Here is a 225,932-nt window from a genome sequence, read left to right as displayed (position 1 = left end):
ATGGAGCCTTCCAGCGCATAATGGCGACGTCCGCCAATCTGGCAGAGAACCGTGCCGAGCAGGCGATTCGTGGAGGCTGGCAGTCTTTCGCCCAGTGACGCCAGCACGAAAGCGCCCGTGCCGAGTGTCGCCTTGACCGCGCCGGGCGTCAGGCATCCTTGCCCGATGGTCGCAGCCTGCTGGTCGCCCGCAAGGCCGCAAATGCGGATCGGCCCACCCAACAGGTGGGGAGGGGTTTGGCCGAAATCACCGGCATTATCGACGATGACTGGCAGAGCATTTTCCGGCACGCCGAACATGTCGCATAGCGCACCGTCCCATCCCGTCGCCCCGTCGAGCGCCATCAACTGGGTCCGGCTGGCATTGCTGGCGTCGCTGATATGCAGGCCGCCGGTCAGTTTCCAGACCAGCCAGCTTTCGACCGTCCCGAACGCAAGCCGGTCGCCGGCCGCCGCCACCTCCGGTCGATGGTCGATCATCCAGCGCATCTTGGTCGCGGAGAAATAGGGATCGAGGATCAGGCCAGTGCGCCGCTGGACCAGCGCCTCATGGCCGGCTTCGCGCAATGCTGTGCATTGGTCGGCGGTGCGCCGGTCCTGCCAGACGATTGCCCGGCCCAGCGGAGCACCACTCTGCCGGTCCCAAGCCACGACCGTTTCCCGCTGGTTGGTGATGCCGATGGCGGCGATCCGGTCCGCGCCACCCGCCCGCGTCACCATCTGGCGGGCGCAACCCAGCGTGTGCGTCCAGATTTCCGTCGCATCATGTTCGACCCAGCCGGGCTGTGGATAATATTGGGTCAGGTCCGCCTGCGCGGTCGCGACGCGCATGCCGTCGGGAGCAAAGAGCATCGCCCTGGTCGACGTCGTCCCTGCATCCAGCACCAGCAGGTAACGCTCGCTCATGCCCTGTCCTCCAACCATTGCTCCAGCCGCTCAACCTGTACCCGATCCAGCCGCAGGCCGAGCTTGCTCCGTCGCCAGAGGATATCTTCACTGGTTTGGGCACATTCGCGGGTGATCATGTAGCGGACCTCCGCCTCGCTCAGCCCATGGCCGAAATCCAGTCCCAACCCGCCTGAATCGATGGCGTCCCCCAGCCAGACCCGCGCTTGCGTGCCGTAAGCCCGCGCTATCCGGTCGAGCGTGGCGGATGCCAGAAACGGATAGTCGCGGGCCAGATCGGCGATCAACGCCGTCAGGCCATCCATAGGGAAATTGCCGCCCGGCAGAGGCGCACCGGCCGTCCAATCGTCCCCCTGCAAGGCGGGCAGATGGGGCTTGAGCCGTTCCACCGCCTCTGCCGCCAGATGGCGATAGGTCGTGATCTTCCCGCCGAATATGCTGAGCAGCGGCGCTTCCCCCGGCGCACCATCGATGTCCAGCCGATAGCCTCGCGTCGCTGCCTCCGGCCGGCCTGACCCATCATCCACCAGCGGACGCACCCCGGCATAGGACCATAGGACATCCGCCGGCGCGATCGGCTGTGCGAAGTAGCGATTGGCCGCCTCGCACAGATAGGCGATTTCCTCTTCGCTCGCGACGACATTGGTCAGCCCAGCGTGATGATCCCGGTCGGTCGTGCCGATGAGGGTGAAGTCGCGCTCATAGGGGATGGCGAAGAATATCCGGCCGTCGGGCAGTTGGAAAAAATAGGCATGATCGTGATCGAACAGGCGCGGCACGACGATATGCGAGCCGCGTACCAGACGCATTTTGCGATCGGTCAGCCGATGCGCACGATCCAGCAGGTCGAGCACGGCAGGGCCCGCAGCGTTGACGACCGCCCGGGCACGGAACGCCCGCCCCTCCCCTTGCGCATTTTGAGTGTGGATATGCCACAATCCCTCGGCCCGCTCCAGTTGGACGACTGCGGTGCGGGTACGCACATCTGCGCCACGGTCGGCGGCGTCGCGCGCGTTCAAGATGACCAGCCGGGCGTCATCGACCCAGCCATCCGAATAGCAATAGGCCCGGCCGAAGCCCGGCTTCAATGCCTTTCCTGCGACATGGCGGCGCAGGTCGATCGCCTCGGTCGCCGGCAAGGCCCGGCGGCCACCGATATGATCGTAGATAAAGAGGCCCAGTCGCAACATCCAGCGCGGACGCAGACCTTTCGTCCATGGCAGAATGAAGCGCATCGGATGGACGATGTGCGGAGCGATGGCCCAAAGTCGCTCCCGCTCGATCAGCGATTCGCGGACCAGCGCGAAGGCATGATGCTCCAGATAGCGTAGCCCACCATGAATCAGCTTCGTCGAGGCGGAAGATGTGCCGCTGGCAAGGTCGCCCTGTTCCAGCAAGAGCACGCGCGCACCGCGCCCGGCGGCATCGCGCGCAATGCCGCAGCCATTGATGCCGCCGCCGACGACGGCCAGATCGTAAATATCCGCTGCTTGCGTCTCGCTCACGCCCCATGATGTAGGCGGCGCCGGCGGATGAGGGAACCGGCAAATATAAACCCGGCGGCGACGCGCCATAGCATGCCGCCGCCAGGGCTTCGTCAGTCCCCGGACGAAGAGGGTCAGGCCAGGCTGTCGATCACCAGGCCGCTATTGCTGCTGTCGGCGCTGGTCGCCGCGCCGCCGTACAACGACTGAGACAGGCTGCTGCGCAGATTTTCGAGGAAGGCGATGATGGAATCCAACTGATCCGTCGCACCGGTCGCGTCGGTGCTGCTGGTCGTGCTGCCATCCTCGCTATCCTCGCTCGATGCAGACGGCGGCGGGCCAGGCGGCGGACCGCGCATCGGGCCGGCGCCGCCGACGCCCTCCATGCCATCGATGCCCAATCCCTGCTCTTCACCACTGGCGTCCGCCGTGCCGGTCGATCCGCCCGGTCCTTGCGCGAAGACACTTTGCAGCGCTGCGGCCTGATCCTCGGTCAAGGTGCCGGCCGACACCTGATCGTCGATCAGCGAATCGATCCGATCCTTCATCTCGGACGGATCGAGTCGCGAACTATTTTCACTGGCAGAGGATGAGAGCGCGCTGCCGATCGAATCCAGCGCGGTTTCCAGGGCGTCGCCATCGACTTGCGACAGCGACCCCGTTTCCACAGCCGCATCGATCTTGCGATCCATCATCGCACGAGGTGACGGCGGCATGTTCATCATATAGCTATTGATACTGGTCATGATTGAAGTCCCCACTTCATTTCAGTAGGGTCATCATGCCGGCAAAGTCTGAAAAAACTTTATATTTCAATGACGTAATTTATTGAAATATAAGCGCTACACTTGCCGAGCGTGGGTTAACGCGCGTCTGAAATGCGCTGCGTTCAATCGGACGCAGGTTGCGCGCTCCTTTTTGCCTTCGCATCGCTCTTAGCGGAAAATCGGTTCCCACTTTTTCGCACGATGCGTTAGCAATCAGGCTTTTTCCAGCGTGCATTGCAGCGGGTGCTGGTTCTGCCGGGCGAAATCCATCACCTGATTGACCTTCGTTTCGGCCACTTCATAGCTGAACACGCCGCATATGCCGACGCCACGCTGATGGACGTGGAGCATCACGCGCGTCGCTTCCTCCATGTCCATGCGAAAGAAGCTTTGCAGAACATGGACGACGAATTCCATCGGCGTATAGTCGTCGTTGAGCATCAGCACCTTGTAGAGCGAAGGCTTTTTGGTGCGGGTACGGGTGCGCGTGGCGATACCGACATTGGGGCCGCCGGGGCCTTCGCCCTGATCGTCCGAATCCTGGCCGGCCATGGCGACGGGGCCTGCATGGGATGGGGTAAAGCTGTTCATGATGCCCAAGGATATGGCGATTTCCCGCTCCATGGCAAGGGGCGGGATGTTCGATCCGACGGCTGGCGGCAATAATTCAGCCTCAACGCGAAAGGGGCGCCGCCCTCCTTCCGGAAAGCGACGCCCCTTTCAGCCTATGTCTGGAAAAGCGTGGCCGATCAGGCGGCCAGCGCCTTCACCTTGTCCGTCACCAGCGTCATGCGAGCGGTCAGCGGCTGGGCGACGTCGCCCGCCAGCTTCATCATCGCTTCGCTGTTCTTGGCGGCTTCCTTGGTGAACTCGTCGAAGCTGCTCGACAAGAGTTGGCTGTGCAACTGGAAGAATTCGGTCGGCGTCTTGACGGTCGAGAAGCTCTTGAGCGTGGCGGTCGCCTTTTCGAAATTCTTCTTGCTGTAGTCGACGGCTTCCTGGCCGAGCGTTTCCATGCCCTTGGCCGCGATCTTGCCCGATTCGACCATCGCTTCGACATTGCCCTTGGCGATGTCGCTCAGCTCTTCGATCGCCTTGGTCGATTTTTCAACGCCGACCTTCGCCTTTTCGTTGAAATCGGCATAGGCCGTTTCGAACTTGGCTTTGGTGTCTTCGGCGAACTTCTTTCCGGTTTCGATGACGTCGGTCATGGTCTTGGTTCCTTCTGCGGGCGTCGGCTGGGTCGCGATGATAGGTTCGGCCTTTTCGATCAGGCTCTCTGTGGTTTCGAGTATCGACGAAGGGGTCGGCGTGGGGGCCGGCGTCGGGGTAGGCGTCGGCGCGGGAGTTGGCGTCGGCGTCGGCGTCGGCTCCTTCTGCGGATTGGTATCGATCGGCTTCACCGCCGCCGAAATCGCAGCCGGCTTCTTGGGCGCAGACTTCTTGACCGGCGCGCTGCCGATGGCCGATTCGGCCGCCTTGAGCGCCTCGGTCGCCGACAGCGTCGTCGAACCAGCCTTGCCACGCGGGCTGAGCTTCGGGGTCTTTGGTGATACAGCCATGACCATCCTCCGTTTGTTGCACTGCACAATAAACCTTTTGCACTGCATCTGCAACGTCTATTGTGCAGTGCAACAAAATTGACACTGGCGGTTCGTCCGCTTAGCCGCACGTCCCGTCGAAATGCGCAAAATAGCGCCGGTTCACCGCTCCTTTACGTAGCGGCCGGGGGCGTCCTCTATGGCTTTCAGTCGACCCTTGCCTGGCTGGCGCGCGCCCTTGGCCGGCACCTGGCGCGAATCGCGTTCCGCGATCCAGGCACGCCAGTCCGGCCACCAGCTACCCTTCGTTTCGGTCGCTGTGGTGAGGAAGTCGTCCAGCGTCGCCTGCGGCCGAGCGGAGGACCAATATTGATATTTATTCGCCGCCGGCGGATTGACCACGCCTGCGATATGGCCCGACCCTGCCAGCAGGAAGCGTATCGGCCCGGCAAGATTTTCCGTCAGCTTCCATACGCTTTCGAGCGGCGCGATATGATCCTCCCGCCCGGCTTGCACATAGGCCGGCGTCATCACCCTGGTCAGGTCGATCGGCGTGCCATCCACACTGATCGCGCCGGGCACCACCAGCAGATTATCGCGATAAAGCTGGGTCAGATAATCCCGGTGCCAGCGCGCCGGCAAGTTGGTGGTGTCGCCATTCCAGAAGAGCAGGTCGAAGGGCGGATAGTCGAGTCCAAGCAGATAATTATTGACGACATAGTTCCAGATCAGGTCACGCCCGCGCAGCAGGTTGAAGGTCGCGGCCATGTAGCGCCCGTCGAGAAAACCTTTGGACGAGAGCTGGTCCACAAGCTTCATCTGTTCGTCATCGACGAACAGGGTCAGATCGCCGGCGTGGGCGAAATCCACCTGGGCGGTGAAAAAAGTGGCGCTGGCGACCTTGTCCCCCTGCCCCCGCGCCGCCAGCAACGCCAGGGTCGCCGCCAGCGTGGTCCCCGCCACGCAATAGCCGATGGTGTGGACGCTCTCCACCTTCAGCAGATCGCGCACCGTGTCGATCGCGTCGATCTGGCCGCGCAGGATATAATCGTCCCACACCAGATCCTTCATCGACGCATCAGCCGACTTCCACGACACGAGGAAGACGCTGATCCCCTGATCCACCGCCCATTTGACGAAGCTTTTCTGCGGCGACAGGTCGAGAATGTAGAAGCGGTTGATCCAGGGCGGGAAGATGATGAGCGGCGTTTCCAGCACCGTTTCCGTCGATGGCGCATAATGGATCAGCTGATAAAGCGGGGTTTCATGGATGACCTTGCCCGGCGTCGCGGCGATATTGCGACCCAGTTCGAACTGGGTGCCGTCGGTATGGGTCAGTTGCCCCTTTTCCAGATCGGCCAGCATATGCTTGAGGCCCTTGACCAGATTTTCGCCCCCACTTTCGATCGTCTTTTGCATGACGATCGGGTTGGTCAGCGGAAAATTGGAGGGCGACAGCGCGTCGAGCATGCCCGTGGTGGCAAAGCGCAGCCTGGCCTTCGCCTTGGGATCGACGCCATCGACCGCGTCGGTCAGGCGGGTCAGATAATCCGACACGAGCAAATAGCTCTGTCGGATGAGGTCATAGAAGGGATGTTCGCTCCAGGCCGGGTCGGCAAAGCGGCGGTCGCGCGCCGCAGCCGGGCTGCCCGCCGGCGCGGGATCGGGCTGGTCGCGCAGCAGGCCGCCTGAATCGAGAAAGCGCTGCCACAGCGCCAGTCCTTCGTCGGCGAAGCTGGTCTGGATGCGCGACACGATTTCCGGGTCGAAAGGCAAGACGCGACCGGTCGCACCTGCCGCCTGTTCCAGCATCAATTGCTGGGCACGGCCGATAACCTGCGTCCATTGTTGCATCTGTTCCAGCGTAGGCAGGTGGGGTTCCATGACGTCCGTCTTATCCATGGCCACCTTGCTCCTCCTGGCATCATCGTCCTGCGCCGCTTTCACTGGCGTGTCGCAATCGAGCGAGTTATAGCCAGATTGTGACACGCCAACGGCGTGCCGCGCACTATTCCCTACAGAGAGCTTTCAGGAAAGCCCCTATAATGTCCGAAGAATTTTACCGCATGAAGCGTCTGCCGCCCTATGTCATTGCCGAAGTCAACGGCATGCGGGCCGCCGCGCGGGCCGCGGGTGAGGACATTATCGACCTGGGCATGGGCAATCCCGACCTGCCGCCGCCCGACCATGTCATCGCAAAACTGATCGAAGTGGCGCAGAAGCCGAGCGCCCATGGCTATTCGCAGTCGCGCGGCATCCCCGGTTTGCGCAAGGCGCAGGCGAACTATTATGCGCGCCGTTTCGGCGTGGAGGTCGACCCAGACAAGGAAGTGGTCGTGACCATGGGGTCGAAGGAAGGTCTCGCTTCCCTCGCCACCGCGATTACCGAGCCGGGCGATGTCGTGCTGGCCCCCAACCCCAGCTACCCGATCCACACCTTCGGCTTCATCATCGCGGGTGCGACCATCCGGTCCGTGCCGACGACGCCGGACGAAAATTATTTCCGCTCGCTCGACCGCGCGATGGCCTTCACCGTGCCGCGCCCGTCGATCCTGGTGGTCAATTATCCGTCCAACCCGACGGCCGAGACGGTCGATCTCGCTTTCTACGAACGGCTGGTCGCCTGGGCGAAGGAGAATAAGGTCTGGATCCTGTCCGACCTTGCCTATTCCGAGCTTTATTATGACGGCAATCCCACGCCCTCCATCCTTCAGGTGCCGGGCGCCAAGGATGTCGCGATCGAGTTCACCTCTCTGTCGAAGACCTACTCCATGGCCGGATGGCGCATGGGCTTTGCGGTGGGCAATCAAAAGCTGATCGCGGCGATGACGCGGGTGAAAAGCTATCTGGATTATGGCGCGTTCACGCCCATTCAGGCGGCGGCCTGCGCGGCGCTCAACGGGCCGCAGGATATCGTCGAGAAGAACCGCGAACTTTATCACAAGCGCCGCGACGTGCTGGTGGAAAGCTTCGGCCGCGCCGGCTGGGACATTCCACCCGCCCGCGCCTCCATGTTCTGCTGGGCGCCGCTGCCGCCTGCGCTCAAGGATATGGGGAGCCTTGAATTCTCCAAGCAGTTGCTGACCCATGCCAAGGTCGCGGTGGCGCCGGGCGTCGGTTATGGCGAGGACGGGGAAGGCTTCGTCCGCATCGCCATGGTCGAAAATGAACAGCGGCTGCGGCAGGCGGCCCGCAACATCAAACAATATCTAAAGTCCATGGGCGTCAACACGCCGGCCAAGGGCGCGGCCTGACGGGCACGGCGCCCCGGTCGGCACCGGGGCGCTCGACCGCCCGAAAAGTGGCGTTTTGCGACCTATTTATACAGGACGTCGCCCCTTGCCCCCTGCCCCGCGATGAAGGATAGATTCGCGGGATGATAGGTTCCTTTTGATGATCCCCCTGCCCCAGGTCAGCCAGGTCGCGCAAACCATCCAGCTGGCGCTGGCCCCGGTGTTCCTGCTGGCGGGCATCGGCGCGTTCCTGAACGTTTGCGTCAGTCGCCTGGCGCGGATCATCGACCGGGCGCGCGATGTGGAAAAGATGGTGCTGTCCACCCGCGGCAAGGAACATGACCGGATGGTCGCGGAAATACGCGTGCTGGATCGCCGCATGAGCGTGGTGAACAGCGCCATCTTCCTGTCGGTCGCCTCCGCCTGCGCGGTCTGTCTGGTCGTCATCCTGCTATTTGCCGGCAACCTGTTCAATGCCCATCTGGGTACCCCGGTCGCCATCTTGTTCAGCCTGGCCATGGTGCTTCAGGCGGCAGGTTTCGCCACTTTCATCCAGGAAATCCGGCTGGCGTCGCGGATCATCCATATCCGCAACGAGGTTCTGTTTCACAAGGCGGAAGAAGAGGACGCGGCATGACCCGCTTCACCGTCAACGACCGGCCGATCCAGTATCGCATGGACCCGCACACGCCGTTGCTGTGGGCATTGCGCGACGCATCGAACCTGACCGGGACCAAATATGGCTGTGGCACAGGGGATTGCGGCGCCTGCACCGTGGATGTCGATGGCGAGGCCGTGCGGTCCTGCCAGGTCACGATCGGCAATACCGAGGGCCGCTTCGTCACCACCATCGAGGCGCTGTCGCCCGATCGCGGCCATCCGCTGCAACAGGCCTTCGCCGCCGACAATGTGTCCCAATGCGGCTATTGCATCCCCGGTATGATCATGGCCGCGTCCGTACTGCTGCGCCGGACCAACGATCCGAGCGACGAAGAGATTGACGGCGCGATTACCAATATCTGCCGCTGCGGCATCTATCCCCGGCTGCGCGGCGCGATCAAGCGGGCCGGGCGGATCATGCGGGGCGAGGAGCAGGGTGACGGCGCGGCGCCCCCGCCGGGCATCACGCCGGAAGATGCGGCGCGCACGGTGCCGGCACTGGGGCGCCCGGCACCTCAGCCGAAGCGATAGCCCGACACCGACCAGCCCATGACGGAGCTGCGATGGGTGCAGGTTGCGCTGTCGTCGCCCCCAGCCCCCAGCGCCACCATGAGCGGCAGAAGATGTTCTTCGCGCGGATGGGCAAAGCGGGCGTGGGGCAGTTGGTTCCAGGCCGCGACACGGGTGGCGCGGGCCTGCGGATCGGGGTCGGTCACGGCGGCGGTCAGCGCCTCATCCCAGACGGTGGACGGTGCGATCGCCTGCGGCCCGCGGACGCGCAAATTGTGGAAGCTCATGCCGGAGCCGACGATCAGCACGCCTTCGTCGCGCAAGGGAGCCAGCGCCCGGCCTGCGGCGATATGGGCGGCCGGATCAAGATCATGGCGCAGCGACAATTGCGCGAGCGGAATGTCGGCATCGGGCAGCGCGACCTTCATGGGGATGAAGACGCCATGGTCCCAGCCGCGCGCCGCTTCCTCGCCCGTGGCGAAGCCGGCATCGCGCAGCAATGTGGAGGCGCTGTGGGCCAGGCCGGGCGCGCCCGGCGCATCCCAGCGCAATTGGTAGGTGTGTGGCGGGAACCCGTAATAATCGAAAAATAAGGGCGGCCGATCGCCGCTATGGACGGTGAAGGCCGCTTCCTCCCAATGGCCCGACACCAGCAATATGGCGCGGGGCCGTTCCGGCAGGCCGGCGATCAGACCCGCCAGATAATCCTGCATTGGCTGCCACATCGGGTCGCTATGCGGATGGTCGGGGTCGGACGGGTCCATGAAGAAGCAGGGGCCGCCGCCATGGGGAATGAACAGGGTAGGCTGGGTCATCATGGGGTCCGGCAATAGGATTTCGCGGGCTTAACTTCGCACATTTCCCGCATGTTTCGACATTATGTTGCGTGGTGAAGATCCTATCGGAAAGTCATCCAGCTGCCGGCCATCTTGTCGTCATCATAGCGGCACGACGGGATGTAGGACAGGATAGTCGGTATGATGGACAGATTGGCGCAGGGCGGCCGTTCCGCAATCGGAGAGGCGGAAACTGTCCGTTTCGCGGCATCGCGAATTGTGGCCCGCAGACCAGGGTCATGGCCGGCCGTTCCAGAGATAGTCGCGCTACGCAAGGCGTTGCTTACCTGCTTGTCGACTTCGCCCGAAGCGAACGGATCAGGCCGGATCGGTCTCAATCACCGGGGCAAGCGCCTGCGCCAGGGTTGCGCCGCTATAGGGCTTCTTCAGCAGCGTCGTCGCCTTGAACCGGGCGGGCAGTTCCAGCCCGTCGCCATAGCCGGTGGCGAAGATGAAGGGGATGCCGCGTTCGGCGAGCAGATCGGCGACCGGCAGGCTGGTTTCATGACCCAGATTAAAGTCCAGCACGGCAAGGTCGATCGTCTGGATCGCGATCGCCTCATGCGCGCGGCCAACGCTGGCGGCGGTGACGACGTCTGCACCCAGGTCGCGCAACGCATCCTCGCCATCCATGGCGATGATCATATTATCCTCGACCAGCAGAACGTTTCGGCCATTGAGCAAACCGGGCATGACCGGGGCCGCAGGCTTGGCGCGATCGGCGACGGTCGCGTCTGGCAGGACCGATACGACATGGATGGACGGGATGCAGAAATGCGCCTCTATCCCGGCCAGTCGAAAATTGATGTCGGCATGGCCGCCCAGATCATAGGGGATGGACCGTTCGATGACGGTGGAGCCAAAGCCGCGACGGGTCGGCGCAACCACGGGCGGGCCGCCGCTTTCGGTCCAGTCGATCAGCAGGCTGCCATCCTCATCCACGCGCCAGTCGATCGTCACCATGCCGCTATCCGACAGGGCGCCATATTTGGCGGCGTTGGTCAGCATTTCATGGATCACCAACGCCAGCACGGTGAAGCAGCCGGGCGTAAGCAGCACATTGGGACCGGACAATTGCACCCGGTCGCTGCGTTCGCCGAGATAGGCGCCCGATTCGATCTCTATCAGGTCGTAGAGGCGCGCCGGACTCCAACGGTCGGCGGTAATCTGGTCATGGGCGCGGGCCAGCGCATGGACGCGGCTTTCCAGCGTGCCGATAAATTCGTCCACCGAGCGGGCACTGTCGCGGGTCTGCGACAACAGGCCACGGATCAGCGAGAGGATGTTGCGGACGCGGTGGTTGAGCTCCGCGATCAGCAATTCCTGCTTTTCATGCGCCCGCTGCCGCTCCGCATCGGCGGAATCGGACATGCGCAATATGACTTCGAGCAGGGCGGTGCGCAGCGCTTCGGCCACCCGCAGTTCGGCGGGCAGGAAAGGCAGCGCCACGCCCTTCACCAGCTCCGACCAGGATTCGAAACTCTTGCGCGGGGTCAGGCGCGGACCGTTTGGCCCATATTCGATTTCCTTTTCCGGATTGCCCGCCCAGCGCACGGACCGCAGCTGTTCGGCGCGGAACAGCACGACATAGTCGCGCGGCCGACGCGACAGGGGGATAGCCAGCACGCCCGATACGCGATCGGCATAGGCAGCCGCTTCGGGCAGGACCGAGGAGAGACTGTCAGTCGTATAGACCTGGCCGGCCGCGACGCGGTTCAGCATCGACACGATCGCGACGAAGGCGGGCGCATCGGGGACCAGGCCGGAGAAGGTCATCTGCCCATCGATATAGACCCCCACGCCATCGGCAGGAATGGTGTCGTAAATGATGTCGCCCAGCCAGCGGGCATTGGTCAGCAGGTCATGGTCCTGCGCCACCGCCGAGAGCAGCCGGTCGGCCACCTGCCGCGCCTTGCCCTCATATTCGGCGGTCTGTGCGCGCTCGCGGCTTTCGAGCATCATCGAGAATATCTGACCGAACAGTTCGGCCGCGCTACGCTGCGCGAAGGTGGGCAGGCGCGGGGCGTAATGGTGGCAGGCGAACAGACCCCATAATTTCCCCTCCACGATGATCGAGATGGAAAGAGAGGCGCCCACGCCCATATTGCCCAGATATTCGATATGGATCGGCGACACCGCGCGAGTGAGGCAGAGCGACATGTCGAGCGCAGCCCCGGTGGGGTCCAGCGCCGGGACGACCGGTACCGGGACCGCCTTCACATCGGCGATCACGCGGAAGATGTTGCGCAGATAGAGCGCGCGGGCCTGCGCCGGAATATCGGAAGCGGGATAATGCAGGCCGAAGAAACTGTCGATGCCGGGCCTCAGCGCTTCGGCCACGACTTCGCCATCGCCGCCCTCGGCAAAGCGATAGACCATCACGCGGTCGAAACCGGTCAGCGCCCGCACCTGCCGCGCGCCATCGCGCAGGAAGGCGGTCATGCCGTCGGCCTGCGCCAGGCGCGCGACCATGGAGCGGACCGTGCTGCTTGCCTCCATTTCATCATGGCTGGCCGGTTCCGCCTCCACCACGACCAGCTGGCCCGAAAAGTGGACGGCGACGTCGAAAGGCGGGCCGCCAGCCATCAGCGGGATCGAGAACAGCCGCTCGACCGAATCGGGACCGCGCAGCAGGGTGATGCGATTGCGCAAGGCATGGATGGCTTCGCCGTCCAGCAAGGCGGCGACCGGCTTGCCCAACATATCGTCGGGCGTCAGGCCGATAAATTCCGCGCTATTGGCCGACACGCGCGACACCAGCCAGTCGGCGGTCAGCGCGATGAGGAAGCCGAAGGGCTGAACCGTGCCCAGCACATGAATGGGTTCGCGATCGCAATTGCTGAGATCGACCGAGAAATGGGGCTGGTCAGCGTCGCGATCAGCCATGGGCCGGTACTTTGCTTGCCTGCTGCCCTGCCTGCGCGAACAGGGCGAAGGCGGCTTGAGCGCCCTGCACGGCGTCATCCAGCCAGCCTTCGCCGCCTTCCGCCGCTGCGCCGTCGAGCGCGCGCTGGAAGGCTATCCATTCGCCCTTGCCATGGGCCGCCGAAAGATAGGCCTTGGGCAGGCCGGGGGCGACCTGTCGCGACAGCATAGCGCCACCCAATCGCGATCCTTCCAGCGTATAACGCAGGCCCCAATGAAAGCCGTCGGTGCCGCTGGCGTCCAGCGGCAGAGGTTCGGGCAGCGCAAGAGGGGCAGGCAGGGCCAAGTCGAGTGCGGCCAGATCCTGCGCCAGCAACGGCAAGCGCGGAGCCTGCGGTCGTGCAACGGATTCCAGCGCGCCCAGCGCACGAGCATGGGCGGTCAGGAACGCGCGATAGTCGCCCGGCGAATCAAGCGCGAAATCGGCATAAATGGCATCAACCCGACGATGACTCTCCATCGTCGCTTCCCGCAGGGCCTGGCGAACGGTTGGCGCGTCGAGGCCGGCATCGGAAGATTTCGTCACTCGTCAGTCCTATAGTCAGTTTCACGGCGACGCACTGATCTGGATCAGCTTTTCGACCGATATTGGTGGTTTGTCGCACATGCGAACCGCACTAACGGACAGTGGCGGCTTGAACGGCTTGTGTCTATCGTCTCTCGCCGATTCTTTCAAATCGCTGCATGACGAGTTCAGCATCACGACATCGGACCCATCGTAGAGAGGGATCATGAGGGGGCGTAGTGCCCCCGATCCGAAGAAAGTCACGACGATGTTGAGGAAGATGATGCTGGCGGGGTTGATGGGTGCGACGCTGCTGAGCGGTATCGCCCCGGCCCATGCGCAGAGCAACCCGGAGCAACGCGGCGGCGGGCGGGCGGAGGGCCGCCCTGCCCAGCCACGCGGGGAAGGCGGTGGTGGACGCGAAATGCGCGGCGATGCGGCAAACCAGCGCTGGCAGCAGCGGCCGCAGGCGCGACCGGACAATCAGCCGCAGCAGCGCCCCGATCAATGGCGCGGCGATCGCAACCAGCCTTCAAATCGCGGGCTGGAAAATGTGGCGCGCGATCGTCAGCAGCAGACGCAAAATTGGCGCGACCAGCAGCAGCGCCAGGACAATCGGCAGGATTGGCGCAACGCGCGTCCCGATGACCGGCGCGACGGGCGCGATGACCGACGAGACGGGCGGCAGGATTGGCGCAACGACCGGCGCGATGATCGCCCGGACTGGCGGAACGATCGCCGGGACGATCGGCAAAATCAGCGATGGAACGACAATCGCGGCTGGACCGGGAATGACCGGAACGACTGGAACAATGGCCGGCGGTTCGACGATCGCAGCCGCTGGGCGAACCAGCGCCGCTGGGACAATGGCTGGCGCCAGGACCGGCGCTATGACTGGAACAGCTATCGCAACCGCTATGGCGACCGCTATCGCATGGGCCGATACGATGCGCCGCGCGGGTGGGACTATGGCTACCGCCGCTTTTCGGTCGGGATTTTCCTGAACAGCCTGCTCTATTCGAACAGTTACTGGCTGGACGATCCCTACAGCTACCGCCTGCCGCCGGCCTACGGCTCTCTGCGCTGGGTTCGCTATTATGACGACGCGCTGCTGGTGGATATCCGCGATGGCTATGTGGTCGATGTGATCAACAATTTCTTTTGGTAACGCGCTTCCTGGACTGGCCTTCAGGAACCCCTGACCCCGGCATGGGAACATGCCGGGGTCTTTTCATGCCGGCCATCCCTGTGGCAGGAGGCGGGCATGAGCGAAGGACAAGATGATGGCGGCACGGCATCGCCGCTGCGCGCCGGGATCGGCGACGATGTGCGCAAGCGGCTGGACCGCAATCCGATGGTGCACCGGATCGAGGCACCCGATCTGGAAATCTATGGCCGCCAACATTTCCTGAGCGCGGAAGAATGTGCCGGATTGCGCGCGCTGATCGACGCCGACGCCAAGCCGTCGACGCTGTTTTCCGGCAGCGCCAATGCCGATTATCGTACCAGCCACAGTTGCAACCTCAATCCTTGGGAAGAGCTGGTCATGGCGATAAGCGACCGGATCTGCGCGATGACCGGCCTGCCCGCCCGCCATGGCGAAACGTTGCAGGGGCAGCGCTACGCGCCGGGGCAGGAATATAAGGTCCATTGCGACTATTTCCCCGTCACCGCGAGCTATTGGCCGCAGATGCGGACCAGCGGCGGGCAGCGGACCTGGACGGCGATGATCTATCTGTCGCCGGTCAAGGCCGGTGGCGAGACGCATTTCCCGCAATGCGAATTCATGGTGCCGCCGGTCGAGGGCATGATCCTGATCTGGAACAATATGGACCGCGACGGGGCGCCCAACCGCAAGAGCCTGCACGCCGCGCGGCCGGTGGAGAGCGGCACGAAATATGTCGTGACCAAATGGTTTCGCGAACGGCCGTGGGGCTGACGCGGTTACACTTTGCGACATAAATGACTGGAATCTGACTGGTTCATTCCCCGGCCGTTCAGTTGCCTGGGCCCATATCTCCCCTTGTAGGCAGCGGAACCGGAACCTTGCCAGACAGGTTCTGCCGCCACGGAATATGGGAGAAACATCATGCGTAAGTTCATCATCCTGGGCCTGCTGGCCGCTACCGTCGTCCCCAGCGTCGCATCGGCGCAATCCTATGGCGAGGCGCGTCGCAGCGAACGCAACCTGCGCGAAGAACAGCGCGACCTGCGTCAGGCGCAGCGTTATGGCGATCGTCGCGATGTCCGCGAAGCGCGACGCGACGTGCGGGATGCGCGCCAGGAAACGCGCGAAGACTGGCGCGACTATCGCCGCACCCATCGGGACGTCTATCGCGGCGGCAACTGGCGTGCGCCCTTCCGCTATAGCCAGTGGAATGCCGGCGCGCAGCTTCGTCCGGCCTATTACAACTCGCGCTATTATATCACCGATGTGAACCGTTACCGCCTGCCCCGTCCGGGCGTGAACCAGCGCTGGGTCCGGCACTATAATGACGTGCTGCTTGTCAACGTGCGCACCGGCCGGGTCATCACCGCCCACCGCGCCTTCTTCTGGTAAGCAACCCTGAAAACACAGAAACCGCCCCGATCGCAAGACCGGGGCGGTTTCCTTTACCCCCACTTGGCCGCGCCGCCCGTTTCCGGGCGCACGCGGCCGATGACGTGCGCAAGGCGCGTCACCAGTCCGAAAGGGGGGTGGACCGATGCGGCAAACGTCCGACCCGGCATTATGTTCCGGGCCGGAGGTTAATCCAGATCAGGCCGCCAGCGCCTGCGCGATCAATTTACGGCTGTTGTCCACGCCGTACAGGGCGATGAAGCTACCCATGCGCGGCCCCTGATCGGCCCCCAGCAGCGTCTGGTAGAGCGCCTTGAACCAGTCGCGCAGCTCGGCAAAGCCGAACGCCTCATCCTTGCCGATGGCATAGACGATATTCTGGATGTCCTCTGCCGTGGCTTGGGCCGGCAATGCGGCCAGTTCCTCGTCCAGCTTGCGCAGCGCGGCGGCCTCATGGGCTTCGGGCGCACGACGCTGGAGCGTGGGCGCGAAGAAATCGCGATTATAAGCGAGCGCATGACCGATCAGCGCATCCAGTTGCGGATAGGTTTCCGCGCTGGCACCCGGCACATAATTTTGGAGATAACCCCACACCTGTTCGGGACTGGCATCGCCCATCACGCCGACAAGGTTGAGCAGCAGGCCGAAAGTCACCGGCAGTTCGCCCTCAGGCAGCTTGCCATCATGGATGTGATGGACCGGATTGCCCAGCTGCTGTTCGATCGCCTGCTTGGCATAGTTGCCGCGGAACTGCCAATATTCGTCCACCGCACGCGGAATAACGCCCATGTGCAGCTGCTTGGCCTTCTTGGGTTCGCGATAGGCGTAGAAAGCGAGCGATTCCTGCGGGCCATAGGTCAGCCACTGTTCCAGGCTGAGGCCATTGCCCTTGGACTTGGAGATTTTCTCGCCCTTTTCGTCGAGGAACATCTCGTAATTGAAGCCTTCAGGCGGGCGGCCGCCGAGCGCACGGCAGATCTTCGACGATTGCGTGACCGAATCGATCAGATCCTTGCCCGCCATTTCATAGTCGACGCCCAGCGCATACCAGCGCATCGCCCAGTCGACCTTCCATTGCAGCTTGGCCGCGCCGCCCAGGATCGACTGTTCGATCGTCTCGCCTTCATCGACGAAGCGGACGATGCCGGCTTCGGCATCAACGACGTCGACCGGCACCTGCAACACGATGCCGCTCTTGGGGCTGATCGGCAGCACGGGTGAATAGGTCGCCTGCCGCTCCTTGCGCAGGGTCGGCAGCATGATGTCCATGATCGCCTGATAACGGCGCAGCACCTGGCGAAGGGCCTCGTCAAAGGCGCCGGCCTGATAGCGTTCGGTCGCGGAAACGAACTCATAGTCAAAGCCGAAGCTGTCGAGGAAGTCCCGCAGCATTGCGTTGTTATGATGCGCGAAGCTTTCGAACTTTTCGAACGGATCGGGCACCTGCGTCAGCGGCTTGCCCAGATATTCGGCCAACATCGCCTGATTGGGGACATTGTCGGGCACCTTGCGAAAACCGTCCAGATCGTCGCTGAACGCCACCAGCCGGGTCGGGATATCCGACAGCGCGTGGAAAGCGTTGCGCACCATGGTGGTGCGCAGCACTTCGTTGAACGTGCCGATATGCGGCAGGCCCGATGGGCCATAGCCGGTTTCGAACAGGATATGCCCTTTTTCCGGCGCACCATTGGCGTAACGTTTCAGAAGCTTGCGTGCTTCTTCATAGGGCCAGGCCTTGGATGCGGTCGCGGCGGTGCGCAGGATATCGGACATTGTCATGATTCACGCCCCCTAAACCCTGCTAAAGCGAAAGAAAATGCTATTCGGCCACAAAAGCACTTTGACAATCGTTCGCAGCTTCAGTTTTCATTAACCTTGCGTATCGATAATGGACCGACAGGAGGCGTCATGCAGATACAGCGCAGCCGCGAGCGTATTGCGGTGGACATTCCCATCGTCGTCACGACGGTGCTGGACAGCCTGGACGGCGTCATCGTCGATCTGAGCGAGGGCGGTGCCCAGGTTGTGGGCTGCACTTTGCCGGCCCGGTCGCAATGCCAGATCGACCTGGACGGCTTCATCGTGTTCGGCACGGTCCGCTGGTCCGAAGAGGATCGCATGGGCATTCGCTTTCCCTATGAATTGAACGAAGGCCCGCTTTTCGACAAGCTGGAGATGGCCCGCGCCGCCCGGCGCGCGCCCGTCGCTTTCCAGCCGCGCCTGCATCCAATTGGGCAGCAGAGCGGCTTCGGCAGCGCGGCCGTGGGTGGCGGCGGCTTTGGACGGCGCACTGTCTGACGCTCTTCACGGGGCGTAATCCATATTTCAGGTTTTCCTTTTGTTCCTGCTCGCCTAGACACGGGCCAGTGATCGATCCCGCCACCCTGCCCGCGCTCCACGCCAGCCATGGTGGCATCTGGCTTCGCGAAGGCGACCGCACGCAGGCATTGGCCAAGGGGCAGGCGATCGCACGCAGCGCCGAAACCCCTGTCCTGCTGCTCAACGCGCCCCTGACCGGTCAGCGCCTGGGCTATCCTGAACTTAACGGCCTCGACCTGCTCGAACTATGGGCTTTCCTGCATCCGGCCCGCTTTCTCGTGCCCACGCCCAAAGGGTTGGCGCAGGCGCTGGGCCTGCCCGCGCCGACGAGCGAGGGCGATATTCCCGCGCTACTGCAACGGGGCGCTGCGATGCTGCTTGCCCGGATGGACGCGACCGGCTGGACAGAGCGGGAGGGCGGATGGACCGCCGCGCAGGCTTTGCACCGGCTGCGCTGGCCCTGGTCGCCGCTGGTCGCGCCGCGCATCGCCCGCCCGCGTGAAGCGGAACGCTGGCTGTTCACCAAATTGCCGGAGTGGGAGGAGGTGCAGCCTCGCCCGGCCCCGCGCACGGTCAGCCTGAAGGAAGATCAGGTACTGGCCCGGCTGGACGCGCTGACCGGCACGGGCGCCGAACCGCGCCCCGGACAGCGCGCCTATGCGGCCGCCGCCAGCATGGCCTTCACGCCGCGCAAGCATCGCGACCAGCCCAATATGCTGCTGGCGGAAGCTGGCACCGGCATCGGCAAGACTTTGGGCTATCTGGCACCTGCCTCGCTCTGGGCCGGGGAAGCGCAGGGGACGGTTTGGGTTTCGACCTACACAAAGGCGCTGCAACGCCAACTCGACCGCGAATCGCTGCGCCTGTTTCCCGATGCTGCGGTGGCGGCGAAGCGGGTGGTGGTGCGCAAGGGGCGGGAAAATTATCTCTGCCTGCTCAATCTGGAAGATGCGTTGCAGGGCGGCTTTACCGGCCGCGCCGCGATATTGGCGCAACTGGTCGCGCGCTGGGCCGCGTTCAGCAAGGATGGCGACATGGTGGGCGGCGACTTGCCCGGATGGTTGCCGACCTTATTCCGCCGCAACGGCTCTACCGCGCTGACCGACCGGCGCGGCGAGTGCATCTATGCCGGCTGCCCCCATTATCGCAAATGCTTCATCGAGCGGTCGGCGCGCGCGTCGGCCGACGCGGACATCGTGATCGCCAATCATGCGCTGGTGATGATCAACGCCGCGCGCGGGCGCGAAACCGGGCAGCGACCGCAGCGGATCGTGTTCGACGAAGGCCATCATCTGTTCGATGCGGCGGATTCGACCTTCTCCGTCGCTCTGTCGGGGCAGGAGGCGATCGAACTGCGGCGCTGGATCATGGGGCCGGAGGGCGGATCGCGCGGACGCAGGCGCGGTCTTGCGGCGCGCCTGTCGGACCTTGCCAGCTATGATGAGGAAGGCGGTCAGGCGATCCGCGCCGCGATCGACGCAGCGCAGGCATTGCCGGCCGATGATTGGTTGAAACGTATCGTCGCGGGCGAGCCGTTCGGACCGCTGGAAGCGTTGCTCGCCGCGGTTCGGGGCACGGTCTATACCCGCGCGGAGGCAGCGGGTGAAGCCGATGCCGGCTATGGGCTGGAAACCGAACTGGCCGAACCCGATGGGGCACTGGTGGAAGCCGCGCAGGAAGGTTGCCAAGCGCTGGATGCGCTGATCAAGCCGCTGGTAAGGCTGGCGCGCAGGCTGGAGGCGGTGATCGAGGATGCGCCCGACTGGCTGGACGGTCCGGCGCGCGCGCGGGTCGAGGGGGCGATCGCCTCGCTTGGCTGGCGGCGCGACCTGATTGCGGCCTGGCTGGCGCTGCTGGCGCGGATCGGCGGACCGGCGGACCCGGACTATGTCGACTGGATGACGGTCGACCGGATCGAGGGGCGCGAGTTCGATATTGGCATCCACCGGCACTGGCTGGACCCGACCCGACCGCTCGCCGAAACGGTGCTGAAGCCGGCGCAGGGCGTGTTGTTGACGTCCGCGACGCTGAAAGGCGGAGGCGACTGGTCCAATGCCGAGGCGCGCAGCGGTGCGGTTCACCTGCCTCATGGCGCGGAGCGGTTCGAGGCGAGCAGTCCGTTCGATTATCCGGGGCGGGCCGAAGTGCTGATCGTCACCGACATCAAGCGGGGCGACATTGCGGCGCTGTCGGGCGCCTATGGCCGGCTGATCGAGGCGGCGGGCGGGGGCACGCTGGGGCTGTTCACCGCGATCCGTCGGCTGCGGGCGGTGCATGCGCGCATCGCCGACCGGCTGGCGCGGGCGGGACTGCCGCTTTACGCGCAGCATGTGGACCCCATGGATACGGGCACGCTGGTCGATATCTTCCGCGACGATCCGCGCGCTTCGCTGCTGGGCACCGATGCGTTGCGCGACGGCGTGGACGTGCCGGGCCATTCGCTGCGGCTGGTGGTGATGGAGGGCGTGCCATGGTCCAAGCCCACGGTGCTGCATGCCGCGCGGCGGCTGGCCGGCGGCGGCAGCGCCTATGACGACCGGCTGATCCGGGCACGGCTGGCACAGGCGTTCGGGCGCCTCATTCGCCGGGCCGAGGACAGGGGCAGTTTCGTCATCCTGTCCGCCGCCATGCCAAGCCGATTGCTGAGCGCCTTCCCGCCCGGAACGCCGATCCGCCGGCTGACGCTGGACGAAGCGATCATCGCGGTCAGCGTACAGGCCAGAGAGCAAAGCCTTGGCGAAAGCGCCCTGTTAGGGCATCAGGGGCGCGAATCCGGCCTGCCCCCTTCAGGCCCTCCCCAACAGGAGCGACAATGAAAAGGCTGACCCTGTTGCGCCACGCCAAATCGGATTGGGATGATCCGGTGGCGCGCGATTTCGACCGGCCCTTGAACCGCCGGGGCGAGAAAGCCGCGATGCTGATGGGCCAGTTTGCCGCGCAGCGCGCCATGCGCTTCGACATGCTGGTCGCTTCGCCGGCGGTGCGGGTGGTGCAGACGCTGGAAACCTTCTTTGCCGGCTATGGCGAGACGCTGGATGCGCGGTGGGACCGGCGCATCTACCTCGCTTCCGCGCCGACCTTGTTCGACGTCATCCGCGACCTGCCCGACAGTGCCGACGGCGCGCTGATGGCCGGGCATAATCCGGGGCTGGAGGAGCTGATCCTGGATCTGGTCCCCGACGACGGCGTCAATCCGCTGCGCGAGGATGTGGAGATCAAGTTCCCGACCGCCAGCATCGCGGTGCTGGACCTCCCCATCGACCGCTGGGCCGATGCACGGGAAAATATCGCGCACCTCGCGAGCTTCACCCGCCCGCGCGACCTGGACCCGGCATTGGGGCCGGGCAGCCGCTAAGCTGCAAAGCCGTCCGTCGCGTGGATCAGGGCGTCCATGATGCCCGGTTCATTATAGGCATGGCCGGCGCCCTCGATCATTTCGAAGCGCGCCTGCGGCCAGGCGCGATGCAGCGCCCAGGCGGTTTCCGCCGGGCAGGCCATGTCGTAGCGGCCCTGCACGATGACGCCGGGAATGGCCGCCAGCTTGCCCGCGTCGCGGATCAGCTGCCCGTCCTCCAGCCAGCCGCCATGCACGAAATAATGATTTTCGATCCGCGCGAAGGCCAGCGCGAAATCATCCGCGTCATGGGTCGCCGATAGCGCCGGATCGGGCAGCAGGCGGATCGTCTCCCCCTCCCACACGCTCCAGGCGCGGGCGGCGGCGATCTGCGCGGCGCGATCGTCCCCGGTCAGGCGGCGGCGATAGGCGTTGACCAGATCGCCCCGCTCGCTCTGCGGGATCGGCGCGACGAACCGCTCCCATTTGTCGGGATAGATGCGGCTGGCGCCTTCCTGATAATACCAATCGATTTCCGACTTCCGGATCGTGAAGATGCCGCGCAGCACCAGTTCCGTCACCCGATCGACATGCGCCTGCGCATAGGCGAGCGCCAGCGTCGAACCCCAGCTGCCGCCGAAGACGAGCCATTGCGCCACGCCCGTCATCACGCGCAACCGCTCGATATCGGCAACCAGATCCCAGGTCGTGTTCGCCTCCAGATGGGCGTGCGGGGTCGATCGGCCACAACCGCGCTGGTCGAACAGCAGCACGTCGTAGCGGGCGGGATCGAAGAGGCGGCGATGGTCGGGCGAAATGCCGCCGCCCGGCCCGCCATGGAGGAAGACGGCGGGCTTGGCGCCGGGCGTACCGGCACGCTCCCAATAGATATGGTGGCCGTCGCCGACATCGAGATGGCCGGAGGCATAGGGTTGGATCGGGGGATAGAGCGTGCGCATGGTGCCACTTTAGAACATGACGCGACCAGATTGAACCAGATCATGGTCCAGGGCCCTTTTGTTTCCCGCATAGTGCGACCCGTCATCTGTTCCAGATAATTTCAAAATGCCCTGGAAACCGCCGGCCGCGAAGAGAAATGTTTGAACGCAAGGCGCGGGATGCCCCGATCGGGAAGTGCTGCGATGCTGGCCCGATGGACCTGACCGATCTCGACCGCCATGGCGCCGTGCGCCTTCCCGCCTTGCTATCGCCCGACCAATGCGCCGCACTCGTCGCTTTATGGGACGAGCCTGCCGCCTTCCGCAAGGAGGTGGTGATGGCGCGGCACGGTTTTGGCAGCGGGCGCTATCGCTATTTCGCCTATCCGCTGCCCGATCCGGTGGCGATGCTGCGGGCGCGGCTCTACCCCGCGCTGGCCCGCCATGCCAATGGCTGGGCGGATAGGCTGGGCACGAGCGACATCTATCCGACGCGCCACGCCGATTATCTGGCGCGCTGCGCATTGGCGGGGCAGGACAAGGCGACGCCGCTGTTGCTCCGATACGAGGCGGGCGACTGGAATGCGCTGCATCAGGATGTCTATGGTCCGCATATCTTCCCGTTGCAGGTCGCGATCCTGCTGTCCCGGCCGGAGCAGGACTTCACCGGCGGCGCCTTCGTCCTGACCGAGCAGCGGCCGCGCATGCAATCGCGCGCCGAAATGGTGCCGTTGATGCAGGGCGATGCCGTCATCTTTCCGGTGCGCGACCGGCCGGTCATGGGCACGCGCGGCGTGTATCGCGTGCAGATGCGCCACGGCGTCAGCCGCATCCTGACGGGCCTGCGCCACACATTGGGCATCATTTTTCACGACGCGCCCTGAACCCGGCCAGCCCCCGTTCAGCCGGCACGGTTACATCTTGCGACAAATATCGCTGGTTGTTGCCAGAATTTTGCGACAAGCGCCTGCTAGTCCAGCGTTCATAGTACAGGGTTTTTTGGGGGTTTCTGTGGCGGTTTCCGTGCGTCTTTCCGCGTCCATCATCAGTGCTGCGCTCATGACCGGGGTCGCGCCCGGCGCGCTTATGGCACAGGAGGAGACGAAGGTCGCCCAGGCTGCGCAAACCGCACCGGTCGATGATGGCGAGGAGATCGTCGTCACCGGCCAGCCGCAGCGCGGGTCGGTGATGGGCAATGTGCAGCCCGAACAGCAACTGTCCGGCGCGGACGTCCGGGCGCTGGGCGTCACCTCCATTTCCGAACTCATCACCGAATTGGCGCCGCAGACCAACGGCACGCCGGTCATCCTGCTGAACGGCAAGCGCATTTCCAGCTTCTCCGAAATTCAGGATATCCCATCGGAGGCCGTGGCGCGGGTGGATATATTGCCCGAACAGGTCGCGCTATCCTATGGCTATGCGCCAACGCAAAAGGTGGTGAACATCGTCCTGCGCCAGCGTTTTCGCGCGGAGACGGCGGAAGGCCGGGTCGGCACGACGACGCAGGGCGGGCGCGAAAATGGCAAGGTGGAAGCGGGCCTGCTCCGTATTCAGGGCGACAATCGCTTCACGCTGAACCTGCAATATAGCCGTGCCGCGCAATTGCTGGAAAGCGAGCGCGGCATCACCGCCACCGCGCCGGGTCGCCCCTATGCGCTGAACGGCAATATCCTGGGCACCGGCACCAACGGCGAAATCGACCCGGCGCTGTCGGCGCTGGCCGGCCAGGCCGTCACGGTGGCGAGCGTGCCGGGGCGCGCGGCGTCGGGCGCGCCGTCGATCAGCGATTTCGTCGCGGGCGCCAATGCCGCCAGCGTGAGCGACCTGACCCGGTACCGCACGCTCAGCCCGGAAACGGAGAGCTTTTCCGCCAACGCCACCCTCGCCCGCGCGCTGGGTGGCATATCGGCGACGCTGAACGGGCGGCTGGAACTGTCGGACAATGATACGCTGCAAGGCCTGTCGTCCGCGGCCTTCGACCTGCCGGCCGGCAGCGCCTTCTCCCCCTTCGCCAATGATGTGACGCTCTATCGCTATCTGGCGCAGGGCGGCGCATTGCAGCAGCAGATCAAGGGCACGACCGGCCATATCGGCCTGACCCTGAACGGCCAGCTGGGTGGCGGCTGGCAATGGTCCTTCACCGGCAATGGCGACCTGTCGATCACGCGGACCCGCACCGATCGGGGGATATCCACCGGCGCGATCCAGGCGGCGCTGGATGCGGGCGACGCTGGCGTCAATCCCTATGGCAGCTTCGCGCCGGACCTGGTCGCAACCCGCCTGACCGACCGCGCCCGCGCCAAGAGCCAGGCGGTGCAGGGCGACCTGCTGATCAGCGGCACATTGTTCGACCTGCCGGCCGGCGGCGTGACCACGTCGATCAGCATCAGCGCGTCGGCCAATGGCTTTACCAGTCGGTCGGTTCGGTCCGGCGTGGAAAGCGGCAATGATTACAGCCGGGAAATCGGCAGTGGGCAGATCAGCCTCGACCTGCCAATCACCAGCCGGTCGCGCGGCGTGCTGGGCGCGGTGGGCGATGTCGCGGTCAACCTGAACGCCGCCGCGCAACATTATTCGGATTTCGGTACGCTTTCGACGCTGGGCTATGGCCTGCGCTGGAAGCCCGTCGATGCGGTTCAGATCCTTGCGTCCGCCAATCAGGATCGCGCCGCGCCGACCGGGGCGAACATCACCGATCCGCTGATTTCCACGCCCAACGTGTCGGTGTTCGACTATGCGACCGGGCAGACGGTGTTCGTCACCCAATTGTCGGGCGGCAATGCGGCGCTGAAGGAAAGCGTGCGCGACCAGTTTCGCCTGAGCGCGCGGATCAAGCCGTTCGAAAAGCCGAACCTCACCATGACGGCGACCTATCTCAACAGCCGCACGCGCAACCCGATCGCCGCTTTCCCGACGCCGACGCCGGCGCTGGAAGCGGCCTATCCCCAGCGCTTCCTGCGCGATGCCGACGGCAATTTGTTGCAGGTCGACGCGCGGCCGATCAATTTCTTGTCTTCGCAGAGCGAGCAGCTGCGCTGGGGCGTGGACCTGTCGGTTCCGATCAAATCGCATATACAGAAGCTGGTGGAAGCCTGGCGCGCGTCGGGTGGCAAGCCGGAGGACCGGCCGCCCGAATTGCAGGCGCTGTTCGGCAATCGCCAGCCCCGTGGCGAGGGCGGTCCGCCGCCGGGCGAAGGAGGTGGCGATCGGCCGCGCGGCGAGGGCGGCAATGGGGGGGCAGGCGCCGGGCCGGGTGGCGGCAACGGTCCGCGTGGCGGCGGCTTTGGCGGTCCCGGCGGCTTCCGTGGTCCCGGCGGCAATGGCCAGGGCGGCGGGCGGATGACGTTCAGCCTCTATCACACCTGGCATCTGACCGAGAGCATCCAGATCGCGCCGGGCGTGCCGCAGCTCAATCTGCTGGACGGCGACGCCACCGGATCGTCGGGAGGCCAGCCGCGGCATGAGATCGAGGCGCGGATCGGTTACATGAACAACGGCATCGGCGCGCGGCTGGGCATCGACTGGGAAAGCGGCACCCATGTGGACGGCGCGCTGACCGGCACGGCAGGCGGATCGTCGCGGCTGAATTTCGGGAGCCTCGCCACCGCGAACCTGCGCATCTTCGCCAATCTGGGTCAGGTGCAAGGGCTGGAACGCAAGATCCCCTTCATGCGGGGCGCGCGCATATCCTTCAACATCGACAATATCTTCAACCAGCGCCGGGACGTGACCGACGCGACCGGGGCGATCCCGCTGCGCTATCAGCCCGGCTATCTCGACCCGCTGGGCCGCACCGTGTCGATCAGTTTCCGCAAGCTGTTCTTCCCCAATTTCGCGGCCAATCGCCCCCGTAGTTAAATAGGCGTTAGGTACGGCTAAAGCCGCTCGTTCCCCGGCCGTTATGATGTCCATAATGGTTGGGGAACCCGAGATGATGAAAGCTGTCAGAATAGTGGTGGTCGATGATTCGCTGACCATCCGCGCGATGATCGAGACGTTGCTGGAACGCGACCGCCGCATCGAGGTGGTCGGCATCGCCCGCAATGGCGAGGAGGCGATCGACATGATCCGGCTGGAAAAGCCCGATGTCGTGACACTGGACATCGCCATGCCGGGCAAGGACGGCCTGGCCATACTGGACGAGATCATGGACATGGAGCCGTGTCCGGTGCTGATGCTGTCCAGCCTGATGCGCGAAGGCGCGCCGATCGTCGCCGAAGCGATGGATCGCGGTGCCGCGGCCTGTTTCAACAAGGCGATGATCGTGCGGGAAGCGACCCGCTTCATCGGCCTGATCCGTGACCTTGGCCGGGGTCTGGTCGTGGCGGAACCAGAACCGGTGGCGATCGCCGCCTGATCCGAATTTGGACGATGGCAAAAAGGGGGAAGTCGCTCATCTGCTTCTTCCCCCCTTTTTGACGTGCGTTTGCCGCGCGCTTGCCTAAGCTGGCCGCAGACCAGCCGGGCAAGAGGAGCATGCCGATGACCAGCAACGATAAGGCCAGCGACGATAACGAACGCCTGTCCGAAGACAGCAATTGGGTACGCAGCACGGGCCTGCAACGCCGCCATGTGCTGGCTGGCGGCGCTTTCGCAGCCGGCTTTGCCGCCGCTTGCCGCCCCGTCGCCAGCAGCGCCGTGCAGACGCCGAGTGACGGGCTGATGGAGGAGAGCGTCACCATCCCGGCCAATGACGGCTTTGCCCTCCCCGCCTTCGTAGCGCGGCCTGCAGGTGGGAAAGCGGCGCCGGTGATCGTCGTGGTGCATGAGATTTTCGGCGTGCATGAATGGATCCGCGACATATGCCGCCGTTTCGCCAAGGCGGGCTATTATGCCATCGCGCCGGACCTGTTCGCCCGCCATGGCGATGCGACCAAGATCGCGGACGTCAAGCAACTGGTCGGCACCATCGTGTCGAAGGCACCCGATGCCGAGGTCTTGGCCGATATCGACACCGTCTATGGATGGGCCGGCAGCCATGGCGGCAATGGCAAGAAGCGCGGCATTGCCGGCTTTTGCTGGGGTGGGCGGATCGTGTGGCTCTATGCCGCGCACAGCCCGCAACTGAATGCCGGGGTGGCCTATTATGGCCGGCTGGTGAGCGACAAGACGGCATTGCAGCCATTGAGCGCGATCGAGGAAGTGGCAAAGCTCAAGGCGCCGGTGCTGGGCCAATATGGCGAACTGGACAAGGGCATCCCGGTCAAGGATGTGGAGGCGATGCGGGCGGCACTGACCAAGGCGGGCAAGTCGCCGCCCGACGCGATCACCGTCCATGCCGGGGCGGAACATGGCTTCATGGCCGATTATCGCCCCAGCTACAACGCAGCCGCCGCCAAGGCCGCATGGGATGCAACGCTTGGCTGGTTCGGAACCTATGTGAAGCGGTAGCTTATTTCCCCTTCATCGCCTCCACGGCGGCCAGCGTGCTCTTCACATGCTGCGCATAGTTCATTTCGCTATGGACGAAGGCGATGCGGCCGGAGGGGGCGATGACATAGGAGGTGCGGTCGGTCATGCCCGGCCGCATCTTGAGCGCGACGTCATAGCCCGTCACGATCGCCGGCCCGGCCGAGGCGACGGCGAACTTGCCCGCACATTCCTTGGTCGAGAAGGCGACGAGGTCATCGACCGGGTCGGCCGACATGCCGATGACGGTGGCGCCGGCGGCCTTGAACTTGTCGATATTCTCCGCAAATTCACGCGCTTCGGCCGAGCAGCCCGGCGTGAACGCCTTGGGAAAGAAATACAGGACCACAGGGCCGCGCTTCAATTGATGCGACAGGGTCAGGGTGAAGGTCTTGCCCGCCTGCGCGCCGCGCGTGGTGAAATCGGGCGCCTTGGTGCCGATGGCGAGGGCGGCCATGGCATTGCTGGACACCAGCGTGGCGGCAGCGGCGAGGATAAGGGACAGGCGCTTCATGACGGGGTTCCTTGCGGCGGTTCGGGGCGATGGTCGGGCTGTTCCCATAATTCGATCGCATTGCCCTCCGGATCGTGGATGCGGGCAAAACGGCCAAGGGCGGGATCGTCCCATTCGGGCCTGGTGATGATCGCAACGCCCGCGCCGCGCAAGTGGGCCAGCAGCGAATCGAGATCGGACACCCGGAAATTCAGCATGAAGGCCTTGTCGGCGGCGAAATAGTCGCTGTCCGCCTTGAACGGGGCGAAGACCATCGGCCCGCCCGTCGGCTGCCATATCCATTCATTGGGCTGGTCGGCGGGATCGACCACGCAGCCGCCGCCGACGTTCAGATGCGTGCGATACCAGGCCGCCAACGCTTCGGGATCGCGCGCTCGAAAGAACAGGCCTCCCATTCCCAGCACCGGCATGGCATCGACTCCCCTCTTGCACGATACGGAGCCTAGCATGGTGGCGGCGCAAGGGAAGAGGCGGGACGCTGAAACGGGAACTGGCAGAGCGCTGGCCGGTTGGACAGGCATGCGCAATTCGACCTTCGCTCTGGCCATGCTGCCGCTGCTGCTCGTCACCGCCTGCAACCGCACGCCGGACAAGCAGAGCCACCAGCCCGGCGTCGTCACCAATATATTGGACCAAGCGCTGCCCAATGCGCAGGAGGCTCCGGCCAACGGCATCACCCCGGTCGAGGCGGCGCCGGATGTGCAGGCATCGGATGTGCAGGCGCCGCCCGCCGCTGCGCCCGACGGGTTGATCCCGGCCGCGATGCAGGGCCGCTGGGCCGGCGCCGCCGAACGCTGCGGCGACAGGGCGGCGGCGCTGGAACTGACGGTCATGCCCGACCAGCTGCTGTTCCACGAAAGCGTCGGCACGGTGACGCGCGTGACCCAGGATGCAGAGGGGCGCGCGGCCGTGGAAGCCGCCTTCACCGGCGAGGGCCAGAGCTGGACCCGCACGCTGGCGCTCAGCCTGTCGAAGGACGGCAAGGCGCTGACGGTGGTGAACGACGGGACGGCGGTGACGCGCAAACGCTGTTGAGCCGGGAGCGGTTGCGGAGTGAACGGAGGCACCGCCCGAAGTTCACAGCGTAACGGGGATTTTGCGCCGGAAGCGCTCCCGAAGCGCTCGCAAGGCTCTCGCGAAGCGTCACGAAGGCGTCCCCGAAGCGTCACGTCCTCCCCTGCCATGACGACACGGACGCACCACCCACGCGCCGCCGTCGCGCCTTGCGCGCGTCGGGCGCCGGGGCGACGGTGCGGATGGATGCGGGAGGCAGTCATCCCGCAGGATAGATCAGGGAAAATCCTATTAGGAAAGGCTTTCGAAAGAGCGAAATGACAGGATGCGGCCGGTCTGGAAGCGACCAAAGCCGGTCACCCTATGCATGCGGCGCGTTGCCTGACAGCGGACATTCTGCTGCTGTGATGAGATAGCGAGATTCAATAATTTCAGGTGGAGAATCCATTGAAATGACGAGCCAACTTGAAATTGCTCAGCCCATAACATGGCTCGGATTTGTGTTGTTTTTTATCGTTTTTCCGATGGCTGCTGGCTACCTCTATTATAGGGTCTGGACGCAAATATGCCCATGGATGTTGGCGATGACATTTGCTGTAATTTGTATGCTTGCAGGACAAGAGATTTCTGAACAGGCACCCGGATGGATAGTGAACCCCTTTCCGGTCCTTTTGCACGTTTCAGTTCGTCTCGCGCCAATTTCAATTGCTTCCTATCTTTCAGGGCTAGCCATTCGCTGGATCATCAACCGCTTGCGCAAGTCGGTCGTGCTTAACAAATAATAGCCGTCCATCCGGTTTGTGGAGGAAAAGCTGACCGAGCTGAACCGACCATTTGCAGTCGATAACCGGCTCTGGCACGGTGCTCTCATGAAGACATTCCTGCTTGCTCTAATGGCAGTAATCACCGTGCAAACAGATGCATTTGGAGCCGAACGTATGCGGTCACAAACAGCCCCGCCAGCGCAAATCGAAGAAGCGCCCAGTGCCTCGAAACTCCAACTGATCAGGCGATTTATGCGCGCCATAGGCCTTCAAGATCAACTCGACACTGGCAGTTTCCTTGAGCGTTACGCCATGCCCGGCGGCCCACTGTGGGACGCTCCTTCGGGAGAAATTCTGACTGAGAGCCTCTCCGGCGGATTTGAGGTTCGGCTCAAGGCACTTAAAGCAGCGTATGAGAAGCGACGAGTGGTCTACCAGCAAGCGTATGAAGAACATCTCAATTGGGAATTTACCGAAATCGAGTTGCAAGAGATTGTGACGTTTCTTGAAGCGCCTGTCGGCCAACATTATCTCGACGGCCGCTGGAGAATGGAAGCCTACACAAATACGAATACTGAAGACATGGAAGCGGAAATCGTGAAAGAGGCCGCTGACAATCTACCAAGATAGCGACGTCGGCTATCAGGCAATTTCGCTCCAAACCTGCCAGTCCGCTAACCACCCTTGATCGCCGATCGGCAGATCGATCCGCAATTTCATCACCCTGATACCGGCCGGTCCGGTCTTGACCTGAAAAGCGGACCGGTACGGAGCGGTCAATTTCCGTCACCCCGGACTTGATCGGGGGCCTCGCTTCCTTTGACGCTTACGGAGAATGCGGGGTACCGGGTCAAGCCTTGTCGAAAGGGCCCGGCATGACGAACGAGATGCGATTGCAAGCGAACGGCAGCTGACAATTGCAGCTTGCCCCATAGCCGGCACCCCAGCGCAGGCTGGGGTCGCAGTCGGAAGTAGAGGGAGGATGGCCTTCTGGCGTTATCCGTCCACGCAGCCTATCCATGCTTGAGATGCCAGCCTGCGCTGGCATGACGATATGTTTCAGGTGTCCGGCCTGATGGCGGCCATTCCATTTCCCACCCTATACAGCCATCACGCCAGCGCCACCGCACCAACGGCAACATTCGTCACTGTGCATCCTCCCAACCCTGCTCTTCCCTCCCCCGCCCGGCCCGGCTACAGCCGCGCGATGATCTGCCGTTTGACCTTGAGCGATTTCCGCAATCATGCGGATGCGCTGATCCTGCCCGATCATGCCTTCATCCTGCTGACCGGCGACAATGGCGCGGGCAAGACCAATATCCTGGAAGCGGTGTCGATGCTGGCGCCCGGACGTGGGCTGCGCGGTGCGCCGCTGTCGGCCATGGCGCGGCAGGACGGCGCGGGCGGTTTCGGCATCGCGGCGGAAGTCGATGGGGCGATGCTGGGCACCGGCGTGACCGCGGCCAGTCCGGATCGGCGGCAGGTGCGGATCGGCGGCGTGGCGTCGTCCGCCAATGCGCTGGCCGATCATCTGTCGATCGTGTGGCTCACGCCGGCGATGGACCGGCTGTTCCTGGACAGTCCGGGCGGGCGACGGCGGTTTCTGGACCGGTTGACGCTGGCGCTGCACCCCGGCCATGCCGCGCACAGCGCCCGCTATGACGCGGCGATGCGGGCGCGCAACCGGTTGCTGGCGGATATGCGCCGGGCCGATCCCGCCTGGCTGAGCGCATTGGAGGCGCAGATGGGCGAGCATGGCACGGCGCTGGCAGAGGCGCGGGCCGATCTGGTGGCGCGATTGAACGATGCGCTGGCCGACCAGCCCGATGAACCCTTTGCCCGGCCGATGATCGCGATAGAGGGGGAGGACGCGAGCGACGAACCGTTGGCAGGCCGCCTGGCCCGCGAAAGGCGGCGCGATGCGGCGGCCGGGCGCACGTTGAGCGGGCCGCATCGCCATGACCTGTCGGTCACCCATATTGCCAAGGGGCAGGCCGCCGCGCTCTGTTCCACCGGCGAGCAGAAGGCGTTGCTGCTGTCGATCCTGCTGGCCCATGCGGCGCTGGTCGCCGCCGACCGGGGCCAGCCGCCCGTCCTGCTGCTCGACGAAGTGGCGGCGCATCTCGACCCGCTGCGCCGCGCCGCACTGTTCCAACGATTGCAGGAAAGCGGGGGCCAGGTGTGGATGACCGGCACCGAACCCAGCCTTTTCAGCGAGTTATCCCAAGCGACCCGGCTGACTGTAACGGCCGGCCATGTTTTTCGTTCCGCAACATAACGCAACGACGAAACGACTCGTCGCCCGGCACTTGTCGGTTCGCCGGGCGTCTGGCCTAAGACCGACATCGGGGTTCAAGCCTACAAAACAAGTCGGGGTCGCAATCGCATGTTCGCTGGTTTTCGCGCGGTTTTCGCGGCATCTGTTCTTGCGCTTTCGACTCTCCTCGCTGTTCCTGCCACCGCCGGCACGTTGCAATGCGCACCCTTTGCCCGGCAGGTTTCCGGCATCGACATTCACGGCAATGCCAATACCTGGTGGGGCCAGGCCGAAGGTCGCTACGACCGTGGCCACGAACCCCGCGTCGGCGCCGTCCTGGCCTTTGCCGCCAGCCGTTCCATGCCGGTCGGCCATGTCGCCATGGTCAGCAAGGTCGTCAACGATCGCGAAGTGCTGCTGACCCACGCCAACTGGTCCTATCGCGGCGGGATCGAGCGCAATGTCCGCGCCGTCGACGTGTCGGCCAATAACGACTGGTCGGACGTGCGGGTATGGTATGGCCCGATCGGCAACCTGGGCCTGCGTTCCAACGCCGCCCGCGGCTTCATCTACGCCAGCGCGCCCAAGGGCATCGACCAGCCGGTGCAGATCGCTTCGGCCGACACGACCGGCGGCGCGGCCGTCCGCTCGGCTTTCTAACTCTCCCCTTTTATTTTACGGGTCCGGTGCGATCCGACCGCTATCCCTGATGTCGGATTAACCTTTTTCAAAGGAAGCCGGTTCTAGGGTCGATCCCGGTGGGGCGATTCTAAAGTTTCGGGATCGCATAGATGTTTCGAGCGATGCGCTGGACCGCAGCCCTGCTGCTGTCCGGACTGGCGACCGCGCCCTCATGGGGGTCTGCGGTGCTGCAATGTGTACCCTATGCCCGGATCGTGTCGGGCGTGGCGATCAGGGGCGATGCGCTGACCTGGTGGGACCAGGCGGACGGGCAATATAAGCGTGGCGACAAGCCGAAAAAGGGCGCGGTGCTGGCGTTTCGGCCCAATGGCCCGATGACGCTGGGCCATGTCGCGGTGGTGAGCAAGGTCCTGGATGATCGCCGCGTGCTGATCCGCCATGCCAACTGGTCCGTGCCCGGCGCCATCGAGGAAGATGTGCTGGCGATCGACGTGTCGGCCGACGGCGACTGGAGCCAGGTGCGCGTGTGGCACAGCCCCACGGGCCAGATGGGCGCGCGGACCAACCCGACCTATGGCTTCATCTATCCGGCCAAGGCGAAACTGCATGACTTCACCCCCGACGCCGCGTTGGGCAGCAGCGTACGCTTCGCCAGGGTCGATCCGGATATGTGGGACGAGCGGGCATTGCCAGCGCTGATGCGCCAGCCGCGCGCGGCACCGGCGGCGAGCAGAGCCGTGCTGACCAGGCCCGCGCGGATGGCGGCAGCGGCGCCCATGCCCGTCAAGGCGATCAAGCCGACAAAGGCGTCGCGTGCGCGCGCGCCGCATCTGGAGGCGGATCCATTTGTCGTGGAATATGCCGACGCCGATCCGTCGCAGCGGACGCTGAGCGCGATCATCGCCGATGTGCGGCGCGAAACGGCGATGAATTGACCCGCTTCGCCCTTGCCAGCGTAGCGAAGCGACGGCGGGCGAGCCAACGAATCGCGCAGGCAGATGAAAAAGGGCGCCGTCGCCGGCGCCCTTCATCCCGTCACTCCGCGTCGGCGGGCTTGTCTTCGCTGCCCTCGGCCGGGTTTTCGAACCAGGCTTCGACTTCGCCGGTCAGCTTGATCGTCAGCGGATTGCCATACCGGTCGCGGCTCTTGCCGGCGGCGACGCGAATCCAGCCTTCGGACATATTATATTCTTCCACATCCTTGCGCTCACGGCCCTTGAAGCGGATGCCGATGCCGCGCTGAAGCACCTCCATGTCGAAATGGGGGCTTTTGGGATTGGTGGACAGATGGTTGGGGGGCGTGTCGCTCATGGTCATATTCCCTGAAAATTTGCGCCCCGCCTAGCGGCAGGGGCCTATCGGCGTCAACCGCCGCGCCCTTCGTCCACATCGCAATAGATGCGCCGGATGACGCCTTCGTCCAGCCATGCGGCAAAGCGGCTTTCCGCGTCGGCGCTGCCGGCGAAGGGATAGGCGACCGGCCGATCGTCCACCGCGCCGCTGGCCCGCGTCAGCCGGGCGACCGCGTCGGGCGCCGTGGTCAGGATGCGGCCGCGCCGGTCGGTCGACGCGCTGTTGACGCCCACGACATGGCCATTCTCGGCAAAGACCGGGCCACCGCTGATGCCGGACAAGGTGCCGTCGCCAGCGGGGATGCGGCCACGCTCCGCCCAGGCCAGCACTGGCTGGGTCAGGTCGGTGCGGCCGCGCCGGGCGCTCGCCTCCCCGATCAGTTCGGACAGGACCAGCGTGGGTTTGCCCGCTGGGAAGCCCATATGATAGCCCGGCGTGCCCGGTTGCGGCGCGCGGGTCGATAGCGGCAGCGCGCTGCTGCTGGGCAGGCCGTCGCGCACCAGCGCCGCATCCGCCTCGTTGCTTTCCAGCACGCGCGATACCGGACGGGCGAAGCGGCCATCCTCCAGCCCGACGCGCGTGCAGTCGTGGGTGACATGCTGCGCCGTCAACCAGGCACCGTCTCGATCGACGGCAAAGGCAGTGCCCATGGAATCGGCCGGGCCGTCGGGACTGTCCTCGATCACGAATTGCTCGTCGCCCCATCCGGGCATGGGCCGACGCGGGGAGCGCGGATCATATTGCTCCACCTCCAGCGGCGGCACGCGCACATCCTGCCCGAACCAGGCGACCAGCAACAAGGCGCCCAATGCGAAGGGCAGGCAGCCACAGCCCTTGCCACCGGCCATCGGATCAGCCCGCCACCGCCGCAGCGGTAAGGCAGGCGATCGCCGCCTTCATCATGGCGAGGAAGATCGCGGCCGACCGCTCATTCGCCTCGATCCGGGCGGACAGCGTGCCGAGCAGGAAATCGACCAGGCGGAACGCGACGAGTTGCAGGACCAGGGTGACGCTGCCCCAGATCACGATATCCCAGACATTGACCGACCCGGCGAGGCAGAAGCCCAGGGGGACCGCAAGGCCGATCGCCGCGCCGCCGAGCGAGATGGCGGCGGCTTCGTTGCCGCCACGGATCAGCGCGAATTCGTCATGCGGGGTAATCCACAGATAGAGGGCGAGCGCGGCCAGCCAGACGAGCGTGGCGCTGCCCAGATGCAGCAGCAGGATGGGGAGGCCCGATAACAGGCTTTGGATAACGGGCATGGGATCGGTCATGCCGTCAGAAATGCCGCAACCCGCCCCAAGGTTCAATCGGGGCGGGCTACAGTCGAAATATAGATGTCAGCGACAGATGCGCACGCGCACCCGGCGGTCGCGATACCGGTCGTAGCGCCATTCGCTCCAGCAGCGGGTGCGGTAGCCACGATGGCCTCTCCAGTCGCCGCGATGGCCGCGCCAATGGCGGCGATCGTCCCAGCGGCGGCGGTCGCCACGATCCCAATGGCCACCGCGGTCGCCGCGCCAGCCATTCCCACCATAATATTGCGCCTGCGCCGGCACGGCGGTGGCGCCGACCCCGGCCATGGCAAGGCCCAGCACCGCCACGCCCTTCCAAAGGAATTTCATCTCTCATCTCCTCATAGTTCCCGCCCATGAGGGGGTGGGATCATGCGGAGAAGAATGGACTCGCCCGACTGAACCGTCCGGGAATGGCTCTGTCAGCGACGGTTCAGCCTGGAACGACGGAATGATATTCTGTTACGCCCAACTGTTTTCAGCGGCCGCGCAACGCGGCTTCGGCTTCCTGCATATAGTCGCGGGTGATGGGCAGCGCGCGGCGATCGCGGGCGTACTGGACCTGGAAATTGACCATGCTGCCATGTTCGAACACGGTCGCCGCGCCCGCCAGATAGAAGGTCCAGAGGCGGAAGAAGCGCTCGTCATAAAGCGCCACGATATCGGCCTTGTGCGCCATGGTGCGCTTGTACCATTCGCGGATGGTGAGGCCGTAATGGACGCGCAGCACCTCCACATCGGTGACCATCAACCGTGTGCCTTCACTGCCGGCGACCATTTCCGACAGGGCCGGGATGTAACCGCCGGGGAAGATATATTTGGTGGTGAAGGCGTCGGTCGTGCCGGGGCCGCCCATGCGCCCGATCGTGTGGACCAGCATCACGCCGTCGGGCGTCAGCAGCTGGCGGCACTTGTCGAAGAAGGTACGATAATCGGGCGTGCCGACATGTTCGAACATGCCGACCGACACGATCCGGTCGAAAGGCCCGGTCATGTCGCGATAATCGATCAGTTCGAAGCGGACATGGTCGGCGACCCCGGCGTCGATCGCGCGCTGCCGCGCGACCTTCAACTGTTCCTCCGACAAGGTGATGCCGGTCACGTCCACGCCGCAGGTGCGGTGCAGATAAAGCGCCATCCCGCCCCAGCCGCAGCCGATGTCCAGCACCTTCATGCCCGGCTTCAGGTGCAGCTTGGCGGCGATATGCGCCTTCTTGTCCTCCTGCGCCTGCTCCAGGCTGATGCCGGCCTCATTGTCCACATCGGGATAATAAGCGCAGCTATATTGGCGGTCGCGGTCGAGGAAGAGGGCGTAGAGCGCGCCGGACAGGTCGTAATGATGGGCGACATTGGCCTTCGACCGAGCGCGGTGATTGGCGCGCCACAATTTCTGGCGCACTTCGCCGATGCCGCGCTTGAGCAGGCTTTTCGATTCGATCGACTTGCCCTGTTCCCAGGGATTGTTGGCGCGAATCATGGAGATGAATTCCATGATGCCGCCGCCCTCCAGGCCGACGCGGCCGTCGATCCACGCTTCGGCCATGCCCAGACGCGGGTCCTTCACGATGTCGAACGGTACCCTGCCATCCTTGAACCGCAGGGCCATGTCGGGAAATTCGGGATCGGCCTGACCGACCGTGATCGTCTTGCCATTGGCGTAATAGACGGTCACGCGGCCGCGCGTGACGAGCCGCTTGAGGACCAGTTCAAACAGTTTCATTAAGCCACCTTGTCATGTCGTTACGCCCGCGTCAAATGCCGGCATACCAGTCGTAATCGGCATGGTCTTCCCAAAAGCCGCCCTTACCCTTGCCGATTGTCGCCAGACTGTCCACCGCCTCTATCCCCATGAGATATTTGGCTTGTTTGTAACCCAATTGTCTTTCGACGCGCAGCCGCAGCGGCGCGCCATTGGCCACCGAGAGCGGCCGGTCGTTCAGCGCAAAGGCAAGGATGGTTTGGGGATGAAAGGCGTCGGCCAGGTCGATGCTTTCATAATAGGGGCGGCCGCCGCCCATATCGTCGGCACAGCGAAAGACGATGTAGCGTGCCCGGCTTTTCAGCCCCGCGCCGTCGAGGATCGTCTTGAGCGGTACGCCGCGCCATTTGCCGATCGCGCTCCATCCTTCCACGCAATCATGGCGGGTGATCTGTTCGCGATGCGGCAGGCTGCGCAATTGGGACAGCGAGAGAGACAGGTCGCGCGCGACAAGCCCCGTAACCTGTAGCCGCCAGTCGGCAAAGCCGCCGCGCCACAGCGCCTTATAGGCGGGCGTATTGGGGTTGGCGGTGCCGTTGGCGCGAAAGATGGGCGAAATCTGATCGGGCCGGAATTCCCGCGCCAGCGCATCGGGCGCCATCAGGCCGCGCTGCGCCCATTTGTGGAAATTCTCGGCAGAAAAAAGGGCCTCGCGAAAATGTTCGTCGCGGGCCAGCCGGTCGCAGCCTGACAGCATCGCGGTCGCGCCCAGCAGCATGGTGCGGCGGGTCAGGATCATGGCCGATCCTGCGGCAGGCGAAAGCGGCCGGTGATCATCGCGCGGATCTGGTTCAGCGGGCCGCTGAGCAGCACCATGAGGATATGGACAAGGAAGAAGCCGACGAGCGCGAAGGCGGCGATGAAATGGATCGACCGGGCCGATTGCCGCCCGCCGAACAGGTCGACCAGCCAGGGCCAGGCCGCATTCATGCCGGGGGACATGGCCAGGCCGGTCAGGATGGCCAGCGGCAGCAGGCCGAAGATCACGCCGATATAGCTGGCCTTCTGCAACAGGCCGTAGCGCAGCGCCGCCGCCCCGGTCGGGAAGCGCAGCCGAACATGATCGCGAACGTCCCGCCACAGGTGGCGCGGGGCCAATTCGTCACGGCGCAAGGCCAGGTCGCGGCCGATGTGACGGTTGGCAAGGCTCCAGAGCATGTAGGCGAGCAAGGCGACGGCGAAGATCGGCGCCGCGGCAAGATGCCAGTGGCGCGACAGGGCCAGGCTATAATGACCCGGCAGGGTGATCCAGCCGGGGAAGCGGTCCAGTTCCAGCCAGGCACGATCGAAATTGGCGCCATATTGCCCCCAATAGAGACGGGGATGCGCGTTGAAGATGCCCAGACCGCTGGTGAAGAGAATGTAGAGCAGCAGCGCGTTCAACCCGTGCCACAAACGGGTGGAGAGGCGATGGCGCGGGACCATCCCGATCATGCTGTCGCCCGTGTTGCCCATGGTGGCGATCCTATCCGATTTTGCGCCGGGGTCCATCGGCCATGATGTCCATGGGGGCGCATGAGAGGCGAAAGGCTCGATGTAACAGTTTTGCAACACAAGCCTTGAAATTGATTGAAATAAAGATCCGCCCCCTTTGCAACTCAAACTTGCGATCCTAGATGGCTGCTGCGCGGTCGTGATGCAGATCGCGCTCTTGATCTCCCGATAATGGAGAGAAGAGTCGCAGGAGTTATTATGAGAATAATTTCATAATATCTTTGCATCGAACCTGAACGCCGGATGAATGTCTAAATCACGGCGACTAGATAAATATCGAGGACTTTATGAAGACTGTGATTTTCGCAGCTATTGCTGCTGCCACCGCTGTTTCGGCCCCTGCCTTCGCTCAGGACGCTGCGCCCTTCACCGGGCCGCGCGCGGGCATTACGGCGGGCTACGACAAGTTCGATGGCCGTGACGGCTTCACCTACGGCGTCACCGCCGGCTACGACGTCGCCGTGACCCCCGGCGTCACCTTCGGCCCCGAAGTGTCGTTCAGCGACACCACCACCAGCGCCGGCGCCGGTGCGGAAGTCAGCCGCGACCTGGCCGCTTCGGTGCGCCTCGGCTACACCCTGACCCCGCAGGTTCTGGCGTTCGGCAAGGTCGGCTATGCCAACACCCGCATCGACCTGGGCAATGGCGGCGCGTCGTTCGAAGGCGTGCGCTATGGCGGCGGCCTGGAATATTCGGTGACCCCGACCACCTACATCTCGGCTGAATATCAGCGCAGCGAATATGAAGCCAATATCGGCGGTCGCGACGTCGGCCTGGTTGGCGTCGGCTTCCGTTTCTGATCCCTCTCAAAACGATCAGATAGCAAGGAAGGGCGGTCCTGCGAGGGGCCGCCCTTTTCTTATGCGGGCCAAATTCAGGCAGGCAGCGACCTGAGATCGGGATCGACCCAGCCCCGCCGGGCCGGCGCGGCCATCAGCCGGTCGCGCGTCCAATAGGTGAAGGGCCAGTCCTTGTCGCCCAGGGGCGATGCCATGAGGGCGGCCAGCGCATCGGCCGGCGCGACGTCGGCGGGCAGGTGGGCAAGCAACCGGCGGGCCATATGCAGCGACGCCTGGGTGATCGTTTCATGATAGCCGCTGCTGTCGCTGTTCACGCCGCCCACGCTTTCATTATAGCGACGGATGAGGCCCGGCATGTCGCGTTCGGGCTGGATGTCCGGGCGTTTCAGGATCAGCCAGAGCGCGGTGGCGAAATGCGCCTGATGCGTCCAGTCTGCCTTGGGCAGGGTGCAGGCGCAAAAGCCGTCCGCCAGCGCCTGAATCTCGTCATCGGTCATCGGTCTTCCCCCAAAAGAAAAGCCCCGCCGTTGCGGGCGGGGCTTGTCGTGCTGCGCATGCTGGAGCATCCGATCCGATTACATCGGCCCGGATGCTCCCGATTCTTGTTACCGCGTTGTCCGAGCCAGCATATGATTCCATCTGCTTAGACAACGCTTTAATCGTCCCCGGATTATCCGAGCGCGGCTTGCTTCTCTTCGGCCAGGCGCTTCATTTCCGCCTTGCTCTTCTTTTCGCTGGCGGATTTCAGCTGACCGCAGGCGGCCATGATGTCGCGGCCGCGCGGCGTGCGCACCGGCGCGCTGATGCCGCCTTCGAACACGATGCTGCTGAACGCGCGGACGCGCTCGGGCGTCGAACATTCATAGTCGGTGCCGGGCCAGGGGTTGAACGGGATCAGGTTGACCTTTGCCGGCAGCTTGTACTTGCGGATCAGGCGGACCAGCTCGCGCGCATCCTCGTCGCTGTCATTCTTGTCGCGGATCATCACATATTCAAAGGTGATGCGGCGCGCATTGCTGGCCTTGGGATAGTCGGCGCAGGCCTGAAGCAATTCCTCGATGCCATATTTGCGGTTGAGCGGGACCAGTTCGTCGCGCACTTCCTTGGTCACGGCATGGAGCGACACGGCCAGGTTGACGCCGATTTCCTCGCTCGCGCGGGCCATCATCGGGATGACGCCGGAGGTGGAGAGGGTGATGCGGCGGCGCGAGAGGGCGAGGCCATCGCCATCCATCACGACCCTGAGCGCATCGCGCACATGTTCGAAATTATAGAGCGGCTCGCCCATGCCCATCATGACGATGTTGGTCAGCATCCGCCCGTCGGGCGAATATTGCGAGGCGTCCTCATCCTCGTCCGCGTCGTTGGCCGCACCCATATTGCCCTTGGGCCATTCGCCCAGCGCGTCGCGCGCCAGCATGACCTGCCCCACGATCTCGCCGGGCGTCAGGTTGCGCACCAGCCGCATCGTGCCGGTATGGCAGAAGCTGCAATTCAGAGTGCAGCCGACCTGGCTGGAGACGCAGAGCGTGCCGCGATCCGCATCGGGGATGAAGACCATTTCATAATCCTGGCCGTCGTCCGAGCGGAGCAGCCATTTGCGGGTGCCATCGGTCGATACCTGCGCCTCCACCACCTGCGGGCGGCCGACGACGAAGCGTTCGGCCAGCCAGCCGCGCATGGGCTTGGCAAGGTCGGTCATCGCCTCGAAATCGGTTTCGCCGCGATGATAGAGCCAGTGGAACAGCTGCTTGGAACGCAGCTTGGCAGCCTTCACGTCCAGGCCGACCTCCTCCAGCGCGCCCTTGATCTGCGGGCGCGACAGACCCATCAGGTCGATGCGTCCATCCTCCCGCGGGGTCACCGCGCGCGGCACGGGCACAGGGTCGATGGGGCCGGGAATCGGCATGAGCGGGCTGGCGGCTGATTGCATGGCCGCGCACATAGTCGATTTGCGCGGATTTTTAAAGATGCGTTGAATCAGCGCAGCTTCGCACATCCCAATGCCGCAGCATCGATCGCCGTCGCCGCGCCGCGCAGGGCGTAGCTGTCGGCAAAGCCGCGTCCGTCGGCGCCGACGGACGCCACGCTCATGCTGCTGGCGGCGCGCATGGCGGCGATGATCTGCGCGTCGCCGCGCGCATCGGCGGCCCAGGCGTCTATTTGCCCTGCGGCCAGCGTGAAGCGGCGTTCGCCCACGGTCAGGATCGCGGGTGATTTTGCGGCCAGCGGGCGGCTCAGGCGAATGTGCAGCTGTCCGCGCACCTTCTGCCGGGGCCAGTTGCCGACCGAAGCAAAGCCTTTCGAGGGCTGGCCACGGCGCGCGACCGGCTGGGCTATGGCATAGCAGCGCGGCGTCGCGGGATCGCGAAATGCGCCCCAACTTTCGAAAATGCCCAATGAATCGCGGGCCATGGCCGGCGATGCCACAAGCAGCAGGAGGGGCAAGGACGCGAGGGCGCTAGGGGTTGTGCGGCGCATGGCTTTGGCAAAGCCCAAGCCGTCCCCTTTTGCAACCCCGCCTGGGTAAAAGCGTGCATGCCACCCTTGCAGGAGGCGTTACAGCGGCTATGAAGGAGCATCCATCATTGTCGCCGGGATTCGACCGAACCCCCGGCTATTGGCTTAAAAAGAACGGACAGAACAGGGACATGAAGGCCACCATCGAACGCGCAACGCTCCTCAAGAGCCTGAGCCACGTCCAGTCGGTGGTAGAGCGCAGGAATACCATTCCCATCCTGTCCAACGTCCTGATCGAAGCGTCCGCCGATGGCGCGATCAAGCTGATGGCGACCGACCTTGACCTCCAGATCGTCGAAAGCGTTTCGGCGCAGGTGGAACAGGCCGGCGCGACCACCATTTCCGCCCACACATTGTTCGATATCGCCCGCAAGCTGCCCGAAGGCAGCCAGGTGTCGCTCCAGGCAGCCGAGGGCAAGATGCTGATCCAGGCCGGCCGTGCCCGTTTCAACCTGTCGACCCTGCCGCGCGACGATTTCCCGGTGATCGCCGAGGGCGATTTGCCCACGACGTTCGAGCTGCCGGCCGAAACATTGAAGCAGATCATCGACAAGACGCGCTTTGCCATTTCGACCGAAGAGACGCGCTATTATCTGAACGGCATCTATTTCCACGTCACCGACGACGACCAGCCGGTACTGAAGGCGGCCGCGACGGACGGCCACCGCCTGGCCCGCGTCACCGTGACCCGCCCGGACGGCGCGGAAGGCATGCCGGGCATCATCATCCCGCGCAAATGCATCGGCGAACTGCGCAAGCTGCTGGACGAAGTCGAAGGGTCGGTCGGCATCGCCTTGTCGGCCAGCAAGATCCGCTTTGGCCTTGGCAGCGCGATCCTGACCAGCAAGCTGATCGACGGCACCTTCCCCGATTATAGCCGCGTCATTCCGACCGCGAACGACAAGCTGCTCAAGATCGACCCGCGCAGCTTCGAGGACGGCGTCGATCGCGTCGCCACCATCGCCACGGAAAAGACCCGCGCCGTCAAGATGAGCTTGGACAAGGACAAGATCACCCTGTCCGTCACCAGCCCCGAAAATGGCACGGCGGCCGAGGAAGTGCCCGGCGCGTTCCAGGGCGAAGGCTTCGATATCGGCTTCAACGCGCGCTATCTGCTCGACATATTGGGCCAGATCGACAGCGACCTGGTCGAACTGCACCTGGCCGATGCGGCGGCGCCCACGCTGATCCGCGAAAATGATGACAGCCCGGCGCTCTATGTGCTGATGCCGATGCGCGTCTGACATGTCCGCCAGTGCAGCTTTCCCGCTGCACATGCCCTTTGGTGCAGGTTTGGGCCTGCACCGAAACGGGCCGGAAGTAATCCTCTGGCAAGGAGTTTGCGGTAGGGCATGAGGCATGTCCCTGCTGCGCGCATCCCTGAACGATAACCCGTCCCGTTCGATGACCCTGATGGTCGCGCTTGGCTTGTCCGAGAGCGGCACCGAGGTGTCGGCGTCGTGGATTTCGGGCAATTTTTTCCACATCGCACGGCTGTGGCCGCTGATCGTGCTGACCAAGTTCATCGTGGTCGCGTTGCTCAACCTGCCCTTCTATTCCGGCGAGCCGCTCCAGATCGCGCTGATGGTCGCCATGCTGATCATCGACGGCACGTTGATGCTGTTGCCGCGCCGCGGCTGGTTCCGTCACTGCATGCCGCATGTCCAGAACTGGATGATGCTGCCGATGGTATTCCTGTCCGGCCTGACGTTCAGCCTGTGGCTTGGCTATGAAACCAAGGCTGCGACGGACGCCCTGTTCCTGGCGGCCGTTCCCGAATTGTCGGTGGCGCTGTTGGCCGTGTGCATCTTCGGCGACCGACGCCTGCTGGGCATCAGCTATTTCCTGGGCGCCCTGCTCGTGTCGGTCGTGGAAAAGGCGGGCATGGCCCAGATCGGCCTGTTGCTCAGTTGCGTCATCGTCATGCTGGTGGCGACGCTGCGGCAGGCGACGGCCGACCGCGACCAGGCGATCGCCCGGCACCAGCAGGATCTGCGCGCCCAACGCTCCGACCGGTTGTTGCAGGAACATGAACGCACCGGTCGCGGCTGGTTCTGGGAAACCGATCGCCAGGGGTGCCTCACCTATATCAGCGACACGCTGGCCCAGTCCCTTCCGATGTCGACCGAGGCGCTGATCGGCAAGCCGATTACCGAGATCGTCCGACCCGGTGACAAGAAGCAGGGCGATGGCGAGCGGACGCTGGGCTTTCACCTGTCCGCCCGCACCGGCTTTGCCGACATTCCCGTCTGCGCCGCCATGGCCAAGGAAGAAGAGCGCTGGTGGTCGATTTCCGGCCAGCCGGTGTTCAACGAATATGGTCAGTTCCACGGCTTTCGCGGGTCGGGCACCGACCTTACGGAAACACGCCGCAACCAGGCGGAGGTGACTCGCCTGGCCCAGTTCGATTCGCTCACTGGCCTGGCCAACCGCATCCAGATGCTGCGGTCGCTGGAACAGGCCGTGGCCGACCGCCATGGCAAACCCGGCGAATGTACGCTGATGATGCTGGACCTCGACCGGTTCAAGAGCGTCAACGACACGCTGGGCCACCCCGCCGGCGACGCCCTGCTGCGGCAGGTCAGCCAGCGACTCCAGCGCGCAGTCGGCGACAAGGGGCTGGTGGGCCGCCAGGGCGGCGACGAGTTCAAGATATTGCTGCCCGGCCGCCACGACCATATGGTGCTGGCCCACCTGTCCCAGGCGATCATCAGCGCCGTGTCGCAACCCTATACGGTCGAAGGCAATGCCGTCGTGATCGGCGTGTCGATCGGCTTGTCGGTCTGCCCGCAGGACGGCGTGACCGCCGACGCGCTGATCCGCAACGCGGACCTGGCCCTTTATGCCGCCAAGGGCGACGGACGCGGCGTTCATCGCTTCTATTCGTCGGACATGCATGCCGACGCGGAAAATCGTCGACAGCTGGAAGAGGAACTGCGCCGCGCCCTCACCGACGATGGCCTGCACCTTGTTTACCAGCCGGTCGTGTCGTCCAAGACCGAGCAGATTACCGGCTATGAGGCGCTGCTGCGGTGGAACCACCCGGTACGCGGCGCGATTTCGCCGGCCTTGTTCATCCCCATTGCGGAAGATAGCGGCCTGATCGCCCAGATCGGCGAATGGGTGATGCGCACCGCCTGCCGCGATGCGGCGCAATGGCAGGACGGCATCCGCGTCGCGGTCAACGTGTCGCCGACCCAGTTTGCCAATCCCGGCTTCCCCTCCACCGTGATGAGCGCGCTCGCCGCGTCGCAGCTGGCGCCCGAACGGCTGGAGCTGGAGATCACCGAAAGCGTCTTCCTGAACGACGACGATGGCACGGACGCGATGTTCAACCGGTTGAAGGCGATCGGCGTCCGGCTGGCGCTGGACGATTTCGGCACCGGCTATTCGTCGCTGGGCTATCTGAAGAAAGCGCCGTTCGACAAGATCAAGATCGACCAGAGCTTCGTGCGCGGCGCCGCGATCAAGGGCAATCGCAACAGCGCGATCATCAAGGCCATCGTCAGCCTGGCCGAGGCGCTGGGCATGGACACCACGGCCGAAGGGGCGGAGACGCAGGATGAGCTGGCGCTGATCCGCCAGCTGGGTTGCAGCCATATCCAGGGCTATATTTACGGCCGGCCGATGCCGATGGCCGAGGTGATGGCCAGCCAGAGCCGCGCCGGTACGGCGGCCAGCGCCAACGGCTTCCAGTCCAGCCGCCCCGACCGCAAGACGATGCTGCGCACGATCGCCGTCCATCATGACGGTCATGTCTATACCGGCCGCGTCCGCAACATATCCGCCACCGGCGCGCTGATCGAAGGATTGTGGAACGTGCCGGTCGGCACATTGTTCGCGATCGAGCTGGCCGACAACCAGTTCGTCAACGCGACCAGCAAATGGTCCAAGGACGACCGCATGGGCGTGGAATTCGCCGGCGCGATCGACGTGAGCACGTTGCGCAACCCGCCTCGATCCATGGCGTCATAGAGCAGTTTCCGATCCGATTGCATCGGCCCGGCTGCTCTAAGTCTTTAGTTTGCCGCGTTTTCCGAGTCAGCAGGTGATTCCACCTGCTTGGAAAACGCTCTAGAGCAGAAGACTGGAGCGCGCGTCCTGCGTCGGACCTGACGCAGAAAGTACTCTAGACAGCGGCCAGGAAATCGCCGCCGGCAATGACCGGCAGGCCGGACGGATCGCGCGCATAGATATAGACCCATGCCGCGACCAAGCCGTCCGGCCCCTCCACCATCATCCGCGACCGGCGATATTCATGCGGCGTCGGACTGTCCGCCGCGCATTCTTCATAGGCATCGAGCCAGGCAAGCGTGGCGTCGGCGTGGGTCAACGCCATCAGGTCGCCCACTACATGCCCCCCTTCGCCCGGTACGAAGCCGGGATAGCCGGCCAGGCGGTACAGCATGCCTGCGGCCTGTGCCGGCCCCACAGGGCGCGCCTCCGCCCGCAGGCGCCGCGCCATCGGCCCGTCGAAACCGGCGCGCAGCGTGCCATAGACGAACAACAGATTATCGATCATCGCCGGCCATCACGCCATTTGCACCATGTTGCGGTGAAATTTCCCAAGAGCTGGATATTTCCCCACTGCCACCGATCCCACATCATCGAAAAACCCGCGCATTCCCGCCAAAAACGCAATTTGGCATGGCCTCTGCAATGTCCGTTGGCATCAAGGCCGATTGGTCGGCCGATACACAACAGGGAGTATCCACCATGTCCATCGCCAAGATCCAGAACGCCGCCTTCGCCCTCGCCAGCGCCTTCATCGTCGCCGGCCTGTTCGTCAGCGCCGCCGTTCCCGTCTCGCCGATCGCCTGATCGCCCCATCCATATATTATCATCGGAAAGCCAGAATCATGCACAACAGCTTCACACTCGACCGTCGCAACGGCAAGATCATGGGCGTGTGCGCCGGGATCGCCAACCGTACCGGTCTGGACGTCACCATCCTTCGCGTCGCGCTGGTGCTGCTGACGCTTTGTGCGCTGGGGCCGATCGGCGTCGTGGCCTATCTGCTCGCCGGCTGGCTGGCGGAAGGTTGATACCGGATCAGAACCGCCACAATAACCATCAAGTAAAAAGGCCGCCCTGCTTATCGCAGGAGCGGCCTTTTTGCATCCCGATCACTCAGGATAAATATCGCGATAGATACGCGATCAGGCATAAAGCACCGAATAGAAAGTCAGTATCTGCACCCCGACCGCAACGGCTAGCACAGTACCCTGAAACATCTGACGCATTTTTTGCTCCATAGTTGCAAGAATCAATCCCCGACCTTCGGGGATGCGGGCCACTACGCCCGTCATATTCTTGTAACAATCGCAAAGCGCGACATTCCGATTGCATCAAACGCAACAGAGCAACAGGGATGTTACCCCAAAGCCACGATCATCGCCTGTGCGGCGGCGGGGTTGCGTTCCTTGGCCCCGCTGATGAAGAAGGCGAACACGTCGCCCTGCGCCGCCTGCTGCTGCGCGCGATCGGCCCAGCGGGCGATGTCGGCGGGGGCGTAGCCGGTCGGCTCTATCGCCTGCGCGCGCATCAGTCGCATGTAGGAGAAACCGACATCATGGCCGGTGATGGCGGGGTAATCGTCATGATCGGCAAACACCACCGCCGCCCCGGCATCCCGCGCCATGGCGAGGAAGGCGGGGTCGTCGAAGCTTTCGTGCCGCACCTCCAGCGCGTGGCGCAGCGGCACGCCATCGACGCTGGACGGAAGCAATGCGAGGAAGGCGCCGAAATCATCCGCGTCGAATTTTTTCGTGGGCATGAACTGCCACAGGACCAGGCCAAGTCGGTCGCCCAGCTCTGCGATCCCCTGATGCGTGAATTTCGCGATCGAATCGCCGGCTTCCCCCAGGATTCTGCGATTGGTGCAATAGCGCGATGCCTTGACCGCGAACCGGAAACCGTCCGGCACCGCCCTGGCCCAACCGGCGAAGGTCGCCGGTTTCTGGCTGCTGTAATAAGTCGCGTTGATTTCCGTCGCGGTCAGATGGGTGCCGACATAGGCCAGCTCGTCCTTCTGCCGCAGCCCTTGCGGGTAGAAGCTGCCGCGCCACGGCTCATAGACCCAGCCGCCAATGCCCACCCTGATCCGTCCTGCCATGGATGCTCTCCTTATGACCTACATCCTGATCGTGCGGGCCGATCAGAGCCAGTGGAAAAAGCCGTTGGCCGTTATTGAGAACGAATCTTAATTATAGCGAGCAAGGAGACGCCGCATGTCACTCGACCTCATCAAGACTGGTACCTATCTGACCATCCACCTGACGGTAGGCTTTACCGTCGCCTATCTGATGACCGGATCGGTCGCGCTGGCCGGGGGCATCGCCCTGGTCGAGCCAGTCATTAACGCCGTCGCCTTCTTCTTCCATGAACAGGCCTGGAAAAAGATCCAGGCACGCCCGCCGCGCGAGGGCGGCCGCAAATGGGTGCGCGAGCAGGCGGCGTTCGCATAGGGCTGTCCAACGCGCTGTCGCAGCCGGCGCGCCAAGTTACCTCGCCGGCTTGCGATGAAGGCCGATCAGCCAGGGCTTGACCCCGCGCGAGGGTTTGGGCGTGCCGTCCAGCCGGCGCGCACGCACTATGGTGATGGGCTTGACGATCATCTGCCCGCGCATCGGCCCGGACCCGCAGCAGGTGGGCACGGCCAGTATCTTGCGCACGACATCCATGCCGCCCACCACATGGCCAAAGGCGGCATAGCCGATATAGGCGCCGCGCGCATCCATGTTGGGCGTGGCGCCGATGGTGATGAAGAAGTTGCCCATCGCCGAGTTGGGCCGGTTGGGCCGCGCCATGGACAGGGTGGCGTCGAGATGCAGGATGCCGGTCTGCGTGGTCGGCTCGTGCGGGATGGGCGGGAGCGAGCGGCGGGCATCAGTGTCGATGCCGCCCTGGATCAGACCATATTTCGGATCGCTCTTGCGCCGCGCCGCGCGATAAAAGGTCACGCCGTCGAAACGGCCGTCATCGACATAGGTCAGGAAATTGGCCGAGGTGCGCGGCGCCCGCTTCTGGTCCACCGCAACGATGATCGTGCCGACCGAGGTTTCGATCGCGACGCGGGTGAAGCCGGGCGTGGGCCGGTTGGCGGGAAGGGCGAACGCCATGGCAGGCGCAAGGCCGACCAGCAGGCAGAGCAGACGCAAAAGAAACGACATCGGCGCAGCCCTACAGAGCGCGCAACCGCTGCGCAACCGAGGCGCATTGCCCCATATAGGCTGAAAGGTCGGAAGCCCCTTGCCATAGCAAGGGTGGTGATCCCAACGGGATTCGAACCCGTATCGCTGCCGTGAAAGGGCAGTGTCCTAACCGTTAGACGATGGGACCTCATGCTGCGCTGAGTGGCCAGCGCTGCGAAGCGAAGGCGCAATTAGGCGGGGACGGCGAAACGGTCAACCCCCTTTGCGCAAGAAAAATGCAATCTTTTTCAATCGGCCCAGGCGGCATCCTCCAGATGCAGTTCGGCGGCCGGACGGCTGCCCCAGTCGTCGATCTTCGCCTTGCCCGCGACCCATAATTTGCGGTCATAGGGCGCAGCCAGGATCGCCTGCCCCATGTCGCTTTCCGCCTTGCGAAAGGCGATGGTCTTGATCGAGCGGCCGTCCATCCCGGCCATGACGGCCCGCAAATGGCCGTTGCCCACCACATCGGCCTTTACCACCCGCATGGGGCCGGCGGCGATCAGCGGCGCTGGCCAGCCGGCGCCATAGGGGCCGCCCTGTTCGATCGCGGCGACGAAATCCGGGTTGACGCCGGCGGGCGCCAGCACCGCGTCGATCAGCAGCGCGCGATCGTCCCGCGCCCGGCTGACGGCGGCGGACAGGCGGTCGTCCAGATAGTCGGCGAGCGCGTCGATCCGGTCGGCCATGACGGTCAGGCCCGCCGCCATGGCATGGCCGCCACCTGCGACCAGCAGGCCGCTATCCTTGGCCGCCAGCACCGCCGCGCCCAAATCCACGCCGGAAATGGATCGGCCCGATCCCTTGCCCACGCCATCGTCGTCCACGGCGATGACGATGGCGGGGCGGCCGGCCTTTTCCTTGATGCGCCCCGCCACGATGCCGATGACGCCGGGGTGCCAGCCCTGCCCCGATATGACGGCAACGGCGCGGTTGCCCTGCGCGGCGAGCAATTCCTCCGCCTGTTCCTGCACCGTCGATTCGATGGCGCGGCGTTCTTCATTATAATGATCGAGCTGGGCGGCGATGCGGGCGGCCTCGTCGGGATCTTGTGTCGTCAACAAACGGACGCCCAGATCCGCCTGTCCCACACGCCCCCCGGCATTGATGCGCGGGCCAAGTGCGAAGCCGAGGTCATGGCAGAGCGGCGCGCGGGTCAGGCGGCTGGCGTCAATCAGCGCGGCCAGGCCGACATTATGCCGCTTCGCCATGACCTTCAGCCCCTGCGCCACGAAGGCGCGGTTGAGGCCGCGCAGTTGCGCCACATCCGCCACCGTTCCCAGTGCGACGATGTCGAGCAGGTCCAATATATTGGGCTTGGCCCGGCTGGCGAACCAGCCGCGCGCGTCGAGTGCCTTCAAGAGCCGCGCGCCCAGCAGGAAGGCGACCCCGACCGCGGCCAGATGGCCGTGGACGGCGGCATCGGGATGTTCGTCCAGCCGGTTGGGGTTCACCAGCGCGAAGGCTTCGGGCAGCTGGGTCGCGCATTTGTGATGATCGACCACGACGACGTCCACGCCGGTCGCCCTGGCCATCGACAGCGCCTCGAACGCCTGTGCGCCGCAATCGACGGTGACGATCAGGGTCGCGCCCTCCCCCGCCAGCCGCACCAGCGCCTCGCCCGATGGGCCATAGCCCTCCATCAACCGGTCGGGGATATAGGGTTTGGCATGCAAGCCAAGGTCGCGCAGCAGCCGGATGAGCAGCGCCGCGCTGGTGGCGCCATCGACGTCATAGTCGCCGAAGATGCGCACATCCTCCTGGGCCTGGACAGCATCGGCGATCCGTTCTGCCGCTGCATCCATGTCCCGGAACAGGCTGGGGTCGGGCATGAAGGCCCGGATGGTGGGGTTGCGGTGCGCCTCAACCGCGTCGCGCGGGCAACCGCGCGCCAGCAGCAATTGCGTCACCAGATCGTCGGGCAGGTATGAAGGATCGCGGGCATCGGCATTGCCACCCCGCCAGCGCCAGGGCTGGCCGGACAGGGAGCGGGAAATATTGAGCGCAAATGTCATGCACCGGCTCTAGACCGCGCGATGCCATGAGGGAAGCACGGCAAATCATGTCGCGAACGGAACCGTCGCAACCCTTTGGGCGTATTGCCTCTTTGCCGGGCTTTTAGAATGCCCTGCGCGAAAGGGGCATCGCGATTTCCATGACAGGACGGCAGGCTTATCATGTCCGGCACATATTGGCCGTGGCGCTGATGACGGCGTCGCCGCTGCCGTTGATGGCGCAAAGCGCGACGCCGCCGGCGGATACCGTGCAGAACGAAGCCGAAGAGCCGATCCTGCCCGACGACCAGTTCGAGGCGCGCCTGCCAAAAGTGCCGGGCACCAGTCCAGCAGGGGGTCAGGCGACCGATCCCAACGCGCCGCTGCCCTCGATCGACAGCTGGATCGACCAGCAGATGCCACAGCCATCGACCGCCCCCACCGAGTTGCCTCCGGCAGCCGATCCGGCCGAGGAACGGGAACTGGCCCAGCCGCTGCCATCTCTGGATAGCGTGACCGTGCCGGCCAATGTCGCGGCCGATGAAGACCCCAATGCCAAGCTGCCCGACGTGCGCTATGCCACCAGCATCGAGGGGTTCGGCAAGACGGGACTGGAGGATGAGTTCCGCGGCGCATCCGCGCTGATCGATGGCAAGGGCAAGGCGGACACCGCCGCCATGGTGCAGGCCCGCGCGCAGGAGGATGAGAAGCTGGCGACGCGCCTGCTCTATTCCGAGGGCTATTATGACGCGACCGCGCTCGCCAGCCTGGATCAGGCGGGCGACGGCACGCTGAAGGCCGTCATTTCGGTGACGCCGGGCAAGCGGTACAAGATCGGCGCTATCGTCATCACCGCCGACCAGACCGTGCCGCCAGAGCTGGTGCGCGAGAGCCTGCCGTTGAAGAGCGGCGATTTCATCGTCGCGGCTCTGGTGGAAAGCGCGGAAGCCAATGTGGCGCTCAAGCTGCCCGAAAATGGCTATCCCTTCGCCAAGGTTGGCGAACGCGACATATTGCTCGATCCCGCGACGGTGACGGGCGACTATACGCTGCCCGTGGCGGTCGGCCCGCGCGGCACGTTCCGCAAGATCGTGACGTCGGGCGACAAGCAGGCCTTCGGCGCGGACCATATGGAGGTCATCAAGCGATACAAGCCGGGCCAGATCTATGACAGCCGCAAGGTCGACGACCTGCGCAAGGCATTGGTGGCGACCGCGCTTTTCTCCAGCGTGTCGGTGGAGCCGGTGCAGACCGGGGAAGCGGGACCGGACGGGACCGAATATGTCGACCTGATGGTCGAGCAGGAAGCCGGGCCGCCGCGCACGCTGGCGGGCGAAGCAGGCTATGGCACGGGGCAAGGATTCCGCGCGGAGGGGACATGGACCCACCGCAACATGTTCCGGCCCGAAGGCGCGCTGATTTTGGGCGCGATCGCGGGGACGCAGGAACAGGGGGCGTCCGCAACCTTCCGCCGGTCCAATGCCGGCAAGCGGGACAAGACGTTCCAGACCGGCATCACGCTCAATCACCAGGATTATGATGCCTATGAAGCGTTTACCGCCGGCCTGAATGTCGGCTGGTCGCGGCAATCGACGCCGATCTTCCAGAAGCGCTGGACCTACAGCTATGGCGCGGAAGTCCTGCTGACCAACGAGCAGGTCGTGACCAACCTGCTGACGGCGGACAAGACGCGGCGCACCTATTTCATCGGCGGCCTGCCGGTGCAGGTCGGCTACGACCGGTCGAACGATTTGCTGAACCCGACCAAGGGCTTCCGCGCCAATCTGCGCGCCGAACCCGAAGGGTCGCTACAGGGCAATTTCTCCCCCTATCTGCGCGCCAGTTTCGACCTGACCGGCTATTATCCGGTATCGGACAGCCTGGTCATTGCGGGCCGGGCGAAGGTCGGCACCATCAGCGGCGTCAGCCGCGCGGATGTCGCACCGTCCAGGCGCATCTATGCCGGTGGCGGCGGATCGGTCCGTGGCTTTGGTTATCAGGAACTGGGGCCGAAGGACGCGAACAACGATCCGGTCGGCGGCCGGTCCGTCAATGAATTTGCGGTCGAGGGCCGCTATCGCTTCGGCAATTATGGCGTCGTGGCCTTTGTCGATGCGGGTCAGGTCTATGAAAGCTCCATGCCCAAATTCGATGATATGCGCTATGGCGTCGGCATAGGCGGCCGTTTCTATACCAATTTCGGTCCGTTCCGCGCTGACATCGCCATGCCGATCAACCGGCAGCCCGGTGAATCCAAATTCGCCCTCTATATTGGCATTGGACAAGCCTTCTGATGGCGCAAGACGACACCCCCACCCCGGCGGCGCAAGCGACCGAAACCGTGGTCATCCGCGAAAAGCGGCCATTGTGGCAGAAGATCGCGATCGGCGCGGTCGGTCTGGTCGTGGCTCTGGTGGTTCTGGTCGCCGGCCTGCTGCTCGGCCTCAATACCCAGCCGGGCAAGAAATTCCTGATCCAGCAGATCGCCGCGCTTCAGATGGAATCCGGCATGAAGATCGAGGTCGGCCGGATCGACGGGTCGATCTATAGCGACATGACCATCCATGACCTGGTGCTGCGCGACCCCAAGGGCGTGTTCGCAGTCAGCCCCAAGGTGCATGTGATCTGGCGCCCGTTCCGCTACATCAACAACCATATTTCGGTCAGCCTGCTGGAAACGCCGCTGGTCGTTCTGGCGCGCAGCCCGCAGTTCAACGTCGTGGAGAGCGATCCCAACGCGCCGATCCTGCCGGACCTGGACATCGACGTCGATCGGATGAAGATCGGCAAGTTCGTGCTAGCCAAGCCGGTGATCGGCCAGAAGCGCGAGATTGCGATCGACGGCGTCACCCATATTTCGGACGGTCGCGCCATCCTGTCCGCCGACGCGATCGTCGATAGCGGCGACCGGTTGCAGGCGAAGCTGGACGCGGTGCCGGAGCAGAATCGCCTTTCCATGAGCGGCACGCTGACCGCGCCCAAGGGCGGCGTGATCGCCGCCATGTCCGGCCTGACCGACGGCATGACCGCGACACTGGATGGCAAGGGCACCTGGCAGGCGTGGGACGGCCGGATCGTCGCAACCTCCCCCAAGGGTGAGCTGGCGAACATCATGCTGGCGGCGCGCGACGGCAATTTCACCGCCAAGGGACCAGTACGGCCGGGCCTGGTCTTTGCCGGCACCGTGGATCGGCTGACCGCGCCGCAACTGGACGTCGACCTGTTCGCAGGGCTGAACGAGCGGCGGGTGAACATCAAGGGGACGCTGCGGTCGCCAGCGATGAGCGCCGACGCGCAGGGCCTGATCGACCTCAGCAAGAGCCAGTTCAGTGCGCTCAAGATCAACGCGGCGCTGCTGACCCCCGGCGCGATCATGGACAAGGTGAAAGGGCGCGATGTCCGCGCGTCCATCATCCTGGACGGGCCGATGGCGACGCCGTTCATCGACTATGACATTACGGCCAAGACCATCGCTTTCGACGCGACCGGCATCGAGAATCTGAAGGCCAGCGGCCGGGCGGTGATCGACGCGGATCGCATCCGCATTCCGGTCAATGCCACGGCGACCCGCGTGACGGGCCTGAACGCGGCGGCGGGCGGCTTGCTCCAGAACCTGCGCGTAAAGGGCGACTTTGCCTATGCGGCGGGCAAGCTGATCAGCGACAATCTCAAGATCGACAGCGACAAGGTGGATGCCACCGCGATCGTGCTGGCCGATCTGGACAACGCCATCTATCGCGGCGCGCTCAAGGGCCGGGTCAATGACTACAAGATCGACGGCGTCGGAATCGTCAACCTGAACACCGACGTCGAGCTGATCCCCGGACCCAAGGGCGGTTTCGGACTGGGCGGGCGGTTCGGCGTGCGGACCGCGCGCTGGGAAAATGCGTCGGTACGCGATTTCCTGGGCGGCAATGCGGTCATGTCCGGCCGGATCGGCATGACGCCGGAAGGCAAGTTCACGCTCGCGGGCCTGAAGGGCGCGGCGCCCAACTTCACCATCCATACGGGGTCCGGCAGCTATGACACGGACGGGCAGGTCGCGTTCGACGCCACGGCTTCGTCGAAACAATATGGCCCGCTGGCGCTGACGGTGCGCGGAACGATGGAGCGGCCTCAGGCGGTACTGCGCGCGGCGCGGCCCAATGTCGGCGTGCAACTGACCGATGTGGTCGCCAAGCTGAATGGCGAGGCGGCCGGTTACAGGCTCGAAGCGACCGGCGGATCGCCCTATGGCCCCTTCTTCGCCAATGTCCTCATTCGCACGGCGCAGGGGCCATTGACCATCGACGTCACCAGGGCGCGCTTTGCCGGGGTCGACATGAACGGCCGCATCCAGCAGAGCGCCGCCGGGCCTTTCACTGGGCAGCTGGCACTCAACGGCTCCGGCATCAATGGCGCGGTCAGGCTGGCGGCGGTGGGCAAGGTGCAGGGCGTGGACGTCAACGCCACCGCCAGCAACGCCAAATTGCCGGGCGAGGCCGACGTCGTGATCGGCCGGGCGATCGTGACCGCCTCCATCCTGCTGACCGACCAGCCGCAGATCAAGGCGGACGCGCAGCTGGCCAACGCCGCCTATGGCGCCTATGTCGTGCGCAAGGCGCGGGCGCGGGTCGATTATCAGGGCGGGCGTGGGCGCGCGCAGCTGGTCGCCGACGGGTCGAGCGGCGTGCCCTTCTCGCTCGCGGTCAATGCTGCGCTGCGCCCCGACCTCTATGCCGTGGTGTTGCAAGGCAAGGCGGCCAATGTCGATTTCAAGCTGGCGCAGCCGGCGATCATCCGTACAGAGCCGGGCGGCTATCGGCTGGAGCCGGTGACTTTGGTGCTGCCGCAGGGCAAGGTCGATCTGGCCGGTCGCTTCGGCGACATGACGAGCGCGCAGGCGCGGTTCAAGGATTTCGATCTCGCCATCGTCAACATGATGGCGCCGGGCATGGGCATTGGCGGCCGGATGACCGGGACGCTGGATTATGCGCAAAAGGGCAGCGCCTTCCCGACCGCGACGACGCGCCTTGCCATCAACGATTTCCGCCGGTCCAGCCTGACCGCCGTGTCCGATCCGGTGTCGATGAACATCGAGGGCAAGCTCTCATCGGCCGGCGGCGACCTGCGCGGGCTGATCCGCGAGGGCAGCAGTACGCTGGGCCGCTTTACCGCCACGCTGGCACCGCCGGGCGCGGGCGCAAGTTGGGCCGAGCAGTTGCAGAATGCACCGCTGGGCGGTGGCATCCGCTATGCCGGGCCGGCCGACGTGCTATTCTCCTTTGCGGGGCTGGCCGATCAGCAACTGACCGGGGGCCTTGCCGTCGCGGCCGATTTCAGCGGCCGGCTGGCCGACCCGCGCCTCAATGGCGTCGTGCGCGCCAATGCGCTGACCTATGAGAATGAGACGTTCGGCACGCGCGTCACCCAGATGAAGCTGGATGGCCGCTTCACCAACGATCATCTGGAGATACGCGACTTTTCCGGACGGGCCGGCGATGGCACGGTGCAGGCGTCGGGCAATGTCGGGCTGGCGGCGGACGCCGGATTCCCGATGGACATCGCAGTGAAGCTCAATCGGGCGCGGCTGGCGCGGAGCGAAGCGATCACCAGCGTGGTCAGCGGGACGCTGAACATCAGCAACAGCGCGGCCAATGGCGGATTGATCAAGGGCGACCTGAACCTGCCGGAGACGCGCTATCGCGTCGCGTGGCAGGGCGGCACCGAGATCCGACAGCTGACGGGCGTGCGACGCAAGGGCGAAGGCGGCGACGCACTCGACCAGCGACTCGCCGCGCGCAAGGCGGCGGCCAAGCCGGCCGACTGGAAGCTGGATATCCGGGTACGGGCCGACAACGAGATTTACGTGACCGGCATGGGGCTGGATAGCGAGTGGAAAACCAACATGCGGGTGACCGGCACGACCGCCAATCCGCGCGTGGTCGGCAAGATCGAATCGCTACGCGGGCGCTATAGCTTTTCGGGCCATCAGTTCGACCTAGAGCAGGGCGTCATCACCTTCAACGGGCCGATGCTGAACCCGATCCTACAAATCAAGGCGCAGACGCGGATCGATACGGTGACGGCGGGCATCCAGGTGACGGGATCAGCGCAGCAGCCCGATATCGCCTTCATCTCCACGCCGACCCTGCCCCAGGACGAGATCCTGTCGCGCATATTGTTCGGCGATAATGTCGCCAACCTGTCGCCGATGCAGGCGGTGCAGCTTGCCGCGGCGCTGAATGGCCTGCGCGGTGGGAGCGGCGGCCTCAACCCGATGGGCAAGTTGCAGGGCGCATCGGGCCTGGATCGGATCGGCATCGTGGGTGGCGACGATACGACCGGGCGCGGCACGTCGCTGGCAGTCGGGCAGCACATCTCCAACAATATCTATGTGGAGGTGATTACCGACTCGAAGGGCTTTACCGCCACCCAGCTGGAGATCGCCCTGTCCAAGACGCTCAGCCTGTTGTCGAAGACCGGCACCAATGCCGGGTCGTCGGCGAACCTGCGCTATTCGAAGGATTATTGAGGGGGAAGGGGATCAGCCCTGGGCGTCCTGCGCCTGATCCTTGTCAAGCCTTGCCGGCCCAGGCGGGGGCCAGCCCCCGTCCTCTGATCTGACCCAGCAGCCGATCAGCTATTCGGCGACCCGCGTCACGCTGATCGACTGGGCGTTCATGGTCGCGCCGCCGAAGATCGTCATGAAGGCGATGTCGGTGGCGTCGCGGCCGACCGCGATGCGGACCATGGTTTCCACAGGCGCCAGGCCGGTGGCATCGACCAGATGCCAGGCGCCGTCGAGCCAGACTTCGACGACGGCATGGAAATCCGGCGGATCGAGATCGAGCGCATAGACCGACACGAGCCGGGCAGGAATGTCGCGCGAACGGATGAGCGCGGCGGTCAGATGCGCATAGTCGCGGCAGACGCCCTGCTGCGCGACGAACGTGTCGGCGGCCGTGGTGGTGCCGTCGGAACTGCCCGGCACATAGACGAGATTGTCATGGACCCAATCGACCAGCGCCTGCACCAGCGCGCCGCCCTCCAGATCGCCGAAATGGCCGCTGACGAAGCTGCCGAAACGGTCCGCTTCGCAATAGCGGCTGGGCCAGATGAAGGGGAGGACATCCTCCGGCAAGCTGGGCAGCGGGCTTTTGGGAAGGCTGGCGATGGAGACCGGCGCGCGATCGATGTCCACCGTCGAACAGTAGGTGCTGAGCATGCGGCCGGTGCCGGTGCGGGTCCAGGTCCGACGACCGATGCCGCTGCCGCCGACCTTGTTGGTGAGCGGTCCGGCATTGTCGATGATGTGCGACTGGGTCACCACGCGCTGGTCGGGTACCGCCGCCGCTTCCACGGCCAGAAGCACGTCTGTGGGTTCGGCAAATTGATAGTCGAGTATCGCTTCGATCGCGACGCGCATGGGATGATTCCAATGTGAGAGGGGCAGGCCGAATCAGCGCGCCAAGAGCAGCATCGAGAGGCTGCAAGCGGATTGCCAGAACAGATTACACCGGAGTTGCCGATCGGTTCCGGTGACGCGGCCGGCAACAGGATATGTGCAGCTTAACTTCGCACATTTCCCGCAGATCCGGACATTTTGTTACGTCGCGCCGATCCTATCGGAAAGTCGCTTTCCCTCTTCCCGTCGATAAGCGACCCCTACGGTAAAAGGCCCGCTGCGTGGGAGACGCGGCGGGCCTTTTCAGTGCGTGATGCGCAAGGCGGGCGGTGGCCACAAGGATATCATCCGACTGATCCGGCCGGACATATCGTCAGGGCTTATTCGCCATCATCCTCCGCATCGGGTCCGGTCATCATGCCTTCGGCGACTTCCTCGGTCTTGCCGCGGATCGCCTGTTCCAGCTTGTCCGCCAGTTCGGGATGTTCCTTGAGATAGGTTTTCGCATTTTCCCGACCCTGCCCGATGCGGACCGAGTCATAGGAAAACCAGGCGCCCGACTTTTCGACGATCCCGGCCTTGACGCCCAGGTCGAGCATTTCGCCGATCTTGGAGATGCCTTCGCCATACATGATGTCGAATTCGACCTGCTTGAAGGGCGGGGCGACCTTGTTCTTCACCACCTTCACACGGGTCGCGTTACCGACGATATCGTCGCGATCCTTGATCTGGCCGGTGCGGCGGATGTCGAGGCGGACCGAGGCGTAGAATTTGAGCGCGTTGCCGCCGGTCGTGGTTTCGGGGTTACCGTACATCACGCCGATCTTCATGCGCACCTGGTTGATGAAGATCACCATGCATTTGGAGCGCGAGATCGAGCCGGTCAGCTTGCGCAGCGCCTGGCTCATCAGGCGCGCCTGAAGACCCACATGGCTGTCGCCCATTTCGCCTTCGATTTCCGCGCGCGGCACCAGCGCCGCGACCGAGTCGATCACGAGGATATCGATGGCGTTGGAGCGAACCAGCGTATCGACGATTTCCAGCGCCTGTTCGCCCGTATCCGGTTGCGACACGATCAGTTCGTCGATGTCGACGCCCAGCTTCTTGGCATAGGCCGGGTCGAGCGCATGTTCTGCGTCCACGAAGGCCGCCGTACCGCCCGCCTTTTGCGCTTCGGCGATGGCGTGCAGGGTCAACGTGGTCTTGCCCGAGCTTTCCGGACCATAGATTTCGATGATCCGCCCCTTGGGCAGGCCGCCGATGCCGAGCGCGATATCGAGGCCGATGGAGCCGGTGGAGATGGATTCAATCTCCAGCTTCTCCCGGCTGCCCAGCTTCATCGCCGAGCCCTTGCCGAAGGCGCGGTCGATCTGCGCGAGCGCCGCGTCCAATGCTTTCTGTCTGTCCATGTTTCCCGTCTTCTTGGAATCGATGAGTGAGAGCAGTGCAGTCATCGGCCAGTCCTCTGTCAAGCGGAACGCGGAAGTTCCGTGTGCCTGGACGATGATGTATCCTGTTTGTTCCACAAGAACAAGAGGGGAACGGAAATTTCCTATCCTGTTCCCGCGCCCCTGATCCTAGCCGCCCAGAACCTTGCCAAGGGCACGTTCGACGGCGCCGATGGTGAAAGGCTTGGCCAGCGTCGGCCGGTCTGCATGGGTGGCGGGCAGATCGTCCGCCATGCCGCCTGTTGCAAAGATGAAAGGGATGTTCGCTTCCGCCAGTATATCGGCCACGGGCCAGCTTTTTTCGCCCTGCAAATTACAATCCACCAGCGCCGCGTCGAAACCGCCTTCGCGCGCATGCGCGCAGGCTTCATCGACGGAGGCAGCGACCGCATGCAGGCGATAGCCCAGCGCATCGAGATAATCCTCCAGCATCATGCCGATCATCGCCTCATCTTCGACGATCAATATGCTTTTGGCGTCCGACATGCTGCTTATCCCACGTTGATGCAGCCGAATCGCTACCGCATCATGGAGGCGTTGCCCAGCATATTCACCTTGATCCAGCGCATAGCTATTCCGCCGGGCGGGTCGCCAATGCGTCGCGGGCGGCTTCGGCGAGCTGGTTGACGGAGAAGGGCTTTGGCAGGAAGGCGACATTGGCGATGTCGATCGACTTGCGCAGCTGTTCTTCGGCATAGCCGGACATGAACAGTACCGGCAGGTCGGGATAGGCGCGGCGGGCCTGGGCCACCATGGCGGGACCGTCCATATTGGGCATGACGACGTCGGAGATCAGAAGGTCGATCTTCTCCGCGCCGTTCAGCACTTCGAGCCCCTGTTCCCCGTCATTGGCGGTCAGCACCTTGTAGCCTTGGCGGCTCAGCGCCCGTTCGGCAACGGCGCGGACCATATCCTCATCCTCCACCAGCAGCACGGTGCCGGTGCCCCAGGTTTCGGCGCGCGGCACGGCCGGCTTGGGCGCGACGGCCTGTTCGAGGTCGGCGCCGCTATGGACCGGCAGATAGATGACGAAGCTGGCGCCCCGGCCCAGTTCGGATTCGGCGAAGATATAGCCGCCCGACTGTTTCACGATGCCATAGACAGTGGACAGGCCAAGGCCGGTGCCCTTGCCCAATTCCTTGGTGGTGAAGAAGGGTTCGAAGATCTTTGCCAGAATGTCCGGCGGGATGCCAAGGCCGGTGTCGGACACGCGCAGCGCGGTATAGTCGGCAGCGGGCAGGATCTGCTGGCGCATTTCCCGCACCTTGATGGCGGGGACGGCATAGGTCTGGATATTGACGGTGCCGCCTTCGGGCATGGCGTCGCGGGCGTTGACCGCCAGATTGACGACCACCTGCTCCAGCTGGCCCGGATCGGCGCGGATCGCACCCAGATTGCGGCCATGGGTGACGTCCAGCTTCACATTTTCGCCGAGCAGGCGCTTAAGCAGCGTGGAAACGTCGGCCACGATATCGGGCAGTTGCAGGATTTGCGGGCGCAACGTCTGCTGGCGCGAGAAGGCGAGCAACTGGCGGGTGAGGCCCGCGGCGCGATTGCTGTTCGATTTAATCTGCTGAATATCGTCATAATCGCTGTCGCCCGGCGTGTGGCGCATCAGCATCAGGTCGCAATGGCCGATGATCGCGGTCAGGATATTGTTGAAGTCATGCGCCACGCCGCCGGCGAGCTGGCCGATCGCCTGCATCTTGGTCGCCTGCGCCACCTGCCGCTTGAGATTGCTTTCCTCGCTATTGTCCTTGAGGCTGAGCAGGACGGCCGCTTCGCCAAGGCCGCGCACGCCCGCCAGGCTGAGCGCGATAGGATCGTCGGGGTTGCCCCGCATGCGCACGGCGATGTCGCCCGACATTTGCGGGCCGACGGCAAAGCGGCGCACCGCGTCGGCCACCGCCGCCTGATCCTCCCGCACGACAAGGTCGCCGGGATAGCTGGGCTTTTCGCCATCGCGCAGGCCGGCGACGCGGGCAAAGGCGTTGTTGAGGAAGAGGACGCGGCCGTCCCGGTCCGCCATGGCAAGGCCGAAGGGCAGCAGCGAGAGCAGGGTTTCGATATAGGAGAGCGCCGACGTGCCGCCGCCGCCCGAAGGCTCGTCGATCAGCAGGAGGAGCATCGGACCGTCCTGCATGGAAGCCTGCGCACCGTTGGGCTGGGCGGCGCGCTTCAGCGGCACCTGGAGCAGGCGCAGCGGCAGGCCGCCCTGCTCCTCCCGCGCCAGGAACAGCCGGCCCTTGTCGTCCACGCGCATATGGGCCGCGAAATCCCGGCCGCTGATATTGGCGTCGATGCGGCCCGCGGCGCGCAGCAGGAAGGCACCATTGGCGGCACGGATGCGCCCTTCCCCGCCGATCATCACCGCCATGATGCCCGCTTCGCCCAGCTGGCGTCCGGCCTCCCCCGTCAGGAAGCGGTTGACGTCGTCCAGCGCGCTGGGCTGGCGCACCGGGGTGAAGCGCCAGAGCAGATAATCCTCCGACCGGCCGGTGCGGGCAATGTCGATGTCGAGGCGCAGCGCCCCCTGCGCCATGCCCTCATGCCTGGCCTCCCCATCGCGCCAGGCGGCGCGGGCGGCTTTGGCCAGCGCGTCGGCCAGCGCTTCGTCCGTGGTGATGGCGGGCGGCGTCGGATAGCCGGGAAACCATTCGCCGAACAGGTCGCTGGCGCAGACCAGCCGGCCGGCCCGGTCGGTGACGGCGATCGCCATGCTGGACGCATCGGCAGCGGCACGCGCGACGGTCCAGTCGGGCGTGGCTTCGCGGTCGGATATCTGGGGCGGATAAAGATGCTGATACCAGGTCAGCAGCGCAGCGGCGGTCAGGATGGTCGCGCCGAAACCCGCGGCCAGCGGCCAGCTGCCCACGGCATAGAGGACAAGGGCGGCAGACGCCAAGGCCGCCAGGACCAGCAGCGGCAACGCCAGTCGCGAGCGCGGCTGGTTCAGCCAGGCCTCTTCACCTCTTTTCAAACCCAATGTCCTGCCCTGGTACCGAAATATGCAGGCGTCAGGCGCCCGTCGCCTTCTCCAATGCGCCGCTTTGATGGACCTTGCCAATCCTCAATTTGCGCGCCTGCCATTTCCGGCCCATGCGGCGACGCCAGAACCAGTCGGCGATGACATAGCCGATCGCGGCGCTGACGAGCGATATGAGGAAGAGGCCGATCAGCATGGCCGGCGCGGCTTCCGACAAGAGCCATGTGGTCCATTGGCTGACCGAGGCATGGCCGTCGACCAGCGCCATGAAGCCGGACGCATCGGCGCTGCGACCGAGCATCCAGTTGCCCAGCCACACCGACGCCATCAGGATGAGCGGGGTCGTTGCAGGATTGGAGAGGAAGGTCATGGCCGCCGCCACCGGGATATTGGCGCGGAACGGCAGCGCGAGCAGCGCGGCACCGGCGATCTGGATGCCGGGGATCAGCAGGAAGATGCCGACGAACAGGCCCAGCGCCACGCCGCGCGGCACCGAACGGCGGGTAAAGCGCCAGAGCGAGGGTTCCAGCACGCGATGGGCGACGGGGGCGAGGATACGGCTCTTTTCCAGCGATTCGCGGGTCGGGGCATTATCATGCCACCATCGGGTGAGCCGATTGTCCATGGATCAGCCCTTGTCCCGCATGATGCGCTGCTGATCCCGTTTCCAGTCGCGATCCTTGATCGTTTCGCGCTTATCGTGATTCTGCTTGCCCTTGGCCAGCGCCAGTTCGATCTTGGCCCGGCCGGTACTGTTGAAATAGATCATCAGCGGCACCAGCGTCATGCCCTTGCGAGAGACGGCGCTGTGCATCTTCTCGATCTCGCGCTCGTGCAGCAACAGCTTGCGGGGGCGCTTGGGTTCGTGATTTTCGCGGTTGCCGTGGCTATATTCGGGGATGTTGCTGTTCACCAGAAACACCTGGTTGCCCTTCACCTCGGCATAGCTTTCGGCGATATTGCCTTCACCACCGCGCAGCGCCTTCACCTCCGTGCCTTGCAGGGCGATGCCCGCTTCGAACACGTCCTCGATGAAATAATCGAAACGCGCGCGCCGGTTTTCGGCGACGATCTTCTTCTTGTCGAAGGTTGCGGGACGGGGGCGGGCCATGACTGTCTAACTACTCATTTCACTCTATGGGGCCACATATATGGGCCACCGGCCGCGACTTTACACGAGGCCGGCGATTTCCAGCGCGCGATCGACCGCCGAACGGCTTGATTCGGACGGCCAGGTGATCGGCAGGCGAACGTCGCTGGGCATGTCGGCGCGGATGCGGGTGAGCGCATATTTGACCGGGCCGGGTGACGAATCGCTGAACAGCGCATCGTGCAGCGGATAAAGACGATCCTGCAACGCCAGCGCGCCATCCCAGTCATGCGCGGCGCAGGCCGCCTGGAAATCGGCGCACAGGCGCGGCGCGACATTGGCGGTGACGCTGATGCAGCCCGTGCCGCCCATCGCGTTGAAGCCGAGTGCGGTTTCGTCATTGCCCGACAGCTGGCAGAAATCGGGACCGCAGGCCAGACGCTGGGCCGTGACGCGGCCCAGATTGCCGGTGGCGTCCTTGATCCCGACGATCGACTGATATTCCTCGGCCAGGCGATACATGACCGGCACGCCGATGTCGGTGATGGTGCGGCCGGGCACATTGTAGAGGACGATGGGCAGGTCGCAGCGTTCGGCCAGATAGGCGAAATGCTGATACACGCCATCCTGGTTGGGCTTGTTGTAATAGGGCGCGACGACCAGCGCGGCGTTCGCGCCGGCCCCCTGCGCGGCATACATATGTTCCAGCGCGATTCGCGTGTCGTTGGACCCGCAGCCGGCGATCACGGGGACGCGGCCGGCGGCCTGATCGACGCAGATGGCGATGACCCGGTTATGCTCCTCCACCGTCATGGTGGCGCTTTCGCCAGTGGTGCCGCAGGGGACGAGCGCGCTCGATCCTTCCTCTATCTGCCAGTCCACCAGCGCGCGAAAGGCAGCCTCATCCACCCGTCCGTCGCGAAACGGGGTCACCAGAGCCGGAATCGAGCCCGAAAACATGATTAAACTCCTTCAAATCTCCGGGCAGCCGGGGCATGATCCGTCAAGCCGCGCGCTATAGCGCGTCATTCAGGGCCTGATAAGGATGCAATTGCGATTATGTCCAGCATGCGCACGCCCCCGATTGTCGAAAGTTACCTGATCCGCATGCCTATTATCGCCTTATTGCTGATGACCGCCGGTGCCGGCGCGCAGACCGAAACGGTTCAGCGCATTCCGCCGGAATATCCCGCAGCCCGCGGCCCCATGGTGCAGCCCCTGCCCGGGCAGGACGCTCAGGGTTCCGGGCAACCCAGCCCCTGGCAACAGGCGCAGAGCCGAATCGGCGTGGCGCAGGACAGCAGCGTATCCGGCACGATCAACACCTGGCGCGCGCTTCAGCAGAGCGATGGTCTGGGCTTTTCCACCTATGCCAGCTTCATCGTCGCCAATCCCGGCTGGCCGGGCGAGGACCGGATGCGGCGGCTGGCGGAAACGGGCATCAATCCGGACAGTTTCGATCCCAATCAGGTGACGGGCTTCTTCGCGCGCTTCCCGGCCCGTACCGCGACCGGCCATGCCCGCAACGCGGTGGCGCTGATGCAGCTGGGGCGCATGGACGAAGCACGGGTGGCCGCGCGCAATGCCTGGATCGGCGGATCGCTGAGCGTGACGGACGAGGCACGGCTGTTGTCGCTGTTCGGGTCCAGCCTGACGCCAGCCGATCATGACCAGCGCGCCGATGCGCTGCTATGGGCGAATGACACGAACGGGGCGGCGCGGATGATCGCCTATGTCAGCCCGGCGCGCCGGGCCGCGTTCCAGGCGCGGATCGCCTTCCGCCGCCAGTCGCCCGATGCAGCGTCGCTGATGCAGGCGGCCGAGGGGATCGGCGCGAGCGACGCAGGCTATGTCGCCGACAAGGCGGCCTGGCTGCGCGATACCGGCAATTGGGTCGCGGCGCGGCAATATCTGGCGAACCGGGGCAGCGTCACCTACCGCCCGTCCAATGCCGAAAAATTCTACGAAGTGCTGCTGGGACAGGCGCGCGGTGCCGCCAATGACAGCCAGTGGAGCTTTGCCTATGGCATCGCCAGCAAGATCGACGATGCGATCCCGCCCGGCACCGATGTCAGCATCCAGCCGATCGGCGTGCGCGACGATTATACCAGCCTGGCCTGGCTGGCGGGCAGCACCGCCTTCTACAATCTGAACCGACCGACCGACGCGGTCATCATGTTCCGCCGCTATGCCGACGCGGCCAAATCGCCCCAGACCCGGTCGAAGGGCTATTATTGGGCCGGACGCGCCGCATTGCAGGCCGGCGATCAGGCCAGCGCCAACAGCTATTTCAACCAGGCGGGCGTCTATCCCGACCAGTTTTACGGCCAGTTGGCGCTGGAGCGGCTGGGCCGGCCGATCCCCGCCCCCGCCACGGTCGAGCGGCCGGTGCCGATTTCGGCGGCCGAACGCGCCGCCTTCGACAATCGTACGGTGGTGCGCGCGGTCAAGGCGCTGGGCCAGATGGGTTATTGGGAAGACCAGAGCAAATTCGCCCGCGCGATCGCCAACAATGCCGACAGCGACGTCGATCATTATCTGGCGGCCGAACTGGCGCAGAAGATCGGCCGCCCGGACATGGGCGTGATGGTGGGGCGCCGCGCCGTGTCGAGCGGCCTGACCGGCTATGGCGAGGCCGCCTTTCCGCGCGTGCCGGTGCCGTCGGAGGCGCAATATAACTGGACCATGGTCCATGCCATCGCCCGGCAGGAAAGCCAGTTCGACCGGCAGATCGTATCCCATGCCGGCGCACGCGGCCTGATGCAGCTGATGCCCGGCACCGCGCGCGAGCAGGCGGGGAAGCTCGGCATGAGCTACAATCCCGGATCGCTCAATGAACCGAGCTACAACATCATGCTGGGGTCGGGCTATTTCCAGCGAATGCTGGACTATTATGGCGGCAGCTATCCCTTGGCCGTTGCGGCCTATAATGCCGGGCCGGGCAATGTGAACAAATGGGTCCGCGCCAATGGCGACCCGCGCATGCCGGGCGCCGACATGCTGCGCTGGATCGAGCAGATCCCGATCTTCGAGACGCGCAACTATGTGCAGCGCGTGCTGGAAAATGCCGTGGTCTATGAAGCGATGAACCCGGAGCGGGCGAAGTTTCGGGGGACCAGCGCCGTGCTGAGCCGCTATCTGGGCAAGCAGACACCGGGCTGAGGGCCATTCTCCGTTCCGCCCAGATGGGCCTGCAAAGCGCGCTTTTCTGCGTTCCGGTGCTCACGTACTTGAGTACGCTGCGCTCCGTTACTCGAAAATCACACTTTTCGGCTCCACCTGAACGGAACGGGAAACGGCCCTAACTCTGGCCTTTGATGCATTTGCAAATCAGAAAAGTCGTTCACATCCCATGTCTCGACTTTGCTCAGCCCGAACAGCTAGGGAGTCCGGCCATGACAACCCCCTATCCCAATTACATCTCCCCCGAAGGTTTCGCGAAGCTGCGCGCCGAATATGACCATCTGCTGGGCGTCGAGCGGCCCGCGATCGTCGAGGTGGTAAGTTGGGCGGCGGGCAATGGCGATCGCAGCGAGAATGGCGACTATCTGTACGGCCGCAAGCGGATGCGGGAGATCGATTTTCAGTTGAAGCGCCTGTCGAAGAAGATGAAGGACGCCAAGGTCGTCGATGCGCGGCAGCAGCCCGACAAGGGCCGGGTCTATTTCGGCGCGACCGTCACCATCGCCGACGAGGATGACAATCACCGTACCGTGACGATCGTGGGCAATGACGAGACGGATGTGGATGCCGGGCGGATCGGGTGGGGATCCCCGATCGCGCGGGCGTTGCGCGGCGCGGCGGTGGGCGACCTGCGCCGGGTACGATTGCCGGCAGGTGATAAGGAATATGAGGTGATGGCGATCGCCTATCCAGGTTGACCGCACCTGTCCCCAGCATGGCAAATGGGGCAAGCGCGTCTTCCTGTCACCGCAGAAAGGCGCGCCTCTGCTATTCGTGCGGGCGTAGAGCCTGGTTGAGGCTGTCGAGCACGGCATCGATCGGTTCGGTGACGGTGACGCTGCGCCCCTCGCCAAAGCGGATGCGGGTGCCGTCGCTGACCTGGGTGACGAAGGTGACCTGCGCGGGGTTGATCGCGGTCTGGGTGCGATCGGTGCCGACGAACATCACGAGCATGGCGTCCTCTCCTTATATATGGACGGACAGCCTAACGCTTTTGTACCGGGATGCCAGCGCCATATTCAGGCCGCGCGGATTGCCGCGATAAAGCCACCGGCCCGCTGTTCCAGCCGATGCGCCTTTTCCGCCAATGTGTCGGCCACGTCGCGCATGCCCCGCGCCGCGAGCGCCGTGGCCTGCGCATTGTCGCTGATCTGGCGTGCGCCGGTGCGGATATGCGCGCTGCTATGACCAGCCTCCGCCACGCTTTGCGCCATGGTGCGGCTGAAGCTGCTCTGGCGGGCTACCGCTTCGAACACAGCTGCCGACAGCCGGTCCGCGCGCGCCATGGTGGCGTCCATATGCGCATGGCCGGCCGCCACTTCGCCAATGGTGGCGCGAATATGGTCGATGTGACCGGCGATGCCGGCAGCCGCGTCGCGGGTCTGCTGGGCGAGCGACTTCACTTCGCGCGCGACCACGGCAAAGCCCTGGCCCGCTTCCCCGGCCCGCGCCGCCTCTATTCCGGCATTGAGCGCCAGCATGGCGGTGGCCTTCGCGATACTGTCGATCAGGGCGACGACGTCCCCAATGCCGTCCGCCTCCGTCCGCAGCGCGGCGCTGCGTTCGACGCCGGAACGGCTGCGCGCGGCGGCTTCTGCAATGGCGGCGCCGGCGGCCTCCGCTTCGGCCTCCATCGCCCGGAACAATTGGCCCAGTTCGATGCCTCCGGCCGCCAGCTCGCCCAGTCGCTCTGCCGTCTGCGCCGCCGCGACCGCCATCGCCGCCGAATCCGCGCCGTCGCCGGCCGCGCGCTCTGCCGCCTCACCCGCCAGCGCCGACAGGCGTTCCGCCATGGCGGCCATGTCGGCTATCATCGTTGCGATGTCATGGCGGAAGGACGCGCTTTCCTGCGTAATCTGTTCGACTCGCACGGCGCGTTCCAGCGCTACGCGCGCGTCCCGCTCGGCCGCCAGTCGCAACAGCAGCGCGCTGCCCAGGACACCGGCATACAGGCCGCCATCCGTGACGATCAGCCCTTCGCATCCCGTCCCTTGCGCCGCGAACAGATCCACCAGCGCTTCCACGCTTTCCGCCCGGTCGACGCGGGCGCAGGGGCGGACATGATCGTCGAGGCGACCGCCGAAACTGGGATTGCGCAGCAACGCATGGCCGAAAGGATTGAAGAGAATGCGGCGCATGTCGCGCTCATAGATGGCGCCGACCGGCCGATCCTGCGCATCCAGTACCGGCAGCAGACGCAGCCCGGAATCGCGCTGGAACCAGTCCACCGCTTCGCTGAGCGGACGGCCCAGCCGGATGACGGGGCTACGCTCGGCCAAAGGCAGACCGGGGAGGGACGGGATATCGTCCAATCTTATGGGTGCGACCAACATGATGGCCCGATTAGACCGGAAATGGTAAATGCGGCGTTAGAATTTCATGACAGATTTGTTACAAACCCCTGTTTTCGCTATGTTTTTAATTTGTAGCCAAAGGCATCCCTGGCCAGCTTGACGATGGCCGGGTCGGCATCGGGGAAATCCATCGGCACAAATGCCTCCAACCGGTCGGCGATATAGGTCAGCGCCGCGATGCGCCCCGCCTTGCGATTATTATTGTCGATCGCCTGCCATGGCGCGTGCTTGGTGTCGGTTTTCTTGAACATGGCGTGCATCGCGTCGAGATAGTCCGCCCGCCTGGCGCGGTTGCGATAATCGTCGGCACCGGTCTTCCACCGCTTCCAGGGGGTGTCGAGCCGCTGGGCCAATTGCTCGTCCTGCACCTTTTGCGTGATATGGACGAACAGCTTCACGAAATGCGTGCCGGCCTGTGCCAGCTGCTTTTCGAAGGCGTTGATTTCGTCATAGCCGCGCTTCCAGTCGGCCTTGCTGCAATAGCCCTCCACCCGTTCCACCAGTACGCGGCCGTACCAGCTGCGGTCGAAGATGCCGATATTGTGGCTGGCGGGCAGGCGCGTCCAGAAACGCCAGAGGAAATGATGATCCTGTTCGATCTGGGTCGGTGCGGATATCGGATGGACCTGATAATAGCGCGGATCCCAGTCGGCGCTCATCCGCTTGATGATGCCGCCCTTGCCCGCTGCGTCCCACCCTTCCAACAGGATGACGCTGCGCTTGCCATGCAGGATGTGCGCGACCTGAATCTTCGCCAACCGCTGCTGGAGCGCCGCGAGGTCGGCTTCATAATCGCCCTTATATTTCGCGCCCTGTTCGTAATCGGCAAGGTCTATGGTCATGGGCGCGTCTCCTTTGGACCGAATGTGTTCGATCCGGCGGACGAGCGCAATCCTTACCGAGCTGAGGCGTTCCCCGGCGCAGGCCGGGGAACAGGTAAGGTCAGGCCTTCGCCTGCGGCTCCACGACGCGGACGTGCAGTTCGCGCAGCTGCTTGAATTCGGCGGCGCTGGGCGCGCCCATCAGCAGGTCTTCGGCGCGCTGGTTCATCGGGAACAGCGTGATTTCGCGCAGATTCTGCGCGCCGCACAGCAGCATCACGATGCGATCGACGCCCGCGGCCATGCCACCGTGCGGCGGCGCGCCATATTGGAAGGCGCGGTAGAGACCGCCGAAGCGCTCCTCCACATCCTGCTGGGACAGGCCGACCAGTTCGAAGGCCTTGACCATCGCTTCGGGCGACTGGTTCCGGATAGACCCCGACGCGATTTCGAAGCCGTTGCAGACCATGTCATATTGATAGGCGTTGATGGTCAGGGGATCCTGATTGTTCAGCGCGTCGAGGCCGCCCTGCGGCATGGAGAAGGGATTGTGGGCGAAGTCGATCGACTTCGTGTCCTCATCATATTCGTAGAAGGGGAAGTCCACGATCCAGCACAGGTCGAACCGGTCCTTGTCGATGAGGTCGAGCTGTTCGCCCACGCGGATGCGGGCGAGGCCGGCGAGCTTGGCGGCCTGGCTTTCCTTGCCGGCGGCGAAGAAGACGCCGTCGTTGGGGCCAAGGCCAAGCGCCGCGATCAGCTTCGCCGTCGCTTCCTCGCCATGATTCTTGGCGATGGGACCGCCCGGCACGCCATCCTTGATGTTGATATAGCCAAGGCCCGAATAGCCTTCGCCGCGCGCCCAGACGTTCATGTCGTCGAAGAATTTGCGGCTGCCAGCCCCGGCGCCGGGCGCCGGGATGGCGCGGATGCGCGCGCCGCCGTCGACCAGCGACGCGAAGATGCCGAAGCCCGAACCCACGAAATGGTCGGTCACATCCTGGATGATGATGGGGTTGCGCAGGTCGGGCTTGTCGCTGCCATATTTCAGCAGCGCTTCGGCATGCGGGATGCGCGGGAAGCTGCCTGCGGGGGTGACCGGCTTGCCGTCGGCAAATGCCTCGAACACCTGGGCGATGACCGGCTCCATCGTGTTCCAGACGTCTTCCTGCGTGACGAAGCTCATTTCCAGGTCAAGCTGGTAGAATTCGCCGGGCAGACGGTCGGCACGGGGATCTTCGTCGCGGAAGCAGGGCGCGATCTGGAAATAACGGTCGAAGCCGGCGACCATCAACAGCTGCTTATATTGCTGCGGCGCCTGCGGCAGGGCGTAGAATTTGCCGGGATGGATGCGGCTTGGCACCAGGAAGTCGCGCGCGCCTTCGGGCGAAGAGGCCGTCAGGATCGGCGTCGAATATTCGGTGAAGCCCACGCCCTCCATCCGGCGGCGCATGTCGGAAATGACCTTGGTACGCTTGACGATGTTGGCATGCAGCGTTTCGCGGCGCAGGTCGAGGAAGCGATAGCGCAGGCGGATATCTTCGGGATAATCCTGCTCACCTGCAACCGGCAGCGGCAGTTCGGCGGCGGCGGACAGGATCGTCACGACGTCGGCCACGACCTCGATCTCACCGGTCGCCATCTTGGGATTGATGGCTTCGGCGGCGCGGGCGACGACCTTGCCCTCGATCGTCACGACGGATTCGAGACGAAGCGATTCCAGCGCGCGGAGCGGATCGCTGTCGGCCTTCGCCACGATCTGGGTGATGCCATAATGGTCGCGCAAATCGACGAACAGCACGCCGCCATGGTCGCGCTTGCGATGGACCCAGCCGGACACGCGGACCGCATTGCCGACGTCCGCTGTGGTCAGGGCGCCGCAGGTATGAGTGCGATAGGCGTGCATGGCGTTTAGATCTTTCAGATTCGTTTTACGGAAATGACAAACTGTTGCAGTCCAGCTATGGCCGGCATTGTCAAACATTGACCAGCCCGCGGATGCGGGCCAGCCCATAATAAGATCGAAGACCATATGCAAATTCATCCGCTGATTACCGACAGCAAGACTCTTTCCGATTTCTGCGCCCGCATCGCAAAATCCCCGTACATCGCCGTCGATACCGAATTCATGCGGGAAAACAGCTATTGGCCCGAACTGTGCCTGGTACAGGTCGCCGACCCGAACGAGGCCGCCGCGATCGACCCCAAGGCCCCGGGGCTGGACATGACGCCGCTGCTCGACCTGATGGTGAACAATGAGGATGTGCTCAAGGTCTTCCATGCCGGCGGGCAGGATATAGAGATCGTCCACAACCTGACCGGCAAGACGCCGCACCCGATGTTCGACACGCAGATCGCGGCCATGGCGCTGGGCCTTGGCGAACAGATTGGTTACGGCAATCTGGTCGATGCGTGGATGGGCGTGGTGCTGGACAAGGGCGCGCGCTTCACCGACTGGGCGCGGCGGCCGCTGGACAAGCGCCAGATCGACTATGCGATCGGCGACGTCACCTACCTTATCCAGATTTTCCCCAAGATGCTGGAAGAGTTGCGCAAGACCGGGCGTGGCGACTGGCTGGACCAGGAAATGGAGCGGATCAGCGATCCGTCCCATTATGAAAACGACCCGCAGCAGGCCTGGCAGCGCGTGCGCATCGCCAGCAAGAAGCCCGATGTGCTGGGCCGGTTGAAGGCGCTGGCGGCATGGCGCGAGATCGAGGCGCAGGACAAGAATCTGCCGCGCGGCCGCATCGTCAAGGATGAGACGCTGGCCGACATCGCCAGCCATCCGCCGCGCAACCAGGAGGAATTGGGCAAGGTACGCGGCCTGTCCGCCACCTGGCGCACCAACGATATCGGCGCGCGGTTGATGAACGCGCTGGCCAAGCACCAGCCGCTGGGGCGCGACGAGATGCCCGATCGCGAACCGCGCCGGCCCGGCCTCGGCAAGGATGGTGCGCTAGTCGCCGACCTGCTCAAGCTGCTCCTCAAGATACGGTCGCGCGACATCAATGTCGCGGCCCGGCTGATCGCGCGGACCGACGATATCGACGCGCTGGCGGCGGGCGTGCGCGAAGGCCTCTCCATCCTGGAAGGCTGGCGTTATGAACAATTCGGCCGGGACGCGGTTGATCTGGTCGAGGGCCGCATGGCCTTTGCCGTCCGCAACGGCCGGCTGAAGATGACGCGCACGGAATAAGGGAGAGCGGCGATGCGGATGGCGATCATGGGTCTGATGATGCTGGGCTTGTCCGCATGTGCCGGCGCGGATGGAGAGGGACCAGCAACCCCGCCCGCGACCTCCGCCCAAGGGCCGTGCAGGAATGACGGGCTGGACAGCTTCACCGGGCAGAAGGCCAGCGCGGAGGTCGGCGCGGCACTGCTCAAGGCGTCGGGCGCGAAGACGCTGCGCTGGGGCGGCCCCGGCATGGCGATGACGATGGATTTCCGGCCGGACCGGCTGACCGTCAGCTATGACGAGGCGATGCTGATCACGACGGCGCGCTGTGGGTGATTTTCGACCTCCCTTCGCTTCGAGCCGGTCGAGAAGCGGATAGCGCGATTTTGCAGTTCAGCTTCACTGAACTCAGCGTTGCCTCATTTCTCGACCCTTCGACAGGCTCGGGACAGGCTTCGCTCGAAACGAAGGGGATTTTGGACGTTTCTCGCCATGACCGCCACCGCTGACCTTGCCATCCGCATGGCGCGCGCCGCGTTCAACCGGGCGCTGGCGGAGGGCGACCTGAACGCCATCGGGCCATTGCTGACGATGAACGTCGTGATGATGACTGGCACCGACAGCGCCATCATCGCCGGGCGCAAGGCGCAATTGCTGGCGTGGAAGCGCGAATTCGCTGCGAAGGCGCGGATGATCTACACCCGCACGCCCGACAGGATCGTCGCATCGTCGGTCGAACCGATCGCGATGGAGCATGGCCATTGGACCGGCATGGTCGATGGCGTGACGATCGCGTCGGGCCAATATAGCGCCAAATGGCGGAACGTCGGGGTCGACTGGCTGATCGAGGCGGAAATTTACCTGACACTGGCCTGATACCGACAAAAGGAACAGGGCCGATACCCCTGTTCCCCGGCGCATTGTTTCCCGGCGCAGCTGCTCCCCGGCGCAGGCCGGGGTGCAGATCCACGGTCCGAACCGGACCCCGGCCTGCGCCGGGGAATATTGCACGCATCGCCATTTTCGATGGCAGAGTAAAATTTCGTCAGGCGGCAGCCGGCAGATCAATGACGGTGCGATTACGGCCGTCGCGCTTTGCCCGGTAAAGGGCTGCGTCGGCCAGTTGCAGCAACGCCGCGCCGTCGCCGGCCATGCTGTCGTCCCAGGTCGCGATGCCGAAGGACATGCTGGTGGACCCCAGCGCGCGGCCGCCATGGCGCAGCACGATTTCGGTGATGCCCCTGCGCACTTCCTCCACCCGGCCGGCCAGCGCCTGCGCGGTGGTGCCCGGCGCGATGACGGCAAATTCCTCCCCGCCATAGCGGCAGACGATGTCGCCGTCGCGGAAGCGTCCGCGCATTTCATTGGCGACCGCCTGGAGCACGACGTCGCCGGCATCATGGCCGAATTCGTCGTTGAACCGCTTGAAATGATCGACGTCGCACATGACGGCGCTGAGCGGCACGCCGGAGCGGCGGGCGCGGGCGATCTCGATCGTGAGCGCTTCTTCCATATAGCGGCGGTTGAACAGGCCGGTCAGCGGATCGCGGATCGTCTGTTCGCGCAGGCCCCGCTGGAGACGATGGTTGACCAGGGCGGAGCTGATATTTTCCGCCATCACGGTCAGGCGGAAACCGCTTTCCTCGCCGATCACACCCTCCAGATACAGGGTGCCGATCACCTCGCCACCGGCCAGCAGCGGTTCGCAATGATAGATGGCGTCGGCATCGACATGCCCGCAGACGATATCGCCGCCGGGTTCCGCCACGAAATGGCTCTGCCCGCGCCGCAGCGCCCAGCACTGGTCGGGCGCGAAGCCATCGGGGCTGGGCAGGAAGCCGCCCCAGCCGGTGATGGGCACCAGCAGGTTGCGGCTGTTATTATGGGCATAAAGCGCACCGGGGATGCCCGGCAGCACGCGCGGCACGAAGACGCGGATGACCTGCGCCAGTTCCTCGTCCGTGCGGGCGGCCTGCATCCGGTGGGCCATGCCGCCCAGCAGTTCGATCACCTCGCCCCGTTCGCGCAGGATGCCGCTGTTGCGCATCAACTCGCCATGGGCGACCTTCAATTCCTGCTCGCTTCGCCCCTGATCGGCGATCGCTGCCTGCAACTGGCCGGCCATTTCATTATAGCCTGACGCCAGCTGGGCAAATTCATGCGATCCCATGGCAGCGGTGACGCGCATGGCGCGGTCGCCATCGCCGAGCGCCGTCATCGCCCGGCGGATGACGCCGGCAGGACGACGGATGCCCCAGATCAGCAGCAGCGAAACGGACAGGATGGCGAGCGCGATGATCGGGCCGCCGACCAGCGCCAGTTGCCGAACCCGCGTCAGCCGGCGATCGGCCGCGTCGATGCGGGTGAGGCGCAGCGCGCGCTCTTCGGCCAGGAAGCTGTCGACGCGCAGCGACACCATCGCCATCAGGTCACGGCCGGTCCCACTGGCGATCATGCTGCGGGCCTTGTCGAAATCGCCACTGCGCGCATCCGCCAACGTCCCGCGCAGCATGGTGATGCGCCGGTCCATCAGGCTGCGCAGTTCGCGCGCGCGCATATTCTGCATCGGATTGTCGGCGGTCAGTTCGACCAGATGCCCCATCGCCTGTCGCGAAACGGCAAGGCGCGCATCGGCCGGATCGGCAAAGCTGGCATTGCGGGTCAGGACGAAGCCGCGCTGGCCCGATTCCGCCTCCCTCAGGGCGGACAGGGCGTCGTCCATCGTCTCGATCACTTCGGCCGAATGGGTGACCCAGCGAAAGCTGTCGCGGGTCTGGATCGACGCATCGACCAGCATCCAGATGAGCGCCAGCAGGGCGACGAAGACCAGCGCACCAAAGGCGGCGATCCGGGCGGAGAGAGAATTGAACATGCGCGACCTTGTTTCGAAGGTCGCGACATTAGCAGGGAGCCGTTAACAAATTTTAACGGTCAGCGTTTCCAGCGTGCCCAGATGGCGGTCGGGAGCGCGATGCCGCGCGCTTCTTCCCTTACGGCCAGCTCGCCCGCCTCGACCGTGCCGGGGAGGTCTGCGAACGCCTGACGCAGCAATTCACCGATCGCCAGCGCCGACATGCGCACGGCATAGACGGTCAGGAACAGGAAACGGCTGTCGGCGTCGAGCAAGGCCCGGCAGTTGGCGATCAGGCCGGGAAGATCCTCCTCCAGCCGCCACACTTCGCCATCGGGACCACGGCCATATTTGGGCGGGTCGAGCAGGATGCCGTCATAGCGGCGATTGCGGCGCACTTCGCGGGCGACGAATTTGGCGGCGTCCTCCACGATCCAGCGGACGGGCCTGTCTTCCATGCCCGACAAAGCGGCGTTGGCGCGCGCCTGCGCTACCGATTTCTTCGACGCATCGACATGGACCATGCGCGCGCCGCCGGCCGACAGGGCCAGCGTACCGACGCCGGTATAGCCGAACAGGTTCATCACCTCCGCATCGGGCTTGTCGGCATAGGTCGCGCGCAGATCGTCCCAGATCGGCGCCATGTCGGGGAAGAAGCCGAGGTGGCGGAAGGGGGTGCAGCTGGACTGGAAGGTGACTTCGCGCCAGTGCAGCGGCCAGCCTTCGGCCGGGACCGGCTTTTCATAATACCAGCGGCCGCCGCCATCCTCGTCCGAACCGGGGATGAATTCGCCGTCGGCGCGCCAGTCCGTCGTCGCGGGCTTCCACATCGCCTGCGGTTCAGGGCGGATGAAGCGGAAGCGGCCGTAGCGCTCCAGCTTGCGACCATCGCCCGAATCGAGCAGGCCGTAATCCGACCAGGGTTCGCCGATGAGGGTTTTCAATTCCATAGCAATGTCCCTTTCGGTTCGAGCCTGTCGAGAACCCTGGCACATTCGGTTGTCGACAAGCGCGAACCGGATGGCGGCGGGTTAGGCCCGCGGGGTCGCGCGTTCGGCGATGTAGGCGGTGACCGCCTCGAACGTGCCGGGCAGCTTGGCATAGCTTTCCTCACGCGAGAACAGGTCGCCCACGCGCGCGGGGAGCGGCGGACGGGTGCCGGTCGCGCGTTCCACGGCATCGCGGAACTTGGCCGGATGCGCGGTCGCCAGCGTCACCACCGGGATGGCGGCGTCGATGCCGGCTTCGCGCGCCGCCGCCAGACCGATCGCGCTGTGCGGATCGACGATCTGGCCGGCGCCGTCGTAGGCCCAACGCATCGCCATGGTCATGCCATCGGCATCCACGCGCGCGGAGGAGAAGAGGTGCGCTGCGCCTTCGCGCTGGGCGTTGGTGAGGCGCATCGCCTTGCTCGCTTCGAAGCCGCGCATCTGGTCGGCGAGCGCAAGGCCGTCGCGGCCGCCCGCGTCGAACAGCAGCCGCTCGAAATTGGAGCTGACCTGAATGTCCATGCTGGGCGTGGCGGTGGCGACCACCTGACCCTGGCTATAGTCGCCTTCGGACAGGGCACGGTGCAGGATGTCGTTGACGTTGGTGGCAACGATCAGGCGGGCGACGGGCAGGCCCATCTTCGCCGCGACATAGCCGGCGAACACATCGCCAAAATTGCCGGTCGGGACGCAGAAGGCCACTTGCCGGCCCGGCGCACCCAGGCGCACGGCGGCGTAGAAATAATAGACGACCTGCGCCATCAACCGCGCCCAGTTGATGGAGTTGACGGCGGACAGGTTGAAGCGGCTCTTGAAGTCGGCGTCGTTGAACATCGCCTTCACCAGCGCCTGCGCATCGTCGAAACTGCCGTCGATCGCGATATTATAGACGTTGGGGGCCAGCACGGTGGTCATCTGGCGGCGCTGCACGTCCGATACCCGGCCTTCCGGGTGGAGCATGAAGATGTCGATCTTCTCACGCCCTGCAACCGCGTCGATCGCGGCCGAACCGGTGTCGCCCGACGTCGCGCCGACGATGGTGAGGTGATCGTCGCGGCGCGAGAGGAAGCGTTCGAACAGCTGGCCGAGCAGCTGAAGCGCGACATCCTTGAACGCGAGCGTGGGACCATGAAACAGTTCCAGCAGCCAGTGCTGGTGATCGAGCTGCACCAGCGGGGTCACGGCCTGATGGCTGAAACGGCCATAGGCGGCGGTGCAAAGCTCGCGCAGTTCGTCTTCGGTGAGCGATCCCGCGACGAAGGGCGCCATCACCCGGACGGCGGTTTCGACATAGGAGAGGCCGGCAAGGGCGCTGATCTGGTCGGCGGTAAAGGCCGGCCAGCGGGTCGGCAGATACAGGCCACCATCGGACGCCAGCCCCGCCAGCGTCACATCCTCAAAACCGAGCGCGGGCGCGCTCCCCCTGGTGCTCTGATATTGCATAATGGGAAAGCGCGGTAGCGACCCGCGCGCGCGGGAGCAAGCGATTAGGCGCTTTTGTTCCGGCGGCGCAGGGCGAGAATATAGATGACGACCGCGACGACGGCGAAGAGGAACCATTGCACCGCATAGGCGAGATGGTTGTTGGGGACATCGGCCGCGCTGGGCGGGGCGGCTGCCTTGAGGCCGGCGGGCGCTTGGCGGGCGATCAGCATCGGGCGGAGCGGCGGCGCCTTGCCGCCGATGCGTTCGACCAGGGCGCGATGATCGGGTTCCTGCGAAATCCAGCCGCTGACCTGGCCGCCCGTCCAGGCGGGCGTCTCGTCCGGCTTCTGCCCCACCCCGATCGCGACCAGCGCGCCCGGCCCTTCCGCCCCGGTCGAACATTCCGCGATGTGGCGATAGCCCGTCGATCCGTCGGCCGCGCGCCCCGCCTCCACCCGCCAGCCGACGACGCGCAGGCAATGGAGCGAAGAGGGGCGGAAAAGAATATCGGCGTCGACCGGCGGCAGCTTCGGGAAGGAGACGGCCGGCCGGCCCGGATTGGCGGCGGCCAGCACTAACGCGGCTTCCTTTTCGCCACGACGCTGGAGCTGCCAGACGCCCAGGCCGATCATCAGCAGCACCGCCAGTGCGACGAGGATGGTGGGGATCAGCGGGATGCGGGTGGGTGTGGGCTGATCGGTCATGGCCTGTCCTTGGTAAGCGATCGCAGATTTACACGATGCAATCCGTCATCATCATTTTCGCCGATCGGTACAAAAGAAAACGGCCGGAGCGGATGCCCCGGCCGCTTGATCTGACAGGCGTAGCGCGACGCCTCAGCCGCCGTGGACCGGTGCGCCCCATCCGCCCCATACATAGATGGCGACGAAGAGGAACAGCCACACCACATCGACGAAATGCCAGTACCAGGCAGCTGCTTCGAAGCCGAAATGCTGGCGCGCGGTGAAGTGGCCCTTATAGGCGCGGACCAGGTTGACGATCAGGAAGATGGTGCCGACAAGAACGTGGAAGCCGTGAAAGCCGGTCGCCATATAGAAAGCCGAGCTGTACGGGTTACCGCCGAAGTCGAACGGGGCGTGGGCATATTCATAGGCCTGGATGCTGCTGAACAGTGCGCCGAGCAGGATCGTGCACCAGAGCCCCTTAATCAGGCCGTCGCGGTCGCCATGGATCAGGCTGTGATGCGCCCAGGTGACGGTGGTGCCCGAACAGAGCAGGATCAGCGTGTTGAGCAAGGGCAGCTCGAACGCATTCATGACTTCGACGCCCTTGGACGGGAACAGACCCTCGATCGGGGCGAGCGCGCTGGGGAAGAGCGAGAAGTCGAAAAAGGCCCAGAACCAGCCGACGAAGAACATGACTTCCGATGCGATGAACAGGATCATGCCATAGCGCAGGTGCAGCTGGACCACCGGCGTATGGTCGCCGGCATGCGCTTCGGCAATGACATTGGCCCACCAGCTGTAGAAGGTGAAGAGGACGCCGCCGACGCCTAGCAGGAAGACCCAGCCACCGCCCGGTCCCATGGCATCGGGATGCAGCCACATGATCGCGCCCAGAGCCATGACCAGCGCCGACATGGAGCCGAAGAACGGCCAGATGCTGGGCGGAAGGATGTGATAATCGTGGTTCTTGGCGCCTGCCATCGTCTCTTCCCTGTTCGCTTTTCCGTTATCGTTTCCAGCTTTAGCTTGGCTTCCCATCCTGCTCAACAGGGTAGAAGGTGTAGCTCAAGGTAATTTGCTGCGTGTCCTTGTTGTCGGGATCCTGCAATATCTTCGGATCGACATAATAAAGCACCGGCATGCGGACCTCTTCACCGGGCTTCAACGTCTGCTGGGTGAAGCAGAAACATTGGATCTTGGTGAAATAGGCGCCCGCCTGAGTCGGGGTCACGTTGAAGCTGGCCGTGCCGGTCACGGGCTTGTCCGACATGTTCTTCGCTATGAAGATCGCCATGTCCTTGCGCCCGATGGTGACGGTATCCGTCCGATGCTCCGGGTAGAATTGCCACGGCATGCCGGGCTGGACATTGGAATCGAAGCGGATCGACATGGTGTGGCCGGTGGCCTGTTGCACCTGCACATTGGCGGCGGCGCGCATGGTGGTGCCGCCAAACCCGGTCTGTTCGCAAAAGATGCGATAGAGCGGGACCGACGCGAAGCCGAGACCGAGCATGGAAAGGCCCACCGCCGCCATGGCGACCAGCGTGCGCCGGTTGCGGCGATCGCGGTCGAAGGGGGAAGGCGGCAGGCTGGCCATCAATTGCCGCCCATCTTGGCGATGGTGATGCCGTAGAAGAGCAGGACGAGCGCGCCGAGCAACAGCCCCATCACCAGCGCGCGCGATTTTTGCCGGGCCCGGATGCGGTCATTTTCCTCCGGCGTCATGCGAGCAGCCAGCGGTCGACGACCACCGCCCCGAACAGCAGGAAGAGATAGAGGATCGAATATTTGAACAACCGCTTTTCCGGGGCCATGCGGGCCGGGTCGCTTTCGCGCCGGCGATAGACCTGGAAGGCGAAGATGGCGAAGAGCGCGGTGCCAAGCAGCGCGGCGGTGCCATAGACGATGCCGGTCAGGTGCAGCAGCACGGGCGCCAGCGCGGCGATCGCCATGATCGCGGTATAGCCCCATATCTGGCGACGGGTCACGACTTCGCCCGACACGACGGGCAGCATGGGGATGCCGGCGGCGGCATAATCGGTCTTCACGAACAGCGCCAGCGCCCAGAAATGGGGCGGCGTCCAGAAGAAGATCAGCATGAAGAGCGCGACCGGCAGCGCGCTGATGTCGCCCGTCACAGCCGCCCAGCCGATGACCGGCGGGAATGCCCCGGCCGCGCCGCCGATGACGATATTCTGCGCGGTGCGGGGTTTCAGCCAGATCGTATAGACCAGCACATAGAAGAGGATCGACACGGCCAGTACGGCGGCGGCGAGCCAGTTGGTCGCCAGCCCAAGCAAAACGACCGAGAAGAAGGAGAGGCCCACGCCGAAATGCAGCGCCGACTGCCGGTCCATCCGGCCGGCGGGCAGCGGACGATTGGCGGTACGCTTCATCTTCGCGTCGATATCCGCCTCATACCATTGGTTGAGCGCGGCGGCGGCGCCGGCACCGATGGCGACGCAGAGAATCGTGGTGAAAGCGAGGATGGGGTGGATATGCCCCGGCGCGGCAAGCAGTCCGCACAGGCCCGTAAACACGACCAGAGTCATGACCCTGGGCTTGGTCAGCGCGACGAAATCGCGCCAATGGGCGGGCAGCATGGGGCTGTCGGTAGGGGTTTGGGCCCCTGTGGCGAACGGCGAACTGGCCATAATCTCCTCGTGGGTTCAGTCCGGCGCCTTTACACGGCCGGACTGATCCGGGCAACGGGATCGCCTGTGGGCAGATTGTCCGCCCCGGCACCCTTGGGGCGCCCCGGCGAACCGGGACGCCCATTGGCAGCGATCAATGATGCGCCGTGTCGTCGATCACCGGCAGGGTTTCGAACTGGTGGAAGGGCGGTGGGCTGGACAGGGTCCATTCCAGCGTGGTGGCGCCTTCGCCCCAGGGATTGCCTTGCGCCTTCTTGCCGGCGGCCAGCGACCAGATCAGGTTGATGAAGAAAATGCCCATGCCGGCGGCCATGATTTCATAGCCATGGCTGGCGAGCGAGTTCCACTTTTCGAACGCGGCCGGATAATCCGGATAGCGACGCGGCATGCCCGACAGGCCCAGGAAGTGCATCGGGAAGAACAGCAGGTTCACGCCGATGAAGAACACCCAGAAGTGCAGCTGGCCCAGAAACTCGTTGTACATCTTGCCCGACATTTTCGGGAACCAGTAATAGAAGCCGGCGAACAGGCCGAACACCGCGCCAAGGCTGAGGACATAGTGGAAGTGGGCAACGACATAATAGGTGTCGTGCAGCACATCATCCACGCCGCCATTGGCCAGCACGACGCCGGTCACGCCGCCCACGGTGAAGAGGAAGATGAATCCCAGCGCCCAGACCATCGGCGTCTTGAAGCTGATCGACCCACCCCAGATGGTCGCGATCCAAGAGAAGATCTTGATGCCGGTGGGGACGGCGATGACCATCGTTGCGGCGGTGAAATACATCTTCACATTCACCGACATGCCGGTGGTGAACATATGGTGCGCCCACACGACGAAGCCGACGACGCCGATCGCGACCATGGCATAGGCCATGCCCAGATAGCCGAAGACCGGCTTGCGGCTGAAGGTCGAGATGATCTGGCTGACGATGCCGAAGCCCGGCAGGATCATGATATAGACTTCGGGATGGCCGAAGAACCAGAAGAGATGCTGGTAGAGTTCGGGATCGCCGCCACCGGCCGCGTCGTAGAAGGTCGTGCCGAAGTTACGGTCCGTCAGCAGCATGGTGATCGCGGCGGCCAGGACTGGCAGGGCCAGCAGCAGCAGGAAGGCGGTAACCAGCACCGACCAGACGAACAGCGGCATCTTGTGCAGGGTCATGCCCGGCGCGCGCATGTTGAGGATGGTGGTGATGAAGTTGATCGCGCCCAGGATCGAGCTGGCGCCCGCGATATGGAGCGAGAGGATCGCCATGTCGACGGCGGGACCGGCCGACCCGCTGGTCGAGAGCGGGGCATAGACGGTCCAGCCGGTGCCCGCGCCATTGCCTGTGCCGCCGGGCACGAAGGTGGAGCCGAGCAGAAGGGCGAAGGCGGGGATGAGCAGCCAGAAGCTGACATTGTTCATCCGCGGGAAGGCCATGTCCGGCGCGCCGATCATGATCGGCACGAACCAGTTGCCAAAGCCGCCGATCATCGCGGGCATCACCATGAAGAAGACCATGATGAGGCCATGCGCGGTGATGAGCACGTTCCAGAGGTGATAGGCCTGGTCCAGAGTCGCCTCCGGCCCGTCCATCATCATCGCCCATGTGTGCAGATACTGGATGCCCGGATGCGCCAGTTCCGCGCGCATCAGGCCCGAAATGCCACCACCGATGATGCCCGCGACGATCGCGAAGATCAGGTAGAGGGTACCGATATCCTTGTGGTTCGTGGACATGAACCAGCGCTGGAAGAAGGCTGGCCGATGGTCGTGGCTGTGGTCGGCATCGTGATGATCATGGGCATGATCGTGATGATGATCCGCGGTGATGGTGGTCATGGCGTTCCTACCCCTGATCAGATTTTCGCGTCGGCGGCGGGCGCGGCGTCCGCCGTCTTTTCCGCTGCCGCGTCAGTGCCGGCGGGTTTGCCGCCCTGCGAGAGCACCCACTGGTCGAACTGTGCCGGCGGCAGCGCCTCGATCGCGATCGGCATGAAGCCGTGGCGGGCGCCGCACAGTTCCGAACATTGTCCATAATAGACGCCCGGCTTGTCGATGGTGAAGCTCTTTTCATTCAAGCGACCGGGGACCGCATCCATCTTCACCCAGAGCGACGGCACGGCAAAGGCGTGGATCACGTCGGCGCCGGTAATGATCAGCTTGATCGGGCGACCGGCGGGCAGGACCAGGCGATTGTCGGGCGCGAGCAGATAGGGCTCGCCATTGGCCTTCGCCTTGTCTTCCGGCAGCATGTTGGAAACGAATTCGGGAATGCCGTTGTCGGGATATTCATAACCCCAATACCATTGATAGCCGGTCACCTTGACCACCACGGCATCCTTGGGCGCGGGCTTATACTGGTCGGCAAGCAGGCTGATGGAGGGCACCGCGACGACCAGCAGGATCACGACCGGTACGACGGTCCAGATCACTTCGATCAGCGTGTTGTGCGATGTTTTCGACGGGACCGGGTTGGCGCTGCGACGGAATTTCCACATCGCATAGATCATCAGGATCAGGACGAAGATCGAGATCGCGAAGATCAGCGGCAGCAGCATCACGTCATGCAGCCAGCGCGCGGTGTGGCCGGTGGAGGTGAACTGTTCCTGGAGGGTGAACTCGCCCGGCTTTGGCATCCCGATGCCTTCGGTCGGCTTCATCCGGGGCGGCGCGGCGACGGTGGGGGCTGGCGCCGCCTGTGCGGCCGGGGCGGTGGCGTTGGCAGCCGATTCGGCCGGGGCGGCGGCATTTTCAGCAGCCGGCGCGGCGATCGCCGCATTCTCCTGGGCCAGTGCCGGTCCGTTCGAAACGAGTGTGGGCGCTAAGGCCAACAACCCGGCTAGAACGAGCGATTTCACCTTCTTCATAGCGTCTTCTACCCCGTAACCCCTTGGCGCCGCTGCAACGAAGACGCGCATGTCATGCGCTATATAGTCCTCGCCCGTTTCGGTTCTGCCGCGGCTTATAGGCATGGTTTTCCCCTGCCTCAAGCATGACGGAGCAGATTTTCTTCGCTGTTGCAACGCTTCCCTTGGCCGCCTATTCGGCAAGCTCCGCGCACAGGGGCGCGATCATGGCGCGCCGGCGCGCGCGCCATGCGAATAAAAACCGACCGGACCGCTTGGCACCGGGTCGCACGACATGGATTTATGACGGCATGACAGACGAGGAAGTATTGGCGGAATTTCGGGCGGCAGGGGCGTTGCTCGAAGGACATTTCATCCTGTCGTCGGGCCGTCGCAGCGCCAATTATCTGCAATGCGCCCGCGTGCTGATGAATGCCGAACGCGCCGGAAAGCTGGCCCGCGCCACCGTGCAGCAGTTGCCGCGCGAATTGCGGCAGGAAATCGACCTGGTCGTATCGCCCGCCATGGGCGGCCTCATCATCGGCCATGAAGTCGGCCGCGCGCTGGACAAGGACGCCGTATTTCTGGAACGGCCCGAGGGCACGTTCGAACTGCGCCGCGGTTTCGCGATCACGCCGGGGCAGAAGGTGCTGATGGTCGAGGACGTGGTCACCACCGGTCTGTCGTCGCGCCAGGCGATCGAGGCCGTGGAAGCGGAAGGCGGCATCGTCGTCGCCGAAGTCGCGCTGGTCGATCGGTCTGCGGGCGAGGTCGATCTGGGCGTCCCCTTCTACCCCCTCGTCTCCATCAATTTCCCGGTCTATGAAGCCGATGCGGTACCGCCCGAACTGGCAGCGGTGCCGGCGATCAAGCCCGGCAGCCGGAAGCAGTAAGCCTTATGACCATGCCCCTGCGCCTTGGCGTCAATATCGACCATGTGGCGACCATCCGCAACGCGCGCGGGGGGGAACATCCCGATCCGGTCAAGGCCGCCTTGCTGGCGGTCAAGGCCGGGGCGGACGGCATCACGGCGCATCTGCGCGAGGATCGCCGCCATATCCGCGACGCCGACATCGCGACGCTGATGGCGGCGCTGACCGTGCCGCTCAATCTGGAGATGGCGGCGACGGACGAGATGCTGGACATCGCGCTGCGCTACAAGCCGCACGCCGCCTGCATCGTGCCGGAAAAGCGCGAGGAGCGCACGACCGAGGGCGGGCTGGACGCGGCCGGGCAGCTGGACGCGCTGACGCCCATCGTGGCGAAGCTGAACGCGGCGGGCATCCGCGTCAGCCTGTTCATCGAGGCTGACGCCGCGCAGATCGAGGCGGCGATCAAGCTGGGCGCGCCGGTGGTGGAATTTCATACCGGCGCCTATGCGCATCTGACCGGCGAAGCGCGCGCGAGCGAGCTGCGCCGGATTGCCGACGCCGCCGCGCTGGCGGCCAAGAACGGGATCGAGCCGCATGCCGGCCATGGCCTGACCTTCGACAATGTCGCGCCGATCGCCGCCATTCCGCAGATCGCCGAACTCAATATCGGCCATTTCCTGATCGGTGAGGCGATTTTCGGGGGCCTCGAATCCAGCATCCGCGAAATGCGCCGGCAGATGGACCTGGCGCGGTGAAGGCGATGCTGGCGTGATCATCGGCCTCGGCTCCGACCTCTGCAATATCGAGCGGATCCAGCATTCGCTCGATCGGTTCGGCGAGCGGTTCGTGCAGCGCGTCTTTACCGAAGTGGAACAGGCCAAGGCGCAGCGCCGCCCTTTCACCAAGGCCGGCACGCTGGCCAAGCGTTTCGCGGCCAAGGAAGCCTTTTCCAAAGCCGTCGGCACGGGCTTCAAGGCCGGGGTGTTCATGAAGGATATCGGCGTCGTCAACGCGCCGTCGGGCGCGCCGACGCTCAAGCTGACCGGCGGCGCGCTCACGCGGCTGGAATCCATGGTGCCGGCCGGGCACAGGCCGGTCATTCACCTGACGCTCACCGACGATCATCCATGGGCGCAAGCCTTCGTCATCATAGAGGCGTTGCCCCTGTGACGACGGCCAGTGACGACCCCAACGAAAGCCAGCCCGTGACGGCCATCGACCTGCCAGAAAACCAGCCCGCTCCCGACATGCCGCAGGAGGGCAAGGCCCCAGCGGTCAACTGGCTGCACGAGCTGAAAAGCATCGTCCTGCTGATCCTGGCGGTGCTGGCTTTCCACAGCTTCATCGCCAAGCCCTTCTACATCCCCAGCGAATCCATGATGCCGGTGTTGTTGACCGGCGACCGGCTGGTGGTCAGCAAATTCCCCTATGGCTGGTCCTACGTCTCGCCCAGCTTCCACCCCCTGCCCTTCCTGAAAGGGCGGGTAATGGGTCGCCTGCCCGAGCGGGGCGACATCGTCATCGTGTCTCCACAGAATCGGCGCGAGGATTATATCAAGCGGGTGATCGGCCTGCCGGGCGACATCATCGAAGTGCGCGGCGGCCAGGTGATCCTGAACGGCGTGGCGATAAAGCAGAAGATGCTGAAACCCATGCGGCTGGCCGTCGATGGCAATGCCCCCTGCCCGCCGATGCAATTTCCCGGCGCGCTGGTGACGGACAAGGACGGCAAGGCCTATTGCGAATTGCCGGTGCGGCAGGAAATCCTGCCCAATGGCAAGACCTATGTGACGATCGACATGGGGCCGAGCGCGCTCGATTGGTATGGACCGGTGCGGGTGCCGGCGGATCATGTCTTCCTGATGGGGGATAATCGCGACAACAGCGCCGACAGCCGCGCACCGCTGGAAGAAAACGGCCTGGGTGGGCCGGTGCCGTTCGAGGCGATCGGCGGCCGGGCGGAGTTCATCACGTTCAGCCTGGATGGCGACGCGACCTGGAACCCGATGACCTGGCTGCATGCTTTCCGCAGCGGCAGGGCGGGGAACAGCCTGCGACCACGAAGCGTTACAGCCCCGGAATAATCACAGCAAGGGGCACCGGGTTTTGAGCGAGACGCACGAGCATCATGTCGAACTACCCGGCCCCAGCGAAGCGCGCAGCTCTTTGGTCAGCCATGAATTGAAGCGCGCCGGCATATGGTTCGCGCTGGCCATCGCGGTGGGGCTGGTCGTGCTGCTGGCGCAACCGCTGATGCTGATCATGGGTGCGCTGGTTCTGGCGACGATGATGGACGGCGGCACGCGGCTGCTCGGCCGCATCCTGCCGATATCGCGCGGTTGGCGGCTCACGATCGTGCTGCTGGGCGCGGTCGCGTTCATGGCCTATACTTTCTACCTGACCGGATCGAGCCTGGCGGCGCAGGCGCAGGCGATGCGCACCATCGTCGAGGCGCAGGTGAACCGCATCGGCGGCTGGATGCAGCAATTGGGCATCAGCGCCACGCCGTCCGACCTGAAAGGCCTGGCCACGCAGGCGATGAGCAGCATGGGCCGGGTGACGGCGGCGGTGGGCACGGCCGTGGGCGCGATCACCAGCGGCGTCATGATGCTGGTGCTGGCCATCTTCATCGCGGTGGAACCCAAACTCTACGAGCGCGGCGTCGCCTGGATGCTGCCGATGGACAAGCGCGCCCATTTCTACGCCGTTGCGGACAAGATGGGGTGGACGCTGCGCCGGCTGATGTTCGGACGGCTGATCGGCATGACGGTGGAAGGTGTGGGCACCTGGCTGCTGTTGTGGGCCGGTGGCGTGCCGATGGCAGGGCTGCTGGGCATATTGACCGGCCTGTTCGCCTTCCTGCCCAATATCGGGTCGATCATATCCGGCGTGCTCATCATCCTGGTCGGCTTTTCCGGCGGGACGGATACGGGCCTCTATGCCTTTGGCGTCTATATGGCGGTGCAGATCGTCGACGGTTACCTGATCGTGCCGATGGTGGCGAAGCGCGCCACCGATCTGGCCCCGGCGCTGGTGCTGGGCGCGCAAATCCTGTTCGGCGCCCTGTTCGGCATCATGGGGCTGTTCCTGGCCGACCCGATCGTCGCGATGATCAAGGTCTATCTGGAGGAACGGTCCAAGGCACTTGCCGGCAAAAAGGCCCTGATCCAGACCGGCGCGACCGGGCCGGACGAGGCCTGACTTCGCCTATTTGGCGTCGGTTTCGACATGATCGTACGAAAATCGGATATTTTCTGACGCAACCGGTCCATATCGCTCCTTATGGCTATTTGTCCGCCTTTAGGACAGGATGGGAACCGGTTGCCCTGTCCGACCATTGGTTTTTCAACAGGGTCTGAAAACCGGCACTGGAGAGGATTTGATCATGGCCATAGCATTGGACAAGCAGAAGAAACTGCATTTCGACCTGACCAATGTGGGAATGCGGGCGCAAGCGACTGCCGTGGGCCTGTTGCAGCTATGCCTGGAATTGCGCAGTGCAGGCGTTCTGGATGACGGCGCGATCGAGCGCATCAAGGGCGCGATCGCCTGCGATATCGAGGTATCGGCACCCCGGTCGGTCGCCAATGCCGAATATCGGCGCGACATCAAGGCCCGGCTCGACAAGCTGTTTACCGGAGAAGAAAAAGTCGGCAGCGCCGATGCGCTGGCCTTTGGCGTCAGTCCGGTCGCCGATGATTCGGTGTGCCAAGGTCACGCCTGATTTCGGGCCGATCGAAGCATAGCAAAAAGGGGCCGCGAAACGGCCCCTCTTCATTCCGGCTTTGCGCGATTGCGGCTTAGTTGCCGACGTGCGGCCCAGCGCCCTGCGGCATCGCGCCCTGCTGCTGCTGCATCTGTTGCTGAAGCTGCATCAGTTCCGCCTTCGACTTATAGTCGTGAAGCGTGACGTCGAACACCAGCACCGAGCCGGCAGGGATCGGGCCGGCGGCCTGATCGCCATAGCCAAGCTGCGGCGGGATCCACAGGCGATACTTGCCGCCCTTCTTCATCTTCTGAAGTCCTTCGGAGAAGCCCGGCACGACGCCGTCGATCGGCATCGGCGCCTGCGGGTTCTCGTCGAACACCGTACCGTCGAGCAACGTGCCCTTATAGCCCACCAGCGCCACGTCGGCGGTGGTCGGGCTGGCACCGGTGCCTTCCGAAAGAACCTTGTACTGAAGGCCCGATTCGGTGGTCACGACGCCGTCGGCATGGCTGTTCTGCGACAGGAAGGCCGCCGGCGAAGACTCGACGCCCTGCTGGCCCGCCCAGGCGAGGCCGCCCGCGGCCAGCGCCACGACAGCGACGCCGATCCAGAGGCGCGTCAGCGACCCCTTTGCGATGGGACGAAGGGGAACGGCCGTCGTGGACATAGGCGTTAGCTCGCAATTAAGGGCAGGAAAGCAGCTTCAAGAGGCGCGAGGCAGCCAAGGTGACATGCACCGGGCCGCCCCGAACGGCGCTTACTTCGCGCCGTCGCGCTCGGCGCGCTTGCGCTCCATCTTGCGCGCACGACGGACAGCAGCCGCCTTTTCACGAGCGCGCTTTTCCGACGGCTTCTCGTAGTGGCGACGCAGCTTCATTTCGCGATACACGCCTTCACGCTGCAACTTCTTCTTGAGCGCGCGAAGAGCCTGGTCGACATTGTTGTCGCGAACGATGATCTGCATAAGTCCGTCAATCTCCAATCGAAAACGGGCGGTTCGCCGGGACTTGTCTGTCCATCCCGACGGGCCGACCGAATAGCAAAGCCAGTGAGTCGTCGCGGGTCACCCCACGCCATGTGGGCGGCGCCCTACCAGCAGGCCCATGCAAATTCAACCCCAAAGGGCCTAATCTCGACATTCCGGGCGCCCGGAGCGATAATGATGCGATAAAGATACAGGAGGATGCCCATGGCTACAGCCGCCAAACGCCCAGACATGTCCGCCGCCGAATGGGAGGCGCGACAACAGCTCGCCGCCTGCTACCGCATTTTCGACCATATGGGCTGGTCGGAACTGATCTACAACCACATCACCCTGCGCGTGCCGGGCGAAGAGGGCGCTTTTCTGATCAATCCCTTCGGCCTGGGCTATGACGAGGTGACGGCGTCGAACCTGGTGAAGATCGACATAGACGGCCATGTGCTGGACGGCAGCCCCTATCCCGTCAATCGCGCCGGCTTCACCCAGCATAGCGTGTTTCACCGGCATTTGCCCGACGCCCATTGCATCATCCATACCCATACGACGGCGGGCATGGCGGTCAGCGCCTGTGCCGAAGGGTTGCGGCCGATCAGCTTCTATGCCGCCGCCTTCATCGGGCGAATCGCCCATCATGATTTTGAAGGCGTCACGATTCGGCCGGAAGAGGGAGAGAGGCTGATCGCCAATCTGGGCGCGCGGCGGGTGATGCTGCTGCGCAATCATGGCACGCTGGTGATGGCCGGCAGCCTGCCCGAAGCCTTCCTGACCCACTGGCTGCTGCAACGCGCCTGCGAAATTCAGGTGGCGGCCGGTGCGGCGGGCACGCCGATCGACATCCCGGCCGATGTGATCGCGGTGCATCAGCGCGACCTGTCCGCCGTGCAATTGCCGGTGGGGCCGGGCGTACCCGATTTCCAGTCCATGGTGCGGCGAATCGACCGGATCGACCCTGGCTGGCGGGAATAGGCACCAAGGCCGTGCCTCATCGCCCTTCAGGCAGACGGCAACGCGACAGGGGCCTATCGGCCGCCTTTGTGCCGTTCCAGACCGGCAATTGGCGCCCGGACCTAAGCCGCGCCGAAGCCGCCGCCGCCCGGCGTTTCGATGACGAAGGCGTCGCCCGCGCGCAGTTGCGCCGTGGCGGTGGGGCCGAGCGGTTCGACGCTGCCATCGGCGCGTTCGACACTGTTGCGGCCGAGCGCGCCGGGCGATCCACCCCCCAGGCCAAAGGGCGGCACGATGCGGCGGTTGGACAGGATGCCGGCAGTCATATCCTCCAGGAAACGGATGCGGCGCAGCGCGCCGTCGCCGCCACGATGCCGCCCCTGCCCGCCCGACCCCGCCCGCATCGAAAATTCCTCCAGCAGCACGGGAAAGCGCGTTTCCAATATTTCGGGATCGGTAAGGCGGCTGTTGGTCATGTGCGTCTGGACGACGTCCGCGCCGTCAAAGTCCGGGCCGGCGCCCGCGCCGCCCGCGATCGTCTCATAATATTGGTGGCGGTCGTTGCCGAAGGTGAAATTGTTCATCGTCCCCTGCGCGCCCGCCATGACGCCCAGCGCGCCGAACAGGGCGTCGGTCACGACCTGGCTGGTTTCGACATTGCCCGCGACCACGGCGGCGGGGAAGCGGGGGTGCAGCATGGAGCCTTCGGGAATGCGAATGGTGATGGGTTTGAGGCATCCGTCGTTCATCGGCACGGCTTCGTCGATCAGGGTGCGCACGACATAGAGGACGGCGGCGCGCACGACCGATGCGGGCGCATTGAAATTATTGGGCAACTGGTCGGCCGTGCCGGCGAAATCGATGGTCGCGGCGCGGGCGGCGCGATCGACATGGACAGCGAGTTGGACAGTATCGCCGCTATCCATCGCATAGCGGAATTGCCCGTCGGACAGGCGATCGATCAGGCGGCGGACGGCGGCTTCGGCCTGATCCTGCACATGACCCATATAGGCCGATATCGTTTCGATTCCGTAATTATCGCCGATGCGGCGCAATTCGCTCGCCCCCTTGGCGCAAGCGGCGATCTGGGCGGAGAGGTCGGCGACATTCTGGTCGATGTTGCGGGCGGGCCAGCGGCCGGAACCCAGCAGGTCGCGAATGGCGGCTTCGCGGAACGCACCCTGATCGACCAGCAGCATATTGTCGAGGACGATGCCCTCTTCCTCGACGCTCGTGCTGCCGGGCGGCATGGATCCGGGGGTGATGCCACCGATATCGGCATGATGGCCACGCGCGGCGACATAGAAGCGCGGGGCGCCCGCCCCCGCGAAGACGGGCATGATGAGGGTGACGTCGGGCAGATGGGTGCCGCCATCATAGGGGGCGTTGAGCGCATAGACGTCGCCCGGCAGCATGCCGCGCCCGTCGATCGGCTGTCCGTCCGGGCCTGAGCCGCGCCGGCGCATGATGGTGCGGATGCTGTCGCCCATGCTGCCCAGATGCACCGGCATATGCGGCGCGTTGGCGACCAGATTGCCGGCCGCGTCGAACAGGGCGCAGGAAAAATCCAGCCGTTCCCGGATATTGACCGAGGAGGCGCTATGCTGGAGCGCGGCGCCCATTTCCTCCGCGATCGCCATGAACAGGCCGCCCATCACCTCCAGCCGGACCGGGTCGACAGCGGTGGCGTCGCTGCTTTGCGGTTTGGCGCGGGGGATGTGGCGGGTGAGGATGAGGTTGCCATGCCCGTCCAGCTGCGCCCGCCAGCCCGGCTCGACCGCCGTGGTGGAGACCGGGTCGATGATGAGTGCAGGGCCGTCGATCACGCTGTCCGCAGACAGACCGGCGCGATCATGGACGGGGGCGGGTTCGCCCGCATAGTCGATATGGGCCAAGGGCGGCGCGGCCTGCGCGGCGATGGCGACGATGCCGTCCATGGCTTCGCGGGTGGAGGCGATCGCTTCCACCCGCGCCATGTCGATGAGGATATGGCCCGTGCCCGCAAAGCCGAAGCGCGCCCGATGCTGGGCCAGGAAATCGGCACGCATGGTGTCGGCATCGGCCAGGGGCACGTCGAACAGGCTGTCCGTGCCGTCATAGCGCAGGCGCAGCAGGGTTTCGATCCTGTCGGCATCGGGCAGGTCGGTCCGGGCCTCTTGCGCAAGCGCGTCGAGCGCGGCGGCCAGCCCTTCGTCGCCCAACGGCAAGGCCAGCGTTCGTTCCCGCACCGCGCGGCGATCGGCCAGGCCCATGCCATAAGCCGACAGCACGCCGCCCAGAGGATGGATCATGACCCGGTCCATGCCCAGCGCGTCGGCGACCAGGCAGGCATGTTGCCCGCCCGCCCCGCCGAAACTGGCCAGCGTATAGCGCGCCACGTCATGACCGCGCGCGACGGAGATGCGCTTGATCGCGTTGGCCATGCTGGCGACGGCGACGGCGATGAAGCCCTGCGCCGCATCGCGGGGTGTCATGGTGCGGCCGGTTTCTGCCTCCACCTGCGCGCAAAGGGCGGCGAAACGCGCCTCCACCGCCTTCGCGTCGAGCGGCTGGTCGCCGTCCGCGCCGAACAGGCTGGGGAAATGGGCGGGCTGGACCTTGCCCAGCATGACGTTGCAGTCGGTGATGGTGAGCGGGCCGCCACGCCGGTAACAGGCGGGACCGGGGACCGCGCCTGCGCTTTCCGGTCCGACGCGGAAACGGCCGTCGACGAAGGAGCAGATGGAGCCGCCGCCCGCGGCGATGGTGTGGATGCGCATCATTGGCGCGCGCAGGCGGACGCCGGCGACGCGCGCTTCATTGTCGCGCTCATAGGCGCCGGCATAATGGGACACGTCGGTCGACGTGCCGCCCATGTCGAAGCCGATGACTTCGCGGAAACCGGCCTGCTCCGCCGTGCGGGCGAGGCCGACGATGCCGCCGGCGGGACCGGACAGGACGGCGTCCTTGCCCCGGAACAGCGTACCGTCGGTCAGGCCGCCGCTCGACTGCATGAACAGCATGTCGGCTTGGCTGCCCAGCGCATCGCGCAGGCCATCGACATAGGCCTTCAGCACGGGCGACAGATAGGCGTCGGCCAGCGCGGTATCGCCGCGACCGATCAGCTTGATGAGCGGGGCGACGTCGTGGCTGGCGCTGATCTGGGTAAAGCCGATGTCGGCAGCGATGCGGGCCAGCGCCTGTTCGTGGGCGGGATGGAGATAGCCGTGCATCAGCACGATCGAGACGGCGCGCAGGCCCCGGTCATAAGCGGGTTGTAACGCGGCGCGGGCGGCATCTTCATCCAGCGGCGTGCGGATGGTGCCGTCGGCCATCAACCGTTCATCCACCTCCACCACATCGGCATGGAGCGGATCGGGCAGGAGGATGCGGCGGGCGAACAGCTCCGGCCGTTCCTGCGTCCCGATGCGGAGGGCGTCGCGATAGCCGCGCGTGATCGCCAGCAGCACCGGTTCGCCCTTGCGCTCCAGCAGGGCATTGGTGGCGATGGTGGTGCCGATGCGCAGGGTGCAGGGCGGGATCGGCCCGTCACCCGCACCCGTCAGGCGGCGTACCGCTTCCACGGCCGCATCGGCATAGCGTTCCGGGTCGCTCGACAGCAATTTGGCCGTGTGCAGTCGCCCGTCGGGCGCGCGCGCCACCACATCGGTAAAGGTGCCGCCGCGGTCGATCCAGAAATGCCATGTCATGGGGCGGGTGATGGCGGGGCTGGCGCGCGATGGCAAGGGCTGCACGCGCCTGCGGCGACCCCTGTCCGTTGGTGCAGACTTGATCGAGGTTGTGGACAGGGGACCATCTCGAACATATCAGGAACGAATGGCGCAGCTCTCCACCCGGCAGAAACTCGAAATCCTGGCCGATGCCGCAAAATATGATGCCTCCTGCGCGTCGTCCGGCACGATGAAGCGGAACAGCAGCGATGGCAAGGGAATCGGATCGACCGAGGGCATGGGCATCTGCCACGCTTATGCGCCCGACGGCCGCTGCATATCGCTGCTCAAGATATTGCTGACCAACAGCTGCATTTTCGATTGCCATTATTGCATCAACCGCCGGTCGAGCGATGTGCGCCGCGCGCGCTTTACCGCGCAGGAAGTGGTGGAGCTGACGCTCAACTTCTACCGCCGCAATTATATCGAGGGGCTGTTTCTTTCCTCCGGCATCATCGCGTCGTCCGACTATACGATGGAGCAGATGGTCGAGGTCGCCCGGTCGCTGCGCGAGGACCATGATTTTCGCGGCTATATCCATTTGAAGACCATTCCCGACGCGGATCCGGCGCTGCTCAACCTGGCGGGCCTCTATGCCGACCGGCTGTCGATCAATGTCGAATTGCCGACGGACAACGGGCTGAAACGGCTGGCGCCGGAAAAGGATGGCGGGCGGATCGAAGGAGCGATGGGCCATTTGCGTGGCGAGATCGACGACAAGATCGACGCGAGGCGCAAATATAGGAGCGCCCCCCGCTTCGCCCCTGCCGGCCAGTCGACCCAGATGATCGTGGGCGCCGATGCGGCCGACGACCGGGCGATCATCGCGAAGGCCAGCAGCCTCTATGACCGACATAAGTTGCGCCGCGTCTATTACAGCGCCTTTTCGCCCATTCCTTCGCCCAGCGCCGTTCTGCCCTTGCAGCGGCCGCCGCTGATGCGCGAGCATCGCCTGTATCAATCGGACTGGATGATCCGTTTCTACGGCTATGATGCGCGGGAGATAGCCGCGGCGACCGACGCGGCGACCGGCTGCCTGCCGCTGGATATCGACCCCAAACTGGCCTGGGCGCTCAACCATCGGGCCGCCTTCCCGGTGGACGTCAACCGCGCCCCGCGTGAGGCATTGCTGCGCGTGCCGGGGCTGGGCGTGAAGGCGGTCGATCGCATCCTGATGAGCCGACGCCATCGGCGGTTGCGGCTGGCCGACGTCGCGCGGCTCACCACGTCGATCAGGAAGTTGCGCCCATTCCTGGTCGCAGCGGACTGGCGACCCGTCGGCTTGATCGACCGGGCGGACCTGCGCGCCAGTCTCGCGCCGCCTGCCAAACAGCTCGATTTGTTCGCATGACCGTGATTTTGGGTTGATTGAGCGCGCCACACATGAAATTCTGTCGCCAGGGTCAAAGAAGGAGAATGGGGTCTTGGCGACCGCAATGGGCAATCGCGCGCAGGGTAAGGGTTTCGCCAAGCGCATCAGTTCGCATCTGGCCGCCGCCCTGGTCGTCTTCTGTCTCGCGCAGATTTTCATCGTCGCCAAGATGGGCGGCTCGCTGGTCCTGCACCTGGGCATCATCGTCGCGATCGGCGGCTATGGCGTCGCCGCGCGCGGGCTGGAACGGCGCTGGCAGATGCTGGAACAGGGCGGCCTGTCGCAGGGCGGTCTGGCCGTGCGCTTCCGCCGCGATGTGGCGCAGCTTTGGAGCGCCAGCATCCTGGGCGCGCTGCTGTGGATACCCGTCGCGATCGTCTTCCGCTTCCTGTTCGGCTGATCGGTCGGAGCCAATTGCCGCGACCGTCGTTCTCCTTGCTCGCACGAGGAGGAATTTCCATGGCCGACGCCAGCATTTTCGAGTCCCTGAAACAGGATCACGACACCCATCGCCAGCTGTTCGCCAAAATGGCGGAGGCGGATCGCGAAAAGGACGAGGCACGGCTGGAAAAGCTGTTCGAGCAGTTCAAGGTCGAAGTGTCCGCCCATGCCGCGGCAGAGGAGGAGACGCTCTACGCCACCATGCTGGCACAGCCGGACCTGCGCGAGGATGCGCAGCACAGCGTTTCCGAGCACAAGGAAATCGACGATTATCTGGAAGAGCTGGACGAGCTCAAATTCAATGGCGAGGCGTGGCGGAAGAAATTCGCCGAGATGAAGAAGCGCTACCTCCATCATATCGACGAGGAAGAGGAAGAGATGTTCCCCGACGCGGCCAAGGAGTTGTCGGCGGCAGAGGAAGAGCGGCTAGGCAAGCTGTTTGCCAAGCGCAAACCCGCCGAACTGGAGCGGGCGCAGGCCGAGAATTGATCCGCCAACATCCGTTCGTTGCGAACGGGCCATGGCATAGCGGACCAGAATGTACCGCATCGCGCTGAGCGCGCCGGACGATTTCGACGGCTGGCGCGCGGCAGCGCGGCGGCTGGCCGTGGCGGGCGTCGATCCGGCGGATGTGACATGGCAGGTGGGCGAAGACAGCGCCGACCTGTTCGGCGACATGCCCCCGCCGCCGGATCAGCCCGGCGCAGGTTTTTCCGTGCCGCGCGCCTTCGTCGAACTGGCGGGAAGCGCCATCCTGCATCACGACCCTGAGCGCTTTGCCCTGCTTTATGCCCTGCTGCGCCGCCTGCGGGCGCGACCGGGGACGATGGAGGACAAGGCCGACCCGCTGTTGCGCCGGGTGGATGCGCTGGCCAAGGCGGTGCGGCGCGATATCCACAAGATGCGCGCCTTCGTGCGCTTTCGCGAAATGACCGATGCGCAGGGCGAACGCTTCGTCGCCTGGTTCGAACCGGACCATCATATCGTGCGCGCCAATGCGGGCTTCTTCATGCGCCGCTTTGCCGCGATGCGCTGGTCGATCCTGACGCCGGAGGTCAGCATCCATTGGGATGGCGAGACGCTGGCGCAAGGGCCGGGCGCGCAGAGAGGCGATGCGCCCGACGGCGATCCGGTCGAGGCGCTGTGGAAGGGCTATTATGCCGCGATCTTCAACCCGGCGCGGCTCAAGACCGGGGCGATGCTGTCAGAAATGCCGAAAAAATATTGGCGCAACCTGCCCGAAGCGGCGTTGATCCCCGACCTGATCGCCGGGGCGCAGGCGCGTGAGGCGGCGATGATCGCAACCGCGCCGCTGCCGGAAAAGCGCCCGAAAAGGCAGGGCGATGTTGCGACCGTCTGGGCGACCATTCGCAGTCAAGCGACGGGCTGCACCCGCTGCCCGCTGCACCGGGATGCGACGCAGACGGTGTTCGGGCAAGGACCTTTGGACGCGCCGCTGATGATCATCGGCGAACAGCCGGGCGATCAGGAGGATCTGGCCGGGCGTCCCTTCGTCGGGCCGGCCGGGCAGCTGCTGGACCGGGCGCTGGCGCAGGCGGGTGTGGACCGGTCCCGCGCCTATGTCACCAACGCGGTCAAGCATTTCAAATTCGAACGGCAGGGCAAGCGGCGGTTGCACCAGTCGCCCGACGCGGGTGAGATAGAGGCGTGTCGCTGGTGGCTGGGGCAGGAAATCGACCTCATCCGGCCGCGCATCATCGTCGCGCTGGGCGCCAGCGCGGCGCGGGCGATGCTGGGCAAGGCAGTGACGATCGGCCGCGCGCGCGGTGCGGCGATTGCGCTGGAGGGTGGCGCGGAAGGATGGGTGACGGTGCATCCCAGCTATTTGCTGCGCCTGCCCGATGCGGAACGGCAGGCGGCCGAACATGCGCGGTTCGTGGAGGATTTGCGGATGGTGGGGGAGCGGGTGACGGCGCTGGCGTGACGATGAGGGGCTGGGGCGGCGATGAGCGATGGCCATCGGCGGCCATGCCACCCTGCACGCAAAGCCGGGGAATGCGGAACGGTTGCAGTCCTAAAAACCGTTCCGCACCCCAAACTCCTGCCTCAAGAGGATTTCAAGCAGGAGGTTGACTGATGTGACGGAGCGGATCGGGTTGGACCCGCCCCATCTGAACTTGGTCGATCAGAACTTGGCGACGACACCCGCCATCGGGCGGATGGAGCGAAAATTGCCCATCGTGTCGGCCTGAAAGCGCAGGCGCACGTTGCTGCTCTGGGCCGATCCGCCCATGTCGGCGGGCGACAGCTCGACGCCGGCGCCATAGGTGGTGCCGTGGAAATCCGGGCTATCCGGGCCGAGCGCGTCGAAATTGACCCATTTATAGCCGACCTTGCCGAAGATCAGGCTGTCCTTGCCCGCCTTCACGCCGGCGCGGCCTGCCACGCCATATTCCCAGTCGATATCGCCCGATACGCCCTTGGACGCCGTACCCTCAACGCCGACGACCAGGGGCCCGGCGACATTATAGTTCACGCCCGCGACACCTTCGACCATGCGGCCCTTATATCCGACGGGCGGGATGCCTTCCTTGCCGGTTTCGCTGTCGAAATTATGCACGCCGCCCATGACGCCGACATAGGGCTCGATGCGGCGCGTGGACGAACCGGCATCATCGGCCGTTCCGCTCTGGGCCATGGCAGCGGCAGGCAACAGGACAGCGGCAGCGGCTGCCGAAAAAAGCAGTGTCTTCATGGGTATGACCCTTTTTCTATCATGGATTATATGCGGCGGTTTGGACCCGCCGGGTCGATGCGAGCGCTCAAAGCGGCTGCGTATCGACAGAGGGAATAATGGCCGGCCAGCGCGGAAGGTTGCCTGAACGATTTCGAAAAATGCCGCGAAAGGCGATTATGTGACGGAAAGAACACGCTTTCTGTCAGCCCGATGAACGAAACCCCTTTTTTCTGAACCTGCGATAAACGCTGGCACAGAAAGGATAATCCATTCACAACCAATTCAACCGGACTGCGTTACGCCTGATAGCAGAGTAAGATGAGGAGAAAGACGATGACGGGCATCCGACATCGGTTTCTGGCCATGATCGGGCTGGCGGGCGCGCTGGCACTGGGCGGTTGCGCCTATGACGACGGTTATGGCTATGGCGGCGTGAACGTGGGCACCGGCTATTATGGCGGCGGTGGTTATTATGGCGACGGCTATTATGGACCGTCGGGCTATTATCAGCCCGGCCTCTATAGTGGCTGGTACGACAATTATTATTATCCCGGCAGCGGCTATTATGTCTATGACCGCGGCGGCCGGCGCCAGCGCTGGAATGACGGCCAGCGCCGCTATTGGGAAGGCCGCCGGGCCGAACGCCGCGACGATCGTGGCCGCGGCAACGGCTGGCGTGGCCGGGATCGGGATGGCGACGGACGGCCGGGCAACTGGACGCGCCCGCCGCGGGGCGGTGACGCCAATAGCGGCAATCCGGACCGCGACCGCAGCCCCGGCGACTGGGCGCGCGATCGCAACTGGGGCCGGGACCGCACGCCGGGCCAGAGCGGAAACCGCTGGCGCGGCAATGACGGGGTCAGGGGTGGGGCCAGTCCCACGCCGCAACCCGGCCTGCGCCAGCCGCAGGCGCAGCAGCCCCGGCCCAGCCGTCCGCAGATGAGCCAGCCGCGCCCGCAGCGCAGCTGGGGCGGCGGCGGACGCCCGGCTGGTCGTGGCGGCGAACGGATTCGTCCCAACTGATGCGGACAGTGACGAAGACCGCCTTTCTGCTGCCCCTCCTGCTCGTCGCGGCCTGCGACGGGCGGGAGGAGAGCGCGATCGACAATCTGGCCAATGGCGCGAGCGCGGCGCAAGTCGATAATAATGTCCGGGCCGAAGCGATGGCCGTGATGGAACCGCTGAACCCGCCGGAGCCGGGCACGCCGGGCGGCCTGCCGGTCGATCCCGAACCGATCGCCGAAGGATCCATCACGCCCGACAGCGCGCAGGGCGCCGCGCAGGTGGTGCAGGGCTATTATGGCCTGCTGGAGGAAAAGCGGTTCGTCGATGCGCAGGATCTGTGGGATCAGAGCGGCCCGATCGGATCGCAGGATGACGCGCATTTCGTGGCGCGCTTCCGTGGGTTCAGCGAAATCCACGCCCATATCGGCGCGCCGTCGGAACCGACCGATGCCGAGGGCGCGATGCAGGTGACGGTGCCGGTGCAGGTCTATGGCCGCATCGCCGCCAACGGAAAGCCCTGGCATGTGCTGCGGCAGGTCGTGCTGCGCCGGATCGAGGATGCGCCGGAGGACAAGGCGGAACAGCGGCGCTGGCACATCGAAGCGATCGGCGCCTATGTCCCGCCGGCGGAGACCCAGGGCGCAGAACCGGCCCATGCCATTTCCATGACGGACGGCATGGCGAAAAAGCCGTAAGCGTCAGCCGACGAAGCTGGTCTGTCCTCCAGAAACGAAAAGGGCGCCCGGTCATGGAACCGGGCGCCCTTTTGCTATTCATGCGGACCGTGCGTTAGGCGACGGTCGCCTTGAGGATCTTGCCCGGCGTGCGCGGCGGCTCGCCCTTGGGCAGGGCGTCGACATGGTCCATGCCCGACGTCACTTCGCCCCAGACGGTATATTGGCCGTCCAGGAAGGTGGCGTCGTCGAAGCAGATGAAGAACTGGCTGTTGGCGCTGTTCGGGTTGGACGAACGAGCCATCGAGCAGACGCCACGAACGTGCGGCTGGCGGCTGAATTCGGCCTTGATGTCGGGCAGCTTCGATCCGCCCATGCCGGTGCCGGTCGGATCGCCACCCTGCGCCATGAAGCCGGGGATGACGCGATGAAAGACCACGCCGTCATAAAAGCCGTCCTTGGCCAGCGTCGTGATGCGCTCGACATGGCCGGGGGCCAGATCGGGGCGCAGCTTGATGACGACGTCGCCGCCGCTGTCGAGGGTGAATGTAAGCGTTTCGTCGGCCATGAGGCTTCCTCTCGTGGTTGAAGGAGTGATGCCCCCATATAGAGGCTTCAAAAGGGGATGGAAGTTTCTTGTGGCCAAGGCGTGCAACCGGCCAGACGCCCATTGCAATTCGCTGGTGCATAAGCGAAAGCAGCCCCATGTTACAGGAACCGGACAGTAGGGGGCGCCATGAGCGAGCGCGGCGATCCAGCCGAACCCCTGTTGCATGGGGACGAGACTGACGAAGACGTCATCCTGGAACAGGCCGAAACCGGCCTGGACGAGGATGACCGGCTGAAGCCCGAATTTCTGTCCGCCGTGCTCGACGCGGTGGAAGAGGGCGACCATGAGACGGCGCGCGACCTGGTGTCGCCGCTGCATCCCGCCGACATTGCCGACCTTCTGGAACTCACGCCATCGGAGCGGCGCGGCGATGTCGCCGCCGCGCTGGGCGATCTGGTCGGCGCGGAAGTCCTGTCCGAACTGAACGATTATGTCCGCGACGACCTGATCGGTGCCTTGGCGCCCGAACAGGTCGCCGAATTTGCCGCCGAACTCGATACCGACGACGCCGTCGCCATCATCGAGGATATGGAGGAGGCCGACCAGCAGGCCGTCCTCGACGCGATGGAGCCGGAAGATCGCGCCGCGATCGAATCCGCGCTGTCCTATCCGGAAGAATCCGCCGGCCGCCTGATGCAGCGCGATCTGGTCGCGGTGCCCGAACATATGACGGTCGGCCAGGTGATCGACTATCTGCGCGACAATGCCGACCTGACCCGCGATTTCTGGGAAATCTATGTGGTCGATGCGGCGCATCGGCCGATCGGCTATTGCCAGCTCAGCTGGATCCTTACCTGCCCGCGCGGCATATCCATGGCCGACCTGATGAAGCGCGAACAGACGCTGATCCCGGTCGACATGGATCAGGAAGAGGTCGCGCTGCGCTTCCAGAAATATGCGCTGATCTCCGCCGCCGTGGTGGACAGTGCCGGCCGGCTGGTCGGCATGATCACGGTCGATGACGTCGTCCACATCATTTCGGAAGAAGCGGGCGAAGACATATTGCGCCTGTCGGGTGCCGGCGAAGGCGACATCAACCAACCGATCCTGATGACCGTGCGCACCCGGCTGGTCTGGCTGGTCGTCAATCTGGGCACCGCCATGATCGCTGCGTCGGTCGTGGGCCTGTTCGAAAGGACGATCGAGCATCTGGCGATGCTGGCGGCGCTGATGGGCATCGTGTCGGGCATGGGCGGCAATGCCGGCACCCAGACGCTGGCGGTGATGGTGCGCGCGATCGCGACCAATCAGGTGACCAGTTCCAACACGCTGCGCATGATCGTCCGGGAATTTCGCATCGCGGCCACCAACGGGTCGGTGCTTGGCGTCCTGATCGGGATCGGCTCCTATCTGGTCTATGGCCAGCTGGGGCTGTCGCTGGTGTTCGCCGCGGCCATCCTCATCAACAATATGGTGGCGGGCCTTGCGGGCGTCCTCATCCCCGTGACGCTGGACCGCAGCAATATCGACCCGGCGGTATCGTCGGCGGTGTTCGTGACGATGATGACCGATTCCCTGGGCTTTTTCACATTTTTGGGTCTGGCCACCCTTTTCCTGACCTGATGCCGCATTGACCCGTGGGGTCGCGTCTCCCATCTGCCGATCCATGCCGTTGCACATGACCAAGATCGCCTTTGGCGCCGAAAGCCCCGCTACGCTGCGCGCCTGGCTGGAAAGCCACGACGGTGAAGCACGGACCAGCACCCGTTACCTGCCCAAGCGAGTGGAAGAGATGGCGGGCGGGTCGCTCTTCTGGATACACGGCCATATGCTGGTCGGCCGCAGCCCGATCATCGGATTCGAGGAGACGGGGCAGGGCCGTTACTGGATCAGGCTGGAGCCGAAATTGATCCCGGTGCGCGCCAAGCCCAAGCGCGCCCATCAGGGCTGGCGCTATCTGGAGGATGCCGACGCGCCGGCCGACCTGGACGGGGGCGAGGCCGACGATCTGGACGCGATGCCGCCCGCGCTGATGAGCGAATTGGCGAAACTGGGGCTGGTTTAGCGGACCAGACAGACCGTTCAGCAAATGCTGCCCGATTTCCGTTCGGGCTAGACCTGTCGAAGCCCGTCCTTCTTTCAAAAAAAGGGTATCCTTCGACACGCTCAGGGCGAACGGCGTGGGTTAACCGCTGTTGCGCAGCGCGGTCGCGATCGCGTTGATCGACAGTTCGATGCCTTCCTTGATCCGCGCATCATCCTCGCCCGCGCGATGGCGCTTGAGCAGTTCGACCTGCAACAGGTTCAATGGCTCGATATAGGGCAGGCGCAGACGGATGGATTCGTCGAGCGCCGGGTTCTTTTCCAGCAGGCGCGACTGGCCGGTGGCGGCAAGCAGGCCGTCATGCGCCTGTTGCCAGCCGCTGCGGATGCGTCCGAAAATCGCCTCGCCCGCCGCCTGATCCTCGACCAGCGGCAGATAGCGTGCGGCGATGCCCAGGTCCGACTTGGCCAGCACCATTTCCAGATTGGCGAGCGCGGATTGCAGGAAGGACCAATGCTGCCCCATGTCGGCCAGCAGCGCCTTGTCCTCGAACGCGGACAGCGCCTGCCCCACGCCATACCAGCCCGGCAGCATGACGCGCGCCTGCGCCCAGCTGAAGACCCACGGGATGGCGCGCAGATCCTCGATCGCGTTGCTCTTGGTCCGGCTGGCGGGGCGCGAACCGATCTTGAGGCCGGAAATTTCCTGGATCGGGGTCAGCTGGCGGAAGAACTCCTTGAAGCCATCCGTGCCATAGACCAGGTCGCGATAGGCGGCGAAGGCGTTTTTCGACAGCTCGTCCATCGCCGCGCTGAAGCGGGCGGCGTCGCGATCCGAAATGCCGTCCGGCTCCAGACTGGCGAGCAGCGTCGCACTGGTCATCGCTTCCAAATTGGTCATGGCGACGTCGCGCGTGCCGAATTTGGCGGCGATCACCTCGCCCTGTTCGGTGATGCGGATACGGCCCTGCACGCTGCCACGCGGCTGCGCCTGGATCGCCTTGAAGGCGGAGCCGCCCCCGCGCCCCACCGCGCCGCCGCGCCCGTGGAACAGCTGCATCGAAGCGCCCGCGTCGGAGAAGACCGGCTCCAGCGCCTGGCTGGCCTTGTACAGGCTCCAGGTGGAGGTGATGTAGCCGCCATCCTTGTTGCTGTCGCTATAGCCGATCATCACTTCCTGATGCCCGCGCGCCTTCACCACGCCGGCGATTTCGGGCAGGCCGAAATAGGCGGTCATGATGGATGGCGCGGCTTCAAGGTCGGCGATCGTCTCGAACAGGGGGATCGCCATGATCGCGGCCTGCGGCGGCGCGCCGTCCGTGCCGGCCTGCCACAACCCCGCTTCCTTGAGCAGGATGTTGACCTCCAGCAGGTCCGACACGCTTTCGGCCTTGGAAATGATATAATGGGTGATGCTCTGCGGCCCATAGGTGCGATGCGCCTGCGCCGCGGCATGGACGATCGCCAGTTCCGACGTCGTTTCGTCCGAATAAGCGGAAAAGCGTCCCCCCAGCGGCCGGTTGTTCGCCAGCTCCCGGCGCAACAGCGCGATGCGCGCATATTCGTCGAGCGCCAGATAGTCGGCCTCGACGCCCGCGACCTTGAGCAATTCGGCCACGACCCGCTCATGCACGGCGCTGTTCTGGCGCATGTCGAGCGTGGCGAGGTGGAAGCCGAACGTCTCCACCGCGCGGATCAGCCGGCCGAGCGCGCCGCCGGTCGAGAGCGCGCCGTCGCCCTCGCTCGCCAGCCCCTGCGCGACCAGCACCAGATCATGGCGCAGGTCGCCCGGCGTGGCATAGGCCTGCCCCTTCAGCGCCGAAGGGCGCGGCGGCGCCTTGCCCACCAGCGCGGCATAGGTCGCGGCGAGCCGCGCATAGATGCCCGACAGAGCGCGCCGATAGGGTTCGTCCTGCCGGCTGGGCGATGTGTCGCCGCTGGCGTCGGCCAGGTCCAGCACCGCCTGGGGCACATGGGCGAGTTCGGTCGAGAGCGACAGTTCGGCGCCCAGCCCGTGGATACCCTCCATATAGAAGGCCAGCGCCGCATCGCAGCCGCGCCCCAGCGCCGATCGCACCTGATCCGCCTGTACGAAGGGATTGCCGTCGCGGTCGCCGCCGATCCAGTTGCCCACGCGCAGGAAACTGTGCGGTCGTGCGCCCAGCACCCGTTCCCAGCGCGCATAGAGTGCGGGCAGCACCGGCAGGAAAACATCGCGGAAATAGGTCAGGACATTGTCGATCTCATCCTGCACGAACAATTTTTCGCGGCGCAGCGGGCGCGTCTGCCAGAGCAGCGCGATCTGGCGGAAAATCGCTTCGTCCAGCTGCTCGCCCTCGGCCGTTTCGGTGCGGCCGGCATCCTTGAGCTGCATCAGGTCGGCGATGCGATTCTTGTGGTCGATCATGCTCTTGCGCCGCACCTCGGTCGGGTGGGCGGTGAGCACGGGCACGATCAGGGCATGGGACAGCAGATCCAGCACCGCACTGCGATCGACGCCATGGGCGGCGAGCCGCTCGACGGCCGAGGCGACATCCGCGCCCGGCTCCGCCGCCACGCCCTGCCGGTCTTCGGCCAGATTGGCGAGCATCGAGAAGAGCATGAAACCGCGCGTGAAATTCAGCGTGTCGTCCAGGCTGAGCGCATCGAGGCCGGTGTCGGTCAGGTCCGCACCCTGAAGCCCCCGCGCCCGGTCGACCGAGGCGGAGCGGATATATTCGGTCTGCTTGTAGAGCTTGTCCCCGCCATAGGCGCGGATGACATCGCCCAGCAGCCGCCCCAGATAGCGGATATCGGGATTTTGCGTGATCGCAGGGGCTGCCTGCGCCGAGGCGGGTGCTGTTCTCTCCATAATATACCAATGCTGCACCGCAACAATCCCATGGTCAAGGCACCGCCATGGATATTTATCGGTCGGCCCGGTTCAATCCGACTGCCGTTTCAGAAAGGCGATGATGTCCGCCCGGTCGAGCGGATCGCGGATGCCGGCAAATTGCATGTTGGTTCCGGGCACCAGTGCGCGCGGATTGGCGATCCAGGCGTCGAGCGTCGGCGCATCCCACCGCCCGCCGGCCTCGACCATTGCCGCGGTATAGCCGAAACGCCCGCTATGCTGCCCCATGGGCTGGCCGAAAACCCCGTAGAGATTGGGACCGCCGAAATCGGGCGCGCCCTTGCTGGCCTTGTGACACCCGGCACAGACGCCGAACTTGCGCGCGCCCGCATCGGCATCCGCCACCTTGAGCAGCGCGTCCAGCGACGGATTGGGACCGGCGGCGCGCAGACGCTCTTCCCGCCGATCGTCGCCGCAGGCCGAAAGCAGCAGGATCGCCGCCGCCACAAAATGAAACCGCATGCGCATGGTCCGACCGCCTGTAGCGCAGCGATGGCATGGCGCATAGCGGACCGATTGTCCCGCCAGTCCATGAGCGCCCTTGCGCTCCCCGCCTCCCTTGGGCCAAAGGCGTCCTGTGACCGCCAGCATCAGCATAGGAACCGACCATCACGGCAAGGACGTGCTGGTCGATGTCGAGGAATTGCTCGCCACCCGTCTGCTCGTTCAGGGCAATTCCGGGTCGGGCAAGTCGCACCTCCTGCGCCGCCTGCTGGAGGAAAGCGCGCCGATGGTGCAGCAGGTGGTGATCGACCCCGAAGGCGACTTCGTTACGCTGGCCGATCAATATGGCCATGTGGTGATCGATGCGGGCGACTATAATGAGCGCGAGATCGTCAAGATGGCGACACGCATCCGCGAACATCGGGCTTCGGTCGTCCTCAGCCTCGAATCACTGGAGCTGGAGGCGCAGATGAAATGCGCCGCCTCCTTCCTCTCCACGCTGTTCGATGCGCCGCGCGACCATTGGTATCCCGCCCTTGTGGTGGTGGACGAAGCGCAGATGTTCGCGCCCGTCTCCGCCGGCGATGTGTCGGACGAGGCACGGCGGCTCAGTCTCGCCGCCATGACCAACCTGATGTGCCGGGGGCGCAAGCGTGGCCTCGCCGGCGTGATCGCGACGCAGCGCCTCGCCAAGCTGGCCAAGAATGTCGCGGCCGAAGCGTCCAACTTCCTGATGGGCCGCACCTTCCTGGACATCGACATGGCGCGCGCGGCCGACCTGCTGGGCATGGAGCGGCGGCAGGCGGAGCAGATTCGCGATCTGGAGCGCGGGCGCTTCCTGGGCCTTGGCCCCGCCATCGCGCGGCGGCCGGTGGCGGTGAAGATCGGCGCGGTGAAGACCGGCACGCGCGGCGGCACGCACAAGCTGATGCCGCCCCCGGTCACGACCGGCGGGGATTTTCAGGAAATGCTGTTCGCGCGCGTCGAGGAGGAGGCGCTGCCGCCGCCCCCGCCCCGGCCCGAGCCGACCGCCCGCCCGGCCGAGGAAATCATGCGCGCGCTGGCCGACACGCCCTCTGCCAAGCCCGCCGCGCCGGAACTGGATTTCGGCGAGAATGAACCGGTGGTCATCGCCGTGCTGGAGGATATCGTCGCCGATCTGGGCGATGCCGCGCCCAGCGTTGCGGCGCTCTATCAGGATTTCGGCGTACGCTGCCGGATGAAGGGCCTCAAGCGCTCCCCGCTCGACCTGCCCGCCTTCCGCAAGCGCTTTGCCATGGCGCAGGCGGGGATGGCGGACGCCGACGACCCGCGCTGGCAGGATGCGATCCGCGCGGCGGAGCCGGTGCCGGAGGATATGCTCGCCCCCTTCCTGCTGATCGCCCGCGCCGCGCTGGACGGGCAGACCTGCCCCGACGATGCGGCACTGGGCCGCGCCTATGGCACCAGTTCGCCGGGTCGGGTGCGACGGCTGATCGACTATATGGAGAAATTGGGCGTCATCGTCGCGCGCACCGATTTTTCGGGCAAGCGCTCGATCGGCGTGCCGGGCCTGGGTCTCTCGACGGCGGCGGCGGATTGATGGACGCGCCGTCGGTCCTGCCCGCCATCCTGTTCGTGTGCCTGGGCAATATCTGCCGGTCGCCGCTGGCCGAGGCGGCGCTGCGGGCGGAGGCGGATAAGGCCGGCGTCGATATCCTCGTGGATTCGGCCGGCACCGGCGACTGGCATGTCGGCAGCCCGCCCGATCCGCGCGCGCAGGCGGTGGCGCGGCGCCATGGCATCGACATCGGCACCTATGCCGGGCGGCAGGTCCGCGCCGAGGATTTCCGCCGCTTCACCCATGTCTTCGCGCTGGACGCGGAGAATCTGAAAAATCTGCGGCGCATCCGCCCGTCGGATGGAACGGCCGACCTACGCTTGCTGATGGACATGGTGCCGGGGCGCGAGGGGACGGGCGTGGTCGATCCCTATTATGGCGACGATGCCGGGTTCGACCTGACCTGGGACGACGTCACCCGCGCAGCCAGAGCGATCGTCGCCAGCCTTTAGGACGATTCCCGCACCAGCAGTTCGGGCACTATCCGGACCGATCCGGCGTCCTCTCCGTTGATCCGGCGGATCAGAAGATCGACCAGATGATGCGCACCCATCTCTATATCCTGGCGGATGGTGGTGAGCGCAGGGCGGGCGAGCCGGGCCAGCGGGATATCGTCGAAGCCGATAATCGACAGGTCGCGGGGCACATGCAGCCCCTGCTGCTCAGCGGCGGCGATCAGGCTCATCGCCACGACATCGGATGCGGCGAAAATGCCGTCGGGCCGGTTGCCCGCCGCAAACCAGTCGCGCGCGGCCTCTTCGCTCGCTTCGGGCGTCACGGGACTGCGTATCAGCGCCACATCGCTGCGCAGGTCCGACGGCAGGCCGGCGAGAAAGCCAGCATGGCGCGCGGCAAATTCAGGCACGCCCACATCGCCGAAAAAGGCGAATTTGCGCCGCCCCCGATCGACCAGATGCTGCGCCGCCAGCCGGCCACCCGCTTCATTGTCGGCGCCCACCGTGACGGGGCCATCGCCGGGCGCCTGCTCGCCCCAGACCAGCAGCGGCCGATAATGGCGGGCGGCCCGCGCCAGCACCGCGCCCTGACCCGACTGGCCGATGACGATGACGCCATCGGTGCGACCGGTGCGAATGAACGTATCGAGCCAGTCATCCCGGTCCGGCACCACGCGGGAGAGCAGCAGGTCATATCCGCGATCCGTCAGCGCATCGGCCAGATGGCCCAGCATCGTAAGGAAAAAGGGATCGGACAATGGCTGCCCGCGCGCATGGCCGAGCGGCATCAGCACGGCGACCGCACCGGTGCGGCCCAGTCGCAGATTTTGCGCCGCGACATTCATGCGGAAGCCATGATGGTCGGCCAGCGCCTGAATGCGCTCCCGCGTTCCCTTGTTCAGCGCGCCCTTGCCGGTGAGCGCGCGCGACACGGTGGACACCGACACGCCCGCCAGGCGCGCCAGATCGGCGATGCTTTTGAGTGGCCCGGAACCCTGATCGTCCATGGTCGCAGACTAAGGGAAATCCGGCGCCTTCACAATCTTTGGCCGGTCGGCCCTGACGATCAGCCATCTTGACGTAGGCTGTCGGGCCTGTAGCTTCTCGCCACCCTATTCTCAGCCGGTTGGAGCGCTTGCGATGCGCATGGTCCAGTTGCTGATTGACGCGGTGCCCGATGCCGGACCGCCCTCGTCCGGCCGCCCGCCTTCATGCCTTTCGCCTGCCCGTCATTCCCTGCGGAGCGGCGTGATGAAAGCCATAACAGGGGGAGAGGAACATCCATGCAGATTGTCTATATCGCCATAGGGTGCGGCCTGCTGGCCGTACTCTACGGGCTTTTCACCAGTCGCCAGGTCTTGAGCCAGCCACCCGGCAACGACGTCATGCAGGCGATTGCCGGCGCGATTCAGGAAGGGGCGAAGGCCTATCTGGGCCGCCAATATACCACCATCGCCATCGTCGGCGTGGTGGTCGCTGTGCTGGTCGCCCTGTTCCTGGGCGTCACATCCGCGGTCGGCTTCCTGATCGGCGCGATCCTGTCGGGGGCGGCAGGGTTCATCGGCATGAACATTTCCGTGCGCGCGAACGTCCGCACCGCCGAAGCCTGTCGCGGCACGTTGCAGAGCGGGCTGACCGTCGCCTTCCGCGCCGGGGCCATCACCGGCATGCTGGTGGCCGGCCTTGCCCTGCTCGCGATCAGCCTGTTCTTCTGGTATCTGACCGGCCCGGCCGGCCATGCGCCCGACGACCGGCTGGTGATCGACAGCCTCGTCGCGCTGGCCTTCGGCGCGTCGCTCATCTCCATCTTCGCGCGGCTGGGCGGCGGCATCTTCACCAAGGCGGCCGACGTCGGCGCGGATCTGGTGGGGAAGGTCGAGGCCGGCATCCCGGAGGATGACCCGCGCAACCCCGCCGTGATCGCGGACAATGTCGGCGACAATGTGGGCGACTGCGCGGGCATGGCGGCCGACCTGTTCGAAACCTATGTCGTCACCGTCGGCGCCACCATGGTGCTGACCGCGCTGCTGGTGACGGGCGTGGACAACGCCTTTCTGCTGAAGCTCATGGCCCTGCCGCTGATCGTGGGCGGCGTGTGCATCATTACCTCCATCATCGGCACCTATATGGTCCGTCTGGGCGCCAGCCAGTCGATCATGGGCGCCCTCTACAAGGGGTTCTGGACCACGGCGATCCTCTCCATCCCCGCCATCTATGTCGCGACCCGATATACGCTGGGCGACCTCAATGCCGTGTTCGGCGCGGATCTGGACGGGGTGGGCGGCTATACCGGCATGGCCCTCTTCTGGTCGATGCTGGTGGGCCTCGCCGTCACCGGCCTGCTGGTGGTGATCACCGAATATTATACCGGCACCGCCTATCGCCCGGTCCGGTCGATCGCCAAGGCATCGGAAACCGGCCATGGCACCAACGTCATCCAGGGGCTGGCGATCAGCCTGGAATCGACCGCGCTGCCGACTTTGGTGATCGTGGTCGGCATCATCGTCGCCTATCAGCTGGCGGGCCTGATGGGCATCGCCTTCGCCGCCACCGCGATGCTGGCGCTGGCCGGCATGGTCGTGGCGCTGGACGCCTATGGCCCGGTCACCGACAATGCCGGCGGCATCGCGGAAATGGCGCATCTGGACGATAGCGTTCGGGTGAAGACCGACGCGCTGGACGCGGTGGGCAACACGACCAAGGCCGTGACGAAGGGCTATGCCATCGGCAGCGCGGGCCTGGCCGCGCTGGTATTGTTCGGTACCTTTACCGAGGATCTGGACTATTATGGGTCCGCGCTGGGTCTGACCCAGCCGGTCGATTTCTCCTTGAAAAACCCCTATGTCATCGTCGGCCTGCTGCTGGGCGCATTGCTGCCCTATCTGTTCGGGGCGATGGGCATGACCGCCGTGGGCCGCGCGGCCGGCGACGTGGTGAAGGACGTGCGCGACCAGTTCGCCACTAACAAGGGCATCATGGAAGGGACGTCGCGCCCCAACTATGCCCGCACGGTGGACCTGGTCACCCGCGCCGCGATCAAGGAAATGATCGTGCCCAGCCTGCTCCCGGTACTGGCGCCGATCGTCGTCTATTTCGCGATCGCTGCGGTGGCCGGCAGCGACAACGGCTTTGCCGCGCTGGGCGCGCTGCTGCTGGGCGTCATCGTGTCTGGCCTGTTCGTCGCCTTGTCGATGACTTCGGGCGGCGGCGCATGGGACAATGCCAAGAAATATATCGAGGACGGCCATCATGGCGGCAAGGGCAGCGAAGCCCATAAGGCAGCCGTGACCGGCGATACGGTCGGCGATCCGTACAAGGATACCGCCGGCCCGGCGGTCAACCCGATGATAAAGATCACCAATATCGTCGCGCTGCTGCTGCTCGCCGCGCTGGCGCATGGCGGCTGATCGACCGTGAAGGGGATGGAGGTGCAGCGCCGCCTCTCCTCCCCTCATCTCTGGCCCGCCCGGTCGGGCGGGCCTTTCCCAACCCGATCATTAACCCTTTCTTCAGGGGAGGGGCGCAGTCTGCCGCCGTGGTCGGCTGGTTAGGGGGCGGGCCGCACCGCAGCTTATGTCCCGCCATGGCGATGTCGGCATGGCCCAGTTCGAGCAGCGGATGCCCTGATGATGCACGCGATTGTGAATGACGAACCCGGCCGTATCGCCGCCCTGCACCGTTACGACATCCTCGATACGCCGTCCGAAGGCGCGTTCGACAAGATCACCCATCTGGTCCGCACCCTGTTCGGTGTGCCGATTTCGGCGGTGTCCCTGATCGACAGGGACCGGCAATGGTTCAAGTCCCATCCGGGTCTGGACATATCCGAAACCCCGCGCGACCTGGCCTTTTGCGACCATGCGATCCGGCAGAACGATCCCCTGATTATCGCCGACGCGCAGCAGGATGCGCGTTTTCGCGACAATCCGCTGGTGACGGGCGATCCGGGCATCCGCAGCTATGCCGGCGTGCCGCTGCGGACCCCCGACGGCTATAATATCGGGTCGCTATGCGCCATCGACACTCGCGCCAGGGATTTCCCGCCCGAACAGATGGAAATCATGAAGGGTCTGGCGGCCATCGTCGTCGAACAGATGGAATTGCGCATGTTGGCCGAGCGCGATCATCTGAGCGGAGCCATGACCCGCCGGGCCTTCGTCGCCGAAATCGACAAGCGCATCGCGCTGTTCGTCCGCCACCATCGCCCCGCCGCGCTGGTCATCCTGGACATCGACCATTTCAAGCAGATCAACGACAGCTATGGCCATCCGGTCGGCGACCGGGTGATCGAGGCGGTGGCGCAGCGCTGCGCCGAACTCTCGCGCCCCAGCGATTCGCTCGGCCGCATCGGCGGGGAAGAATTTGCGCTGTTGCTCCCCGAAACCAGCGAGGCGGACGCACTGGCCGCCGCGCGCCGTTTCTGCACCGCGATCGCGGACATGGTCATCCCCAACGATCCGCCGCTGCGCGTCACAGCGAGTTTCGGGGTGGCCGCGATCGGCCCCGGTCGCATGACCAGCCAGGACTGGCTCTCCGCCGCCGACGCCGCGCTCTACGAAGCCAAGCGCGGTGGCCGCAACCGCGCAGTGCTGGCGCCGCTGGCCGCCGAGTGCGCCGCCTGATCAGAAGTCCCGACACATATTGACCGCCCAGCGCGATCGCGGTGCCCCAGGCCGGTATCTGGTAGCCAGACCACAGGCCCGCCTGATGGCGCGGCGCGTTGGGGAAGTGCCCGCCCACGGCATTGTCGATCGTCTCGCCCGGCGCGCCATCGGTGATGCGCGCATCATTATAGGCGTAGTTGGCAGTCAGCACCCCGTTTTTGCGAATAGATTAGCGCGCATGTCTCTGTCATTTTCGAAGGCTATGGCAGGGCAGACCGTATCCGGCCACGATGACGTGCCATGGAGAAATGATCGTCATATTTTAGAAATATAAATGACACTTATATGTCATCTGATGGTCATATTGGATGCGGCAAGCCGCCAATGGGAGGATTAACGCCGTGCGCGCCACTCGTCTTTGCCTGTCGTCCATCGCCGCCCTGCCCCTTCTATGGGCCGCCACGACGCCCGCGCAGGCCAGCGAGGATGAACAGCTGTGGACCACGGCCGGCGCCACGGTGAAGCTGGACGATCATTGGCGCCTGTCGCAGGAAATCGTCGCCCGCTTCAGCGACGATCGCCAGGGCCTGTATGAAATCGAATCCAACACGCTGATCGGCTATAAAGTGTCGAAAGCGGTGACGGTCTGGGCCGGCTACACCCATGATCCCCAATATAGCGCCGGCGATTTCACCGTGATGGAGCATCGCGGTCGCCAGCAGGTCACCTTCGACAATATCGCGAAGATCGGCCGCGTCTCCATCAGCGCCCGGATGCGGTTGGAGGAGCGCTGGCGCGACGGGGTGGACGGCACCGCCTGGCGACTGCGCCCCTATGTGAAGCTGGTCATGCCCTTCCGTGAGGGCGGGAAGACCGCGTTGCTGCTCAGCCATGAAAGCTTCATCGACCTCAACAAGACCAATTTCCAACGGGTGCAGGGCGAAGAGCGGATGCGCAACCTGATCGCCATCACCACCCCGGTCGCGAAAAATGTGAATGCGGAAATCGGCTATCTCCACCAGCATGGCTTCCGCCCCGGTGCCGACGACAGCAACGACCATGTAGCCTCCTTCTCCCTCAGCTTCAGTTTCTGACCGGCGGACGATCATCCATAACGGATTCAACTCAGCTTTGAGATAGCCCGTTGATCCGCCAGCCTTTTCCCGCTTCACCGGGGGAGGGAAAGCATGCGTCTCAGCTGGCCGGAAATTCGTGCGAACGCCGCCCATTTTTCGGAGGAATGGCGCGGTAAAGGCTATGAAAAGGGCCAGACCCACAGTTTCTACGACGAATTTTTCGCCATTTTCGGCGTTCCCCGCAAACAGGTGGCCGTTTACGAACAACGGGTGAAGGCGCTCGATACGCGCCGTACCGGCGGCTTTATCGACCTGTTCTGGCCCGGCATGCTGATCGTCGAGCAGAAGAGCATCGGCCGCAATCTCGACCGCGCCATGGCACAGGCGCTGGATTATCATGACTGGCTGCCGGAAGCCCAGCGGCCGCGCCACATGATGGTGTGCGATTTCCAGCGGTTCGAACTGCTCGACCTGGAAACGCGCCGGCACTGGCACTTCCCGCTGCCCGATCTCAAACGCCATGTCGAGGCGTTCGACTTCATCCTGGGCGCCAAGCCGCAATTGCTGCGCAACCAGTCGCCGGTCAATCGCAAGGCGACCGACCTGATGGGGCGCCTGCACAATGCGCTGGCCGCCCAGGGCTATGTCGGGCACGATCTGGAGCGGTTGCTCGTGCGCCTGCTCTTCATCCTGTTCGCCGACGACACCGGCATATTCGAGCGGCGCGAGCAATTTCTCCTCTTCCTCGAAACCCGGACCAGCGCCGATGGCCGCGACCTTGGCCGCTGGCTGATCGAATTGTTCGAGGTTCTCGACACCCCGCCCGATCGCCGGCAGCGCGGTCTGGACGCGGACCTGGCCGAATTTCCGTACATCAACGGCGCGCTCTTTTCCGGCCGCATCGCCACGCCGGTTTTCGACCGGGCCATGCGCCAGATGCTGATCGACGCCAGCATCTTCGACTGGGGGGAGGTATCGCCAGCGATTTTCGGATCACTGTTCGAAAGCGTGATCGACACGGTGACGCGCCGCAAGCAAGGCGCGCATTACACGCCCGAAGAGGCGATATTGAAGGTGATCGGCCCCCTTTTTCTGGACGATCTGCGTGCCGAGTTCGACCGCGCCTGCGCGTTGCGATCGGGCCGGGACGCCGCGCTGCGGCGCTTGCAGGAAAAGATGGCGGGCCTCAGCTTCCTCGACCCCGCCTGCGGCGCGGGCAATTTCCTGGTCGTTGCCTATCGCGAACTGCGCGAACTGGAGCGGGAGATCATCCGCGAACGGCTGATCGCGGACGGCCCGGTGCAACAGGTGCTGGACGTCGCCGACTTGACCCGGCTCAATGTCGATCGCTTCCATGGGATCGAGATCGACGAATTTCCGAGCCAGATCGCGCAGGTCGCGCTGTGGATGACCGACCATATCGCCAACACCCGGCTGGGCGAGGATTTCGGCCGCCCCTATGCCCGCATCCCGCTCGTCACCGCGCCCAATATCCGCCATGGCGACGCGCTGGAGACGGACTGGGCGGACCTGCTGCCGCCCGACCGGTGCAGCTATATTTTCGGCAATCCGCCCTTCATCGGCGCCAAATATCAGACGGACATGCAGCGCACACAGCTGCGTCGCATCGCCGGCCTGCCCGGATCTGGCGGCACGCTCGACTATGTCGCCGGATGGTTCGTGCAGGCCGCCCGCTTCGCCGCAGCCGGCGGCGGCCATATCGCCTTCGTCGCCACCAACAGCATCGTGCAGGGCGAACAGGTGGCGCAGCTCTGGCCGCTGCTCTTCCGCGAAGGGATGGAAATCGCCTTCGCCCACCGCCCCTTCGTCTGGCCTGGCCGGGCGGCGGTGCATTGCGTGATCGTCGGCCTCGCCCCGCAGGCCAGCGCGCCCAAGGAAAAGCGCCTGTTCAGCTATGCCGATGCGAAGGGCGCACCAGTGGAGACACGCCATAATGCGCTGACCGCCTATCTGTTCGACGCCGGCGCGGCCGACCGCCATCTGGTGGTGCGGGAGGAAGGGCGGCCGATCAACGGTGCGCGGCGGCTGAAGACCGGATGCCAGCCGATCGATGGCAATTTCTACAAGCTGGATGCCGCCTCATATGCCGCCTTGCTGGTGCAGGAGCCGCAGGCGCACGATATCATCAGGCCCTATGTCGGAGCGGACGAGTTCATCAACGATAGGCAACGCTGGATACTCGCGCCGGCGCTGGCATCCCCATCGCAGCTTCGCTCGATGCCCATGGTCCTTGACAGGGTGAAAGCCGTTCGGGAATGGCGCCGGAAAAGCAAGAGAGCCGCGACACGGCTGGCGGCCGATACAGCTGAACAATTCGGGATTTCCGTCATTCCGGAAACAGCATTCCTCGCCATTCCGCAAGTCTCTTCCGAACGCCGGGATTATGTGCCTATCGGATGGCTCAATCCCCCAACCATTCCGAGCGAGAAACTCCGCCTGCTGGAAAATGCCTCGCTCTGGGAGTTCGCCATCCTGACCAGCCGGATGCACATGGCCTGGATGCGGCAGATTACCGGCCGGATGAAGAGCGACTATATGTACTCCGTCGGGGTGGTCTATAACACATTCCCTTGGCCCGATGTCGAAACGCAACGCGATAAGTTGGAAATGCTCGCACAAGCCGTCCTCGACGCGCGCGCATTGCTCAAAAATGCCGGATCCACTTTGGCCGACCTCTATGATCCAGACACCATGCCGATCGAATTGCGCCGCGCGCATCGCGATCTCGATCAGGCGGTGGACCGGCTCTATCGCCGCGCGCCCTTCCTGTCCGACCGGGCGCGGGTGGAGCATCTCTTCACCCTGTATCAGCTGCTGGCCAACCGGTGATGCCGTCTGTCCTACAGGCGCGAAACATGGCACTATCTTGCATGTCCATGGCCCCATCGCACCGCGCAACCAAATATCGGAAATAGGAATTTAAATGACAAAATATGCGGGAAATGTGCGACGTTAAGGCCCCGCTTGCCGCCTGTTCCGGCCGGGCCTATAGCCCGCGCCATGACTGCCGAACCCTATGCCAAGCAGCTTGCCGCGCTGGAGTCGCGCGGGCGGTTGCGCCGTCTGATCCCGCGCGCCGGCCGGGACTTCGCTTCCAACGATTATCTGGCCCTGGCCGGCGATCCGATCATCGCCCAGGCCGTCGCCGACGCGATCGGGCGCGGCGTGCCGGTGGGGTCGGGCGGATCGCGCCTGCTGCGCGGCAATGCGCCCGAACATGAAGGGCTGGAGGCGAAGGCCGCCGACTTCTTCCGCACGCAAGGCGCGCTGTTCGTGGCCAATGGCTATGTCGGCAATCTGGCGCTGTTCTCGACCCTGCCCCAGCGTGGCGACCTGATCGTCGCGGATGAGCTGATCCACGCCAGCGCGCATGACGGCATCCGCATGAGCAAGGCGCAAGCCGTGTTCGCCCGCCATAATGAGGTGCAGAGCTTCGCCGACCTGATCGTGGCTTGGCGCAAGGAGGGCGGCACCGGTCGCATCTGGATCGCGGTCGAGACACTCTATTCGATGGATGGCGACATGGCGCCGCTGTCCGACCTCGCCAGGCTGGCCGCCACCCATGGCGGGATGCTGTTGCTGGACGAAGCGCATGGTACCGGCGTCTTCGGTCCCGGCGGCCGCGGCCTGTCGGCGGGGCTCGATGGCCTGCACAATGTCATCACGCTGCACACTTGCGGCAAGGCGATGGGGACGGAGGGCGCGCTGATCTGCGGCCCGCGCATCCATATCGACTATCTGATCAACCGCGCCCGCGCCTTCATCTTCTCGACCGCGCCCTCGCCGCTGATGGCAGTGGCGGCATCGGCTGCGCTGGACCGGATCGAACAGGCCAGCGACCTGCGCGACCGGCTGAAGACCCTGCGGCAGGATGCGGCCGAGGCGATCTGCGCGCCGCTTGGCTTGCCTGCCCCACGCAGCCAGATCGTGCCGGTGATATTGGGCGATGACGTCCGCACCATGGCGGTGGCCGCCGCCTTGCAGCAGGCCGGCTTCGACGTACGCGGCATCCGCCCGCCGACCGTCCCGTCGGGCAGCAGCCGCCTGCGCATATCGCTGACCCTCAACGTCGGGCGCAATGATGTCGCCGCGCTGGGCGAAGTGCTGCGGCAGGCGATGAAATGAGCGTTTGGATCGTCACCGGCACGGACACCGGCATCGGCAAGACCGTCTTCGCTGCGGGCCTCGCCGGCGCGCTGGGCGCACATTATTGGAAGCCGATCCAGGCCGGCGTCGATCCGGAGGGCGACAAGGAGACAGTCGCTGCCCTCTCCGGCCTGCCCCCGACACGCATCCTGCCCGAAGCCTTTCGGCTGACCACGCCCGCCTCCCCGCATCTGGCCGCACGGATCGACGGCGTCACCATCGCCCTCGACCAGCTGAACCTGCCGCAGGTGGACGGGCCGCTGGTGGTGGAGGGCGCCGGCGGCGTGCTGGTCCCCATTTCCGAAACGCTGCTGATGGCCGACCTGTTCGCCCATTGGGGCCAGCCGGTGATCCTGTGCGCGCGCGCCGGCCTTGGCACCATCAACCACAGCCTGCTCAGTATCGAAGCGCTGCGATCGCGCGGTGCGCCGCTGGCCGGCATCGCGTTCATCGGCGATCCCCATGAAGAGAATGAGCGGATCGTGCCGCAATTGGCGGGCGTTCCCTCGCTCGGCCGGCTGCCGCATCTGGACCGGCTCGATCCGGCATCGCTGGCGGCGGCCTTCGCGGCGAACATCCGCCTGCCCTGAACCAATCGGCCCAAAGCAATGGCGCCAAAATGGCCCGTTCGCTTCGAGCGTGTCGAAAAGCATCTGGCACTACGCTTGCCGTTCGACTTCGCTCGAAACGAACGGCCCTGGGCTATGCGCGCCTCCTGAAGCCTTCCCTAATATTTCAACGGTCGACAATTTTCGACCAACGACATGGACAAGCCTGTTGCACGGGCGTTCAAGTCCCGGTCACGCCGGGCCTGCTAACGCGCGCCCATCTGTCACAAGCCCATTTATCACAAGCAAGGGATGCTTTGATGAAAACCCTCCTCCTGGGTGCTGCCGCCACCGCGCTGGCGCTGGCCGCCACCATGGCGCAGGCCGATCAGCCCGCCACCCCCGCCGCCGCTTCGGCCAGCCCAGCCAAGCCGACCTATGGCAGCTATGGTTTCGACGCGACCGGCATGGACCAGTCGGTCAAGCCCGGCGACGATTTCTACGATTATGCCAACGGCACCTGGGCGAAGAACACGCCGATCCCGGCCGACAAGTCCAACTATGGCGCGTTCAACACGCTGGACGACCTGTCGCGCGAGCGGACCAAGGGCATATTGGAAGCGGCCAAGACCGACCCCAACAGCAAGATCGGCGTGGCCTATGCCAGCTATCTGGACGGCGCCACCGTCGAACAGCAGGGCCTGACCCCAATCAAGCCCTGGCTGGACGAGATCGCGGCGATCAAGGATCAGAAAGGCTATGCGCTGGTCGCGGCCAAGGCGGCGCGCGCCGGCATCAATGGGCCGTTCCGCTTCTATGTCGGGCAGGACGACAAGGATCCCGAAACCTACATCCTGTCCATGGGCCAGGGTGGTCTGGGCCTGCCCGACCGCGACTATTATCTGGATCAGGACGCCAAGATGGCGACGATCCGCACCGCCTATGTCGCGCATCTGGAACAGATGCTGACCCTGGCCGGGCAAAGCGATGCCAAGGCGCGCGCCGCCGCGCTGATGGCGTTCGAGACGGCCATCGCCAAAGTCCACTGGACGCAGGTGGACAGCCGCGATGCCGACAAGACCTATAACAAGATGACGCTGGCCGACCTGCAAAAGGCTGCGCCCGGCTTCGATTTTGCAGCCTTCTACAAGGCGAACGGCCTGACCCCCGCCACCCTGCTGGTCGCCCAGCCCAGCGCCATCACTGGCGAGGCCGCGCTGATCGCGAAGGCACCGGTGCAGGTGCTCAAGGACGGGTTGCTGCTGCGCAGCCTGCACGGCTTTGCCGACAAGCTGCCCGAAAATATCGCGAACGCCGACTTCGCCTTCTACGGCACGACCCTGTCGGGCACGCCGGAACGCGAAGCCCGCTGGAAGCGGGGTGTCGACTTCCTGAAGGAATCGCTCGGCGAAGAAGTGGGCAAGGCCTATGTCGCGCAATATTTCCCGCCCGAAACCAAGGCGGCGATGGACGTGCTCGTCAAGAATGTGCTCGCCGCCATGGGCCGTCGCATCGACGCGCTGCCGTGGATGAGCGACACGGCCAAGGCGCGCGCGCACAAGAAGCTGGCCGCCTTCACCCCCAAGATCGGCTATCCCGACAAATGGCGCGACTATAGCGGCCTGACCATCAAGGGCGGCGACCTGTTCGGCAATGCGCTGCGGTCGAACCAGTTCGAATTCGACTATAATATCGGAAAGCTGGGCAAGCCCATCTATCGCTGGGAATGGGGCATGACCCCGATGGAGATCAACGCCTATGCCAATTTCGGCATGGTGGAGATCGTCTTCCCCGCCGCCATCCTGCAACCGCCCTTCTTCGATCCCAAGGCGGACCCGGCGGTCAATTATGGCGGCATCGGCGCCGTGATCGGCCATGAACTGAGCCATCATTTCGACGATCAGGGCGCGAAATATGACGAGACGGGCAAGCTCAACCAGTGGTGGACCGATCAGGACGTCGCCAATTTCAAGGCGCTGACCGGCAAGCTGGGGGCGCAATATGACGCCTATGAACCCTTCCCTGGCGCGCATGTGAAGGGCGCCTTCACCATGGGCGAGAATATCGGCGACCTGGGCGGCCTGGCCGTGGCGCTCGACGCCTATCACGCTTCGCTCGGCGGCAAGCCCGCGCCGGTGATCGACGGCATGACCGGCGACCAGCGCTTCTTCCTGGGCTGGGCGCAGGTGTGGCGCCGCAACTATCGCGAGGCGAACCTGCGCCAGCGGCTGGTCACCGATCCGCATGCCCCGTCGCAATATCGCACCGACATCGTGCGCAATTTCGACGCCTGGTATGATGCGTTCAAGCCCGCGCCGGGCGGCAAAATCTATCTGGCGCCCAAGGATCGCGTGAAGATCTGGTGATATAAAAACAGCGGCCCGGGTTCGATGACGAATCCGGGCCGCGCTTTATTCCGCACTTGCGAAGGAGCCTGCGACGAATCGCACCCTCCTGGGGATAAGCCGTTTTGACGAGTCCTGTTATCTTTTGAATCGCACGGTTTACCGTTGCGCCCTTTCCCACCCGGAACGTTTTCAACAGCTTGGCCGTCTGTTCATCAGCATATCGGTCAAGAGGAGAAAAAAGTTGACGGGTCTGAAAACCACCGCCCTGCTGAAAACGGGCTTCGCATCGCTCGCCCTGGTTGCCGCTTATCCCGCACTTGCGCAGGATGCCGCCGCGCCCGCTACCCCGGCTGCACCGGCTACGGCTCCCGCCGCCCCGGCCGCCGGCGCCAGCAATTTCAGCGATTCCGACATCAAGGCTTTTGCCGCCGCTGCGGTCGAAGTGACCAAGATTCAGTCGGATACGTCGATCGCCGCCGCCGACAAGCAGCCCAAGATGCTGGCCGCGTTGCAGGCTTCGGGCATGCCGCCTGAAAAGTTCAACCAGATCGGTCAGGCGGCCGCCGCCGATCCGGCGCTTCAGCAGCGTATTCAGGCGGCCGCGCCGCCGGCTCCCGCCGCCCCTGCGGCACCCGCTGCCCCGGCCCAGCCGAGCCAGCCGCCGCAGTAAGGCAAGACAAGGAAGGGCCGGTGTCAAACCGGCCCTTTTTCTTTGTGGGCCCAAGCTGGGCTCACACATGATCGGCCCGATTGTTCCCGCAGCCACGAAAAATATCGGGGGTGACGCGCGCGTTTCGCGCCGTCTATCATGTTGCGATGCAGCAACAAGCTCTCTCCATCGCGTTGATCGGCATATTGGGGATCGGCGCGCAGTGGATCGCCTGGCGGACCGGCTGGCCTGCCATCGCCCTCATGCTGGCCGCCGGCGTCATCGGCGGCCCGGTTCTGGGCCTTATCCATCCCCATGCCGTCTTCGGCGACCTGCTGGAACCGATGGTGTCGGTCGCGGTCGCCCTGATCCTGTTCGAAGGCGGCCTCAGCCTCAATTTCCGCGAACTGCGAAAAACCGACGGCGCGGTCATCCGGCTGGTGCTGCTGGGATCGCCGATCGGCTGGGTGTTGGGATCGCTCGCCCTCTATTATGTGGCGGGCCTGGTCTGGCCGGTCGCCATCCTGTTCGCCGGCATATTGGTCGTGACTGGCCCGACCGTCGTGCTGCCGCTGCTGCGCCAGTCCAACGTCGCTGCCCGCCCCCGCGCCATCCTGAAATGGGAAGCGATCGTCAACGATCCGACCGGCGCGCTGCTGGGCGTCGTCACCTATGAATATCTGCGTCGTTCGGGGGAAGGCGGCACGCTGGCGTCGGTCATCCTGTCGCTGCTGGCCGCGGCGGTCATCGCCGGGCTGATCGGCTGGCTAGCCGCGCGCGCGCTTGGCTGGCTGTTCCCGCGCGGCCATGTGCCCGAATTTCTCAAGGCCCCCGTGCTGCTGGTATCGGTCATCAGCGTGTTCGTGGGATCCAACATGATCCAGCAGGAAACCGGGCTGCTGGCCGTCACCGTAATGGGCATCGCGCTGGCCAATATGCGGCTGGATTCGCTGCGCGACATTCAACCGTTCAAGGAGAATGTCACCGTCCTGCTGATTTCCGGCGTGTTCGTCATCCTGTCCGCCTCGCTCGACCTCAATGTCCTGCGCCAGTTCGAATGGCGCTTCCTGGCCTTCCTGCTGGCGCTGCTGTTCGTCGTACGCCCGGCGACCGTGCTGCTCAGCCTCGCCTTTTCCAAGGTGCCATGGAACGAGCGGCTGCTGGTCGCCTGGATCGCCCCACGCGGGATCGTGGCGGTCGCCATTTCAGGGCTGTTCGCGCTGAGGCTCGATCACCTTGGCTATAATGACGGGTCGATCCTCGTCACCCTGTCCTTCGCCGTGGTCGTGGCCACCATCGTCGCCCATGGCTTTTCGATCAAGGCGGTGGCGCGGCTGCTGAAGGTCACGGGCGCATCGGAACGCGGACTGCTGATCGTGGGCGCCACGCCGTTCAGCCTGGGCATGGCGGCGCAGCTGCGCCAGCTGGATGTGCCGGTGATGATCGCGGACAATAGTTGGCAGCGGCTGGCCCCTGCACGGCATCAGGGCATTCCCACCTATCATGGGGAAATATTGTCGGAGGCGACCGAGGAACGGCTGGACCTGACCCGGTTCCAGGTATTGGCCGCGACCACCGACAACGAAGCCTATAACACGCTGGTCTGCAACGAATTCGCGCCGGAAATCGGGCGTGACAATGTGCATCAGCTGGGCGACGCAAGTGACGATGACGATCCGCGCACCCTGCCGGAATCGCTGCGCGGCCGCGCCCTCTTCGCCTCCGGCCATGGGGTCGAGGATATCATGCAGCGTGAGGAGCAGGGCTGGGCCTTTCGCAAGACGCGGATCAGCGAGCAGTTCGACTATGATGCCGCGCGCGCTTCGCTACCCGAAGATGGCGACATGCTGTTGCTGCTGCGCAAAAACGGCGCGCTGCGTTTCTTCACCCATGCCTCGCGCCCGACGCCCCAGCCGGGTGACACGATATTGTCCTATGTGCCGCCGTCCCGTAAAAGGCCGAAAGGAGAGGAAGAATGACAAGATTTGCCCCGGCCGCGATCGTCCTGAGCGCCGCGCTCGCCGCCTGCCAGCCTCCGTCGGAGGGCAACAACGCCAGCGCGATCAACGAAGCCGGTAACGCCGCCAATGGCGTGGACGCCAATGCCGCCGGCAATGGAGGCGAACAGCCCCGCTCCATCCTGCGCCCGGACGTCGTGCCGGAATCCACCGAGCCGAAGATCGAACCGGCAGACGCGCTGATCGGTTTCGGGACATCCCCGATGGCGTTGGACGATACTGCCAAGGCCGCGCTCGATACGCTGCTCGCCACGCCGGCAATCAGGGAGGGCGGGCCGGTCACGCTGCGAGGTCACAGCGATTCGCGCGGCAATGACGGCGACAACAAGGTCGCGTCGCGGATCCGGGCGGAAAAGGTGCGCGACTATCTGGTCGCAAAGGGCGTGGACCAGGCGCGTATCAGCATCGTCGCGCTGGGCGAGGCCCGCCCTGCCGCCCCCAATGCCACCGAAGATGGCCAGGACGATCCAGAAGGTCGGGCGAAAAACCGCCGGGTGGAGGTGCATGTCGCGCTGCCCACGATCATGGTGCCACCGCCCGTCGTCGCCAACCAGGCTGATCCGGCGCAACCGCGCAGCAAGGCAAAGCCGTAGAAATTGCCGGCGCCTCGACCTAAAGCGCCTGCATGACCTCTCCTGTCTGGCACCCCTTCACCCAGCATGGCTTGAACGAGCCGATCCCCCATGTCGTGCGGGCGCAAGGCGCGCTGCTGCACCTGGCCGATGGCAGCACGCTGATCGACGCGATTTCCAGCTGGTGGGTGACGACCCATGGCCATTGCCACCCCCGCATCGCCGCCGCCATCGCCGCGCAGGCCAGCCAGCTCGACCAGTTGATCTTCGCCGCCTACACCCACGAACCGGCCGAGGCGGTCGCGCGCGGCCTGATCGCCATGGCGCCCAGGGCGGACGGCCAGCCCACACTCGCCCATGTCTTCTATTCCGACAGCGGATCGACGGCGGTCGAGGTCGCGCTGAAGATGGCACTGGGTTACTGGCACAATCTGGCGCTGGATGGGCTGGCCGACGCCCGCAGCCGCATCCTCGTGCTAGAGCATAGCTATCATGGCGACACGATCGGCGCGATGTCGATTGGGGAACGCGGCGTCTATAATGCCGCCTGGCAGCCTTTGCTGTTCGATGTCGGCACCATCCCCTTCCCGGCAACCGGCCAGGAGCAGGCCTGCCTCGCCACGCTGGAGGCCGCCTGCGCCGACAAGCCCGCCGCCTTCATCGTCGAACCGCTGCTATTGGGCGCGGGCGGCATGCTGCTCTATTCGCCGGACCTGTTGCGCGCGATGGCGGCGATCTGCCGCAAGCATGACGTGTTGTTCATCGCGGATGAGGTCATGACGGGCTGGGGCCGCACCGGTACGTTGTTCGCCTGCGAACAGGCGGGCATCGTGCCGGACATCATGGCCGTGGCGAAGGGCATCACCGGCGGCGCCATTCCTTTGGCTGCGACGCTGGCGACCGCGCCGATCTTCGACGCGCATCTGTCCACGGACCGTGCGCGGCTCTTCTACCATTCGTCGAGCTACACCGCCAACGCCATTGCCTGCGCCGCCGCCGCCGCGAATCTCGCCATCTGGCAGGAAGAGGATGTGCTGGGCCGCATCGCCACGCTGGCCGACGGCATCGCCTCGCGCCTTGGCATATTGGCGGCGCATCCGGCCTTCGCCAATCCGCGCCAGCTGGGCACGATCGCCGCAATCGACCTCAACGCCGCCGACGCGGGCTATCTGTCCGACCTTGCCCCGCGGCTGCGCGCTTTCTTCCTGGAACGCGGCCTCTTGCTAAGGCCGCTGGGCAACACCATCTATCTGATGCCACCCTATTGCCTGGACGCCGACCAGCTCGATCGGCTGTTCGCGGCGCTCGCCGAAGCGGGCGATATATTCGGCATGCAACCCTGACTTTCATTTTCCGCAATTTGGCGCTATGGCGGCGCGATTTTGCGAATTCGGGATAATATGGCTAAAGAAGAACTGCTTGAAATGCGCGGACAGGTTGTGGAGCTTCTCCCCAACGCCATGTTCCGTGTCCGGCTTGAAAATGACCACGAAATTCTCGGCCACACCGCCGGCAAGATGCGCAAGAATCGCATCCGCGTGCTGGTGGGTGACGAAGTGCTTGTCGAGCTGACCCCCTACGACCTGACCAAGGGTCGGATCACGTACCGCTTCAAATAAGCCGGCACGTGATGCGGCTTATTCTTGCTTCGGCTTCCCCCAGGCGGCGTGACCTTCTGGGCCAGATTTGCGTCGTCCCCGATGCGGTGGACCCGGCCGATATCGACGAAACGCCCCGGAAGGCAGAAATGCCGGCCGCCTATGCCGCGCGCGTGGCGGCGGAAAAGGGCATGGCGGTGGCCGCGCGCCATCCGGGTGCCCTGATCCTGTCCGGCGACACGGTGGTGGCCGTGGGCCGGCGTATCCTGCCCAAGACGGAAAGCCAGGAAGAGGCGCGCACCTGCCTGACCCTGCTGTCCGGCCGCCGGCATCAGGTGCATAGCGCCATCACGCTGATCAATGGCGAAGGTCGCGCATGGCATCGCCTGTCGTCCAACATCGTCATCTTCAAGCGGCTGGAGCCAGCGGAAATCGACGCCTATATCGCCAGCGACGAATGGCGCGGCAAGGCCGGCGGCTATGCGATCCAGGGTCGCGCCGCGGGGCTCATCCGCACGATACAGGGCAGCCATAGCGCGATCATGGGCCTGCCGCTTTACGAAACCCGCACGCTGCTGAAGGCAGCGGGCTACCCGTTGGATTAAATTATGGCCGAATGGCTTTATGAAGAAGGCATTGGCGAGGCCCGCGCCGCGCTGATCGAAAAGGGCAAGCTGGTCGAGGCGCTGATCGAGCGCGACGGCGACGCCGTTCGTCCCGGCGCCGTGGCGCAGGGCCGCCTGGTCGCCACCCTCATCCCCAAGAAGCGCGGCGTCGTGCGGCTGATTTCCGGCGAGGAAGTGCTGCTGGAGCCGATCCCGCCCCGCCTGTCCGAAGGGGCCAATGTGCTGGTGGAGATCATCCGCGAGGCGATCGCCGAGGAAGGCCGCCCCAAGCGCGCCAAGGGCCGCATGCCCCAGCCCGGATCGAAACCCCATGCCGGTCCCAGCCTGCTCCAGCGCATCCGCGCCACCGGCACGCCCGTCGTCCCCTGCCCCGCGCATGAGGAAGACCGGCTGGAAGCCCATGGCTGGAGCGAGTTGATGGACGAGGCGATCAGGGGCGAGGTCGGCGCCGAGGACGCGGCGCTGCGCCTGTTCCTGACGCCTGCCATGGTGCTGATCGACGTCGATGGATCGCTCCCCCCCGCGCAGCTTGGCCCCAAGGGTGCGAAGCTGGCGGCACAGGCGGTGCGGCGCATGGGCCTGTCCGGCTCCATCGGCGTCGACCTGCCGACGATGAACAACAAGGACGAGCGGATGGTCGCGGCCGCGCAGATCGACAAATTTCTGCCGCTCCCCTTCGAACGCACGGCGGTGAACGGCTTTGGCTTCCTCCAGATCATTCGCCGTCGCGAGCGCGCGAATCTGATGGAATTGCTGCGCGAAGATCCGGTGCTGACCGCCGCTCTGGCGCTGCTGCGCCGCGCGGAACGCCACGGCCAGGGTGGTGCGGCGACCATCACGGCTGCGCCGGCGATCATCGACCTGCTGCACAAGCGGGCCGACTGGATCGAATTGCTGGCGAAGCGTCGGGGCGGCGCAATCACGCTGAAGGCAGAGGCCGCGCTTGACCTGGCGGGCGGCCATGTCGCCTAAAAGCGCCGCCTGCCCGGTGTGCGGCCAGCCGTCGCACGCCGAAACCCGCCCCTTTTGCAGCGCCGCCTGCCGCGATCGCGACCTGCTGCAATGGCTGGGCGAAGGCTATCGCGTGCCGGGTCCGCCGGCCGATACCGACATGCAAAAAAACGGTAATTATGGGCTGGACAGCGAGCCGGATTGACGCTTATAGGCACGCCTCCATCCGGCGGACGCCTCCGCCGTTGACCCGATGCCCGGGTAGCTCAGTTGGTAGAGCATGCGATTGAAAATCGCAGTGTCGGCGGTTCGAATCCGTCCCCGGGCACCATTTCCCTTATTTTTCATGTCCATAGCCGTCCGAAATCGACGGTATATTTTGGACGGTTTGCGGTATCTCGTCCGCCGCCATCCGGGCGCGTATCTTGCCACCCGGAGGCGCCAACGGTATTTTTCTCGGCATTGAAACCGGGAAAAGATCGTGATGCTTACAGATGCCGCCATCCGTAAAGTCGGGCTCCGCGACAAGCCATTCAAGGTCAGTGACATGCACGGGCTATATCTGCTCGTGAACCCCAATGGCGCCCGCTACTGGCGCTGGAATTTTTCTCATCGCGGCAAACGACAGACGCTCTCGCTCGGCGTCTATCCCGAAGTCTCTCTCAAGGAAGCCCGGGAGAAGCGCACAGAGGCCAGCAAGCTGCTCGAGCGTGGCACGAACCCATCGACCCATAAAAAGCTCGCACGCGCCCTCGCACTGAATGGCGGAACAAGTTTTGGCGAGGTAGCGCAGGAGTGGCTTGCCAAGCTGGAAGCCGAAGGGCGTTCAAAAGCCACGATGGAAAAGATGCGCTGGCTGTTGCGCTATGCCGAGCCGATCATTGGTGAGCGGCCAATAGGCGAACTGACCGCGCCTGAAGTCCTCGCCGTCCTGCGCACGGTCGAAGTAAAGGGCCGCTACGAATCGGCAAGACGACTGCGAACGACGTGCGGCAGCATCATGCGTTACGCCATTGCCACCGGCCGCGCACAGCGCGACGTCACTGCCGATTTGCAAGGCGCGCTCATCACGCCCAAGGTCACACATCGCGCTGCCATCACTGATCCGGGAGGGGTTGGAGAGCTTCTCCGAGCGCTTTGGGGCTATGAGGGCCAGCCCGCTGTAGAGATAGCGCTCAAGATAGGCATTCACACCTTTGTCCGGCCTGGCGAGCTGCGCCACGCGGAATGGACCGAGTTTGACCCGGATCTTGCCATCTGGACGATCCCGGCGGAGAAGATGAAGATGGGGCGCGAGCATCGCGTACCACTGTCGACCCAGGTGATGGACCTGCTCGAGGCGCTCTATCCTATCAGCGAACATTCCAAATATCTGTTTCCAAGCATTCGCGATCCGAGGCGGCCGATGTCGGAGAACACCGTGAACGCCGCCCTTCGTCGACTGGGCTATGACAAGACACAGATGACCGGGCACGGCTTCCGCGCGACAGCCAGCACCCTGCTCAACGAGAGCCGCAAGTGGCATCCGGACGCGATCGAACGGCAATTAGCGCATGTCGAAAGCAACGATGTCCGACGCGCCTATCTGCGTGGAGAGCATTGGAACGAGCGGGTCAAGATGATGCAATATTGGAGCGACTATCTCGATCAGCTCCGGGCTGCCGAGAAAGTGATCAAGGCTAGGTTCGGGCGGCGGTAACGGGGATCTATCGTTGACTACGAAGTCCCGAGTTTATGTGACAAATAACATAATCACCGCTTATGTGAATTAACACATAAAATGCTTTTATGCTAAAAAAGGCATATTGTCGATTTATGCGATTTGAGACATAAGCACGGTCAAGGAGACTGACGCATGGCTCATATCGCACGATCATCCAGGCAGCTCGGCGCCATCATCCAGCGTGCGCGCAAGCAGAAGGGCATGAGCCAGACGGAACTGGCTGGCCTCGCCGGCCTGCGGCAGGAACTGGTCTCGAAAATCGAGACCGGGCAGGAAGGCACCCGATTATCCTCTATCTATACATTATTTGCCGCTCTCGATCTGGAGATGGTCGTCGATCAAAGGTCCGGCAAATCGGTGCCTGACATTGAGGATATCTTCTGATGGGCCGACGCAGAGCGCACCCGCCGCTCAACATATTCATCAACAACCGCCTGGCTGGACGTCTTCTCAAGCAATCCAGCGGCGCCATCGAATTCCGCTACGATCAAAGCTGGCTCGACTGGGAGCACGGATTTCCGATCTCCCTTTCCTTGCCCCTGCGCGAATCGCCGTACACCGGAGATTCGGTGATCGCTGTCTTCGACAATCTGCTGCCTGACAATGCGGCGGTGCGTCGCCGCGTTGCCGAACGAACCGGCGCCCAAGGCAGTGACGCCTACAGCTTGCTGGAGCGCATTGGGCGGGATTGTGTGGGTGCCATGCAATTCCTGCCGGATGATGTCGCGCTTGATGGCATCCAGCCGGTCGATGGAGAACCCATCAGCGATGCCGAGATTGAACAGATGCTCGCCAACCTGGCCCAGGCGCCACTCGGCATCGACATGGAGCATGAATTCCGAATTTCGGTTGCCGGAGCACAGGAAAAGACCGCTTTGCTTTTCCATGGGGGCGAGTGGTTGAGACCGCTTGGAACGACCCCCACGACCCACATACTGAAACCGCAGCTTGGCGAAATTCCGACACCATTCGGAATGATCGACATGGCCGACAGCGTCGAGAATGAGCATTATTGCCTCAAGCTCCTGGAAGGCTTTGGCCTGCCGGTCGCCAAAACGCAGATCGCGACATTCGGTGCGCGCAAGGTGCTGGCGGTCGAACGCTTCGATCGTCGCTGGAGAAGTCCGACAGAACTGCTTCGATTGCCCCAGGAGGACTTTTGTCAGGCCCTGGGCATCCCTTCTGCCCGGAAATATCAGAGCCATGGAGGGCCTGACGCCGTTGCAATCCTCAAATTGCTAGGCAGCAGCGACAATCCTTTGGAGGATCAGACGGCATTCCTGAAAAGCCAGATCATATTCTGGCTCATTGGCGCGACAGACGGCCACGCCAAGAATTTCAGCGTCTTTCTTCGTCCTGGTGGGCGCTTCGGGCTGACGCCATTCTATGACGTCCTCACCGCTCAACCTGCGTTCGATGCGCGGCAGATTCCGAACAACAAGTACAAGCTCGCGATGTCAGCCGGCAACAGCCGCAAATATCAAATTTTGAACCTTAACGGACGACATTTTGTAGAAACCGCCAAGGAGGCGGGGTTGGGCGCCACTCTCATAGACCGCGCGCTGCGGGACGTGATGCTCATGGCAGAAAGAGCCCCCGAGCAGGCATTGTCCATGATGCCCGACGGGCTTGCCGTCGCCACGCACACGAGCATCATGAACATCATGGGAGTCAGACTGAGGTCATTGGAGCTTGGTCTTGCAGAAATTTGAACCGCGCTCACGCGCAGCCGTTTAGCGAAGATAACCAGCCAAGCGATCAGATTGGTTTATCGGACGCTGGGGCGAAATGATCAGCAAGGCCTTGATTGACAGCAGACGGGTGAGCCCAAATTGCCATTTGGCATTTTTTCGTCTATATTATGCCATATGGCTGCTTTGCAACCCATCGAGACATCTCCGGCTCCGTTCCGGCCAGAACCTGCCACCCAGGAAGAAGGCAGGGCGATGTTCCGTGCGGCCCTCAATCTGTTCGCCAAATGGGGCGTGAGCGACGAACAGGCTGCCGTTTTGACCGATATGCCGATCCGCAGTTTCCGTCGCTGGAAGGCCGAAGGGGCGAGCCGCATTTCGCGCGATGGGCTCGCCCGGCTCTCCAACCTCATGGGTATCCATAAGGCGTTGCGTATCATCTTTCAGGAGCCGCAGCGCAGCTATGACTGGATCAAGGCGCCCAATATTGCCTTTGAGGGGGCGAGTGCCCTGGCAGTCATGCTGGGCGGCGAATTGACCGACATCATGCGGGTACGGCGCTATCTCGACGCGGAGCGCAGCGGCTGGTGACGGGAATAGCGGCGCCGCCGGTCAGCAGGGTCGAATGGAAGGGCGCGGTCAGGATCATCCGCAGCGTCTTTCCTCCCATCGATCTGTTCGAGGATATTGCAGACCCCGCGGACTGGCCCCTCCTCATCTCCGCCGAGCAGAAGACGAACCCGCGCATCATGACATCGGTCGGCAATATCGACCTCGTCCCTCCGGGGCGCCGAGTCGGTGGTGCTGGAGCCTCCTATCTCATGGGCTCGTTCACCCATGTCAGTCCCGATCGGACAAGCCGGTTCTCCGCTGGGCATTATGGCGTGCTCTATATCGCGCGCAGCTATGAGACCGCACTGTTCGAGACCATCCATCATCATGCGCGTTTCATGGCCCGTACGGCCGAGCCGGCCGGATGGACGTCGCAGTTTCGGGAGATCATTCTGAGGGTCGATGCCAATTTGCATGACCTCAGAGCGGATCCGGCCGGATTTGGTCCCTGTCTCGATCCCGATCGATATGAGGCGGCGCAACTGCTTGCCGCGACCCTGCGCGGTTCAGGCTCGGACGGCATTACCTATCCAAGCGTCCGGCAGCCCGGTGGCGAGTGCGTCGCACTTTTCTACCCGGACTGCGCCTCCAGCCCCGTTCAGGGTCGGCATCTCGACTATCACTGGGACGGCGAACGGGTCGATCTCGTTCGGGATGCTGGCAGCGGCGCTGTGTTCAGGGTGGTAGAAACATCATGACGAGAGCCATCGATAGATGAACGGATCTCCAGGCGATCGCCACGTTCAGGCTGCCCGGCTGCTGGGCACGCATCCGGATTATCGAGTGCAGCGGCGGCTTACCCCCGTCACGCACTTTCATGCAGCAAGCCCAGAGGGCTCAACGCGCATTGGCGTTGCGATCGATGTGGAGACGACCGGGCTCGACCGTGAGACGGATCGCATCATCGAGTTGGCGATCCAGCGTTTTCGCTTCGATGAGCGTGGGCGAATCATTCAGGTCGGGGTGCCGCGAGTCTGGCGCGAAGATCCGGGCATGCCGATCGATCCGAAAATCACCAACCTGACCGGTCTCACCGATGAAGACGTTGCGGGCCAGCAGATCGATGAATCGGCAGCTATCGACATTCTCTCCTCCGCTGACATTATCGTGGCGCACAACGCGGCTTTCGACAGACCGTTCGTGGATCGTCGCCTACCTGCCATCGCCGGCAAGCCATGGGCCTGCTCGATGGCAGAGTTGGATTGGTTAGAGCTTGGGTTCGAGGGGCGCGCGCTCGCTCATCTCGTTTCGCAATGCGGCTGGTTTTACGAAGGGCACAGAGCCGAAAACGACATCCTGGCTCTTTTGTATCTCCTTTCCCATGGCCTGCCGGACGGAGAGACGATCCTGGCAAAGCTGATCACCTGCTCGGAGCTGCAGACCTATCGGGTAAATGCCATCGACGCGCCTTTCGAGGCCAAGGACCGGCTGAAGTCGCGCGGATATCGTTGGGATGCCGCCATGCGTTTCTGGTGGAGAAGCATTGGTGAACAGGACCGCGACGCTGAACGGGCCTGGCTGCAGAGCGACGTCTATGGCGGGTATGGGGAACCCGCCTTCCTCCCCATCACGGCGTGTGAGCGGCATCGCTGAAGCCCCGATAGTATCTAACAACGACAAGCCGCGATCGGACCCCGATCATCCGGATCAGGCCAGCTGGACCCTGAGTTCGCCTGCTATCATGCCGCCCAGCGATCCAGTTCGGGAAAGAGAGGGACGGCAGGCGGCAGGCCAGGCTCGACGACATTTGCGTCGAACGTGCCGATAGTCAGCCATTCGACGCGCCACTCGACTCGGACGGCGTTGCCGTCGAACCGGACGATGCCGGCGCCGTCGCGCGCTACCTCCCAATGGCACCGCATGGCTTCATCATAATAGCCCATGAGCAACGTGCCATCGCTCAAACCCACCAGAAACCGCTCGTCTTCGTCATAGGGCGCTGCCAGCACGGTCTCGACATCGCCGGTGACCCGTAGGCGCACGCTATCTGGAATTGGGGTGATCGAAACGCACATCGCAAAATCCCTCTTTCCTACATGAGAACATATAGTGAACATATCGAGCAGGAAAGGAGTCGGCAATGATGATAATCGACGGATCATTTCTTCTGGGGATAGCCGCAGTGCTGACCAGCATCGCGACCTTGTGGCGCAGCTTTAAAGGTCGAAGATAATGCTTGGGGGCGGTCCGGTCGCGCTTTTCAGCAAGGCAATCGGGCTGTCCCTGATGCGAGCGGCCTCATTTGGCGCGCCTGTTGCCGAACGATGCTGGGGTCGGGGCAACCGCTTCGTCATCGACGCGTTCGACGGGTCAAAGGAGAACATATATGACGCATCGGCCTTCAGTCCCCCCGGGCAGTACCGCACCCTATCCCGCCCATCCAGCGCCGCATGCCGAGAGCATCCAGGCAGATGAACCTACAACCGATTCGGGCGAATGCGAACAGGACACCAAGCTATCTGGTTCCGCGAAAATCCTGGGCGCTGCTGTCGGGATCGGGTCAGCCGCTATCGTCGCAGCGCTTCTCTATGCACGGCAGCGGCGGGCCTGAGGGCCGCAGAGGTCGGCCTGGCTGGCGCTGCCGCGCTGGTCAGGCCGTTTGATCAGGTTTCTTATCGAGCAGCAGTCGTTCGCCCTGTTGTTGAACGATAGCTTTGATCGGTCCCGACATGAGGCTGAGCATCGCGGGCAGTTGAAGGGTGACACGCAGGCGGGCGTCTTCCGCATCGACCGTGCAGGGGACTTCGACGCCCATGGTCGCGACAGTCAGAGACAATTGATCCTGGCTAGGCCAGCTGTGGGTGACGGTGGCAGCGCCCCCCCGGAATATGGGAAGCCAGCTTGGCTATGCCTGCTGCCATGCGGCGCCTTGCTTCGTCACGGCCAAGATTGTGGGGAATGTCGATGATCGTTGGTGCTGCCATGATTGCTCGAATAGCCTCCAGCTTGATGGTTCCGTCTAATCTTACAGCTGCTGAACACCGTTGCGCGCCATATGGCTGATTTGAGAAATCGAGCGCATCGCCGGGCAGGTTGAGAATCGTCGTTCTTCCGCGCATGGATAGGTCATCGATCATGGACCCTGATCGTCACGAGGTACCGTACAAGCGCTGACGCTTTGTCTAATTCGGCCAAGACGCGGCTCACTCAATTGTGCCCGTCCCTTTTCGATTCAGCAGGTGCAATGCGATAGGGTCCAGATCTTGCAGCCATGCTGGTACCTTTCCAACTCAGGTGAATTAGTCCTTCGGTCAGCAAGGTATCGACCATGGCATGAACAAGGGGCATGGCCTCTCGCCAGTTGTGCTTACTTGCAATCGCGCGAGCGACTTCACTCGGACAAATTGTCGCTCCCGGCTTTCGTGCAACCATAAGGGTATGGAGTGCCTCACGGGCGTCTGCTGCATTCATTCGCGTTTGCGACCGCGTGCGCTTCGACCTGTCGTCATGGGGTCCGGTTTTGCTGGGGGCTGCCAGTCATGCGATGGCACCAGCCTCTGCTGGCTGGTGCCCAAACCCATGGCTCCTGGTTTGGGACGTTCCAAGCCTGAGACATCTGCCTTCAAGGCTTCTTCGACGGTCGCGCCCCCGCGGATGAGGCTTATCATGTCCCGACAGCGCCGGGCTTCTTCAAAGTCCAGGGCAGCAGCGGCTGCTTCCATTCTGTGGATAAGGCTCGTGATCGTAACCTGCATATAAGACCAACGCATATGCGTCGAATTGGAAGCAATTTGCCGACTGCGAAACATTGGTTCGTCGCGCATAAGTCGAGAAAGCAACTTTTGCTAAGGAAAGCCCTACCGGCGTCCTGTTTTCAAAGGGGAAGGTCGAGATATAATCATATCGCTCCACCCAAGCCCTCAGGCCGCCTTCCTGCGCGGCTGATCGATACGCTCTCCGCTGACCTCGTCTGTATGGACGTTGAAGCCGATCAACTGAACTGACCCAAAGGCTGTAGTCAAAGCGGTGTCTGCCGCGTCGCGGCCACATGCCATGAGAATGCGACCGATCCGGGGCACTCGATGTCGCGCGTCGAAACTGTGCCATTCACCACTCAGATACACCTCGAACCAGGCGTGAAAATCCATGGGAATGGGCACCGGCTCTATGCCGATGTCGCCTAGATAGCCGCTGCAATAGCGTGCCGGAATATTCATGCACCGGCACAATGCGACGGCCAGATGCGCGAAATCCCGGCACACGCCGACACGCTCCTGATAGGCTTCATAGGCGGTACGAGTGGATCGGGCATATTGATAACCGTAGGTAAGATGCTGGTGGACGAAATCCACGATCGCCTGCACTCTTTGCCAGCCGGCGGGGACGTGCCCGAATAGCCCCCACGCGATGTTCGAAAGATGTTCGGTATCGCAATATCGACTGCTGAATAGATACATCAGCACATCGGTAGGGAGTTCCGTTGCCTCGTGCTGGATAGCCAGAGGCGACTGACGGTCGGTAATGCCTGCATCCTCTATTACGAAATCGCAGGAAAGCGTTGTGACACCCGGCGGCATGATCATGCGCGAGCAAAAATTGCCGAATGTGTCGTGATAATGATCGATGGAGATGCCACGATCCGTAGAGATGGCCTGGCCGGTTCTTAGATCGCTGATGCGTTCGGGCCGAATATTCAGCATCGCGATCATGGGTGTGGGGGCGAAGGCCCGCAGTGTCAGGTCGTAGCCGGCTCGAATCAACATGGATAAACTCCGGGCACCAGTCCACGGACTGGCCAACGAGGGGAACGCCATGTTGGAATGCTTTGTGCAGCGGTTCGCTCCAAAGAAATCGTCCTAATCTCAATCAAGAATATGGACAGATGCCGGTCGGCACCCTGAATTTCTTTGCGCCATTGTCGCGGAAGCAGCAGAATAGATGGGGTGAAAGTCCTGATGCGCGTCGATCAGTACATCGCCAGCATCCTATTTTTCATGACCCTTGAGATGTTTAGGTCTGACTCAACCGGGGAAAATTCTAGATACAGGTCGACAGCATGAAGGCACCTTTTGGAGGCTTTGCAATTCAGTCAGTTATTCACGACCTATCGGACTGGCCAGATGGAATAGGCGGCTCCTCGGCCATAGTGTCCGTCACATCCCCTACATTGGCGGCGATTACAGCGAAGGGATCGACTGGCATGGAAAAGGCGACGCCACAGAGGCGATCATTTCTCCATCGGATCTCACCAGTCACGTCCAGGTCTTTCGCCTTGAGCGAAAGCTTGCAGCCTGGCCAAAGATCATTTTGAGCTTCAAGCATCGCTCCGCCTGCCGAGATGTCTCCAACAACGACGACCCTGCTCCCGGTGTCCAAAGTAAGCGTGGCTCTGAACGACGTGGCGAACCGCGCATCGCGCCGTCGGTCAGCTTTGCGCATTCGTTCATATAGCGATGGTAGCATGGTCTGCACTCTCGAACGGACGGGCGTCGCGACGTCATCACCTGAGTAGGAGCAATTCCTGGGTCAAGAATTGAGGCGATGGACACGCGCGCATGAGCCCGAAAGCGTTACAGCTTGAACCCTGCCGGTAACCAAATGGTTAACCCGAAACATGACGACCGTATATTGCCCGTCTAACCCATCATGGCCCTTGGCGTTGACCCGCGATTTTTGCTGCCTGACTGCCCCGGAAGCATATCAGCAGTTTGTTGATGGCGCTTTGCAAGACCGACCAGTTCAGCCGACGCGCTGTCGGTAGGCTGCCAGCTCGCTGCAGCGACTTTCGGGCGCTATCAGCCAGTAACTGGCGCGATGTTCAATCTAAGTTAAACAGGCCGTTAATCTTTTTTCCATGTTTTTTCATAAATTTGTCTCCATTACGCGGAGATTGAAATGAAACGCTTGCTCTATATCAGCACAGCTCGCTCTATTCTGGACGCATCGGAACTCGAAGAGTTGCTCTCCAAGTCGCGAGCGGCAAACGCCATGGCAGACCTTACGGGATTGCTTGTCGTGGGCGGGCGACGCTTCTTGCAAGTGCTTGAAGGCCCCGACGAGGCAGTGATCCAGACATATGAACGGATCAAGAATGATCCTCGTCATTTTGCTCTGGTCAAGCTTCACGACAAGGCGGTCGAAGCAAGGGCATTTGGTTCATGGTCCATGGGATATGAGCAAGGCGGCGAAGCCGCAGCTTCTGCTTCGCTCGCAGATCAAGTGAACGCTATGGTTGCGCCAATCGCCGACCCCACGCTGCGCGCCTATTTTACCGGCTTTGCCGAAACCCACGCCGGAACATAGCTGAAGTCTGGCGTTTCGAAATGAAAACTGCACGATGAAAGTCGGCAGGCGGTGCATCTTGGTCGCCTAGAATGATTTTCTGGATAAAAATCGGGGCTTTCGCGAAGCGCTGAATGAGCGGTCGCCAGGTGCCGATCAGGAAACGGCAACACCGGCGCTTGACCCCGGGATGATTGATGCGATCAGTAGGGTGCCAATAGACTGCTTGGCGGGCGACCTGGTGCAACGGCATCGGGTCGCCCTTATTGAAAAAAGACCCCGCCTCGGGGTCACAAGGCGGGGCAATATGCGGGGACTATATGCGTTGGGACCGCAGCCCTGGAACGATATTTTTTGGGTGATGGTTCCGACCGTGTACGGTTTAGGATCCCCACTCCGCCTCCGCATCATCTAATGCTTCGAAACTATCGCCTTCTGCGCCCGCTTCCTGAAGTTTCTTCCGAAGATCATCTGGAGCCATTGCAGCGCGAAAACGGGGGTCCGCCTTGGCCTGCTTGGCGAGTGTGCCGATCCAGTCATCGCGGCCTATTTGCTTCAGCAGCCATGCGCCAAAGGTCTCGCCCTGTTCGTTCGATTCCACTAAAATCTCCTTTTGTTGCGCTGTAGTAGCCGGGATTGTCACTTCGGCAAACTGACGCATGATTCCCTGCCACTGTGGCGAGCCTGCTCCCATGAACGCCACGCATCATCTCAGGTCGATGACCGCAATGGCAGCGCGCAGAGCGGACGCGCCGCATTAGGAGGCCAAGCATCGGGGTCGCGATCGCGTCGCTGGATAGACGCGGAATCCGTGCGGACGGAACATGCTCACCATTCACCGGTTGGCCCAGTTCATAGCTGATAGGAGAGAGCCATGATCCCCGAACAAATTCCAGGCGAGAATGACCAGGCCGACATGCAGGGTACATCGATGGACGATCTGCCCGGCACCGATGATGGTACGGACGAGGACGTTGATGTCGACGTCGATGCCGAGGAGGAAGACAAGGACGCCGATGCGCTGGAAGATGCGCAAAAGGATGCCGCAGAGCAGCGCGAACAGGAAGGCGGCTATCAATAGTCATAATATACCCCGCCAGCGATGGTCGCTGACGGGGTATGTTTTGGTCACATCACATTTTTAGAAGTGGAAGATGACACCAGCCATCGGGCGGAAGCTGTCCCAGTCATAGGTGTCGACCTGCACGCGCAGGCGCACGCCGCTGTTACCGGTGACGCCGCCAAGACCAATTTCCTTGGGTCCGACTTCAACGCCTGCTCCGTACATCCAGTCCTTGCGGTCGGGCCAGCCGCCCTTGCCGTTCACCCACTGATAGCCAGCCGACGCATAGATCAGGCCGCTTTCACCAGCGCGCGCACCGAAGCGGCCCTTGACGCCATATTCCCAGTCAATGTCGCTAAAGCCCTTGGTGGCGTTGCCTTCCACACCGACGAAGACCGGACCGAGCGGAACGTTGACGCCGGCAATACCGCTGATCAGCGCGCCATTCATGATGGTTTCACCGGGGATGGCGCCGAATTCGGAGCCACGGTCAAAGGTGTGATAGCCGCCAAGCACGCCGACATAGGGCTCGACGCCAAAAGCGTCGGTGCCATCAGGCGCGGTTTCCTGCGCAGAAGCGATGGCAGGCAAGGCAGCAAGGATGGCTGCGGCGGCGAGAAACTTCTTCATATAAACCCCTGTAGTGTCGATTAGGTCGGCGACAGAACTTGTCGCATCGCAACAAGTTTCGGAGAAATGCCAACAATCTAAAAGTGTTGCATTTACGCAACGATACTCCAGGGCGGGAACCAGGAGCGGAGAGCTTCGTAGTGTGGGAGCAAGCGGCTCCCCCTCCCTTGCAGTCTTCATCCCTGCCCGTCTCCGGCCTGCCGGGGGCGGGCTTTTTGATAAGCCTCAGGGGTCGGTAACGAAGATTTCACCTTGTCGCGGCAGTCAGGGTGCGGACGAAGCATCGTTGCGAGGGGCTGCACCCTGATGAGCTTCGTCCAACCGGCAACGCAATTGCCAACATCATCTTTTCAGACAGGAACGGTGAAGCGGCATGTCGGGCGCTTCAGCAAACGCCAATCGGTAGAAGCTGCGTGATCGTGCCCGTGGGCGGCAGGTCATGCCCCAAAGGCCGGATGGAATGCTCAAGGATAAAGGCGGCAGGATCGACATCATGTTCCAGCAGCACGCCGCACCTCGCGCCGTCGGCCCAGATTATCGACGCGCAGAGTTCGACCTGATTGACGACGATCGTTACGGGCGTTCCAGCTGGCGGAAACGCGAAGCCTTCCAGCTGCGCGCCGTAGATCGACATGTTTTTGATCGTGGCAAATTCATAGAGGCCAGACCAGTTGACCGTGCAAGGCACGTTGGCGGACTCGCGTGGGTGGTGGCGGCGCTCCGGGGTGCGGGCAAGTGCGTTCAGCATCATTGTCATCCTGTCGTCCCCACATAGAGACAAGCCAAGGCATGGATTGTTCCCCAAGCGATCCGCCTATGATGGACGATCATCGCAAGCAGCGGTGTCCCTGCCTATTTTTTGCGAGCGATGCGATAACCCGCGCGTAAGGACGGTCGAACTGCCCATAGCCCGCGCGCGCGTCAGCATCATTTCACTGAAATCCTGTCGACTGCGACGATATCATGGCCGTCCCGTACGCCCTCGATGCGCACATGGCGGCCCAGCAGATGCTCTTGCCTGCCAAGGGCAAGAAGCCGCCACTGCCCGCCATCGGCCATTTGCAGGATGAGCTGGAGGCCTTCCTGCATCAGCAAGCCTTCCAATATGACGGGGCGGTATCTGCCATGGGCTGATTGCCGAGGGTGGGTCAGCTACCTTGGCAAGGTCTGCAGTCAGAGCTTGAACACATTGTCCCGGTGCCAGGCCAGAAAATGCGGATGAGGCCGGTCTGCCATTCGAATCGGGAGATTGGCACGGCGGCTCTGGTTGATAAGGCCCGTGATGCTGTCGCTATCATTGGCCTGACGGGAGATCATGATGTCGAGATCGTCCGAGAGGCTGATAAGCCCCCGGTCGAACATCCAGTGGACGGTGCCGGACAGGGCGATCCCGTTCTGGACGCTATCAGGGCCATTGGCTTCGACCGGCCGGATATGTGCGGCCTCCGCTTCTGCCCTGCCGCCGCCGTTGATAAGCTTGAGGCCCGTGATGGCGCAGCGCTCGTCATAGGCGCGCAGCACGACACGGCGGAAAACGCGGTCGCGCTCGATCCTGGAAACGAGCATAGTCGTGCGGCGGCGTTCCTGTTCGGCAAGGAAGGGCATGACCTCCTCCTGGAAGACGGGGGGCGTCAGGTCATCGACGCGCGGCAAAAGCGGGGCGCGCTCGTCCAGGCCGAGATCGAGGATATGGTTGAAGTCGGACGTCGAGATGGGGCGCACCGCCGCTTGGGCACGACCAGAAATCTTGCCAGCGTCGTTCAAGAGACCGCGTTCTGCGAGGCCGTCGGGACCGTTGAAGGGCACGGCGTTCGCAAATTCGAGATAGCTGCCCGGTTCGATCATGGCGATATACATGCCGGCCGCCTGAGGATCGGGAATGACCTGGCTGACCTTGGCAACAGCAAAATAGCCGCGGGTGCCGCTGACCTTCACTGGCTCATAATAGACGATCCAGTCATCGATGCAGGCAGAGACCCGGCCGAGATATGGGGATGGGAACTGATAGCGCTCGGCTGGGCTGTCGTCGTAGATCGAATCTGAACGATGAATGAAAACGCCAAAGGCCATGGCCGTGTGATCCTCCAGATGCCGTATCGACCATGGCCTGTCTTCTGGGAGTTCGGCAAGACTTAGCTGTTTTTCTTGGGGTATTTCATGACGTTCCCTTCGGGCCGCGCTCTATTTCGCTTGCGCTTCACCGAGCCTGCTTCGCCCGTCTCGGCCCTGCAGGGTGCCGATCGCTAACGCACGATCCTGACGGATCACCAGCGGACATCGCTGGACGCGATGGCGTGGTCCGGTCCCGGCCAAGCGGTGTGGGCGTCGCTTCCCTCTAGGCCCGTCGCGGCGGGCGGCAAGCCGGCCTGCGGCGCGGCTCCTCCACTGTCGTTGCGGTCCTGCGGATGCAGCCTGCCGCTTTTCCGGGCCTGCCGGTGCGCTCTTGCCGCCCACTCCGCTTTCCCGGGGTCCGGTGTGTGCAAGAGGAGTAAGGAAGATGGAACTCAAGCATATCGACATTGCCTGCCTCTCGATCTCGCCTGCCAACATGCGGGGCGTGAAGAAAGCGCCGGACCTCACCAATATCCTGCCCTCTATTCGGGCGCGGGGGGTCTTGGTGCCGTTGATCGTGCGGCAGAATGGATCGCCCACCACCTATGAGATTGTCGCGGGCAAGCGCCGCTATCATGCCGCCATGATCGTGGCGCAGGAGGAAGGGAGCGTTGAACCGCTGCCTTGCGCGATCATGGAGGCGGGCGACGACGCTGCGGCCCTGGAAGCCTCGCTCATCGAGAATATCGCCCGGCTCGATCCTGACGAGGTGACACGGTGGGAGACGTTCACCCGGCTGGTCAAGGAAGGCCGGTCGCCCGAGGATATCTCGCTGACCTTCGGCCTCACTGCCTTGCAGGTGAAGCGGACGCTGGCCTTGGGAAATCTCCTGCCCCGTATCCGCAATCTCTATCGCAGCGACAGCATCGATGCCGTGACCGTGCGGCATCTGACCTTGGCTTCCAGGGCACGGCAGCGGGAATGGCTGGCGCTGCTGGACGACGAGGATGCGCGCCCGCCGATGGGGCATCATGTGAAGGCGTGGCTGCTGGGTGGCTGCGCCATTGCCACCGACAAGGCGTTGTTCGACCCGGCCGATTACAAGGGCGGGATCGTGGCCGACCTTTTTGGCGATCACAGCTATTTCGCCGATGCCGACCTGTTCTGGCAGATGCAGGAGGCGGCTATTGCCGAGCGCATCGAGGGTTTTCGTGACGCCGGGTGGCAGGACATTGCCGTCATGGCGCGGGGTGAGGCCTTTCATAGTTGGGAGCATGAGCGTTGCCCCAAGGCCAAGGGTGGGCGCGTCTATGTGACCATGGGCCATGGCGGCGACGTCAGTTTTCATGAGGGCTATGTGACCCTCAAGGAAGCGCGCAGGCTGGAACAGGGCGGCAGCGTCGAGAAGGCGGTTCGGCCCGAACTGTCTGCGCCGCTGGCGAACTATGTCGATCTGCATCGCCATGCCGCCGTCCGGGCGAAGGTCGGGACTGCGCCCTCTATCGCCCTGCGGCTGATGGTCGCCCATGCCATTGCCGGTTCATCGCTGTGGCGGGTGGACATTGCCTCGCAGCGCGGCGCGACTGACGCGATCAGCGAGAGCGTCGAGAATTGCGGATCGGAAGCCGACTTCGACAGAGAGCGGCGGATCGCGCTCGACCTGCTTGGTCTTGATCCCGACATGCCCACTGTCACCGGCCATGGCTATGATCGAGAGCTGATCCCGCTCTATCTGCGACTGCTCGATCTTGATGACGCCATGGTGCTGGGCATCCTCGCCATCGTCATGGGTGAGACGCTGGAAGCGGGGTCGGCTCTGATCGAACTGCTGGGCGTCCAGCTGGATATCGACATGGCGTCATGCTTGCAGGCAGACGATGCGCTGCTCGACCTGATCCGTGACCGCGAGGTGATGGGCCATGTCCTCGCCGATGTGGCGGGGGAGGAAGCGGCATCCGGCAATGCCGGGGCGACCGCGAAGGTGCAGCGCCAGATCGTGCGGGACTGCCTTGCCGGGACCAACGGTCGGGAGAAGCGGGATAGCTGGGTGCCGCGCTGGATGACCTTTCCGCCATCATCCTACACCGAACGGGGCGGGGTCGGCAGCGTCGAGCGGTGGAAGGTGGTGGCTCCACTGCTTGAACTGCTGGATGGAGCGGAGTCGGAACCGGAAGCAGCAGACGCGCACGAGGAGGGCCTGATCGTCAGTGAGGAGGAACGGGTTCAGCAGGCAGCCTGATCCCAAATCTTGCAGGCGACGGTAATCTGTCGCCTGCCTTTCCTCTCTTGGAGACAGACGCAGCGGTCGTATTTTCGCGCCGGTCGGCTTCGCCGCCCGGCGTGGGTGCTTGCGAGAAGGTTTGGGGAATGCGGTGCGCTGCGAAAGGCAGCGCGAAGGGTCTGGCTTCGGACACCACGCAATGGGCGCGGTGACGTCTGGTCTTGGTCTGATCGGCCTGTCGGCGCGGCGGGGGTGGGCGTCGCTACCCTTTAGTCCCACCGCGGCGAGCCGCAAGTCGGGGCCATGCCCCACTCCTCCACTATCGTTACTGCCCTTCGGGTGCTGCCCGCCTCGGTCGGTGGGCCTGCCGGTTCGCTCCTGCCGCCCACCCCCGCCACTCCGGCGGCCGGTGCGATGCGGGAAGGAGAAAGGACATGGGATATCAGGACAAGGCCGCGCGCTTGGGAGGAAGCCTGTACAGCGAGGTGACCGACCGGATCGTTGCGCAGATCGAGGAAGGCACCCTCCCATGGGTGCGGCCATGGGATGATGGCAAGGCGGCCCTGGGGCTGCCACGCAATGCGGGGACCGGCAGGCGCTATTCGGGGATCAATGTGCTGATCCTGTGGCACCGGCTGTTCGAGCAGGGCTATGGCTCGCAGCGCTGGCTGACCTACCGGCAGGCGCTGGCACTGGGCGGAAACGTGCGCAAAGGGGAGCAGGGCACGACCGTCTGTTACGCGGACCGGTTCACGCCCAAGGATGGCGATACTGTCCCGGCCGTGCCGGATGGCGAGCCGCGACAGATTGCTTTCCTCAAGCGCTTTACCGTCTTCAACCTCGACCAGTGCGAGGGGCTGGAGGATGCGGGATCATCGCCGGGCACGACATGGAACAAGGCGCTTATCATCCCACGCGCAAATGCGCTGATCGGCGCGACCGGCGCGGATATCCGGATCGGCGGCGGGGAAGCCTATTATGCCCCGCAGGACGATTTTATCTCAGTGCCCCGGCCCGAACATTTCCATGAGCCGATCAACTGGTATCGCACCGCGCTGCATGAGCTGGGGCATTGGAGCGGGCATCGTTCCCGGCTCGACCGTCTTCCCTCTACCGGCTTTGGCAGTCCTGCCTATGCACGCGAGGAGCTGATCGCGGAGATGGCCAGCGCCTTCCTCTGCGCGGAACTCGGCATCGTGCCGACCGTGCGCCATGCCGACTATCTTGGCGCATGGCTGTCCGTTCTGCGCGAGGACAGCAAGGCGATCTTCCGCGCCGCCAGTCAGGCCAGCAAGGCCGCCGATTATCTGCTCGCATATCTTGGTGAGGGGAGAGAAGATCATGACTGATCCTGATCCCAGCGAGCTGGCCAGGACAGCAGCGGCGCTGCGAAAATTATCGCCTGAGGCGCTTCAGGTGTTTCTCTGCAACCGGGTAGAAGGGATGACCTATGTCGAGATCGCCCGGCAGGAGGGCATGACGCTCGAACAGGTGCAGCAGCATATGCTCGAGGCCATCCGGACCATCGTCCGAGAGATGCGATAGAGCTAAATCGCCTTGCCGGCTTTCAGGGCTTGGCAAGGCGATGATTTGCCGCGATTCTGCGCGGCATCATGAGACAGATGGACGACCCTGCCGTAAATTTGCCCGCCGCCAAGCGGCGGGAGCTGGGGCATGTCGTCGAGATCATTCGCGAGGGCTTCGCGCGTGCCATCAAGCACCGCACTCAGCCCCGTTATCGCAACGGCCATATCCTCAAGATCATCCTGTTCGGCAGCTATGCGCGCGGCGACTGGGTGGAGGATCCGGTCGGCCGCTACTTCTCCGACTATGACATTCTCGTGGTCGTCGATCATGAGGACCTCACCGACATTCCGGAATTCTGGGCGAGGACCGAGGGCCGGTTGCTGGAGGAGCTGACCGAAGGCAAGGCGCTGCGCACACAAGTCAGCCTTGTCTATCACAGTCTGGACGATGTGAACGAGAAGCTGCGGCTCGGGCGCTACTTTTTCATGGACATCCTCAAGGACGGCATCCTGCTGCATGAGGAACCCGGCCATCCGTTTGTCGAGCCGAAACAGCTGTCGTCAGATGAAGCGTTGCAAGAGACGCGGGACTATTTTGAGGAATGGTTCGAGAGCGCGGGGAAGTTCATCCGAGCATCTCATTTTCTCGCTACCGAGGCCGCCCCCAAAGAAGCGGCCTTCAACCTCCATCAAGCTACAGAGCGCCTCTATCACTGCATCTTTCTGGTGCGGACCCTCTATTCCCCCAAGACCCATAATCTGAACCGATTGCGGGCGCTGACCGAGCAGCTGGAACCTCGGCTCCGGTCGGTCTGGCCGACCGACAGCAAGTTCGAGAAGCGCGCCTATAATCTGTTGCGCGAAGCCTATATCAAGGCGCGCTATTCCCGCGAATATGTCATCGGCGCGGACGAGTTGGGATGGCTCGCCGAACGGGTCGCGATGCTGCAGGCGCTTGTCCACGAACTTTGTACCGCCCGTATCGCGGAACTGGAAGCAGCCCTCAGCCCATCACATATGTCTTGAGCGCTCGTAGATCGCGGGTGATCCATTTGGCGTCGCGCGCGAAATCCTCGTCGGTCATGCCGGGCTGACGAAACAGCATCAGCATGACCTCCGCGCCCTCTCCATTGGCGATCACACGCAGCGGAATATGGACCTCCTGTCCGTCCCCTGTCCCGACAAAATGGTCCATCACGCCATACTCATTATGGAGCGTGAAGCGGATCGCGATCGGACCGTCGGGACCATCGGCAAGCCATCCGGTTCCGCCCCGGCGGAGATCGGACTCAGTGAGGCCCGACGCCCATTTGGGGAATATCTCCGGTTGCCAGATCGCTTCATAGAACACCTGCCAGTTGCGCTCGATCGATATGCTGTAGGTGCGTACAGAGAGCGTTATGCCATCTCCTTCATGGGGCGGGCTGTGTAGCGCTCCGGTCAATTTGTCATCCCCAGAGGCTGATCGATTTGCCCAATGCACTGATCCTTGATCCAGCACGATATAGGGCCGCCCTTCGACCGATTCGGGCGGGCGCATTCGCAGGGCTCATGCGAAATGACGACGCACGCCTAAGGGCGTAAGTCGTAATGCACCGTACGCACGGGTGCTGCGGGCGCGAATCGTCAGGATTTCTGCGGGTTTCAGCCAGGTGCCAGCCGGTGCCAATGTCAGCATTCTGATTGCGGGCTGGCACCAGATGGTCACCATATTGAAGGCAATACAGACCTAAGTATCTGATAAACTTTGGCACCATGTCGGTGCCGCGCGTCCTCATCCTAAAGCGTTGAGATCACCTGAAAATCGGCGTATAACAGTCGTGCTTCACCCCATCTGGACAGGCAACGAACAGGAGTTCGGCGCTTGCCCAGGATCAATATCAGATTGAAAGATGCTCTCTACGAGCCTCTTGCCGCTCGCGCTCAATCGGCGCGGATCAGTCTTCCCGAATATGTCTGCGAGATCCTCGATCGCTTCGAGCGAAACGATGCCCGCGGCTATCATGATCGCTTTGATGAAGTGCAGGCGACCCTCCTGCAGGTCTTCGCCATATTGACGGGCTCGAGCAGAACAGGAGGGTCTGACATCCTCCAGAAGAGCATGGACGATGCTCGCCCTCTGCGTCACGAAAGGGTTCTGCGCGCGCCCGACGATGGTGCGCTAATGAGCATCGTCCGCAACCAAACGCCCGGCTCTTGGGTCCGGGGGAATTCGGGGCTGGTTGAGCAGATCAAACCCAATGACGGCCTGACCCACGGCTTCAACGACATGCGTGATGGGGGGCACCTGTCACGGATGCAGATAACCCGGCCGCTGGCGATGCCGACGCAGGTCATGCACCTGCCCAACCTTACTGGCTATCTCGCGTTCGGTCGCGATCTGCCGGTCATGCGGTTCACGGATCGCAGCCTCAAGGTGGAGAGGGTTGCAACGGCATCTGCCGAACGTCGCACTCCGGCGGTCAGGTTTGACGATACGCAAAAGGATGAACCTGAATCGGGCATCGGCAACGTCGATAGGTCAAACGCTGTCGAAGCAGGCGATCCGGTCGACGCTGTGGAAGACATGCTGACTCTTTCCAGCCGCGCACCAGATGGTGATCGAGACAATCGCCCGCGTGCGCCTCTGCCGCTTATCGGGATCAGCATCAACTCATTCAGCAGGCCCGGCGAACTCAGCAGACCGGCCGATCCTGCCTGACATCTCCAGCATCGAGGAATATCATCATGGTACATGTGATCAGGACGCGGCGGGGATTGTCGCTCGATACCAAGGACGAAACGCAAACTGTTTCCAACAGCAGCCAGGTCGAACCCCTGACGGTTCGTATACCGGCTGCGATCAGAATGACAGGGATCGGGCGATCGAAGCTATACGAACTGATCCAGTCGGGCGATATCGAGATCGTGAAGATCGGATCAGCTACCCTAATCCCGGTCGAAAGCCTGCGGCAGTTGATCAATCGCAACAGGCGTTAGCGGGGCAGTCCACCGTCGAACCATCGTGCAGGGGCACTGTGGCTGGCACCTTCGCTCGTGGTCGGAATCGTGGCCAGTTTGGTAGCCGGATTTTGACCACGATGGCGTTGTCGGTCTGAATTATGGCAAAGATTGGGACAAATCGGTCAGTCGGCTTATCGGCGCTTCCTAGTGGTAAGCTGTCGCTTACAAATCCAAGAACCCCAAAGCTCTGCACCAACGGTGGGCCACTCGCCGCTCTCAAGAGCAAAATTAGTGATGCTGGAAGCCGGCCCGTTTGAAGGCAGCCTGACGCTCTACGACACGCGCTTCGACGACAAGATCACTCGTGTGACCTGCGTATAGGCGGGTGCCTGGTGCCTTGACGAACCGCTGAGTTCGATCAGCAATGCGCCGACGGCGTATGTGAACAACGACAAGGCGAAGGTTCGCGGCATCGAGGCTACCATCGCCTTCAGGCTGACCCCAACCTTGCGTTTTAATGCTACAGGGAGACTCACGGACCCCGAACAACTGAGCGGAGACAATGCTGGTGCGGCTCTGAACGATACGCCCAAGCAGCAGGCCAGCGCATCGCTGAAGTGGAAGCCATACGATCGCCTGAAGGCGTTCGTGCGTGCGGTCTATCGCGGCGAGGAAGCCGTCACCGAAGCGCAGTTCAGTGGGGAAGATGTGGCCGCCTCATCGTACACGACGGTCGACATCGGCGGTTCCTATCAGATGTCGCCTGGGCTGCGGTTCCATGCCGGGGTGCAGAACCTGTTCGACAAGCGGCTGTCGTATGACGAGTATGCTTATGTGATCGACCCGGCGCGGTGGTGGATGGGCGAACGCTGTAACGTCGATTCCAGACGCTCCGAAGACGCAAACGCACCGTCCATTGGCGCCGACGTTTGCGGTTACGTGCAAGTCCAAACAGCCTCTCGGATAGCCGTTCATTGGCGGAACGCGGCATCGATCTTGCGCCGTCGATCGATTTCAGCCTGATCTGGGGCTTTCGCTCTGGAGAACGCATGTTCCGCTTCAAGGCACCGGCTCAAATATTGGTGATCTCACCTTGCCGAGAAGCACAGAAAACTCGTCTTCTGGCACCCTTTTTGGGCCTGATGGCCATGAAGGAAAGAGAAGGTGACCGCTCTTCCGCAATTTATTGGCGATCTTGTTCAGCTCGGTCAGGCGGATGACGTGGTTCGCCAGCACATGTGGCCAGATGTCGCCCCATGCCGCCCCGGTGCCGGAATTCGGCACGATGCTCAGCAGCATATGCCGTGCCTTCTCCATCTCGTTGGTGAGAAACATCATGTTAGGGTCCGGCGCCATTTCCTGCATCGACCCGAGAAGTTCGAGCTGGCTCGACTTTTCAGCCCGCTTCTCGACTTTCTTTCGGCCGATGATGTCGGCCTGCACGCCCAGCGACTTGACCTGGCAATCCCGGAACACCTCGATGCCCGGCGACTGCTGCGTACCATAAACAAGAAAGTATAGGGTGCGATCGCGATCCGGCCGTTTCACATCGACGTCGGCGACAAACTTGTAGCCTGCGACCTTGGATACTGCGCGTTCGAATGACTCTACGATTACTCGCTTACGCATTTCCGGGGTAGCGGCAGGACTCTGTTCCAAGGCGCGTAACTGATTGCGCCAATCCTCGGTCGGGATCAGCTTGTCGAGGACTGGCGCCACCTTGTCGTTGTCGAAAAGCGCAAAGCGGTTCACGAAGTCGAACATGAAATTGAAGACGACTTCACATCGCGGCCGTCCGATCAAGGGCTTAAGCGCCTTCAGGTCGAGCGAGAAGCCCTTGGGGTCGATTAGTATGAAGGAAAATGCCTGGCTCGGGATGCACCGGGCAATGGCTGGTGCGATCTCGGTGAAGTCGCCATTGTGGGTGTGGATCTCCACTTCCGGGAACATCGCCTGCAGTTCAGCGAGCCGGACATAGGCCTTGGGATTTTTCTCAACCAGATGAGCGGTCATCTTCACTTGACGCGGCTTGTGGGCCATCCCGGCCCACGAGCGCTTGGCGTCGGTAAGAGCCTGAAGGGCAATGCCGAACGAAGTGTCATCGAACTGCTCCGACTGGTTTTTCCATGGGCCGGAGAACCCGTCGACGTAGACCACCTCACTATACCTGCTGGCGATCTTGTGGATCAGGCGTTCAAGATAGTGCTTGAGGAAGTGGTGCTTGACCAGCGCCTGCTCGCGACCGGCGTAATGCTCTGGGGCCAGCGCCACGTTCAGGCCGCTGCGCTCGAGGGCAGGGAGGCCGGAAGTTCGTTCCATTCCCGTCCATCCAACTCGCGGCCACCGGACTTAGGTCTGATTCCACCCCATTGCTTGAAGAAGAAGGCGACGTTCTGCGCAGCGCACTGATCACGAATCTCGCGTGCCCATTCGATCGCCATGGGACGGGCGCCAGGTCCGCTTTCGCCGCCCGCGATCACCCAGTGGATGCCGGTCAGATCGACTTGTCCTACGGCGCCGATGAGCGGCTCGACCGACAGGAACCGTACGCCGGCGGGTGCCTGGCGTAGATGCTCGATGCGGGCGCTGGAGTTCGCGTCTTCGACAGACACGCCCAGCCAGATGTGGGCCGGCGGCGTCCGGTCGCGATAGCGGCGGTTGAGATAGTCGCGCATAAGCGAACTGCGCTTGGTCAGCACCTGGAAGACGTGCCAGTCGGCCTGCTCCATCGTGTCGAAGACCTGATCAATGAACGTCCCGGGCACCTTCTTGTGGAACAGATCTGACATGGAGTTCACGAAGATCATCCGCGGCCGCTTCCACGCTAGCGGCTGGGCGAGGCGCTCAGGCCGGAGTGTCAGATCGAAACCATGCTCGAACGGGTGGCCAGGGATGCCCCGCCAGCGTTCTGAAAAGCGTTCTGCATAGCAGTTGTCGCAACCGGCCGTGATCTTCGTGCAGCCCGTCACCGGGTTCCACGTCGCATCCGTCCATTCGATTGCACTGCCGTCAGCCATTTCATGCACCCCAGGAACGAAACGTGAATCTGCCACAGGCGAAGTCGCGTTGCAACGAAAGATGCGTAGCCGTTCGATCATTGCCATAGTCGATGTCAACGACAGAATGCTAGACAAGCGCCTGCAATGCCTGACATGTTGCCGGCCGGGCACAAGTGCCGACAGGGGTGGCGCATGGCGAAGAAGCGGCATTACGACTGGAACATCGGCGAACCATTGCCGGAATTAGGACTGCATAGCTTCGCGAAGCATCAAATTTTCGACGCATACATTACCGCCTACATTCGGACGCTGACAAAGAGCCATCTGACCCGTAAGCTCAAGCTGACCCTCGTCGATGGATTCTGCGGGGGCGGAATGTACGCCATGGGCACCAACGAAGTAGATGGATCGCCGCTGCGCATGCTGGCTTCCGTGGAAAGAGCGCAGGTGGAACTAGACACCGCCCGAGCCCGCGGTCTCGAGATCGACGCCGAATTCGTCTTTGTTGATGCCAACCCCAAGCACGTGGACTTCCTGCGGGAGGTCCTGCGCCAGCGCGGATATGAATCTCGGATCGGCAAGGACATCCATATTTACACGTCCAAGTTTGAGGACGTAAGCGACGAGATCATCCGCAGGATCCAGGCCAAGGGGCGCGCCCATCGGTCCTTGTTCTTCTTGGACCAGTACGGCTGGAGCGCGGTCACGTTCGCCACCATACGCCAGATCATGGCGTCGCTTCAGAATCCAGAGGTGGTCCTAACGTTCATGGTCGACCATTTGGTCAACTTGCTGACCGACAAGATGATCGACACGCCAGGCTTAAGCGCGATCGACCTGCGCCGCGAAGACGTGCAGGACATGCTGCAGATGAAGGAGCAGCGAGGCTGGAAGCGGCTCATTCAAAACACGTTGTATGAGCACATCCAGCAGAATACCGGCGCCAGCTACTACACCCCGTTCTTCATCCATCCCGAGGGCGGATCGAACCGCGACTACTGGCTGCTTCATCTTTCACGACACCACCAGGCGAGGGAGGAGATGGGCAAGATTCACTGGGATTACGAGAACACATTCGAGCATTTCGGGCGTGCCGGTTTCAATTCGCTGGGTTTCATGCCCGGGGTGGACGTGCGCGAAGACATGCTGGAGTTCGGGTTCAACGACAATGCCCGCACGCGGTCCGAAGCGGCAGTCGTCGATCAGCTTGCGAAGATGCTGCATGCGCGTGTGGCTGCAGGAGAGGCTGCGCTGACCAAGAAGCAGCTGTTCCTGGCCAACTGCAACGATACGCCAGTCATCAGCAGCATTGTAGACGCATCCCTCGTCACCTTGCGCGAAGCAAAGGACATTCGGATCATCACTCCAGATGGCGCCGTTCGCCGGTCCGCGACTCAGTTGGGTTGGCACGATCGCATCGAATTAGTGAAAAGCCCGACGCTGTTCTCTCTCCTTCGCCAGCGTGCGGCATGACATCACGAGCGATTTGAGACCTGCCACCCCCCGGGAAACACCAAGACACTGTTTAAGTATAAAGCAGCAAACAGCCTGTGACGATGGTGATGGAAGTGACCCCCAGCTCTTCCAGCTGGAATTAGCCGCCAACTGCCTTTCAAGCGATAGCGGCTTCCGCGGGGATCATTTAACGGACAAAATCCGAAATGAGCGCGTAGCCTACCGGCTACCGTCATGGCTGCGATTGACCTATTTCGGCGTCAGCCGACATACGCGTGCTTGTACCGGAACTGCGCGGGTTGGTGCGAGCTGCCGGAAAAGCGGAAGGTGTGTACCTGAGAGCCGAGTTCCGGCACTGTAGATCAGGCTTCCGCTTCGCCGCCATTAACCAAGCGCCTCTTCTATGGCCTTTTCCACAAGCTCTGGCGTCACTTTGAACCATTCGGTCGCACTGAAGGATCGTCCGTCAGGTCCCGTCACCCTCAGGGCGACGTGATACGATCGAAGCGCTCGGTGGATAAGCTGTTCAGCTTCCTTTGCCGAGTGACCCACCAGTTCGAAGGTAACTAGAATGTCTACTGGTGCGAACAAGAATGTCGCCTGCGTTTCGGCATGCGCAATGCGATCCTCCACTGCTCCCGATGTCGTGCCTACCTTAAGCAATCCCTGGACTTCGGTTTTATCCGATCGAGAACGCAGCACGTAAACGAAGCCTGTTCGCGCGCCCTCGAACAGGGGGCCGGCATTTGTGGTGCCGATGCGCCGCGCATCCTTGTCTTCGTAAAGCCGCCGGACGAGCGATGACATCAGCAGGTTGGACTCCGTGCCGTTGTCGAAAATGACGCGCAGGCGAGCGTCCGGCTTACTATTGCGCCGGTGCTCGTCGCGAAGGTCCGCAACATGGACGAGCTGCCCCTTGAGGACGAAGAACTCGCCCAACTCGACGCGCTCCTGCCGAAAATGCTGGGGCCTACGCGTCCCTTCGTCGACAGCCTTGCGAATGCTATCAAACAGCGGGTCGAAACGCTCAAAATCCGGGCAAGGGCGCCGGTCGGCGACGAAGTCGGGGCGCGCCATCGGCTTTAGTTCGTCACGCACTTCGAAGATATCAAAGCCATCAGCAAGCAGCGGATCATCGAGAGGATCTACGACACGTACCCCACCGAATACAAGATTACGCGTGTCGTAAGATGCGAGCCCATCCAGGTCAGCCTTCGATGCTCGCAGCCCAGCCAGTTCATTGGCAAGCATGCGCTCCCGCACACTGCGCCCTGGCTCAGAGACCGGCTCGGCACCGGTCTCATCCATGAACGCGTTGATGCTTTCGATGACCTCAACCGCGCGGGCGAGGAGGGGCGTTCGCGCGGCCTTGGGCCTCTCGCCAGGTGTGATTAGAAGTTCGTCGTTGAGATAGTCGATCGTTTCAGGCATCGACCTGTCCCTTGTCCGCGCCTGCCATGGCAGCACGCTTTTCCCGCGAAAGTTTGCGCATGAAAGCCAAACCTTCCGCCAGCCTGACCTCGCGTCCATTGGGGGAATTCAGGTTAGGTTCGCGACCCTCGCGCTGAATGAATTCTTTGATGCGGGGATAGAGCTTTTCAGCCTCATCCTGTGTCATGCTCACCTTTAACGCTCGAACCTCGCCATGAAGGCGCGCGAGCAACTCCTCGGAAAGTTCCTTAGATAACAGCTCATAGGCGTCATCGAAGTCGCGTCGGCCGCCGAGCAAGTCGACCTGCAACTCCCTCACGTTTATGAACCGCTTAGCTTGTTGCACAAACCGGTCACCGGCGCTCGATGCGTTCGGGGCCTTCTCGCCGGTGCCATCGTCCGGCTCCGCGAAGAGAGACTGTTCCCCCTCGGACATGTCGGGTGTCTGGATAATGCTCGGGTCCTTGGCGACCTCTCGGCCCAGTCCAGCGCGGACGCCGAACAGGCCCACCGCGTCCTCGACCTGCTCGGCCGAGAAGCCAGGATAGCGCCGCTTGATCACATCGGTAACCACGAGGTCGTACATCACATCCGTGTGGTGGTCGTCGGGGTTGATCATAACCGTCAGCGTGCGCGAGTCGTTCTGCACGTCGGCGAACAGGTCGTTAAAATCGTTTTCGATCGCCTCGACAGCCTTCTCGTCAATCTCCGGCATGCCAATAATCTCGATCTCGCCGGCGTTTGTTACCGGCCCCGGATTCGGCTTATCGCCGGGCGCCCCATCGAATTGGTCCGCACCTTTGTGCGTGCGAAACTTGAAGACCGGCGCCATCACCTGCTCCATCAGGAGCGACACCGAGATGGCCTTAAGCATATCATTGACGGCGCGGCTCACTGCTTCGTCCTTAGCGAAGGGGGCTGATACGAGGTTGGTGAACTGCGCCTCCGTTTTGCCCGGCGCATCGCGCGTCGCTCGACCGATGATCTGCACGACTTCGGTCAGTGAGCCCCGGTAGCCGACGGTGAGAACATGCTCACACCATATCCAGTCGAAGCCCTCCTTGGCCATGCCGAGCGCGATGATGATGTCGATATCGTCGCGGTCCTTTACCGCGCGCAGGCTCGCCAGCACCTTTTCGCGGTCGGTGCTGTCGTCCACAAGGTTCGCGATCTTGAGCGTATGACCGCCAGCGGTAAGGTGCACAAAGCCGGTCGTGGGATCGATGCTGATCTTGGGGTTCTTGCCTAATCGGTCACCGATGGCATCCACTATCGCGTCAACCGCGAACATCTTACTGACCCCGCTGCCCTCGGCCGACCCAACATGGGGGATATGCACGATAGTCTTCAGATGCGGGTCGAGCGCATCGCCGATCGCGTCGAGGTATTTGCCCTGGTAGAAGCGGAAGTTAATGCGTAGCGTCTTGAGGTACTCGTAGCCGTTGAGCTGCTCGTAATAGGTATAGGGCACCCTCTCGAAACGGGCCTCATCCTGTGGATGCAACACCGCCGTACCATCGCCGCGAAAGTACGAACCCGTCATGGCGAGGATATGCGCGGCGTCGGGCCCCGCTTCACCCGCCCGGTCGATCAGCCCACGTAGCAGGTTGCCCAGCCTGCTGTTCTCGTCTGAGGAGGCATGGTGGAGTTCGTCCACGCAAATGAGCGCGCGGTCAAACAAAGTCACGTCATCCGTCTTGGCGTAGGCGGCGCGCAGGGTGGAGTGGGTGCACAATGCTGTCCGCGCGCCGCCCTCGCCCCGAAGAAACCCGATCAACTCTTCCACCTTGCGGCCTGTCTCCGAGCCGACAGTGCAAAGGTCGAGGTCTAGCCGCCAGTCCGAGTGAAAGCCGCCTGCCACGAGACCCGTGTCCCGGAAGGAAGCGCCGATGGAGCGCTCGGGCACTGCGATCACAACGCGGTCGACGGAGCTGGTGCGCAGCTTTTCCAGCCCTACGAACATGGCAGCGCGCGACTTGCCGGATGCTGGTGGCGATTTCACCAGGAGGTGCTGCGCGTCCCGCTTGTCCCAGACCCTAGCCTGCATGACGCGCATGCCGAGATGGTTGGTCGCCTTAGACGCGCCCGTACCATCGTAGTTGAGCGTGATCGAGCCGAGACCGTTTTCGCCTGCCTTGTTCTTAGTCTCGCTCATGCGTTTACCTCTTCCTTGATCTCGGAGGGCTTCGGCTCTCCCCCCGCCATGCGTGCGTACAATTGTAGCATGTGCTCGATCCGATCTGCATCCGAACGGTAGCGGCGCGAGCCGAAGATCGTCTCCATCGTCTCGTCCAACTCCTCATGTGCGCGCCGCAGGGCGTGAGGCATTTTGGCAGGGACGTAAAGTTCGCCGAGAGAGCGGCCAAATCCCGCCTCCTTGCGCGCCTCGTCGATCGTCCACCAGTGCTCCTCGAGGTCCGCCTTACGACGATCCGACAGGTACGGAAGGGGGAAGGTATTCCATACAAGGGTATTGGAATAGCGCACCCGCGTTTCAAGTTTTCCGCCAACGAGTTCAAGCCATAACCGATGAAGCCGAGAAGACAGAACCGCAGCCTGCCAGATATCACCGTCGAAGATCGCGAACGCTTCACTAGACGTAATGTTGGTTTGATCCATTACATCGACGGGAAGGTAAAAGCGGTCCTCGCTTGAAGGTCGTGGCACCATGATCGTATGCGATGTCGCTGCGCCCGCCCTTTGTAGAAAGCGATAAGGCCGATCCGCAAACGCTTTCGAAATGTCCGACGCCTTTTCTTTAGACCGGTCCCGTGCCACGGCCTCGAACCGTCGTGCGAGTTCTGGGATGGACTTGGCCTCCTCGGCCTCGTCGTCGCCCACCCATAGGCAGTACCGTTCAATTCCCTTCATCAATTCTTGAGAGCCGTAGAGCCGCCGCACGAAACGCGCCGCATCCGCGTGCGCCTCGAGCAGCGCATCGCGCTCGTTGCGATCAAGGATCAGGTTGCCACCGTCGGTCGGTTTGTTGCCGAAGACCATCGGTTGAAGGTCCCGTGCGAGCGGCTTGCTCGTCTTGGCTACGATTGCCGTCGTACCGGGCGCTAGGTAGGGGCCAATTACATCCACGTCGCGCACGGTATCGCCGTCGAACAGGCGCTTAGGCGCGTTCGTCGGCCGCCCCATGCCGACGATTACGCAGGTCACGCCCGCATTGTGGGCGGCGAGGTTCGACCATTTGAACGAACGGTGCGCGAAACGAATTTCCATGCCGTCGAGCAGATGCGGCCACAGTTCGGGCACCTGCACCCCTTGTACGATGGAGTTGGTGGCCACGAAGGCGAATGGCGCGCCTGTTACCAGCGCGTAATCACGCGCTTTGACGAACCAGAGCGTCACGTAGTCGAGATTGCCCCAGTTCTTGACGCGCCCCTTGAACACGCATGCCATGTCGGCCTTTTGCTCGGGCGACCAATAGGATGAGCCGCGGAACTGCGGATTCCCTACCACCACAGTTTCCGCCCCTGCATTGAGGGGGCAAACCTCTAACCAATCGATATCCGCCGCGTTGCCCTTCACAATGACCCCAGCCTTCTGAAGCGGCAGGAAGTCGGTGCGCTGGCCCAGGTCCAATTCTAACTGCTGGTCACATTGATACTTGGCGATCCAAAGGCCCAGCCGTGCCGCCTGGCACGCGAAGTCGTCGATCTCGATCCCGAAAAACTGCTCCAGTGCAATTCCCGATAGCCGCGGCATGGCAAGGCGGCGCAAAGCTTCAGTCTCTAGAGACCGCAGCTCTTTGTAGGCGAGGATCAGAAAGTTACCGGAGCCACATGCCGGGTCGAACACGCGGATGCGGCCGAGCCTTTCGAGGAATTCGCGCAGGCGCCCCTTGTTCGCCCCAGCTCGTTCCAACTCCCCTTGCAGTGAATCGAGTAGGATGGGCTCCAGCACCTTCATGATGTTGGCTGGCGATGTGTAATGCATCCCCAGTTCGCCACGCTTCTCAACGTCAACAACCGCCTGAAGCATCGATCCAAAAATGTCAGGATTGATGAGCTTCCAATTCAACCCTGCACAGTCGAGCAGCAGCTTGCGGCAACGCCCATCCAGGGCCGGAGTTGGCGCGTTTTCTTCGAACAGGGAGCCGTTTACGTATTTCAGCTTGGACCAAGGGCGGGTCTCACGCGATCGCCGCCCTGGCGGTGTATCCATGTGCTTGAAAGCGTTTTCAAGAAACGCAGAAAGGTCGGTGCCGTCCACGTTTGACTGCCGAATAGCAGTCTCGAACACGTCCTTATCGAAGATACCGACATCGTCAGAGAAGAGGCAGAACAAGATGCGCGCCATGAAGATATTGAGCGCGTGGCGATCCGCTTCCGTTTTCCAGCCGGGATTGGCGTCGCGTACCGCGTCATGGAAGCGAGAAATGAATCGCGTGGCCCGCACATCGGCCATTCTCTCCTTTTTAGGAACGTATCTCTCATGCCCGCCAAGCGGAAAGAAAACGTCGCTTTCCAGCGAGAGCATATCAAGGCCTACACGCAGCGGTTCCTCGTCGAACTTCGGGCTCGTATCATAGGCAGCGATGCGCTCACCATCATAGGCGAGCAAAATCCGAGGACGTCGCCCCTTCGGTGCAGCGTCGGCTTCCGCGCGCATCCGATCCAGCGCCGCGTCCACCCCTCCGTGTTCGGTCGCTTCGAAACGGAGCATCCGAGCCCACAAGAATGCACCGTCTTTAGCGGTATCGCGCAGTTTCGTGATGGTAGCTCGCGGTGCGCCCACCGCCTCCATCAACGCCAAGCCGAACTCGCCTCCTGCTGGAGGCTTTGCGGCAAGGTCGTCAAGATTCGCGTATATTTCCCCGGGCGTCAGCATATTCTTCGACTTGTTCCTTGCCTCGTCGCTCTTCGCATCTGTCGTACTCCGCCGCCGACCCGATTGGCGCAGGATGACAAATCCCTTTCAGTTTGATTTTAGCGCATTCATTTACAGCAGTGACGTGCCTCCCGAAAGGTCCCTCAGTCTGACGTAGAGTCTGTCCGCGAGGAAAGAGCAGACGCTTTGGGATGACCTGCCGGGTAAGCGGACTGTCTTCTGTGGATGGCTCCCGCGTTGCAAGCATAAAGTGATGATCTGACGTTCCGTCGGGTGCAGTCGTCTGTCCGGCCTGTTGATGCAGTCGGTGTAGACTGCTGGCCCTGATGGGGTCCGCGAACAAGGTCCGATCGGCTTTGCAGGCTATGACGCCTAAGACAGTCCTTGGGTTGTCCTTGTTCCCGGTCCGACCGGTTTTGCCATCACATCCTTCGCTCTCACAACCTCGTGAAGCTGATCTCCTCAGCTAAACTCTTGATCTATGCTGCTGCCAGCATGGGCGCATGCCCGCGTTCGAAGACGCCGCCGCGCGCCATGACCGCCCATGCGATCCGCGCCATCTTGTTGGCGATGGCGACCGAGACAACGCGCGCAGGCTTTCTGGCGAGCAGAGCGACAAAGCGCGGATCGACCGTGCTGGGTTTCTGCTTGGCGTATCGGACAAGCGCGGTTGCGCCAATGACCAGGAGCTGCCGCAGATATCTGTCGCCCATCTTGGTAATGCGCCCCAATCGGTCCTTGCCGCCACTCGAACTCTGCCGCGGGGTCAGCCCCAGCCAGGCGGCGAACTGGCGCCCTGACGAGAACTGGCTTGGATCAGTCACTGCCGCGGCAAGTGCGGTCGCGCCGATCGGCCCGATACCAGGGATCGTCGCCAGGCGCCGGGCCCTGTCGTCGCTCCGCTGCAGAGCGGCGAGACGCAGGTCGAGCTTTCGCAACTGGGCGTGAAGCTGGAGCAGTTGTCCTGCCAGCATGGCGACGACGTTCACCGCTTCGGTCGGCAGGTCGAGCTTGGACTCACCCTCGGCGATCTCCCGCGCCATCTGCAGTGCCTTCACGATCCCCACCGGGATCGCGATGCCCAGCTCGGCGAGCACGCTGCGCATCATGTTGACCAGCTGCGTGCGCTGCTTGATCAGCAGGCTACGCACGCGGTGCAGCGACAACGCTGCCTGCTGCTCGCGCGACTTGACGGGCACGAACCGCATCGTCTGACGTGTGACCGCTTCGCAGATTGCCTCTGCGTCGGCGGCATCGTTCTTACCGCGCTTCACATAAGGCTTCACGTAAGCCGCCGGCATCAGCCGCACCTCATGGCCCAGCTTCGTCAGTTCGCGCGCCCAGTGATGCGACGTCCCGCAGGCCTCGGCGCCGACAAGGCACGGCGGCAGCTTCTCGAAGAACGGCAACATCTGCGATCGCCGCAGCGCCTTGCGAATGACGACCTCTCCGGTCGCGCTGATACCGTGAACCTGAAAAACGTTTTTGGCCAAATCGAGGCCGATCGTGCTAATCTCCATGGCGGGTGGCTCCTTCTCGGGTTGCATGACAGCAAACCCATCTTGGCACTTAGATGCCGTGAGCGGGAGCCATCCACCTCATCCGCACTTGGGAAGCGAAATTTGGGCGCTAAAGAGCAGCAAAGGGTCGGTTTCGCCGAAAGCGAACGCCGGATCGTGGGACATTGCTGCTGTTCCATAGCGATAGTCCGAACGGCAGCTCTTCCTAAGGAGCGGACATTCAATGAGCCCATGACCGATAACGCAGATCGTCAGAATTTGACCGCTTTCCGGACGTAAAATCGGACGAGTCATGCAGGTCGGCTAAAGGCCGGCGAGATTCTTGGCTGCAAATTGGCGTCGGCCTTGAAGCAGCGATAGTACACCAACATGGTCAAGCGAATTCAGAAACCACTCACCCTCGATCAAATGACCACGATCCGTGGAATTCCCTCAAGCGAGGCCTACGGAGCGGATCATTCTCCCAGTTTCGATCAGAACGAGACAAATCGCCTTTACGAAGCGGCAGTCGAGACAATCGCTGAGGAGGGGGATCGACTAGATTCTCTGGAATTGCTCACGTTGCTGGCCGCGATTGAGCAGATGACCACGCTACAAGAGCCACCTCAGCGGATAGGCATCGCGGCGGTCGAACTGGCACAAGCACAGCTGCTACGGTCCGCGTTTCCAGGCGATGCACTTACCACTGCAACAGCGGAGAATTTTATCGAGGCGTTGACAGCCGACCTTCATCTCTTTCTCGACCAAACTGCGAAGCCGCCGACGGATGAAAAAGGGCATGTACTTTCCCGCCGTCGCATGCAGACGTTGCTGGTCCGACACACCTTCTATGCGCACCACGCCGCGCAGATATTCCGGCGGGTGGCCAGAAATCTGGAACGGGTCGAGCTTCCCTCACTCGGACTGACGCTCGGGCAAGCGTCGATGATCAGCATGGCATTCGCCGTGGCTGTTCAGGCCGCGCTGAATTCAAGCAAACTGAAGGTTGTGATCCCGGAATGGCTGGCTGGCAAGATCGAGAGATTCGACCCTGCTTGGACGAAACCATACGAAATTGATCCGAGAATTCTCTCGCCGGCGATCCCCGATGTCGACGTCGCCACTTTGGCGAAGCTTCTGGACCGGCTGTCGATGGCTGAGGGCGAGTTGCGCGACGCTGACCCCGCGCACTTGCACCTCGACAATCCGATTTGGAGGCGACCGTTCATAAAGCATCAGGGGCGATGGTTCTGCTTCTCCCCGGGAACGCTGCTCTCGTCCCAGTTCGATATCATGGCGGAACTCGCAAGCGACATCTCCGAACGGCCAGGAGAATTGGTAGGCAAGGCGCGCGGGACCGCGCTGGAAGACATGCTCGTCGAAGCCCTTCAGCAAATGCTGCCGCACGCGGAGGTACTGCGATCCGTTAAATGGGACGACGCCGTCGGCAAGGAATTCGAGACCGACGCTATAGCCCTGATAGACGGACTAGTCCTGATCTTCGAGGCCAAGGGCGATGCCCTCTCGATGACCGGCAGGCGTGGAAGCAACAAGTGGTTGCGCGATTTTGACGACATCGCGGTCGAAGCCGCTGTGCAAAGTTGGAGGCTCGAGCAAGCGCTCCGCGACCAGAAACGCGAGGCCATCGAGCTACGTGCCGACGGGCGAACGGTTAGGCTGCGTCTCGACGACGTCCGCCATGTCGTGCGTTTTGGGGTCTCTCTCGAGCGCGTGACGATGGCCAGCTTTGGCCTAGAGGGGCATCTGCGGGCGCGGATCGAGCGCGCTGGCGGCATGCCGATGCCGATCCTTACGATCGGAGACCTTTGGCAAGTGAGGGACCTCTTGGGCAGCGAGGGGCATTGCCTCCACTTTCTCCTTCGCCGCACCGAACTCGAACGGGACTTCGAGTTCATCGCAGACGAATTGGACCTTATCGCCCATTACCTCCGCACCGGCTTCGTGCGTCTCTGGAATGATGTCGAAGATCGCAGCCCGGTGGCGCTCTATGGCTTGTCCGATTTTCTGCGCTTCTACCAAAAGGGCTCCCCTCACTATGATGCGACGGTAAAGCTGCCAAAGCGGACGACTGCATGGTGGGATAAGCTGATCCGGGAGCGCGAGGAGCGAAGGGCGCCTGGCTGGACAGACATGGTCTACGACCTTCTGAACATCCCCTTGCTCTCGCAGAAGCGTTTCGAGGAGGATGTCCGGAAGCTACGCCGCAAGGTTCGGCGACTACCGGGACGATACCCTCGGGACGGCCTCCTGATGCAGGCTCCGCATCAACTTCGTCCATCCGCCTTTGCGTGCATCGCCATGGGAAGGATGTCCTCGGCAGACCGTATCGCACTTGCCCGCGGACATTTCGCAGAACTGCTCGAAAGTCATCCAGATGAGCGCTTGTTCGTGTTCGTCCTCGACACAGCATCAGCCAATCCGACGCCTGCCTTGCCCTACTACCGCGGCATCGCCTGGGATCGGCACGTGGAAAACATTGGCGCCGAAGGCGAAGGTGTCGCGTCAGGGCTATTCTTCGAAGTCGACGCCAGCGAGGCGACTCCGTGAGACCTGGGGCAATCGCAGGCCTTCCTGGTTAAGTCTCGACATCCGCGCGCTACTGCGGCGTCGGCCGCGCTGCCGGGGAACTACGAGGTGTCGTCCCGTGCCACTTCCTGAAGGCGCGGTAGAAGGCGCTCGGTTCGCTATAGCCCAGCGCAGCCGAAAGGCTTTCGATACTCAAGGTGCCATCCGAAAGATAATCCCAAGTCATGCTTCGACGCAGGTCGTCCTTGATCGACGCGTAGCTGTTCAGCGGCGCAAGTATCTCGCGAGCGATCCAGCCGGCGGATCGCGCCCGCCAGGCTTAGTCAAGTCGCCCCGGAGACGAACGTGGCCGTGCCGCTGTCGTCCACGACGCGGTCCAGCAGTCCCAACTTCTCGCCGACGATCGCCGTGTGGACGGTGACGCCCGGATAGGCGCCGTCGGGAAAGAGGAGTGCGAACGCGAGAAAGTGCTCGGCCCTCCCGGTGATCTTCATACTCGCCTCACCGGTCGTTTTCATTTCGCGATTCCCATCCGCCATCCTATCTTTGTCCCGGAACCATATAGAGCAGCGGCTTCCGCCTTTGTCCCGGCCCGCACGGAAACCGGGCGCTGCACATCAATCGAGGAAGACGCGTTGGAGGATCGACCGCCCTTGCCTGGGAACCGGGCCATGACCGAGGAGGAGGTACGCCGGTTCCTCGCCCTAGTTCCTGGCTCAAGGCGCGCGGCGCAGGGCGTGATCGTCGATAACGGGGACGGGACTCGCTACCACTATACCGGGGTGATCCGGATGGACCCGGACCTCACGGAAAAGGAGAACCTTGACCTAGCCTATGGGGCGAAGCACGAGGTCATCAGGATGCGCGACCTTCGCACCCCGCACGACTATCTTCTTCGCGTCCGCCTCAAGGCGATCGCGGCCTCGACGCGCGCAGTCCGCACCTTTCGCGACCGACGCGCGAGGTTCGAGGCGCGCGGGAGGCGGTGGACCCTGACCGATTACTACAATGCGCAGAATAGCGAGGCGAAGCGCTACATTGCCCGGCTTAGCCGGGCCCAGCAGCGCATCGTCAAGGCCATCCCATATGGCCTAGCGCCGATCAACGAGGCCAATGCCGTCGCCCGCAAGACCCTTCTTGGCGACGTGGTCATAGTCGCGGAAAACCTGCGCAGCTTCTACTATTTCATGAATATCGCGATGTACGGGCCGTATTCCGGGATCGGGCCGGGCGACTGCATCGATGCCGCCCTGATTGCGCTGCGCATCATGCGCGGCAGCGAGTCCTTCGACTTCGATTTGGATCCTCGCGCGGTGCTTCCCCCGCGCGTCGAGCGGGAAATCCAGTCGCGGACTGCGACCCAGATGGAGTTCACGTTCGGGCATGAGTTCGCGCACGTGCTGGAAGGCCATCTCGATGCTGGCGATGCCAGTGGCGACATCAAGACCTACTCGCATGAGTGCGAGTACGCCGCCGACAGCCGCGCGGTGCTGGCGGCCGGCCCGGACCATGCTGCACGGGAAGCGCTCGCGCGTGGCGCGTTCGACGTGCTACTGTTCCTGCATTTCTTGGAGACGAGCGCAGCCGCCGGTATGCTGGGCCGGTTCTCCGCAAGCGACACGCACCCTCGGCCGGTCGAGCGGATCGAGCGGCTTGCGGCGACGCTGGGGAACCGCCTTGGTCGCCCGCCGGGCGAGATCGAGGCCAGCATCGAGGCGATAGAGCAGATGGCCGGGCAAGTTGGGAAGCGCGTCGAGTACTCGGACCGGCCGGACCTGCTCGACTTCTACGGCTCCATGTATCTCGTCGGGTACACGGACCGGATGAAGGAGGACCGCGTGGAGTTCTGAGTCCTTTTGCCATCAGCCCGACACGCCATGGATGTTCCGGCTTAGGTGGCCCGTCGCCGGCTCTACGCCATCGCCTCGCCGGAACAGCCAGAAGCGCTGGCTGCCTTCGACCTCGACGCGAAAATAATCACGTACCGCCCACCGCTCCCTGTCATTGCGCCACCATTCGCTATGGATTCGCTCGGGGTGACGTCCTCCCTGTTTTTTCATCCAGTTTGACCGGATAAGTGGCGCCATGCCGCCGATCCGCTTCGTCCGATGCAAGCGACTGCCTCTGCCGGAACCGGTCATTTACAGGATCGAGCACGAAAGGCCTTGTCTGGTCGATTGCCGACTTGGTAACTTCAATCCGTCTAATCAGTGGTGGGAGCGGGGCCAGTCGCGGGGCGGGTCACCGTGCGTGATAGGCTTCTAGGATGAGTGCTGGCTTGGCGAGCCTGCCGGGCCGCTTCTTGGAGTCTCGCCACGTGCTGCGCAGGAATGCCAGCAGCGAGCCGCTCTCCTCGAGAACCGAGCTGTCCGCGCCAACGGCCTGGACGGCCTCCCTGACCGCCTTGAGGAAAAGCGAGTGGCTCCGGCCGCCACGCGCATCGTCAAGGCACAGCTGCCGGGTCATGCTTTCTAGGAATTCGTTCCAGCCGCGTATGTCCGTCCGGAATCGCGGCACCTGAGCCAGCTCGTAGCCGGTCAGGTAGCGGCGCCTAAACTCCAAGTCTTCGATCAGTTCCAGGTCTCTCGCTACCCTTTCGTCGAATACCCTCGCGTAGTGCGTTCGGTCCAGGCTGGCGCCGCCCTCTAAAAACGTGCCTGCTGCGCTCCCCAGTCGGTCCCAGAGTCCGGAGACAGCGTCAAGGAATGCCTGACGCGCGTTCCCCAGTGCGGCCACATCATCCAGTCCTTCCAGCGCCCGGATTTGCGCCACGCGGTCCTCATATCCGCGGCGTTTGAACTTTATGCCGTTAGCCCGGTGGCACGCTTCCGAGCTCCAGTCTCCGAGGTGGGTCCACACGAACAGCCTGCGGCGCCAGTTTCCCGCTTCGCCGTCGGGCTCTTCCGCTGGCCCTTGACCGTCTTCGGGCGCACCGGAGTTACCCACGTAGTGATATGTGAGGGTCTTGTTCACGGGGACGTCGAAGCCGCTCTGGGTAACCATCTGCGACTCCTCCGACTGTGCCAGCGACTGCTTTAGGCGAACGGTCACTTTCAGGAAGCTCGGCTCCGGTCGGTAGTCGGAAAGAAGGTAGCCACGCTGGATCCACAGGTCGAAATTGCTGAGGCTGGACCTTTCCCGGCCGATCCTGATGCCAGGAAGCCGGAGCTGGAGACCGGTGCCAAGGTCTAGGTCTCTGGCTGGTCCGATCAAGCTTTCCTCGCCGGAGGAGGTCGCTGCCACGACGCCTTCGCACCAGTTGATGATGTGAGAGTGCCGAGTCTTCGTGAGGCGGCAGCTAGCTATGAGCTCAGCGTTCACGTTGCCGCCGAAGCCCTGCCGGGTGGCGTTGGCCGACCCGAAGACCAGCGTGCGCGCCGTCCGCTTCGCCTCTGTAGTCCAGACGATGTAGAAGAGCTTCAGGTGCACGAGGCCCGGGGCGGAACCCAGAACGCACGTAAGCGCGACCTTCCGCTTCGAGGCGGCTACGCAGTCCCTGATCATCTCGATGTCATCGCGCCGGCATCCGTCGTCGATGACGACGTAGAGCTGCCTCGGTCTAAGGTCGCCTATCAGGCGCTCAAAAAACTCCCGCTCCACATATGGTGTGACGACAAGCACCCTCTCGGCCTTTCGTCCAGCTCTGTGCGCGAAGAGGTCGTAGTTGTGCACTTGGGGCTCTGCCATATCTAATCATGGTGCGGATGCGTTGTTAGGTAAAGGCGGTTGCGAACTACACTGCGTCGTCGACGCGAACGTCATTTGCGGGGAACGGTCGCTTCGCCTCACGCATTGCCGCGATGCCCAATGTCAGCCGAGCGCAGTCTGCATGGTGTGGTTCGCTGCCGCTATCTCCGCCAACATCTCTTCGGACGGGGGGCGCTTCGCGACTAGGTTGACGAGCGTGGCGACCTTCAGAGGCATGACCACCGCGTTCCTGGTCATCGGGTTTCTCGCGACCGTCGGGATGAACGCGACGCACAGGATTGAGCCGACCGCCTTCTTCCCCGCGAAGACGTCGTCGATAGCCTCCTGCCCGTTGTCCTGCAGGACGTCGGAGATCATCCCTGTCAGCTTTTCGATCGTGTAGATGGCGGGCTGCCGCCAGTCCGCGAAGAAGCCGGCCTCCGGCCAGAGACCTGCGCCGAGTAGCCGGGGGGTGAGGTTGAAGGCTACGATGCCCTCCGGCGCCGGGCATCGCTCGATCTGATCGACACCCTTGACGATGTGATCAAGGAGGCTTTGCGTATGTGGCGAACGCACCGTCTTGAAGGCGTAGGCGCGGGCGGCCCGGCTGCCGTCCAGCGCGATTACGTCGGGGTTGTCGCCCTTCGAATTCTTAGGGTGGTCGAGCAGGACCCTGATGTTCCTGGCCATTAGCAGTGTGGCCCAGTAGACCTCCACGAGCTTGTTGTAGGCGTCCGCATCGGCAGGCGGTTCCTGCGTCAGGTGGACCGCGCCCAGCACGAGCATTTCTAGATGGGGGATTAGCGTCGGGAAGTCCGGATGGTTCTCCACAGCCAACACCTTCGCGGCGAGGTCGTGGACCGCCAGCCCAGCGGTATACTCGAGGCGCATGTCATCGGGCGTGCCGGCAAACCCCGCTCTGATTGTGTTCAGGATCCGCCAGAGAGGAAGCATGTCGGTGCCAGTCGAGGCGTGTCTGGGAATGCTTACGCCGTGCGTTGCGAGCAGTTCCTCGAAGCTGTCAACGAGATCGGACACGCCCGCGATCTGAACCTGCATGCCATGTTTCCTTGTACGCTAGCGCCGCCAGCGATGACGTAATCGTGTGCCCAGAGAGCGCACGCAGCGGACGAACGTCTCAACCAGTGCCATCATATTCCGACTGCCGTCGTTATTGGCTGGATCTGTCAATCGATGCGGCACTGCCAGGCGGATATCGCGTAATAAAGCATCGTTTGCGGTGGCCAAGAGCAATCTGAACCACGGTCCGCTTGTGGCCCGTTGCGACCATCAGCATCACCAAAACGAACGTCGGCCTGCACGATGCGCTTTCATCGCCTGAAATGGCCCGATGCGGGGTACCTTTATGCCCGGCAATTGTCAGACCTGCGAATGGCCGGTTCCGGCGCGAGCCGACATTCACCGCACTGCGTCGGAACGATGTGAGTTGGTCGGCTGCCGCCAGCTTCCGGCGATAATGACGCACAAACCATCACTCGGGCCCTCCTGCTCGTCTTCCGACTCCCGTCATTCGTTCATCTAAGCATGAGGCTTGCCCAAGTCCCGAGTTTACGACCGAGATGGCCTGTAGATGGGGGAAGTTGCAGTGGAGCTTCGGCTATGAAATCAGCTGACAGTCGTGAGAAGCTCCCATTGATGTTGCGGCTCGAAAGGGCAGCTGGGTAGGTATGCATGGGGACGGCCGCAGCCGTCCCCATGCATACCTTCAGCCCAGTTCCGCCGACTCGCGCTGGCGGACGTTCCGGAAAAGCTGGTGCGCAGCCTGCGCCGCACGCGACTCAACGCACTTAAGCTCGACCGCAAGGCTGACATTGCCGCTCAGCAATGCCCGCAGCACCCTCGCAGTTCCCCTCACGTCGGCTTGTGTGACCTCTGGATTGAACCGCTGAATTGCCTTGGCGGTGATTGAGACCGCCACATCATGCCCGTACTCATCTTCCATTTGGGCAAACTCGCGCATCTCACGAAGCACCTTCGCAGTGCCCGCAAGCTTGCTGGTCGCCTTCGTTGTTCCCGTATCCATGTCGTCTTCTCCGCTTGGCGCCCCAGCTGCGACGTTCGCGAACCGGCCGACACCAGGGGCATCGTAAGAGGCCGCGCCATCGCTGCCGACGGCAAGTTACATTTCTATTTTTTCGGATTACCTTGCCGGAATGGAAATGCTGTCAAAAGCTTCGAATGGACTGGAGCGATCGCGCGCGGCCGCGCTCCGCGTCCGTCACCGCTACGCCCATGATTTCGCGCATCGGACCCTCGCGAGGTTCAGGCGCCTGCTGGATCTCGAGACCACGTCCGGCGATCGCGCCTGCGAGACTGCTCCGGGCGCCAATCGGTTCGCGGACATGCTCAATGCGCACAATTGTGCACACGCCGACTCGGATGATCCGGCGGCAATTCCGACGCGCCGTGGCAAGCTGCACTGGCAGGCTATCCAAGTCGTTCGGTTGGTCCGAGCCTGCGGCTTCCCCGATCTGAAATCCTACATCAACAGCTTCGATCGGAGGACAACGCCTGAGGTTAGCCACGACATCACGGGGACCAACTACGGGCGCCTTCTTAGGGCCTATGTCGTCGAAAAGGGTCTTTTTACACTTGGAGAGGTGCGCATGAGCAAGGAGGAATATCGCCTGTGCTGTGAGATCCTGAACTCGTTGGCGTTCAACTCAGATGAGAATCCAAGCTACGGTCCTGGGTACGTCTGCAATCGGCGCTTCAAACGATATGCGGCGGAGCACTTCATATATCTTTTAGATGAACTGCGTGGCCAGAAGCTGACGGACTTGCCTGCTCCATCTGATGAGCGGTCCGAGCTGAGAAGGATGGGGATTCTCGGCACACGGCCAGGTTCTGAAGCGGAGCGCGACCCATGGGCGACGTGCACGCTTCAGTTCCTTGCCGACAAAGCGTCTCAGCCGGTCACAGAACGCTCTTAGAGGATGTCGCCCGCAGGTGGGCCATTGGCAGACGGCCCGCGAGGGAGAGAGAAGCCGGCCATATTGATGTCCATCAACACTGTGGACAGCGTTTTGGGCAACAACGGCGCCAAATAGGCGCGAAGTAGATAGTCCGCTCGGTTCGACCCGAACGGCTGCTTCTATCGCAAGCGGCCTTTCGCCGTCGAGTGCACGAATGTCCGGGTCTGGTCGAATGTTGCCCAAGATTGCCGACAAAGCTGATCAAATGGGAACCGAACCGATGTTCAAAATCTGAGGATTTCTCAATGTTTGGACGCAGATGGCTGAAAGTGGATACCCCTTGTAAAATTCTCAAATGATATTATAAGCTTAGTTAGATTTCTGGCTCACCATTTGCCGCTTGCGGTATATTTGGCGGTATCTCGCTGCGCCGGACTTGCGATCAAAAATTTGAAATCAAATCTTTATTTGATCGCTTGGATTCCGTCCCCGGGCACCACATCTCCCCCTTTCGTCGCTGATCAGGACCGCAGCCCCTGCTGGTTCACCGCTTGCTTACCATTATCTGCTAGGGCTGCGGCCATGAGCAAGGTCGATCCCATTCCCAAATCCGCCGTCAGCCATGGGGTCGGCATCGCCGGACTTGTCGGGCTTGGCCTCTGGACGCTTGTGGCGCGCCATTATGGCATGGATGGGCCCAATGCAGGACTGACGGCGGTCGTCGCCTGCGGGCTGCCGATGGTGCTATGGTCGCTGATCGTCGACAAGGTGCATCGCAACGCATCGACCGGCATTGACTGGGACATGCCTGCCCGCACCGTGCGCGACGTGATGGACATCAGCATCGTCAAGATTGCGGGCCTGTGGGCGACCTGGCTGGCCATCGCGACCTTCTATTGCATCGCGCGCTGGTACTGGTCCGGCAACTATCGGTTTTCCATGGACCTGTTCATGGGTGCCGCGCCCTGGCTGCTGGCGCTGTCCATTCCCTATATCCTCTGGATCGACCGCCGGCTTGTGGAGCCGAAGGACGCTTCCTACAGTTTTGGCCAATGGATCATCGGCGGCGGCGCGGGGCAGGCGGACATGGTCCAGGTCGCCCATCATGCCCGCGCCTGGGCGGTGAAGGGCTTCTTCCTCGCCTTCATGGTCTCGATCGTGCCGGGCAATTTCGCCAGCGTGGTCGCATGGCGGATAGAGGACGCCTTCGCCCATCCGGTGGCGATGGCCGGCTTCCTGATCGCGGTCATGTTCATGATCGACGTCTGCCTGGCGACGGTCGGCTATATGCTGACCTTCAAACCGCTCGATTCGCATATCCGCACCGCCAACCCGTTCCTGGGCGGCTGGCTGGCGGCGCTGATCTGCTATCCGCCCTTCGTGCTGATGGGCAATGGCGGGCCGCTGGATTATCACGCCGGCGGCGCGGAATGGGATTATTGGACGCAGGATCTGCCCGCGCTGCAATGGCTGCTGGGCGGCTGGCTTGTGGCGTTGACGGGCCTTTACGCCTGGGCGACGGTAGCGTTCGGCCTGCGTTTTTCCAACCTCACCCATCGCGGCATATTGACCCACGGCCCCTATCGCTGGACGCGCCACCCGGCCTATCTGGCCAAGAATCTCTTCTGGTGGTTTTCCGCGCTACCCTTTCTGGCGGTGTCGGGCAGCCTGACCGACATGGTGCGCAACTGCGCCATGCTCGCGCTGACCAACGCCGTCTATTATTGGCGCGCGAAGACGGAGGAGCAGCACCTGTCCGCCGACCCCGACTATCGCGCCTATAGCGAATGGATGGAACGCAATGCGCCCGTACCGCGCTTCTTCGCCTGGATGACGGGGAAGAAGCGCGAGACGATGGTGGCCGCCGCGCAGCCGGCGGAATGAGGTTTAGAAGCTTTCCTCGTCATAGACCTTGCTGAGGTCGCCCTGCCACTGCCCATGATAGCGTTCCAGCAGGCGTTCGGCGTTGGTCTTGCCGGACGTGACCACCTCGTCGAGGAAGGACAGATAGCCCGTCTCATTGTCGCCCGCGCCGTTGAGGCGATCACGGGCGGCCAGACCCGAACGGGCGATATCGACCACCTGCCCAGCAATGTCGCGCAGCTTGCGCCCGCCACCGATCGGCGCATCCAGCCCCAGCCTGGGCACGGAGTCGCGCAGCGTCTGCCGTTCCTCCATGGTCCAGTCCTTGACCACATCCCATGCGGCATCCAGCGCGCCCTGATCGTAAAGCAGCCCGACCCATAGCGCGGGCAGCGCACAGATGCGGTTCCACGGCCCGCCATCGGCCCCGCGCATTTCCAGGAAGCTCTTCATCCGCACTTCGGGGAAGGCGGTGGAGAGGTGATCCTCCCAATCCTTCTCGGTCGGCTTCTCGCCCGGCAGCACCGCCAGCTTGCCATCCAGGAAGTCGCGGAAACTATGCCCCGCCGCGTCGATATATTTGCCGTCCCGATAAACGAAATACATCGGCACATCGAGGGCGTAGTCGGCATAGCGTTCGTAACCGAAGCCGTCCTCGAACACGAAGGGCAGCATGCCGGTACGCCCCGGATCGGTGTCCGACCAGATATGGCTGCGGTAGGACAGGAAGCCGTTGGGCTTGCCTTCGGTAAAGGGCGAATTGGCGAACAGCGCGGTCGCGAGCGGTTGCAGGGCAAGGCTGACGCGGAATTTCTGCGCCATGTCCGCTTCGCTGCCATAGTCCAGGTTGGTCTGGATCGTGCAGGTGCGCAACATCATGTCCAGCCCCATCGACCCCACGCGCGGCATGTGCCGCAGCATGATCTCGTATCGGCCCTTGGGCATGATCGGCAGTTCCGCGCGCGTCTTGTCCGGCCACATGCCAAGGCCAAGGAAGCCCAGGCCCAGCATGTCGCCCACATATTTCACCTGCTCCAGATGGCGGCCGGTTTCGGCGCAGGTCTGGTGCAGATTGTCGAGCGGCGCGCCGGAGAGTTCCAGCTGGCCCGCCGGTTCCAGGCTGATCGTACCGTCCGCACCCGACAGGGCGATGATATTCTCACCCTCGAACACCGGGCTCCAGCCATAGCGGGTCAGGCCGATCAACAGCGTGTGGATTCCACCCATCTCCTCATAGGAAGGGGCGTGATGATCCTTGCGGTTATAGACGAATTTCTCGTGCTCGGTGCCGATCCGCCAGCGGTCCTTGGGCTTTTCTCCCTTGGAAAAGGCCGCGATCAACTGGTCGCGATTCTCGATGACGGGATCATGATCCCCGGAGTCTGTTCTGGTGCTCATGCCCCGCCCTTAGTGCTTCCCCAACGCGCGTCAAACCAGAGCGCGCCGCCGACAGATAAGTTGCGCCTATGCTTCGCGCAACAAGATAGCGGAATGAAACCTAGAGCACCTTCAAATCAGGTGGAACAGCCGACTCGAAAAGCGCGACGAATCAGAATCAAGTCCAGTCGCCATTGATCGTCATCCAGGCCGATGTCGCGGCGATGGCGGCCGTTTCCGCCCGCAGGATTCGCGGCCCCAGCGATACCGGTACGGCGCCCGGCGTCGCGCGGATCGCCTCGCGCTCGGCAGGATCGAACCCACCTTCCGGCCCGACCAGAAAAGCGGCAGGACCAGGATGGGTCCGCAATGTCGCATCCAGCGCCGCGCCGCCCGTTTCGTCCGCGAAGAAGAGGTGCCGATCGGGCGCCCAGCCTTTCAACAGCGCGTCCAGCTTCGTCATTTCGGCCAGTTCGGGCAAGGCGGTGCGCCCGCATTGCTCCGCCGCCTCGACCAGATGAGCGTGAAGCCGATCCAGGTTCAGCCTGTCCACCACCGCCCGGCGCGTCAGCACCGGCTGAAGCCGCGCCACGCCCAGTTCGCACGCCTTTTCGGCGATCAGGTCGATCCGGCCTTTCTTGATCGGCGCGCAGCAAAGCCAGAAATCGGGCACATGCTCGGGCGGCTTGGTCTGGCTGACGCATTCCAGCACCAGGTCGCGCTTGCGAATATCGCGCGCCCGCGCCGCCCATTCGCCCGACCGGCCGTCGAACAACAGCACGATGTCGTCGGGCTTCACCCGCATGACGCTGATCAGATAATGGGCCGGATTGCCATCGACCGGCACCACCACGCCTTCGCCCAGCTGGGTTTCGACGTGCAGGCGCGGGGCGCTTTGCGGGGGCCAGGCGGGGGTTGCGGTCATTTCATCTCATGTCTTGCCGGTGACTTGTTCTTCCCTAAAGAGAAGCATGGCCCTTCGACAAGCGTTAGGGCGAATTTGGAGTCGCCGTTGAATCAGACGCCGTTGAACAAGGGGATCGTTCCGGACAGCGAAGCGCGCGGCCTGCTCGCCCGCCTGCCCGACACGCCCCGTACCTTGGCGCAACTGGCGCGACTGGATCGGCCGATCGGCTGGTGGCTGCTGTTCTGGCCCGGCGCCTGGGCCGTGGCGCTGGCCGGGGGCGGCTTTGCCCGCTGGCCTTTGATCGCGTGGCTCCTGATCGGCAGTATCGCGATGCGCGGGGCAGGCTGCGTCTTCAACGACATCGTCGATCGCGATCTCGACCGGAAAGTCGCCCGCACGGCCGCGCGGCCGCTCGCCAGCGGCGCCATGTCGGTGAAGGTGGCGTGGGCCTGGCTGCTGGCCCTGTGCCTCGTCGGCCTGGTCGTCCTGCTCCAACTCTCTCTTCATGCACAAGTCGTGGCGCTGGGCAGCCTGGCGCTGGTCGCGGCCTATCCCTTCATGAAACGGATTACCGGCTGGCCGCAGGTCTGGCTCGGCCTCGTCTTCTCCTGGGCTGCGCTGGTGGGCTGGAGCGAGGTGGCCGGCGCGCTCACCCTGCCGGGCCTGCTCCTCTATGCCGGCAGCATCTTCTGGGTGGTCGGCTATGACACCATCTATGCGCTACAGGACCGGGAGGATGACGCGCTGATCGGCATCGGTTCCAGCGCCCTGTCGATGGGCCGCCATGTGCGCGGCGGCGTGACATTATGCTACGCGCTCGCTCTGGCCTTGTGGGGCGGCGCAATCTGGCAGATACGGCCGCAGGGTCTGGCGCTGGCCGCCCTGCTGCCCATGGCGGTGCATCTGCTGTGGCAGACAGGCACGTTGAAGGAAGATGGAGTCGATCCCCTGCGTAAATTCCGGTCCAACCGCTTTGCCGGTTTGCTGATGTTCCTGGGCTGTCTGGTCGTGGGGAGTGCGTCGCTATGACGCCGCAACTGGGCACCGATTGCTGGCGCATCGAACGCGCGGACAAGGCCAGCGTCGTCATCGACGCGGATAATTATTTCCGCCTGGCCCGCGCCGCGATGATGAAGGCCAAGCGCCGCATCATGCTGATCGGCTGGGATTTCGATCCGGCCATCAGCCTGATTCGCGAAGATGAGGCCAAGGATGATGCGCCGATGGTCATCGGCGACTTCATCACCTGGCTGGTCGAACAGACGCCGGAGCTGGAAATTTTCCTGCTGCGCTGGGATGTCGGTGCGATCAAGTCGATGGCGAAACCCTCGCACCTCGTCACCACGCTGCGCTGGATGGCGCATCCGCGCATCACCGTGAAGCTGGACGGCCATCATCCCCCCGCCGCCTCCCACCATCAAAAGATCGTCGTGATCGACGATTGTTTCGCTTTTTGCGGCGGCATCGACATGACCGGCGACCGCTGGGACACGCGCCATCATCGCGACGAGGAACCGGGGCGCCTCCATCCCGACGGGTCGCCCTATGGCCCCTGGCATGATGCCACCACGGCGCTGGCCGGCCCGGTTGCCGCCGCGCTGGGCGAACATGCCCGCAATCGCTGGATCGGCGCGGGCGGCGATCCGCTGGAGCCGGTCGAGGGGATCAGCGATTGCTGGCCCGACAGGTTGCCCGTGATGTTCGAGGGCGTCGATATCGCCATCGCCCGATCCGCGCCCAAGATGGACGATCAGGAAGAGCTGATCGAGATCGAGCAGCTTTACCTGCATCAAATCGCGGCGGCCAAGCGGCACATCTATGCCGAAAGCCAATATTTCGCCTCCCGCCGCATCGCCGAGGCGATCGCCAGGCGGCTGGACGAGGCGGACGGGCCGGACATCGTCATCGTCAATCCGGAACAGGCCGATGGCTGGCTGGAACAGCAGGCGATGGATACGGCCCGTGCGCGCCTGTACGAAACGCTCAAGGCGCGCGATCCCCATGGCCGCTTCCGCATCTACCACCCTTTCACCAATCGCGGCGTGCCCATCTATGTCCATGCCAAGATATTGATCGTGGACGACCGGCTGATCCGCGTCGGCTCGTCCAACATGAACAATCGATCGATGCGGCTGGATACCGAATGCGACGTGTCGATCGACACCATCCTGCCCGCCAATGCAGGACGGCAGGCGACGATCCTGAAGATTCGCGACGACCTGATCGCTGAACATCTGGATCTGCCCACCGAACGGGTCTCGGCGGTCATCGCCGAACGCGGCCTGATCGCCGCGATCGAGGAACTGCGTCAGAAGCCCGGCCGCACGCTGCGCCCCTATGTGACGCCCGACCTCAACGACGTACAGACCTGGCTCGCCGACCATGAGGTACTGGACCCCGAAGGCCCGGAGGAAATGTTCGAGCCGGTCAACGAACGCGGCCTGTTCCGCCGGATGAAGGGCTGGTTCGGGCGGGGGTAAACTACAGCCCGAGCAGTTTGCGCAATTCGGCGTTGATCCGGCTCTGCCAGCCGGGTCCGCCGGCGCGAAAGGCGTCCAGTACCGCCCGGTCGAGCCGTAGCGTCACCTGTTGCTTGGGGTCTTCTGATTTAGGGCGACCGGGCCTTGCAATAATGCCAGCGCCGGGCCGAATAACCTTGTCCCCGATCCGAAATTCGGCCTGATCGAACATTTCCTCCGTCCATTCCGGGATGTCATCGTCATTCCAGTCGGCGGGCATAGGCTTTCTGCTCTCGGTCATTGCATTTCCTCATCGAGATGACCCGCAACCCTTCCTCCGTCGGTGTCCAGACAAGAATAACGAGACGGTCGTTTACCAAGCCGAAAGTCTGGAAGCGCGGCTCCGGATAATCGAATCTATCATCCTCTCTCGTGAAGACAGGGCCATCAAAAATCTGCGCGGCATCTGCGAAGTCCAGTCCGCGCTCTGATAATGTGGCCTGCCTTTTGGCAGCATCAAAACTCACTCTCATAAACCGAAATCCTCAGGCGAGCCTGCCTCATGAGGGCAGGCTGAGTCGTTGGAGACGTGCCGTCACTTCCGTTGCTGGTTTCTCGGTTTCTGATATTTTCAGTTGGCGCGATCAGAATATGGATGAAGATCGAAAAAGTCAATATTTGTAGTTACAACAACTACTCCGCCGCCAATAAGGCCTCGGCGCTTTGCAGGTTGACCGACACCAGCCGGCTCACGCCGCGCTCCACCATGGTCACGCCGAACAGGCGGTGCATGCGCGCCATGCTGACGGCATTATGGGTGACGATCAGGTAACGGGTATTCGTCTGCGCCACCATCGCGTCCAGCAGATCGCAGAAACGCTCGACATTGGCGTCGTCCAGCGGCGCGTCCACCTCGTCCAGCACGCAGATCGGCGCAGGATTGGTCAGGAACAGCCCGAAGATCAGCGCGACCGCGGTCAGCGCCTGTTCGCCGCCTGACAAGAGCGTCAGCGCCGCCAGCTTCTTGCCCGGCGGCTGCGCCATGATCTCCAGCCCCGCCTCCAGCGGATCGTCGCTGTCGATCAGTTCCAGATGCGCCTGCCCGCCGTTGAACAACGTCGTGAAGAGCCGCCGGAAATGCCCGTCCACCGCCTCGAACGCGGCCAGCAGCCTTTGCCGCCCCTCGCGGTTGAGGCTGCCGATCGACCCGCGCAACTGGTTGATCGCTTGCGTAAGTTCCGCGCTTTCCGATCGACTGGCCGCCTGGACAGCTTCCAGTTCCTCCAGTTCCTGCGCCGCGACCAGATTGACCGGGCCGATGCGCTCGCGCTCGGCATGGAAACGGTCATGATCGGCCAGTTCGGTCTGCGCGATGCGGATCTCGGCGCTGGCAAAGCCCAGCTTCTCCGGCAGGACCGGCGGCGGACATTCGAACCGCTCGCCCGACAGGCGGTTGGTTTCGATCCGGCGCTCGTCGGCGGCTTCGGCACGCGCAACGGCGGTAGCGCGGGCTTCACGCGCGGCGGCCAGCGCCTCGCCCGCCTGCGCCGCACGCCCCTCGGCCGTGCGCAGCGCCCCCTCCGCCTCCTGCTCGGCGCTGCGGGCCTGATCGGCGGCCTGCGTCAGGGCCGTGCCCTGATCGCTCAGCCCCGCTATGGCGCTGGCCAACGCATCGGGCTGCGTCACAAGTCCGTCACGCTCGCCGACAATCTCCTCGGCACGGGCGACCATGGCGGCGATCCGCTTGGCCGCCTCGCCCGCGCGAGCGCGCCAGCCCTTCGCTTCGGCGTCGGCCGCTGCCTGCCGTTCCTGGTCGATCGTCAGGGCGCGATCGGCCAGCGCCTGATCCGCCTGCAACTGGCCGACCGCGCCCCGCGCCTTCTCGCTCGCCTGCGACAGGGTCACGACCAGTGCACGGGTTGCCGCACCATCGGGCACAGCAGCCCGGTTTGACTCCGCCTTCTCATGCTCGCCCTGCGCGCCATCCCGGTCGCGCCGCGCCTCGGCCAATCGTTCCTCGACATCCTCGCGCCGCCCGGCCAGCCGTTCCAGCGCCGTAGTCGCCTCATCGGCGGCGCGCAGCGCAGCGCGCAACCTCTGGTCCGCCTGCGACAGGCCGGTGCGTCCTGCGGCCAGCGCCTGCACGGCCGCCTGTTCGCGCGCCTTTGCTCCATCCTGCGCCGCATCGGCCTGCTCGACCTCGGCCTGCACGGCCGGGCGCGCAGCGGCGATTGCGTCCAGCCGATTAAACCGGATCAGCCGCTCGGCCGCAGCCGCCCCGCCCTCCGCTGCCACATAGCCGTCCCAGCGGCGCAACTGCCCATCCCGCGTGACCAGCCGTTGCCCCACGCCCAGCGCCTGCCCCGCGTCGCGGTCCACCACCCCGATCTGCGCCAGACGGCGGGCCAGTTCCACCGGCGCCGTGACATGCGCGGCCAGCGGCGTGGCGCCAGCGGGCAAGGCGGGATCGCCGGGCAACGGATCGGCCCCGGCCCAGCGCCGCTTGCCCTCCGCCCCCACCGGCGCCTCAAGATCGTCGCCCAGCGCGGCGGCCAGCGCCCGCTCATAACCCGGCGCCGCCTTCAGCCGGTCCAGCGCCCGCGCCTTGGTTCCGCCGCTATCCACGGCCCGTTTCAACGCTGCCGCCTCACTGTCCAGCGCCGCCAGCCCGGCCCGCGCCGACGCCAGTGCCGCTTCGGCCGATGCCCGTGCTTGGGCGGCGGACTGGCGATCCGCATCGGCCGTCTGAATGGCGTTTTCGGCAGCATCGCGATCGGCCTTCGCCTTGTCCTGATCGGCCATCGCCGTCTCGCGCTGCGCCTCCAGCGGGGCGGCATCGGGCAGGGCGGCCGCCTCCGCAGTCAGTCGTACCACCTCCCGCTGCGCCCGGTCCATCCGGCTGCGCGCGGCCGCCAGCGCCGCTTCCGCGACGCGCAATTCGGCCTGCTCGGCCGCCTGCGTCGCCATCGCCTTGGCCAGATCCAGTTCGGTGTCGCGCGCCGCATCCTCGGCAGCGGATATCCGTGCGGCAAAGGCCGGACGCAATTTCTCCGTCTCGGCCACCCGCCCCTTCAGCGTGGCGATCTCCGCCGTCAGCCGGGCGATCGCCTCCGCCGCATCATTGGCCAGCGTTCCTTCGCGCGCGCGATCCTCCTCCAGCCGGGACGCCTGCTGCGTCAGGTCGGCCAGACGGCGGACGACCGAATCCCGCTCGGTCCGCAGCGCCGCCAGCCGATGCCCCGCCTCATTGGCGGCGTCGCGCGCATTCTGTGCTGCCATGCGCCGGTCGGCCAGCGCTGCGACAGCCGCCTGTGCATGGGCGGCGGCTGCCATCTGCCCCTCCTGCGCAGCCGATACGGCGGTGTCGGCCTGCTTCGCCTCCGCCCGCGCGGCCTCTGCGCTGGCATTGGCCTCGCGCCAGCGGGCGAACAGCACGCGCCCTTCGGCCACGCGAATCTGGTCCGACAGGCGGATATAGCGTTCCGCCGCCTTCGCCTGCCGCCGCAGCGCATTGGCGCGCGCGTCCATATCCACCAAAATCTCGTCCAGCCGGGCCAGATTGGCTTCGGCCGCGCGTAATTTCTGCTCGGCATCCTTGCGCCGGACATGCAGGCCGGCAATGCCCGCCGCTTCCTCCAGCATGGCCCGCCGTTCCTGCGGCCGCGCGGCGATGACGGCGGCGATCCGCCCCTGGCTGACCAGCGCCGGGCTGTGCGGGCCGGTGGCGGCATCGGCAAAGACCAGCGACACATCCTTGGCGCGCACGTCCTTGCCATTGGCGCGATAGGCGCTGCCCGCCCCGCGCTCGATCCGCCGCGTGACTTCCAGTTCGCCGTCCGCGCCCACGTCGACGGCGGAAAACAGCTCGCCCTGTTCCTGGATGGTGAGCAGCGACACTTCGGCAAAGTCGCGCTGCGGCCGCGTGGCGGTGCCCGCGAAGATCACATCCTCCATGCCGCCGCCGCGCATGGATTTGGCGCTGGATTCGCCCATGACCCAACGGATCGCTTCCAGCAGGTTGGATTTGCCGCAGCCATTGGGGCCGACGATGCCGGTCAGCCCCGGTTCGATCCGCAGCTCCGTCGCATCGACGAAGCTTTTGAAGCCTGAGAGTTTGAGGCGCTTTATCTGCATGACGGAAGACCGGAGCAGCCAGCCGCCCCGGTTCCCCTATGCGTAGGCGCGCCTGTCAGCCCCCTCTGGCGCAATCAGATCCCTGCTTCCTTGAGCTTGGGCTGGAGTGCGGACCAGCTGGCGACATTGTCCAGCAACACGCCGTTGATCAGGAAGCTGGGCGTTCCCTGAATCTGATATTCGCTGTTGGCCTTCTCGACATTCTTGGCCAGCTTCTCGGCAATCGCCGTATCGGCCAGGCACTGCTTGGCCTGATCGGCGGAAATGCCACGCTGCTGCGCATATTCGACCAGACCGGCAATCTGGGCGATCGCGCCGGGACGCTGCGCCGGGGGCAGCTTGTCCACGCCCTGGAAAGCGGCCTGCGCGCCCTGCACCTTTTCGAACATCGCCGACTGGTTGGCGAAGAACTGCTCCGACAGCGGGTAGAAGATGTCCTTGCCGCCGCAGCGGGCGAGCAGGGCGGTGGTCAGGTCGATCGGATCGCGCAGATAGGTGCGGAATTCGAAGCTCATCTTGCCGGTGTCGACGATCTTCTTGATCTCCTCCGACGCCTCGGCGGAGAAATCCTTGCAATGGCTGCATGTGTAGGAGCCATATTCGACCAGCTTCACCTTCGCCGACGGATTGCCCATCACGAAATAGCCGTCCGGCGTTTCTGCAATCCTGTCCGACCAGCTGGTGCCGGCGGGGGCTGCGACGGCGGCAACCGACTCGCCGGTCGGCTTGGCGGCGTCCTCATTCTTGCCGCAGGCGGCGAGGGTCAGGCTGAGGGCGATAAGGGCTATACCGGAAAAGGCTTTCACGACGGGCAAGGCTCCGAAATCAAACAGGATGAAAAGGGGTTTAGATCAGCGGGCGGCGGGGGGCAATGCAGCCTGGAGGATGGCCCAGCTCGATCCGTCCACCTTGGTTCCGTTCACGACGAAGCCGGGGGTGCCGGTGATCTTGGCCTTGTTCCATGCCTCGTCCGTCATCGCCAGCACCTGCTTCATCGCGGTCGGGTTGGCGACGCAGGCGTCCAGCTGCGCATTGGTAAAACCACGCTTGTTCATCAGCGCGTAAAGCCCCGTCTTCTGCCCGATATCCTTGAGTGCGGCGGTCTGGTCCGCAGGCTTGTCCGAACCGCCGTCATAGGCTTCGATCTTCTCCATCCAGGGCGTCTGGTTGGCGAACAGCGCCTCATGATTGCCCATGAAGCGAGCGGGGCCGCCGCAACGGGCCAGCAGCGCGGCGGTCAGGTCATATTTGTCGCGCACGGCATTGCGCACCTCGACGCTGACCTTGCCGCCCTTCACATAGCCGGTCTTGAGCGGCGCACTCGCCTCGCCCACGAAATGGGCGCAATGCGAACAGGTATAGCTCACATATTCGACCAGCTTGGTCGGCGCGGCAGGATTGCCCATCACATGGCCGCCGATCGGCGACAGCACGACCCGGCTCACCCAATTGGCGGCAGGCGCGGCGACCAGAGCGGCAGGAACGGCAAGCAAGGCAAGCGGCAGGAGCAGTTTCTTCATGAGGCGCGTCCGTAGAAAGGCTCCGCTGAACCGGAGCCGAATAGGGGTCGTGGGTGGCGAATGGACGGATGTGCCATCCGATCCACGATCGCTCTAGTTAATTTTCGGCAATCCGCTGCTGTTGGCAAGGCCTTGCGCCAGCGATTCGAGCACGGCGCGCAATTCCGGGTCGCCAATGTCGCGCAACGAATCGCCCAGCTCGACCGGAATGGGCTTGAGGTTGCGGGGCGGCGGCCGGCGCTCCGCGCGCATCGGCGTGATTTCGCCCTGCCGCATCGCGACCTTGGCGACGGCGGCATAGCCAAAGAAGCGGTTCACCCGCTCGACGATGTCGGGCAGCATATGCTGCACCATCGGCGCATGGCCACTCATCACCGTCAGCTGCAACGTGCCGCCGGCCTTCTGCCCCACCGGGAAGCGGATCGATTCGGGCGCCGAAATGCCGGCATAATGGCTGCCGACGATCTCCGCCCAGCGGGTGACGATGCTGGACTGGACGAAGCCGAACTTGCGAAAGGCGGCGCGGCCGATATCCGGCATCAGGTCGGCGATCGCGCGCGGCGCACCCGTACGCGGGCGCTCGGCTGCTGCGGCGGCACGACTCTTCTTATATTTAGGGGGGGCCGGGCGTTCCGTCATGAGGCGCTACATGGCATAGGGCTGGCATGCGCGTCGAGGGTAGAGACAGAAAAATCGCGGGCGACCTGCTCGCCCACTATGATGTTCACGCCCGGCGCCTGCCCTGGCGCGCGCCGCCCGGCAGCAATAGGGCGGACCCCTATCGGGTCTGGCTGTCGGAAGTGATGCTGCAACAGACGACGGTGGCCGCCGTCGGCCCCTATTTCGCGAAATTCACGGCGCGCTGGCCCACGGTGCAGGATCTGGCCGCCGCCGCCGACGCCGACCTGATGGCGGCATGGGCAGGCCTTGGCTATTATGCCCGCGCCCGTAACCTGCTCGCCTGCGCGCGGGCGGTGGCAGGCGATCATGGCGGCATCTTCCCCGATACGGAGGAGGGGCTGCGCGCGCTGCCGGGCGTGGGCGCCTATACCGCCGCCGCCGTCTCGGCCATCGCCTTTGGCCGGCGCGCGGTGGTGGTGGACGCCAATGTGGAGCGCGTGGTCGCCCGCCTCTTTGCCATAGCCACGCCGCTCCCTGCTGCCCGCACGGAGATTCGCGAAGCCTGCGACCGCATCACGCCCGACGCCCGCGCCGGCGATTTCGCGCAGGCGATGATGGATCTGGGCGCGACCATCTGCACCGCGCGCAATCCTGCCTGCGGCATCTGCCCGATCCGCGACGATTGCGCCGCTCTATTGACCGCCGATCCCGCCGCCTTTCCGGTCAAGCCGGCCAAGAAAGCCCGTCCCCATCGCACCGGCCATGGCTGGTGGATCGAGCGGGACGGCCATGTCTGGCTGGTGCGCCGCCCGGACAAGGGGCTGCTGGGCGGCATGCGCGCGCTCCCCAGCTCCGACTGGAGCGACGCGCCCGACGCCACCCCGCCGCTGCCGGCGCACTGGTCGGCGATCGATGAGCCGGTCGCGCATGTCTTTACCCATTTCTCACTGGCGCTGCGCGTCCACCATGCCCATGTGGGGGCGGACGTGACGCCGACGGGCGCAGGCGAATGGTGGCCGATCGACCGGATCGGGGAGGCGGGATTGCCGACATTATTCGCTCACGCCGCCGACGCAGTGAGGAAGGAAAGGCAGACGCATGCACGGAACTGACCCGACGACGAAGACCATGCCGGGCTTCGTCGGCAGCCGGCTGGACCGCGTCGACCACATCCGCACCAACCCTGCCCTGCTGGCCGAAACATTCGCCGATCCCGCCGCGCGCCTGCTGGTGCTGGACGGGCTAGAGCCGGTGGAGGCGGACGGGCATCTGCTGCTGGAACCACTCGGCCCCGATGCCCGCGCGCAGGATCATGTCCTGCTCGGCGTCGATCCCGTCGCCCGGCCGATCTTCGCCCGGCTGGTCGCCGACCTTGGCCCCAATCTCACGCCAACGCCGCGCAGCCGCGCCATCGCCGGCCTCGTCCCGGCCGACGAAGTCGCGCTTTACGGCACGGCGCGCAGTCTGGTCCACTGGCACGCGCGGCATCGCCATTGTTCGGTCTGCGGCGCGACCACGCGCCCGACCAAGGCCGGCTGGTCGCGCAAATGCGACGCCGACGCCTGCGCCGCCGAACATTTTCCCCGCACCGACCCGGTCGTCATCATGCTGGCCGAATATCGCGGGCGCATCCTGCTCGGCCGCCAGCATGCCTGGCCACCGGGCCGCTATTCGGCGCTGGCCGGCTTCGTCGAACCGGGCGAGACGATCGAGGAAGCGGTCGCGCGCGAATTGTTCGAGGAAGCGGGCGTCCGCGTCCATGACGTGCGCTATGTGATGAGCCAGCCCTGGCCCTTCCCATCATCCCTGATGATCGCCTGCATCGGCCAGGCGCAGGATGATGCGCTGACGCTGGATGCCACCGAGATCGAGGACGCCTTCTGGTGCGACGCCGATCAGGTGCGCGCGGCCATGGCCGGCGACCCCGATGCCCCTTTCCTGGCCCCGCCGCAAATGGCCGTCGCCTGGCACCTGCTCGACCATTGGCTGGCTGCCTTGACGCCCCCCAGCCTTGTTAGCGCGGATGCAAGCGCGTAAGGCCGCCCCCTTGCCTTCCCTATATTTCAGGACGATTTTCCCTCCATGCTCAGCCTAGACGAAGCCCAGTCGCGCGCGCAGGATCTGGTCAGTGCCGCACGCAAGGCCGGGGCGGATGCCGCCGACGCCATCTATGCCTGTACCGCATCGACCAATGTCTCGGTGCGCCTGGGGGCGCTGGAAGATGTCGAACGATCGGAGGGGGAGGATATCGGCCTGCGCGTCTTCATCGGCCAGCGGTCCGCCAGCATTTCCGCGTCGGACATGAATCCTGCGACGCTTGCCACCCTGGTCGATCGCTGCATCGCCATGGCCCGCGAAGCGCCCGAAGACCCCTATGCCGGCCTGGCGCCGGAAGATCGGTTGCTCAAGAAACGCCCGCCTTCGCTCGACCTGACCGATGAGGAAGAGCCTGAACCCGCCAGCTTGCGCGAACGCGCGCTGATCGCGGAGGAAGCCGCCCGCAGCGTGCCGGGCATCACCAACAGCGAAGGCGGCGGCGCATCCAACGGCCGCAGCCAGGTGGCGCTGGCCACCAGCCATGGCTTTGCCGGCGCCTATGCCGGCACCAGCCATGCGACCTGGGCCAGCGTGCTGGCCGGCACCGGCGCCGACATGCAGCGCGACCATGCCAGCCACAGCGTCCGTCATCTGGAGGATCTGGACGATGCCGAAGCCGTCGGCATCCGCGCCGGCCAGCGCGCGGTGGCGCGGCTGGGTCCGGTCAAGGTCGAAAGCGGCGTCATGCCCATCATCTTCGATCCGCGCATCGGCTCCAGCCTGCTTGGCCATCTGATCGGCGGCATGGTCGGCCCGGCGATCGCCCGCCGCTCCAGCTTCCTGCTGGATTCGCTTGGGGAAGCGCTGTTCGATTCCGCCATCACCATCATCGACGATCCGCTGCTGCCGCGCGGCATGCGATCGCGCCCGTTCGATGGCGAAGGGCTGCCGGTCGAACGCCGCGCACTGATCGACCGGGGCGTGCTGACGGGCTGGCTGATGGACAGCGCCTCGGCGCGTCAGCTGGGCCTGGAACCCACCGGCCATGCCAGCCGGGGCGGCAGCGGCGCACCCGGCGCCAGCATCACCAACGTCCATATGGAGGCCGGCACCATCTCGCCGGGCGACCTGATGGCGGACGTGAAACGCGGCCTTTACGTCACCGAACTGATCGGCATGGGCGTGAACGGCGTCACCGGCGATTATAGCCGCGGCGCGGCCGGCTTCCTCATTGAAAATGGCGCGGTCGCGCATGCCGTGTCGGAAATCACCATCGCCAGCAATCTGAAGGACATGTTCCGCGCGCTGACGCCGGCCAGCGACCTTAGCTTCCGCTATGCCATGAACGTCCCGACGCTGCGCGTGGACGGGATGACCGTTGCCGGGGGCTGACGCCTCCTTGCGCGCGATCGTATCCGCCGTGGCGGATGCGGCCGACCATGCGCTGACCCTTTGGGCCAATGGCGAAACCCGTGTGCGCCAGTGGGAGAAAGTGCCCGGCCATCCGGTGTGCGAAGCGGATCTGTCGGTCGATGCCATGCTGCGCGAACGCCTGTCGGCGATCGATCCGCTGGCCGGCTGGCTGTCGGAGGAGACGGCCGATACCGTGCATCGCCTGGGCGTGCCGCGCGTCTGGGTGGTCGACCCGATCGACGGCACCCGCGACTATCTGCGCGGCCGGCCGGGCTGGGCCGTCTCGGTAGCACTGGTCGATCAGGGCGCGGTGACGCTCGGCATATTGGCCGCACCCGCCCGCAACGAACTTTGGGTGGCGCAACTGGGGAAGGGCGCGACCCGCAATGGCCAGCCGCTTCGTGCCGGATCGCGACGGACCCTGGCCGGCGCGCGCGTCCCCGCCGAACAATTGCCGCGCATCGATCGTGATCTGGTGACGGTGGAAAAGCCGAACAGCATCGCGCTGCGCATGGCGATGGTCGCAGCAGACGAGGCCGATCTGGTCGCCACCGTGCGCTGGGGCAATGAATGGGATGTCGCCGCCGCCGCGCTGATCGTGCAGGAAGCCGGCGGCACCGTGACCGACGCGCTGGGCGACCCCCTGCTCTTCAACCGCCCGCAGCCGACCGCCTTCGGCCTGATGTGCGCCGCGCCGGGCATCCATGCCGCCGCCGTGGAGCGCCTGACGCCCCGCGCCCGCGAGCTATTGGGCCAGCCGCCGGCATAGCGGATCAGCGCCGCGCCCGAAGGCGATAGTCCGTCGATTTCTAGAAAAACTGGAGCGGGCGAAGGGATTCGAACCCTCGACCCCAACCTTGGCAAGGTTGTGCTCTACCCCTGAGCTACGCCCGCTCGGGCGGCCGAAAAGTTGCCTTTTCAGCATATGTGGCCAACTGGCAGAAAACTGGAGCGGGCGAAGGGATTCGAACCCTCGACCCCAACCTTGGCAAGGTTGTGCTCTACCCCTGAGCTACGCCCGCTCTTGGCGGCCGGGAGAGCATGTCTCTCTCGGCGGGTGGCGGCCAACTAGCAAGGCTTTCCCATATCGGCAAGGGGAAGAATGGCAGAAAAATGAAATCCACTTTGTTGAGCGTAAAAACTCAACCTTTTCTGCGGTTTAGCGCAGAGCAGAAAATCATCGCATGCCCCCTCTTCATGGCTGTCCAGCGAATCGTGTGGCTGTTCACCGGGAAAGGAGCGACTTGGCGCGGGTCGTCGATCTGCTAATCTGCCCCAAATCTTTGTGCGACGGGATCATTTGCCGCCGCCCTTCGTACTGAACACAAGCCTAAAGGCCAAAACAGCAGGGAAGATCAACCATGTCGTCCGATCAACTGACGCGCCGCGGCCTGTTGCAGGGCAGCGCCGCGATCGCCGCCGCCGCGCCCACCTTGTCGGTCGCCGCGCCAACAGCCAAAAACAGCGGAGCCAAAGCCATGATGCCCGTCGAACTGACCGTCAACGGCCGCGAGGTGCATCTGCAACTCGACCCGCGCACCAGCCTGCTCGATGCGCTGCGCGAACATCTGCACCTGACCGGCACCAAGAAGGGCTGCGACCATGGCCAGTGCGGCGCCTGCACCGTGATCGTGGAAGGCCGCCGCATCAACAGCTGCCTGACGCTGGCGGTGATGCATGACGGCGATAAGGTCACGACGATCGAGGGGCTGGGCACGCCCGACCGCCTGCATGCCATGCAAAAGGCGTTCATCGTCCATGACGGCTATCAGTGCGGCTATTGCACGCCGGGCCAGATCTGCTCGGCTGTCTCGGTGCTGGAAGAGATAGAGGCAGGCATCCCCAGTCATGCGACCGCCGATTTGAACGATGTGTCGCTCAGCGACGCAGAACTGCGCGAGCGGATGAGCGGCAATATCTGCCGCTGCGCCGCCTATCCCAACATCATCGCCGCGATGCGCGACGTCGCCGGGGAGGCAGAGGCATGAGGCCCTTCACCTACGAACGCGCCACCACCGTGGCGGCAGCCGCCAAAGCGGCCGGCTCCGTGCAGGGCGCCCGATTCATTGCCGGCGGCACCAACCTGCTCGACCTGATGAAATTGCAGATCGAAACGCCGACGCATCTGATCGACGTCAATCATCTGGGCCTCGACCGGATCGAGAAGACCGACGAAGGCGGCCTGCGCATCGGCGCGCTGGTCCGCAATACCGACCTTGCCGCCGACAAGGCCGTCCGCCGCGACTATGCGGTGCTCAGCCGTGCGCTGCTGGCCGGCGCATCGGGGCAGCTCCGCAACAAGGCGACGACCGGCGGCAACCTGCTGCAACGCACCCGCTGCCCCTATTTCTACGACACGCGCATGCCCTGCAACAAGCGCAAGGCCGGGAGCGGCTGCGGCGCGATGCAGGGGATGAGCCGCAGCCTCGCCATATTGGGCGTCAGCGACGCCTGCATCGCCCAGCACCCCAGCGACATGGCCGTCGCGATGCGGCTGCTGGATGCAAGGGTCGACACGATGGGCGCGGACGGCGTCGCGCGCGCCATCCCGATCGCCGACTTCCACCTGCTGCCCGGCGACACCCCGCACAAGGAAACCTCGCTCAAGGCAGGCGAGATCATCACATCGGTTACGCTGCCCAAGCCTATCGGCGGTACCCATGTCTATCGCAAGGTCCGCGACCGCGCCTCCTACGCCTTCGCACTGGTGTCCGTTGCGGCCGTGTTCGGCAAGGACGGCGGCACCCGCTTCGCCTTTGGCGGTATCGGCGCAAAGCCCTGGCGCACGCCAGAAGCCGACGCCGCCGCGAAAGAGGGCGCCAGGGCCGTGGCGGAGGCCACCCTGACCGGTGCCCGCACCACCCATCATAATGACTTCAAGAAGATCCTGGTCGAACGGACACTGACGTCCCTCTATCGCCAGCAGGAGGCACGGGCATGAAGTTCGATACCCCAGCGGGCCCCAACCCGATCGACCGTGGCCGGGTGATCGGCATCCCCCATGATCGCATCGACGGCGCGGCCAAGGTGACGGGGAGCGCGCCCTATGCCTATGAACGGCACGACGCCGCCCCCAACGCCGCCTATGGCTGGATCGTCGGATCGGCCATCGCCAAAGGGCGGATCGCCGCCATGGACCTGCGTGCCGCTGAGGCTGCGCCGGGCGTGCTGGGCATCGTCACCCACGCCAACGCCGGCAAGCTGGGCAAGGGGTCGATGAACACCGCGCCTTTGCTGGGCGGGCCGCAAATCGACCATTATGAGCAGGCCGTCGCCCTCGTCATCGCCGACACGTTCGAAAATGCCCGCGATGCTGCGAAGCTGGTGCGGATCGACTATGCGGCAACCGACGGCAGGTTTGACCTCGCGGCCGATCAGGCGAAAGGCGTAAAGCCCGAAAGCGGCGATCCCGATACCAAGGCCGGCGATTTCGATGGCGGCTTTGCGAAGGCGGCCGTCAAGATCGACCAGCGTTACACCACCCCCGACCACAGCCATGCGATGATGGAGCCACACGCCACCACCGCCGCCTGGAATGGCAACAAGCTGACGCTATGGACGTCCAACCAGATGATCGCCTGGGGCGTGGGCGAAGTGGCCAAGACGCTGGGCATCCCCAAGGCCAATGTCCGCCTCGTTTCCCCCTATATCGGCGGCGGTTTCGGCTCGAAACTGTTCCTGCGCGCCGATGCGCTGCTCGCGGCACTGGGCGCGAAGCAGGTCGGCCGCCCGGTCAAGGTCGCCATTGCCCGGCACCAGATCCCCAACAACACCACGCATCGCCCGGCGACGATCCAGCGCATCCGCATCGGCGCGGACAAGGATGGGGTGATCGACGCGATCGGCCATGAAGTCTGGTCGGGCGACCTGCCCGGCGGCGGGCCGGAAACGGCGGCGCAGCAGACCCGCCTCCTCTATCGCGGGCCGAACCGGATGACGGCGCACCGGCTGGTGACGCTCGACCTGCCGGAAGGCAACGCCATGCGCGCGCCCGGCGAAGCGGTCGGCCTGCTGGCGCTGGAAATCGCGATGGACGAACTGGCCGAGGCCTGCAACGTCGATCCTGTCGAACTGCGCATCCGCAACGATGTGCAATATGACCCCGAAGCCGGCCCGCAGCGTCCTTTTTCCAGCCGCAAGCTGGTGGAATGCCTGCGCGCGGGCGCGGATCATTTCGGCTGGGCCAAACGCAACCCGAAACCGGGCCAGGTGCGCGACGGGCGCTGGCTTGTCGGCATGGGGGTGGCGGCTGCGTTCCGCAACAATCTGGTGCAGAAATCCGGCGCGCGCATCGGGGTCGATGCAAAAGGCAGGGTGATCGTCGAAACCGACATGACCGATATCGGCACCGGCACCTATACCATCGTGGCGCAGACCGCCGCGGAAATGCTCGGCGTCCCGCTCGATCAGGTGACGGTGCGCCTGGGCGACAGCCGCTTCCCGGTATCGGCCGGTTCGGGCGGCCAGTGGGGCGCGAACAGCAGCACGGCGGGTGTCTATGCCGCCGCCACCGCGTTGCGCGCGAAGCTGGCGGAACAGGCCGGCTATCCCGCCGACCAGGCCCTGTTCGAGGATGGCCTCATCAAGCTCGCCAACAAATCACAGACGCTGGCATCGCTCGCCGGCCGCGACGGCCTGTGGGCCGAAGACAGCATGGACTATGGCGATCTCGACAAACGCTATGCGCAGGCGACCTTCGGCGCGCATTTCTGCGAAGTCGGCGTCGACATCGACACCGCCGAAGTGCGCGTCCGCCGCATGGGCGGGGCCTTTGCCGCCGGGCGTATCCTCAACCCCAAATCGGCGCGCAGCCAGGTGATCGGCGCCATGACCATGGGTGTGGGCGCCGCGCTGATGGAGGCGCTGGACGTCGACACCCGCTTCGGCTTCTTCGTCAATCACGACATGGCCGAATATACGGTGCCGGTGCATGCCGACATCCCGCAACAGGATGTCCTCTTCGTCGACGAACTGGACGACAAAAGCTCGCCCATGAAGGCCAAGGGCGTGGGCGAACTGGGCATATGCGGGGCGGGGGCGGCGGTGGCCAACGCCATCTACAACGCCACCGGCATCCGCTTGAGGGACTATCCGCTGACGATCGACAAGCTGTTGAAAGCACAGGCGGCATGAAAGGCGCCCGACCCAAGGTATAATGGAGCGCCGCCCGGTGCGCCCCTAGCCTCCCCGCCAAAGACGGATGGGGAGAGGATGGGATGCGGATATTGGCGGCGCTTCTGGCCGGCAGCGCGATGGGGCTGGTCGGCGGAACGGCATGGGCACAGACGCCCGATGAGGCAGATGGCGCGCGCCAGCCGATCATCGTCACCGCGCCGGGCGGCGCAGTCGATATCGACGATGCGCTCACCCTGACCGCCGCCGATATCAGCCGCACCGGCAGCCCGGATATCCTCGGCGCCCTGACCCGCAACTTCGCCGGCGTGACGTTGCAGGACGCGCAGAATAATCCCTGGCAGCCCAATCTCGTCTATCGCGGCTTCACGGCCTCTCCGCTTCAGGGCCAGTCGCAGGGCATCGCCGTCTATCTGGACGGCGCCCGCTTCAACCAGCCCTTCGGCGACACGGTCCAGTTCGACCTGCTGCCCGAAGCCGCGATCCGCAGCATCGCCCTGCTCGACAAGAGCGCCGTCTATGGCCTCAATGCCTTGGGCGGCGCGCTGGCGCTGGAAACCAGGACCGGGGCCAGCGATCCGGGGCTGGAGGCCAGCCTCTCCCACGGCCGTTTCGGCATGACGGAGGCCAGCGTGGCGGGCGGCACCGCATGGGGGGACTGGAGCGCGTTCGGGGCCTTCCAATATACGCATGACGATGGCTGGCGCGACCATTCGCCCTCCACCCTCTATAATGGCTATGCCGATCTGGGCTTCGACACCGCGACCGGCGGCCTGCATCTGAAAGTCGTCGGCGCCGACACCGACCTGACCGGCAATGGCGTGTCGCCGGTCGAACTGCTCGCCGCAGACCGCCGCGCCGTCTTCACCTGGCCCGACAACAGCCGCAGCCGCTATGGCCGGGTCAGCCTCCACCCGTGGGTCGCCCTGTCGGACGCCACCCGGATCGAAGGCACGCTCTATTCCCAGAAACTGACCCTGCGCACCGTCAATGGCGACGCCGCCGATATCGAAGGGTGCGAGGATGACGACGATGCCGGCTTCGTCTGCCTCGAAACCGTCGGCGCGGACGATGAGGACGAAGAACAGGCCGTCCTGACCGACGCCAATGGCAATCCCATCGCCGACACGCTGGGCGGCGAAGGCTATGGCGTGCTGAACCGGGGCCGCACCGCCACGCGGGCGATGGGCGCGCTGGTCCAGCTGATCGACAAGCGGATGCTGGGCGCGGGCGAGAATGTCTTCGCGCTGGGCTTCAGCTACGATAGCAGCCGCACCCGCTTCGACACCGCCATGGAACTGGGCGCCCTCACCGAAGACCGCAGCGTCGATGGGCTGGGGTCGATCATCGTGCAGGATGATGGCGCGATCGCCCCCGTGGGCCTTGTCGCCCACACCGATTATTGGGGCGTCTTCGCGCAGGACCGCCTGCCGATCACGTCGCGCCTCACCGCCGAAATCGCCCTGCGCTACAACCATGCCCGAATCGTCATGCAGGACCAGATCGGCACCGCCTTGAACGGCCGCCATCGCTTCGAGCGGCTGAACCCCGGCATCGAATTCGACTATGCCCTGTCGGACGGCCTCAGCCTGCGCGCCGGCTATGCGCAGAGCAATCGCGTGCCGACCCCGGCCGAGCTTTCCTGCGCCGATGAAAATGCGCCATGCAGCCTCACCAACTTCTTCGTGGCCGACCCGCCCCTCAAGCAGGTCGTCGCCAAAAGCTGGGAAGCCGGCGCCAGGGGCAAGGGACAGGTCGGCGGTTTCGCCCTCGACTGGCTATTGTCCGCCTATCGCACCGACAATCGCAACGACATCCAATATGTCGCGTCGGAAATCCGGGGTCGCGCCTATTTCCGCAATATCGGCATGACCCGGCGGCAGGGCGTCGAAACGACCCTGCACGCCAGCCGGGGCAGGTTCACCGCCGGCCTCAGCTACGCCTTCACCGACGCCCGCTATCGCGCCCCGCTTATTCTCTCCAGTCCCGCCAATCCTTCGTCGGACGAGGAAGGGCTGATCGCGGTCGCACGCGGCGACCGCCTGCCCGGCATCCCCCGACACAGCGCCACGCTCAGCCTCGACTATGCCGGGAAAGGCTGGTCCCTCGGCGGCGATGTGCTGGCCCGGTCCGGCCAATATCTGATCGGCGACGAAGGCAATGACGAAGCGAAGCTGGGCGGCTATGCAGTCGTCAACCTGCGCGCCAGCGTCACGCTGATCGAGGGCGTCAGCCTGTTCGGCACGCTCAGCAACGCCTTCAACCGGCGTTTTGCTACCTTTGGCACCTTCGGCGAAGTGGACGAGATCGAACTGGAGGAAGCCCCCGGCGCCGCCAACCCGCGCGCCTACGGCCCCGGCGCCCCGCCCCGCTGGCAAGTTGGCATGAAGGCGCTATTCTGACCGCCAGACAGAAGGAGAGAGACGCTCATGACCGCTTATTTCGTCGCCGTGCGCAACGGCATATCGGACCCGGACAGCTTCGCCACCTATGGCGACCTGGCGCAGAAATCCATGGCGGGCCATGCGATCACCCCGCTGGCCGTCTATGGCAAGACGCGGGCGACTGACGGCCCGGCAACGGAAAGCGCGGTCATCATCGCCTTCCCGACCTTTGAGGAGGCCGAAGCCTGGTATGACAGTCCCGCCTATCAGGAAGCGCTGGGCTACCGATTGAAAAGCGGCGACTATCAGACATTCATCATCCAGGGCGTCGATTGACCTTCCGACCCCCAAAAATTGACGACAAATGATTGATAAAAAACAGAAATAGGAAGGCATGCGTTCAAATCGAACGCATGCCTCCGTGAAATTCTTTGTTAAACAACGACTTATATTTCAAAAATCCCGCAAATACTGTCCAACTCGCTGTCTCATTCACGGCACATCCACCCGCGGCATCAGCCTCGCTTCCAGCCCCGGATAGAGATGCGACACGCTGCGCTGCAACTCATAGCGTGCCGCTGCCATCGTCGCGAACCGGTCCGGAATGGGCAGTTCCCCCGCCTCGACCATATCCAGCCCGCCCTGCACGGCCTGCGTGAGCGTCGCGTCCAGCCAGTCGATCCAGTCGCGCGTCTGGTCGATCGCCGCGCTGCCGCCCGCATCGAACGGCCCATGGCCCGGCACCACCCCCTTGTGCGGCAACGCCTTCAACTGATCCAGACTGGCGCGCCATTTGGCCAGGTCTGCGGTCGGCGTACTCGGCGCCCGATCATGAAAGACGAGGTCGCCGGCCAGCAGCAGCCCGGTCTGCGGATCGAGCAACGCCAGATCGGCGCCGCTATGGCCTGACAACGCCAGCAGTCGCACTGTCCGACCGCCAAAATCCTCCGCGTCCTGCCCGATCACCTTGCCTGGCAGGACCAGGTCCGTGCCGCGCATCCAGTCGCCCAGCAGCCGATACATGCCATCGGCATAGCCCTGCCCCTCCGCCCGCAGCGCCTCGATCGTACCGGGCAGCGCAGCGACGATCGCGGGGTCGAACGCACCCAGCCCCATGCCATGGTCGGGGTGGAGATGGCTGACATAGACCCGCACCACCGGCTTGCCCGTCATTTGCTCCGCCGCCTGTCGCAGCGCGCGGGCATAGCGAATGGACGGCCCGCATTCCCACAGCACGGTCCCGGCCGGCGTGGCGATGATCGCGACATTGGCGATGGCCCCGCCATTATCCGACCCGATCGGTTCGTCCGCTCCGCGCACCAGCCACACGCCCTCGCCGATCGGCTCCGGCACGATCGTATAATCCGCCGCCTGCGCCGGCGCGGCCGCCAGCACCGCCATGCCGCCCAGCACGGACCGTCTCGACAGCATCATCGTCCCGCCGGCATGGGCGCCGGCACAGGGGATTGCCGCGCCACCGACAGCGCCGCCCGATAGTCGCGCCCATTGGTATCGCGCGCCTCGACAATCAGCGCCTCCCCCGCCCCGCTATCGACCATCAGCGTGATGGCGGGGTCTTCGGCGACAGCCGCCCAAATCTCCATCTCGCCCAGCGTCCGGTCCCCCGCCTTCACGCTTAGCGCCTCCAGATGATAGGTGGCGATATTGGCGACGAGGCCGGTATCCATCGGGTGGCGGAAATTCAGCCGCACCCGGCTGACGCCGTTCGCCATCGGCCAGGCCTCACCGCGTATCTCGCCCAGATGATCGGCCCAGTCGCCCTTCACCCGGCTGACCGGCGGCGCGGAACAACCGCCGCCCGCCGCATCGACCCAGCCCCCCGACACCAGCCATTCCCCGCTCGCCAGTTGCACCGCGCCCCGCACCGGGGTCCGCTGGTCCAGCTTGATCCGGGTCGCGACATAGGCGGCGGCACGGGTCGGGCGATAGTCGATCGCGACGGGTATGGGATTGAGGTCGACCAGCAACAGCATGCGGGTAACGCCGGGAATGGTGCGAGCATCGATCGCGACGGGAAAGGCGCGCTGATTTTCCGCGATCATCGGAAAATCGACCTTCACCCGCGGATCGAACCGCACCGGATCGTCGCCGAACAGGGTGCGGGCATGGGCGTCCCACATCGGCGACCCCAGCGGATCGGCGGGCGCTTTCGCCCCGGCATCGGCCGCGACCGACAGCAGGGCGATCGCGACCCAAAGGCTTGCCTGCCTTCGCATATCCTTCTCCCTTATGGTGGGGTCTATTCTCCTGCGTTGCAGGTTACCATTGGCCGTTGGTCGTATCGGGAGAGAGACATGCGCGCCGCCTGGATAGCCGCCTTGCTGATCGCTTCGCCTGCCATGGCGCAGGTCGGGCTGTTCGATGCGGACGGCTATCGCATCGCCCATTATCGGGCGCCGGTGCATCGGGCGCCGCCCGGCGTCGGTCGCATCGCGCCGCAAGCCGCAGCGCAGTTGCGTCCCGAACGGGACGCGCTCTTCATCGACGTCCTGCCGGCCGAGGGCGGCCATAGGGACGCGGATGGGCGGTGGCGGCTTGCGACGCCGCATGAGAGCATCCCCGGCGCCCACTGGTTCCCCGAAGCGGGCCGGGGCGAACTGGACCCCGGTATCGGCGACTGGTTCGCAAAGGGCATCGCCCGGCTTACGAAAGGGCGGCGCGACCGGATGCTGATCCTCTTCTGCCGGTCGGACTGCTGGATGGGCTGGAACGCAGCCAAAAGGCTCCGGTCGTCGGGCTATGACAATGTCTGGTGGATGGCGGAGGGAACGGATGGCTGGACCGACCTGAAAAGACCGCTTTCCCGAGCCCGGCCGGAGGGCGGGGTCGCGCCATAGGACCAAAGGTCAATTGTGCGCGCGGCCCCGGTGGCCGCACTCTCCAGCCAATCCGGCAGACCAAGCCGTTCGATTCCATGGAGAGTGATTTGACTGACCTGCGTATCCCGGCCTGCTTGCTGACCGCCGCCGCCCTCGGCCTCTCGCTGCCGGCCTCGGCCAAGGACATCATCGTCCATATGAAGAATCAAGGCACGGACGGCGCCATGGTGTTCGAACCCAGCTATGTGAAGGCCGCGCCCGGCGACACGATCCGCTTCAAGCCCACCGACGCCAGCCACAATGCCGAAACCATGGCCAATATGCTGCCCGCCGGCGCCACGCCGATGAAGGGCGGCATGAACAAGGAAGCGGTGCTGACCGTCGGCAAGAGCGGCCTCTACGGTATCAAGTGCATGCCGCATTATTCGATGGGCATGGTCGCGCTGGTACAGGTGGGCAAGGTGACGCCGGCCGACATCGCCGCCGCCAAGGCCGTCAAACTGCCGCCCTTCGCCGCCAAGCGCATGACCGCCGCGCTCGCCAAGGTGAAATAAGCACCACCTCTTTCATTCAGACGCATAGCATTCGGGAGTAGAAGCATGTTGCAGCAGGCCATGGAGCGTTTCGCGGGAAAGACGCTGATCCGCGAACAATATGACAATTATATTGGTGGCGAGTGGGTCGCCCCGGTGCAGGGCGGCTATTTCGACAATGTCTCGCCCGTGACCGGTCAGGTGGTCGGCAGGATCGCGCGCGGCACCGCCGCCGATATCGAGCTGGCGCTGGATGCCGCGCACAAGGCGAGGGACGCCTGGGGCAAGACCTCATCGACCGAGCGCGCCAATATCCTGCTGAAGATCGCCGACCGGATGGAGGCCAATCTGGACCTCATCGCGATGGCCGAGACGATCGACAACGGCAAGCCGATCCGCGAGACGACCCATGCCGACATTCCGCTCGCCATCGATCATTTCCGCTATTTCGCCGGCTGCGTCCGCGCGCAGGAAGGGTCGATCAGCGAAATCGACCATGACACGATCGCCTATCATTTCCACGAGCCGCTGGGCGTGGTCGGCCAGATCATCCCGTGGAACTTCCCGATCCTGATGGCGGTGTGGAAACTCGCCCCGGCGCTGGCCGCGGGCAACTGCATCGTCCTGAAGCCCGCCGAACAGACGCCGATGTCGATCCTGGTGTTGCTCGAAGTCATCGGCGACCTGCTGCCGCCCGGCGTGCTGAACGTCGTCAACGGCTTCGGCGTGGAAGCGGGCAAGCCGCTCGCGTCGAACAAGCGGATCAGCAAGATCGCCTTCACCGGTGAAACCACGACCGGCCGCCTCATCATGCAATATGCCTCGGAAAATCTGATACCGGTCACGCTGGAACTGGGCGGCAAGTCGCCCAATATCTTCTTCGCCGACGTGATGGACGCCGACGACGATTATTTCGACAAATGTCTGGAGGGCTTTGCGATGTTCGCCCTCAACCAGGGCGAAGTCTGCACCTGCCCCAGCCGCGCGCTGATCCAGGAATCGATCTACGAACGGTTCATCGAACGCGCCATCGCCCGGGTGAAGGCGATCAAGCAGGGCAGCCCGCTCGACCCCGGCACCATGATCGGGGCGCAGGCGTCGAACGACCAGCTCGAAAAGATCCTGTCCTATATCGAGATCGGCCTCAACGAAGGCGCGCAGTTGCTGACCGGCGGCGAACGCGCATCGCTGGATGGCGAACTGGCCGACGGCTATTATGTGACCCCGACGGTGCTCAAGGGGCATAACAAGATGCGCATTTTCCAGGAGGAGATTTTCGGGCCGGTACTGGCCGTCACCACCTTCAAGGACGAAGCCGAAGCGCTCGCCATCGCCAATGACACGCTCTACGGCCTGGGCGCGGGGGTATGGACCCGCGACGGAACACGCGCCTATCGCATGGGCCGGGGTATCCAGGCTGGCCGCGTATGGACCAATTGCTACCATGCCTATCCCGCCCATGCGGCGTTCGGCGGCTACAAGCAGTCCGGCATCGGCCGCGAAAACCACAAGATGATGCTAGATCATTATCAGCAGACCAAGAATCTGCTGGTTAGCTACAGCCCCAAGGCATTGGGCTTCTTCTAGGCGGGGAACGGTTCGTCGGACGGCGTCCTCCTCTCCAACACGCCTTCGACGGCGGCGGGCACCCTTTCCCCGGTGTCCGCCGCACCGTTGTCTTGAGGGAATGGAGTCAGATATGGCGGCGCTGCCACCACGAATATTGGCAACCACCGATGCCGAGGCCCTGATGCGGCGGCTCACTGCCGTGCATGGACCATTGATGTTTCATCAATCGGGCGGCTGCTGCGATGGCTCCGCACCGATGTGCTTCCCGCGCGGCGAATTCAAGGTCGGCGCGCAGGACGTGCTGCTGGGCCATGTCGCTGTCGACATTCCGGTGTGGATCGGCGCGGCGCAGTTCGAATATTGGCGCCATACCCAAGTGACGATCGACGTCGTGCCGGGGCGCGGCGCGGGCATGTCGCTGGAGAGCCCCGAAGGGGTGCGCTTCATCGTACGATCCCGCATATTTGACGATGCAGAAAATGCCCGGTTGGCAGCGGCAGGCGATCCGCCGAGAGGTGATGTCTTTACAGGATAGATCCCATGATTCCCCGGATGACAACGGGGCGCGAGACGGTGCATAACCTTCTGGAAAAGAGGGAGGCCATGGAGAGGGCGGCATGACCATATTGGCGTCGGAGATCGGCTTTGCATCGAGCCATTCGCACGATCCGGCCATGGCGATGGCGGAAGTTGCGCAGCAGCTGGGCGATGCGCCGCTGGCGGGCATGCTGCTATTTTGTTCGCATCGCTTCGATCGCGATGCGCTGGCCCGCGCCGTCAACCGCCACAGCGAACATGTCGTGGCGATCGGCTGCACCAGTTCGGGCGAACTGACCGAGGCCGGTTATGACGAGGATAGTTTGAGCGTCATCGGCTTTCCGGCCGACGCCTTTCACCTGACGTCCCATATTTTTGATGACATCGACGCCTTCGACCCCGTCGCCGCGCGTGAGGAAATCCGGGCGCTCGCCGCCATCGCCGATCGCGACAGTCGCCACCTGGGGGACAAGGTCAATCATGTTGCGCTGTTCCTGGTCGATGGCCTGTCGCATCGTGAGGAATTGCTGACCATGACGATGCAGGATGCGCTCGGCGACATCCCGCTGATCGGCGGATCGTCCGGCGATGGCCTGGCCTTTCGCGAGACGGCGATTTTCGAGGGCGGTCGCTTTCACAAGCGCGCCGCCGTGATCGCCATCCTGTCCACCCCCCGACCGATCCATGTGTTCAAGGCGCAGCATTATCGCCCCGGCGCCGCCAAGATGGTCGTCACCGGCGCGATCCCGCACGACCGGATCGTGACCGAAATCAATGCCGAGCCGGCGGCGGAAGAATATCTGCGGCTGGCGGGCCACGCCGGCGAGGAACTGGGGCTGGCCTTCTATGCCGCCCATCCGCCGATGGTGCGGGCCGGCGGCGACTATCATGTCCGTTCGATCCAGAGCGCCAATGCCGACGGCAGCCTGACCTTCTATTGCGCGATCGACGAAGGGATCGTGCTGACCGTGGGCGAGCCGATCGATCGCATTGCCGGCATGGAAACGATGTTCGCCGATATCGGCGCGCATGTCGGACAGGTCGATCGCATCATCGCCTTCGACTGCGTACTCAATCGCATCGATGCGGAACGACGCCAGATCGGCCGCGCGGTGTCCGAACTGTATGGCCGCCATCGGGTGATCGGCTTCAATACCTATGGCGAGCAATATCATGCGCTGCACGTCAACCAGACGTTCAGCGGCCTTGCGATCGGACGATGAGCGTGGCCGAGCCCGAGCCTGAATTACGCAGTTTGCGGGAGGAAAACCGCAAATTGCGCAAGATCAATGCGGCGCTGATCGATCGCGTCGAACGATCAAGCGACATGGCCGGCAATGCCTTTTCGATGTTCGAGACAGCGATCACGCTGGAAGCCATGGTACGCGACCGGACCATCGAGCTGGAGGATGCGCTGGGCCGGCTGGCGACCGCCAACGCAGAACTGGCCCACGCCCATGCCATGGCCGACGCTGCACAAGGGCGGCTGCGCGACGCGATCGATTCGATCAACGAAGGCTTTGTGCTGTTCGATGCAGAGGACCGGCTGGTTCTTTATAACGACGCCTATCTGGGTTTCTGGCCGGAATTAGCCGATCATGTGCGTGAGGGCCTGTCCTTCGAGGATGTTGCACGCCTCGCCGCTGCCTATCATCAGCCACTGGGGTCGGTGGTGGCACCCGACCGTTGGGTATCCGATCGTCTGGCCCGCCACAGTATTGCCGATGGTGGCCATGTGCAGGCATTGGCGGACGGGCGCTGGGTCCAGATCAACGAGCTGCGCACCAGCGAGGGCGGAATCGTTGGCATCTATACCGATATTACCGAGGTGAAGGCGGAGGACGCCCGCAATCGCGCGCTGGAACTGGCCGAACGCAATCTGGTGCTGCAATCGACGCTGGATAACCTGTCCGAAGGCGTGTGCCTGTTCGACGCGCAGGGCAGGATCGCCACCTGGAACGGGGCATTGCAGCATCTGCTGGGCCTCCCGGACGATTGGGTACAGGAAGGCGCCAGCCATGCCGCCCTGCTCAACTGGTGCCGCGTGCGCATGGGCATGGCCGATCAGGGATGCCTCGACTGGCGCGGCGACCAGCCGGGCGAACCTGCCCATGCCCTGGTGTCGGCGGGCGACCGCCATTTCGAATTGCGCAGCACCGCGCTGGACCGTGGCGGGCAAGTGATTGGCTTCACCGACGTTACCGACATGCTGCGCGCGCAGGCCGGGTTGCAGGAAACCGCCGAGACTCTGGAGCGGCGCGTGGCCGATCGCACCGCCGAACTGCGTGCCGAAGTGGCCGAACGCCGCGAGATCGAAGGGCAGCTGCGCGACGCCAAGACGGCGGCGGAAAAGGCCAACCTGTCCAAGACCAGCTTTTTGGCGGCCGCCAGCCACGACCTGTTGCAACCATTGAATGCCGCCCGCCTGTTCGTCGCGGCGCTGGGCGACCGACGGCTGGCGCTGCCGACGCGCGCACTGGTCAACCAGACATCGACTGCGCTCGATTCGGTCGAGGATCTGCTGGAGGCGCTGCTGGAAATCAGCCGCCTCGACGCCGGAGCGATCCAGCCCGAGATCAGCGACTTCCGGCTCGACACCTTGCTGGGAACATTGCGCGTGGAATTTGCACCAGTGGCGCGCGCGGCGGGATTGACGCTGGACATGGCGAGCGAACCGCTCTGGGTTCGATCCGATATCCGGCTGGTGCGCCGCATTCTCCAGAATTTCCTGTCCAATGCGCTACGCTATACCCAACAGGGATCGGTGCGCGTGATCTGCCTTGTCAATGCCAAGACGATCCATGTCAGCGTCACCGATACCGGCATCGGCATCGCCGCCGACAAGCAGGCACTGGTATTCGATGAGTTTCGCCGTTTCGACACGCGCACAAGCGGAAAGGGCCTGGGCCTTGCCATCGTCAAGCGGGCGAGCGACATGCTGGGCCACAAGGTCACGTTGGAGTCCGCGCCGGGACGCGGATCGACCTTCGCGATCGAACTGCCGGTGGGCGAGCCGGTGGCCGATCCGGACGGCGGCCCGGCCAGTATCGGCCGCGACCGCAGCATGCGGGGCCTTAATGTGCTGGTGATCGACAATGAGCGGGCGATCCAGACGGGCATGCGCACATTGCTGGGCGGGTGGGGCTGCACCGTACTGACGGCAGGCAGCTTTACAGAGGCGACCGGCCTATTCCCGACCGGCGAGACGCCAGACATCATCCTGATCGACTATCATTTGAACGATGGCGAAACAGGGGATGCGGCACTTGATCGATTGCGGGCGCATTTCGCGCTACCGGTCCCTGCGGTGATGATCTCTGCCGACCGCGGCAAGGAATTGAAGGCGCGCCTCGACGCAGACGGCATTCCGCTGCTCAACAAGCCGGTCAAGCCCGCCCAGCTACGCGCACTGCTGCGCACCATGCTGAAATAGCGCGCGCAAACTGCCCCGCCGCTGGACCTGCTGCGCGCACGCGCTACTAGGGATGGATATAGGTGGAAGCGGGGCCGCATGCATCCGATGCAATTATTCGAACTGGTGATCGGCATGCTGCTGGCGATCATTCTTCTCCATTATGCGGCGCACAAGATGGGCCTGCCGCCTGCCGTCGCGCTACTGACCGGCGGCATACTCTTCGCCTTCGTGCCGGGCCTGCCGGTCCTCTCGCTCGATCCGGAACTGGTGCTGGTTATCTTTTTGCCGCCGCTCTTGATGGACGGCGCCTGGTTCATCGCGCTGCGCCACCTGCATCGCCACATGCTGGGCATCGTCGGGCTGGCGGTGGGCGCGGTGGTCTTCACCACGGCCATCATCGCACTGGTTACGCATATGCTGGTGCCCAGCCTTCCCTGGGCTGCCTGCGCCGCGCTGGGCGCCATCGTCTCGCCGCCGGATGCGGTATCGGCGCGCGCCGTGTTGCAACATGTCCGCCTTCCCCGGCGCCTTTCCATCCTGCTGGAGGGCGAAAGCCTGTTCAACGATGCCAGTGGCCTTGTCCTTTTCCGCTTTGCGATCGCGGCTGGCGTCACCGGCGCCTTCAGTCTGGTCGAGGCGGTGGAAAGCTTCCTGCTGCTGGCAATCGGTGGCGCGGCGATCGGTGCAGCCGTGGGCGCCGCCTGGGTCAAGCTGACGCCGCGCCTGGACGACAAATATCTCATGATCGCCTCGTCGCTGCTGGCGCCATGGGCTTCCTACCTGCTGGCGGAAACGGTGCATGTGTCCGGCGTAATCGCCACGGTCACGACCGGTCTCATCTGCGGCTGGTATCAGCATGTCGTCTTTTCCGCGACGGTGCGGATGAACGGCACGGCCTTCTGGGCGGTGATGATCTTCCTGATGGAGGCATTCGTCTTCCTGCTGATCGGCTCTTCGCTACGCGGGGTGATCGACCGGGTCGGCGGTTTCGAACTGGTGCTGGCGCAGATGACCGTGCCGGTGCTGGCGATCCTGCTGGCGCTGACCTTGGCGCGCTTCGCCTGGGTCTTCGGGTCGGACGGCATCATCTGCCTGCTACGCGCAATGGGTGTGCGCCGCTATATACCGATCGGCCCGCGATCCGCCGTGATACTGGGTTGGGCCGGCATGCGTGGCGTGGTGACGCTCGCGGTGGCACTCAGCGTCCCGGAGGGCTTTCCTGGCCGCGACTTCATCCTGGTGGCCGCCTTCGCCGTCATCATCGGCACGGTGCTGATCCAAGGGACGACGCTGGGTACCGTTATCCGGCTGATGCGGCTGGAGGAGCCGGCCAGCGACCGCGCGCGCCTCAGCATGAGCGAGGCGGAGGCTGCCATGGCGCAGGCGCAACTGCGCGTGGTCGAACGTCATGCCCATGATGCCGACGGCGTGCTGCTGCATCCCCGACTGCTCGAACGCTATCAGCGCCATGCAACGCTGTCGGCCAGCTATGCCGGCCAGGAAGACGCCCATGCGCATATTCTGCATGCGCATTTCGATCTGGTGCTGATGGCGGTAGCCGCAGGCCGGGTCGAGTTGCTGCGCCTGCATCGTATCGGCGACATTGACGAGCATGTGTTGCAGGAACTGGAGCGCGATCTCGACTTGGAAGAGATGAGCGCATTGGCAGCCAAGGCCTGAAACGACGATAGGCCGCTGGCCAAGGCGGCGGCGCATCGAACAGCCTGTCGGACGCTATCAATCGGCGCCGAAATGCACCCGGTTCGCCTTGATGACCGCCTGCGTACGGCTCAGCACGCCCAGTTTTTGCAAGATGGCCGAGACATGCGCCTTGATCGTGGTCATCGACACGTTGAGGTCATGGGCGATCTGCTTGTTGAGCCGGCCATTGACCAGATGGCCCAGCACCGTTTTCTGCTGCGGCGTCAGGCTGTCGATCCGCCGTGCGATGTCATCTTCCTCGACGGAAGGGGGCGCGCCCTCTCCCATGGTTTCGGGCAGGTAGATTTCGCCCGATACGACCCGATGCAACGCTTCGACGATCGCGCTGCGCTTTAGCGACTTGGGGATGAAGCCCGCCGCACCGGCGGCCAGCGCTTCCTGCACGATCGAGCGGTCGAACGCGCCCGACACCATCACGACCGGCAAGATCGGGAAACGATCGCGCAGCAGTTTCAGCCCGTCCAGGCGACGCACGTCCGGAATATTGAGGTCGAGCAGGATCAGATCGAAATTATCCTGCTTTTCCAGCGTGGCGACGGCCTCTTCCAGTCCGGCCGCTTCGAAAATCTCGATATTGTCGAAACTGATCGCGATCACGCTGCGCAATCCGTCGCGCACCAGGGGATGATCGTCGATGATCAGCACCCGCTCCATGATCGCGTCCCCGCCCATATAATGCCCCATATCCTGCCCCTGCCCATGATGATCGGTCAAGTCATGAGACGTGGCAAGCCGCATTGCGCCGGGCGGGATAGCCGGAGCGGATTGCGCATAATGTCCACGTCCCATGACGATCATTGTCCTGATCCTTTTACTTCGGCAGCTTGAATACCCAGAGAGCGCCGCCCTGATTGATGTCCTTGAACGACTTGGCGACTTCGCCACCCCATAGCGGCACCGCGCCGCCCCAGCCGGACATCACCGCCACATATTGTTCGCCATCCTGCTCCCAGGTGACGGGCGAGCCCACCACGCCGGAACCGGTCTGGAATTTCCACAATTCCTGTCCGGTCTTCGCGTCGAAGGCCTTCAGATAGCCTTCAGGCGTGCCGGTGAAGACGAGGTTGCCGCCGGTGGTGAGAACGCCGCCCCACAGAGGCGCCTTGTTCTTATATTCCCACACGATCTTGCCGGTCTTGGGGTCCATCGCCCGCAGCGCGCCGATATGGTCTTCCGCGATCGACTTGATGGTGAAGCCCGCACCCAGATAGGCCGCGCCCTTCTTGTAGGCGATCGGCTCGTTCCAGATGTCCATGCCCCAGTCGTTCGACGGGATGTAGAACAGGCCGGTGTCCTGGCTATAAGCCATCGGCATCCAGTTCTTGCCGCCCAGGAAGCTGGGCGAGGCGAACACAGGCTTGCCCTTGCCCTCGCCCGGAGCGGGCGGACGGCCTTCGGGGATATAGTTGGGCTTGCCATTTTTGTTGAAGCCATTGGCCCAGGTCGTCTGCATCACGAACTTGTTGGCACTGATGAACTTGCCATTGGTGCGGTCAAGGACGAAGAAATAGCCGTTGCGGTCGGCCTTCGCGCCCAATTTCATCGGCTTGCCGTTGATGGTGGCGTCGAACGGAATGAATTCGTTCACCCCGTCGAAATCCCAGCCATCATGCGGCGTGGTCTGGAAATGCCATTTGATGACGCCGGTGTCCGGGTCGATCGCCAGAGTGGAGGCGGTGTAGAGATTGTCGCCGGGGCGCAGGTGGCTGTTCCACGGTGCGGGGTTGCCGGTGCCGAAGAAGAGCAGATTGGTTTCCGGATCATAGGTGCCGCCCAGCCAGGTCGCGCCACCGCCGCTCTTCCACAGGTCGCCGGTCCAGGTCGCGTTGAGCCTGCCGGTGATGCCGTTATCCCTGCCCTTGAGCGTGCCCATATGGCCTTCGATCACGGGGCGGTGCCAGATCAGCTCTCCGGTGTTCACATCGCGAGCTTCGACGGCCCCCACGACGCCGAATTCGCCGCCCGAATTGCCGGTGATGACCATGCCCTTGACGATCAGGGGCGCCGCCGTGGCGCTATAGCCTTCCTTATAGTCGGCGATCTGCTTGTTCCAGATCACCTTGCCGGTGTTGCGGTTCAATGCCACCAGCCGCGCGTCGAGGGTGGCAAAGATGATCTTGTCGCCATGGATGGCGGCGCCGCGATTGACGACGTCGCAGCAGGGCATGATGCCGTCGGGCAGGCGGGCGTCATATTGCCATTTTTCCTCGCCAGTGCGGGCGTCGAAGGCGAACATGCGCGAATAGCTGCCCGTCACGTAGATGGTGCCGTCATAGACGATCGGCTGGGCTTCCTGGCCGCGCTGCTTTTCGCCACCCAGCGATGCGGCGAAGGCCGGGACCAGCTTCGACACGTTGCTGGTGTCGATCGCCTTCAACGTGCTGAAACGGTGCGCCTGCGGCCCCATGCCATAGGTCAGAACGTCGCCCGGCGTGGCCGCGTCGTTCATCAGGTCCGCATCCGTTGGCCCATTGGCCAGAAGCGGCGCCGCAGCAACCGCCAGCGATAGTGCGGCAACGCCCGACAGCGCCCGCATCATCGGTCCCTTCATAACCATCCTCCCTATTGAACGGGCGCTCTACGCCCGTTTACGTGCACACTATGCGACCCCGACGAAGCGGCAATTGGACCTTGGGTCGCCTCTCAGCCCGCCGCCTTGGCGGGCGTCCAGGTGACGCCGTAGCGTTCGAACAGCGCCTTCATCTCGCCGCTGGCGGCCATGGCGGTGACGATTTCCTCCACCGCATCGCCCAGCGTGCGGCTATTCTCCTTGACCGCCATGCCGATGTCCCAGCCGGGCGAGGCGAAGGCGGGCAACGGCCCTTTGCGCAGGGACAGAGCCTTGCCGTCGGACCTATGCACGCCTTCCTCGATCTGCGCGCGACTGGCGAGAACGGCATCGGCCTGCCCAGCCATGGCCGCAGCCACCGCATCCGATCCGGTGGGATAGTGGATCACGTCCTTGGCCAGCGCGCCGCCTAAGCTGCCGATCAGGTAGAAATCGGGAATGGAATCCAGCTCTACGGCCAGCTTGCGGCCCTTCCATTCGGTCGGCAGCGCTTCTACCGACAGACCATTGCCGCCAGCCAGTCCAAAGCTTTCGCGATAATAAGGCGCGATGATCGCGACCTGATCGTTACGCGCGGCGAAGGTCCGGTCGAACGGAACATGCATCATAAGGTCGCCGGGCGTGAAGCCGAGCAGCCCGCCCTTCCACACGCCGTTGCGCAGATCATCGTCCGCGCTTTCGTCCGCGACCAGCTGGGCGACATCGGCGCGCACGCCCAGCTTGATCGCGATCGCCTGCGCCAGATCGGCGTCCAGACCGACCAGCTTGCCGCCCTCCTCCCAGGACCATGGGCGGTTATTCTGATAGACGACCACCCGGATGGTGCCGAGCGCCTTGACCTTGGCGAGCGGGGCGGCGCTCAAGCCCCCGGACATCAGCCCGACCGCCAGCGCTGCCCCTGCCCCGCCGATCAGCCCCCGCCGCGAGAGCATGGCGATCAACCTTCGTGCTTGGTTTCGAGCCAGGCGCGAATCGCCCAGCCGGCCTTCTGGCCAAGTACGTCGCCGAAGGGCGGCATATAGACCTTGCCGTCATGGCTGGAACCGTGGCGGAAGCGTTCGGCGAACCACTGGTCGCCAGATTCGCCCGCCTCCAGATAGCGCAGGTCAGGCGCGATACCGCCGCTTTCCGCGTCCAGACCATGGCAGCGCGCGCAATTCTGGCCATAGGCCGACTGGCCGATCTCGATCGCCTTGGCATTGCCGCTATAGGGGTTCTTTTCCAGCCAGGCCTCGCCGATGTCCGGCAGTGCTGACGTATCCACCGCCTGCGGCGTCACGTCGCCATGCGCCATCAAAGATGTCGCTGCGGTCATGCCCAGCATAGCCATGGCACCCAGCAATGCGACCCTACCCATGTTTCCCATTTCCATCCTCACCCGGTCGGTTTTTCCCTGATGGGTCCGAGTGTAGGCTGGGGCGGGCCGCGTCCCCATTGGCCATTGGTACAATCCCGTAGAGACAGGGCTGCGGATAGACCCTCGGGACAAGAATGAGGGGCATGGAGAGGAAAAGAATGAAACGCATCGTCATCGCCGGGTTGATGCTGCTGCCTGTCGTGGCCCAGGCCGAAACCCTCTATGTCTCCAACGAGCGGGGCGACAGCGTCAGCGTGATCGACGCGAAAACGGGCGCAGTGACAGCGACATGGAAGGTCGGCGGCCGACCGCGCGGCATCACCGTGTCGAAGGATGGTCGCTACATCTACCTCTGCGCCAGTCTGGACCATGCGGTGCAGGTGATCGAGCGGGCAACCGGCAAGGTCGTTGCCGAACTCCCCTCCGGACAAGACCCGGAGCAGTTCTTCCTGTCACGCGACGGCAAGACCTTGTTCGTCGCCAATGAGGATGACGCCGCCCTGACCGCGATCGACCTTGCGACCCGCGCCGTCGCCTTCCAGGTCGATGTCGGCGGCGAACCGGAAGGCGTTGCGCAAAGTCCGGACAGCCAATGGGTCGTGGTCACGTCGGAAGAAGATAATGTCGTCAACTGGATCGACCTGAGCACGAAAATGATGGTCGCGGAAACGCCGGTCGATCTGCGGCCGCGCCATGTCGAATTTACTGGGGATGGAAAGCAACTGTGGGTCGCGGCCGAAGTGGGCGGTACGGTGCAGATTATCGACACCGCCACCCGGCAGGTGAATGAAACGCTGCACTTTGCCATTCCGGGCACCCCCGATCATCGCATCCTGCCCTGCGGCATCCGCTTTACGCCCGATGGCAAAACGGCGGTGATCGCGCTGGGTCGGGCCGATCATGTCGCCATCGTCGACGTCGCGACGCGCAAGGTGCGGGCCTATGTGCCGGTCGGCAAGCGCGTTTGGCATGTCGCGATCAGCGCCGATGGCGCCCATGCCTATGCCGCCAATGGCCTTTCGGACAATGTCTCCGTGATCGATTTGGCCAAGGCCGCCGTCACCGGCACCATCGCAGTCGGCGCGGCACCGTGGGGCATCGTCGCCGCGCCGTGATTTGCGCCCTGTCCGAAGGAACGAGAACCTAAGTCCCATTTCCCCTCCTCCCCTTACGCCGCACTCTGCGCCGCAGCCGGAGACAAGCCGGCGGAATATAGGGAGGATGATATGAAGGGGGCGTTGCGCCTGATGAGCGCGGCTGGAGCACTGATGCTCGCCGCCACCGCGGCACCGGCCATGGCCGGAACCACCGCAGACTTGCTGAAACGGCTGCATGAAAAGGGCATCCTGACCGACGACGAATATCAGGAACTGATCAAGGGCCAGGCGACCGAAACGGCGCAGGCCGCCGCTGCACCCGCCCCGGCGGTAACGCCCGATGCATCGGGCGGCGCGGGCTATGTGCGGATGACGGAAAGCGGCGTGGGCCTTCAGGTCGGTGACGTGACGCTCAAATTCTCCGGCTCGGTCAACGGTTTTTATGTCCATGACAATGGCGATACGCCGAGCGGCACTACGACGGTAACGGGCGGGGTCGCCACCGTGGGAGGCAACAGTTCGGCCATTCGCAACGGCCTGCTGCCCGGCTTCCTGAAGGTGGAAGCCTCCACCAGCCTGGACGGCTGGGACGTTGGCGCGCATTTCGGCATGTATCCGGGCATCAACTCGGTCAGCTATGTCGGCGGCGGCGCCAACAGCGGCGGCAATCCCCGCGCGCTCCAGACCGCCGGGATCGACTTTCGCCAGACCTACCTGACCTTTGGCCGCGCCGGCTTCGGCGAGGTGAAGATCGGCCGCGACATCGGGCTGTTCCAGTCCGAATCGATCCTGAACGACATCACCTTGCTGTCGTCGGGAACGCCTGCTGGCAATGTCGCTCCGTCCAATACGACATTGGGCCGCATCGGCACCGGCTACATCTACACCGATTTCCAGCCGCAAATAACCTATACCACGCCCAGCTTCAGCGGCTTTACTGCCAGCCTCGGCATTTTCGAACCGCTGTCCTCGCTCACCGGTCCCGAAGAATCGAACAAGCAGCCCGGTTTCCAGGCCAAGTTCGTGTATGACGGCAAATTTGGCGACCTCGGCACGCGCCTTTGGGTTTCGGGCCTGTCGCAGAAGCATAATGTCATCGCCGGTCCGGACTATACCGGTTGGGGCTGGGATGCGGGCGCCAAGGTCACATTCGGTCCGGTCACTGTGGTCGGCACCTATTATGACGCATCGGGTCTGGGCACCACGGCGCTCAACCTGTTCGATACCGACGGGATCGGCAACAAGCGCGACAGCCATGGCTTCTATCTTCAGGGCCTGACGACCTTCGGCAAATTTTCGTTCGGCGGCAGCTATGGAGAGAGCAATCTCGATTATGCCAACACGGCCGATGCGCTGGCCAATCCCACGCTGGTTGACAAGAATAGCAGCTGGGTCGGGCAGGTCCGCTATGGCCTGAATAGCTGGGTGACGCTGCTGGGCGAATATATCAACACCCGGTCGAAAGCGCATAACGGCAACAAGGCAACGTCGGACGCCATTGCGGCGGGGGCCATCCTCTTCTTCTGACCGAAGGGACAATGTCACGGGGCGGGGGCCGCATCCTAATGAGGTGCGGCCCCTTTCCATTTGCAAAAGGTATGGAAAATAAGGACAGGGGCGTCGAAGGGATCGCCATGAAAATTCTTATTCTGCCCGCTATCATGTTGTCCGTACCGACCGTCGCTTTCGCCCAGGCACCTGAAGAGGCGCCGAGCGATGCGTCGCAGATCATCGTCACCGGCGCGGGGCTGGAACTGCCACCGGGCACGCCAGCCTATGGATCGGTGGCGATCGACCGGCAGCGATTGTTGGACAGCGCATCGGGACGGATCGAAAGCGTGTTGGGCGACGTGGCCGGTTTCCAGCAATTTCGCCGGTCCGACAGCCGATCATCCAATCCATCGAATCAGGGAGCAACGCTGCGCGCGCTGGGTGGCAATGCGTCGAGCCGCACATTGATGCTGCTGGACGGCGTGCCGATCGCCGATCCCTTTTTCGGCTATATTCCTTTCAGTGCGCTGGCGCCCGAACGTTTGTCGGTGGTGCGGGTGACGCGCGGCGGCGGGATCGGCGCCTTTGGCGCGGGCGCGGTCGCAGGTACGATCGAGATGGCCAGCGCCACCCGCAACCAATTGCCCGACTTTTCCGCCAGCGCCTTCTACGGCAGCCGCGATTCGACCGAGCTGTCGGCCGGACTGACACAGGATCTGGGTGGCGGCTATGTTTCGCTCTCAGGCCGGTGGGACCGGGGCGACGGTTTCCAGACCACGCCAAAGGATCAGCGCGTCGCGGCCACCGTGCCGGCAGCCTATGATGGCTGGTCGACCAATTTGCGGGCGGTCGCGCCTCTTTCCGCCACGTCGGAGCTGCAATTCCGCGCGACCCTGTTCGAGGACAATCGCACGCTACGCTTCGCCGGCGCGGACAGCATGAGCCAGGGACAGGACGCCAGCATCCGCTATATCAGCCGAGGTGCGTGGCAGGTGGACGCGCTGGCCTATATTCAGGCGCGCAACTTCGCCAACATCGTCATGTCCTCCTCGACCTTCCGCAAGTCGCTGGACCAGCGCAATACGCCGTCCACCGGCATCGGGGGCAAGATCGAGATCCGGCCGCCAGTGAGCGAAGCGCATATGTTGCGGCTGGGCGTCGATACGCGCTTTGCGACGGGCGACATGTATGAGGACGCCTATAACGCCAATATTGCCGCCAACCCGCGCACCTTCCTGCGCCATGCAGGCGGCGACCAGTGGACGACCGGGATCTTCGCCGAGGATGACTGGACGCTTGGCAAACTGGTACTGACTGGCGGCGTCCGGGCAGATCGCTGGTCGATCAGCAATGGTTTCTATCACCAGGCGAGCGCCACGACGGGCGCCACCACGGGCAGCGATTATGCCGATCGGTCCGACTGGGAGTTTTCCGGCCGGGTCGGCGCGCTTTACCATGCCAGCGAAGCCTTCGCCCTGCGGGCGTCGGCCTATAGTGGCTTCCGCCTGCCGACTCTGAACGAGTTGTATCGCCCCTTCGTCGTCTTCCCGATCACGACGCAGGCCAATGCGGCGCTGACCCCCGAAAAGCTGAAGGGTGCTGAGGCGGGGATCGATCTGACGCCGATCGAGAATATTAGCTTGTCGGCCACCGCCTTCTACAACCGGCTTGACGATGCCATCGCCAACGTCACCGTCGCCACCAATACGCGCCAGCGCCAGAATGTCGACCGGATCGTCGCCAAGGGCATCGAACTGACCGCCGCTGCAAAGCTCGGCGACGTCAACCTGTCGGCCTCCTACGCCTATAGCCACAGCCGCGTCCGCGCGCCGGGTGCCGCTTTCGACGGCTTCACGCCTGCGCAAACGCCCCGTCATGCCGCCAGCGCCACGGTCGCCTATAGCCCCGCCCACGGACCATCGCTGTCGACCACGCTGCGCTATGTCGCGAAACAATATGAGGACGACCTGCAAAGCGACGTGCTGCCCGACGCGCTGACTCTGGACGCTATTGCCCGGCTGCCGGTCGGCCATGGCATCAGCCTGGTGGCGCGCGGCGAGAATCTGTTCGATGAGACGGTCGTGACCCGCAATGCCGGGGGGTCGATGGACCTTGGCACCCCGCGCACGCTCTGGATCGGCGTCAGTTTCGGGCGCTGACGATTCCAGCTATTCCGATCCTGTCAGCTTTGCTGACGCCAAATCTGATCGTCTTCACTCTGTTCGGCATGGACAAGCGGCGCGCCCGGATGGGTCGGCGCCGCTTGTCCGAACGCACGCTGCTGCTCTGGGCCCTGGTTGGCGGAACGCCGGGCGCCTTCCTTGGCCGCCATTTCTTTCGCCACAAGACCCGCAAACAGCCTTTTTCGACGCTGCTCTGGATGATAGCCGCGACACAAACGATGGCGATCGCCGCATGGGCGATGATCTGATTTCAGATTGTGGGGGAAGAAATGGTGCTGCCGGGGAGGATTGAACTCCCGACCTCAGCCTTACCAAGGATGCGCTCTACCACTGAGCTACGGCAGCACTCTATTTCTGTTCCAAGGCGTTATGTACGCTTCGGAGGCCGGGCCTATGGCCGCCCTTGCTGCGCATGTCAAGGCGGGTTGCGGTCGATCACGCATTTTGCTTATGCGCATTGCATGGCTGAAACGCAGGACGAGAAAAAGGCACGGTTGGCGCAGGCGCTGCGCAACAATCTGCGCAGGCGCAAAGCCCAAGCGCGGGAGGGCGCCGCGCCGCCCCCTCCCGCTGACAAGTCGGAAGACTAGGCTTTAAAGCGGCGCGCAGGCAGCCTGGAGCCAGGCAAGTGCGTCTCCTTCCAGTTGCGGGCCGACCAGGCCCAACACGGCGGCATGATAAGCGTCGAGCCACGCGCGCTCCTCGCTGCTCAGCATATCCTTGGCGACCAGCGTGCGGTCGATCGGCGCGAAAGTCAGCGTTTCGAAGCCCAGCATTGGCTTTTCCGCGCCGGGAACCTCGCGTTCCTCCACCAGCACCAGATTTTCGATGCGGATGCCATATTCGCCGGTCTTGTAATAGCCCGGCTCGTTGGAGAGGATCATGCCGGCCACCAGCGGCTCGTCGCCACCGCCGAAAGTGGCGATGCGCTGAGGCCCTTCATGCACCGACAGGAAGCTGCCGACGCCGTGGCCCGTGCCATGGGCATAATCCAGCCCTTCGGCCCACAGATATTGGCGTGCGAGCACATCCAGCTGACCGCCGCGCGTACCCTTTGGGAAAACGGCGCGAGCAAGCGCGATATGGCCCTTGAGCACCAGGGTGAAGCGGCGACGCATTTCGTCGGTGGGTGTACCGATGGCCAGCGTTCGGGTCACATCGGTGGTGCCGTCACGATACTGGCCGCCTGAATCGACCAGATAGAGGCTGTTTGGCTCGATCGGGCGATTCGTCTTTTCCTCGGCGCGATAATGGACGACCGCACCGTTCGGGCCGGCGCCGCTGATCGTATCGAAAGACAGGTCTTCGAGCAGCCCTGTGTCCTTACGAAACGCTTCAAGCCGGTCGGAAGCAGAGAGTTCTGTAAGGTCGCCCTTGGGGGCTTCCACCGCGATCCAATGCAGGAAACGGGTGAGAGCCGCACCGTCGCGGGCCTGCGCAGCCTTGTGCCCGGCGATTTCAGTGTCGTTTTTGATCGCCTTGGACAGGACGGCCGGGTCGCGCAGCGACAAGATAGTCGCACCGCCGGCGTCAAGGCCGTTGAAGATCGCCGCGACGGCCCGTTCGGGGTCGGCGACAACGGTCTTGCCATCAAGGTCTGCCAGCGCATCGGCAAAGGCAGCGCGATCATGAATGCGCACCGCGTTGCCCAGATGCTTGGCGACGGCCTCGTCCATTTTCTCCGGTGCGACATAAAGGTCGGCGGTCGCATCGGCATGAACGATGGCATAAGCGAGCGCGACCGGGGTCCGCTCCACATCCTTGCCGCGCACGTTGAAGGTCCAGGCGATCGAATCGAGCGCGGAAAGGACGACCGCGTCGGCTTTTTTCTCCGTCAGCCAGTCGGCCATGGCGGCACGCTTCTCGGCGGCGGACTGACCGGCGAAGCGATCGCCATGCACCACCAGCTTGGCGTCGCTGGGCGCCGGGCGATCGGGCCAGACGGCATCGACCGGATTGGTATCGACCGCAACCAGCTCGGCGCCCTTCTGGCTCAGCGCCTCGGTCGCCTGAATCACCCAGGCGCGGGTGTGCAGCCAAGGATCGTAGCCGATGCGTGCGCCCTGCCCGGCATGATCCTTGAGCCAGGCGGCTATGGACGTCTGCGGCACGCTTTCATATTGCCAGTGCGCGCCGTCGACCTGCTCGCGGACCTGGAGCGTGTAGCGGCCATCGACGAAGATCGCGGCTTCCTGCGGCAGGACCACCGCGCTGCCAGCCGACCCCTGAAATCCCGTCAGCCAGGCAAGGCGCTGGGCATAGGCGCCGACATATTCGCTCATATGCTCGTCGGTCAGGGGGACCACGAAACCGTCGAGCTTCTGGCGCACCAGTTGCGCGCGCAGGGCCTTCAGGCGATCTTCATAACTGGACATCGAACTTCCCTTGGATCATTCCGGCCTCTTGCGTTGGCCATAATGGCGACAACATAGAGCGACAGGCGCGTTTATTCCAGCGCAGCCCCCGTCTGAACCATGGATAGTTAATGACCGATCACATGCAGCCTCCCATCGCCGACCGCCGCCAGCACAGTTTCACGCATCACGGCATCACGGTGGACGACCCCTACGCATGGCTGCGCGACCCCGGCTATCCCGATGTGAAGGACAAGGATGTCCTGGCCTATCTGGAGGCCGAGAATGGCTGGTTCGAACGGGCGATGGCGCCACGCAAGCCGCTGCTGGACACGTTGTTCCAGGAAATGAAGGGCCGCATCAAGGAGGACGACCAGTCGGTTCCGCAAAAGGATGGCGACTATATCTATTGGCGCGCTTTCGAGACGGGGGCGCAATATCGCAAATGGTATCGCAAGCCGTCCGCCGGCGGTGACGACCAACTGATCCTCGACGAACCCGCGTTGGCGGAAGGACATGACTATTTCCGGCTGGGCGCGATGTCTGTCAGCCCGGATGGCCGATACCTGGCGTACGCCATCGACACCAACGGGTCGGAACGGTTCGAGGCGCGGATCAAGGATCTGTTTTCCGGCGAACTATTGCCTGAAGTCATCCCCGACACATTGTCGTCGCTGGTGTGGACGGCCGACAGCAAGGGGCTGCTCTACGGCTTGGCCAACGAGAATTGGCGGACCGACAATGCGCGTCTGCACCGGCTGGGGCAGAGCATCGAGAGCGACGTAGAGCTGTTCCATGAGGATGACGAGGGGTTCCGCGTCTCGATCGGCCTGACCTCGTCGGAAAAATGGATCGTCATCGCGACCGGCGACCATGTGACCAGCGAAGCCTGGCTGATCCCGTCCGACGACCCGACCGCGACGCCGCTGCTCGTGTCCGCACGAAAGGCTGGACGCGAATATGATGTCGATGAGCATGAAGGCACGCTCTATATCAAGACCAACGACAGCCATCCCAATTTCCGGCTGGTGAAGGCGACGCTGGACGCGCCCGACCGTTGGGAGGAAGTGATCGGCGCGGACGCGCATTTCTACCTGACCGATTTCACGCTGTTCAAGAGTTTCTATGTGACAGAAGGGCGGCAGGACGGTCTCGACCAGATCGAGTTGCGCGATTACGCCACGCACACGCCCAAGCGCATCCCCTTCCCGGAAGCCAGCTATTCGGCGAGCCTCGACGACAATCCGGAATATGACGTGACCAAGCTGCGCATCGGCTATGAATCGATGGTCACGCCGGACACCATCTACGACTATCATCTGGCGACGGGTGCGTTGGAGGTGCTGAAGGTCCAGGACATTCCGTCGGGCTATGATGCGAGCGGCTATGCTGCGGAACGGCTGATGATCGCGGCGCGCGACGGCACGCAGATTCCGGTGTCGATCGTCTATCCCAAGGATTTCCCGCGCGACGGCAGCGCTCCGCTGCATCTTTACGGCTATGGCGCCTATGGCATGGCGATGGAGCCGGGCTTTTCGACCAGCCGCCTGTCGCTGCTGGATCGCGGCTTCGCCTTTGCCATCGCCCATATTCGCGGCGGCGATGACCTGGGCCAGCAATGGTATCTGGACGGCAAGCTGGACAAGCGGGTCAACACCTTCACCGATTTCGTCGATGTGGCGAAGGGGCTGATCGCGCTTGGCTATTCGTCGAAGGGCAGGATCAGCATTTCGGGCGGATCGGCCGGCGGCGAATTGATGGGCGCTGTGATCAACTCCGACCCCGACCTGTGGGGCGCGGTGGTGGCGCATGTGCCGTTCGTCGATGTGCTCAACACCATGCTGGATGAAACATTGCCGCTGACGCCCGGCGAATGGCCCGAATGGGGCAATCCGATCGAGGACGAGGCCGCGTTCCGCACGATCCAGAGCTATGACCCCTATACCCATGTTCGCGCGCAGGACTATCCGCCGTTGATGGTGACGGCCGGCCTCAACGATCCGCGCGTCACCTATTGGGAGCCGGCAAAGTGGGTGGCGAAGTTGCGGGCGACCAAGACCGACCAGAATATCCTGTTGCTCAAGACCAATATGGGCGCGGGCCATGGAGGCAAGTCGGGACGATTCGAAAGCCTGCATGAGACGGCGGAGGAGTTCGCCTTCATCCTGTGGCAATTGGGTGTGGAGGGTTGATGGCGTCCAGTTTCACCAAGCAGATCACGGCCCAGCCCCACCATATCGACGAGCTGGGCCATGTGAACAATGCGGTCTGGGTCCAATGGATGGAGCAGGTGTCGGTCGAGCACTGGCGACAGGATGCCGATCCGGCCCATGTCGATGCCTATATCTGGGTCGTGACCCGGCATGAGGTCGATTATCGTGGCAATGTGATCGAGGGCGATGTGGTGACGGCGCGCACCTGGATTCCGGAAGCGCCGCGCGGGGCGCGGTTCGACCGGCTGATCGAATTTACCGGGCCGGACGGCAAGGTGAAGGTTTCGGCCAAATCCACCTGGGCGATCATCGACAAGGCGACCGGCCGGATATTGCGGGTGCCGGCCGAGGTCGCCGCAAACTTCATCGACTGACCCGTTCAGGGGATCGGTCAGGGTCGGACGACCTCGAACATATCCTCTATGCCAGGCTGGCTCGGCATATCATCCCGCTCGGCGGCCTGTCGCGCCCACATCAGGGCGTAGAGGCCGTCGGCACGGACGAGATCGCCATGGCGGCCGCGCTCCACGATCACGCCCTTGTCCAGCACGATGATTTCATCGGCATCGACCACGGTCGAGAGGCGATGGGCCACCACCAGGGTCGTCCGCTTGCGGCTGATGTCGCGCAGGACGGTCTGGATTTCCGTTTCCGTGCGGCTGTCCAAGGCGCTGGTCGCTTCATCCAGCACCAGCACCGGCGGGTCTTTGAGCAGGGTGCGGGCGATCGCCACGCGCTGTTTCTCACCCCCTGACAGTTTGAGGCCGCGTTCGCCGACCCGCGTGGCATAGCCCTGCGGCAGGTCCATGATGAAGTCATGGATCGACGCGGCCCTGGCCGCCGCCTCTATGTCCTGCTGGCTCGCCCCTTCCCGGCCATAGCCGATATTATAGCCCACCGTATCGTTGAACAGGACCATGTCCTGCGGCACGATGCCGATCGCGGCGCGCAGCGAGGCCTGGGTCACGCCGGCTATGTCCTGCCCGTCGATCGACACCTGGCCCGACTGGATATCGTAGAAGCGGAAGAGGATGCGGGCGATGGTGGACTTGCCCGCGCCAGACGGGCCGACGATCGCCAATGTCTTGCCCGCCGGCACGGCAAAGCTGACGTCGTGCAGGATTTCGCGTTCCGGATCATAGCCAAAACGCACATGATCGAAGCGAACGGCACCACCATGCGGCTGCAGCGCCGGCGCGTCGGGCCGGTCGGCAATCTCCTGCTGCGTGTCGATCAGCTGATACATCGCTTCCATGTCGATCAGCCCTTGCCGGATGGTACGATAGACCATGCCGAGCAGGTCGAGCGGCCGAAACAGCTGGCTGAGCAATGTATTGACCAGCACCACGTCGCCGGTGGTGAACTGCCCCCGGCTCCAGCCCCAGACGGTGTAGGCCATGGCTCCTGCCATCATCAGGTTGGTGATGAGCGACTGGCCGATATTGAGCCAGGCGAGGCTGTTCTCGCTCTTGACCGCCGCCCCGGCATAGCGGCGCATCGCCGTGCCGTAACGGGTCGCCTCCCGCTGTTCGGCACCGAAATATTTGACCGTTTCGAAATTGAGCAGGCTGTCGACGGCATGGGCGACGGCATTGGTGTCCATATCCACCATGTCGCGGCGCAGCTGGTTGCGCCATTCGGTGACGGTGCGGGTGAACCAGATATAGAGCGCCACCATGGCCAGCGTGGCAACGACCAGCCCGGCACCGAATTTGACGAGAAAGATGGCGCAGACCGCCACCAGTTCCAGCACGGTCGGCGCGATGTTGAACAGCAGGAAATAGAGCATCGTGTCGATGCTCTTGGTGCCGCGCTCCACGATCTTGGTGACGGCGCCGGTGCGGCGATCGAGATGGAAGCGCAGAGACAGGCGGTGAAGATGGACGAAGACGTCGTCGGCCAGTCGCCGGCCAGCCTCCTGCCCGACCTTTTCGAAAACCGCATTGCGCAGATTGTCGAACAGGACGCTGGCGAAACGGGCGCCTGCATAGACGGCGACCAGCGCCATGGCGAGGCCGACCGCCGGCTCCATGCCCGGCGCCATCCGGTCGATCGCGGCCTTGTAAGCGAAGGGCATGGCGAGACTGACGACCTTGGCCAGCAGCACAAGCCCCATGGCGATGGCCACCCGGCGGCGCAGCGCGGCCGAATCGGCCGGCCAGAGATAGGGCAGGAAGCGGCGCAGCGTCGCCCATACGGGCGGAATCGGCGTGGAATCGGGCGTGGAGGGTGGCATCGGCCCCTTATGTAAGCGCTGTAGCGCGGCAATCCAGTGATTGTGCCACCGGACAGGCGGATCGACCCGGCAACAGGAACAGTCGCGCTTAACTTCGCACATTTCCCGCCAAACCCGACAGAATATTGCGCCACCATGGTCCTATCGCAAAGACGCGCCACGGCAGGGCCGAATGGCTGCGCGCGATGCGGCGGCGGGGCTGTATTGGCGAGCGGACCATCGACGAGGCGGCGTGCGTCTGGGGGAAGCGAAACCGGGCGCGCTGACTGCGGATCATGGGGCCGCCATGATCGGACCGCTCGAACGAACCGCCCGCGCAATGGAACAAAGCGGCGCTTTAGCCTCTTTTCCTTTGCGGCATAGCGCGGCATGATGGCGCGGTCGTGACGCATCGCAGGAGGCAAGACAGGCGCATGTTCGGGTCTTTGTGGAAGCGGATTTTCGGAAAGCAGGCAAGCGGCGAAGACCAGATATGCGAAGCGAAAGGCGCTGCCCCGACGTCCAGTTCGACTGGCAAGGCCATCGGCAACGCCGCGCCCAGCTACGACCCCGTTGCCGCATTGCGCGATCTGGTGCGGCGGGATGTCGCCGGCGGCTTTTTCGACGATGACGCGATCCTGACCAACGCCAACGACGTGTTCGAGGAGGAATTGCCCCGGCCGCTGTTGCGGGTCGAGGCGTCGGCCGCGTTGCGCGCCGCGCTGGCCGATCATCGGGCGGCCGAGCGGGACTGGTCGGAAATGACCGATTGCGACCGGCTGGACGCCGCCTTCGACGCGCTGGAAGAGGAAGGCATCGTCGCGCGGCAGAATTTCACTTGCTGCGGCACATGCGGCGCATCCGAAATCTGGGACGAGATCGAGGCCGCGCAGGACGAAGGCATGACCGTGGAGGGCTATGCCTTTTTCCATATGCAGGACACGGAGGGCGCGGTCGAAGGGCATGGCCTCTATCTCAACTATGGCGCCTGCGACCAGGGCGAGGACAAGGCGGTCGCAATCGGCCATCGCATCGTCGAACAGCTGGAGGCGCATGGCCTGACGACCCGCTGGGACGGGCGGCTGGAACAGCGCATCGGCGTGTCGCTGGAATGGAAGAAGCGGCGCAGCGCCGTGCTGATCCAGGATTAGGTCGGCAAAGTTCACAGTGTGAAGCGGCTTTTTGGTCCGAAGCGTTCGTGATGCACTCGCAAGGCGCTCGCGAAGCCTCACCGAGGCGTTCCCGAAGCCTCACCTCCTATTTTCGCTGCAACGGCCATTGCGCGTTGATAGAGGGTCATCGGCCGGCTCATAAACTGCTCATGCCGCCAAAGCGCCTCCGCCCAGTTCTGATCAAATTCCGTGCCGGCAAGGCGACGACGCAAGCGATGCGCGCTGGACGGCGACATGCCCACCGCGCGCGCGGCGTGGCGGACGCTGCCTGTCTGTATCAAGACGCCAAGGAAGCTGGCCTGCAAGGCGGGCGTCCAGTGGGCGCGGCGCTTTTGGGCAGGGGCAGCGGGCGGATTGGGGGGAGAAGATCGATCCATCCATGAGGATAGATCAGAGGATTTCCTAATAGGAAAGGGATGGATCAGGCCGAGGCGGGGTTGTGGCGGAACCGGTCGGCGAATTGCCGTTGGTTCCCATCCCCGGCGGCGAAGGCCAGCATGGTCCAGGGCGCATCGGCCGTCCATTCGATCCGGACCGGTTCCGGGCATAGGCCTTCCGATGCGGTCATGGCGCCTATTTCGCCATCATCGAGGCGAAAGATGGTCGGCCTCACCTATCCTTCCAGATGAGGCCGACCATCTATTTCATAGGCTAGAGCGTTTTCCAAGCAGGTGGAATCACCTGCTGAATCGGAAAACGCGGCAAATTAAAGACTTAGAGCAGCCGGGCCGATGCAATCGGATCGGAAACTGCTCTAAGCGCCCGTCCAACGCATGGATGCGAAAATGCCGATGGAACCGCCCGCTCAATCATGCTCCCGTCCGCCAGCGCCCATATAGAGTTCGCTGCCGGTCGCCTTGAAGAGCCTGCTCATTTCTTCCATGCCCTTGAGCGCGGCGGCCTTGCTGGCTTCCGCCACTTCCGCGCCGGTCAGGCCTGCTTCGAGGAAACCGTCGGCGGGTTGGTTCTTCTTCGCGGCAAAGTCCCTGACCTCCTGCGTGATCTTCATCGAACAGAATTTGGGGCCGCACATGGAGCAGAAATGGGCGCTCTTGGCGCCTTCGGCCGGGAGCGTCTGATCATGATATTGTTCCGCCGTGTCGGGATCGAGGCTCAGGTTGAACTGGTCGCGCCAGCGGAATTCGAAGCGGGCGCGGCTGAGCGCATCGTCGCGGACTTGCGCTGCCGGATGGCCCTTGGCCAGGTCGGCGGCGTGGGCGGCCAGCTTGTACGTCACCACGCCGACCTTCACATCGTCGCGGTCCGGCAGGCCCAGATGCTCCTTGGGCGTGACGTAGCAGAGCATGGCCGTGCCATACCAACCGATCTGCGCCGCGCCGATGCCGCTGGTGATATGGTCGTATCCCGGCGCGATATCGGTGGTGAGCGGCCCCAGGGTGTAGAAGGGCGCTTCGCCGCAGACTTGCAGCTGCTTTTCCATATTTTCCTTGATCTTGTGCATAGGCACATGGCCGGGCCCTTCGATCATCACCTGCACATCCTGTATCCAGGCCCTGTGGGTCAGTTCGCCCAGCGTGTAGAGTTCGGAGAATTGCGCTTCGTCATTGGCGTCAGCGATGGAGCCGGGGCGCAGGCCATCTCCCAAGGAATAGGCGATATCGTACGCCTTCATGATCTCCGTGATCTCGTCGAAATGCTCGTAGAGGAAGCTTTCCTTATGATGGGCGAGGCACCATTTCGCCATGATGGACCCGCCGCGCGAGACGATGCCGGTGACGCGCCTGGCCGCCATCGGGATATAGGCGAGGCGCACGCCGGCATGGATGGTGAAGTAATCGACGCCCTGTTCGGCCTGCTCAATGAGCGTGTCGCGGAAGATGTCCCAGTTGAGATCTTCGGCGACGCCGCCGACCTTTTCGAGTGCCTGATAGATGGGAACCGTGCCGATCGGGACCGGCGAATTGCGCAGGATCCATTCGCGCGTGTCGTGGATGTTGCGGCCGGTGGACAGGTCCATCACCGTGTCGGCGCCCCAGCGGATGGACCAGACGAGCTTGTCCACCTCCGCCGCGACGTCGGAGGCGACCGCCGAATTGCCGATATTGGCGTTGATCTTCACCAGGAAATTGCGGCCGATCGCCATCGGCTCGGATTCCGGGTGGTTGATGTTCGACGGGATGATGGCGCGGCCACGGGCGACTTCGTCCCGGACGAATTGCGGCGTCACATAGTCCGGGATGGATGCGCCCCAACTCTGGCCGTCGCGGACATATTCGGCGAGGCGCGCGCGGCCGAGATTTTCGCGTTCCGCCACATATTCCATTTCCGGCGTGATGATACCGCGGCGGGCATAATGCATCTGGCTGACATTGGCCCCGGCTTTCGCGCGCAGGGGCCGCTTCACGACATTGGGGAAAGGCTGGACGCCGCCCGAGCGATCGGGGCCTTTGAGGCCATTATCTTCCGGCTTGATCGCGCGGGCATCATATTCCTCGACATCGCCGCGTTCGCGTATCCAGTCGCGGCGCAGCTGCTGGAGGCCTGCCATGATGTCGATCCGCGCGTCCGGGTCAGTATATGGCCCCGACGTGTCATAGACGCGCACCGGCGGCTCGCCGCTGCCCGGCTCCAGATGGATCTCGCGCATGGCGACCTTTCGCGGGCCGACATGGATCTTCCTAGACCCGCGAATGGGGCCGGTGGTGACATTCATTGCGGCCTGCCGGTCGGTGAAGCCTTCGGCTTCCGGCATCTCTGTGCGGGCGGGGACATCTGCCATGGATTTGCCTTTCAGACGATGATGGTGGCGCGGCCGGTGAGGCCGGCGAGGAAAAGGAGGATGCCGAGGATAAGCGCGATGCCGGCCCAGGCCCGGATGAAGCCGGTCGACCAGTGGCCGATGCGAATGAGCGGACCGGGCACGGCAAGCAGCGTTGCGCCTTCGATCAGGGCGACATAGCCAATCAGGCTGACGACGCATGCGAGCGGATCGGTCCAAATGCTGTGGATCAGCACCAGCGTGCCGCCGACCGCAAAGACGGCGAACCCCAGTGCCACGACCAGCCCCGGCGAGCGGTTGAGATCGTCCATCACCGCCCGCCAGCGCGGCGGACTGGCCAGGCCGCCAATGCCGATGACGATCATGTAAAGGCCGAAAATTTCGGCCAGGCGCAGCGTCAGAACGGAAATCGTATCCATGGGCCGCCTCTCTTTCGTCTCTTTTCAAGGACGCGGGGCGGACGCGGTTTGCACATGATACAAGCCGTTCCCTCCCTACGCCGGTGTCAGCCGGATCAGGTTCAACGGGTCGCAGCCACTTCAGCTGCCTCTCAACCGCTTGTGTGCGGTCCCCCGGGGATGCTGGACAGGATAGGGAGGAAACGGCACAAGGTCCAGCAGCTTATGTTCGATACCCCACCACCCGATCTGTCGACCAAGGCTGGCCGCAAGGCCTGGCGCCATGAAATGCGCATGGTGGCGGTGCGGCCGCGCCGATGGGGATTGTGGCTGTTGACGCTGGGCTTTCTGCTGGTCATGGCGCCGGCCGCCTTTGGCCTGCATAGCCTGGGGGGCTGGTCGCCCAGCCTGTTGGGTAGTGTGTCGATGCTGGCCGCGTTGCCCTTGCTGGTGGCAGCCGCTCTGTTACGCCGGCGATATTCGCGCGACCGCGGGGTGCGGCGAGGAGGTAGATAGCCGCGAGAGGAAGTGGGGCTGTATCTGGCCAATGCCTCTCCCGCCCCGATCGTGGCAAGGACAGGTTTGCGGGATTTGTACAAACAAAAAAGCCCGCCGGATTGGCGGGCTTTTTGTCGTGCGT

Annotated in this window: 210 protein-coding genes, 5 tRNA genes, 1 pseudogene and 1 riboswitch (1 of these 217 running past the window's edge); of the genes and pseudogenes, 111 read left to right on the top strand and 105 right to left on the bottom strand. The window is 63.8% G+C overall.

Annotated elements, in window-relative coordinates; genetic code table 11:
* The 6 genes from AC07UX_RS13310 to AC07UX_RS13285 all read right to left on the bottom strand — a co-directional run.
* Positions 1-905 carry the 5' portion of a glycerol kinase gene (locus AC07UX_RS13310; RefSeq protein WP_495192482.1) on the bottom strand. 562 nt of this gene lie to the left of the window's left edge, so 905 of the gene's 1,467 nt are visible here — the first part of the coding sequence; it begins with the start codon at positions 903-905; its stop codon lies beyond the left edge, outside the window.
* Entirely contained in the window at positions 902-2,410 is a 1,509-nt protein-coding gene (locus AC07UX_RS13305) for a glycerol-3-phosphate dehydrogenase (RefSeq protein ID WP_495192481.1), read from the bottom strand. Before AC07UX_RS13305 ends, AC07UX_RS13310 begins: the two co-directional genes overlap by 4 nt.
* A gap of 113 nt (positions 2,411-2,523) precedes the next feature.
* Entirely contained in the window at positions 2,524-3,135 is a 612-nt protein-coding gene (locus AC07UX_RS13300; protein WP_495192480.1) for a hypothetical protein, read from the bottom strand.
* Between the two features lie 234 nt (positions 3,136-3,369).
* Complete coding sequence (gene clpS / locus AC07UX_RS13295; RefSeq protein ID WP_495192479.1) at positions 3,370-3,747, bottom strand: ATP-dependent Clp protease adapter ClpS; 378 nt, start codon at positions 3,745-3,747, stop codon at positions 3,370-3,372.
* Positions 3,748-3,905: 158 nt separating this feature from the next.
* Positions 3,906-4,718 (bottom strand): phasin family protein, encoded by an 813-nt coding sequence (locus tag AC07UX_RS13290; protein ID WP_495192478.1) that lies wholly within the window; start codon positions 4,716-4,718, stop codon positions 3,906-3,908.
* A gap of 141 nt (positions 4,719-4,859) precedes the next feature.
* A complete protein-coding gene (locus tag AC07UX_RS13285) occupies positions 4,860-6,599 on the bottom strand; it encodes a PHA/PHB synthase family protein (protein WP_495192477.1) in 1,740 nt (579 codons plus the stop codon).
* Between the two features lie 143 nt (positions 6,600-6,742).
* Between AC07UX_RS13285 and AC07UX_RS13280 the strand changes: the two genes are divergently transcribed.
* The 3 genes from AC07UX_RS13280 to AC07UX_RS13270 all read left to right on the top strand — a co-directional run bounded on the left by AC07UX_RS13280 (position 6,743) and on the right by AC07UX_RS13270 (position 9,121).
* Positions 6,743-7,951 (top strand): LL-diaminopimelate aminotransferase, encoded by a 1,209-nt coding sequence (locus tag AC07UX_RS13280; RefSeq protein WP_495192476.1) that lies wholly within the window; start codon positions 6,743-6,745, stop codon positions 7,949-7,951.
* A 139-nt stretch (positions 7,952-8,090) separates the two neighbouring features.
* Positions 8,091-8,567, top strand: coding sequence for a DUF2721 domain-containing protein (locus tag AC07UX_RS13275; protein ID WP_495192475.1), 477 nt, complete (start codon positions 8,091-8,093; stop codon positions 8,565-8,567).
* Entirely contained in the window at positions 8,564-9,121 is a 558-nt protein-coding gene (locus tag AC07UX_RS13270) for a (2Fe-2S)-binding protein (RefSeq protein WP_495192474.1), read from the top strand. The genes AC07UX_RS13275 and AC07UX_RS13270 overlap by 4 nt, the downstream gene beginning before the upstream one ends.
* Here AC07UX_RS13270 and AC07UX_RS13265 read toward each other — a convergent pair.
* From AC07UX_RS13265 to AC07UX_RS13255, 3 genes are all read right to left on the bottom strand, one after another.
* On the bottom strand, positions 9,106-9,915 hold the full coding sequence (locus tag AC07UX_RS13265; protein ID WP_495192641.1) for a DODA-type extradiol aromatic ring-opening family dioxygenase: 810 nt from the start codon (positions 9,913-9,915) through the stop codon (positions 9,106-9,108). The genes AC07UX_RS13270 and AC07UX_RS13265 overlap by 16 nt on opposite strands.
* Before the next feature lie 339 nt (positions 9,916-10,254).
* Positions 10,255-12,822 (bottom strand): HWE histidine kinase domain-containing protein, encoded by a 2,568-nt coding sequence (locus AC07UX_RS13260; RefSeq protein WP_495192473.1) that lies wholly within the window; start codon positions 12,820-12,822, stop codon positions 10,255-10,257.
* A complete protein-coding gene (locus AC07UX_RS13255) occupies positions 12,815-13,321 on the bottom strand; it encodes a heme oxygenase-like domain-containing protein (RefSeq protein WP_495192640.1) in 507 nt (168 codons plus the stop codon). The genes AC07UX_RS13260 and AC07UX_RS13255 overlap by 8 nt, the downstream gene beginning before the upstream one ends.
* Before the next feature lie 271 nt (positions 13,322-13,592).
* Between AC07UX_RS13255 and AC07UX_RS13250 the strand changes: the two genes are divergently transcribed.
* The 3 genes from AC07UX_RS13250 to AC07UX_RS13240 all read left to right on the top strand — a co-directional run bounded on the left by AC07UX_RS13250 (position 13,593) and on the right by AC07UX_RS13240 (position 15,926).
* A complete protein-coding gene (locus AC07UX_RS13250) occupies positions 13,593-14,534 on the top strand; it encodes an RcnB family protein (protein WP_495192472.1) in 942 nt (313 codons plus the stop codon).
* A 96-nt stretch (positions 14,535-14,630) separates the two neighbouring features.
* Positions 14,631-15,305, top strand: coding sequence for a prolyl hydroxylase family protein (locus tag AC07UX_RS13245; RefSeq protein ID WP_495192471.1), 675 nt, complete (start codon positions 14,631-14,633; stop codon positions 15,303-15,305).
* Positions 15,306-15,455: 150 nt separating this feature from the next.
* A complete protein-coding gene (locus tag AC07UX_RS13240; RefSeq protein WP_495192470.1) occupies positions 15,456-15,926 on the top strand; it encodes an RcnB family protein in 471 nt (156 codons plus the stop codon).
* Positions 15,927-16,124: 198 nt separating this feature from the next.
* Here AC07UX_RS13240 and AC07UX_RS13235 read toward each other — a convergent pair whose 3' ends face one another.
* A complete protein-coding gene (locus AC07UX_RS13235; RefSeq protein ID WP_495192469.1) occupies positions 16,125-17,705 on the bottom strand; it encodes a lysine--tRNA ligase in 1,581 nt (526 codons plus the stop codon).
* 129 nt (positions 17,706-17,834) lie between these two features.
* Between AC07UX_RS13235 and AC07UX_RS13230 the strand changes: the two genes are divergently transcribed.
* The 3 genes from AC07UX_RS13230 (at position 17,835) to AC07UX_RS13220 (ending at position 21,600) form a co-directional block, all read left to right on the top strand.
* A complete protein-coding gene (locus AC07UX_RS13230) occupies positions 17,835-18,224 on the top strand; it encodes a PilZ domain-containing protein (protein WP_495192468.1) in 390 nt (129 codons plus the stop codon).
* A 68-nt stretch (positions 18,225-18,292) separates the two neighbouring features.
* The gene (locus tag AC07UX_RS13225) at positions 18,293-21,061 is read left to right on the top strand and encodes an ATP-dependent DNA helicase (RefSeq protein ID WP_495192467.1); all 2,769 of its coding nucleotides are present in this window, start codon (positions 18,293-18,295) and stop codon (positions 21,059-21,061) included.
* Positions 21,058-21,600, top strand: coding sequence for a SixA phosphatase family protein (locus AC07UX_RS13220; protein WP_495192466.1), 543 nt, complete (start codon positions 21,058-21,060; stop codon positions 21,598-21,600). Before AC07UX_RS13225 ends, AC07UX_RS13220 begins: the two co-directional genes overlap by 4 nt.
* Here AC07UX_RS13220 and pip read toward each other — a convergent pair.
* A complete protein-coding gene (gene pip / locus AC07UX_RS13215) occupies positions 21,597-22,538 on the bottom strand; it encodes a prolyl aminopeptidase (protein WP_495192465.1) in 942 nt (313 codons plus the stop codon). The genes AC07UX_RS13220 and pip overlap by 4 nt on opposite strands.
* Before the next feature lie 194 nt (positions 22,539-22,732).
* Between pip and AC07UX_RS13210 the strand changes: the two genes are divergently transcribed.
* From AC07UX_RS13210 to AC07UX_RS13195, 4 genes are all read left to right on the top strand, one after another.
* Entirely contained in the window at positions 22,733-23,401 is a 669-nt protein-coding gene (locus tag AC07UX_RS13210) for a 2OG-Fe(II) oxygenase (protein ID WP_495192464.1), read from the top strand.
* Between the two features lie 175 nt (positions 23,402-23,576).
* Positions 23,577-26,375 (top strand): TonB-dependent receptor, encoded by a 2,799-nt coding sequence (locus AC07UX_RS13205; RefSeq protein WP_495192639.1) that lies wholly within the window; start codon positions 23,577-23,579, stop codon positions 26,373-26,375.
* Positions 26,376-26,448: 73 nt separating this feature from the next.
* Positions 26,449-26,874, top strand: coding sequence for a response regulator (locus AC07UX_RS13200; protein WP_495192463.1), 426 nt, complete (start codon positions 26,449-26,451; stop codon positions 26,872-26,874).
* A gap of 125 nt (positions 26,875-26,999) precedes the next feature.
* Entirely contained in the window at positions 27,000-27,908 is a 909-nt protein-coding gene (locus tag AC07UX_RS13195; RefSeq protein WP_495192462.1) for a dienelactone hydrolase family protein, read from the top strand.
* A 1-nt stretch (position 27,909) separates the two neighbouring features.
* On the opposite strand, the gene AC07UX_RS13190 is transcribed toward AC07UX_RS13195, so the two are convergent.
* Together AC07UX_RS13190 and AC07UX_RS13185 are read right to left on the bottom strand one after the other, a co-directional pair.
* A complete protein-coding gene (locus tag AC07UX_RS13190) occupies positions 27,910-28,440 on the bottom strand; it encodes a peroxiredoxin (protein ID WP_495192461.1) in 531 nt (176 codons plus the stop codon).
* Positions 28,437-28,850 (bottom strand): VOC family protein, encoded by a 414-nt coding sequence (locus AC07UX_RS13185; protein WP_495192460.1) that lies wholly within the window; start codon positions 28,848-28,850, stop codon positions 28,437-28,439. The genes AC07UX_RS13190 and AC07UX_RS13185 overlap by 4 nt, the downstream gene beginning before the upstream one ends.
* Positions 28,851-28,959: 109 nt before the next feature.
* Between AC07UX_RS13185 and AC07UX_RS13180 the strand changes: the two genes are divergently transcribed.
* The 6 genes from AC07UX_RS13180 (at position 28,960) to AC07UX_RS13155 (ending at position 34,052) form a co-directional block, all read left to right on the top strand.
* Positions 28,960-29,475: a hypothetical protein gene (locus tag AC07UX_RS13180; protein ID WP_495192459.1), complete on the top strand. Its 516-nt coding sequence runs from the start codon at positions 28,960-28,962 to the stop codon at positions 29,473-29,475.
* A 431-nt stretch (positions 29,476-29,906) separates the two neighbouring features.
* Positions 29,907-30,236, top strand: coding sequence for a hypothetical protein (locus AC07UX_RS13175; protein WP_495192458.1), 330 nt, complete (start codon positions 29,907-29,909; stop codon positions 30,234-30,236).
* An 18-nt stretch (positions 30,237-30,254) separates the two neighbouring features.
* Complete coding sequence (locus tag AC07UX_RS13170; protein ID WP_495192457.1) at positions 30,255-30,848, top strand: DUF2059 domain-containing protein; 594 nt, start codon at positions 30,255-30,257, stop codon at positions 30,846-30,848.
* A 577-nt stretch (positions 30,849-31,425) separates the two neighbouring features.
* On the top strand, positions 31,426-32,496 hold the full coding sequence (recF, locus tag AC07UX_RS13165; protein WP_495192638.1) for a DNA replication/repair protein RecF: 1,071 nt from the start codon (positions 31,426-31,428) through the stop codon (positions 32,494-32,496).
* A gap of 108 nt (positions 32,497-32,604) precedes the next feature.
* Entirely contained in the window at positions 32,605-33,135 is a 531-nt protein-coding gene (locus AC07UX_RS13160; protein WP_495192456.1) for a CHAP domain-containing protein, read from the top strand.
* A gap of 131 nt (positions 33,136-33,266) precedes the next feature.
* Positions 33,267-34,052: a CHAP domain-containing protein gene (locus AC07UX_RS13155; RefSeq protein ID WP_495192455.1), complete on the top strand. Its 786-nt coding sequence runs from the start codon at positions 33,267-33,269 to the stop codon at positions 34,050-34,052.
* Between the two features lie 100 nt (positions 34,053-34,152).
* On the opposite strand, the gene AC07UX_RS13150 is transcribed toward AC07UX_RS13155, so the two are convergent.
* From AC07UX_RS13150 to AC07UX_RS13120, 7 genes are all read right to left on the bottom strand, one after another.
* Positions 34,153-34,428, bottom strand: a complete 276-nt coding sequence (locus AC07UX_RS13150; protein ID WP_056691958.1) for a DUF3297 family protein — start codon at positions 34,426-34,428, stop codon at positions 34,153-34,155.
* A gap of 53 nt (positions 34,429-34,481) precedes the next feature.
* The gene (locus AC07UX_RS13145; protein WP_495192454.1) at positions 34,482-35,318 is read right to left on the bottom strand and encodes a S1 family peptidase; all 837 of its coding nucleotides are present in this window, start codon (positions 35,316-35,318) and stop codon (positions 34,482-34,484) included.
* Between the two features lie 4 nt (positions 35,319-35,322).
* Positions 35,323-35,745, bottom strand: a complete 423-nt coding sequence (locus AC07UX_RS13140; protein ID WP_120251581.1) for a DUF350 domain-containing protein — start codon at positions 35,743-35,745, stop codon at positions 35,323-35,325.
* Between the two features lie 66 nt (positions 35,746-35,811).
* A complete protein-coding gene (locus AC07UX_RS13135) occupies positions 35,812-36,096 on the bottom strand; it encodes a hypothetical protein (protein ID WP_495192453.1) in 285 nt (94 codons plus the stop codon).
* 148 nt (positions 36,097-36,244) lie between these two features.
* A complete protein-coding gene (locus tag AC07UX_RS13130) occupies positions 36,245-37,486 on the bottom strand; it encodes a class I SAM-dependent methyltransferase (protein ID WP_495192452.1) in 1,242 nt (413 codons plus the stop codon).
* A 31-nt stretch (positions 37,487-37,517) separates the two neighbouring features.
* Positions 37,518-38,264 (bottom strand): molybdopterin-dependent oxidoreductase, encoded by a 747-nt coding sequence (locus AC07UX_RS13125; protein ID WP_495192451.1) that lies wholly within the window; start codon positions 38,262-38,264, stop codon positions 37,518-37,520.
* The gene (locus AC07UX_RS13120) at positions 38,261-38,980 is read right to left on the bottom strand and encodes a cytochrome b/b6 domain-containing protein (protein ID WP_495192450.1); all 720 of its coding nucleotides are present in this window, start codon (positions 38,978-38,980) and stop codon (positions 38,261-38,263) included. Before AC07UX_RS13120 ends, AC07UX_RS13125 begins: the two co-directional genes overlap by 4 nt.
* A 326-nt stretch (positions 38,981-39,306) precedes the next feature.
* Here AC07UX_RS13120 and AC07UX_RS13115 point away from each other — a divergent pair, with 326 nt between their 5' ends.
* Entirely contained in the window at positions 39,307-39,819 is a 513-nt protein-coding gene (locus tag AC07UX_RS13115; protein ID WP_495192449.1) for an outer membrane beta-barrel protein, read from the top strand.
* Positions 39,820-39,893: 74 nt separating this feature from the next.
* On the opposite strand, the gene AC07UX_RS13110 is transcribed toward AC07UX_RS13115, so the two are convergent.
* From AC07UX_RS13110 to AC07UX_RS13100, 3 genes are all read right to left on the bottom strand, one after another.
* The gene (locus tag AC07UX_RS13110) at positions 39,894-40,316 is read right to left on the bottom strand and encodes a hypothetical protein (RefSeq protein ID WP_495192448.1); all 423 of its coding nucleotides are present in this window, start codon (positions 40,314-40,316) and stop codon (positions 39,894-39,896) included.
* Between the two features lie 173 nt (positions 40,317-40,489).
* Positions 40,490-41,752, bottom strand: a complete 1,263-nt coding sequence (gene rlmN / locus AC07UX_RS13105; protein WP_495192447.1) for a dual-specificity RNA methyltransferase RlmN — start codon at positions 41,750-41,752, stop codon at positions 40,490-40,492.
* Between the two features lie 47 nt (positions 41,753-41,799).
* Complete coding sequence (locus tag AC07UX_RS13100; RefSeq protein WP_495192446.1) at positions 41,800-42,300, bottom strand: hypothetical protein; 501 nt, start codon at positions 42,298-42,300, stop codon at positions 41,800-41,802.
* Between the two features lie 170 nt (positions 42,301-42,470).
* Here AC07UX_RS13100 and dnaN point away from each other — a divergent pair, with 170 nt between their 5' ends.
* Positions 42,471-43,583, top strand: a complete 1,113-nt coding sequence (gene dnaN, locus AC07UX_RS13095; RefSeq protein WP_495192445.1) for a DNA polymerase III subunit beta — start codon at positions 42,471-42,473, stop codon at positions 43,581-43,583.
* A 115-nt stretch (positions 43,584-43,698) separates the two neighbouring features.
* The gene (locus AC07UX_RS13090; protein ID WP_495192444.1) at positions 43,699-46,314 is read left to right on the top strand and encodes an EAL domain-containing protein; all 2,616 of its coding nucleotides are present in this window, start codon (positions 43,699-43,701) and stop codon (positions 46,312-46,314) included.
* A 154-nt stretch (positions 46,315-46,468) separates the two neighbouring features.
* Here AC07UX_RS13090 and AC07UX_RS13085 read toward each other — a convergent pair whose 3' ends face one another.
* Positions 46,469-46,861: a gamma-glutamylcyclotransferase family protein gene (locus AC07UX_RS13085; RefSeq protein WP_495192443.1), complete on the bottom strand. Its 393-nt coding sequence runs from the start codon at positions 46,859-46,861 to the stop codon at positions 46,469-46,471.
* 337 nt (positions 46,862-47,198) lie between these two features.
* On the opposite strand from AC07UX_RS13085, the gene AC07UX_RS13080 reads away from it, so the two are divergent.
* The gene (locus AC07UX_RS13080; protein WP_495192442.1) at positions 47,199-47,384 is read left to right on the top strand and encodes a PspC domain-containing protein; all 186 of its coding nucleotides are present in this window, start codon (positions 47,199-47,201) and stop codon (positions 47,382-47,384) included.
* A 329-nt stretch (positions 47,385-47,713) separates the two neighbouring features.
* On the opposite strand, the gene AC07UX_RS13075 is transcribed toward AC07UX_RS13080, so the two are convergent.
* On the bottom strand, positions 47,714-48,454 hold the full coding sequence (locus tag AC07UX_RS13075; protein ID WP_495192441.1) for a DUF72 domain-containing protein: 741 nt from the start codon (positions 48,452-48,454) through the stop codon (positions 47,714-47,716).
* A gap of 115 nt (positions 48,455-48,569) precedes the next feature.
* On the opposite strand from AC07UX_RS13075, the gene AC07UX_RS13070 reads away from it, so the two are divergent.
* Entirely contained in the window at positions 48,570-48,806 is a 237-nt protein-coding gene (locus AC07UX_RS13070; protein ID WP_495192440.1) for a DUF2061 domain-containing protein, read from the top strand.
* Between the two features lie 36 nt (positions 48,807-48,842).
* Here the strand turns inward: AC07UX_RS13070 and AC07UX_RS13065 are convergent, their stop codons facing one another.
* From AC07UX_RS13065 to recJ, 3 genes are all read right to left on the bottom strand, one after another.
* On the bottom strand, positions 48,843-49,511 hold the full coding sequence (locus AC07UX_RS13065; protein ID WP_495192439.1) for a peptidylprolyl isomerase: 669 nt from the start codon (positions 49,509-49,511) through the stop codon (positions 48,843-48,845).
* Between the two features lie 94 nt (positions 49,512-49,605).
* Positions 49,606-49,680: transfer RNA gene (locus AC07UX_RS13060), tRNA-Glu, on the bottom strand.
* 100 nt (positions 49,681-49,780) lie between these two features.
* Positions 49,781-51,547 carry a single-stranded-DNA-specific exonuclease RecJ gene (gene recJ / locus AC07UX_RS13055; RefSeq protein ID WP_495192438.1) on the bottom strand — a complete coding sequence of 589 codons (1,767 nt, stop codon included), beginning with the start codon at positions 51,545-51,547 and terminating at the stop codon, positions 49,781-49,783.
* Between the two features lie 140 nt (positions 51,548-51,687).
* Between recJ and AC07UX_RS13050 the strand changes: the two genes are divergently transcribed.
* Positions 51,688-53,820, top strand: coding sequence for an autotransporter assembly complex protein TamA (locus AC07UX_RS13050; RefSeq protein ID WP_495192437.1), 2,133 nt, complete (start codon positions 51,688-51,690; stop codon positions 53,818-53,820).
* Entirely contained in the window at positions 53,820-58,040 is a 4,221-nt protein-coding gene (locus tag AC07UX_RS13045; protein WP_495192436.1) for a translocation/assembly module TamB domain-containing protein, read from the top strand. The genes AC07UX_RS13050 and AC07UX_RS13045 overlap by 1 nt, the downstream gene beginning before the upstream one ends.
* 108 nt (positions 58,041-58,148) lie before the next feature.
* Here AC07UX_RS13045 and AC07UX_RS13040 read toward each other — a convergent pair whose 3' ends face one another.
* From AC07UX_RS13040 to dapA, 7 genes are all read right to left on the bottom strand, one after another.
* Positions 58,149-58,934: a transglutaminase-like domain-containing protein gene (locus AC07UX_RS13040; RefSeq protein WP_495192435.1), complete on the bottom strand. Its 786-nt coding sequence runs from the start codon at positions 58,932-58,934 to the stop codon at positions 58,149-58,151.
* A gap of 359 nt (positions 58,935-59,293) precedes the next feature.
* The gene (gene recA, locus AC07UX_RS13035; protein WP_495192434.1) at positions 59,294-60,367 is read right to left on the bottom strand and encodes a recombinase RecA; all 1,074 of its coding nucleotides are present in this window, start codon (positions 60,365-60,367) and stop codon (positions 59,294-59,296) included.
* Positions 60,368-60,490: 123 nt separating this feature from the next.
* On the bottom strand, positions 60,491-60,847 hold the full coding sequence (locus AC07UX_RS13030) for a response regulator (RefSeq protein ID WP_495192433.1): 357 nt from the start codon (positions 60,845-60,847) through the stop codon (positions 60,491-60,493).
* An 85-nt stretch (positions 60,848-60,932) separates the two neighbouring features.
* Entirely contained in the window at positions 60,933-63,341 is a 2,409-nt protein-coding gene (locus tag AC07UX_RS13025; protein ID WP_495192432.1) for a hybrid sensor histidine kinase/response regulator, read from the bottom strand.
* A gap of 37 nt (positions 63,342-63,378) precedes the next feature.
* Positions 63,379-63,972 (bottom strand): DUF2062 domain-containing protein, encoded by a 594-nt coding sequence (locus AC07UX_RS13020; RefSeq protein ID WP_495192431.1) that lies wholly within the window; start codon positions 63,970-63,972, stop codon positions 63,379-63,381.
* 3 nt (positions 63,973-63,975) lie between these two features.
* Positions 63,976-64,458 (bottom strand): SsrA-binding protein SmpB, encoded by a 483-nt coding sequence (gene smpB, locus AC07UX_RS13015; protein WP_066599515.1) that lies wholly within the window; start codon positions 64,456-64,458, stop codon positions 63,976-63,978.
* A 60-nt stretch (positions 64,459-64,518) separates the two neighbouring features.
* Positions 64,519-65,397, bottom strand: a complete 879-nt coding sequence (gene dapA / locus AC07UX_RS13010) for a 4-hydroxy-tetrahydrodipicolinate synthase (protein ID WP_495192430.1) — start codon at positions 65,395-65,397, stop codon at positions 64,519-64,521.
* Between the two features lie 99 nt (positions 65,398-65,496).
* On the opposite strand from dapA, the gene AC07UX_RS13005 reads away from it, so the two are divergent.
* A complete protein-coding gene (locus tag AC07UX_RS13005; RefSeq protein ID WP_495192429.1) occupies positions 65,497-67,599 on the top strand; it encodes a lytic transglycosylase domain-containing protein in 2,103 nt (700 codons plus the stop codon).
* A gap of 233 nt (positions 67,600-67,832) precedes the next feature.
* Positions 67,833-68,318, top strand: a complete 486-nt coding sequence (gene greB / locus AC07UX_RS13000) for a transcription elongation factor GreB (protein WP_495192428.1) — start codon at positions 67,833-67,835, stop codon at positions 68,316-68,318.
* A gap of 70 nt (positions 68,319-68,388) precedes the next feature.
* Here greB and AC07UX_RS12995 read toward each other — a convergent pair whose 3' ends face one another.
* The 4 genes from AC07UX_RS12995 to aspS form a co-directional block, all read right to left on the bottom strand.
* On the bottom strand, positions 68,389-68,574 hold the full coding sequence (locus AC07UX_RS12995; RefSeq protein WP_120251562.1) for a hypothetical protein: 186 nt from the start codon (positions 68,572-68,574) through the stop codon (positions 68,389-68,391).
* A gap of 65 nt (positions 68,575-68,639) precedes the next feature.
* Complete coding sequence (locus AC07UX_RS12990; protein WP_495192427.1) at positions 68,640-69,953, bottom strand: methyl-accepting chemotaxis protein; 1,314 nt, start codon at positions 69,951-69,953, stop codon at positions 68,640-68,642.
* Positions 69,954-70,030: 77 nt separating this feature from the next.
* Positions 70,031-70,816 carry a polyphosphate kinase 2 family protein gene (locus AC07UX_RS12985; RefSeq protein ID WP_495192426.1) on the bottom strand — a complete coding sequence of 262 codons (786 nt, stop codon included), beginning with the start codon at positions 70,814-70,816 and terminating at the stop codon, positions 70,031-70,033.
* Between the two features lie 100 nt (positions 70,817-70,916).
* On the bottom strand, positions 70,917-72,701 hold the full coding sequence (aspS, locus tag AC07UX_RS12980; protein WP_495192425.1) for an aspartate--tRNA ligase: 1,785 nt from the start codon (positions 72,699-72,701) through the stop codon (positions 70,917-70,919).
* A gap of 126 nt (positions 72,702-72,827) precedes the next feature.
* Between aspS and rnd the strand changes: the two genes are divergently transcribed.
* From rnd to AC07UX_RS12965, 3 genes are all read left to right on the top strand, one after another.
* On the top strand, positions 72,828-73,994 hold the full coding sequence (gene rnd, locus AC07UX_RS12975) for a ribonuclease D (RefSeq protein ID WP_495192424.1): 1,167 nt from the start codon (positions 72,828-72,830) through the stop codon (positions 73,992-73,994).
* A 12-nt stretch (positions 73,995-74,006) separates the two neighbouring features.
* A complete protein-coding gene (locus AC07UX_RS12970; protein ID WP_495192423.1) occupies positions 74,007-74,309 on the top strand; it encodes an I78 family peptidase inhibitor in 303 nt (100 codons plus the stop codon).
* Positions 74,310-74,465: 156 nt separating this feature from the next.
* Positions 74,466-74,849, top strand: coding sequence for a DUF4440 domain-containing protein (locus tag AC07UX_RS12965; protein WP_495192422.1), 384 nt, complete (start codon positions 74,466-74,468; stop codon positions 74,847-74,849).
* A 169-nt stretch (positions 74,850-75,018) separates the two neighbouring features.
* Here the strand turns inward: AC07UX_RS12965 and AC07UX_RS12960 are convergent, their stop codons facing one another.
* From AC07UX_RS12960 to coxB, 10 genes are all read right to left on the bottom strand, one after another.
* Positions 75,019-76,845 (bottom strand): diguanylate cyclase, encoded by a 1,827-nt coding sequence (locus tag AC07UX_RS12960; protein ID WP_495192421.1) that lies wholly within the window; start codon positions 76,843-76,845, stop codon positions 75,019-75,021.
* 59 nt (positions 76,846-76,904) lie between these two features.
* Positions 76,905-77,774 (bottom strand): RsmD family RNA methyltransferase, encoded by an 870-nt coding sequence (locus AC07UX_RS12955; RefSeq protein WP_184267833.1) that lies wholly within the window; start codon positions 77,772-77,774, stop codon positions 76,905-76,907.
* Positions 77,775-77,855: 81 nt separating this feature from the next.
* Positions 77,856-79,256 carry a threonine synthase gene (gene thrC, locus AC07UX_RS12950; protein ID WP_495192420.1) on the bottom strand — a complete coding sequence of 467 codons (1,401 nt, stop codon included), beginning with the start codon at positions 79,254-79,256 and terminating at the stop codon, positions 77,856-77,858.
* A gap of 44 nt (positions 79,257-79,300) precedes the next feature.
* Positions 79,301-79,942, bottom strand: coding sequence for an SURF1 family protein (locus AC07UX_RS12945; protein ID WP_495192419.1), 642 nt, complete (start codon positions 79,940-79,942; stop codon positions 79,301-79,303).
* 132 nt (positions 79,943-80,074) lie between these two features.
* The gene (locus tag AC07UX_RS12940; RefSeq protein WP_495192418.1) at positions 80,075-80,905 is read right to left on the bottom strand and encodes a cytochrome c oxidase subunit 3; all 831 of its coding nucleotides are present in this window, start codon (positions 80,903-80,905) and stop codon (positions 80,075-80,077) included.
* A 40-nt stretch (positions 80,906-80,945) separates the two neighbouring features.
* Positions 80,946-81,521: a cytochrome c oxidase assembly protein gene (locus AC07UX_RS12935; RefSeq protein ID WP_120251551.1), complete on the bottom strand. Its 576-nt coding sequence runs from the start codon at positions 81,519-81,521 to the stop codon at positions 80,946-80,948.
* Positions 81,521-81,649, bottom strand: a complete 129-nt coding sequence (locus AC07UX_RS12930) for a cytochrome c oxidase system small membrane protein (protein ID WP_269462514.1) — start codon at positions 81,647-81,649, stop codon at positions 81,521-81,523. Before AC07UX_RS12930 ends, AC07UX_RS12935 begins: the two co-directional genes overlap by 1 nt.
* Entirely contained in the window at positions 81,646-82,578 is a 933-nt protein-coding gene (locus AC07UX_RS12925) for a heme o synthase (protein ID WP_495192417.1), read from the bottom strand. Before AC07UX_RS12925 ends, AC07UX_RS12930 begins: the two co-directional genes overlap by 4 nt.
* Positions 82,579-82,711: 133 nt before the next feature.
* A complete protein-coding gene (gene ctaD, locus AC07UX_RS12920; RefSeq protein WP_495192416.1) occupies positions 82,712-84,406 on the bottom strand; it encodes a cytochrome c oxidase subunit I in 1,695 nt (564 codons plus the stop codon).
* Positions 84,407-84,423: 17 nt separating this feature from the next.
* On the bottom strand, positions 84,424-85,434 hold the full coding sequence (gene coxB / locus AC07UX_RS12915) for a cytochrome c oxidase subunit II (RefSeq protein WP_495192637.1): 1,011 nt from the start codon (positions 85,432-85,434) through the stop codon (positions 84,424-84,426).
* Between the two features lie 290 nt (positions 85,435-85,724).
* On the opposite strand from coxB, the gene pyrE reads away from it, so the two are divergent.
* The 6 genes from pyrE to AC07UX_RS12885 all read left to right on the top strand — a co-directional run bounded on the left by pyrE (position 85,725) and on the right by AC07UX_RS12885 (position 90,009).
* On the top strand, positions 85,725-86,306 hold the full coding sequence (pyrE, locus tag AC07UX_RS12910) for an orotate phosphoribosyltransferase (protein WP_120252271.1): 582 nt from the start codon (positions 85,725-85,727) through the stop codon (positions 86,304-86,306).
* Positions 86,307-86,311: 5 nt separating this feature from the next.
* Positions 86,312-87,040 (top strand): pyridoxine 5'-phosphate synthase, encoded by a 729-nt coding sequence (locus tag AC07UX_RS12905; RefSeq protein WP_495192415.1) that lies wholly within the window; start codon positions 86,312-86,314, stop codon positions 87,038-87,040.
* Positions 87,041-87,053: 13 nt separating this feature from the next.
* Positions 87,054-87,455 (top strand): holo-ACP synthase, encoded by a 402-nt coding sequence (gene acpS / locus AC07UX_RS12900; RefSeq protein WP_495192414.1) that lies wholly within the window; start codon positions 87,054-87,056, stop codon positions 87,453-87,455.
* Between the two features lie 35 nt (positions 87,456-87,490).
* Positions 87,491-88,369: a signal peptidase I gene (gene lepB, locus AC07UX_RS12895; RefSeq protein ID WP_495192636.1), complete on the top strand. Its 879-nt coding sequence runs from the start codon at positions 87,491-87,493 to the stop codon at positions 88,367-88,369.
* A gap of 22 nt (positions 88,370-88,391) precedes the next feature.
* On the top strand, positions 88,392-89,486 hold the full coding sequence (locus AC07UX_RS12890) for an AI-2E family transporter (RefSeq protein ID WP_495192413.1): 1,095 nt from the start codon (positions 88,392-88,394) through the stop codon (positions 89,484-89,486).
* Positions 89,487-89,670: 184 nt separating this feature from the next.
* Positions 89,671-90,009, top strand: coding sequence for a hypothetical protein (locus tag AC07UX_RS12885; RefSeq protein WP_495192412.1), 339 nt, complete (start codon positions 89,671-89,673; stop codon positions 90,007-90,009).
* Between the two features lie 76 nt (positions 90,010-90,085).
* On the opposite strand, the gene AC07UX_RS12880 is transcribed toward AC07UX_RS12885, so the two are convergent.
* A complete protein-coding gene (locus tag AC07UX_RS12880) occupies positions 90,086-90,661 on the bottom strand; it encodes an FKBP-type peptidyl-prolyl cis-trans isomerase (protein ID WP_495192411.1) in 576 nt (191 codons plus the stop codon).
* A gap of 90 nt (positions 90,662-90,751) precedes the next feature.
* On the bottom strand, positions 90,752-90,958 hold the full coding sequence (gene rpsU, locus AC07UX_RS12875; protein WP_056686590.1) for a 30S ribosomal protein S21: 207 nt from the start codon (positions 90,956-90,958) through the stop codon (positions 90,752-90,754).
* 225 nt (positions 90,959-91,183) lie between these two features.
* Here rpsU and AC07UX_RS12870 point away from each other — a divergent pair, with 225 nt between their 5' ends.
* Positions 91,184-91,942, top strand: coding sequence for a class II aldolase/adducin family protein (locus AC07UX_RS12870; protein WP_495192410.1), 759 nt, complete (start codon positions 91,184-91,186; stop codon positions 91,940-91,942).
* A gap of 101 nt (positions 91,943-92,043) precedes the next feature.
* Here the strand turns inward: AC07UX_RS12870 and AC07UX_RS12865 are convergent, their stop codons facing one another.
* Entirely contained in the window at positions 92,044-95,610 is a 3,567-nt protein-coding gene (locus tag AC07UX_RS12865; RefSeq protein WP_495192409.1) for a hydantoinase B/oxoprolinase family protein, read from the bottom strand.
* Positions 95,611-95,737: 127 nt separating this feature from the next.
* Between AC07UX_RS12865 and AC07UX_RS12860 the strand changes: the two genes are divergently transcribed.
* The 4 genes from AC07UX_RS12860 to AC07UX_RS12845 all read left to right on the top strand — a co-directional run bounded on the left by AC07UX_RS12860 (position 95,738) and on the right by AC07UX_RS12845 (position 99,389).
* Entirely contained in the window at positions 95,738-96,982 is a 1,245-nt protein-coding gene (locus tag AC07UX_RS12860) for a putative DNA modification/repair radical SAM protein (protein ID WP_495192408.1), read from the top strand.
* Between the two features lie 85 nt (positions 96,983-97,067).
* A complete protein-coding gene (locus tag AC07UX_RS12855; protein WP_495192635.1) occupies positions 97,068-97,403 on the top strand; it encodes a hypothetical protein in 336 nt (111 codons plus the stop codon).
* Positions 97,404-97,462: 59 nt separating this feature from the next.
* Positions 97,463-97,933 (top strand): hemerythrin domain-containing protein, encoded by a 471-nt coding sequence (locus AC07UX_RS12850; RefSeq protein WP_495192407.1) that lies wholly within the window; start codon positions 97,463-97,465, stop codon positions 97,931-97,933.
* Between the two features lie 49 nt (positions 97,934-97,982).
* Entirely contained in the window at positions 97,983-99,389 is a 1,407-nt protein-coding gene (locus AC07UX_RS12845; protein ID WP_495192406.1) for a UdgX family uracil-DNA binding protein, read from the top strand.
* Positions 99,390-99,590: 201 nt separating this feature from the next.
* Here the strand turns inward: AC07UX_RS12845 and AC07UX_RS12840 are convergent, their stop codons facing one another.
* Positions 99,591-100,160, bottom strand: a complete 570-nt coding sequence (locus AC07UX_RS12840) for an outer membrane protein (RefSeq protein ID WP_495192405.1) — start codon at positions 100,158-100,160, stop codon at positions 99,591-99,593.
* Positions 100,161-100,475: 315 nt separating this feature from the next.
* Here AC07UX_RS12840 and AC07UX_RS12835 point away from each other — a divergent pair, with 315 nt between their 5' ends.
* Together AC07UX_RS12835 and AC07UX_RS12830 are read left to right on the top strand one after the other, a co-directional pair.
* Positions 100,476-101,165 carry a peptidase gene (locus tag AC07UX_RS12835; protein ID WP_495192404.1) on the top strand — a complete coding sequence of 230 codons (690 nt, stop codon included), beginning with the start codon at positions 100,476-100,478 and terminating at the stop codon, positions 101,163-101,165.
* Entirely contained in the window at positions 101,165-101,842 is a 678-nt protein-coding gene (locus AC07UX_RS12830) for a hypothetical protein (RefSeq protein ID WP_495192403.1), read from the top strand. Before AC07UX_RS12835 ends, AC07UX_RS12830 begins: the two co-directional genes overlap by 1 nt.
* Before the next feature lie 94 nt (positions 101,843-101,936).
* Here AC07UX_RS12830 and AC07UX_RS12825 read toward each other — a convergent pair whose 3' ends face one another.
* Positions 101,937-102,389: a peptidylprolyl isomerase gene (locus AC07UX_RS12825; protein ID WP_120251529.1), complete on the bottom strand. Its 453-nt coding sequence runs from the start codon at positions 102,387-102,389 to the stop codon at positions 101,937-101,939.
* Positions 102,390-102,557: 168 nt separating this feature from the next.
* Between AC07UX_RS12825 and mgtE the strand changes: the two genes are divergently transcribed.
* Together mgtE and AC07UX_RS12815 are read left to right on the top strand one after the other, a co-directional pair.
* Positions 102,558-103,994 carry a magnesium transporter gene (mgtE, locus tag AC07UX_RS12820; protein WP_495192402.1) on the top strand — a complete coding sequence of 479 codons (1,437 nt, stop codon included), beginning with the start codon at positions 102,558-102,560 and terminating at the stop codon, positions 103,992-103,994.
* Between the two features lie 43 nt (positions 103,995-104,037).
* Positions 104,038-104,436 (top strand): DUF1489 family protein, encoded by a 399-nt coding sequence (locus tag AC07UX_RS12815; protein ID WP_495192401.1) that lies wholly within the window; start codon positions 104,038-104,040, stop codon positions 104,434-104,436.
* A gap of 120 nt (positions 104,437-104,556) precedes the next feature.
* Here the strand turns inward: AC07UX_RS12815 and ppc are convergent, their stop codons facing one another.
* Together ppc and AC07UX_RS12805 are read right to left on the bottom strand one after the other, a co-directional pair.
* Positions 104,557-107,265: a phosphoenolpyruvate carboxylase gene (gene ppc, locus AC07UX_RS12810; protein WP_495192400.1), complete on the bottom strand. Its 2,709-nt coding sequence runs from the start codon at positions 107,263-107,265 to the stop codon at positions 104,557-104,559.
* A 72-nt stretch (positions 107,266-107,337) separates the two neighbouring features.
* Positions 107,338-107,769 carry a c-type cytochrome gene (locus tag AC07UX_RS12805; protein ID WP_495192399.1) on the bottom strand — a complete coding sequence of 144 codons (432 nt, stop codon included), beginning with the start codon at positions 107,767-107,769 and terminating at the stop codon, positions 107,338-107,340.
* Between the two features lie 115 nt (positions 107,770-107,884).
* Between AC07UX_RS12805 and AC07UX_RS12800 the strand changes: the two genes are divergently transcribed.
* The gene (locus AC07UX_RS12800) at positions 107,885-109,333 is read left to right on the top strand and encodes a helicase HerA domain-containing protein (RefSeq protein WP_495192398.1); all 1,449 of its coding nucleotides are present in this window, start codon (positions 107,885-107,887) and stop codon (positions 109,331-109,333) included.
* Complete coding sequence (locus tag AC07UX_RS12795) at positions 109,333-109,803, top strand: low molecular weight protein-tyrosine-phosphatase (protein ID WP_495192397.1); 471 nt, start codon at positions 109,333-109,335, stop codon at positions 109,801-109,803. Before AC07UX_RS12800 ends, AC07UX_RS12795 begins: the two co-directional genes overlap by 1 nt.
* On the opposite strand, the gene AC07UX_RS12790 is transcribed toward AC07UX_RS12795, so the two are convergent.
* Positions 109,800-110,813: a LacI family DNA-binding transcriptional regulator gene (locus AC07UX_RS12790; protein WP_495192396.1), complete on the bottom strand. Its 1,014-nt coding sequence runs from the start codon at positions 110,811-110,813 to the stop codon at positions 109,800-109,802. The genes AC07UX_RS12795 and AC07UX_RS12790 overlap by 4 nt on opposite strands.
* A 276-nt stretch (positions 110,814-111,089) precedes the next feature.
* On the opposite strand from AC07UX_RS12790, the gene AC07UX_RS12785 reads away from it, so the two are divergent.
* Both AC07UX_RS12785 and AC07UX_RS12780 read left to right on the top strand, forming a co-directional pair.
* Positions 111,090-113,213, top strand: coding sequence for a sodium-translocating pyrophosphatase (locus AC07UX_RS12785; protein ID WP_495192395.1), 2,124 nt, complete (start codon positions 111,090-111,092; stop codon positions 113,211-113,213).
* A gap of 219 nt (positions 113,214-113,432) precedes the next feature.
* The gene (locus AC07UX_RS12780; RefSeq protein WP_495192394.1) at positions 113,433-114,428 is read left to right on the top strand and encodes a sensor domain-containing diguanylate cyclase; all 996 of its coding nucleotides are present in this window, start codon (positions 113,433-113,435) and stop codon (positions 114,426-114,428) included.
* Positions 114,429-114,453: 25 nt separating this feature from the next.
* Here AC07UX_RS12780 and AC07UX_RS12775 read toward each other — a convergent pair.
* Positions 114,454-114,621: pseudogene (locus tag AC07UX_RS12775) on the bottom strand (hypothetical protein); the annotation flags it as partial.
* A 190-nt stretch (positions 114,622-114,811) separates the two neighbouring features.
* Here AC07UX_RS12775 and AC07UX_RS12770 point away from each other — a divergent pair.
* The 20 genes from AC07UX_RS12770 to AC07UX_RS12675 all read left to right on the top strand — a co-directional run bounded on the left by AC07UX_RS12770 (position 114,812) and on the right by AC07UX_RS12675 (position 134,582).
* Complete coding sequence (locus AC07UX_RS12770; RefSeq protein WP_495192393.1) at positions 114,812-115,504, top strand: DUF2490 domain-containing protein; 693 nt, start codon at positions 114,812-114,814, stop codon at positions 115,502-115,504.
* Between the two features lie 93 nt (positions 115,505-115,597).
* Positions 115,598-118,336 (top strand): DNA methyltransferase, encoded by a 2,739-nt coding sequence (locus tag AC07UX_RS12765; protein WP_495192392.1) that lies wholly within the window; start codon positions 115,598-115,600, stop codon positions 118,334-118,336.
* Between the two features lie 171 nt (positions 118,337-118,507).
* A complete protein-coding gene (locus tag AC07UX_RS12760; protein ID WP_495192391.1) occupies positions 118,508-119,632 on the top strand; it encodes an 8-amino-7-oxononanoate synthase in 1,125 nt (374 codons plus the stop codon).
* Entirely contained in the window at positions 119,629-120,243 is a 615-nt protein-coding gene (bioD, locus tag AC07UX_RS12755) for a dethiobiotin synthase (RefSeq protein ID WP_495192390.1), read from the top strand. The genes AC07UX_RS12760 and bioD overlap by 4 nt, the downstream gene beginning before the upstream one ends.
* 278 nt (positions 120,244-120,521) lie before the next feature.
* Positions 120,522-122,567: a M13 family metallopeptidase gene (locus tag AC07UX_RS12750; RefSeq protein ID WP_495192389.1), complete on the top strand. Its 2,046-nt coding sequence runs from the start codon at positions 120,522-120,524 to the stop codon at positions 122,565-122,567.
* Positions 122,568-122,790: 223 nt separating this feature from the next.
* Positions 122,791-123,219: a DUF4168 domain-containing protein gene (locus AC07UX_RS12745; protein WP_495192388.1), complete on the top strand. Its 429-nt coding sequence runs from the start codon at positions 122,791-122,793 to the stop codon at positions 123,217-123,219.
* A gap of 146 nt (positions 123,220-123,365) precedes the next feature.
* Complete coding sequence (locus tag AC07UX_RS12740; RefSeq protein WP_495192387.1) at positions 123,366-125,177, top strand: cation:proton antiporter; 1,812 nt, start codon at positions 123,366-123,368, stop codon at positions 125,175-125,177.
* Positions 125,174-125,809 (top strand): OmpA family protein, encoded by a 636-nt coding sequence (locus tag AC07UX_RS12735; RefSeq protein ID WP_495192386.1) that lies wholly within the window; start codon positions 125,174-125,176, stop codon positions 125,807-125,809. Before AC07UX_RS12740 ends, AC07UX_RS12735 begins: the two co-directional genes overlap by 4 nt.
* Before the next feature lie 32 nt (positions 125,810-125,841).
* Positions 125,842-127,131 carry an adenosylmethionine--8-amino-7-oxononanoate transaminase gene (locus AC07UX_RS12730; RefSeq protein ID WP_495192385.1) on the top strand — a complete coding sequence of 430 codons (1,290 nt, stop codon included), beginning with the start codon at positions 125,842-125,844 and terminating at the stop codon, positions 127,129-127,131.
* 57 nt (positions 127,132-127,188) lie between these two features.
* Positions 127,189-127,407, top strand: coding sequence for a translation initiation factor IF-1 (gene infA / locus AC07UX_RS12725; RefSeq protein WP_003049127.1), 219 nt, complete (start codon positions 127,189-127,191; stop codon positions 127,405-127,407).
* Positions 127,408-127,418: 11 nt separating this feature from the next.
* Positions 127,419-127,991: a Maf family protein gene (locus AC07UX_RS12720; protein WP_495192634.1), complete on the top strand. Its 573-nt coding sequence runs from the start codon at positions 127,419-127,421 to the stop codon at positions 127,989-127,991.
* 3 nt (positions 127,992-127,994) lie between these two features.
* Complete coding sequence (locus AC07UX_RS12715) at positions 127,995-128,984, top strand: ribonuclease (RefSeq protein WP_495192384.1); 990 nt, start codon at positions 127,995-127,997, stop codon at positions 128,982-128,984.
* Positions 128,974-129,168 carry a DNA gyrase inhibitor YacG gene (locus AC07UX_RS12710; RefSeq protein WP_495192383.1) on the top strand — a complete coding sequence of 65 codons (195 nt, stop codon included), beginning with the start codon at positions 128,974-128,976 and terminating at the stop codon, positions 129,166-129,168. The genes AC07UX_RS12715 and AC07UX_RS12710 overlap by 11 nt, the downstream gene beginning before the upstream one ends.
* A 50-nt stretch (positions 129,169-129,218) precedes the next feature.
* Positions 129,219-129,294, top strand: a tRNA-Phe gene (locus AC07UX_RS12705).
* A gap of 153 nt (positions 129,295-129,447) precedes the next feature.
* Positions 129,448-130,662 carry a tyrosine-type recombinase/integrase gene (locus AC07UX_RS12700; protein ID WP_495192633.1) on the top strand — a complete coding sequence of 405 codons (1,215 nt, stop codon included), beginning with the start codon at positions 129,448-129,450 and terminating at the stop codon, positions 130,660-130,662.
* Positions 130,663-130,818: 156 nt separating this feature from the next.
* Positions 130,819-131,070 carry a helix-turn-helix domain-containing protein gene (locus AC07UX_RS12695; protein WP_495192382.1) on the top strand — a complete coding sequence of 84 codons (252 nt, stop codon included), beginning with the start codon at positions 130,819-130,821 and terminating at the stop codon, positions 131,068-131,070.
* Positions 131,070-132,398, top strand: a complete 1,329-nt coding sequence (locus AC07UX_RS12690) for a type II toxin-antitoxin system HipA family toxin (RefSeq protein ID WP_495192381.1) — start codon at positions 131,070-131,072, stop codon at positions 132,396-132,398. Before AC07UX_RS12695 ends, AC07UX_RS12690 begins: the two co-directional genes overlap by 1 nt.
* A gap of 156 nt (positions 132,399-132,554) precedes the next feature.
* Positions 132,555-132,968 (top strand): MbcA/ParS/Xre antitoxin family protein, encoded by a 414-nt coding sequence (locus tag AC07UX_RS12685; RefSeq protein WP_495192380.1) that lies wholly within the window; start codon positions 132,555-132,557, stop codon positions 132,966-132,968.
* Positions 132,965-133,687: an RES family NAD+ phosphorylase gene (locus AC07UX_RS12680; RefSeq protein ID WP_495192379.1), complete on the top strand. Its 723-nt coding sequence runs from the start codon at positions 132,965-132,967 to the stop codon at positions 133,685-133,687. Before AC07UX_RS12685 ends, AC07UX_RS12680 begins: the two co-directional genes overlap by 4 nt.
* 16 nt (positions 133,688-133,703) lie before the next feature.
* Positions 133,704-134,582 (top strand): 3'-5' exonuclease, encoded by an 879-nt coding sequence (locus AC07UX_RS12675; protein ID WP_495192378.1) that lies wholly within the window; start codon positions 133,704-133,706, stop codon positions 134,580-134,582.
* Positions 134,583-134,668: 86 nt separating this feature from the next.
* On the opposite strand, the gene AC07UX_RS12670 is transcribed toward AC07UX_RS12675, so the two are convergent.
* The 7 genes from AC07UX_RS12670 to AC07UX_RS12640 form a co-directional block, all read right to left on the bottom strand.
* Positions 134,669-134,971: a hypothetical protein gene (locus AC07UX_RS12670; RefSeq protein WP_495192377.1), complete on the bottom strand. Its 303-nt coding sequence runs from the start codon at positions 134,969-134,971 to the stop codon at positions 134,669-134,671.
* A gap of 608 nt (positions 134,972-135,579) precedes the next feature.
* On the bottom strand, positions 135,580-135,744 hold the full coding sequence (locus AC07UX_RS12665) for a hypothetical protein (protein WP_495192376.1): 165 nt from the start codon (positions 135,742-135,744) through the stop codon (positions 135,580-135,582).
* Positions 135,745-135,775: 31 nt separating this feature from the next.
* Positions 135,776-136,066, bottom strand: a complete 291-nt coding sequence (locus tag AC07UX_RS12660) for a hypothetical protein (RefSeq protein ID WP_495192375.1) — start codon at positions 136,064-136,066, stop codon at positions 135,776-135,778.
* A gap of 70 nt (positions 136,067-136,136) precedes the next feature.
* Entirely contained in the window at positions 136,137-136,400 is a 264-nt protein-coding gene (locus AC07UX_RS12655; protein WP_495192374.1) for a DUF3253 domain-containing protein, read from the bottom strand.
* Positions 136,397-136,684 carry a UvrB/UvrC motif-containing protein gene (locus AC07UX_RS12650; RefSeq protein ID WP_495192632.1) on the bottom strand — a complete coding sequence of 96 codons (288 nt, stop codon included), beginning with the start codon at positions 136,682-136,684 and terminating at the stop codon, positions 136,397-136,399. Before AC07UX_RS12650 ends, AC07UX_RS12655 begins: the two co-directional genes overlap by 4 nt.
* A gap of 165 nt (positions 136,685-136,849) precedes the next feature.
* Complete coding sequence (locus AC07UX_RS12645) at positions 136,850-137,692, bottom strand: transglutaminase-like domain-containing protein (RefSeq protein ID WP_495192373.1); 843 nt, start codon at positions 137,690-137,692, stop codon at positions 136,850-136,852.
* 334 nt (positions 137,693-138,026) lie between these two features.
* Positions 138,027-138,368, bottom strand: a complete 342-nt coding sequence (locus AC07UX_RS12640; RefSeq protein WP_495192372.1) for a PilZ domain-containing protein — start codon at positions 138,366-138,368, stop codon at positions 138,027-138,029.
* A gap of 456 nt (positions 138,369-138,824) precedes the next feature.
* On the opposite strand from AC07UX_RS12640, the gene AC07UX_RS12635 reads away from it, so the two are divergent.
* The gene (locus AC07UX_RS12635; protein ID WP_495192371.1) at positions 138,825-139,232 is read left to right on the top strand and encodes a BLUF domain-containing protein; all 408 of its coding nucleotides are present in this window, start codon (positions 138,825-138,827) and stop codon (positions 139,230-139,232) included.
* A 361-nt stretch (positions 139,233-139,593) separates the two neighbouring features.
* On the opposite strand, the gene AC07UX_RS12630 is transcribed toward AC07UX_RS12635, so the two are convergent.
* Positions 139,594-139,872: a hypothetical protein gene (locus AC07UX_RS12630; protein WP_495192370.1), complete on the bottom strand. Its 279-nt coding sequence runs from the start codon at positions 139,870-139,872 to the stop codon at positions 139,594-139,596.
* 213 nt (positions 139,873-140,085) lie between these two features.
* Between AC07UX_RS12630 and AC07UX_RS12625 the strand changes: the two genes are divergently transcribed.
* Positions 140,086-140,292, top strand: a complete 207-nt coding sequence (locus AC07UX_RS12625; RefSeq protein WP_495192369.1) for a hypothetical protein — start codon at positions 140,086-140,088, stop codon at positions 140,290-140,292.
* Between the two features lie 60 nt (positions 140,293-140,352).
* On the opposite strand, the gene AC07UX_RS12620 is transcribed toward AC07UX_RS12625, so the two are convergent.
* From AC07UX_RS12620 to AC07UX_RS12605, 4 genes are all read right to left on the bottom strand, one after another.
* Entirely contained in the window at positions 140,353-140,904 is a 552-nt protein-coding gene (locus AC07UX_RS12620) for an opacity protein (protein WP_120252933.1), read from the bottom strand.
* Positions 140,905-141,289: 385 nt separating this feature from the next.
* Positions 141,290-141,661: a PilZ domain-containing protein gene (locus AC07UX_RS12615; RefSeq protein ID WP_495192368.1), complete on the bottom strand. Its 372-nt coding sequence runs from the start codon at positions 141,659-141,661 to the stop codon at positions 141,290-141,292.
* A 170-nt stretch (positions 141,662-141,831) separates the two neighbouring features.
* A complete protein-coding gene (locus AC07UX_RS12610; protein WP_495192631.1) occupies positions 141,832-141,963 on the bottom strand; it encodes a DUF5818 domain-containing protein in 132 nt (43 codons plus the stop codon).
* Between the two features lie 114 nt (positions 141,964-142,077).
* Complete coding sequence (locus tag AC07UX_RS12605) at positions 142,078-142,974, bottom strand: HNH endonuclease (RefSeq protein WP_495192367.1); 897 nt, start codon at positions 142,972-142,974, stop codon at positions 142,078-142,080.
* Between the two features lie 427 nt (positions 142,975-143,401).
* On the opposite strand from AC07UX_RS12605, the gene AC07UX_RS12600 reads away from it, so the two are divergent.
* The 4 genes from AC07UX_RS12600 to AC07UX_RS12585 all read left to right on the top strand — a co-directional run bounded on the left by AC07UX_RS12600 (position 143,402) and on the right by AC07UX_RS12585 (position 147,729).
* The gene (locus AC07UX_RS12600) at positions 143,402-145,195 is read left to right on the top strand and encodes a ParB/RepB/Spo0J family partition protein (RefSeq protein ID WP_495192366.1); all 1,794 of its coding nucleotides are present in this window, start codon (positions 143,402-143,404) and stop codon (positions 145,193-145,195) included.
* A gap of 416 nt (positions 145,196-145,611) precedes the next feature.
* Positions 145,612-146,526: an ArdC family protein gene (locus AC07UX_RS12595; RefSeq protein WP_495192365.1), complete on the top strand. Its 915-nt coding sequence runs from the start codon at positions 145,612-145,614 to the stop codon at positions 146,524-146,526.
* Complete coding sequence (locus AC07UX_RS12590) at positions 146,519-146,722, top strand: sigma factor-like helix-turn-helix DNA-binding protein (RefSeq protein ID WP_495192364.1); 204 nt, start codon at positions 146,519-146,521, stop codon at positions 146,720-146,722. The genes AC07UX_RS12595 and AC07UX_RS12590 overlap by 8 nt, the downstream gene beginning before the upstream one ends.
* 68 nt (positions 146,723-146,790) lie before the next feature.
* On the top strand, positions 146,791-147,729 hold the full coding sequence (locus AC07UX_RS12585; RefSeq protein ID WP_495192363.1) for a HEPN domain-containing protein: 939 nt from the start codon (positions 146,791-146,793) through the stop codon (positions 147,727-147,729).
* Here the strand turns inward: AC07UX_RS12585 and AC07UX_RS12580 are convergent.
* Complete coding sequence (locus AC07UX_RS12580; protein WP_495192362.1) at positions 147,707-148,147, bottom strand: SRPBCC family protein; 441 nt, start codon at positions 148,145-148,147, stop codon at positions 147,707-147,709. The genes AC07UX_RS12585 and AC07UX_RS12580 overlap by 23 nt on opposite strands.
* 420 nt (positions 148,148-148,567) lie before the next feature.
* Here AC07UX_RS12580 and AC07UX_RS12575 point away from each other — a divergent pair, with 420 nt between their 5' ends.
* From AC07UX_RS12575 to AC07UX_RS12565, 3 genes are all read left to right on the top strand, one after another.
* The gene (locus AC07UX_RS12575; protein WP_495192361.1) at positions 148,568-149,404 is read left to right on the top strand and encodes a type IV secretion system DNA-binding domain-containing protein; all 837 of its coding nucleotides are present in this window, start codon (positions 148,568-148,570) and stop codon (positions 149,402-149,404) included.
* A gap of 26 nt (positions 149,405-149,430) precedes the next feature.
* Complete coding sequence (locus AC07UX_RS12570) at positions 149,431-149,682, top strand: helix-turn-helix domain-containing protein (protein WP_495192360.1); 252 nt, start codon at positions 149,431-149,433, stop codon at positions 149,680-149,682.
* A 405-nt stretch (positions 149,683-150,087) separates the two neighbouring features.
* Positions 150,088-150,669: a TonB-dependent receptor domain-containing protein gene (locus AC07UX_RS12565; RefSeq protein ID WP_495192359.1), complete on the top strand. Its 582-nt coding sequence runs from the start codon at positions 150,088-150,090 to the stop codon at positions 150,667-150,669.
* 36 nt (positions 150,670-150,705) lie between these two features.
* On the opposite strand, the gene tcmP is transcribed toward AC07UX_RS12565, so the two are convergent.
* Positions 150,706-151,965 (bottom strand): three-Cys-motif partner protein TcmP, encoded by a 1,260-nt coding sequence (gene tcmP / locus AC07UX_RS12560; protein ID WP_495192358.1) that lies wholly within the window; start codon positions 151,963-151,965, stop codon positions 150,706-150,708.
* Positions 151,920-152,750, bottom strand: coding sequence for a DUF5131 family protein (locus AC07UX_RS12555; RefSeq protein WP_495192357.1), 831 nt, complete (start codon positions 152,748-152,750; stop codon positions 151,920-151,922). Before AC07UX_RS12555 ends, tcmP begins: the two co-directional genes overlap by 46 nt.
* A gap of 87 nt (positions 152,751-152,837) precedes the next feature.
* On the opposite strand from AC07UX_RS12555, the gene AC07UX_RS12550 reads away from it, so the two are divergent.
* On the top strand, positions 152,838-154,118 hold the full coding sequence (locus AC07UX_RS12550; protein WP_495192356.1) for a three-Cys-motif partner protein TcmP: 1,281 nt from the start codon (positions 152,838-152,840) through the stop codon (positions 154,116-154,118).
* A gap of 366 nt (positions 154,119-154,484) precedes the next feature.
* On the opposite strand, the gene AC07UX_RS12545 is transcribed toward AC07UX_RS12550, so the two are convergent.
* The 4 genes from AC07UX_RS12545 to AC07UX_RS12530 all read right to left on the bottom strand — a co-directional run bounded on the left by AC07UX_RS12545 (position 154,485) and on the right by AC07UX_RS12530 (position 161,890).
* Complete coding sequence (locus AC07UX_RS12545) at positions 154,485-155,531, bottom strand: GIY-YIG nuclease family protein (protein WP_495192355.1); 1,047 nt, start codon at positions 155,529-155,531, stop codon at positions 154,485-154,487.
* Entirely contained in the window at positions 155,524-157,686 is a 2,163-nt protein-coding gene (locus tag AC07UX_RS12540; RefSeq protein ID WP_495192354.1) for a DEAD/DEAH box helicase, read from the bottom strand. The genes AC07UX_RS12545 and AC07UX_RS12540 overlap by 8 nt, the downstream gene beginning before the upstream one ends.
* Positions 157,683-160,370, bottom strand: coding sequence for a DNA methyltransferase (locus AC07UX_RS12535; RefSeq protein ID WP_495192353.1), 2,688 nt, complete (start codon positions 160,368-160,370; stop codon positions 157,683-157,685). Before AC07UX_RS12535 ends, AC07UX_RS12540 begins: the two co-directional genes overlap by 4 nt.
* 479 nt (positions 160,371-160,849) lie before the next feature.
* Positions 160,850-161,890 carry an IS110 family RNA-guided transposase gene (locus AC07UX_RS12530; protein WP_495192352.1) on the bottom strand — a complete coding sequence of 347 codons (1,041 nt, stop codon included), beginning with the start codon at positions 161,888-161,890 and terminating at the stop codon, positions 160,850-160,852.
* A 369-nt stretch (positions 161,891-162,259) separates the two neighbouring features.
* Here AC07UX_RS12530 and AC07UX_RS12525 point away from each other — a divergent pair, with 369 nt between their 5' ends.
* Positions 162,260-164,437 (top strand): hypothetical protein, encoded by a 2,178-nt coding sequence (locus AC07UX_RS12525; protein ID WP_495192351.1) that lies wholly within the window; start codon positions 162,260-162,262, stop codon positions 164,435-164,437.
* Positions 164,438-164,486: 49 nt separating this feature from the next.
* Here the strand turns inward: AC07UX_RS12525 and AC07UX_RS12520 are convergent, their stop codons facing one another.
* Positions 164,487-164,654, bottom strand: a complete 168-nt coding sequence (locus AC07UX_RS12520) for a helix-turn-helix domain-containing protein (RefSeq protein WP_495192630.1) — start codon at positions 164,652-164,654, stop codon at positions 164,487-164,489.
* 85 nt (positions 164,655-164,739) lie between these two features.
* A complete protein-coding gene (locus AC07UX_RS12515; RefSeq protein ID WP_495192350.1) occupies positions 164,740-164,934 on the bottom strand; it encodes a hypothetical protein in 195 nt (64 codons plus the stop codon).
* A gap of 153 nt (positions 164,935-165,087) precedes the next feature.
* Between AC07UX_RS12515 and AC07UX_RS12510 the strand changes: the two genes are divergently transcribed.
* Entirely contained in the window at positions 165,088-166,266 is a 1,179-nt protein-coding gene (locus AC07UX_RS12510) for a M48 family metalloprotease (protein WP_495192349.1), read from the top strand.
* A 12-nt stretch (positions 166,267-166,278) separates the two neighbouring features.
* Here AC07UX_RS12510 and AC07UX_RS12505 read toward each other — a convergent pair whose 3' ends face one another.
* The 4 genes from AC07UX_RS12505 to AC07UX_RS12490 all read right to left on the bottom strand — a co-directional run bounded on the left by AC07UX_RS12505 (position 166,279) and on the right by AC07UX_RS12490 (position 170,147).
* Complete coding sequence (locus tag AC07UX_RS12505) at positions 166,279-166,557, bottom strand: hypothetical protein (protein WP_495192348.1); 279 nt, start codon at positions 166,555-166,557, stop codon at positions 166,279-166,281.
* A 100-nt stretch (positions 166,558-166,657) separates the two neighbouring features.
* Complete coding sequence (locus AC07UX_RS12500; RefSeq protein ID WP_495192347.1) at positions 166,658-168,103, bottom strand: phospholipase D-like domain-containing protein; 1,446 nt, start codon at positions 168,101-168,103, stop codon at positions 166,658-166,660.
* Between the two features lie 123 nt (positions 168,104-168,226).
* The gene (locus tag AC07UX_RS12495) at positions 168,227-169,162 is read right to left on the bottom strand and encodes a hypothetical protein (RefSeq protein ID WP_495192346.1); all 936 of its coding nucleotides are present in this window, start codon (positions 169,160-169,162) and stop codon (positions 168,227-168,229) included.
* A gap of 667 nt (positions 169,163-169,829) precedes the next feature.
* Positions 169,830-170,147 (bottom strand): hypothetical protein, encoded by a 318-nt coding sequence (locus AC07UX_RS12490; RefSeq protein ID WP_495192345.1) that lies wholly within the window; start codon positions 170,145-170,147, stop codon positions 169,830-169,832.
* Between the two features lie 130 nt (positions 170,148-170,277).
* Between AC07UX_RS12490 and AC07UX_RS12485 the strand changes: the two genes are divergently transcribed.
* Together AC07UX_RS12485 and AC07UX_RS12480 are read left to right on the top strand one after the other, a co-directional pair.
* A complete protein-coding gene (locus tag AC07UX_RS12485) occupies positions 170,278-171,057 on the top strand; it encodes a hypothetical protein (RefSeq protein ID WP_495192344.1) in 780 nt (259 codons plus the stop codon).
* Positions 171,058-171,621: 564 nt separating this feature from the next.
* A complete protein-coding gene (locus AC07UX_RS12480) occupies positions 171,622-172,923 on the top strand; it encodes a methyltransferase family protein (protein WP_495192343.1) in 1,302 nt (433 codons plus the stop codon).
* A gap of 3 nt (positions 172,924-172,926) precedes the next feature.
* On the opposite strand, the gene AC07UX_RS12475 is transcribed toward AC07UX_RS12480, so the two are convergent.
* Together AC07UX_RS12475 and AC07UX_RS12470 are read right to left on the bottom strand one after the other, a co-directional pair.
* Positions 172,927-174,300: a glutamate--cysteine ligase gene (locus AC07UX_RS12475; protein ID WP_495192342.1), complete on the bottom strand. Its 1,374-nt coding sequence runs from the start codon at positions 174,298-174,300 to the stop codon at positions 172,927-172,929.
* Between the two features lie 157 nt (positions 174,301-174,457).
* Entirely contained in the window at positions 174,458-175,204 is a 747-nt protein-coding gene (locus tag AC07UX_RS12470; RefSeq protein ID WP_495192341.1) for a 16S rRNA (uracil(1498)-N(3))-methyltransferase, read from the bottom strand.
* A 102-nt stretch (positions 175,205-175,306) separates the two neighbouring features.
* Between AC07UX_RS12470 and ubiA the strand changes: the two genes are divergently transcribed.
* Positions 175,307-176,215, top strand: a complete 909-nt coding sequence (gene ubiA, locus AC07UX_RS12465; protein WP_495192629.1) for a 4-hydroxybenzoate octaprenyltransferase — start codon at positions 175,307-175,309, stop codon at positions 176,213-176,215.
* On the top strand, positions 176,212-177,666 hold the full coding sequence (locus AC07UX_RS12460; RefSeq protein WP_495192340.1) for a phospholipase D-like domain-containing protein: 1,455 nt from the start codon (positions 176,212-176,214) through the stop codon (positions 177,664-177,666). Before ubiA ends, AC07UX_RS12460 begins: the two co-directional genes overlap by 4 nt.
* Position 177,667: 1 nt before the next feature.
* On the opposite strand, the gene AC07UX_RS12455 is transcribed toward AC07UX_RS12460, so the two are convergent.
* The 6 genes from AC07UX_RS12455 to AC07UX_RS12430 form a co-directional block, all read right to left on the bottom strand.
* Positions 177,668-177,946: a BrnA antitoxin family protein gene (locus AC07UX_RS12455; protein WP_495192339.1), complete on the bottom strand. Its 279-nt coding sequence runs from the start codon at positions 177,944-177,946 to the stop codon at positions 177,668-177,670.
* Positions 177,906-178,178, bottom strand: coding sequence for a BrnT family toxin (locus tag AC07UX_RS12450; RefSeq protein WP_495192338.1), 273 nt, complete (start codon positions 178,176-178,178; stop codon positions 177,906-177,908). Before AC07UX_RS12450 ends, AC07UX_RS12455 begins: the two co-directional genes overlap by 41 nt.
* Positions 178,179-178,338: 160 nt before the next feature.
* Positions 178,339-181,779, bottom strand: coding sequence for a chromosome segregation SMC family protein (locus AC07UX_RS12445; protein WP_495192337.1), 3,441 nt, complete (start codon positions 181,777-181,779; stop codon positions 178,339-178,341).
* Positions 181,780-181,853: 74 nt separating this feature from the next.
* Positions 181,854-182,585, bottom strand: a complete 732-nt coding sequence (locus tag AC07UX_RS12440; RefSeq protein ID WP_495192628.1) for a thioredoxin domain-containing protein — start codon at positions 182,583-182,585, stop codon at positions 181,854-181,856.
* Between the two features lie 45 nt (positions 182,586-182,630).
* On the bottom strand, positions 182,631-183,299 hold the full coding sequence (locus AC07UX_RS12435; RefSeq protein WP_495192336.1) for a thioredoxin domain-containing protein: 669 nt from the start codon (positions 183,297-183,299) through the stop codon (positions 182,631-182,633).
* A gap of 93 nt (positions 183,300-183,392) precedes the next feature.
* Entirely contained in the window at positions 183,393-183,938 is a 546-nt protein-coding gene (locus AC07UX_RS12430; protein WP_495192335.1) for a DUF721 domain-containing protein, read from the bottom strand.
* A gap of 26 nt (positions 183,939-183,964) precedes the next feature.
* Between AC07UX_RS12430 and AC07UX_RS12425 the strand changes: the two genes are divergently transcribed.
* The 4 genes from AC07UX_RS12425 to AC07UX_RS12410 are packed head-to-tail and all read left to right on the top strand — an operon-like array spanning position 183,965 to position 188,139.
* Positions 183,965-185,032, top strand: coding sequence for an A/G-specific adenine glycosylase (locus AC07UX_RS12425; RefSeq protein ID WP_495192334.1), 1,068 nt, complete (start codon positions 183,965-183,967; stop codon positions 185,030-185,032).
* Positions 185,019-185,957 carry an NAD(+) diphosphatase gene (gene nudC / locus AC07UX_RS12420; RefSeq protein WP_495192333.1) on the top strand — a complete coding sequence of 313 codons (939 nt, stop codon included), beginning with the start codon at positions 185,019-185,021 and terminating at the stop codon, positions 185,955-185,957. The genes AC07UX_RS12425 and nudC overlap by 14 nt, the downstream gene beginning before the upstream one ends.
* A gap of 45 nt (positions 185,958-186,002) precedes the next feature.
* A complete protein-coding gene (locus AC07UX_RS12415) occupies positions 186,003-187,349 on the top strand; it encodes a TldD/PmbA family protein (protein ID WP_495192332.1) in 1,347 nt (448 codons plus the stop codon).
* Positions 187,336-188,139: an inositol monophosphatase family protein gene (locus tag AC07UX_RS12410; protein ID WP_495192331.1), complete on the top strand. Its 804-nt coding sequence runs from the start codon at positions 187,336-187,338 to the stop codon at positions 188,137-188,139. The genes AC07UX_RS12415 and AC07UX_RS12410 overlap by 14 nt, the downstream gene beginning before the upstream one ends.
* A 50-nt stretch (positions 188,140-188,189) precedes the next feature.
* Here the strand turns inward: AC07UX_RS12410 and AC07UX_RS12405 are convergent.
* Both AC07UX_RS12405 and AC07UX_RS12400 read right to left on the bottom strand, forming a co-directional pair.
* A tRNA-Gly gene (locus AC07UX_RS12405) sits at positions 188,190-188,264 on the bottom strand.
* Between the two features lie 53 nt (positions 188,265-188,317).
* Positions 188,318-188,392, bottom strand: a tRNA-Gly gene (locus tag AC07UX_RS12400).
* A 339-nt stretch (positions 188,393-188,731) separates the two neighbouring features.
* Between AC07UX_RS12400 and paoA the strand changes: the two genes are divergently transcribed.
* The 5 genes from paoA to AC07UX_RS12375 all read left to right on the top strand — a co-directional run bounded on the left by paoA (position 188,732) and on the right by AC07UX_RS12375 (position 195,223).
* Complete coding sequence (gene paoA, locus AC07UX_RS12395) at positions 188,732-189,358, top strand: aldehyde dehydrogenase iron-sulfur subunit PaoA (protein ID WP_495192330.1); 627 nt, start codon at positions 188,732-188,734, stop codon at positions 189,356-189,358.
* Positions 189,355-190,311, top strand: coding sequence for an FAD binding domain-containing protein (locus tag AC07UX_RS12390; RefSeq protein ID WP_495192329.1), 957 nt, complete (start codon positions 189,355-189,357; stop codon positions 190,309-190,311). The genes paoA and AC07UX_RS12390 overlap by 4 nt, the downstream gene beginning before the upstream one ends.
* Positions 190,308-192,503 carry an aldehyde oxidoreductase molybdenum-binding subunit PaoC gene (gene paoC / locus AC07UX_RS12385; RefSeq protein ID WP_495192328.1) on the top strand — a complete coding sequence of 732 codons (2,196 nt, stop codon included), beginning with the start codon at positions 190,308-190,310 and terminating at the stop codon, positions 192,501-192,503. Before AC07UX_RS12390 ends, paoC begins: the two co-directional genes overlap by 4 nt.
* Positions 192,504-192,586: 83 nt before the next feature.
* Positions 192,587-194,905 (top strand): TonB-dependent receptor, encoded by a 2,319-nt coding sequence (locus tag AC07UX_RS12380; protein ID WP_495192327.1) that lies wholly within the window; start codon positions 192,587-192,589, stop codon positions 194,903-194,905.
* A gap of 27 nt (positions 194,906-194,932) precedes the next feature.
* Positions 194,933-195,223: a DUF1330 domain-containing protein gene (locus AC07UX_RS12375; RefSeq protein WP_495192326.1), complete on the top strand. Its 291-nt coding sequence runs from the start codon at positions 194,933-194,935 to the stop codon at positions 195,221-195,223.
* Between the two features lie 156 nt (positions 195,224-195,379).
* On the opposite strand, the gene AC07UX_RS12370 is transcribed toward AC07UX_RS12375, so the two are convergent.
* Both AC07UX_RS12370 and AC07UX_RS12365 read right to left on the bottom strand, forming a co-directional pair.
* Complete coding sequence (locus AC07UX_RS12370) at positions 195,380-196,321, bottom strand: quinoprotein relay system zinc metallohydrolase 1 (protein ID WP_495192325.1); 942 nt, start codon at positions 196,319-196,321, stop codon at positions 195,380-195,382.
* Complete coding sequence (locus AC07UX_RS12365; protein ID WP_495192324.1) at positions 196,318-197,124, bottom strand: quinoprotein dehydrogenase-associated SoxYZ-like carrier; 807 nt, start codon at positions 197,122-197,124, stop codon at positions 196,318-196,320. Before AC07UX_RS12365 ends, AC07UX_RS12370 begins: the two co-directional genes overlap by 4 nt.
* A gap of 78 nt (positions 197,125-197,202) precedes the next feature.
* Here AC07UX_RS12365 and AC07UX_RS12360 point away from each other — a divergent pair, with 78 nt between their 5' ends.
* From AC07UX_RS12360 to AC07UX_RS12330, 7 genes are all read left to right on the top strand, one after another.
* Entirely contained in the window at positions 197,203-197,745 is a 543-nt protein-coding gene (locus tag AC07UX_RS12360) for a rhodanese-like domain-containing protein (RefSeq protein WP_495192323.1), read from the top strand.
* Between the two features lie 77 nt (positions 197,746-197,822).
* Positions 197,823-198,281, top strand: a complete 459-nt coding sequence (locus tag AC07UX_RS12355; protein ID WP_495192322.1) for a pseudoazurin — start codon at positions 197,823-197,825, stop codon at positions 198,279-198,281.
* 45 nt (positions 198,282-198,326) lie between these two features.
* Positions 198,327-199,847, top strand: a complete 1,521-nt coding sequence (adh, locus tag AC07UX_RS12350) for an aldehyde dehydrogenase (protein WP_495192321.1) — start codon at positions 198,327-198,329, stop codon at positions 199,845-199,847.
* Between the two features lie 112 nt (positions 199,848-199,959).
* Positions 199,960-200,364 carry a DUF779 domain-containing protein gene (locus AC07UX_RS12345; protein ID WP_495192320.1) on the top strand — a complete coding sequence of 135 codons (405 nt, stop codon included), beginning with the start codon at positions 199,960-199,962 and terminating at the stop codon, positions 200,362-200,364.
* Positions 200,365-200,446: 82 nt separating this feature from the next.
* Positions 200,447-201,589, top strand: a complete 1,143-nt coding sequence (locus AC07UX_RS12340) for an FIST N-terminal domain-containing protein (protein ID WP_495192319.1) — start codon at positions 200,447-200,449, stop codon at positions 201,587-201,589.
* Positions 201,586-203,799 carry a hybrid sensor histidine kinase/response regulator gene (locus AC07UX_RS12335; RefSeq protein WP_495192318.1) on the top strand — a complete coding sequence of 738 codons (2,214 nt, stop codon included), beginning with the start codon at positions 201,586-201,588 and terminating at the stop codon, positions 203,797-203,799. The genes AC07UX_RS12340 and AC07UX_RS12335 overlap by 4 nt, the downstream gene beginning before the upstream one ends.
* Before the next feature lie 87 nt (positions 203,800-203,886).
* The gene (locus AC07UX_RS12330; RefSeq protein WP_495192317.1) at positions 203,887-205,461 is read left to right on the top strand and encodes a Na+/H+ antiporter; all 1,575 of its coding nucleotides are present in this window, start codon (positions 203,887-203,889) and stop codon (positions 205,459-205,461) included.
* A gap of 57 nt (positions 205,462-205,518) precedes the next feature.
* On the opposite strand, the gene AC07UX_RS12325 is transcribed toward AC07UX_RS12330, so the two are convergent.
* The 4 genes from AC07UX_RS12325 to pedF form a co-directional block, all read right to left on the bottom strand.
* Positions 205,519-206,301: a response regulator gene (locus AC07UX_RS12325; RefSeq protein WP_495192316.1), complete on the bottom strand. Its 783-nt coding sequence runs from the start codon at positions 206,299-206,301 to the stop codon at positions 205,519-205,521.
* Positions 206,302-206,314: 13 nt separating this feature from the next.
* On the bottom strand, positions 206,315-208,054 hold the full coding sequence (locus AC07UX_RS12320; RefSeq protein WP_495192315.1) for a methanol/ethanol family PQQ-dependent dehydrogenase: 1,740 nt from the start codon (positions 208,052-208,054) through the stop codon (positions 206,315-206,317).
* A gap of 92 nt (positions 208,055-208,146) precedes the next feature.
* Positions 208,147-209,004, bottom strand: a complete 858-nt coding sequence (locus AC07UX_RS12315; protein WP_495192314.1) for a substrate-binding periplasmic protein — start codon at positions 209,002-209,004, stop codon at positions 208,147-208,149.
* Positions 209,005-209,009: 5 nt separating this feature from the next.
* Positions 209,010-209,438 carry a cytochrome c-550 PedF gene (pedF, locus tag AC07UX_RS12310; protein ID WP_495192627.1) on the bottom strand — a complete coding sequence of 143 codons (429 nt, stop codon included), beginning with the start codon at positions 209,436-209,438 and terminating at the stop codon, positions 209,010-209,012.
* 134 nt (positions 209,439-209,572) lie between these two features.
* Here pedF and AC07UX_RS12305 point away from each other — a divergent pair, with 134 nt between their 5' ends.
* The 4 genes from AC07UX_RS12305 to AC07UX_RS12290 all read left to right on the top strand — a co-directional run bounded on the left by AC07UX_RS12305 (position 209,573) and on the right by AC07UX_RS12290 (position 214,448).
* Positions 209,573-210,544, top strand: a complete 972-nt coding sequence (locus AC07UX_RS12305; RefSeq protein ID WP_495192313.1) for a PQQ-dependent catabolism-associated beta-propeller protein — start codon at positions 209,573-209,575, stop codon at positions 210,542-210,544.
* Positions 210,545-210,655: 111 nt separating this feature from the next.
* Complete coding sequence (locus AC07UX_RS12300) at positions 210,656-212,053, top strand: porin (RefSeq protein WP_495192312.1); 1,398 nt, start codon at positions 210,656-210,658, stop codon at positions 212,051-212,053.
* Between the two features lie 107 nt (positions 212,054-212,160).
* Entirely contained in the window at positions 212,161-214,176 is a 2,016-nt protein-coding gene (locus AC07UX_RS12295; RefSeq protein WP_495192311.1) for a TonB-dependent receptor plug domain-containing protein, read from the top strand.
* Between the two features lie 29 nt (positions 214,177-214,205).
* Positions 214,206-214,448: a DUF1294 domain-containing protein gene (locus AC07UX_RS12290; protein WP_495192310.1), complete on the top strand. Its 243-nt coding sequence runs from the start codon at positions 214,206-214,208 to the stop codon at positions 214,446-214,448.
* A 22-nt stretch (positions 214,449-214,470) separates the two neighbouring features.
* Here AC07UX_RS12290 and AC07UX_RS12285 read toward each other — a convergent pair.
* Positions 214,471-214,545 (bottom strand) — tRNA-Thr (locus tag AC07UX_RS12285).
* Between the two features lie 116 nt (positions 214,546-214,661).
* Between AC07UX_RS12285 and AC07UX_RS12280 the strand changes: the two genes are divergently transcribed.
* On the top strand, positions 214,662-214,790 hold the full coding sequence (locus AC07UX_RS12280; protein ID WP_495192309.1) for a hypothetical protein: 129 nt from the start codon (positions 214,662-214,664) through the stop codon (positions 214,788-214,790).
* A 3-nt stretch (positions 214,791-214,793) separates the two neighbouring features.
* Here the strand turns inward: AC07UX_RS12280 and AC07UX_RS12275 are convergent, their stop codons facing one another.
* Positions 214,794-216,575, bottom strand: a complete 1,782-nt coding sequence (locus AC07UX_RS12275; RefSeq protein ID WP_495192308.1) for an aminopeptidase P family protein — start codon at positions 216,573-216,575, stop codon at positions 214,794-214,796.
* A 110-nt stretch (positions 216,576-216,685) separates the two neighbouring features.
* Here AC07UX_RS12275 and AC07UX_RS12270 point away from each other — a divergent pair, with 110 nt between their 5' ends.
* The gene (locus AC07UX_RS12270; protein ID WP_495192307.1) at positions 216,686-218,746 is read left to right on the top strand and encodes a S9 family peptidase; all 2,061 of its coding nucleotides are present in this window, start codon (positions 216,686-216,688) and stop codon (positions 218,744-218,746) included.
* Positions 218,746-219,141 (top strand): acyl-CoA thioesterase, encoded by a 396-nt coding sequence (locus tag AC07UX_RS12265; RefSeq protein WP_495192306.1) that lies wholly within the window; start codon positions 218,746-218,748, stop codon positions 219,139-219,141. The genes AC07UX_RS12270 and AC07UX_RS12265 overlap by 1 nt, the downstream gene beginning before the upstream one ends.
* A gap of 17 nt (positions 219,142-219,158) precedes the next feature.
* Here the strand turns inward: AC07UX_RS12265 and AC07UX_RS12260 are convergent, their stop codons facing one another.
* Positions 219,159-221,003 (bottom strand): ABCB family ABC transporter ATP-binding protein/permease, encoded by a 1,845-nt coding sequence (locus AC07UX_RS12260; protein ID WP_495192305.1) that lies wholly within the window; start codon positions 221,001-221,003, stop codon positions 219,159-219,161.
* A gap of 413 nt (positions 221,004-221,416) precedes the next feature.
* Between AC07UX_RS12260 and AC07UX_RS12255 the strand changes: the two genes are divergently transcribed.
* Complete coding sequence (locus tag AC07UX_RS12255) at positions 221,417-222,133, top strand: DUF6891 domain-containing protein (protein ID WP_495192304.1); 717 nt, start codon at positions 221,417-221,419, stop codon at positions 222,131-222,133.
* A 442-nt stretch (positions 222,134-222,575) separates the two neighbouring features.
* Here the strand turns inward: AC07UX_RS12255 and AC07UX_RS12250 are convergent, their stop codons facing one another.
* The 3 genes from AC07UX_RS12250 to AC07UX_RS12240 all read right to left on the bottom strand — a co-directional run bounded on the left by AC07UX_RS12250 (position 222,576) and on the right by AC07UX_RS12240 (position 225,313).
* Positions 222,576-222,722 carry a hypothetical protein gene (locus AC07UX_RS12250; protein WP_495192303.1) on the bottom strand — a complete coding sequence of 49 codons (147 nt, stop codon included), beginning with the start codon at positions 222,720-222,722 and terminating at the stop codon, positions 222,576-222,578.
* Between the two features lie 237 nt (positions 222,723-222,959).
* The gene (thiC, locus tag AC07UX_RS12245) at positions 222,960-224,894 is read right to left on the bottom strand and encodes a phosphomethylpyrimidine synthase ThiC (RefSeq protein ID WP_495192302.1); all 1,935 of its coding nucleotides are present in this window, start codon (positions 224,892-224,894) and stop codon (positions 222,960-222,962) included.
* An 11-nt stretch (positions 224,895-224,905) separates the two neighbouring features.
* Positions 224,906-225,313, bottom strand: coding sequence for a DUF2065 domain-containing protein (locus tag AC07UX_RS12240; RefSeq protein WP_495192301.1), 408 nt, complete (start codon positions 225,311-225,313; stop codon positions 224,906-224,908).
* Positions 225,314-225,368: 55 nt separating this feature from the next.
* Positions 225,369-225,479, bottom strand: a riboswitch (TPP riboswitch).
* 38 nt (positions 225,480-225,517) lie between these two features.
* Between AC07UX_RS12240 and AC07UX_RS12235 the strand changes: the two genes are divergently transcribed.
* Positions 225,518-225,808 carry a hypothetical protein gene (locus AC07UX_RS12235; RefSeq protein WP_495192300.1) on the top strand — a complete coding sequence of 97 codons (291 nt, stop codon included), beginning with the start codon at positions 225,518-225,520 and terminating at the stop codon, positions 225,806-225,808.
* The last annotated feature ends 124 nt before the right edge of the window (positions 225,809-225,932 follow it).

It is taken from the genome of Sphingobium sp. GW821-FHT02B05, from assembly GCF_059421905.1.
This window is presented reverse-complemented; position numbering and strand designations above follow the sequence as displayed.

Bases quoted from the DNA above. Each gene is read 5' to 3' on its own strand.
- AC07UX_RS12840 (WP_495192405.1), bottom strand. From the start codon at position 100,160: ATGAAGACACTGCTTTTTTCGGCAGCCGCTGCCGCTGTCCTGTTGCCT.
- AC07UX_RS12265 (WP_495192306.1), top strand. From the start codon at position 218,746: ATGGCGTCCAGTTTCACCAAGCAGATCACGGCCCAGCCCCACCATATC.
- AC07UX_RS12785 (WP_495192395.1), top strand. From the start codon at position 111,090: ATGCAGATTGTCTATATCGCCATAGGGTGCGGCCTGCTGGCCGTACTC.
- thrC (WP_495192420.1), bottom strand. From the start codon at position 79,256: ATGCAATATCAGAGCACCAGGGGGAGCGCGCCCGCGCTCGGTTTTGAG.
- AC07UX_RS12300 (WP_495192312.1), top strand. From the start codon at position 210,656: ATGAAGGGGGCGTTGCGCCTGATGAGCGCGGCTGGAGCACTGATGCTC.
- AC07UX_RS13230 (WP_495192468.1), top strand. From the start codon at position 17,835: ATGCAGATACAGCGCAGCCGCGAGCGTATTGCGGTGGACATTCCCATC.
- AC07UX_RS13255 (WP_495192640.1), bottom strand. From the start codon at position 13,321: ATGGAGAGTCATCGTCGGGTTGATGCCATTTATGCCGATTTCGCGCTT.
- AC07UX_RS12455 (WP_495192339.1), bottom strand. From the start codon at position 177,946: ATGACCGAGAGCAGAAAGCCTATGCCCGCCGACTGGAATGACGATGAC.
- recA (WP_495192434.1), bottom strand. From the start codon at position 60,367: ATGACTGCACTGCTCTCACTCATCGATTCCAAGAAGACGGGAAACATG.
- AC07UX_RS12750 (WP_495192389.1), top strand. From the start codon at position 120,522: ATGAAAACCCTCCTCCTGGGTGCTGCCGCCACCGCGCTGGCGCTGGCC.
- AC07UX_RS13120 (WP_495192450.1), bottom strand. From the start codon at position 38,980: ATGGGCAACACGGGCGACAGCATGATCGGGATGGTCCCGCGCCATCGC.
- rnd (WP_495192424.1), top strand. From the start codon at position 72,828: ATGCAAATTCATCCGCTGATTACCGACAGCAAGACTCTTTCCGATTTC.
- AC07UX_RS12450 (WP_495192338.1), bottom strand. From the start codon at position 178,178: ATGAGAGTGAGTTTTGATGCTGCCAAAAGGCAGGCCACATTATCAGAG.
- coxB (WP_495192637.1), bottom strand. From the start codon at position 85,434: ATGAAGAAGGTGAAATCGCTCGTTCTAGCCGGGTTGTTGGCCTTAGCG.
- AC07UX_RS12545 (WP_495192355.1), bottom strand. From the start codon at position 155,531: ATGCCTGAAACGATCGACTATCTCAACGACGAACTTCTAATCACACCT.
- AC07UX_RS12630 (WP_495192370.1), bottom strand. From the start codon at position 139,872: ATGCGTCAGTTTGCCGAAGTGACAATCCCGGCTACTACAGCGCAACAA.
- AC07UX_RS12430 (WP_495192335.1), bottom strand. From the start codon at position 183,938: ATGACGGAACGCCCGGCCCCCCCTAAATATAAGAAGAGTCGTGCCGCC.
- AC07UX_RS12885 (WP_495192412.1), top strand. From the start codon at position 89,671: ATGGCCATAGCATTGGACAAGCAGAAGAAACTGCATTTCGACCTGACC.
- AC07UX_RS12720 (WP_495192634.1), top strand. From the start codon at position 127,419: ATGCGGCTTATTCTTGCTTCGGCTTCCCCCAGGCGGCGTGACCTTCTG.
- AC07UX_RS12235 (WP_495192300.1), top strand. From the start codon at position 225,518: ATGTTCGATACCCCACCACCCGATCTGTCGACCAAGGCTGGCCGCAAG.
- AC07UX_RS13050 (WP_495192437.1), top strand. From the start codon at position 51,688: ATGACAGGACGGCAGGCTTATCATGTCCGGCACATATTGGCCGTGGCG.
- AC07UX_RS13180 (WP_495192459.1), top strand. From the start codon at position 28,960: ATGCGCAATTCGACCTTCGCTCTGGCCATGCTGCCGCTGCTGCTCGTC.
- AC07UX_RS12615 (WP_495192368.1), bottom strand. From the start codon at position 141,661: ATGACAATGATGCTGAACGCACTTGCCCGCACCCCGGAGCGCCGCCAC.
- AC07UX_RS13250 (WP_495192472.1), top strand. From the start codon at position 13,593: ATGAGGGGGCGTAGTGCCCCCGATCCGAAGAAAGTCACGACGATGTTG.
- AC07UX_RS12860 (WP_495192408.1), top strand. From the start codon at position 95,738: ATGGCGCAGCTCTCCACCCGGCAGAAACTCGAAATCCTGGCCGATGCC.
- AC07UX_RS12510 (WP_495192349.1), top strand. From the start codon at position 165,088: ATGACCGAGGAGGAGGTACGCCGGTTCCTCGCCCTAGTTCCTGGCTCA.
- AC07UX_RS12550 (WP_495192356.1), top strand. From the start codon at position 152,838: ATGGCGAAGAAGCGGCATTACGACTGGAACATCGGCGAACCATTGCCG.
- AC07UX_RS13045 (WP_495192436.1), top strand. From the start codon at position 53,820: ATGGCGCAAGACGACACCCCCACCCCGGCGGCGCAAGCGACCGAAACC.
- paoC (WP_495192328.1), top strand. From the start codon at position 190,308: ATGAAGTTCGATACCCCAGCGGGCCCCAACCCGATCGACCGTGGCCGG.
- AC07UX_RS12625 (WP_495192369.1), top strand. From the start codon at position 140,086: ATGATCCCCGAACAAATTCCAGGCGAGAATGACCAGGCCGACATGCAG.
- AC07UX_RS12675 (WP_495192378.1), top strand. From the start codon at position 133,704: ATGAACGGATCTCCAGGCGATCGCCACGTTCAGGCTGCCCGGCTGCTG.
- AC07UX_RS12610 (WP_495192631.1), bottom strand. From the start codon at position 141,963: ATGGCCGATGGCGGGCAGTGGCGGCTTCTTGCCCTTGGCAGGCAAGAG.
- AC07UX_RS12240 (WP_495192301.1), bottom strand. From the start codon at position 225,313: ATGGATACGATTTCCGTTCTGACGCTGCGCCTGGCCGAAATTTTCGGC.
- smpB (WP_066599515.1), bottom strand. From the start codon at position 64,458: ATGGCCCGCCCCCGTCCCGCAACCTTCGACAAGAAGAAGATCGTCGCC.
- AC07UX_RS12360 (WP_495192323.1), top strand. From the start codon at position 197,203: ATGCGCGCCGCCTGGATAGCCGCCTTGCTGATCGCTTCGCCTGCCATG.
- AC07UX_RS12570 (WP_495192360.1), top strand. From the start codon at position 149,431: ATGGTACATGTGATCAGGACGCGGCGGGGATTGTCGCTCGATACCAAG.
- AC07UX_RS12815 (WP_495192401.1), top strand. From the start codon at position 104,038: ATGCCGTTGCACATGACCAAGATCGCCTTTGGCGCCGAAAGCCCCGCT.
- AC07UX_RS13005 (WP_495192429.1), top strand. From the start codon at position 65,497: ATGTCCAGCATGCGCACGCCCCCGATTGTCGAAAGTTACCTGATCCGC.
- AC07UX_RS13110 (WP_495192448.1), bottom strand. From the start codon at position 40,316: ATGACCGATGACGAGATTCAGGCGCTGGCGGACGGCTTTTGCGCCTGC.
- pedF (WP_495192627.1), bottom strand. From the start codon at position 209,438: ATGGGAAACATGGGTAGGGTCGCATTGCTGGGTGCCATGGCTATGCTG.
- AC07UX_RS13265 (WP_495192641.1), bottom strand. From the start codon at position 9,915: ATGACCCAGCCTACCCTGTTCATTCCCCATGGCGGCGGCCCCTGCTTC.
- AC07UX_RS12320 (WP_495192315.1), bottom strand. From the start codon at position 208,054: ATGAAGGGACCGATGATGCGGGCGCTGTCGGGCGTTGCCGCACTATCG.
- AC07UX_RS12295 (WP_495192311.1), top strand. From the start codon at position 212,161: ATGAAAATTCTTATTCTGCCCGCTATCATGTTGTCCGTACCGACCGTC.
- AC07UX_RS12280 (WP_495192309.1), top strand. From the start codon at position 214,662: ATGGCTGAAACGCAGGACGAGAAAAAGGCACGGTTGGCGCAGGCGCTG.
- AC07UX_RS13185 (WP_495192460.1), bottom strand. From the start codon at position 28,850: ATGCCGGTGCTGGGAATGGGAGGCCTGTTCTTTCGAGCGCGCGATCCC.
- AC07UX_RS12490 (WP_495192345.1), bottom strand. From the start codon at position 170,147: ATGGATACGGGAACAACGAAGGCGACCAGCAAGCTTGCGGGCACTGCG.
- AC07UX_RS13200 (WP_495192463.1), top strand. From the start codon at position 26,449: ATGATGAAAGCTGTCAGAATAGTGGTGGTCGATGATTCGCTGACCATC.
- AC07UX_RS12330 (WP_495192317.1), top strand. From the start codon at position 203,887: ATGCAATTATTCGAACTGGTGATCGGCATGCTGCTGGCGATCATTCTT.
- recJ (WP_495192438.1), bottom strand. From the start codon at position 51,547: ATGACATTTGCGCTCAATATTTCCCGCTCCCTGTCCGGCCAGCCCTGG.
- AC07UX_RS12470 (WP_495192341.1), bottom strand. From the start codon at position 175,204: ATGACCGCAACCCCCGCCTGGCCCCCGCAAAGCGCCCCGCGCCTGCAC.
- AC07UX_RS12585 (WP_495192363.1), top strand. From the start codon at position 146,791: ATGAGACAGATGGACGACCCTGCCGTAAATTTGCCCGCCGCCAAGCGG.
- AC07UX_RS13285 (WP_495192477.1), bottom strand. From the start codon at position 6,599: ATGGATAAGACGGACGTCATGGAACCCCACCTGCCTACGCTGGAACAG.
- AC07UX_RS13065 (WP_495192439.1), bottom strand. From the start codon at position 49,511: ATGTCGTTTCTTTTGCGTCTGCTCTGCCTGCTGGTCGGCCTTGCGCCT.
- AC07UX_RS12275 (WP_495192308.1), bottom strand. From the start codon at position 216,575: ATGTCCAGTTATGAAGATCGCCTGAAGGCCCTGCGCGCGCAACTGGTG.
- AC07UX_RS12540 (WP_495192354.1), bottom strand. From the start codon at position 157,686: ATGAGCGAGACTAAGAACAAGGCAGGCGAAAACGGTCTCGGCTCGATC.
- AC07UX_RS12415 (WP_495192332.1), top strand. From the start codon at position 186,003: ATGCTCAGCCTAGACGAAGCCCAGTCGCGCGCGCAGGATCTGGTCAGT.
- greB (WP_495192428.1), top strand. From the start codon at position 67,833: ATGACAACCCCCTATCCCAATTACATCTCCCCCGAAGGTTTCGCGAAG.
- AC07UX_RS12390 (WP_495192329.1), top strand. From the start codon at position 189,355: ATGAGGCCCTTCACCTACGAACGCGCCACCACCGTGGCGGCAGCCGCC.
- AC07UX_RS12790 (WP_495192396.1), bottom strand. From the start codon at position 110,813: ATGGACGATCAGGGTTCCGGGCCACTCAAAAGCATCGCCGATCTGGCG.
- nudC (WP_495192333.1), top strand. From the start codon at position 185,019: ATGCACGGAACTGACCCGACGACGAAGACCATGCCGGGCTTCGTCGGC.
- AC07UX_RS12730 (WP_495192385.1), top strand. From the start codon at position 125,842: ATGACCTCTCCTGTCTGGCACCCCTTCACCCAGCATGGCTTGAACGAG.
- AC07UX_RS13270 (WP_495192474.1), top strand. From the start codon at position 8,564: ATGACCCGCTTCACCGTCAACGACCGGCCGATCCAGTATCGCATGGAC.
- AC07UX_RS12635 (WP_495192371.1), top strand. From the start codon at position 138,825: ATGAAACGCTTGCTCTATATCAGCACAGCTCGCTCTATTCTGGACGCA.
- AC07UX_RS12535 (WP_495192353.1), bottom strand. From the start codon at position 160,370: ATGCTGACGCCCGGGGAAATATACGCGAATCTTGACGACCTTGCCGCA.
- ctaD (WP_495192416.1), bottom strand. From the start codon at position 84,406: ATGACCACCATCACCGCGGATCATCATCACGATCATGCCCATGATCAT.
- AC07UX_RS12795 (WP_495192397.1), top strand. From the start codon at position 109,333: ATGGACGCGCCGTCGGTCCTGCCCGCCATCCTGTTCGTGTGCCTGGGC.
- AC07UX_RS13290 (WP_495192478.1), bottom strand. From the start codon at position 4,718: ATGGCTGTATCACCAAAGACCCCGAAGCTCAGCCCGCGTGGCAAGGCT.
- AC07UX_RS13145 (WP_495192454.1), bottom strand. From the start codon at position 35,318: ATGGCCGGTGGCAAGGGCTGTGGCTGCCTGCCCTTCGCATTGGGCGCC.
- AC07UX_RS12305 (WP_495192313.1), top strand. From the start codon at position 209,573: ATGGAGAGGAAAAGAATGAAACGCATCGTCATCGCCGGGTTGATGCTG.
- AC07UX_RS12715 (WP_495192384.1), top strand. From the start codon at position 127,995: ATGGCCGAATGGCTTTATGAAGAAGGCATTGGCGAGGCCCGCGCCGCG.
- AC07UX_RS13130 (WP_495192452.1), bottom strand. From the start codon at position 37,486: ATGAAACTGTTTGAACTGGTCCTCAAGCGGCTCGTCACGCGCGGCCGC.
- AC07UX_RS12700 (WP_495192633.1), top strand. From the start codon at position 129,448: ATGCTTACAGATGCCGCCATCCGTAAAGTCGGGCTCCGCGACAAGCCA.
- AC07UX_RS12780 (WP_495192394.1), top strand. From the start codon at position 113,433: ATGATGCACGCGATTGTGAATGACGAACCCGGCCGTATCGCCGCCCTG.
- mgtE (WP_495192402.1), top strand. From the start codon at position 102,558: ATGAGCGAGCGCGGCGATCCAGCCGAACCCCTGTTGCATGGGGACGAG.
- AC07UX_RS12515 (WP_495192350.1), bottom strand. From the start codon at position 164,934: ATGAAAACGACCGGTGAGGCGAGTATGAAGATCACCGGGAGGGCCGAG.
- AC07UX_RS12645 (WP_495192373.1), bottom strand. From the start codon at position 137,692: ATGTTGATTCGAGCCGGCTACGACCTGACACTGCGGGCCTTCGCCCCC.
- AC07UX_RS12935 (WP_120251551.1), bottom strand. From the start codon at position 81,521: ATGGCCAGCCTGCCGCCTTCCCCCTTCGACCGCGATCGCCGCAACCGG.
- AC07UX_RS12945 (WP_495192419.1), bottom strand. From the start codon at position 79,942: ATGACCGATCAGCCCACACCCACCCGCATCCCGCTGATCCCCACCATC.
- AC07UX_RS13040 (WP_495192435.1), bottom strand. From the start codon at position 58,934: ATGCGCGTCGCGATCGAAGCGATACTCGACTATCAATTTGCCGAACCC.
- AC07UX_RS12835 (WP_495192404.1), top strand. From the start codon at position 100,476: ATGACGGGCATCCGACATCGGTTTCTGGCCATGATCGGGCTGGCGGGC.
- AC07UX_RS13235 (WP_495192469.1), bottom strand. From the start codon at position 17,705: ATGACAATGTCCGATATCCTGCGCACCGCCGCGACCGCATCCAAGGCC.
- AC07UX_RS12340 (WP_495192319.1), top strand. From the start codon at position 200,447: ATGACCATATTGGCGTCGGAGATCGGCTTTGCATCGAGCCATTCGCAC.
- AC07UX_RS13125 (WP_495192451.1), bottom strand. From the start codon at position 38,264: ATGATCCTGACCCGCCGCACCATGCTGCTGGGCGCGACCGCGATGCTG.
- AC07UX_RS13175 (WP_495192458.1), top strand. From the start codon at position 29,907: ATGACGAGCCAACTTGAAATTGCTCAGCCCATAACATGGCTCGGATTT.
- AC07UX_RS13135 (WP_495192453.1), bottom strand. From the start codon at position 36,096: ATGAAATTCCTTTGGAAGGGCGTGGCGGTGCTGGGCCTTGCCATGGCC.
- paoA (WP_495192330.1), top strand. From the start codon at position 188,732: ATGTCGTCCGATCAACTGACGCGCCGCGGCCTGTTGCAGGGCAGCGCC.
- thiC (WP_495192302.1), bottom strand. From the start codon at position 224,894: ATGGCAGATGTCCCCGCCCGCACAGAGATGCCGGAAGCCGAAGGCTTC.
- AC07UX_RS12665 (WP_495192376.1), bottom strand. From the start codon at position 135,744: ATGGGCGTCGAAGTCCCCTGCACGGTCGATGCGGAAGACGCCCGCCTG.
- AC07UX_RS12250 (WP_495192303.1), bottom strand. From the start codon at position 222,722: ATGACCGCATCGGAAGGCCTATGCCCGGAACCGGTCCGGATCGAATGG.
- AC07UX_RS12995 (WP_120251562.1), bottom strand. From the start codon at position 68,574: ATGCTCGTGATGTTCGTCGGCACCGATCGCACCCAGACCGCGATCAAC.
- AC07UX_RS13070 (WP_495192440.1), top strand. From the start codon at position 48,570: ATGTCACTCGACCTCATCAAGACTGGTACCTATCTGACCATCCACCTG.
- AC07UX_RS12495 (WP_495192346.1), bottom strand. From the start codon at position 169,162: ATGCAGGTTCAGATCGCGGGCGTGTCCGATCTCGTTGACAGCTTCGAG.
- pip (WP_495192465.1), bottom strand. From the start codon at position 22,538: ATGCGCACGCTCTATCCCCCGATCCAACCCTATGCCTCCGGCCATCTC.
- AC07UX_RS12880 (WP_495192411.1), bottom strand. From the start codon at position 90,661: ATGTCCACGACGGCCGTTCCCCTTCGTCCCATCGCAAAGGGGTCGCTG.
- AC07UX_RS12845 (WP_495192406.1), top strand. From the start codon at position 97,983: ATGTACCGCATCGCGCTGAGCGCGCCGGACGATTTCGACGGCTGGCGC.
- AC07UX_RS12375 (WP_495192326.1), top strand. From the start codon at position 194,933: ATGACCGCTTATTTCGTCGCCGTGCGCAACGGCATATCGGACCCGGAC.
- rlmN (WP_495192447.1), bottom strand. From the start codon at position 41,752: ATGCAATCAGCCGCCAGCCCGCTCATGCCGATTCCCGGCCCCATCGAC.
- AC07UX_RS13275 (WP_495192475.1), top strand. From the start codon at position 8,091: ATGATCCCCCTGCCCCAGGTCAGCCAGGTCGCGCAAACCATCCAGCTG.
- AC07UX_RS12555 (WP_495192357.1), bottom strand. From the start codon at position 152,750: ATGGCAATGATCGAACGGCTACGCATCTTTCGTTGCAACGCGACTTCG.
- AC07UX_RS13090 (WP_495192444.1), top strand. From the start codon at position 43,699: ATGTCCCTGCTGCGCGCATCCCTGAACGATAACCCGTCCCGTTCGATG.
- recF (WP_495192638.1), top strand. From the start codon at position 31,426: ATGATCTGCCGTTTGACCTTGAGCGATTTCCGCAATCATGCGGATGCG.
- tcmP (WP_495192358.1), bottom strand. From the start codon at position 151,965: ATGGAACGAACTTCCGGCCTCCCTGCCCTCGAGCGCAGCGGCCTGAAC.
- AC07UX_RS13220 (WP_495192466.1), top strand. From the start codon at position 21,058: ATGAAAAGGCTGACCCTGTTGCGCCACGCCAAATCGGATTGGGATGAT.
- AC07UX_RS12765 (WP_495192392.1), top strand. From the start codon at position 115,598: ATGCGTCTCAGCTGGCCGGAAATTCGTGCGAACGCCGCCCATTTTTCG.
- AC07UX_RS12830 (WP_495192403.1), top strand. From the start codon at position 101,165: ATGCGGACAGTGACGAAGACCGCCTTTCTGCTGCCCCTCCTGCTCGTC.
- AC07UX_RS12865 (WP_495192409.1), bottom strand. From the start codon at position 95,610: ATGACATGGCATTTCTGGATCGACCGCGGCGGCACCTTTACCGATGTG.
- AC07UX_RS12760 (WP_495192391.1), top strand. From the start codon at position 118,508: ATGACTGCCGAACCCTATGCCAAGCAGCTTGCCGCGCTGGAGTCGCGC.
- ppc (WP_495192400.1), bottom strand. From the start codon at position 107,265: ATGGAGAGAACAGCACCCGCCTCGGCGCAGGCAGCCCCTGCGATCACG.
- AC07UX_RS12985 (WP_495192426.1), bottom strand. From the start codon at position 70,816: ATGACCATAGACCTTGCCGATTACGAACAGGGCGCGAAATATAAGGGC.
- AC07UX_RS12485 (WP_495192344.1), top strand. From the start codon at position 170,278: ATGGAAATGCTGTCAAAAGCTTCGAATGGACTGGAGCGATCGCGCGCG.
- AC07UX_RS12905 (WP_495192415.1), top strand. From the start codon at position 86,312: ATGACCATGCCCCTGCGCCTTGGCGTCAATATCGACCATGTGGCGACC.
- AC07UX_RS12605 (WP_495192367.1), bottom strand. From the start codon at position 142,974: ATGGCCTTTGGCGTTTTCATTCATCGTTCAGATTCGATCTACGACGAC.
- AC07UX_RS12365 (WP_495192324.1), bottom strand. From the start codon at position 197,124: ATGCGAAGGCAGGCAAGCCTTTGGGTCGCGATCGCCCTGCTGTCGGTC.
- AC07UX_RS12590 (WP_495192364.1), top strand. From the start codon at position 146,519: ATGACTGATCCTGATCCCAGCGAGCTGGCCAGGACAGCAGCGGCGCTG.
- AC07UX_RS12955 (WP_184267833.1), bottom strand. From the start codon at position 77,774: ATGGAATTGAAAACCCTCATCGGCGAACCCTGGTCGGATTACGGCCTG.
- AC07UX_RS12530 (WP_495192352.1), bottom strand. From the start codon at position 161,890: ATGGAGATTAGCACGATCGGCCTCGATTTGGCCAAAAACGTTTTTCAG.
- AC07UX_RS12425 (WP_495192334.1), top strand. From the start codon at position 183,965: ATGCGCGTCGAGGGTAGAGACAGAAAAATCGCGGGCGACCTGCTCGCC.
- AC07UX_RS12380 (WP_495192327.1), top strand. From the start codon at position 192,587: ATGCGGATATTGGCGGCGCTTCTGGCCGGCAGCGCGATGGGGCTGGTC.
- AC07UX_RS12445 (WP_495192337.1), bottom strand. From the start codon at position 181,779: ATGCAGATAAAGCGCCTCAAACTCTCAGGCTTCAAAAGCTTCGTCGAT.
- bioD (WP_495192390.1), top strand. From the start codon at position 119,629: ATGAGCGTTTGGATCGTCACCGGCACGGACACCGGCATCGGCAAGACC.
- AC07UX_RS12335 (WP_495192318.1), top strand. From the start codon at position 201,586: ATGAGCGTGGCCGAGCCCGAGCCTGAATTACGCAGTTTGCGGGAGGAA.
- AC07UX_RS13160 (WP_495192456.1), top strand. From the start codon at position 32,605: ATGTTCGCTGGTTTTCGCGCGGTTTTCGCGGCATCTGTTCTTGCGCTT.
- AC07UX_RS13020 (WP_495192431.1), bottom strand. From the start codon at position 63,972: ATGGACAATCGGCTCACCCGATGGTGGCATGATAATGCCCCGACCCGC.
- AC07UX_RS13075 (WP_495192441.1), bottom strand. From the start codon at position 48,454: ATGGCAGGACGGATCAGGGTGGGCATTGGCGGCTGGGTCTATGAGCCG.
- AC07UX_RS12595 (WP_495192365.1), top strand. From the start codon at position 145,612: ATGGGATATCAGGACAAGGCCGCGCGCTTGGGAGGAAGCCTGTACAGC.
- AC07UX_RS12660 (WP_495192375.1), bottom strand. From the start codon at position 136,066: ATGATCGATGACCTATCCATGCGCGGAAGAACGACGATTCTCAACCTG.
- dapA (WP_495192430.1), bottom strand. From the start codon at position 65,397: ATGTTTTCGGGCTCGATTCCGGCTCTGGTGACCCCGTTTCGCGACGGA.
- AC07UX_RS12925 (WP_495192417.1), bottom strand. From the start codon at position 82,578: ATGGCCAGTTCGCCGTTCGCCACAGGGGCCCAAACCCCTACCGACAGC.
- AC07UX_RS13210 (WP_495192464.1), top strand. From the start codon at position 22,733: ATGGACCTGACCGATCTCGACCGCCATGGCGCCGTGCGCCTTCCCGCC.
- AC07UX_RS13030 (WP_495192433.1), bottom strand. From the start codon at position 60,847: ATGTCGGACGCCAAAAGCATATTGATCGTCGAAGATGAGGCGATGATC.
- AC07UX_RS12850 (WP_495192407.1), top strand. From the start codon at position 97,463: ATGGCCGACGCCAGCATTTTCGAGTCCCTGAAACAGGATCACGACACC.
- AC07UX_RS12475 (WP_495192342.1), bottom strand. From the start codon at position 174,300: ATGAGCACCAGAACAGACTCCGGGGATCATGATCCCGTCATCGAGAAT.
- AC07UX_RS13260 (WP_495192473.1), bottom strand. From the start codon at position 12,822: ATGGCTGATCGCGACGCTGACCAGCCCCATTTCTCGGTCGATCTCAGC.
- AC07UX_RS12855 (WP_495192635.1), top strand. From the start codon at position 97,068: ATGGGCAATCGCGCGCAGGGTAAGGGTTTCGCCAAGCGCATCAGTTCG.
- AC07UX_RS12370 (WP_495192325.1), bottom strand. From the start codon at position 196,321: ATGATGCTGTCGAGACGGTCCGTGCTGGGCGGCATGGCGGTGCTGGCG.
- AC07UX_RS12260 (WP_495192305.1), bottom strand. From the start codon at position 221,003: ATGCCACCCTCCACGCCCGATTCCACGCCGATTCCGCCCGTATGGGCG.
- pyrE (WP_120252271.1), top strand. From the start codon at position 85,725: ATGACAGACGAGGAAGTATTGGCGGAATTTCGGGCGGCAGGGGCGTTG.
- AC07UX_RS13155 (WP_495192455.1), top strand. From the start codon at position 33,267: ATGTTTCGAGCGATGCGCTGGACCGCAGCCCTGCTGCTGTCCGGACTG.
- AC07UX_RS13100 (WP_495192446.1), bottom strand. From the start codon at position 42,300: ATGCGCCGCACAACCCCTAGCGCCCTCGCGTCCTTGCCCCTCCTGCTG.
- AC07UX_RS12325 (WP_495192316.1), bottom strand. From the start codon at position 206,301: ATGATCGTCATGGGACGTGGACATTATGCGCAATCCGCTCCGGCTATC.
- AC07UX_RS12930 (WP_269462514.1), bottom strand. From the start codon at position 81,649: ATGACGCCGGAGGAAAATGACCGCATCCGGGCCCGGCAAAAATCGCGC.
- AC07UX_RS13190 (WP_495192461.1), bottom strand. From the start codon at position 28,440: ATGAAGCGCCTGTCCCTTATCCTCGCCGCTGCCGCCACGCTGGTGTCC.
- infA (WP_003049127.1), top strand. From the start codon at position 127,189: ATGGCTAAAGAAGAACTGCTTGAAATGCGCGGACAGGTTGTGGAGCTT.
- AC07UX_RS12940 (WP_495192418.1), bottom strand. From the start codon at position 80,905: ATGGCAGGCGCCAAGAACCACGATTATCACATCCTTCCGCCCAGCATC.
- AC07UX_RS12315 (WP_495192314.1), bottom strand. From the start codon at position 209,004: ATGCTCTCGCGGCGGGGGCTGATCGGCGGGGCAGGGGCAGCGCTGGCG.
- AC07UX_RS12970 (WP_495192423.1), top strand. From the start codon at position 74,007: ATGCGGATGGCGATCATGGGTCTGATGATGCTGGGCTTGTCCGCATGT.
- AC07UX_RS12355 (WP_495192322.1), top strand. From the start codon at position 197,823: ATGGAGAGTGATTTGACTGACCTGCGTATCCCGGCCTGCTTGCTGACC.
- AC07UX_RS13140 (WP_120251581.1), bottom strand. From the start codon at position 35,745: ATGACCGATCCCATGCCCGTTATCCAAAGCCTGTTATCGGGCCTCCCC.
- AC07UX_RS12505 (WP_495192348.1), bottom strand. From the start codon at position 166,557: ATGACCGGTTCCGGCAGAGGCAGTCGCTTGCATCGGACGAAGCGGATC.
- rpsU (WP_056686590.1), bottom strand. From the start codon at position 90,958: ATGCAGATCATCGTTCGCGACAACAATGTCGACCAGGCTCTTCGCGCG.
- adh (WP_495192321.1), top strand. From the start codon at position 198,327: ATGTTGCAGCAGGCCATGGAGCGTTTCGCGGGAAAGACGCTGATCCGC.
- AC07UX_RS12600 (WP_495192366.1), top strand. From the start codon at position 143,402: ATGGAACTCAAGCATATCGACATTGCCTGCCTCTCGATCTCGCCTGCC.
- AC07UX_RS13280 (WP_495192476.1), top strand. From the start codon at position 6,743: ATGTCCGAAGAATTTTACCGCATGAAGCGTCTGCCGCCCTATGTCATT.
- AC07UX_RS13300 (WP_495192480.1), bottom strand. From the start codon at position 3,135: ATGACCAGTATCAATAGCTATATGATGAACATGCCGCCGTCACCTCGT.
- AC07UX_RS12685 (WP_495192380.1), top strand. From the start codon at position 132,555: ATGGCTGCTTTGCAACCCATCGAGACATCTCCGGCTCCGTTCCGGCCA.
- AC07UX_RS12640 (WP_495192372.1), bottom strand. From the start codon at position 138,368: ATGCGCAAAGCTGACCGACGGCGCGATGCGCGGTTCGCCACGTCGTTC.
- AC07UX_RS12710 (WP_495192383.1), top strand. From the start codon at position 128,974: ATGTCGCCTAAAAGCGCCGCCTGCCCGGTGTGCGGCCAGCCGTCGCAC.
- AC07UX_RS12435 (WP_495192336.1), bottom strand. From the start codon at position 183,299: ATGAAGAAACTGCTCCTGCCGCTTGCCTTGCTTGCCGTTCCTGCCGCT.
- AC07UX_RS12960 (WP_495192421.1), bottom strand. From the start codon at position 76,845: ATGTTCAATTCTCTCTCCGCCCGGATCGCCGCCTTTGGTGCGCTGGTC.
- clpS (WP_495192479.1), bottom strand. From the start codon at position 3,747: ATGAACAGCTTTACCCCATCCCATGCAGGCCCCGTCGCCATGGCCGGC.
- AC07UX_RS13115 (WP_495192449.1), top strand. From the start codon at position 39,307: ATGAAGACTGTGATTTTCGCAGCTATTGCTGCTGCCACCGCTGTTTCG.
- AC07UX_RS12695 (WP_495192382.1), top strand. From the start codon at position 130,819: ATGGCTCATATCGCACGATCATCCAGGCAGCTCGGCGCCATCATCCAG.
- AC07UX_RS12345 (WP_495192320.1), top strand. From the start codon at position 199,960: ATGGCGGCGCTGCCACCACGAATATTGGCAACCACCGATGCCGAGGCC.
- dnaN (WP_495192445.1), top strand. From the start codon at position 42,471: ATGAAGGCCACCATCGAACGCGCAACGCTCCTCAAGAGCCTGAGCCAC.
- AC07UX_RS13150 (WP_056691958.1), bottom strand. From the start codon at position 34,428: ATGAGCGACACGCCCCCCAACCATCTGTCCACCAATCCCAAAAGCCCC.
- AC07UX_RS13205 (WP_495192639.1), top strand. From the start codon at position 23,577: ATGACCGGGGTCGCGCCCGGCGCGCTTATGGCACAGGAGGAGACGAAG.
- AC07UX_RS12735 (WP_495192386.1), top strand. From the start codon at position 125,174: ATGACAAGATTTGCCCCGGCCGCGATCGTCCTGAGCGCCGCGCTCGCC.
- AC07UX_RS13195 (WP_495192462.1), top strand. From the start codon at position 27,000: ATGACCAGCAACGATAAGGCCAGCGACGATAACGAACGCCTGTCCGAA.
- AC07UX_RS12480 (WP_495192343.1), top strand. From the start codon at position 171,622: ATGAGCAAGGTCGATCCCATTCCCAAATCCGCCGTCAGCCATGGGGTC.
- AC07UX_RS12690 (WP_495192381.1), top strand. From the start codon at position 131,070: ATGGGCCGACGCAGAGCGCACCCGCCGCTCAACATATTCATCAACAAC.
- AC07UX_RS12990 (WP_495192427.1), bottom strand. From the start codon at position 69,953: ATGTTGGTCGCACCCATAAGATTGGACGATATCCCGTCCCTCCCCGGT.
- AC07UX_RS12270 (WP_495192307.1), top strand. From the start codon at position 216,686: ATGACCGATCACATGCAGCCTCCCATCGCCGACCGCCGCCAGCACAGT.
- AC07UX_RS12805 (WP_495192399.1), bottom strand. From the start codon at position 107,769: ATGCGGTTTCATTTTGTGGCGGCGGCGATCCTGCTGCTTTCGGCCTGC.
- AC07UX_RS12965 (WP_495192422.1), top strand. From the start codon at position 74,466: ATGACCGCCACCGCTGACCTTGCCATCCGCATGGCGCGCGCCGCGTTC.
- aspS (WP_495192425.1), bottom strand. From the start codon at position 72,701: ATGCACGCCTATCGCACTCATACCTGCGGCGCCCTGACCACAGCGGAC.
- AC07UX_RS12825 (WP_120251529.1), bottom strand. From the start codon at position 102,389: ATGGCCGACGAAACGCTTACATTCACCCTCGACAGCGGCGGCGACGTC.
- AC07UX_RS13245 (WP_495192471.1), top strand. From the start codon at position 14,631: ATGAGCGAAGGACAAGATGATGGCGGCACGGCATCGCCGCTGCGCGCC.
- AC07UX_RS12655 (WP_495192374.1), bottom strand. From the start codon at position 136,400: ATGAATGCAGCAGACGCCCGTGAGGCACTCCATACCCTTATGGTTGCA.
- AC07UX_RS12525 (WP_495192351.1), top strand. From the start codon at position 162,260: ATGGTCAAGCGAATTCAGAAACCACTCACCCTCGATCAAATGACCACG.
- AC07UX_RS12255 (WP_495192304.1), top strand. From the start codon at position 221,417: ATGTTCGGGTCTTTGTGGAAGCGGATTTTCGGAAAGCAGGCAAGCGGC.
- AC07UX_RS12500 (WP_495192347.1), bottom strand. From the start codon at position 168,103: ATGGCAGAGCCCCAAGTGCACAACTACGACCTCTTCGCGCACAGAGCT.
- AC07UX_RS12650 (WP_495192632.1), bottom strand. From the start codon at position 136,684: ATGCAGGTTACGATCACGAGCCTTATCCACAGAATGGAAGCAGCCGCT.
- AC07UX_RS12870 (WP_495192410.1), top strand. From the start codon at position 91,184: ATGGCTACAGCCGCCAAACGCCCAGACATGTCCGCCGCCGAATGGGAG.
- AC07UX_RS13085 (WP_495192443.1), bottom strand. From the start codon at position 46,861: ATGATCGATAATCTGTTGTTCGTCTATGGCACGCTGCGCGCCGGTTTC.
- AC07UX_RS13240 (WP_495192470.1), top strand. From the start codon at position 15,456: ATGCGTAAGTTCATCATCCTGGGCCTGCTGGCCGCTACCGTCGTCCCC.
- AC07UX_RS13080 (WP_495192442.1), top strand. From the start codon at position 47,199: ATGCACAACAGCTTCACACTCGACCGTCGCAACGGCAAGATCATGGGC.
- AC07UX_RS12460 (WP_495192340.1), top strand. From the start codon at position 176,212: ATGACGCCGCAACTGGGCACCGATTGCTGGCGCATCGAACGCGCGGAC.
- AC07UX_RS12620 (WP_120252933.1), bottom strand. From the start codon at position 140,904: ATGAAGAAGTTTCTCGCCGCCGCAGCCATCCTTGCTGCCTTGCCTGCC.
- AC07UX_RS12740 (WP_495192387.1), top strand. From the start codon at position 123,366: ATGCAGCAACAAGCTCTCTCCATCGCGTTGATCGGCATATTGGGGATC.